146 protein-coding genes, 2 pseudogenes and 2 riboswitches are annotated in these 176301 nt (G+C 61.7%); of the genes and pseudogenes, 63 read left to right on the top strand and 85 right to left on the bottom strand.

Features of this window, described 5'->3' with window-relative positions; translation table 11 throughout:
- Nucleotides 1-1858 (bottom strand): RHS repeat domain-containing protein (locus H0Z09_RS16305; protein WP_186691447.1); only part of this gene is annotated, 1858 nt, incomplete at its 3' end.
- A gap of 253 nt (nucleotides 1859-2111) precedes the next feature.
- Between H0Z09_RS16305 and H0Z09_RS16300 the strand changes: the two genes are divergently transcribed.
- The 3 genes from H0Z09_RS16300 to H0Z09_RS16290 all read left to right on the top strand — a co-directional run bounded on the left by H0Z09_RS16300 (nucleotide 2112) and on the right by H0Z09_RS16290 (nucleotide 5600).
- Nucleotides 2112-4607: a TonB-dependent siderophore receptor gene (locus tag H0Z09_RS16300; RefSeq protein ID WP_186691446.1), complete on the top strand. Its 2496-nt coding sequence runs from the start codon at nucleotides 2112-2114 to the stop codon at nucleotides 4605-4607.
- Nucleotides 4608-4699: 92 nt separating this feature from the next.
- Complete coding sequence (locus H0Z09_RS16295; protein ID WP_026139966.1) at nucleotides 4700-5029, top strand: hypothetical protein; 330 nt, start codon at nucleotides 4700-4702, stop codon at nucleotides 5027-5029.
- Nucleotides 5030-5153: 124 nt separating this feature from the next.
- Nucleotides 5154-5600 carry a GNAT family N-acetyltransferase gene (locus H0Z09_RS16290; RefSeq protein ID WP_186691445.1) on the top strand — a complete coding sequence of 149 codons (447 nt, stop codon included), beginning with the start codon at nucleotides 5154-5156 and terminating at the stop codon, nucleotides 5598-5600.
- A gap of 414 nt (nucleotides 5601-6014) precedes the next feature.
- On the opposite strand, the gene H0Z09_RS16285 is transcribed toward H0Z09_RS16290, so the two are convergent.
- On the bottom strand, nucleotides 6015-6377 hold the full coding sequence (locus tag H0Z09_RS16285) for an NUDIX domain-containing protein (RefSeq protein WP_186691444.1): 363 nt from the start codon (nucleotides 6375-6377) through the stop codon (nucleotides 6015-6017).
- A 128-nt stretch (nucleotides 6378-6505) separates the two neighbouring features.
- Between H0Z09_RS16285 and H0Z09_RS16280 the strand changes: the two genes are divergently transcribed.
- Both H0Z09_RS16280 and H0Z09_RS16275 read left to right on the top strand, forming a co-directional pair.
- Nucleotides 6506-7486 carry a Gfo/Idh/MocA family oxidoreductase gene (locus H0Z09_RS16280; protein WP_186691443.1) on the top strand — a complete coding sequence of 327 codons (981 nt, stop codon included), beginning with the start codon at nucleotides 6506-6508 and terminating at the stop codon, nucleotides 7484-7486.
- 39 nt (nucleotides 7487-7525) lie between these two features.
- Complete coding sequence (locus H0Z09_RS16275) at nucleotides 7526-8155, top strand: ribonuclease T2 (protein ID WP_186691442.1); 630 nt, start codon at nucleotides 7526-7528, stop codon at nucleotides 8153-8155.
- Here the strand turns inward: H0Z09_RS16275 and H0Z09_RS16270 are convergent.
- Entirely contained in the window at nucleotides 8152-8589 is a 438-nt protein-coding gene (locus H0Z09_RS16270; protein ID WP_186691441.1) for an Rrf2 family transcriptional regulator, read from the bottom strand. The two genes, H0Z09_RS16275 and H0Z09_RS16270, sit on opposite strands and share 4 nt — an antisense overlap.
- A 143-nt stretch (nucleotides 8590-8732) precedes the next feature.
- Between H0Z09_RS16270 and H0Z09_RS16265 the strand changes: the two genes are divergently transcribed.
- The gene (locus H0Z09_RS16265; RefSeq protein WP_186691440.1) at nucleotides 8733-9617 is read left to right on the top strand and encodes an NAD(P)/FAD-dependent oxidoreductase; all 885 of its coding nucleotides are present in this window, start codon (nucleotides 8733-8735) and stop codon (nucleotides 9615-9617) included.
- 133 nt (nucleotides 9618-9750) lie between these two features.
- Entirely contained in the window at nucleotides 9751-10338 is a 588-nt protein-coding gene (locus H0Z09_RS16260) for a LysE family translocator (RefSeq protein ID WP_186691439.1), read from the top strand.
- Here the strand turns inward: H0Z09_RS16260 and H0Z09_RS16255 are convergent.
- The 9 genes from H0Z09_RS16255 to gloB form a co-directional block, all read right to left on the bottom strand.
- Nucleotides 10280-11164, bottom strand: coding sequence for an AraC family transcriptional regulator (locus tag H0Z09_RS16255; RefSeq protein WP_186691438.1), 885 nt, complete (start codon nucleotides 11162-11164; stop codon nucleotides 10280-10282). The two genes, H0Z09_RS16260 and H0Z09_RS16255, sit on opposite strands and share 59 nt — an antisense overlap.
- Before the next feature lie 63 nt (nucleotides 11165-11227).
- Nucleotides 11228-14677 carry a hypothetical protein gene (locus H0Z09_RS16250; RefSeq protein ID WP_186691437.1) on the bottom strand — a complete coding sequence of 1150 codons (3450 nt, stop codon included), beginning with the start codon at nucleotides 14675-14677 and terminating at the stop codon, nucleotides 11228-11230.
- A 126-nt stretch (nucleotides 14678-14803) separates the two neighbouring features.
- A complete protein-coding gene (locus H0Z09_RS16245; protein WP_186691436.1) occupies nucleotides 14804-16405 on the bottom strand; it encodes an ABC transporter ATP-binding protein in 1602 nt (533 codons plus the stop codon).
- A 1-nt stretch (nucleotide 16406) separates the two neighbouring features.
- Nucleotides 16407-17426 carry an ABC transporter permease gene (locus tag H0Z09_RS16240; protein ID WP_186691435.1) on the bottom strand — a complete coding sequence of 340 codons (1020 nt, stop codon included), beginning with the start codon at nucleotides 17424-17426 and terminating at the stop codon, nucleotides 16407-16409.
- Between the two features lies 1 nt (nucleotide 17427).
- Nucleotides 17428-18504: a microcin C ABC transporter permease YejB gene (locus H0Z09_RS16235; RefSeq protein WP_076952468.1), complete on the bottom strand. Its 1077-nt coding sequence runs from the start codon at nucleotides 18502-18504 to the stop codon at nucleotides 17428-17430.
- Nucleotides 18505-20343: an extracellular solute-binding protein gene (locus H0Z09_RS16230; protein WP_186691434.1), complete on the bottom strand. Its 1839-nt coding sequence runs from the start codon at nucleotides 20341-20343 to the stop codon at nucleotides 18505-18507.
- Nucleotides 20340-22169 carry an extracellular solute-binding protein gene (locus tag H0Z09_RS16225; protein ID WP_186691433.1) on the bottom strand — a complete coding sequence of 610 codons (1830 nt, stop codon included), beginning with the start codon at nucleotides 22167-22169 and terminating at the stop codon, nucleotides 20340-20342. Before H0Z09_RS16225 ends, H0Z09_RS16230 begins: the two co-directional genes overlap by 4 nt.
- Nucleotides 22170-22377: 208 nt before the next feature.
- Nucleotides 22378-23793, bottom strand: a complete 1416-nt coding sequence (locus tag H0Z09_RS16220) for a lytic transglycosylase domain-containing protein (RefSeq protein ID WP_076952465.1) — start codon at nucleotides 23791-23793, stop codon at nucleotides 22378-22380.
- Between the two features lie 98 nt (nucleotides 23794-23891).
- Entirely contained in the window at nucleotides 23892-24659 is a 768-nt protein-coding gene (gene gloB, locus H0Z09_RS16215; RefSeq protein ID WP_186691432.1) for a hydroxyacylglutathione hydrolase, read from the bottom strand.
- Nucleotides 24660-24724: 65 nt separating this feature from the next.
- Between gloB and H0Z09_RS16210 the strand changes: the two genes are divergently transcribed.
- From H0Z09_RS16210 to H0Z09_RS16190, 5 genes are all read left to right on the top strand, one after another.
- Nucleotides 24725-25483, top strand: a complete 759-nt coding sequence (locus H0Z09_RS16210; RefSeq protein WP_186691431.1) for a methyltransferase domain-containing protein — start codon at nucleotides 24725-24727, stop codon at nucleotides 25481-25483.
- Between the two features lie 30 nt (nucleotides 25484-25513).
- On the top strand, nucleotides 25514-25966 hold the full coding sequence (rnhA, locus tag H0Z09_RS16205; protein WP_003173571.1) for a ribonuclease HI: 453 nt from the start codon (nucleotides 25514-25516) through the stop codon (nucleotides 25964-25966).
- A 65-nt stretch (nucleotides 25967-26031) separates the two neighbouring features.
- Nucleotides 26032-26772: a DNA polymerase III subunit epsilon gene (dnaQ, locus tag H0Z09_RS16200; protein ID WP_186691452.1), complete on the top strand. Its 741-nt coding sequence runs from the start codon at nucleotides 26032-26034 to the stop codon at nucleotides 26770-26772.
- Nucleotides 26773-27092: 320 nt separating this feature from the next.
- A complete protein-coding gene (locus tag H0Z09_RS16195) occupies nucleotides 27093-29348 on the top strand; it encodes an Orn/Lys/Arg decarboxylase N-terminal domain-containing protein (RefSeq protein ID WP_076952461.1) in 2256 nt (751 codons plus the stop codon).
- 8 nt (nucleotides 29349-29356) lie between these two features.
- Nucleotides 29357-29938, top strand: coding sequence for a GNAT family N-acetyltransferase (locus H0Z09_RS16190; protein ID WP_076952585.1), 582 nt, complete (start codon nucleotides 29357-29359; stop codon nucleotides 29936-29938).
- Here H0Z09_RS16190 and H0Z09_RS16185 read toward each other — a convergent pair.
- Nucleotides 29935-30828 (bottom strand): LysR substrate-binding domain-containing protein, encoded by an 894-nt coding sequence (locus tag H0Z09_RS16185; RefSeq protein ID WP_186691430.1) that lies wholly within the window; start codon nucleotides 30826-30828, stop codon nucleotides 29935-29937. The genes H0Z09_RS16190 and H0Z09_RS16185 overlap by 4 nt on opposite strands.
- Nucleotides 30829-30937: 109 nt before the next feature.
- Between H0Z09_RS16185 and H0Z09_RS16180 the strand changes: the two genes are divergently transcribed.
- Nucleotides 30938-31282 (top strand): hypothetical protein, encoded by a 345-nt coding sequence (locus H0Z09_RS16180; RefSeq protein ID WP_186691429.1) that lies wholly within the window; start codon nucleotides 30938-30940, stop codon nucleotides 31280-31282.
- Between the two features lie 63 nt (nucleotides 31283-31345).
- On the opposite strand, the gene H0Z09_RS16175 is transcribed toward H0Z09_RS16180, so the two are convergent.
- Nucleotides 31346-31582 (bottom strand): hypothetical protein, encoded by a 237-nt coding sequence (locus H0Z09_RS16175; protein WP_076952458.1) that lies wholly within the window; start codon nucleotides 31580-31582, stop codon nucleotides 31346-31348.
- Between the two features lie 228 nt (nucleotides 31583-31810).
- On the opposite strand from H0Z09_RS16175, the gene H0Z09_RS16170 reads away from it, so the two are divergent.
- Complete coding sequence (locus H0Z09_RS16170; RefSeq protein ID WP_186691428.1) at nucleotides 31811-32368, top strand: NAD(P)H-dependent oxidoreductase; 558 nt, start codon at nucleotides 31811-31813, stop codon at nucleotides 32366-32368.
- Nucleotides 32369-32587: 219 nt separating this feature from the next.
- Here the strand turns inward: H0Z09_RS16170 and poxB are convergent, their stop codons facing one another.
- Together poxB and H0Z09_RS16160 are read right to left on the bottom strand one after the other, a co-directional pair.
- Entirely contained in the window at nucleotides 32588-34312 is a 1725-nt protein-coding gene (gene poxB / locus H0Z09_RS16165) for a ubiquinone-dependent pyruvate dehydrogenase (RefSeq protein ID WP_186691427.1), read from the bottom strand.
- Nucleotides 34313-34391: 79 nt separating this feature from the next.
- Nucleotides 34392-35624 carry an NADH:flavin oxidoreductase/NADH oxidase family protein gene (locus tag H0Z09_RS16160; protein ID WP_186691426.1) on the bottom strand — a complete coding sequence of 411 codons (1233 nt, stop codon included), beginning with the start codon at nucleotides 35622-35624 and terminating at the stop codon, nucleotides 34392-34394.
- A 71-nt stretch (nucleotides 35625-35695) separates the two neighbouring features.
- Here H0Z09_RS16160 and H0Z09_RS16155 point away from each other — a divergent pair, with 71 nt between their 5' ends.
- Complete coding sequence (locus tag H0Z09_RS16155; protein ID WP_186691425.1) at nucleotides 35696-36100, top strand: MerR family transcriptional regulator; 405 nt, start codon at nucleotides 35696-35698, stop codon at nucleotides 36098-36100.
- A gap of 40 nt (nucleotides 36101-36140) precedes the next feature.
- Here the strand turns inward: H0Z09_RS16155 and H0Z09_RS16150 are convergent, their stop codons facing one another.
- From H0Z09_RS16150 to H0Z09_RS16140, 3 genes are all read right to left on the bottom strand, one after another.
- Entirely contained in the window at nucleotides 36141-36635 is a 495-nt protein-coding gene (locus tag H0Z09_RS16150; protein ID WP_186691424.1) for a DUF934 domain-containing protein, read from the bottom strand.
- Nucleotides 36619-38277: a nitrite/sulfite reductase gene (locus H0Z09_RS16145; RefSeq protein WP_186691423.1), complete on the bottom strand. Its 1659-nt coding sequence runs from the start codon at nucleotides 38275-38277 to the stop codon at nucleotides 36619-36621. Before H0Z09_RS16145 ends, H0Z09_RS16150 begins: the two co-directional genes overlap by 17 nt.
- A gap of 408 nt (nucleotides 38278-38685) precedes the next feature.
- Nucleotides 38686-38895: a DUF2970 domain-containing protein gene (locus tag H0Z09_RS16140; protein WP_076952452.1), complete on the bottom strand. Its 210-nt coding sequence runs from the start codon at nucleotides 38893-38895 to the stop codon at nucleotides 38686-38688.
- Nucleotides 38896-39066: 171 nt separating this feature from the next.
- Here H0Z09_RS16140 and H0Z09_RS16135 point away from each other — a divergent pair, with 171 nt between their 5' ends.
- Nucleotides 39067-39783, top strand: a complete 717-nt coding sequence (locus H0Z09_RS16135; RefSeq protein ID WP_186691422.1) for a DUF6543 domain-containing protein — start codon at nucleotides 39067-39069, stop codon at nucleotides 39781-39783.
- 155 nt (nucleotides 39784-39938) lie between these two features.
- Here the strand turns inward: H0Z09_RS16135 and metH are convergent, their stop codons facing one another.
- Nucleotides 39939-43649 (bottom strand): methionine synthase, encoded by a 3711-nt coding sequence (gene metH, locus H0Z09_RS16130; RefSeq protein ID WP_186691421.1) that lies wholly within the window; start codon nucleotides 43647-43649, stop codon nucleotides 39939-39941.
- Nucleotides 43650-43889: 240 nt separating this feature from the next.
- Here metH and nfuA point away from each other — a divergent pair, with 240 nt between their 5' ends.
- Entirely contained in the window at nucleotides 43890-44474 is a 585-nt protein-coding gene (gene nfuA / locus H0Z09_RS16125) for a Fe-S biogenesis protein NfuA (protein ID WP_076952449.1), read from the top strand.
- Nucleotides 44475-44680: 206 nt separating this feature from the next.
- Here the strand turns inward: nfuA and cobM are convergent, their stop codons facing one another.
- The 4 genes from cobM to H0Z09_RS16105 form a co-directional block, all read right to left on the bottom strand.
- Nucleotides 44681-45427, bottom strand: a complete 747-nt coding sequence (gene cobM, locus H0Z09_RS16120) for a precorrin-4 C(11)-methyltransferase (RefSeq protein ID WP_186691420.1) — start codon at nucleotides 45425-45427, stop codon at nucleotides 44681-44683.
- Between the two features lie 68 nt (nucleotides 45428-45495).
- Nucleotides 45496-45888 carry a cobalamin biosynthesis protein gene (locus tag H0Z09_RS16115; RefSeq protein ID WP_186691419.1) on the bottom strand — a complete coding sequence of 131 codons (393 nt, stop codon included), beginning with the start codon at nucleotides 45886-45888 and terminating at the stop codon, nucleotides 45496-45498.
- Nucleotides 45885-46589 (bottom strand): CbtA family protein, encoded by a 705-nt coding sequence (locus tag H0Z09_RS16110; protein ID WP_186691418.1) that lies wholly within the window; start codon nucleotides 46587-46589, stop codon nucleotides 45885-45887. The genes H0Z09_RS16115 and H0Z09_RS16110 overlap by 4 nt, the downstream gene beginning before the upstream one ends.
- 11 nt (nucleotides 46590-46600) lie before the next feature.
- Nucleotides 46601-46789 carry a CbtB-domain containing protein gene (locus H0Z09_RS16105; RefSeq protein WP_186691417.1) on the bottom strand — a complete coding sequence of 63 codons (189 nt, stop codon included), beginning with the start codon at nucleotides 46787-46789 and terminating at the stop codon, nucleotides 46601-46603.
- Between the two features lie 95 nt (nucleotides 46790-46884).
- A riboswitch (cobalamin riboswitch) is annotated at nucleotides 46885-47099 on the bottom strand.
- 42 nt (nucleotides 47100-47141) lie between these two features.
- A riboswitch (cobalamin riboswitch) is annotated at nucleotides 47142-47343 on the top strand.
- 91 nt (nucleotides 47344-47434) lie between these two features.
- On the opposite strand from H0Z09_RS16105, the gene cobW reads away from it, so the two are divergent.
- The 4 genes from cobW to H0Z09_RS16085 all read left to right on the top strand — a co-directional run bounded on the left by cobW (nucleotide 47435) and on the right by H0Z09_RS16085 (nucleotide 54021).
- Nucleotides 47435-48496, top strand: coding sequence for a cobalamin biosynthesis protein CobW (gene cobW, locus H0Z09_RS16100; RefSeq protein ID WP_186691416.1), 1062 nt, complete (start codon nucleotides 47435-47437; stop codon nucleotides 48494-48496).
- A gap of 3 nt (nucleotides 48497-48499) precedes the next feature.
- Nucleotides 48500-52261 (top strand): cobaltochelatase subunit CobN, encoded by a 3762-nt coding sequence (gene cobN, locus H0Z09_RS16095; RefSeq protein ID WP_186691415.1) that lies wholly within the window; start codon nucleotides 48500-48502, stop codon nucleotides 52259-52261.
- A gap of 105 nt (nucleotides 52262-52366) precedes the next feature.
- Entirely contained in the window at nucleotides 52367-53365 is a 999-nt protein-coding gene (locus H0Z09_RS16090; RefSeq protein ID WP_186691414.1) for an AAA family ATPase, read from the top strand.
- A gap of 53 nt (nucleotides 53366-53418) precedes the next feature.
- Nucleotides 53419-54021 carry a VWA domain-containing protein gene (locus H0Z09_RS16085; RefSeq protein ID WP_186691450.1) on the top strand — a complete coding sequence of 201 codons (603 nt, stop codon included), beginning with the start codon at nucleotides 53419-53421 and terminating at the stop codon, nucleotides 54019-54021.
- 124 nt (nucleotides 54022-54145) lie between these two features.
- Here H0Z09_RS16085 and H0Z09_RS16080 read toward each other — a convergent pair whose 3' ends face one another.
- Entirely contained in the window at nucleotides 54146-55093 is a 948-nt protein-coding gene (locus H0Z09_RS16080) for a DUF1853 family protein (RefSeq protein WP_186691413.1), read from the bottom strand.
- 144 nt (nucleotides 55094-55237) lie between these two features.
- Between H0Z09_RS16080 and H0Z09_RS16075 the strand changes: the two genes are divergently transcribed.
- The 8 genes from H0Z09_RS16075 to H0Z09_RS16040 all read left to right on the top strand — a co-directional run bounded on the left by H0Z09_RS16075 (nucleotide 55238) and on the right by H0Z09_RS16040 (nucleotide 63705).
- Nucleotides 55238-56128, top strand: a complete 891-nt coding sequence (locus H0Z09_RS16075) for an NAD(+) kinase (RefSeq protein ID WP_003217892.1) — start codon at nucleotides 55238-55240, stop codon at nucleotides 56126-56128.
- A complete protein-coding gene (locus tag H0Z09_RS16070) occupies nucleotides 56125-57099 on the top strand; it encodes a metallophosphoesterase (protein ID WP_186691449.1) in 975 nt (324 codons plus the stop codon). Before H0Z09_RS16075 ends, H0Z09_RS16070 begins: the two co-directional genes overlap by 4 nt.
- Nucleotides 57096-57965, top strand: coding sequence for a rhomboid family intramembrane serine protease (locus tag H0Z09_RS16065; protein ID WP_186691412.1), 870 nt, complete (start codon nucleotides 57096-57098; stop codon nucleotides 57963-57965). Before H0Z09_RS16070 ends, H0Z09_RS16065 begins: the two co-directional genes overlap by 4 nt.
- Nucleotides 57966-57979: 14 nt before the next feature.
- Nucleotides 57980-58240, top strand: coding sequence for a DUF1315 family protein (locus tag H0Z09_RS16060; protein WP_012723870.1), 261 nt, complete (start codon nucleotides 57980-57982; stop codon nucleotides 58238-58240).
- The gene (locus H0Z09_RS16055; RefSeq protein WP_076952436.1) at nucleotides 58237-59067 is read left to right on the top strand and encodes a DUF2797 domain-containing protein; all 831 of its coding nucleotides are present in this window, start codon (nucleotides 58237-58239) and stop codon (nucleotides 59065-59067) included. The genes H0Z09_RS16060 and H0Z09_RS16055 overlap by 4 nt, the downstream gene beginning before the upstream one ends.
- A gap of 13 nt (nucleotides 59068-59080) precedes the next feature.
- Nucleotides 59081-61738, top strand: coding sequence for an aminopeptidase N (pepN, locus tag H0Z09_RS16050; RefSeq protein ID WP_186691411.1), 2658 nt, complete (start codon nucleotides 59081-59083; stop codon nucleotides 61736-61738).
- A gap of 197 nt (nucleotides 61739-61935) precedes the next feature.
- Nucleotides 61936-63039, top strand: a complete 1104-nt coding sequence (gene zapE, locus H0Z09_RS16045) for a cell division protein ZapE (protein ID WP_186691410.1) — start codon at nucleotides 61936-61938, stop codon at nucleotides 63037-63039.
- 174 nt (nucleotides 63040-63213) lie between these two features.
- The gene (locus H0Z09_RS16040) at nucleotides 63214-63705 is read left to right on the top strand and encodes a GNAT family N-acetyltransferase (RefSeq protein ID WP_186691409.1); all 492 of its coding nucleotides are present in this window, start codon (nucleotides 63214-63216) and stop codon (nucleotides 63703-63705) included.
- 93 nt (nucleotides 63706-63798) lie between these two features.
- Here H0Z09_RS16040 and H0Z09_RS16035 read toward each other — a convergent pair whose 3' ends face one another.
- The 4 genes from H0Z09_RS16035 to H0Z09_RS16020 form a co-directional block, all read right to left on the bottom strand.
- Nucleotides 63799-64002: a hypothetical protein gene (locus tag H0Z09_RS16035; protein WP_076952432.1), complete on the bottom strand. Its 204-nt coding sequence runs from the start codon at nucleotides 64000-64002 to the stop codon at nucleotides 63799-63801.
- 150 nt (nucleotides 64003-64152) lie between these two features.
- Nucleotides 64153-66378 (bottom strand): TonB-dependent siderophore receptor, encoded by a 2226-nt coding sequence (locus tag H0Z09_RS16030; RefSeq protein WP_186691408.1) that lies wholly within the window; start codon nucleotides 66376-66378, stop codon nucleotides 64153-64155.
- Nucleotides 66379-66492: 114 nt separating this feature from the next.
- The gene (locus H0Z09_RS16025; protein ID WP_186691407.1) at nucleotides 66493-68250 is read right to left on the bottom strand and encodes a phosphoethanolamine transferase CptA; all 1758 of its coding nucleotides are present in this window, start codon (nucleotides 68248-68250) and stop codon (nucleotides 66493-66495) included.
- A 161-nt stretch (nucleotides 68251-68411) separates the two neighbouring features.
- Nucleotides 68412-68576, bottom strand: coding sequence for a DUF6026 family protein (locus H0Z09_RS16020; RefSeq protein ID WP_225927084.1), 165 nt, complete (start codon nucleotides 68574-68576; stop codon nucleotides 68412-68414).
- Between the two features lie 288 nt (nucleotides 68577-68864).
- Between H0Z09_RS16020 and gnd the strand changes: the two genes are divergently transcribed.
- The 3 genes from gnd to H0Z09_RS16005 are packed head-to-tail and all read left to right on the top strand — an operon-like array spanning nucleotide 68865 to nucleotide 72189.
- On the top strand, nucleotides 68865-69848 hold the full coding sequence (gnd, locus tag H0Z09_RS16015) for a phosphogluconate dehydrogenase (NAD(+)-dependent, decarboxylating) (protein ID WP_186691406.1): 984 nt from the start codon (nucleotides 68865-68867) through the stop codon (nucleotides 69846-69848).
- Nucleotides 69845-71368: a glucose-6-phosphate dehydrogenase gene (gene zwf, locus H0Z09_RS16010; RefSeq protein WP_186691405.1), complete on the top strand. Its 1524-nt coding sequence runs from the start codon at nucleotides 69845-69847 to the stop codon at nucleotides 71366-71368. Before gnd ends, zwf begins: the two co-directional genes overlap by 4 nt.
- Nucleotides 71365-72189, top strand: a complete 825-nt coding sequence (locus H0Z09_RS16005; RefSeq protein ID WP_076952427.1) for a Cof-type HAD-IIB family hydrolase — start codon at nucleotides 71365-71367, stop codon at nucleotides 72187-72189. The genes zwf and H0Z09_RS16005 overlap by 4 nt, the downstream gene beginning before the upstream one ends.
- Nucleotides 72190-72253: 64 nt before the next feature.
- On the opposite strand, the gene H0Z09_RS16000 is transcribed toward H0Z09_RS16005, so the two are convergent.
- On the bottom strand, nucleotides 72254-72514 hold the full coding sequence (locus tag H0Z09_RS16000) for a hypothetical protein (protein ID WP_169375741.1): 261 nt from the start codon (nucleotides 72512-72514) through the stop codon (nucleotides 72254-72256).
- Nucleotides 72515-72856: 342 nt separating this feature from the next.
- Between H0Z09_RS16000 and H0Z09_RS15995 the strand changes: the two genes are divergently transcribed.
- On the top strand, nucleotides 72857-74185 hold the full coding sequence (locus H0Z09_RS15995; protein WP_186691404.1) for a sigma-54 dependent transcriptional regulator: 1329 nt from the start codon (nucleotides 72857-72859) through the stop codon (nucleotides 74183-74185).
- A gap of 214 nt (nucleotides 74186-74399) precedes the next feature.
- Here H0Z09_RS15995 and H0Z09_RS15990 read toward each other — a convergent pair whose 3' ends face one another.
- From H0Z09_RS15990 to H0Z09_RS15960, 7 genes are all read right to left on the bottom strand, one after another.
- The gene (locus tag H0Z09_RS15990) at nucleotides 74400-75704 is read right to left on the bottom strand and encodes a hypothetical protein (protein WP_186691403.1); all 1305 of its coding nucleotides are present in this window, start codon (nucleotides 75702-75704) and stop codon (nucleotides 74400-74402) included.
- Nucleotides 75705-75754: 50 nt separating this feature from the next.
- Nucleotides 75755-76498 (bottom strand): hypothetical protein, encoded by a 744-nt coding sequence (locus H0Z09_RS15985; protein ID WP_186691402.1) that lies wholly within the window; start codon nucleotides 76496-76498, stop codon nucleotides 75755-75757.
- A 38-nt stretch (nucleotides 76499-76536) separates the two neighbouring features.
- Nucleotides 76537-77217 (bottom strand): C39 family peptidase, encoded by a 681-nt coding sequence (locus tag H0Z09_RS15980; protein WP_186691401.1) that lies wholly within the window; start codon nucleotides 77215-77217, stop codon nucleotides 76537-76539.
- Between the two features lie 60 nt (nucleotides 77218-77277).
- The gene (locus H0Z09_RS15975) at nucleotides 77278-78024 is read right to left on the bottom strand and encodes a hypothetical protein (RefSeq protein WP_076952421.1); all 747 of its coding nucleotides are present in this window, start codon (nucleotides 78022-78024) and stop codon (nucleotides 77278-77280) included.
- 67 nt (nucleotides 78025-78091) lie between these two features.
- The gene (locus tag H0Z09_RS15970) at nucleotides 78092-78643 is read right to left on the bottom strand and encodes an adhesin (RefSeq protein WP_076952420.1); all 552 of its coding nucleotides are present in this window, start codon (nucleotides 78641-78643) and stop codon (nucleotides 78092-78094) included.
- Nucleotides 78643-79089 (bottom strand): hypothetical protein, encoded by a 447-nt coding sequence (locus H0Z09_RS15965; RefSeq protein ID WP_076952419.1) that lies wholly within the window; start codon nucleotides 79087-79089, stop codon nucleotides 78643-78645. The genes H0Z09_RS15970 and H0Z09_RS15965 overlap by 1 nt, the downstream gene beginning before the upstream one ends.
- 329 nt (nucleotides 79090-79418) lie before the next feature.
- Nucleotides 79419-80417: a FecR family protein gene (locus H0Z09_RS15960; RefSeq protein WP_186691400.1), complete on the bottom strand. Its 999-nt coding sequence runs from the start codon at nucleotides 80415-80417 to the stop codon at nucleotides 79419-79421.
- Nucleotides 80418-80558: 141 nt separating this feature from the next.
- Between H0Z09_RS15960 and H0Z09_RS15955 the strand changes: the two genes are divergently transcribed.
- Complete coding sequence (locus H0Z09_RS15955; RefSeq protein ID WP_186691399.1) at nucleotides 80559-80828, top strand: PepSY domain-containing protein; 270 nt, start codon at nucleotides 80559-80561, stop codon at nucleotides 80826-80828.
- A 20-nt stretch (nucleotides 80829-80848) separates the two neighbouring features.
- On the opposite strand, the gene H0Z09_RS15950 is transcribed toward H0Z09_RS15955, so the two are convergent.
- Nucleotides 80849-85969: a DUF6543 domain-containing protein gene (locus tag H0Z09_RS15950; protein ID WP_186691398.1), complete on the bottom strand. Its 5121-nt coding sequence runs from the start codon at nucleotides 85967-85969 to the stop codon at nucleotides 80849-80851.
- Nucleotides 85970-86162: 193 nt separating this feature from the next.
- On the opposite strand from H0Z09_RS15950, the gene H0Z09_RS15945 reads away from it, so the two are divergent.
- Both H0Z09_RS15945 and H0Z09_RS15940 read left to right on the top strand, forming a co-directional pair.
- The gene (locus tag H0Z09_RS15945) at nucleotides 86163-91316 is read left to right on the top strand and encodes a DUF6543 domain-containing protein (protein ID WP_186691397.1); all 5154 of its coding nucleotides are present in this window, start codon (nucleotides 86163-86165) and stop codon (nucleotides 91314-91316) included.
- Between the two features lie 122 nt (nucleotides 91317-91438).
- Nucleotides 91439-92476, top strand: coding sequence for an Ldh family oxidoreductase (locus H0Z09_RS15940; RefSeq protein ID WP_186691396.1), 1038 nt, complete (start codon nucleotides 91439-91441; stop codon nucleotides 92474-92476).
- A 34-nt stretch (nucleotides 92477-92510) separates the two neighbouring features.
- Here H0Z09_RS15940 and H0Z09_RS15935 read toward each other — a convergent pair whose 3' ends face one another.
- Nucleotides 92511-92831 (bottom strand): DUF883 family protein, encoded by a 321-nt coding sequence (locus H0Z09_RS15935; protein ID WP_186691395.1) that lies wholly within the window; start codon nucleotides 92829-92831, stop codon nucleotides 92511-92513.
- 165 nt (nucleotides 92832-92996) lie between these two features.
- On the opposite strand from H0Z09_RS15935, the gene H0Z09_RS15930 reads away from it, so the two are divergent.
- On the top strand, nucleotides 92997-93251 hold the full coding sequence (locus H0Z09_RS15930) for a hypothetical protein (RefSeq protein ID WP_003190904.1): 255 nt from the start codon (nucleotides 92997-92999) through the stop codon (nucleotides 93249-93251).
- Here the strand turns inward: H0Z09_RS15930 and H0Z09_RS15925 are convergent.
- Nucleotides 93244-94137 carry a LysR family transcriptional regulator gene (locus tag H0Z09_RS15925; protein ID WP_186691394.1) on the bottom strand — a complete coding sequence of 298 codons (894 nt, stop codon included), beginning with the start codon at nucleotides 94135-94137 and terminating at the stop codon, nucleotides 93244-93246. The genes H0Z09_RS15930 and H0Z09_RS15925 overlap by 8 nt on opposite strands.
- Before the next feature lie 81 nt (nucleotides 94138-94218).
- Here H0Z09_RS15925 and H0Z09_RS15920 point away from each other — a divergent pair, with 81 nt between their 5' ends.
- Nucleotides 94219-95145: a carbon-nitrogen hydrolase family protein gene (locus H0Z09_RS15920; protein ID WP_186691393.1), complete on the top strand. Its 927-nt coding sequence runs from the start codon at nucleotides 94219-94221 to the stop codon at nucleotides 95143-95145.
- A 217-nt stretch (nucleotides 95146-95362) separates the two neighbouring features.
- On the opposite strand, the pseudogene H0Z09_RS15915 reads toward H0Z09_RS15920, so the two are convergent.
- The 3 genes and pseudogenes from H0Z09_RS15915 to H0Z09_RS15905 all read right to left on the bottom strand — a co-directional run.
- Nucleotides 95363-95533 (bottom strand): annotated as a pseudogene (locus tag H0Z09_RS15915) (GNAT family N-acetyltransferase); the annotation flags it as partial.
- A gap of 23 nt (nucleotides 95534-95556) precedes the next feature.
- Nucleotides 95557-96018: an LEA type 2 family protein gene (locus tag H0Z09_RS15910; protein ID WP_186691392.1), complete on the bottom strand. Its 462-nt coding sequence runs from the start codon at nucleotides 96016-96018 to the stop codon at nucleotides 95557-95559.
- Nucleotides 96019-96030: 12 nt separating this feature from the next.
- On the bottom strand, nucleotides 96031-97461 hold the full coding sequence (locus tag H0Z09_RS15905; RefSeq protein ID WP_186691391.1) for a nucleobase:cation symporter-2 family protein: 1431 nt from the start codon (nucleotides 97459-97461) through the stop codon (nucleotides 96031-96033).
- Between the two features lie 234 nt (nucleotides 97462-97695).
- Between H0Z09_RS15905 and H0Z09_RS15900 the strand changes: the two genes are divergently transcribed.
- Nucleotides 97696-99321 (top strand): methyl-accepting chemotaxis protein, encoded by a 1626-nt coding sequence (locus H0Z09_RS15900; protein WP_186691390.1) that lies wholly within the window; start codon nucleotides 97696-97698, stop codon nucleotides 99319-99321.
- A gap of 210 nt (nucleotides 99322-99531) precedes the next feature.
- Here H0Z09_RS15900 and H0Z09_RS15895 read toward each other — a convergent pair whose 3' ends face one another.
- The 10 genes from H0Z09_RS15895 to H0Z09_RS15850 all read right to left on the bottom strand — a co-directional run bounded on the left by H0Z09_RS15895 (nucleotide 99532) and on the right by H0Z09_RS15850 (nucleotide 111356).
- Entirely contained in the window at nucleotides 99532-100509 is a 978-nt protein-coding gene (locus tag H0Z09_RS15895) for a D-glycerate dehydrogenase (protein ID WP_186691389.1), read from the bottom strand.
- Nucleotides 100506-101798, bottom strand: coding sequence for an MFS transporter (locus H0Z09_RS15890; protein ID WP_186691388.1), 1293 nt, complete (start codon nucleotides 101796-101798; stop codon nucleotides 100506-100508). Before H0Z09_RS15890 ends, H0Z09_RS15895 begins: the two co-directional genes overlap by 4 nt.
- 44 nt (nucleotides 101799-101842) lie before the next feature.
- Nucleotides 101843-102784, bottom strand: coding sequence for a sugar kinase (locus H0Z09_RS15885; RefSeq protein ID WP_186691387.1), 942 nt, complete (start codon nucleotides 102782-102784; stop codon nucleotides 101843-101845).
- Entirely contained in the window at nucleotides 102777-103559 is a 783-nt protein-coding gene (locus tag H0Z09_RS15880; RefSeq protein WP_186691386.1) for a TIM barrel protein, read from the bottom strand. Before H0Z09_RS15880 ends, H0Z09_RS15885 begins: the two co-directional genes overlap by 8 nt.
- 79 nt (nucleotides 103560-103638) lie before the next feature.
- Nucleotides 103639-104703, bottom strand: a complete 1065-nt coding sequence (locus H0Z09_RS15875) for a substrate-binding domain-containing protein (RefSeq protein WP_186691448.1) — start codon at nucleotides 104701-104703, stop codon at nucleotides 103639-103641.
- 108 nt (nucleotides 104704-104811) lie between these two features.
- A complete protein-coding gene (locus tag H0Z09_RS15870) occupies nucleotides 104812-105399 on the bottom strand; it encodes a LysE family translocator (RefSeq protein ID WP_186691385.1) in 588 nt (195 codons plus the stop codon).
- A gap of 49 nt (nucleotides 105400-105448) precedes the next feature.
- The gene (locus H0Z09_RS15865; RefSeq protein ID WP_076952402.1) at nucleotides 105449-106288 is read right to left on the bottom strand and encodes an AraC family transcriptional regulator; all 840 of its coding nucleotides are present in this window, start codon (nucleotides 106286-106288) and stop codon (nucleotides 105449-105451) included.
- A 73-nt stretch (nucleotides 106289-106361) separates the two neighbouring features.
- Entirely contained in the window at nucleotides 106362-107003 is a 642-nt protein-coding gene (locus H0Z09_RS15860) for a DUF1345 domain-containing protein (RefSeq protein WP_186691384.1), read from the bottom strand.
- A gap of 111 nt (nucleotides 107004-107114) precedes the next feature.
- Nucleotides 107115-110207 (bottom strand): efflux RND transporter permease subunit, encoded by a 3093-nt coding sequence (locus H0Z09_RS15855; RefSeq protein ID WP_186691383.1) that lies wholly within the window; start codon nucleotides 110205-110207, stop codon nucleotides 107115-107117.
- A gap of 6 nt (nucleotides 110208-110213) precedes the next feature.
- Nucleotides 110214-111356, bottom strand: a complete 1143-nt coding sequence (locus H0Z09_RS15850) for an efflux RND transporter periplasmic adaptor subunit (protein WP_186691382.1) — start codon at nucleotides 111354-111356, stop codon at nucleotides 110214-110216.
- Nucleotides 111357-111642: 286 nt separating this feature from the next.
- Between H0Z09_RS15850 and H0Z09_RS15845 the strand changes: the two genes are divergently transcribed.
- The 4 genes from H0Z09_RS15845 (at nucleotide 111643) to H0Z09_RS15830 (ending at nucleotide 115355) form a co-directional block, all read left to right on the top strand.
- A complete protein-coding gene (locus tag H0Z09_RS15845; protein ID WP_186691381.1) occupies nucleotides 111643-112344 on the top strand; it encodes a response regulator transcription factor in 702 nt (233 codons plus the stop codon).
- 3 nt (nucleotides 112345-112347) lie between these two features.
- Nucleotides 112348-113649: an ATP-binding protein gene (locus tag H0Z09_RS15840; RefSeq protein ID WP_186691380.1), complete on the top strand. Its 1302-nt coding sequence runs from the start codon at nucleotides 112348-112350 to the stop codon at nucleotides 113647-113649.
- Between the two features lie 58 nt (nucleotides 113650-113707).
- Nucleotides 113708-114478: a class I SAM-dependent methyltransferase gene (locus H0Z09_RS15835; protein ID WP_186691379.1), complete on the top strand. Its 771-nt coding sequence runs from the start codon at nucleotides 113708-113710 to the stop codon at nucleotides 114476-114478.
- Nucleotides 114479-114569: 91 nt separating this feature from the next.
- Nucleotides 114570-115355: a sulfite exporter TauE/SafE family protein gene (locus H0Z09_RS15830; RefSeq protein ID WP_186691378.1), complete on the top strand. Its 786-nt coding sequence runs from the start codon at nucleotides 114570-114572 to the stop codon at nucleotides 115353-115355.
- 34 nt (nucleotides 115356-115389) lie between these two features.
- On the opposite strand, the gene H0Z09_RS15825 is transcribed toward H0Z09_RS15830, so the two are convergent.
- Entirely contained in the window at nucleotides 115390-116628 is a 1239-nt protein-coding gene (locus tag H0Z09_RS15825; RefSeq protein ID WP_186691377.1) for an acyl-CoA dehydrogenase family protein, read from the bottom strand.
- Between the two features lie 254 nt (nucleotides 116629-116882).
- Between H0Z09_RS15825 and sfnG the strand changes: the two genes are divergently transcribed.
- Nucleotides 116883-117968 (top strand): dimethylsulfone monooxygenase SfnG, encoded by a 1086-nt coding sequence (sfnG, locus tag H0Z09_RS15820; protein WP_186691376.1) that lies wholly within the window; start codon nucleotides 116883-116885, stop codon nucleotides 117966-117968.
- 116 nt (nucleotides 117969-118084) lie between these two features.
- Here the strand turns inward: sfnG and map are convergent, their stop codons facing one another.
- Nucleotides 118085-118840, bottom strand: coding sequence for a type I methionyl aminopeptidase (gene map, locus H0Z09_RS15815; protein WP_186691375.1), 756 nt, complete (start codon nucleotides 118838-118840; stop codon nucleotides 118085-118087).
- Complete coding sequence (locus H0Z09_RS15810) at nucleotides 118840-119040, bottom strand: ParD-like family protein (protein ID WP_017135045.1); 201 nt, start codon at nucleotides 119038-119040, stop codon at nucleotides 118840-118842. Before H0Z09_RS15810 ends, map begins: the two co-directional genes overlap by 1 nt.
- Nucleotides 119041-119314: 274 nt before the next feature.
- On the opposite strand from H0Z09_RS15810, the gene ilvA reads away from it, so the two are divergent.
- Together ilvA and H0Z09_RS15800 are read left to right on the top strand one after the other, a co-directional pair.
- Nucleotides 119315-120337: a threonine ammonia-lyase, biosynthetic gene (gene ilvA, locus H0Z09_RS15805; protein WP_186691374.1), complete on the top strand. Its 1023-nt coding sequence runs from the start codon at nucleotides 119315-119317 to the stop codon at nucleotides 120335-120337.
- Between the two features lie 234 nt (nucleotides 120338-120571).
- Entirely contained in the window at nucleotides 120572-120841 is a 270-nt protein-coding gene (locus H0Z09_RS15800) for a DUF1652 domain-containing protein (RefSeq protein ID WP_076952390.1), read from the top strand.
- On the opposite strand, the pseudogene H0Z09_RS15795 reads toward H0Z09_RS15800, so the two are convergent.
- The 11 genes and pseudogenes from H0Z09_RS15795 to H0Z09_RS15745 form a co-directional block, all read right to left on the bottom strand.
- A pseudogene (locus H0Z09_RS15795) lies at nucleotides 120838-121092 on the bottom strand (hypothetical protein); the annotation flags it as partial. The gene H0Z09_RS15800 and the pseudogene H0Z09_RS15795 overlap by 4 nt on opposite strands.
- A gap of 7 nt (nucleotides 121093-121099) precedes the next feature.
- Nucleotides 121100-121357, bottom strand: a complete 258-nt coding sequence (locus H0Z09_RS15790; RefSeq protein ID WP_186691373.1) for a DUF2790 domain-containing protein — start codon at nucleotides 121355-121357, stop codon at nucleotides 121100-121102.
- 162 nt (nucleotides 121358-121519) lie between these two features.
- Nucleotides 121520-122455: a carbohydrate kinase gene (locus H0Z09_RS15785; protein WP_186691372.1), complete on the bottom strand. Its 936-nt coding sequence runs from the start codon at nucleotides 122453-122455 to the stop codon at nucleotides 121520-121522.
- A gap of 12 nt (nucleotides 122456-122467) precedes the next feature.
- Entirely contained in the window at nucleotides 122468-123949 is a 1482-nt protein-coding gene (xylB, locus tag H0Z09_RS15780) for a xylulokinase (RefSeq protein ID WP_186691371.1), read from the bottom strand.
- Between the two features lie 139 nt (nucleotides 123950-124088).
- Nucleotides 124089-125570, bottom strand: coding sequence for a mannitol dehydrogenase family protein (locus H0Z09_RS15775; protein ID WP_186691370.1), 1482 nt, complete (start codon nucleotides 125568-125570; stop codon nucleotides 124089-124091).
- A gap of 18 nt (nucleotides 125571-125588) precedes the next feature.
- Nucleotides 125589-126692, bottom strand: coding sequence for a sn-glycerol-3-phosphate ABC transporter ATP-binding protein UgpC (gene ugpC, locus H0Z09_RS15770; protein WP_186691369.1), 1104 nt, complete (start codon nucleotides 126690-126692; stop codon nucleotides 125589-125591).
- A 37-nt stretch (nucleotides 126693-126729) separates the two neighbouring features.
- Nucleotides 126730-127560 (bottom strand): carbohydrate ABC transporter permease, encoded by an 831-nt coding sequence (locus tag H0Z09_RS15765; protein ID WP_010210759.1) that lies wholly within the window; start codon nucleotides 127558-127560, stop codon nucleotides 126730-126732.
- A gap of 10 nt (nucleotides 127561-127570) precedes the next feature.
- Nucleotides 127571-128461, bottom strand: a complete 891-nt coding sequence (locus tag H0Z09_RS15760) for a sugar ABC transporter permease (protein WP_065952553.1) — start codon at nucleotides 128459-128461, stop codon at nucleotides 127571-127573.
- A gap of 171 nt (nucleotides 128462-128632) precedes the next feature.
- Entirely contained in the window at nucleotides 128633-129955 is a 1323-nt protein-coding gene (locus tag H0Z09_RS15755; RefSeq protein ID WP_186691368.1) for a sugar ABC transporter substrate-binding protein, read from the bottom strand.
- Between the two features lie 198 nt (nucleotides 129956-130153).
- On the bottom strand, nucleotides 130154-131059 hold the full coding sequence (locus H0Z09_RS15750; protein WP_186691367.1) for an AraC family transcriptional regulator: 906 nt from the start codon (nucleotides 131057-131059) through the stop codon (nucleotides 130154-130156).
- Nucleotides 131060-131131: 72 nt separating this feature from the next.
- A complete protein-coding gene (locus H0Z09_RS15745; RefSeq protein ID WP_186691366.1) occupies nucleotides 131132-132421 on the bottom strand; it encodes a glycosyltransferase in 1290 nt (429 codons plus the stop codon).
- Between the two features lie 159 nt (nucleotides 132422-132580).
- On the opposite strand from H0Z09_RS15745, the gene tpx reads away from it, so the two are divergent.
- The 5 genes from tpx (at nucleotide 132581) to H0Z09_RS15720 (ending at nucleotide 142279) form a co-directional block, all read left to right on the top strand.
- Nucleotides 132581-133081, top strand: a complete 501-nt coding sequence (tpx, locus tag H0Z09_RS15740; protein WP_186691365.1) for a thiol peroxidase — start codon at nucleotides 132581-132583, stop codon at nucleotides 133079-133081.
- Nucleotides 133082-133312: 231 nt separating this feature from the next.
- Nucleotides 133313-134611, top strand: a complete 1299-nt coding sequence (locus H0Z09_RS15735; RefSeq protein WP_186691364.1) for an MdtA/MuxA family multidrug efflux RND transporter periplasmic adaptor subunit — start codon at nucleotides 133313-133315, stop codon at nucleotides 134609-134611.
- A complete protein-coding gene (locus H0Z09_RS15730; protein ID WP_186691363.1) occupies nucleotides 134608-137709 on the top strand; it encodes an MdtB/MuxB family multidrug efflux RND transporter permease subunit in 3102 nt (1033 codons plus the stop codon). Before H0Z09_RS15735 ends, H0Z09_RS15730 begins: the two co-directional genes overlap by 4 nt.
- Entirely contained in the window at nucleotides 137706-140813 is a 3108-nt protein-coding gene (locus H0Z09_RS15725; RefSeq protein ID WP_186691362.1) for an efflux RND transporter permease subunit, read from the top strand. Before H0Z09_RS15730 ends, H0Z09_RS15725 begins: the two co-directional genes overlap by 4 nt.
- Nucleotides 140810-142279: an efflux transporter outer membrane subunit gene (locus H0Z09_RS15720; protein WP_186691361.1), complete on the top strand. Its 1470-nt coding sequence runs from the start codon at nucleotides 140810-140812 to the stop codon at nucleotides 142277-142279. Before H0Z09_RS15725 ends, H0Z09_RS15720 begins: the two co-directional genes overlap by 4 nt.
- 205 nt (nucleotides 142280-142484) lie before the next feature.
- On the opposite strand, the gene mapR is transcribed toward H0Z09_RS15720, so the two are convergent.
- Together mapR and H0Z09_RS15710 are read right to left on the bottom strand one after the other, a co-directional pair.
- Nucleotides 142485-143894, bottom strand: coding sequence for a GntR family transcriptional regulator MpaR (mapR, locus tag H0Z09_RS15715; RefSeq protein ID WP_186691360.1), 1410 nt, complete (start codon nucleotides 143892-143894; stop codon nucleotides 142485-142487).
- A 223-nt stretch (nucleotides 143895-144117) separates the two neighbouring features.
- Nucleotides 144118-144357 (bottom strand): DUF3203 family protein, encoded by a 240-nt coding sequence (locus H0Z09_RS15710; protein WP_186691359.1) that lies wholly within the window; start codon nucleotides 144355-144357, stop codon nucleotides 144118-144120.
- Between the two features lie 120 nt (nucleotides 144358-144477).
- Here H0Z09_RS15710 and H0Z09_RS15705 point away from each other — a divergent pair, with 120 nt between their 5' ends.
- Nucleotides 144478-144969 (top strand): MgtC/SapB family protein, encoded by a 492-nt coding sequence (locus H0Z09_RS15705; RefSeq protein ID WP_186691358.1) that lies wholly within the window; start codon nucleotides 144478-144480, stop codon nucleotides 144967-144969.
- On the opposite strand, the gene H0Z09_RS15700 is transcribed toward H0Z09_RS15705, so the two are convergent.
- Complete coding sequence (locus H0Z09_RS15700) at nucleotides 144947-145123, bottom strand: hypothetical protein (protein ID WP_186691357.1); 177 nt, start codon at nucleotides 145121-145123, stop codon at nucleotides 144947-144949. The two genes, H0Z09_RS15705 and H0Z09_RS15700, sit on opposite strands and share 23 nt — an antisense overlap.
- Before the next feature lie 206 nt (nucleotides 145124-145329).
- On the opposite strand from H0Z09_RS15700, the gene H0Z09_RS15695 reads away from it, so the two are divergent.
- From H0Z09_RS15695 to H0Z09_RS15680, 4 genes are all read left to right on the top strand, one after another.
- On the top strand, nucleotides 145330-147318 hold the full coding sequence (locus H0Z09_RS15695; protein WP_186691356.1) for an alpha-1,4-glucan--maltose-1-phosphate maltosyltransferase: 1989 nt from the start codon (nucleotides 145330-145332) through the stop codon (nucleotides 147316-147318).
- A gap of 156 nt (nucleotides 147319-147474) precedes the next feature.
- Nucleotides 147475-150822 carry a maltose alpha-D-glucosyltransferase gene (gene treS / locus H0Z09_RS15690; protein ID WP_186691355.1) on the top strand — a complete coding sequence of 1116 codons (3348 nt, stop codon included), beginning with the start codon at nucleotides 147475-147477 and terminating at the stop codon, nucleotides 150820-150822.
- Complete coding sequence (glgB, locus tag H0Z09_RS15685) at nucleotides 150819-153056, top strand: 1,4-alpha-glucan branching protein GlgB (RefSeq protein ID WP_186691354.1); 2238 nt, start codon at nucleotides 150819-150821, stop codon at nucleotides 153054-153056. Before treS ends, glgB begins: the two co-directional genes overlap by 4 nt.
- Before the next feature lie 156 nt (nucleotides 153057-153212).
- Nucleotides 153213-154283 (top strand): GGDEF domain-containing protein, encoded by a 1071-nt coding sequence (locus H0Z09_RS15680; RefSeq protein WP_231998962.1) that lies wholly within the window; start codon nucleotides 153213-153215, stop codon nucleotides 154281-154283.
- A gap of 145 nt (nucleotides 154284-154428) precedes the next feature.
- Here H0Z09_RS15680 and H0Z09_RS15675 read toward each other — a convergent pair whose 3' ends face one another.
- The 3 genes from H0Z09_RS15675 to H0Z09_RS15665 form a co-directional block, all read right to left on the bottom strand.
- A complete protein-coding gene (locus H0Z09_RS15675) occupies nucleotides 154429-156609 on the bottom strand; it encodes an ATP-binding protein (RefSeq protein ID WP_186691353.1) in 2181 nt (726 codons plus the stop codon).
- 153 nt (nucleotides 156610-156762) lie between these two features.
- A complete protein-coding gene (locus H0Z09_RS15670) occupies nucleotides 156763-157614 on the bottom strand; it encodes a CAP domain-containing protein (protein ID WP_186691352.1) in 852 nt (283 codons plus the stop codon).
- Nucleotides 157615-157695: 81 nt separating this feature from the next.
- Nucleotides 157696-158910 (bottom strand): MFS transporter, encoded by a 1215-nt coding sequence (locus H0Z09_RS15665; RefSeq protein WP_186691351.1) that lies wholly within the window; start codon nucleotides 158908-158910, stop codon nucleotides 157696-157698.
- Between the two features lie 112 nt (nucleotides 158911-159022).
- Here H0Z09_RS15665 and H0Z09_RS15660 point away from each other — a divergent pair, with 112 nt between their 5' ends.
- Together H0Z09_RS15660 and H0Z09_RS15655 are read left to right on the top strand one after the other, a co-directional pair.
- Nucleotides 159023-159931 carry a LysR family transcriptional regulator gene (locus tag H0Z09_RS15660; protein WP_186691350.1) on the top strand — a complete coding sequence of 303 codons (909 nt, stop codon included), beginning with the start codon at nucleotides 159023-159025 and terminating at the stop codon, nucleotides 159929-159931.
- A 20-nt stretch (nucleotides 159932-159951) separates the two neighbouring features.
- On the top strand, nucleotides 159952-160617 hold the full coding sequence (locus tag H0Z09_RS15655) for a GNAT family N-acetyltransferase (protein ID WP_186691349.1): 666 nt from the start codon (nucleotides 159952-159954) through the stop codon (nucleotides 160615-160617).
- A 185-nt stretch (nucleotides 160618-160802) separates the two neighbouring features.
- On the opposite strand, the gene H0Z09_RS15650 is transcribed toward H0Z09_RS15655, so the two are convergent.
- Nucleotides 160803-161402: a TetR/AcrR family transcriptional regulator gene (locus H0Z09_RS15650; protein ID WP_186691348.1), complete on the bottom strand. Its 600-nt coding sequence runs from the start codon at nucleotides 161400-161402 to the stop codon at nucleotides 160803-160805.
- Nucleotides 161403-161483: 81 nt separating this feature from the next.
- Here H0Z09_RS15650 and H0Z09_RS15645 point away from each other — a divergent pair, with 81 nt between their 5' ends.
- Entirely contained in the window at nucleotides 161484-162083 is a 600-nt protein-coding gene (locus H0Z09_RS15645) for an NAD(P)H-dependent oxidoreductase (RefSeq protein WP_186691347.1), read from the top strand.
- A 2-nt stretch (nucleotides 162084-162085) separates the two neighbouring features.
- On the opposite strand, the gene H0Z09_RS15640 is transcribed toward H0Z09_RS15645, so the two are convergent.
- From H0Z09_RS15640 to H0Z09_RS15630, 3 genes are all read right to left on the bottom strand, one after another.
- Nucleotides 162086-162475 (bottom strand): hypothetical protein, encoded by a 390-nt coding sequence (locus tag H0Z09_RS15640; RefSeq protein ID WP_186691346.1) that lies wholly within the window; start codon nucleotides 162473-162475, stop codon nucleotides 162086-162088.
- 24 nt (nucleotides 162476-162499) lie between these two features.
- Nucleotides 162500-163756 carry a 3-phosphoshikimate 1-carboxyvinyltransferase gene (gene aroA, locus H0Z09_RS15635; RefSeq protein WP_186691345.1) on the bottom strand — a complete coding sequence of 419 codons (1257 nt, stop codon included), beginning with the start codon at nucleotides 163754-163756 and terminating at the stop codon, nucleotides 162500-162502.
- Nucleotides 163757-163834: 78 nt separating this feature from the next.
- A complete protein-coding gene (locus tag H0Z09_RS15630) occupies nucleotides 163835-164389 on the bottom strand; it encodes a UPF0149 family protein (RefSeq protein ID WP_186691344.1) in 555 nt (184 codons plus the stop codon).
- Between the two features lie 185 nt (nucleotides 164390-164574).
- Here H0Z09_RS15630 and H0Z09_RS15625 point away from each other — a divergent pair, with 185 nt between their 5' ends.
- Both H0Z09_RS15625 and nudC read left to right on the top strand, forming a co-directional pair.
- Nucleotides 164575-165387 carry a crotonase/enoyl-CoA hydratase family protein gene (locus H0Z09_RS15625; protein ID WP_186691343.1) on the top strand — a complete coding sequence of 271 codons (813 nt, stop codon included), beginning with the start codon at nucleotides 164575-164577 and terminating at the stop codon, nucleotides 165385-165387.
- A gap of 5 nt (nucleotides 165388-165392) precedes the next feature.
- Nucleotides 165393-166226 carry an NAD(+) diphosphatase gene (gene nudC, locus H0Z09_RS15620; RefSeq protein WP_186691342.1) on the top strand — a complete coding sequence of 278 codons (834 nt, stop codon included), beginning with the start codon at nucleotides 165393-165395 and terminating at the stop codon, nucleotides 166224-166226.
- On the opposite strand, the gene H0Z09_RS15615 is transcribed toward nudC, so the two are convergent.
- The 6 genes from H0Z09_RS15615 to H0Z09_RS15590 form a co-directional block, all read right to left on the bottom strand.
- On the bottom strand, nucleotides 166194-166973 hold the full coding sequence (locus H0Z09_RS15615; RefSeq protein WP_169377137.1) for a TSUP family transporter: 780 nt from the start codon (nucleotides 166971-166973) through the stop codon (nucleotides 166194-166196). The two genes, nudC and H0Z09_RS15615, sit on opposite strands and share 33 nt — an antisense overlap.
- A gap of 127 nt (nucleotides 166974-167100) precedes the next feature.
- On the bottom strand, nucleotides 167101-167817 hold the full coding sequence (gene pcsA, locus H0Z09_RS15610; protein WP_186691341.1) for a phosphatidylcholine synthase: 717 nt from the start codon (nucleotides 167815-167817) through the stop codon (nucleotides 167101-167103).
- Between the two features lie 149 nt (nucleotides 167818-167966).
- Nucleotides 167967-168881, bottom strand: coding sequence for a class I SAM-dependent methyltransferase (locus tag H0Z09_RS15605; RefSeq protein ID WP_186691340.1), 915 nt, complete (start codon nucleotides 168879-168881; stop codon nucleotides 167967-167969).
- A 50-nt stretch (nucleotides 168882-168931) separates the two neighbouring features.
- Nucleotides 168932-169420: a DUF1289 domain-containing protein gene (locus tag H0Z09_RS15600; RefSeq protein ID WP_076952353.1), complete on the bottom strand. Its 489-nt coding sequence runs from the start codon at nucleotides 169418-169420 to the stop codon at nucleotides 168932-168934.
- A gap of 150 nt (nucleotides 169421-169570) precedes the next feature.
- Nucleotides 169571-170821 carry a ribonucleotide-diphosphate reductase subunit beta gene (locus tag H0Z09_RS15595; protein WP_076952352.1) on the bottom strand — a complete coding sequence of 417 codons (1251 nt, stop codon included), beginning with the start codon at nucleotides 170819-170821 and terminating at the stop codon, nucleotides 169571-169573.
- 228 nt (nucleotides 170822-171049) lie between these two features.
- Entirely contained in the window at nucleotides 171050-172465 is a 1416-nt protein-coding gene (locus H0Z09_RS15590) for a PLP-dependent aminotransferase family protein (RefSeq protein WP_186691339.1), read from the bottom strand.
- A gap of 123 nt (nucleotides 172466-172588) precedes the next feature.
- Here H0Z09_RS15590 and H0Z09_RS15585 point away from each other — a divergent pair, with 123 nt between their 5' ends.
- Both H0Z09_RS15585 and H0Z09_RS15580 read left to right on the top strand, forming a co-directional pair.
- On the top strand, nucleotides 172589-173218 hold the full coding sequence (locus H0Z09_RS15585; RefSeq protein ID WP_186691338.1) for a LysE family translocator: 630 nt from the start codon (nucleotides 172589-172591) through the stop codon (nucleotides 173216-173218).
- A 42-nt stretch (nucleotides 173219-173260) separates the two neighbouring features.
- Complete coding sequence (locus H0Z09_RS15580; RefSeq protein WP_186691337.1) at nucleotides 173261-174490, top strand: M20/M25/M40 family metallo-hydrolase; 1230 nt, start codon at nucleotides 173261-173263, stop codon at nucleotides 174488-174490.
- 250 nt (nucleotides 174491-174740) lie between these two features.
- Here the strand turns inward: H0Z09_RS15580 and H0Z09_RS15575 are convergent, their stop codons facing one another.
- Together H0Z09_RS15575 and H0Z09_RS15570 are read right to left on the bottom strand one after the other, a co-directional pair.
- The gene (locus H0Z09_RS15575; protein ID WP_186691336.1) at nucleotides 174741-175115 is read right to left on the bottom strand and encodes a hypothetical protein; all 375 of its coding nucleotides are present in this window, start codon (nucleotides 175113-175115) and stop codon (nucleotides 174741-174743) included.
- Nucleotides 175112-176301: RHS repeat-associated core domain-containing protein (locus H0Z09_RS15570; protein ID WP_186691335.1), on the bottom strand; the 1190-nt coding region annotated here is incomplete at its 5' end. The genes H0Z09_RS15575 and H0Z09_RS15570, both read right to left, overlap by 4 nt.

Genomic DNA, 176301 nt, shown 5'->3' with positions numbered 1-176301 from the left:
CACCGGCCAACCCACGCTCAAGAATGACGTGCTGCTCGTCGTACCGATAAACCTCACTTTCGCCTACCGCATTGGTCGCCGAAACCAGCCGGCCAAGGTCGTCATAGGCGTAGGAAACAACGTTTTGCTCCGTCACCCAGACAAACGGACCGTCGTCCTCGGCGCGCTGAATCTGGTAATCCACCGCCACAATGCGGCCCGACGCATAGCGCAAAAACAGCGAACGCCCGACGCCGTTATCAACCCGCTCAATGCGCCCCAAAAAATCCCGGGAAATGCGCAGCCGGTTGTCATACGCATCGCTGATCGCCGTCAGCACACCGTCGCGAAAGTGGTAGAACCGCGATGCCTGGGCCAGCACCAACTCATCGGGCAACGATCCCAAATAGATCGCCGCTTCGGCCAGGCTATTGGTAATCGCCGGCCGAGCAGCAGACGGCAAGGGCAGGGCAGTCGACCGGTTCTCATGATCGACCCACACCACCGAATCACCGGAAACTCTCAGCCGATGCGCTAAAGAATGACTCCAGCCAAACCCCAATCCACTATCGATTTCCACCGCACTGGTGCGATACAACCGAGCCCACTCAAACGGCAAAACCCCGTCCAGCACACCATCGGTCAGCGTCAGCAATTCCTCCCCGGTGACCATCGACACCGGGCAGCCGTTGGTGGAGGTTTTGTCCGAGGCCGCCGCCGCATCCCCCGCCGGGTTCTTCGCCACCGCAGGCGCATCGTCGACATGCTCTGTCTGCTTCAGCACCGCGTTCTGCCGCGCCTTCCAGCGCATCTGCAGCGTGCCTTGCTTCAGCCCGCCAACCACCCCGCGAACCGCCACCGCCTTGTAGCGATCCACTGCCTGCATGAACTGCGTCAGAATCCCTAAAAGACCCTTAACAAAGCTCACCGCAGCCTCAAGAATCCGCGCGCCATACTTGACCAGCCGCAAGCTCAAATACGCCACACCCGCCGCCGGCAACGCGATGGTCAGCATCGCGCCAATCACCAGGTCAATCAGCAACGACACCAAAAGACCGGCGGCCACCTCGGCGATCTCACTGGGCGGCAACGCGTCCAACCAGATCATCGCCGTGCGCACCATCAGGAACAGCGCCGCTTCATCACTGGCCAGCAACATCGCTTGTTCCATGACCCTGGGCGCATCAATCGCTATCCGCGCCAACTGGGCCGCCTGATCACCCAGCTGCTCGACGAATTTCAACGGGTCTTCAAGAATCGCCTGCACCAGCTTGATGCTTTCCCACACGTCGCGAATCGCGGCCCAACTGCCCGCCAGCACGCCGCTGCCAATCGCGCTGGCGGTAGAGCGCTCCCAATGCGGCTTGAAGCCAGACCACTGCGACCGAAGCCAGCGCTCCAGGTCCCCCATCAGCCCCACGTAAGAGGCAAACAACGCGTCCACCTGCTCGCTAGAAACACTGCCCTGCACCCGCACCTGATAGCGCCCGCCCGCCGCACAGTGGTGCGAACCCTCGCCGTGCTCATCGAGCATGATCACGGTGGAACTGCCGTCATCCAGGCCAATCACCTCAACCGGGATGCCGCCAATCGGCACGTCATACACCGATTCAAACAGGCTCTGGATCTTCAGCTCACCGCCCACCGGACACTGAGCCACGGTGGAAAAATTCGAATCGGAAAAGCTAACCGCCCGCTGCGAATCCCCCGCCCGCAAAACCCGGTCCACCCCGAGCAACGACGGCATATCCAACCCATGACTCACCGAATCCAGCGCACGGGAATACCAGGCGTTCATCTGCTGGCGATAAACCTCCAGGCTTCGATGAAAGCCATCCAGCTCAACTTCGATAAGGGCAATGTGGGCAACGTGGGTCATCCGTGACGTCTCGACGAGGGGCAAGGCGTCGGAGTCTGCCGCAGCGAAAAGCTACTGGATGAACGGTTGATAAATTCAGAAAAGGCCGACTACGTACGGGAAAAAAACACGAAAAACCAACCTGAAAAGCTACACACAAAAGCGACGCAGCTGATTGCAGCAACCACTCTCAAATAAAAATCGCTCTCATCCTTGCCCGATTTTCAGACATGGCCGTCATGGTTAATAGAACCCTTATTACGCAGGATTTCCCATGTCGCGCCTTGCTCGTCCCTTGCATCCACTGGCTTTGTCTGTGGCGATGGCTTTTGCCGCTGTGCCGTTGCTGACTGTCCAGAACTCCTTCGCTGAAGAGAGCACCGTGCGCGGTTTCTCGATTCCCGCCGGTGACCTGAGCCAGGCGCTCAATAGCCTGGCCGAGCAGGCGGGCCTGGTGCTGGCCTTCGATGCGAGCCTGACGCGGGGCAAGCGCAGCAACGGTTTGAGTGGGCAATACGACACCGAGGCCGCACTCAATCAATTGCTCGGAGCCAGCGGCCTGCAGGCCTTGAAGATCTCCGCCGACCGCTATCGCCTCGAGGCCATACCGGATAACGGCGGGGCGATGGAACTGCAGGCCACCACCATCAGCGCCGCGTACCAGGCCGAGAGCCCGACCGGCCCGGTGTCCGGTTATGTGGCCACGCGCAGCTTGTCGGGCACCAAGACCGACACCGCGCTGATCGAGACCCCGCAGTCGATCTCGATCGTCACCAAAGACCAGATGCGTGCACAGAACGCCGAGAGCCTCAACCAGATCCTGCGCTACAGCGCCGCCGTGGTCCCGGAGACCCGTGGCGCCACCGCGTCGCGGCTTGATCAACTGACGATCCGGGGGTTCTCCCCGGCCACCTACCTTGACGGCCTGCGCATGCCATCCAGCCGTGACGCCTTGCCGCAAAAGGATGCGTTTGACCTGGAGCGCGTCGAAGTCCTGCGCGGCCCGGCCTCTGTGCTGTACGGCCAAGGCACGCCGAGCGGGGTGATCAATATGGTCAGCAAGCGCCCGCTGGATACGCCGTTTCATGAGGTGGGTGTGGAATACGGCACCTTCAACAAGAAGCGTACGACCTTCGACTTGAGTGGTCCGCTGGATGATCAAGGCGTGTATTCCTACCGTGTGGCCGGGCTTTTCGACGATGCAGATGGCCAGGTGGAACACACCGAGACGCGCCGCCAGTCGCTGTCCAGCGCCTTCACCTGGCGCCCGGACGACGCCACCTCGCTGACCTTGCTCGGGCATTTCCAGAAGGACCCCAAGGGCGCGTCCTACGGTTCGGTGCCGGCCTGGGGATCGGTGTTGCATAGCCCGACCGGACGCAAGATCGATGTGGATTTTTATGATGGCGAGAAGAATTTCGAGAAGAGTGACCGCGAGTATTACTCGATCGGCTGGGCGTTTGAGCACCAGTTTGATGACGTGTGGACCGTACGCCAGAATGCCCGCTACCTGCGCACCGAAGGTCGTTATCGCAGCCTCTACAGCAACATCCTGTTATCGGATTACCGCACCATTCAGCGTTCAACCATTGCCAGCGATGTGGACATGGATGCCTACACGCTCGACAACCAGTTACAGGCCAAATTTGATACCGGGCCGTTGCAGCACACGTTGCTGATGGGGCTGGACTATCAGAACACCAGCACCGACACGCTCTCCGGCTCAGGTGTCTACAAAGCCGGACCAACCCTGGACATCTTTGATCCGGTCTACGGCGCAGCGGTCCCGGTGCCGGCGTATACCACCGATGGCACGTCGCGTAGCGAACAGACCGGTGTCTACCTGCAGGAACAGATGAAGTGGGACAAGTGGGTGCTGTTACTGGGTGGTCGCTATGACTGGGCCAGCACCGATAACAGCACTCAAACCATCAGCAGCGGTGCCAAGAGCAAGTCGTCGCTGGATAGCAAGGCCTTCACCGGCCGAGTCGGCCTGGTTTACCTCTTCGATAACGGCCTGGCGCCGTATGCCAGCTACGCGGAGTCGTTCAACCCGCAATCTGGCACGGGGTATGGCGGCTCGGTGTTCAAACCGACCGAAGGCAAACAGTATGAGGTCGGCATCAAGTACCAGCCGCCGGGCAGCAACAGTTTTATCACCGCAGCGATCTTCGACCTGCGCCAGACCAATGTGCTGACGACCGACCCGGACCCCACTCACCTGTGCGGCAGCGGGCGTTGCCAGAGCCAGGACGGCGAGGTGCAATCCCGGGGCTTTGAACTGGAAGGCAAGGCCAGCCTCAACGATAACCTGGACATCACCGCGGCCTACGCTTACCTGGATAACCGCATCAGCAAGTCCAACAACACCGTGCGCTATTCGCCCATCGGTGATATCGGCGTAGGTCCGAACCTTGCCGCCGAAGGCACCACCACCTACGCGATACCGCGCCACACTGCCTCGGCATGGGCTGACTACACGTTCCACGACGGCCACCTCAAGGGCTTTGGTGCCGGGGCTGGCGCGCGTTATGTCGGATCTTCCTGGGGGGATACCGCGAACACGCTCAAGGTGCCGGGCTACACCCTGTTTGACGCAGCGGTGCATTACGACATCCCGAACATTGCCAACCTCAAGGACAACCTGCGCCTGGCCCTAAACGCCACGAACCTGGCGAATAAAGAGTACGTCGCCTCCTGCTATTCCTACTCCTGGTGCTGGTACGGCTCACAGCGCACCGTACAGGCCAGCGCCACCTACCAATGGTGACAGCCAATCGATAAGGCATTTTAATGGCCCCTTTGTAACCAAATCCTCGCCAGAATCGCTTTTATTTTCAGGTGGTTAGGGTAGGGATACAGATGCGCAACGTTGGAATCATGCTGATCGCCTGCTCCCTGGCCGGCGGCGCGGCTGCCGTGCAGGCACGGGAGCTGCGCGAGGGTGACAAGTACATGTGCAGTTGGGGCGCCGGTACGGCCGCCAGGGCCCAGGAACTCAAGCTGTCGGGGGTGTCGCTGTACGCCGCGCGGCAGAAGATCCAGACCATTAAGTTCAACAAATCCTGGATGCGCATGATGGCCATGGGCATTACCGAACAGACCTACGACAGCCGCTCCCGGCTCAAGCCTGAGGCGATTCGTCAGAGTTTTTATCAGGATTGCGTGCGCTATAAAGTTGCGCGTAAATGACCCGACGAGCAGGGGCCAACGCAAATGTACGTTAAGCGTTATTTGACCCAGCAGGCGCTTACAAATCCTCCACATTCACCGTGTGTGTAGCTGCCTACAATTGCGTCTTCAAACGGAGGCCATTATGCAAACGCTGATACGCGCGGCGACGCAGGACGATATCGACACGCTGTTCCATATCCGCACCTCGGTGGTGCAAAACCATTTGAGCGTCGAGCAGATGGCGGAGCTGGGTATCACGCCGCAAGTGCTCGCGGACAGTATTCGTGATGCACCTTGCGCATGGGTCGCCGAAGCGGACGGTCGGCCCGTCGCCTTTGCCATGGTCAACCTGGCCGAGGGTGAGGTATTTGCGATGTTCGTATTGCCGACTCACGAGAACCTGGGACTAGGCCGCAAACTGATGGCAGTGGCCGAAGCCGCGCTGTTTGAGCACCACGACAGGCTGTTCCTGATCACCGACGGTCGCGACGAAATACGCGCCAACGGGTTTTACCAACGGCTGGGCTGGACCTTGGTCGGCAAGGCCGAGGGTCACGATGTGCGTTACGAGAAGAGCAGGGCGCAGTAGGTCATAAAGTGTGGTCTCTGCTTGATCTAATAGCCGTGGTTATAAGCGGGAGTATTGGCGGTAGTTGCACCAAAAAGTGGCACTCATCTAACTCTCGACCTTAAAAAACATGTGGTTATTGAATGACTTACAGCGCTTCTAATCCGACGAAAGGATTAAAATAATCTTGTTCCACCTTTTCTCTATCGCTATTATGGCCGGGCGTTCACCTCCCACGGTTTATGCATTTTTAAATCCCAAGTTTCCATCAGCTACTTGGGATTTTTTTTGCCTGCAGTTTGAGCTTGCCGTCTCACGTCACCGTTGGCGAACTCCGGGCGCATCCGCCCGTTGCGCTTGTCTCGCCCGTCAGATTCCAGGTCGAACAGCAGAAACCGAACAGCTCGGAAATAACCCAGCGGGCAAAACGCAGAACTACAACCGCCGCACAAATGACTTAACGATGTGCCGTGTAGCATCCGTGGTATCCAAGTCATCAATCGCCCCATACGGATGCCACTGGCAATCGGTAATTTCATTGCAAGGTTTTGCTTCGTCGATGTTCACAACCGACGCCTCGAACACATGATGAACCGTGTCACGAGCCTTCAACTCCTGCAGATAAAGCAAGCCGTCCACACTCAATCCGGTTTCCTCTTCGAGCTCGCGCTCGGCGGCGCCGACCGGGCGTTCGTTGCGTTCGACCTTGCCTCCGGGCAAGGCCCATTTCGACCGGGCCTTGCGCACGAAGAGGATATTGCCTTCGTGCTCGCAGATGACCGTTGCGCGTATTTTCATCGTCTGTGCCCCCGCAGAGGAATGAGTGTCATAAAAGTGTAATGCAATTGTCATGCTAACTGCTTATGGCGCTGACGGGTGGGGATGTGGATACTGCCCGCTTGATCAAAAACGGACGAGGAGAGCAGATGAGCACCGTACGCTGGGGCATGATCGGCTGTGGCAGTGTCACTGAAGTGAAGAGTGGACCGGCTTTCTACAAAGCGCCAGGTTCTGCGTTGGTGGCGGTGATGGGGCGTCGTGAAGTCGCGGTGCGTGATTATGCGGCACGCCACGGCATTGCGCGTTTCTACACCGACGCTCAAGCCCTGATCAACGACCCCGAAGTGGACGCTGTGTACATCGCCACGCCGCCTGACAGTCACCTTGAATACAGCCTGATGGTGGCCGCCGCCGGCAAGCATTGCTGCGTCGAGAAACCCATGTCGCTGAATGCCGAGCAGAGCGCGCTGATGCAGCGCACCTTCGAGCGCGCGGGGCTGCATTTGTTTGTCTCCTACTACCGTCGTTCACTGCCGCGCTTCCAGCAGGTGCGCGACTGGTTGCGGGAAGGGCGCATCGGCGAGCTGCGCCACCTCACCTGGACGCTGTGCAAGCCACCGAGCGCCGATGACGCCAGTGCCGCCAACTGGCGTACGGACCCAGCCATTGCCGGTGGCGGTTACTTCGCCGACCTGGCCAGCCATGGGTTCGACCTGTTCCAATACCTGGCCGGGGATATCATCGAAGTCTCAGGCTTTACCGCGCGCCAGGCCGGGCACTATGCGGCCGAGGATGCCGTGACGGCGTGCTGGACCTTCAGTTCGGGCGCACTGGGCATGGGCTGCTGGAACTTTGTCGCGGACCGGCGTGAAGACGTGGTCGAACTGATCGGCAGCCGCGGGCGCATCCAGTTTTCGGTCTTTGAGGACCAGCCCCTGCGCCTTGAAGGGGAGGTCGACGAAGTACTGGAAGTACCGTGCCACGCGCATATCCAATGGCACCACGTGTTGGCGATGAACGCGCATATCCGTGGTGAAGCCGAGCATCCATCACTGGCGATCGAAGCGTTAAAGACTGATCGGATCCTGGACAAGGTACTGCAACGTAACCCCAACCATCCCGGGTAACCGCGATGGGATTTTTTCGTTTTTCCAAGGAACATACGGATGAAATACTGGATGGCGTTGTGGCTGGTGCTGGCCACCAGCGCGATGGGGGCTGCGCGTAGTCAAGGCACGCCTGGCGAGTTTGATTTTTACGTATTGTCGTTGTCATGGTCACCGACCTTCTGCCTGACTCAACCGGACAATGAGCAGTGTTCGGGCAAGGGCTACGGTTTTGTCTTGCACGGCCTGTGGCCGCAATACGCGCGGGGAGGGTGGCCGGCTTCGTGCTCGCCGCAGTCGCGGTTGAGCCGCGAAGACATCGAAAAAGGCGCGGCACTGTTCCCGACCCGTTCGCTGCTCAGGCACGAATGGGCCAAGCATGGCACCTGCACTGGCCTGGAACCGTCGGCCTATCTGCAAAAAACCGATGAGGCGCTGGGTGTGGTGAACATTCCGCAGCAACTGCAGCCGTTCAATACGCCGCCCTCGTTACCTGCGCGTGAGATAGAGGCATTGTTCCGCGAGAGCAACCCGCGCATGGGCAACCATGGGTTGGCGGTGATCTGCAAAGGCAAGGTGCTGTCGGAAGTGCGTGTGTGCCTGACCAAGGACCTGGCGTTCGCCGGCTGCCCGCGCAGCGTGAAAACCCAGTGCCGCGACGGCGATATTCGCATTCCTGCACAGCGCTAGGGCAGCATCGCCACGCGATAGCGCTCGTCAAAATCCTCGGCCAACTGCGCCAGCGTGACCTCGCCCAAGCGCTTCAGCAGCAGCGCCTGGGCTTGCTCGAACGCATCCGTGAGCGCGGCGTTCACCGCCTGTTCCACCAGGCACTGCGGATGGTCGGTGGACAGCCCGATGGCAAATATCGAAGGCGTGCCCAGGGCGTTGTGAATCTCCAGCAAGGTGATTTCACTCAAAGGTTTGCCCAGGCACCAGCCGCCTTGGTGGCCTTTTTCCGAGCGTACGTAACCTTTTTCCTTGAGCAGCCCGAGCGTGCGTCGCACCACCACCGGGTTGGTGCCGAGCATCTGCGCGATGGTTTCGGACGTCGCGCGTTCCTCGTGGCGACCCATATGGATCAACACATGGAGCATGCGCGAAAGGCGCGTGTCGTTTCTCATCAACAAACCTCTGATCGATTCGCTTGAAAGTATCCTTCGTAACCCGAAAAGTTGCGAGACTCTTGACGGAGTATTTTTATGTAACTTATGGTGTGTCATGAAAGCGCCCGGACAACCGGGGGCACACAGCAGGGGTCATTTTCATGATGTACGACGTGATTATCGTGGGCGGCAGCTACGCCGGCCTGTCGGCGGGCCTGCAATTGGCACGGGCGCGGCGCCAGGTGCTGGTGATCGATGCGGGGCAGCGGCGCAACCGTTTCGCCGCGACCTCCCACGGGTTTCTTGGCCAGGACGGCCAGGCGCCGGAGATCATCGCCGCAGAAGGGCGCAGCCAACTGATGGAATATCCAACGGTCACTTGGCTGCAAGACAGCGTCGTGCAAACGGCTGAACAGGCGCTGGGTTTCAGCGTTCGCAGCGAACATAACGGGACGTTGCACGGCAAGCGCCTGATCCTCGCCACGGGTGTGGTCGACGACTTGCCGGCCATCGACGGCCTCAAGGAACGTTGGGGCAAGCGGGTGTTCCATTGCCCGTACTGCCACGGCTACGAATTGGACAGCGGCCGCATCGGCGTCCTGGCGACGTCATCCCTGGCCATGCACCACGCATTGATGCTGCCGGACTGGGGCACCACCACGTTGTTCACCAACGGCGTGTTCACACCCGATACCGAGCAACAGGCGCAGTTGGACCGACGTGGCGTCAGTGTGCAAAGCGGTGCCGTACGGCGCATCAGCGGTGAGCGCGCGGACCTGGAATTGGATGACGGCCGGGTGTTCAACCTCGACGGTATCTTCACGATGCCCCGCACCCGCATCAGCCCATTGGCCGAGCAACTGGGCTGCGCGCTGGCCGACGGGCCCACCGGCGCTTATTTGCACACCAATGACATGCGCCAGACCTCCGTGCCCGGCGTGTTTGCCTGTGGCGATACCTCTCTCGCCGCCGGTTCCGTCGCGCTGGCCGTGGCCGAGGGCGTGCGCGCCGGGGTGGGTGCGCACGTTTCGTTGATCAACGGTTAACAGATCTCCCACAAAGAGATTCGTCAGCTTCTTAAGATGTGTAGATACCTGAGGGGCATTTTCTTCAATACCCCGGACGACAGGCCCGGTACCGTGGGGCCATCGCTACTCGTTCGGATAAAAAGGAACTGCAATGAGCCTGATCATTTCCATGGCAGCCTTCGCGCTGGCCACCTCCATCACACCGGGTCCGGTCAATGTGGTGGCGCTGAGTGTGGGGGCGCGCTTCGGCTTTGTCGCCAGCCAGAAACACGTGTTCGGCGCCGCCGTGGGCTTTACGTTGCTGCTGGTGCTGATTGGCCTGGGCTTGCATGAAGTGCTGGTGCGCTGGCCGATCCTGACCCAATTGATCCAATGGGGCGGCGTGGCCTTCCTGCTGTACATGGCCTGGAAGCTGGCAGCGGACGATGGCCGGCTGGACGCCGAGGGTACGGCCACCGCGCCGTCGATGCTTTACGGCGCGATCATGCAGTGGCTCAACCCCAAGGCGTGGCTGGCCTGCGTGGCGGGCATGGGGTTGTTTGTGGCAGACGGCGACGCCGCGCAAGTGTGGCTGTTTGCGGCGCTCTACCTGGTGATCTGCTACCTGTCGGTGGCCTGCTGGGCCTATGCCGGCACGTTCCTGCGCCGTTACCTGAGCAACCCGCGCGGCGTGCGGCTGTTCAACCGTTCGATGGCCGCGTTGCTGGTGGCCAGTGTGGGTTATTTGCTGATGGCGTGAGCCGGTCGCGGTATTGCCCCGGCGTGGCGGCAAAATGCTGTTTGAACGTGCGCTGGAAGTGCGCCTGGTCGGCAAAGCCTGCAGCCAGGGCCACATCGGCGATCAGTTCGCCCTGGCGCAATTGCGCGCGGGCAAACTGGATACGCTGGTTGACCAGAAACGCGTGCGGCGTGAGCCCGTAATACTGCTTGAACGCGCGGATCAGGTACGACGGCGACAGCTCGGCGGCCAGGCAGATATCCTCCAGTTTCAGCGCCTGGGTGCAGTGCTCGCGGATGTACTGTGCGGCGCGCTCCAGCTTGTGATTGACCTCGCGCATCGGGGTGTCGGAGGGGTTGAGGCGCTGTTGCACCTCGGTGAAGTAACTCACCAACGCACTCTGTTTTTGCAGGTGTTCGGCCTGTTCATCCACCAGTATCCGATACAACGCCAGCAGCCCGTCGTACAGCACCTTGTCCTGGGTGTAGGGCGTACTGAATGGCCGGTAACCCTGGTCAGTGCTGAAACCCAGCTGGTGCTGCAAATCCGTCAGCCAAGGGGTGTCGAGGTACAGCATCTGATAGGACCATGCCTCGTTGGCGATGGGATTGCAGGCGTGCACGTCGCCGGGGTTCATCAGCACCACCGTGCCGGCGCTGACCTGGAAGGTGTCCGCGCCGTAGTGGTAATAGCTTCTGCCGGTGGTGATCGCACCGATGGAAAAATGCTCGTGAGCGTGACGGGTATAAGTGACCTTGCGCCCGTCGACAATGGTGCGCGCTTCGATGTACGGCAGCCCGGCGTCGCGCCAGAAGCGGGGCGCCGTGGGGCTTGCGGGCAAGGTCATGGCGCGGCGCTCCAAGCGGAAGGGGTGCCCAGCGTTATACAAAACCGCCTCGGGTTCAAGGCCTCACAGGGCAGCCATGGCCATACGGCGCAAATACTCGGCCCAGGGATCTTCGCCGTTGCCGAGTTGTTCCAGGGTCGGCGGCACGGTGGAGTGTTCGCGCAGCGCTGCCGCCCGTTGAAAGAAATGTTGCTCGACAATGATCGCCGCCAACGCCTTGGAGCGCGGCGAGTCGAAGCTGCGCGGTATCCGCTGGCCCTGGGCATCGGCCTGCGGCAGCGTGTCGACGTCTGGCAATACGGGCGCCAGTTGGCTGATCCTGAGGCCCGGCCAGCGTTGTTCACTGTCACTTTTTGCTGGCTCAACCCCGTCGGCGTAAGCCGGCCAATGAAAACCCAGGTTAGACACATCCTGCCCGGTTGCCGCGGCGGCCTGCATCAGGGCGGCATAGTCGAGGTCATGGCGCGGGCGCAGCAACAGGTATTTGGGGAAGCACTCGTACACATGACGATCGCCGTAATAACTGACGCACAGGATCAGGCCGAATGGCCCGACCGGCTCGGCGTCTTTGCGCAGGGCAAAAAAACGGATGCGCCCAAACTCAATCGCTTCGCGTCGTGGCAACGATAGCTGCGGCAGGCTGTTCTGCAGGTATTCCTTATAGGCCGATTGCAACCGTTGCAGGTTCTGCGCACAGCGTTGCGCGAAAACCTGGCTGAAGGGCGTGAGCTGATGAAACCGCTGCGCCATGTCGCTGTATTTGATGGTCGGGCTGGAGGAGTGCCAATGCGGCGAATCCGCTTCCAGGCGGTTGGCTATGTAGAGGTCGACGAACGAGAATTTTTTGCCGGTGTGCACATTTTCAAAGCGCTTGTCCTCGGCGGAGGCCGAGTCTTGGGGCAGCCACATCAGCACCAGGTCCGTCAGTTGGCGATTGTCCGGCCAGACCTTTTGCAAGGCCTGCAACGCAATCTCACGTTGGGTCAGGATCGGGCTGGCGAACGCTTCCAGGGCGCGGCTCAGGCGCGCCCGCAGCTCGTTGAGCGCGGCAATCGCCAGGTTGGACTCGGCACTGCTGTAGCGCTCCTGGCGCGTAATGACGCCGTTGACCGCGGCCCACATGTGGATGGGGGGCAGCGCGTGGACACCGTCCAGAAACTTTGCCCAGCCCCTGCGCGGCGGCAGATACGCCTGATACATGATCTCGGCATGGCTCAGTTGGCGCGCCGCACCCGGTATGCGCCGTTCCAGGTAGGTGGCATATTGCTCGAACAGGATCCAGGCCTGGGTGCTCAGGAACGGCATCGAATCAGGAATCGCGCGTACCAGCAGGTGCGGCGCCTGACCGCACAGCATCAAATGGGCGGCGAGGGCGGCGGCACCGGGGGCGAGGCGCAAGCTGCTTTCCAGTTGGCTGCGTACATAGGCAACCGGTTCGCCCCAGAAGTCAGTGGCCGACCAGTCCAAGTGGTGAATACGATTGGGGTGTGCGCCCGCCGTCGGGTCCAGGCTCAGGATCAAGGCCGCCCACAGTAGCGCGCTGCGACTGGCGGCGGGGTTGGTGTCGCTGCCATGCCACTGCACGCTGCGCTGCAATTGGCCGGCGAGTTGCTGGGCGCGTGGCGTAGCGATCAGGCGGATCATCAGCAAATCCGCTTCGGCGCGGATGTCCTCAGGGGATTTGTCTCCCAGCACGGGGGCCGCCAGGTAGCTGAATAAGTCCTGTTCGGGGTCGGAAACAAACCCCTGGCTCACCACCAGCACCCGCAGCCGGTCGGCCTCCGACAGGATCCAGCCGCTGGGTTGCGTCGGGTGAGCCGACTTGAGCGCACGCCAGTAGTCGCTTTCGTAAAGGCGTTGCGGCGCGGTGATGGACCAGCGTTGCGCGGCCAGCCGCACTTCCTCCAGTGTGGTCGGCACCGCCACCTTGTACAGGTGCAGCGCCTGGCTCAGGCTCACGGCCTTGTTGGTGCGCAACTGCCCGCCCATGCGCGCGGCCAGCATGGTCAATGGGCGCACTTGCGACGCGAGTTTGGGATCGGCCATTACTGCGCCCGTGATCATCTTCCATTGGCCATCCAGCCCATGGGCGCCGATACCGCTGACTACGCTCAACAGCACATGACTGGCGGGGTCGATCTGTTCCTGTTGGCGGATTTTCACAAACTCGGCCTGATCGACCAGTGCCTGCAACTTCAGGCGACCCGGTTCGAGGACCACTGGCAGGCGCTCCGGGTCTACTTCAATAACCACGTCCAGGCCTTCGGGACCGGTCAGCCGACCGTGGCGCAGCACCGCGTAGAGCGCTTTGCGAATGACATGACGGTCGTTGCGCAAACCGATGTATTGATTCTGGATATACCGCTCATCCAGGCTGCGGGCAGCGGCATAAAGTGTCGGCGCCTGTGTGATCGGCCACTGGCGCAGCCGCGTGATCAGCGCCGCAACTTCGGTGTTGCTCACGGCGCGCTCGATGCCGTAGGCCTGCAACAGACCCGCCAGGCTCACGCTGTGGTCCAGATAGAGATCGGTGCCCGCTTTTTCGGCCAGGCGCAGCAACCTGCGCCAGAGCACATCAGGGACCTGGGGCAGCCATTCGCGCACTTGAGTCACGTCTTCCACAGCGGCGGGCAGGCTGCAGATCAGCTGTTTGCGGTGGTCGAAAAAGTAATCGCCGTCGACCTCGACAACGGTGTCTTCGACGATGCTTTTGAGCAACTGCGCAGCGTCCACCAGGGTGCGCGCCAGCAACGAGCCCGACGTTAACTGCATGCGCGTCTTGTACAGCGTGAAGCTGTCAAGGTCTGGCAGGGCCTGCAGGGCATCGGCCAATTGCCGGTAGTCGCGTTGCTGGTTGAGCAGCTCGTCGTGGATCAACGAGCGGCTCAGCCCCCTGTCGTCAATGCCAGGGAAGGCCCCCAGCGCGCGCAACTCCTCGGCGATCATCTCCACCTGCAAACGGTTGGCGGGCATCGGGTAGCCGTGAAACGCCAGCACCCGGTCCAGGGGCAGGCTGCGTTCGGGATTGCTCACCCGGTCGCCCAGGTAGGGAAGGCCCAGCTCGGCGGGGTCGAGTAACTGCGCGATAAAAATGATCGGGTTGGCGACGGCCCACCATCCCGAAGCGTCCGCCAGGGTAAAGCGCTGGAGCGTGGTTTGCCCATGGGAACTGGCCTGCAGCACACCATTGCAGACCGACATTGTGTTGAAGTCCAGGCCCCGTCGATCCGCCCATTCGACGAAATCCCGTTGGTTGAACGCTTTGCTGAAGACATCGCCCCACTGCCCCAGCAAGGACAGTTCGGATACTTTAACGGGCGTGTGTGCCGCCGGTGCTGGCGCGCCTGGGGTGGTTTTCAGCACCGGCAGCAAGTGGGCGATCAGTTCCTTGTCGCCTTGCACACGAAGGTCGTCGCGCTCGCGCAGCTCAGCGGAAGAGAAGCTGGCTTGAGGCGTCGGCAACGTGGCGCCGGAGAGGTCTTCAGTGGAAAGCAGCGCGTAGGGTTCGTCCATGGGGTACAGCGTCCTGTAGAAACGTAGACCCCGATGGTCGCGCAGCCCGCGGCCCTGACGACAGCAGCCCCGTCATTGAATGCCGTGGCTTGCTTCAGCCACGGTCGTAAGGCGTCAGGCGTTCCGTCAGGCCGGTGCCAAAAAGGCGGCTTCCAGTAACTGCCGCGTATACGCATGCTGCGGATCGGCAAATATCGCCCGCGCATCACCTTGCTCCACCACTTGCCCCTGCTTGACCACCATCAACTGATGGCTCAGCGCCTTTACCACCGCCAGATCATGGCTGATAAACAGGTAGGTCAGGTTGTACTTGGCCTGCAAGCTGCGCAGCAGTTCCACCACCTGGCGTTGCACCGTGCGGTCCAGTGCCGAGGTGGGCTCGTCGAGCAGGATCAGGCGCGGCTTGAGCACCAGCGCGCGGGCGATGGCGATGCGCTGGCGCTGGCCGCCAGAGAACTCGTGGGGGTAGCGATTGCGCGATTGCGGGTCGAGGCCCACCTCGTTGAGCGCGGCGATGATCGCCGCCTCCTGCTCGGCCGGCGTACCCATTTTATGAATGCGCAAGCCTTCGCCGACAATCTCGCTGACGCACATGCGCGGGCTGAGACTGCCGAACGGGTCCTGGAACACCACCTGCATTTCCCGGCGCAGCGGGCGTACCTGCTGCTGGGTCAGCGTGTCCAGTTGCTGGCCTTCGAAGCGAATACCGCCCTTGCTGGCGATCAAGCGCAGGATCGCCAGGCCCAGGGTGGATTTGCCCGAACCGCTTTCGCCGACGATGCCCAGGGTTTGCCCCTGGGGCAGGCTGAAATTGATGCCGTCCACCGCCTTGACGTAATCGACGGTGTTGCGCAAAAAGCCCTTCTTGATCGGGAACCACACCTTCAGGTCATCGACCTCCAGCAGCGCTGGCCCGACTGCATTGGCGGCCGGCCCGCCGCTCGGTTCCGCCGCCAACAGTTCCTGGGTATACGGGTGCCGGGGCGATTGGAACAGCGTCTCGCAGTCGGCCTGCTCAACGATGCAACCCTTTTGCATCACGCACACGCGGTGGGCGATACGCCGCACCAGGTTCAAATCATGGCTGATCAGCAGCAGCGCCATGCCCAGCCGCGCCTGCAACTCCTTGAGCAATTCCAGGATCTTCAACTGCACCGTCACGTCGAGCGCGGTGGTGGGTTCATCGGCGATGAGCAATTCCGGCTCATTGGCCAGCGCCATGGCAATCATCACCCGCTGGCGTTGGCCGCCGGACAATTCGTGGGGCAGCGCCTTGAGACGCTTGTGCGGCTCGGGGATGCCTACCAATTCCAGCAACTCCAGGGTGCGCCGGGTGGCAACCTTGCCGGTGAGCCCCTTGTGCAGCCCCAGCACTTCGTTGATCTGCTTCTCGATGTTGTGCAGCGGGTTCAGCGAGGTCATCGGCTCCTGGAAGATCATCGCGATGCGGTTGCCGCGAATGTGGCGGATGGTTTTTTCCTTGAGGGTCAGCAAGTCCTGCCCGGCATAGTTGATGCTGCCGGAAGGATGCCGCGCCAGCGGGTAGGGCAGCAGGCGCAGGATCGAGTGGGCGGTCACCGATTTCCCCGAGCCGCTTTCACCCACCAGCGCAATGGTTTCGCCGCGCTTGATATCGAAGCTGACGTTGTTGACCACGCGATGGTGATGCTCGCCGGTGACGAACTCGACGCTGAGGTCGCGGATTTCGATCAGATTGTCCTGATTCATCTCATTTCCTCGGGTCGAAGGCATCGCGAGCGGACTCGCCGATAAACACCAGCAAACTCAGCATGATCGCCAGCACGGCAAACGCACTCATGCCCAGCCACGGCGCTTGCAGGTTGGATTTGCCCTGGGCCACCAGCTCACCCAGGGACGGCGAGCCGGCCGGCAAGCCAAAGCCGAGGAAGTCCAGGGCGGTCAGGGTACCGATGGCGCCGGTCAGGATGAACGGCATGAAGGTCATGGTCGATACCATGGCGTTGGGCAGGATATGCCGGAACATGATCGCGCCGTTCTGCATGCCCAAGGCTCTGGCGGCGCGCACGTATTCCAGGTTGCGCCCGCGCAGGAATTCGGCGCGTACCACGTCCACCAGGCTCATCCAGGAGAACAGCAGCATGATCCCCAGCAGCCACCAGAAGTTGGGCTGCACGAAGCTGGCAAGGATGATCAGCAGGTACAGCACCGGCAACCCGGACCAGATCTCCAGGAAGCGCTGCCCGGCCAGGTCGACCCAGCCGCCGTAGAAACCCTGCAAGGCCCCGGCGATCACGCCGATGATCGAGCTGAGTACGGTGAGGGTCAGGGCAAACAGCACCGACACGCGAAAACCATAGATCACCCGCGCCAGCACATCGCGGCCTTGGTCATCGGTGCCCAACAGGTTGACGCTGGAGGGCGGCGCAGGCGCTGGCACCTTGAGGTCGTAGTTGATGCTCTGGTAGCTGAACGGGATTGGCGCCCACAGGGTCCAGGCGTTTTTGGCCTTGAGCAGTTCCTGGATATACGGGCTCTTGTAGTTGGCCTCCAGCGGGAATTCGCCGCCAAAGGTGGTCTCCGGGTAGCGCTTGAGCGCCGGGAAATACCAGCCATCGTCGTAGTGCACCACCAGCGGCTTGTCATTGGCGATCAACTCGGCGCCCAGGCTCAGCCCGAACAGGATCAAGAACAGCCACAGCGACCACCAGCCACGCTTGTTGGCCTTAAAACGCTCGAACCGACGGCGATTGAGGGGGGACAGGTTCATCTCAATGCTCCCGGCTGCCGAAGTCGATACGCGGATCGACCAGGGTGTAGGTGAGGTCGCCGATCAGTTTCACGATCAGCCCCAGCAGGGTGAAGATAAACAGCGTGCCGAACACCACCGGGTAGTCGCGGTTGATCGCGGCCTCAAAGCTCATCAGGCCCAGGCCATCGAGGGAGAAGATCACTTCCACCAGCAACGAGCCGGTGAAAAAAATCCCGATGAATGCCGACGGGAAGCCCGCGATCACCAACAGCATGGCGTTGCGGAACACATGGCCGTACAGCACGCGATGGTTGGTCAGGCCCTTGGCTTTGGCGGTGACCACGTACTGCTTGTTGATCTCGTCGAGGAAGCTGTTCTTGGTCAGCAGGGTCATGGTGGCGAAGTTGCCGATCACCAATGCCGTGATGGGCAGCGCCAGGTGCCAGAAATAATCGAGAATCTTGCCGCCCCAGCTCAGTTCGTCGAAGTTGTTCGACGTCAGCCCGCGCAAGGGGAACCAGTCAAAGTAACTGCCGCCGGCAAACACCACGATCAACAAAATCGCGAACAGGAACGCCGGGATCGCATAGCCGACGATGATTGCCGAACTGGTCCATACGTCGAAATGACTGCCGTGCCGCGTGGCCTTGGCGATGCCCAGGGGGATCGACACCAGGTACATGATCAGCGTGCTCCACAACCCGAGGGAGATGGACACCGGCATCTTTTCCTTGATCAGGTCGATGACCTTGGCATCGCGGAAAAAGCTGTCGCCAAAATCCAGCTGGGCGTAGTTCTTGACCATGATCCACAAGCGTTCCGGCGCCGATTTGTCGAAGCCGTACATCGTTTCGATTTCCTTGATCAGCGCCGGGTCCAGGCCCTGGGCGCCACGGTAGCTGCTGGAACCGGCCACCGAGACCTCGGCACCGCCGCCGGCGATACGGCTGGTGGCACCCTCGAAGCCTTCGAGCTTGGCGATCATCTGCTCCACCGGGCCACCGGGGGCGGCCTGGATGATCACGAAGTTGATCAGCAGGATCCCGAACAGCGTGGGGATGATCAGCAACAGGCGGCGAACGATATAGGCCAGCATTCAATCGCCTCCCTTCGCCGGCTCGGCGCTTTCGGTGGTGTCCAGGGAAACCGCCGGCTTGACGTTGGGTTTGACCCACCAGGTGGCGGTACCGACGTCGTAGCGTGGCGGCACTTTCGGATGGCCGAGGTGATCCCAGTACGCCACGCGAAAGGTCTTGATGTGCCAGTTGGGAATCACGTAGTAGCCGAACTGCAGCACGCGATCCAGGGCCTTGGCATGGGCCACCAGGCTTTTGCGTGAGTCGGCGTCGATCAACTGTTCCACCAGTTGGTCGACGGCCGGGTCCTTGAGGCCCATGTAGTTGCGGCTGCCGGGTTTGTCGGCGCTGGAGGATTTCCAGAATTCGCGCTGCTCATTACCCGGCGAGGTGGACTGCGGGAAACTGCCCACCAGCATGTCGAAGTCCCGCGAGCGAATACGGTTAATGAACTGCGAGACGTCCACCCGGCGGATCACCAGGTCAATGCCCAGGTCGGCCAGGTTGCGCTTGAACGGCAGCAGGATACGCTCGAACTCGGTCTGCGCCAGCAGGAACTCGATGACCACGGGTTTGCCGTCGGTGTCGACCATCTTGTCGTCCTTGATACGCCAGCCGGCTTCCTGCAGCAGTTGGTAGGCCTCGCGCTGCTGAGTGCGGATCATGCCGCTGCCGTCGGTTTTGGAAGGCTCGAAAGCCTGGGTGAAGACTTCAGATGGGATTTTGTCGCGCAGCGGCTCGAGGATCTTCAGTTCATCCTGGCCGGGCAGGCCGGTGGCGGCCATCTCGGAGTTTTCGAAGTAACTGCGGGTGCGCGTATAGGCGCCGTTGAACAACTGTTTGTTGCTCCACTCGAAATCCAGCAACAGGCTGATGGCCTTGCGCACGCGCACGTCCTGGAACATCGGCTTGCGCATATTGAACACAAAACCCTGCATCCCGGTCGGGTTGCCATTGGGGATTTCTTCCTTGATCAAGCGGCCTTCGGCCACGGCCGGGATGTTGTAGGCGTTGGCCCAGTTCTTGGCGCTGAACTCCAGCCAGTAATCGAACTGTCCGGCCTTCAAGGCTTCGAGGGACACGGTGCTGTCGCGGTAATAGTCGGTGATGCGGTTATCGAAGTTATAGAAGCCTTTGGTGACCGGCAGGTCCTTGGCCCAGTAATCCTTGACTCGCTCGTAGCGGATCATGCGCCCAGGCTTGACCTCGGCCACCTTGTACGGCCCGCTGCCCAGCGGTACTTCGAGGTTGCCTTTGGCGAAATCACGGGTGGCCCACCAGTGCTTGGGCAAGACCGGCAATTGGCCGAGGATCAATGGCAGCTCGCGGTTGTTGGTGCGCTTGAACTTGAACATCACCTTCAGCGGGTCTTCGGCGATCACTTCGTCGACGTCGGCATAGTACGTGCGGTAGATCGGCGAACCTTCCTTGATCAGTTCCTGGAAGGTAAACACCACGTCTTCGGCGCGGATGGGATGGCCGTCATGGAAACGCGCTTCGGGGCGCAGATAGAAGCGCACCCAACTGTTGTCCGGGGCTTTTTCGATCTTGCCGGCGACCAGTCCGTACTCGGTGATCGGCTCGTCCAGGCTTTGCATGGCCAGGGTGTCGTAGATCAGGCCGATGTTGTCGGCTGGCACGCCCTTGCTGATCCACGGGTTGAGGCTGTCGAAGCCGCCCATGGCCGACTCGCGGAAGGTACCGCCCTTGGGCGCGTCCGGGTTGACGTAGTCAAAGTGCTTGAAGTCGGCGGGGTACTTGGGCGGTTCGTTGTACAGCGTCAGCGCATGTTGCGGAGCGGCCTGGGCCGCTGTGCACAGCAACAGGCTGCCAAGCAGTGCGTTGCGCAGATGCATCATTGGGCTTTCTCCGAGGCTTTTAGCCACCATGCGCTCAGGCCCAGGCTGTAGGGCGGCGTGGTGACAAAGGCGAACCGGTTACGGTACGCCAGGCGATGATAATTGAGGTACCAGTTGGGAATGCTGTAGTGCTGCCACAGCAGCACCCGGTCCAAGGCGCGGCCGGCGGCCAGCTGTTCTTCGCGGGTCTGCGCCGCCAGCAGTTGTTCGAGCAAGTGATCGACAATCGGGTTGGCGATGCCTGCATAGTTCTTGCTGCCCTTGATCGCGGCCTGGCTGGAGTGGAAGTACTGCCACTGCTCCAGGCCCGGGCTGAGGGTCTGGTTGAGGGTAATCAGGATCATGTCGAAGTCGAATTGATCCAGGCGCTGTTTGTACTGGGCGCGGTCGACGGTGCGCAGGCGCGCGTCGATACCGATGCTGATCAGGTTCTCGACGTAGGGCTGCAGAATGCGCTCCAGGTTCGGGTTGACCAACAGGATCTCGAAGCGCAGCGGTTGCCCATCCTTGTTCAGCAGACGTTGCCCGGACAGCGTCCAGCCGGCATCGCCAAGCAGGGCGAGGGCGCGGCGCATGGTCTCGCGGGGGATGCCGCGGCCATCGGTGCGGGGCAGGCTGAAGGCTTGGGTAAACAGCTCGGCCGGCAATTGTTCGCGGTAGGGGGAAAGCATCAGCCATTCATGGCCCACCGGCAGGCCGGTCGCTGAAAATTCGCTGTTGGGGTAGTAGCTCAGGGTGCGTTTATAGGCATTGCTGAACAGGGTGCCATTGGTCCACTCGAAGTCGAACATCAGCCCCATGGCTTCGCGCACCTTGGTCTGGCTGAAGGCCGGCCGTCGGGTGTTCATGAACAGGCCCTGGCTTTGGGTCGGGATCTGGTGGGCAATCTGCGCCTTGATCACCTCGCCCCGGTTAACCGCCGGGAAGTTGTAGCCATTGGCCCAGTTCTTGGCCTGGTGCTCGATGTAGATATCGAACTCGCCGGCCTTGAAGGCTTCGAAGGCCACGTCGCTGTCGCGATAAAACTCCACTTCGACCTTGTTGTAGTTGTAGAAACCCTGATTGACCGGCAGGTCCTTGCCCCAGTAGTCCTTGACCCGTTCGAACACCAGTTGCCGGCCAGGGGTGACCTTGCTGATGCGGTACGGCCCGCTGCCCAGCGGCGGTTCGAAGGTGGTGGCCTTGAAATCGCGGTTTTTCCAGTAATGCTGGGGCAATACCGGCAGCTCGCCCAGGCGCAGGATCAGCAACGGGTTGCCGGCGCGCTTGAACACAAAGCGGATGCGGTGACGGTTGAGGATATCGACCCGCGCCACTTCCTGCAGGTTGGTGCGGTACTGCGGGTGACCTTCGGTCAGCAGGGTGCGGTAGGAAAACGCCACGTCATAGGCGGTAATCGGCTTGCCATCGTGGAAGCGCGCCTGCGGGCGCAGGTTGAACACCACCCAACTGCGGTCTTCGCTGTACTCCACCGACTGGGCGATCAGCCCATAGCTGGAGGTGGGTTCGTCGCCGGACGGTGCGTACTGGCCAGTACCGACCATCAACGGCTCGTTCAGCTCATTGACGCCGTATTGCAGGAAATTGGGGGTCGAGACCGGGCTTGAGCCCTTGAAGGTATAGGGGTTGAGCGTATCGAAGGTGCCAAAGGCCATCACCCGCAATGTTCCGCCTTTCGGCGCTGCGGGGTTTACCCAATCGAAGTGGGTGAATTTGGCCGGGTACTTGAGCCTGCCGAACTGCGTATAACCGTGGCTCTCGGTAATCGTCGCGTTCGCAGCAAAGCTCAAGGCCAGACTTATTAGTAGAAGGAGGGGACGCTTCAAGTCAGAGATCCGATCCAGGCGGCTTGGGCTTTATGATCGGTACAGTAACAGCTTGTTCCGGTTGGAAAAAGCCAGTCGGATGATGGAGGTCCCCTGTGGGAGCGGGCTTGCTCACGAAAGCGGAGTGTCAGCCAATATATGTGTGACTGATACACCGCATTCGCGAGCAAGCCCGCTCCCACATAGGCTCCTCAGGTGTTCCCGAGACCTAGCGCGGTCCGGATACCACCAGCATCTGCCCCGGCTTCAATGCCTGCCCGGTGCGCGGGTTCCAACGCTTGAGATGTTGCATCTCGACGTTGAAGCGCTTGGCGACGATGTACAACGAGTCGCCTTTCTTGACCTTGTATTGCACGGGCTTCTTGCTGTCAGCCTTCGCCACCAGCTTGCGGGTGTCCTGCATCACCAGGGTCTGGCCGACCTTGAGCGCCTGACCGTTGAGTTTGTTCCAGCGTTGCAGGTCATGCACGTCGACCTTGTTGGCCTTGGCGATCAGCGTGAGGTTGTCGCCGTTGCGAACCTTGTAGTTGCGGGTGCGACCGGCAACCCGCGCGGTCTCGACTTCGTCGAACACCTGCTTTTTGGGGCGCATCGCCAGCAATTCTTCCGGTTTCATCGTCGAAAGGGTGCTGGTCAGCAGTTGCGCCTTGGAGCTTGGCACCAGCAAATGCTGGGGGCCGTCCAGGGTAGTGCGTTGTTTCAGGGCCGGGTTGAGCTGGAACAGTTCGTCTTCGTCGATCTCGGCCAGCGCGGCGACCCGTGACAGGTCCATGCTTTGCTTGACTTCAACCACTTCGAAATAGGGCGTGTTGGCAATCGGGTTCAGGTTGACGCCGTAGGCTTCCGGCGCCAGCACCACCTGTGACAGCGCCAGGAACTTGGGCACGTAGTCCTTGGTTTCCTGGGGCAGTGGCAGGTTCCAGTAATCGGTGGGCAGGCCGAGCTTCTCGTTGCGCTCGATGGCCCGGCTCACGGTGCCTTCGCCGGCGTTGTAGGCGGCGAGGGCCAGCAACCAGTCACCGTTGAACATGTCGTGCAGGCGCGTCAGGTAGTCCAGGGCGGCGGTGGTGGAAGCGGTAATGTCGCGGCGGCCGTCGTAGGCGCGGGTCTGGCGCAGGTTGAAGTAGCGCCCGGTGGAGGGAATGAACTGCCACAGGCCGACCGCATCGCTGCGCGAGTAGGCCATCGGGTTGTAGGCGCTTTCAATTACTGGCAGCAGCGCCAGCTCCAGGGGCATGTTGCGCTCTTCAAGGCGTTCGACGATGTAATGAATATAGAGGCTGCCGCGTTCACCGGCGTTCTCAAGGAAGGAGGGGTTGCTGGCGAACCACAGGCGCTGTTGCTCGATACGTGGGTTTACGCCCACCCCATCCTGCAATTGAAAGCCCCGTCGCATACGCTCCCAGACATCCTGGGGGGCTTCGGGGGTGGGCTTTTCGGAAAGCCAGATGACGGGTTTCTGTTTGATCTTGGCGCTGAGGTTTGGCTTGGGTTGCACGGTGGATTGTGCGGTGAAATTGTTTGATTGGCAGCCCGCCAGCGTGGCGGACACAGCCACCGCCACAGCTTGAGCCAGGCGGGTCAATGCGTCTGAATGGTTGGATTTACGAATAGATGACGACATTGGCTGGAAGTAAGTTCCGGGCAAAAATGTCGGGCGATTCTAGAAACCCGTTCGGTTCCGGTCAACCATTCAGAAATTACGTATCAAAATGCGTCCTGTTAGAACGTATCTTTCCATGCCCGCAAGCTAGCAAACACCTCGGCCGCAGAGCGGTTGTCGCGTCCGTTCCGTTCGTCCGCTTTTTGTTTAACGGATGTTTCAGAGGTACGTAGAAAAGGATTGGTGCGCTTTTCCAAGGCCAGGTTGGAAGGCAGCGAGATCTCGCCACGGGCGCGCAGTTGGCGGACGGTTTCCACCCGTTCGGCGATATCCGCGTTGCCCGGTTCCACCGCTTGGGCAAACTTGAGGTTGTTTTGTGTGTATTCGTGCGTGCAGTACACCAACGTATCGTCGGGCAGGGCGGCCAGGCGCTCGAGAGAGGTGTGCATTTGTTGCGGCGTGCCTTCGAACAGGCGTCCGCAACCGGCGGCGAACAGGGTGTCGCCGCAAAACAGCACGCCCTGGTGATAAAACGCGATATGGCCCAAGGTGTGCCCGGGCACTGCATAAACGTCGAAGTCCCAGCCGAGCACTGTGAGGCGGTCGTTGTCGTTCAGCGCCACATCCCGCGCGGGGATCTTCTCGGCTGCCGGGCCATGGACCTTGGCGCCCGTCACGCCCTTGAGCTGTTCGACACCGCCGACATGGTCATGGTGATGATGGGTGACAAGAATGTCGCTCAAGGTCCACTCCGGGTTCTGCTTGAGCCAGGCCAGCACGGGCGCGGCATCGCCGGGGTCGACCACCGCGCAGCGTTGGGTGCCGGGGTCTTGTAACAACCAGATGTAGTTATCGGTGAAGGCGGGCAGGGCACTGATCTGTATCATTCTTCGATTCGCCAAGCTGAACACATTGGTGCATCTTAGAACGTCTAGGCGAGTTGGAGAATGCAATGACTGATAAAGCGTTCGCCCAGGCCGATCCCGAGTGGCTGGCCCTGATCGGCGCAGCCCGTGAATGGCTGTCCGGTCCCATCGGGCAATTTCTGCTGGAAGAAGAACGGCACATGCTCGAAGACGAGTTGGGCCGGTTCTTCGGGGGCTACCTGGTGCATTACGGCCCTTCGGCCCAGACGCCGCCGTCCGCGCCCCAGGTGCAGCGCAATGTGCGTCTGGGGGCGCCGTTGCCAGGGGTGGAGATCGTCTGCGAGGAACAGGCCTGGCCGTTGAGCGAGCATGCCGCCGACGTGGTGGTGTTGCAGCATGGCCTGGATTTTTGCCTGTCGCCCCACGGCTTGCTGCGCGAGGCGGCGAGCAGCGTGCGCCCAGGCGGCCATCTGCTGATTGTCGGGATCAACCCCTGGAGCAGCTGGGGCCTGCGCCATGTGTTCGCCAATGATGCCCTGCGCCAGGCGCGTTGCATCTCGCCGCAACGGGTGGGCGATTGGCTGAACCTGCTGGGCTTCGCGCTGGAGAAACGCCGCTTCGGGTGCTATCGTCCGCCGCTTGCGTCGACCAAGTGGCAAGGCCGGCTGGCCGGCTGGGAGCGCCGCGCGGGTGCCTGGCAGTTGTCGGGAGGCGGCTTCTACCTGCTGGTGGCGCGTAAAATCGTGGTCGGGCTACGGCCGCTGCAGCAAGTGCGCCGTGAGCCGATAGGCAAGCTGGTGCCGATGCCGATGGCCAAGGTCAACCGCAGGCAAAGCGACGCGTAAACCTCTTTTTGAATTGATTTCGAGTAACCGATGACCGATAGCGTAGAACTCTTCACCGACGGCGCCTGCAAGGGCAACCCAGGCCCAGGCGGGTGGGGTGCGTTGCTGGTGTGCAAGGGCGTGGAGAAAGAGTTGTGGGGCGGTGAAGCCAACACCACCAACAACCGCATGGAGCTGATGGGCGCCATTCGCGGCCTGGAAGAACTCAAGCGCCGTTGCAACGTGCTGCTGGTGACCGACTCGCAATACGTGATGAAGGGCATCAACGAGTGGATGGTCAACTGGAAGAAGCGTGGCTGGAAGACCGCGGCCAAGGAACCGGTGAAGAATGCCGACCTGTGGCAACTGCTCGACGAACAATGCAACCGCCATGACATCACCTGGAAATGGGTGCGCGGCCACATCGGCCACCCTGGCAACGAGCGCGCCGACCAACTGGCCAACCGGGGCGTGGACGAAGTGCGTGGCTACAAGCAGAGCTGATGCCGAATCACGTGGTAATATCGCGCCCTTTGAAATACACCGTTGAGAGCTGAACCCTGATGGCCATCCGATCTGTTGTACTCGATACCGAAACCACCGGCATGCCGGTGACCGACGGCCACCGGATCATTGAAATCGGCTGTGTCGAACTGATGGGCCGGCGCCTCACCGGCCGTCACTTCCACGTCTACCTGCAACCGGACCGTGACAGTGACGAAGGCGCGATCGGCGTCCACGGTATCACCGATGAATTCCTCAAAGGCAAGCCGCGCTTTGCCGAAGTCGCCGATGAATTCTTCGAATTCATCAACGGCGCCCAGTTGATCATCCATAACGCAGCGTTCGACATCGGCTTCATCAATAACGAATTTGCCCTGATGGGGCAGGCCGATCGTGCCGATATTTCCAAGCACTGCACGATCCTCGACACCTTGATGATGGCGCGCGAGCGTCACCCCGGCCAGCGCAACAGCCTTGACGCCCTGTGCAAGCGTTACGGCGTCGACAATTCCGGCCGCGAACTCCACGGCGCCTTGCTCGACTCCGAGATTCTCGCCGACGTCTACCTGACCATGACCGGCGGGCAAACCAGCCTGTCCCTGGCCGGTAACGCCTCCGATGGCGCCGGCTCGGCGGAAGGCTCGGGCAACCGTCCCTCGGAAATCCGCCGCCTGCCGTCGGACCGCAGGCCTACCCCGGTTATTCGGGCGAGCGAGCAGGACCTGGTTGAGCATGCGGCGCGGTTGGAAGCGATCGCCAAATCGGCGGGCGCGCCGGCGTTGTGGACCCAACTGACCCAGCAATAATCGCCAGCCGAACGCGGTCAAACTGTGGGAGCGGGCTTGCTCGCGAATGCGGTCTGTAGTGAGCGGGCTTGTCGAATCGTCGCACCGCCCGCGCTGGGTGGCGAAGCCGCCCCAAACCAGGCGACTCGGTTCTACCTGGAGGGCGGCGGTGTCTTTATTGGGGCCGCTTCGCAGCCCAGCGCGGGGCAAGCCCGCTCACTACACATCGCGAGCAAGCCCGCTCCCACATTTGATCTTTGTCGTCTTCAAAATCTTCATTCGCCACATTCACGTCCAGCTTCTACCCTTGAGTGCATAGCCCTCAGAACGCCCAAGCACTCATGTACAAAGACCTGAAGTTCCCCGTACTCATCGTGCACCGCGACATCAAGGCCGACACCGTTGCCGGTGACCGGGTTCGAGGCATTGCCAGGGAGTTGGAACAAGAGGGCTTCAGTATCATCCAGGCGGTGGACTACGCCGAAGGCCGGCTGGTGGCGGCTACCCACCATGGCCTGGCGTGCATGCTGATCGCCGCCGAAGGCGCCGGCGAGAACACCCACCTGCTGCAAAACATGGTCGAGCTGATCCGCCTGGCGCGGTTGCGGGCGCCGAACCTGCCGATCTTTGCCCTGGGCGAGCAAGTCACCCTGGAAAACGCGCCGGCCGATGCCATGAGCGAACTCAACCAACTGCGCGGTATTCTGTACCTGTTCGAAGACACCGTGCCGTTTCTTGCGCGGCAGGTCGCCCGCGCGACGCGCACCTACCTCGATGGCTTGTTGCCGCCTTTCTTCAAGGCGCTGGTACAACATACCGCTGACTCCAATTACTCATGGCACACCCCCGGCCATGGCGGTGGCGTGGCTTATCGCAAAAGCCCGGTAGGGCAGGCGTTTCACCAGTTCTTTGGGGAAAACACCCTGCGCTCTGACCTGTCGGTGTCGGTGCCCGAACTGGGTTCGTTGCTGGACCACACCGGGCCGTTGGCCGAGGCCGAGGCCCGCGCCGCGCGCAACTTCGGCGCCGACCATACCTTCTTCGTGATCAACGGCACCTCCACCGCCAACAAGATCGTCTGGCACTCCATGGTCGGCCGCGATGACCTGGTGCTGGTCGACCGTAACTGCCACAAGTCGGTGTTGCACTCGATCATCATGACCGGCGCGATTCCTTTGTACCTGTGTCCGGAGCGCAATGAACTGGGGATAATCGGCCCGATTCCCCTGAGCGAATTCAGCCCCGAGTCGATCCGCGCCAAGATCGACGCCAGCCCGCTGACCCGTGGCCGACCGCCGAAGGTCAAGCTGGCGGTTGTCACCAACTCCACCTATGACGGCCTGTGCTACAACGCCCAGATGATCAAGCAGCAATTGGGCAACAGCGTCGAGGTGCTGCATTTTGACGAAGCCTGGTACGCCTATGCGGCGTTTCATGAGTTCTTCGCCGGACGCTATGGCATGGGCACGTCGCGCACCCCGGACAGCCCTCTGGTGTTCACCACGCACTCGACCCATAAGCTGCTGGCGGCGTTCAGCCAGGCCTCGATGATCCATGTGCAGGACGGCGGCGCGCGCCAATTGGACCGTGACCGTTTCAACGAAGCCTTCATGATGCATATTTCCACCTCGCCGCAATACAGCATCATTGCGTCGCTGGACGTTGCCTCGGCGATGATGGAAGGCCCGGCGGGGCGTTCGCTGCTGCAGGAAATGTTCGACGAGGCCTTGAGTTTCCGCCGCGCCCTGGCCAACCTGCGCGAGCACATTGGCGCCGAGGACTGGTGGTTCTCCATCTGGCAACCGCCGTCGGTGTCGGGCGTCGACCGGGTGATTACCGCGGATTGGCTGCTGCATCCGGAGGACGATTGGCATGGCTTTGGCGATGTGGCCGAAGACTACGTGCTGCTGGACCCGATTAAAGTGACCCTGGTGATGCCTGGTCTCAACGCCGGCGGCGCCCTGAGCGACTGTGGCATCCCCGCGGCCGTGGTCAGCAAATTCCTCTGGGAGCGGGGCCTGGTAGTGGAAAAGACCGGGCTGTATTCCTTCCTGGTGCTGTTTTCCATGGGTATCACCAAAGGCAAATGGAGTACCTTGCTTACCGAGTTGCTGGAATTCAAGCGCAGCTACGACGCCAATGTCAGTCTGGCCAGTTGCCTGCCATCGGTGTTTGCACAAGGCCCGCTGCGGTATCAGGGTCTGGGCTTGCGCGAGCTGTGCGATCAATTGCACAGTTGTTACCGCAGCAATGCCACCGCCAGGCACCTCAAGCGCATGTACACCGTGCTACCGGAAATCGCCATGAAACCGGCCGACGCCTACGACCAATTGGTGAGAGGCGAAGTGGAGGCGGTTTCCATTGATGCCTTGCCAGGGCGCGTCGCAGCCGTGATGCTGGTGCCTTATCCGCCCGGCATTCCATTGATCATGCCGGGCGAGCGTTTTACCGAGTCGACGCGTTCGATCATCGATTACCTGGCCTTCGCCCGGACGTTCGATAGCAGTTTTCCCGGTTTTGTCGCCGATGTTCATGGGTTGCAACACGAAGACGACGGCAGTGGTCGTTGTTACACCGTCGATTGCATCAAGGGTTAAGAATGTTTATGCAAGCTGTAATGAACCCGAAGTATCCGGGGCTCAGTGTCCGGGTCGCCGACGAGGGCTTCGATGCCTACGTGTGGGGCAATGACTTCAGCTTTGAGGTCAGCGCCTATGGTGAGCCGCAGATGGGCAAGCGGGTCGATCAATGGCCCGTGGAGCGCATCCTGCCGTACCGCAAGTGCTATGGAATCGATCCCGAGGAGTTCGCCAGTTTTCGCGACGCGCCCGACAGCGCGATCTTCATGGCCTACCTGGACGACCGCCCGGTGGGGCATATCGTGGTCAGTACCAATTGGAACGGCTTTGCCCATGTCGATGAGCTGGCCGTGGTCCTGCCGGCGCGGCGCCATGGGGTGGCCAAGGCATTGCTGGATGTGGCGCAGTTCTGGAGCCGCAAGAAAAACCTGCCGGGCATGATGCTGGAAACCCAGAACAACAACCTTGGCGCCTGCCGTTTGTACGAGCGCTGCGGTTATGTGATGGGCGGGATCGACCACCTGCGCTATCGCGGCATTGACCCGCAAACCCGCGAAGTGGCGATATTCTGGTACCGGTTGTTCAAAAGCGAAGCCGACAAGGCTTAGCCCGCCAGCAGGCCTTCGGCCTTCTGCGTCACGATCTCCAGCAGCGCATTCAGCGCGGGGGAGGCTGCGGCTTCCTTGAGGGTCAGCGCATACAGGCTGACCATGATCGGCGGCGACACCGGACACGCATCCAGCCCCGCCTCCCGCGCGCCGCATGCGGTGAAGGGGTCGACCACCGCCAAGCCTTCTCCGGCTTCCACCATGCTGCGCATCATCTGGTAGGTCTGTACGCGCGTCTGCACCACCGGCAACGGGCGCAAGGCTTGCAGCTTGGCATCCAGCAAGCGACTGAGCGGGTCCTGGCCCTCAAGCCCGATCATCGATTGTCCCGCCAGGTCCTGCACCGCGATGTACTTCTGCTTGGGTTTGAGCCAGCCATGGGGTGCGAGCAATTGCAGCTTGCCCTGGGCCAGCACGACGCTGTGGATCTGCGGGTGTTGCGGATCATGCAGGCTCAGCCCCACGTCGGCTTCGTGCAGCAGCAGGCTCCTGACGATCTCTCGGGTGGGCTGGCTCGACAGGTTGCACGGGGTGTCCTGGAAGCGCCGGCGTAGCATCGCGATGCTTTGCGGCAGCAGTTGGTTAGCCAGGGGCGGCGTGCACAGGGCGCGCAGGGTCGGGGCGTGATGGTGTTTCAAGCGGCTGGCCAGGCGTTGCACGGGCTCCAGCGCCTCATACACATGGGCGATGTGTGCCTGCAACTCCAGGGTTTCGCGGGTTGCCTGCAAACGTCCACGGATGCTGGCAAAGAGCATAAAGCCCAGTTGCTGCTCGGCTTCCTTGAGCGCCGCCTCCACATCGCCCACGGGCAGTTGCAACCACTCGGCGGCCAGGCCTGGGTGTCCGGTCTGCAAAATGGCCTGAATCACTTCGATATGACGTAAACGCATCGCCGGAGTCTATGTGCAGCGCGCTGTGTATTCAATAGAATGGCTGCGCTGATCATCAACGACCAAAGCCGGCTACCGGCGTTAACAACAAAAACAGGTCTGGTCTCACATGCCTCTACCCTCGACATTCCTCGGGGTAACGGTCAAGCAGCTGGTGGTCCTGGTGATCATCGGGTGCGCGGCCGCTTATCTCTTCAACCTTCAAAGCGAAACCACGCCGGAAAACCTTGCGCTTGAGGCGTTCATCCGTTCACAGGAACAGGTGGCCGAACAGGTGGGCGCGGTGCTGGACGTGGCACTGGTGAGGCAAGTGGTCGCACATCCCGGCTACAACTCGGCGGGCTATCAGCGTTCGATGTTCGCGGTGGAGGGGGAGCGGGGGCGTTTACTGGTGACCTTGAAACAGGTCGAGGGCGAGCAGGAAATTGAAGTTACGCAGATTCAGCGGCCGTGACCGCCCCGGCCCAGTCGACGCCATCATCAATGGCCAGGACCGGGCAGGTGCACAGGGCGAGCCTTATGAAGCGAGTGTGGTTTGCGACTCGCGCACAAGAATGGTGCCCGACTGAATCAGCTTGAATTCGTCGCCTTCCAGTTTCTCTACACGATCGCCAATGGCCAGCTTGTAGGTGGTGGTAGGTGCCGAGCCTGCCAGGGCGCCCTGCGCCGGGTCTGATTCCTGGAACTCATGCACCGAATACACACGTCCTTCTGCGTCTCTGGCATGAAACTGTCCGACTAGTACTGCTGCCATCTGTTTAGAACCTCTGGAGATAAACACTCGATTTGCGGTTCTGTAGACCGTTATGGAGCGGGGTAGTTTACTTACGGAATAAAAATACTATTCGTCGGCTAATTTCAGACGCTTCCTACGCGTTATGCCGCGAGGTAAACGTCCGGCGGATTATCAAAACCTTCTGGTGCGCACGCCGCGAAGACTTTATAACTACAAGCTCCTTTAGTCAGACGTCGGGAAACCCCAATGAGCAAGGTCTACACCGTAGCCGTCGTGGTTGGCAGCTTGAGAAAAGACTCGATCAACCGCAAAGTCGCGCTGGCACTGGCCGAACTGGCCCCTGCCAACCTGAAGTTGAACATTGTGGAAATTGGCGATTTGCCGCTCTACAACGAAGACATTGACGGCGACTCACCGCCCGCAGCCTACAGTACTTTCCGCCAACAGGTGAGTTCATCCGACGCGGTGCTGTTCGTGACCCCGGAATACAACCGCTCCGTGCCCGCCCCGTTGAAGAATGCGATTGACGTAGGTTCCCGGCCTTACGGCCAGAGTGCTTGGAGCGGCAAGCCCGGGGCGATCATCAGCGTGTCGCCGGGTGCGATTGGCGGGTTTGGCGCCAACCATCATCTGCGCCAGTCCCTGGTGTTCCTGGATGTGTGGTGCATGCAGCAGCCGGAAGCCTACCTGGGCGGGGCGGGCAGTGTGTTTGATGAGGCGGGGAAGGTGTCGGAAAAGACCAAGCCGTTCCTGCAGGCGTTCATTGATGCCTATGCCAAGTGGGTCGAAAAACAACACGCTTGAGAACACCGAAAATCCACTGTGGGAGCGGCGGTGCGACGATTCGACTTGCTCGCGAATGCGCAGTGTAGTGAGCGGGCTTGCCCCGCGCTGGGCTGCGAAGCGGCCCCAATAAAGACACCGCCGCCCTCCAGGTAGAACCGAGTCGCCTGGTTGGGGGCGGCTTCGCCACCCAGCGCGGGGCAAGCCCGCTCCCACATTTGGACGATGCCAAACTTTCGATCAGCGCAGCCAGTTGGTCCGCGCCAGTTCGATCACTTCATCCCCACGCCCACTCATCACCGCCTTGAGCATATACAGGCTGAACCCTTTGGCCTGCTCCAGCTTGATCGTCGGCGGCATGACCAACTCCTGGGTGGCCGTGACCACATCCACCAGCGCCGGGCCGTCATGGGCCAGGGCGCGGCGCAAGGCCGGCTCAAGATCTTCGGATTGCTCCACGCGGATGCCGAGGATGCCCATGGCGTTGGACATGGCCGCGAAGTCCGGGTTTTTCAGTTCTGTGCCGGCGTCGAGGTAACCTGCCGCTTTCATTTCCATGGCAACAAAACCCAGCGACGCGTTATCGAACACGATGACTTTCACCGGCAGCTTCAGTTGCGCCAACGAGATGAAGTCGCCCATCAACATCGCGAAACCACCGTCTCCCGACATCGAAATCACCTGGCGACCGGGGAAGGCGGCCTGCGCGCCAATGGCCTGGGGCATGGCGTTGGCCATCGAGCCGTGGTTGAACGAACCGATCAGGCGGCGCTTGCCGTTCATTTTCAGATAGCGCGCAGCCCATACGGTCGGCGAGCCGACGTCGGCGGTGAAGATCGCATCGTCGTCTGCCAGTTCGCTGAGCAAGCGCGCCACATATTGGGGATGGATCGGCCGGTCGGCCTTGGACGGTTGCGCAAGGTCATCCAGCCCCTGGCGCGCTTTTTCGTAGTGTTTCAAGGAAGTCTCGAGAAAGCTGCGCTCGGTCCTGCGCGTCAAGCGCGGCAGCAGCGCGCCGATGGTTTCGCTGACATCGGCGGCAATCCCCAGGTCCAAGGTGGCGCGACGGCCGAGCGCCTGCGGATCGCGATCAACCTGGATGATGGTCGCATCGGTGGGATAGAACTGGCGGTACGGAAAATCGGTGCCCAGCATGATCAACGTGTCGCAATCGAGCATGGCATGGTAACCGGAGCTGAAACCGATCAGGCCGGTCATGCCCACGTCGAACGGGTTATCCCACTCCACGTGTTCCTTGCCACGCAGGGCATGCACCACCGGCGCGCCCAGCGCGTCTGCCAGCGCCACCACCTGGTCATGGGCACCGGCACAGCCGCTGCCGCACAGCAGGGTAGTCTTCTGGCTGCTTTGAAGGATCTCGGTGAGGCGTTGCAGGTCCTGTTCGGCAGGCAGTGTGCGCGGGGCGTGCAGGGCAGGCCATGGCTTGAGCTTGTCTTCCACTTCCAGCAGCGACACATCCCCCGGAATCACCACCACCGCGACGCCACGATTGAGAATCGCCGAGCGCATGGCGCGGTGCAGCACCTGGGGCATTTGCTCGGGGTTGGTGACCAGTTCGATAAAGTGGCTGCACTCTTTGAACAGCTCCTGGGGATGGGTTTCCTGGAAATAATTCAGGCCGATCTCCGAGGACGGAATCTGCGCGGCAATCGCCAGCACCGGCACATGGTTGCGATGGCAGTCGAACAGGCCATTGATCAAGTGCAGGTTACCCGGCCCGCAGCTGCCGGCGCAGACGGTCAGCTCACCAGTGGCAGCCGCTTCGGCCCCGGCGGCGAACGCCGCCACTTCTTCGTGGCGCACATGCATCCACTCGATGCTGTCCATGGTACGCAGGGCGTCGGTGAGGCCATTGAGGCTGTCGCCGGTCAGGCCCCAGATGCGCTTGATGCCCGCCTGTTCAAGGGTGGTCGCCAACTGCTGGGCCAGGTTGATTTTCGCCATGAAGAACTCCAATCGTCAGTGAGGTTAAAAACGGTGAGATCAATAGGGGACAGTTCGATCATGGCGAATACTCCCGTGATTAATTGGACGTTTGTGTCATGGACGCACGGTATTGTCGGGTGCGCCGGGCGATAAACCACTGGTCGCGCACCAGTGCCATGCAGGGAGCGACGCCGGGCTTGGGCAACTGACCGCGACTGAGCCGGCGCATCTGGTCGCGCACTACCGCGAGGGTGGCAAGTGACGCCAGGGGCTTGCGCTTCCAGTCGATCGGCTTGAGTTGCGGGTTGGGGTCGCGACCTTCGCGCCAGTGGCGCAGCAACTGCGGTTCCAGCGTCAGGGCGGTGGCAATGCCCGCCATGGCGATGCCGCTGTCGAGCACTTGCTGCACGATGGGCAGGCGGCGAATACCACCAGTGACCATCAGCGGCATCTTGGCGATGCTCGCCATTTGCGCGGCGAATTCGAGGAAGTACGCCTCGCGGGCCAGGGTGCGGCCGTCCCGTGCTTCGCCTTGCATGGCCGGGGCTTCGTAGCTGCCGCCGGACAATTCCAGCAAGTCGATGGGCAGCGGGTTGAGCATCTCGACCACTCTGCGCGCATCGGCTTCGTCGAAACCGCCACGCTGGAAATCCGCCGAATTGAGTTTGACCGCCACGCAGAACGACGGGCTGACCACGGCGCGCACGGCGTGGATCACTTCCAACAACAGGCGTGCGCGGTTCTCCAGGGGGCCGCCCCAGCGGTCGGTGCGCTGGTTGCTCAACGGCGATAGAAACTGGCTGAGCAGATAGCCGTGGGCGCCATGGATCTGCACGCCGGTGAACCCGGCCTTCTCGGCCAGGCGCGCGCTGGTGGCGAAGCGTTGGATCACGTCCTGGATCTGGTCTTCGCTCATCGCCTTGGGCTTGGCGAACATCCTGGAAAACCCGCCCAGGTCCAGCGCAACCGCGGAGGGCGCCAATGCTTGCTGGCCGAGGTTGGCCATGGTCTGGCGCCCCGGATGGCTGAGCTGCACCCAGAAGTGCACGCCCTTGGCGCGGGCCACGTCCGCCCATTCGCGAAAGCTGTCCAGGTGTTGCTCATCTTCCAGGGCCACGCCGCCGGGGCCGGTCATGGCGCGGCGGTCGATCATCACGTTGCCGGTCAACAACAGGCCGGGCTCGCCGTCCGCCCAGGCCTTGTACAGCTGCTTCAATTGGCGCGAGGGGGCCTGGTTGGCATCCGCCATATTCTCCTCCATCGCGGCCTTGGCGATACGGTTGGCGATGACTTGGCCATTGGGCAGTTGCAAGGCTTCAAAAGGTGACATGGGTTGACTCCTGAGCGGGGGAGGCCCCAGGCTAAGCTTAAAGTTAACTTTAATGTCAAGCGGGCGTTGTGATGAACATTGGTGAGTTGGCAAAACAGAGTGGGCTGGCGGCGTCGCGTATCCGCTTCTATGAAGCCGAAGGGCTGATCAGCCAAGTGGGGCGCCAGGCCAATGGCTATCGGCGCTATGCCCCGGAGGCGTTGCACACCCTGCAATTGATCCAGAGCGCGCAGCAAGCCGGCTTCACCTTGCAGGAACTCAAGGCGTTGATGCCCGCGCCGGGTGAGCATAAACGCGAGGCGCTGATCGAAGCGCTCGAGCGCAAGGTGGCGCAGATCGAACAGATGCAGGCGCAGTTGGCCCACAGCAAGGCGCAGTTGCTGGGGGTGATCGAGGTGGTGGGGGCGCAGCCGGAAGGGGGGACGTGTTCAATGGGGCAGCAGAAGGTGCTGGCGTCGATCAAGTTCAACCCATGAAAAAGCCCTGGCATGCCAGGGCTTCTCTATAGCCTTAGGCTCAGCGCCGGCGAAACAGCGGCAGCGGTTCGTCCGTCGCGGCCTGGTACGTCACCGAGAAGTCCTTGAGGCTTTCCAGCGCTTCGTACGGGTCTTTGTCGGCGCGCAGGGCGAAGGCATCGAACCCGCAGCGGCGCAGGTAGAAGAGCTGGTCGCGCAGTACATCGCCAATCGCCCGCAATTCGCCTTTATAACCGTAACGGTCACGCAGCAGCCGCGCGTTGGAGTAGTTGCGGCCGTCGGTGAAGGCCGGGAAGTTCAGGGCGATGACCTGGAAATGTTCCACGTCGTCACCGATCTCCTCGGCTTCTTCATCGGCGTCCAGCCACACACCCAGGCCGCCGTCGCGGGCTTTGAGCGCGTGGCCGTGTTCACGCCACAGCACCAACGGCACGATCAGGTCGTCGCAATTGGAGATGCCGTCGAAGCTCGCGTCCTTGGGCAGCAGGTGCCAGGTTTCGTCGACGACTTCGTTGTTCTTAATGATTCGCTGCATAGACGCGCTCCTTGAACAGGTCAATGCCGATGCGCTGGTAGGTGTCGATGAAACGTTCATCTTCGGTGCGCTGTTCGATGTACACATCGATCAGTTTGCCGATCACCTCGGGCATGGCTTCCTGGGCGAAGGATGGGCCGAGGATCTTGCCCAGGCTCGCATCGCGGCTGGCGCTGCCACCCAGGGACACTTGGTAGAATTCTTCGCCTTTCTTGTCCACGCCCAGGATACCGATGTGGCCGACGTGGTGGTGGCCACAGGCGTTCATGCAGCCGGAGATGTTCAGGTCCAGCTCACCGATGTCGAACAGGTAGTCCAGGTCGTCGAAACGACGCTGGATCGATTCGGCGATCGGGATCGACTTGGCGTTGGCCAGGGAGCAGAAGTCGCCGCCCGGGCAGCAGATGATGTCGGTCAGCAGGCCGATGTTCGGCGTGGCGAAACCGCCTTCGCGCAGCTCGCCCCACAGGGTGAACAGTTGGCTCTGCTCGACGTCCGCGAGGATGATGTTCTGCTCGTGGGAGGTGCGCAATTGGCCGAAGCTGTAGCGGTCGGCCAGGTCGGCGACGGCGTCGAGCTGCTTGTCGGTGATATCGCCCGGTGCGACACCGGTAGGCTTGAGCGACAGGGTCACCGCCACATAGCCCGGCTTCTTGTGCGCCAGCGTATTGCGGCCACGCCAGCGGGCGAAACCCGGGTGTTCTTTATCCAGCGCTGCCAGCTCGGCGTCCTGATTGCTCAGGGCCTTGTATTCAGGGTCGACGAAATGCTTGGCCACGCGGTGCACTTCGGCTTCGGTCAGGGTGGTCTGGCCGCCGCGCAGGTGCTCCATTTCAGCGTCGACTTTCTGTGCGAACACTTCAGGCGTCAGCGCTTTTACCAGGATCTTGATCCGGGCCTTGTACTTGTTGTCACGACGCCCGTAGCGGTTGTAGACCCGCAGGATGGCGTCTAGGTAGCTCAACAGGTCCTGCCACGGCAGGAACTCGTTAATGAACGCGCCGACCACCGGGGTACGGCCGAGGCCGCCACCGACCAGTACGCGAAAGCCCAACTCGCCGGCGGCGTTATGCACCGGCTCCAGGCCGATATCGTGCACTTCGATGGCGGCGCGGTCCGAGGTCGAGCCATTGATGGCGATCTTGAACTTGCGGGGCAGGTAAGCGAACTCGGGGTGGAACGTCGTCCATTGGCGGACGATTTCGCACCAGGGGCGTGGGTCGATCAGCTCATCGGCGGCAACCCCGGCGAACTGGTCGGTGGTCACGTTGCGCAGGCAGTTACCGCTGGTCTGGATGGCGTGCATCTGCACGGTGGCCAGTTCAGCCAGGATGTCCGGCACGTCTTCCAGCGCCGGCCAGTTGAACTGTACGTTCTGGCGGGTACTGATGTGGGCATAGCCCTTGTCGAAGTCGCGGGCAATCTTGGCCATCATTCGCGTCTGGCGCGACGTCAGTTGGCCATAGGGCACGGCCACCCGCAGCATTGGCGCAAAGCGCTGAACGTAAAGGCCATTTTGCAGGCGCAGAGGGCGGAACTCTTCTTCGCTCAGTTCACCTGCCAGATAGCGTCGGGTCTGATCACGGAACTGCTTGACGCGGTCCTCGATGATGCGCTGATCGTATTCGTCGTATACGTACATATAGGTCCTGTTCTCGGCAAATCTGCGCGCACGGCCGCGCACTCCCAACGGAGCCGGCGCACGATAACAGTTTGTGTTTATGCGCAAAAGTGATGTTTGAGTATATGCAAATAACCAAATCGACTATTGAGACTGATTCTCGCGATACCCACAGTTGTCATAAGGGCAAGTATGAACTTTACTGTGATCGAGTCTTGATGCAGTCACCTATAAAACCGATAAGAGGCGATGCGATGAGCAATCCGACAAAAGCCCGTAAACCCGACAGTACCGTGGACGCGTGGGCCATTCTGTTCCTGATCATCCTGGTGGTGGGCACTGCGGTGTTCTGGGTCAGCCACCAGTAATATGACCAGTGACAAACCCATGTGGGAGCAGGCAAGCCAGCTCCCACATGTTTGATCCGGTTTACACTCCGGCCAGGTGCAAGACCAGCTTGACGATGCCGAACAGCGTCAGCGCAAACACTGCGGTAAATAGAATGCCCAGAATCACAAAGTGGCTGGGCTTGCCATGGGTGAAGTCGCGTGCGCGGTTTTTACCGCTTTGCACGCCGAATGCCGCGGCGACCACGCTGTGCAGCATTTGCCAGAAGGTCGGAGGTTTGTGCTCGTCCATAGGTTCCTCACCACAAGGTGTGTGAGGAACAGCATAGACAATCCGACGGACTTGAGCGCAGCGCGCCGCCTCTTTGCCTGGTCTGCTTCCCTGCCATAAGAGTGCACCGCTTTAGGGCGCCGTTGGCGTGGTTTTCTGAGAGTTCTTCATGACGAATCAGGAACTCGCAACATGCCCGTCCCTTCATTTCATGCTTCTTTCATCAAGGCCAACTTGCCTGGATGGATCAAGCACCTGGCTGCATCCGATATCCAGGCATTGCACCGCGCCCGCGATCCGGTGCAGCAATTGCGGCAAGCCTTCCCCGAGAAATACGCCGCCGCCAGCCCGTCACTGCGCCAGGCGTTGATCGACAGCGGCGTACAACGCCAGGCTTCAACGCAGGCATTGGCCACGGCGCTGAAAGATTTCAAAGGCATCACCGAGTTCAGCGAACCGCTGCTGCTCGAAGCCTTGAGTAAGCAGTTCGCCCTGGCCCCCGACGTCAACAAGACGCTGCTCTACCGTCTGCGTGCGCATAAACGTTTGGAGCAGCAATCGTTGCTACAAGCGGCGCTGCATAATTTCGAGGCCGATGAGCCGTTTGAGGATGTGGTGTTGCAGGAAACCAGCGGGCTGGCGCCAGCGGGCTCGCTGGAGCAGATTCTTTACGACAAGCGCGATACCTATCCATTTGCCAAAGTTCGCTATCACCTGCGCGACAGGTTGGCGATCAAGCCTGCGGCGTTCGCCAGCCTGTGTCGCCAACTGGATTTGGGCAAGCAGTATCAGGCACATCTGAGCGCTGTGTTTGAAACACCTGCTACCGCTGCGCAGGTACGCCAGCAGATGATCCAGGCCAACAAGGATACGTTGCGGGTTCAAAGCCGGGCTGCAACAAGCCCTTGAGCGCGAAGCCGCGACGCTGGAGAACCAATACCCCGAGATCAACCCGGAGTATCTGCAGAAAATGAACACCCTGCAAAAGGCCAACGAGGATGAACGGCAGGCGTTGATGAGGCAGCTGACGGCGGCCGAAATCGCCGCGCTGGGCCGATAGCCGATCAGTTGTCGTAACCCAGGTTAGGCGCCAACCAACGCTCGGTCACGGCCAGGTCCTGAACTTTTCGCGCGGCGTAGCTTTGAACCTGGTCCTTATCAACCTTGCCCACGGCAAAGTACTGCGCCTGCGGGTGGGCGAAGTACCAGCCGCTGACTGCCGCCGCCGGGAACATCGCATAGTGCTCGGTGAGGAACACGCCGCTGCGCCCGGCGTGCATTTCGCGGGCTTGGGGGTCGAGCAGCTGGAACAACTGGGCTTTTTCGGTGTGGTCCGGGCACGCTGGGTAACCGGGGGCAGGGCGGATGCCGCTGTACTGCTCCTTGATCAGCGCTTCGTTATCCAGTTGTTCATCCTTGGCATAACCCCAATAGTCCTTGCGCACCTGCTGGTGCAGCCACTCGGCGCAGGCTTCGGCCAGGCGGTCGGCCAAGGCCTTGACCATGATCGAGTTGTAATCGTCGCCCGCATCCTGATAAGCCTTGGCCACTTCCTCGGCGCCGATGCCGGCGGTGGTGATGAAGCCACCGATGTAGTCCGTCACGCCGCTGTCCTTGGGCGCCACGAAGTCGGCCAGGGAGAAGTTCGGCTTGCCGTCGGTCTTGATGATCTGCTGGCGCAGATGATGCAGCTTTGCGATCGGCTGGCCGTCGTCGCCGTAGACTTCCAGGTCATCGTCCTGCACCTGGTTGGTCGGCCAGAAGCCGAACACCGCGCGGGCGCTGATGAGTTTTTCGTCAATCAGCTTCCTGAGCATTTCCTGGGCATCGGCGTACAACGCGGTGGCGGCTTCACCCACCACTTCATCGGTAAGGATGCGCGGGAATTTGCCGGCCAGGTCCCACGAGATAAAGAACGGCGTCCAGTCGATGTACTCGGCCAGGACGTTGAGGTCGATATTGTCCAGCACCTTGGCGCCGGTGAAGGTCGGCACCACCGGGATGTAGCTGCTCCAGTCGAACTGCGGCTTCTTGGCGATCGCCGCCGGGTAGCTCAGGCGTTCGGTACGGGCGCTGCGGTTGGAAGTACGCTCGCGCACATCGATGTATTCCAGGCGGGTCTTCTCGACAAACGCCGGTTTCAATTCCTTGGACAGCAACTGCGTGGCCACGCCCACCGCGCGGGAAGCGTCGGTCACGTAGATGACGGCGTCGTTGCTGTACTTGGGCTCGATCTTCACCGCCGTGTGCGCCTTGGAGGTGGTGGCGCCGCCGATCATCAACGGCAGGTGGAAGTCCTGGCGCTGCATCTCGCGGGCCACGTGCACCATCTCATCCAAGGACGGCGTAATCAGGCCGGACAACCCGATGATGTCGCACTTCTGTTCCCTGGCCACCTGCAGGATCTTCTCCGCCGGCACCATCACGCCGAGGTCGACGATGTCATAACCATTGCAACCGAGCACCACGCCGACAATGTTCTTGCCGATGTCATGCACGTCGCCCTTGACCGTGGCCATCAGGATCTTGCCCTTGGCTTCGGGCTTGTCGCCTTTTTCCAGCTCGATGAACGGGATCAAGTGGGCCACGGCCTGCTTCATCACGCGGGCGGACTTCACCACCTGGGGCAGGAACATCTTGCCCGCGCCGAACAGGTCACCAACGATGTTCATGCCGGACATCAGCGGGCCTTCGATCACTTCGATCGGGCGCGCGAACGACTGCCGGGACTCCTCGGTGTCTTCGACAATGTGCGTGGTAATGCCCTTGACCAGCGCGTGTTCCAGGCGCTTGTTCACCGGCCAGCCGCGCCATTCTTCGGTCTCGGCTTCCTTGACGCTGCCGTCGCCCTTGTACTTGTCCGCGATGGCGAGCAGGGCGTCAGTGCCTTCCGGGGTGCGGTTGAGCACCACGTCTTCCACCGCATCGCGCAGCTCGGCCGGGATCTGGTCGTAGATCTCCAACTGGCCGGCGTTGACGATGCCCATGGTCAGGCCGTTGCGGATCGCATACAGCAGGAACACCGAGTGGATCGCCTCGCGCACCGGGTTGTTGCCACGGAACGAGAACGACACGTTGGACACGCCACCGGAGGTCAGCGCATACGGCAGTTCGTCACGGATATAGGCGCAGGCGTTGATAAAGTCGACGGCGTAGTTGTTGTGCTCTTCGATGCCGGTGGCGACCGCGAAGATGTTCGGGTCGAAGATGATGTCTTCCGGCGGGAAGCCGACTTCATTGACCAGGATGTCGTAGGAGCGTTTGCAGATTTCCTTCTTGCGCGCCTCGGTGTCGGCCTGGCCGACTTCGTCGAACGCCATCACCACCACGGCCGCGCCGTAGCGCTTGCACAGCTTGGCGTGTTGAATGAACTGCTCCACGCCTTCCTTCATGCTGATGGAGTTGACGATGCCCTTGCCCTGGATGCACTTGAGGCCCGCTTCGATCACTTCCCACTTGGAGGAGTCGATCATGATCGGCACGCGGGAGATGTCCGGCTCGCCGGCAATCAGGTTGAGGAAGGTCACCATGGCCTTCTTCGAGTCCAGCATGCCCTCGTCCATGTTGATATCGATGATCTGGGCGCCGGCTTCCACCTGCTGCAGGGCGACTTCGAGGGCTTCGGTGTAGTTGTCTTCACGGATCAGGCGGGCGAAGCGTGCGGAACCGGTGATGTTGGTGCGCTCGCCGACATTGACGAACAACGAGCTGCGATCGATGGTGAACGGCTCCAGGCCCGACAAGCGGCAGGCCTTGGGGATGTCCGGGATCGGGCGCGGCGCATAACCGGCCACGGCCTTGGCGATGGCCTTGATATGGCCCGGCGTGGTGCCGCAGCAGCCGCCGACGATATTGAGGAAGCCGCTCTGGGCGAATTCTTCGATAACCTTGGCGGTTTCCGACGGCAATTCATCGTACTCGCCGAATTCGTTGGGCAGGCCGGCGTTGGGGTGCGCCGACACATGGGTGTTGGCCTTGTTCGACAGCTCCTCCAGGTACGGGCGCAGTTCGCTGGCGCCCAGGGCGCAGTTCAGGCCCACGGAAATCGGCTTGGCGTGGGCCACGGAGTTCCAGAACGCTTCGGTGGTCTGGCCGGACAGGGTACGACCGGACGCATCGGTGATGGTGCCGGAGATCATGATTGGCAGTTCGATAGCCAGCGCTTCGAACACGCCCTGCACGGCGAAGATCGCGGCTTTGGCGTTGAGGGTGTCGAAAATGGTTTCGATCAGGATCAGGTCGGCGCCGCCCTCGATCAGGCCCTGGGTGGCCTCGGTGTAGTTTTCCACCAGCTCATCGAAGGTCACGTTGCGGTAGCCGGGGTTGTTCACGTCCGGCGACAGCGAGCAGGTGCGGCTGGTCGGGCCGAGCACGCCAGCGACGAAGCGCGGCTTGGCCGGGTTTTCGGCCGTCTTGGCGTCGGCTATTTTGCGCGCCAGACGTGCGCCTTCCACGTTGAGTTCGTAGGCCAGGTCTTCCATGCCGTAATCGGCCATGGAGATGCGGGTGGCGTTGAAGGTGTTGGTCTCGAGGATGTCGGCGCCGGCATCCAGGTAAGCCTTCTCGATCCCGCCGATCACGTCCGGACGGGTGATTACCAGCAGATCGTTGTTGCCCTTGACGTCGCTCGGCCAGTCGGCGAAGCGTTTGCCACGGTAGTCCTGCTCCTCGAGCTTGTAGCTCTGGATCATCGTGCCCATGCCGCCGTCGAGGATCAGGATACGTTCCTTGAGGGCTTGGTGAAGGGCTTGCAGACGAACGCTACGATCGGACATGGGACTACTCTGGTCAGGCATTACGGAGGGCACGAATCATAACAAACCTGTGCCGATTTTGAGCAGGGCAGGTTTTTCATGAATTTCGTTCATGTTATTCGACGCATGCATCGGCCTGATACTGTCCTCTCAAACGAGAACGTCTGTCAGGCGTGCAGGGCTTTTCCGACAAAAATACTAGGACTTTGTACCTGCGTAATATTTTGGCGTAAACTGCGGGCAAGCCTGTGAGGAGTTTCCATGACCGCCATTACCATTACCGACGCCGCCCATGATTACCTGGCTGACCTGCTGTCCAAGCAGAACACCCCGGGTATCGGCATTCGCGTCTTTATCACCCAACCCGGCACCCAGTACGCCGAGACTTGCATTGCCTACTGCAAGCCCGGCGAAGAGAAGCCTGAAGACACCGCCCTGGGGCTGAAAAGCTTCACCGCGTATATCGACGCCTTCAGCGAAGCCTTCCTGGATGACGCCGTGGTTGACTACGCCACCGATCGCATGGGCGGCCAGTTGACCATCAAGGCGCCGAACGCCAAGGTGCCGAGCGTCAACGCCGACAGCCCGGTGAACGACCGCATCAACTACTACCTGCAAACCGAGATCAACCCTGGCTTGGCCAGCCATGGCGGCCAGGTCAGCCTGATCGACGTGGTGGAGGACGGCATCGCCGTGCTCAAGTTCGGCGGCGGCTGCCAGGGCTGCGGCCAGGCGGACGTGACCCTGCGCGAAGGCATCGAGCGCACGCTGCTTGAGCGTATCCCAGAGCTCAAGGGCGTGCGTGACGTGACCGACCACACGCAGAAAGAAAATGCCTACTACTGAGTAAGGTGTTCACTGCGGACAAAAAAACGGCGCCCCGTGAGCGCCGTTTTTTATACTTAAAATTCAATGTTTTGCGATATCTATCAGGCAAATTACATCAACTGTGGGAGCGGGCTTGCTCGCGAAAGCGTTGGGTCAGTCACCAATGATTTGACTGACACGTCGCATTCGCGAGCAAGCCCGCTCCCACAGTTTTGATCGCATATTCAGGGGCGATAGAGGTGCGCATGGCCAGCTCGATACAGCGACGACTCGCTGAAGCTATCGTTGGCGAGCACCCGCCCCACAATGATCAGCGCCGTGCGCCGAAAGCCTTTGGCCGCGACCTTTTCGCCGATATCACTCAACGTCCCCAGCGCCCAATCCTGATCCGGCCAGGTCGCCCGGTGCACCACGGCAATCGGGCAATCGGCGCCATAGTGCGGCAGCAGTTCGGCGACGATCTTCTCCAGATGGTTGACTCCCAGGTGAATTGCCATGGTGGTGCCATGCCGCGCCAGGCTGTCGAAATCTTCACCGGCCGGCATGCGGGTCTTGTCGGCATAGCGGGTCAGGATCACGCTCTGGGCGATGTCCGGCAGGGTCAACTCGGTTTCCAGTAACGCCGCGCACGCCGCTACCGCCGTGACGCCGGGAATGATCTGGAACGGGATGCCCAGCTCGCGCAGATGGCGGATCTGCTCGCCGATCGCCCCATACAGGCTCGGATCGCCGGAGTGCACGCGCGCCACGTCATGGCCTTGCGCGTGTGCAGTCTTGATCAGGTCGATGATCTGCTCGAGGTGCAATTCGGCACTGTTGACCACCTGTTCCGCCTGATGGTCTTCCAGCACCGCCGCCGGCACCAGCGAGCCGGCGTAGATGATCACCGGGCAACTGCGGATCAGTCGCTGGCCTTTGACGGTGATCAATTCCGGGTCGCCGGGGCCTGCACCAATGAAGTAGACGGTCATGGAAAATCCTGTTCAAAAACGCATGAGCATGAAGATTGCTCATGATTGCAGAGGGCGATTATCGGGTTTCAACCGGTCCACGCCAATGCAAAGGTGGCCTGGGCGGCTTTTTTGCGGGTGATCCGCAGATAGGCAGGGGCGTTGGAGAGGTCTTCGGCCAGGGCCAGGGCGGCGCTTTCGGCGACGCCGTAACAGCCGGTATGGGCAAAGGCGACGTCGGATTTGTGGCTCAGGCGGTCTTTATAAAACGCCAATTGTTCTGCGCTGAAGCAGCGTAAAGGCAGTTTCAATAAGCGCGCCAATGCGATTAATCCTGGCTCGTCTTGCCTTCGGTCGATACTGGCCAGCGCGGTTACCTGTTGACGCTCAATACCGCCCTCGGCGAGGGCGCCGTCAAACAGGGCCAGCAGGGCGTGAACGTCGCAACCCCTCTGGCAACCCAGGCCGACCACCAGGGTCATGCCGAGTATTGACCGTCGCGGTTGCGCCGGAACAACCAGGCGCTGATCAGGCCCAGGGCCAGCCAGAATGCGACGTTGGTCAGCTGCGAAGCTATCTTGAACTGCGTTTCCAGCGCCTCTGGCGCCAGCATCGAATGCACCAGCGGCTGCGGAGCGCCGATCACATGGGGAACGACCAGGATCGCCGTGCCCAGCACCTTGAGCAGCCAGTTGCGGCCAAACACGACCAGGGCGATTCCAACAGCGGTAGACGCGGCGGTGCCGATCCACCAGATCTGCCGCTGCGCCAGATCAGCAGCGGCGGTGCCCGGCAACTCGGGCGGCAGACCCATTGTCGGCGCCAGCACGAAGGTGGCATAGCCGGCCAGGCCCCACAGCACGCCATGGGCGGTACGGGTTGGAGCACGCAAGGTGTAGAGGCCTGCGAGCATCAAGGCAAAGCCGACGGCGACGACCAGATTGCCGCCCGTGGTAGACAGCACACGCTGCCAGCCATCTTCCGGTTCCCAGGCGCCTGCGTCGTGGGTGTGCGCCGCAACGCCGGCAGCATGCTCGTGGGCAACTTCAGTGACAGCCGGGGCCTGTTCAAAGGTTTCCGCCTGCAGAATCAACGGGGCTACCCAGAAACTTTGCAGCAGGGTCAGCAGCAGGGCGGCCAGCAAGCCAGTGAAGCCTGCGGTTTGTGCAATACGCTTGATCATGTCGGCAGGCCTCAGTGGCACGGGAACGCGGCGCTGTGGCGGGTATCGTGGGCAGCATTGTGCACCGCCTCGATGTGCGAAAAACCGGCGAAATATACCAGGCAGGCGCCGAGAATCGACGCACCGATGGCGGCGGTCAGGCGTTGGCTCAGGGTCGTGGTGCTGCTGGCGGAGTGCGAGGTGCTGCTGATGATCGACATGGCGCGTCCCTTTCAGGTGTCATGAGCGAACGAGCGCATGAAAACCCCGCGAGCCAGGCACGCAGGGTTCTGAACAGCGCCCGCCCACCGCGGGTTTGTTATCTGATTTTTCGGGCCGGTCTCCGGGCTTGCGAGGGGCTTATTGCCTGAAAACGTCGCCTTCCCATGCCTGGGGCACAGTGGATATGACGCTTCGCTCGCTTACCGTTGCGGGGGCAGCACCGGACTGGTCAGGCCTTTGATTAAAGAACCATGACGCACCGGTTTCCCGTTTCACCCTGTGAAGGGCACCCGAAACAAGGTGGGTAGAAGAGCATGGGCGGGCGATGGTAGTCAAATTCGGCGAGCCCCTGTAGCCTTGCACCCTCGAGGTTCTTCGGCCCAGGCCGAAGCTAAGAAGGGAACGCGGTTCAAGCCGCGGCTGCCCCCGCAACTGTGAAGGGTTTATCCGACTGCCACGCCACTGCCTCAACGGGCGGGAAGGCGCAGCCGGTGCCGGTCGCAAGACCCGCAAGCCCCAAGCCAGGAGACCTGCCTCGCAACCGATTTTCAATTCAACCGGGCGGGGTGATCCGGTGACGAAATCCGCTGCTGCGCGCCGTCGCAGGGCCTATCGTCCCGTATGCCCGCCCCAAAGGGCATCCGATGAAAACACTGGCCAAACTTCCCGTCACCATCGTTACCGGCTTCCTCGGTTCGGGCAAAACCACGTTGCTGCGCCATATGCTCGACAACGCCCAGGGCCGGCGCATTGCAGTGATCGTCAACGAATTTGGCGAGCTGGGCATCGACGGTGAAATCCTCAAGCAGTGCTCCATCGGTTGCACCGAGGAAGAAGCCAACGGCCGTGTCTATGAGCTGGCCAACGGCTGCCTGTGCTGCACCGTGCAGGAAGAGTTCTTCCCGGTGATGCGCGAATTGGTGGCGCGTCGTGGTGACCTCGACCACATTCTCATCGAAACCTCGGGCCTGGCCCTGCCAAAACCCTTGGTGCAAGCCTTCCAGTGGCCGGAAATCCGCAGCGCCTGCACCGTTGACGCGGTGATCACCGTGGTCGACAGCCCGGCCGTGGCCGCCGGTACGTTCGCCGCGTTCCCGGACCAGGTCGATGCCCAGCGCAAACTCGACCCGAACCTGGACCACGAATCGCCGCTGCACGAGCTGTTCGCCGACCAACTGGCCAGCGCCGACCTGGTGATCCTCAACAAGGCCGACCTGATCAGCGCCGAAGACCTGGCCCGCGTGCGCCTGGAAGTCGCCGAAGAACTGCCGCCGGCGGTGAAAGTCATCGAGGCCAGCAGCGGTCGCGTGCCGCTGGATGTGCTGATCGGGCTGGGCGCAGGTTCCGAGGAGCATATCGACGGACGCCACAGCCATCACGATCAACACCATGACGGTGAAGATGATCACGATCACGACGCTTTTGACTCTATTTCCATCGACCTGCCGCAAGCCGACGAAGCCTTGCTGCTCGACGCCTTGAGCCAATTGGTGGTGCAGCACGGCATCCTGCGCGTCAAGGGTTTCGCAGCGATCCCCAACAAACCGATGCGCCTGCTGATCCAGGGCGTGGGCACGCGGTTCGACAAACACTTCGACCGCGCCTGGGGCACCGATGAAGCACGCGTCACGCGGCTGGTGCTGATCGGCCAGGACCTGGACGCCGCCGGCCTCGAAGCGCAACTGCGCGCCGCCCTCAGCGCCTGACCCATGCACCTGCTCAGGACCCAGCCCGGTGGTTTCGTCTCGGACGACAACATCGCCGACCTTGGCCAGACCCCCGCTGAACTGGTGATCCTGTGCAGCGGCGACTCCAGCCTGGCGCTGCTTGCCGAAGCGGCGCAGCAACTGCCGGGCGATTACCCGACCTTTCGCCTGGCCAACCCGATGCAGGTGCAGAATCACGCGTCGGTCGACCTGTACGTCGATGAAGTGCTGCGCCATGCCAAGGTCATCCTGATTTCGCTGCACGGTGGCATCGGCTATTGGCGCTACGGCATTGAGCGCCTGGTGGAATTGGCCGAGCGCGGCGTACAGCTGATCCTGGTGCCGGGAGATGATCGTCCGGACCCGGAGCTCAGCAGCCTCAGCACCGTAGGGCCGCAGGAACGCGACCGCCTCTGGCACTTCCTGCGTCAGGGCGGGCTGGCCAATGCCTTGGATTTCTATCGATGCCTGGCCGCCGGTTATCTGGGCCGCGACTACGCCTGGGCCGAGCCGCAAACCCTGCCGCGCACCGCGATTTATCATCCGCGCCACGCCAATGCCCGCCTGAGCGACTGGCAGGCGGACTGGAACGCCGACTGGCCGGTGGCGGCGGTGCTGTTCTATCGCTCACATTTGCAGGCGGCCAACACCGGATTTATCGAGGTGTTCTGCCAGCGCTTGCAGGCAGCGGGGCTGAACCCGTTGCCGATGGCGGTGGCCAGCCTTAAAGAGCCCGGCTGCCTGGCGACGGTCGAAGACTGGTTGGATGAAGTCGGCGCTGCGGTGATCCTGAACACCACCGGGTTTGCCCAATCCAGCCCGGAGGCGCCGCACTTGCGCCCGTTTCGCCGCAATATTCCGGTGATCCAGGCGATCTGCGCCCAGGACAACCAGCCCGGTTGGGAGGCCAGCGAGCAAGGCCTCGGGCCGCGCGACCTGGCGATGCACATCGCCTTGCCGGAACTGGACGGGCGCATTATCAGCCGGCCGATCAGCTTCAAGGACCTGGCCTGGCGCAGCGAGCGCAGCCAGTCGGACGTGGTGTGCTACCGCGCCGCGCCCGAGCGCATGGATTTCGTCGCCGAGCTGGCGCGCCGCTGGGTCGAACTGGCGCGGGTGGCGAACGCAGACAAACGCGTCGCGCTGATCCTCGCCAACTACCCGACCCGCGACGGCCGTATCGGCAATGGTGTCGGCCTGGATACGCCGGCGGCGGCGCTGAATATCCTGCGCGCCCTGCAAGCCGAAGGCTATCCGCTGCCGCACGTGTTGCCCGACAGCGGCACTGAGCTGATCCACGCGCTGCTCGGCGGCGTGACCAACGACCTCGACAGTCTCGACCTGCGCCCTTGCCATCAAAGCCTGGACCTGGACGCCTACGAAACGATGTTCAAGCGCCTGCCCGAGGCCAACCGCCAGGCGGTGCTGGAACGCTGGGGCGCGCCGCATAACGACCCGATGTTCCGCGACGGCCGCCTGATGATCGCCGGTCTGCGCCTGGGCCTGACCTTTGTCGGCATCCAGCCGGCGCGGGGTTATCAGGTGGATGCCAGCGCCGTTTACCACGACCCGGACCTGGTGCCGCCCCACGGTTACCTGGCGTTCTACTTCTGGCTGCGCCATACCTATGGCGCCCACGCCGTCATCCACGTGGGCAAGCACGGCAACCTGGAATGGCTGCCGGGCAAGGGCGTCGGTCTCTCGGAAAACTGCTGGCCCGATGCACTGTTGGGGCCGTTGCCGAATATCTACCCGTTCATCGTCAACGATCCGGGGGAGGGCGCCCAAGCCAAGCGGCGCACCCAGGCGGTCATCATCGACCACCTGATGCCACCCCTGACCCGCGCCGAAACCTATGGCCCGTTGCGTAACCTCGAACTGTTGGCCGACGAGTATTACGAAGCACAGCTGCTCGACCCACGCCGCGCGCTGGAGCTGCAGAAAGATATCCTCAAACTGGTGCGCGAAACCCGTATCGACCAGGAGCTGGAGCTGGAGAGCGATGCCGACGCGGCCGTGTGGCTGCCGCGCCTGGACACTTACCTGTGCGATCTGAAGGAGTCGCAGATCCGTGACGGCCTGCACATCTTTGGCGAGTCGCCTCAAGGCCGTCTGCGAATCGACACCTTGCTTGCCCTGCTGCGCATCCCGCGTGGCGATGGCCGTGGCGCGCAATCGAGTTTGCTGCGCGCATTGGCCAAGGCGTTCGAGCTGGGCTTTGATCCGCTCGATTGCGCCCTGGCCGAACCCTGGACCGAACGCCGCCCGCAGGTATTGCAGCAGATAGACGCGCAGCTGTGGCGCACCGCCGGCGATACCCGCGAGCGCCTGGAGCTGTACGCGGCCCGCTTGATCGAGCAGGCGCTGCAAGGGCCGCTGGAACAGTTGGACGCGCCCGGGTGGGAGGACGTGAAGGCGGTGATCGCAAGCCTGCTTAGCGTGGTTGCGCCACGCCTGGACGCCTGCGGCCCGGCGGAGATGCGTGGCTTGCTGGATGCCCTGAGCGGCCGCTTTGTGCCCGCCGGACCCAGTGGCGCACCGAGTCGCGGGCGCCTCGACGTGCTGCCGACCGGGCGTAACTTTTTCAGCGTCGACGTGCGCAACCTGCCCACCACCACCGCCTGGCGCATTGGCTTCCAATCGGCCAACCTGATACTGGAACGGCACCTGCAGGACCACGGCGACCACTTGCGCCAGCTCGGCCTGTCGGTCTGGGGTACCGCCACCATGCGTACCGGCGGCGATGATATCGCCCAGGCCATGGCGTTGATGGGCGTGCGCCCGGTATGGGCGACGGGCAGCCAGAGGGTGGATGACTTTGAAATCCTGCCGATCAGCCTGCTCGACCGCCCGCGTGTGGATGTGACGCTGCGTGTGTCCGGCTTTTTCCGCGATGCCTTCGCCAACCTGATTCGCCTGTTCGACGCGGCGGTACAGGCGGTGGCCGCGCTGGATGAGCCGGATGACATGAACCCGCTGGCCGCTAAAGTGCGCAGTGAGCGTGAAGCGCTGCTCAAGTCCGGCCTGGACCAGGCGGCGGCGGCCAGGCAGGCCGGCTGGCGCATCTTCGGCGCCAAGCCCGGCGCCTATGGTGCGGGCGTGCAGGGCGCGATTGACGGTCGCCTGTGGCAAAGCCGCGACGACTTGGCCGAGGTCTACCTGAATTGGGGGGGCTACGCCTATGGCGGCTCCGACGAAGGCACCGCCGCCCGCGAACAATTCGCCCAGCGCCTGAGCCAGGTGCAGGCGGTGTTGCAGAACCAGGACAACCGCGAGCACGACCTGCTGGATTCCAACGATTACTACCAATTCCAGGGCGGCATGCTCGCCGCCGTCGAAACCCTGAGTGGCGACAAGGCCGCCAGTTACCATGGCGACCATAGCCAGCCGGACCTGCCGAAGATCCGCACCCTGAAGGAAGAGCTGAACCGGGTGATCCGTTCCCGCGCCGCCAACCCCAAGTGGATCGAGGGTGTGAAGCGCCACGGCTATAAAGGTGCGTTCGAGATGGCCGCGACCGTGGACAACCTGTTCGCCTTCGACGCCACCACGGCACTGATTGACGATCACCAATACGCCTTGCTCGCCGATGCCTACCTGCTCGACCCCGACACCCGGGACTTTGTGCAACAGCACAACCCCGATGCCCTGCGCGACATGACCGAGCGCATGCTCGAAGCCCAGCAGCGCGGCATGTGGCAAGAGCCGGGGGCCTACCGCGAGGCGCTGGAAAACCTGTTGCTGGATATAGAAGAAGACAGCTGAGATGCCGCGCCTGACTTGTTGTGGCGAGCGGGCTTGCCCCGCGTTGGGCTGCGTAGCAGCCCCATTGAGGGCATCCCTGAGCGATGAAATTGACCGAGGATTCGCATGACTGATACTCCCCATTTCCCGCTGTCCGCCGTGGTCGGCGCCGACGATTTGAAACTGGCGCTGTGCCTGACCGCCATCGATCCGAAGATCGGCGGTGTTTTGATCGAAGGCCCGCGTGGCATGGCCAAGTCGACCCTGGCGCGTGGCTTGGCCGACCTGTTGGCCAGCGGCCAGTTCGTCACGCTGCCGTTGGGCGCCACCGAAGAGCGCCTTGTCGGCACCTTGGATCTGGACGTCGCGCTCGGCGAAGGCCGCGCGCAGTTTTCCCCTGGCGTGCTGGCCAAGGCTGACGGCGGCGTTCTCTACGTCGACGAGGTCAACTTGCTGCCCGATCACCTGGTGGACCTGCTGCTGGATGTGGCCGCCAGCGGCACCAACCTGATCGAGCGCGACGGCATTTCCCATCGCCATTCGGCGCGCTTCGTGTTGATCGGCACGATGAACCCGGAGGAGGGCGAGTTGCGCCCGCAACTGCTCGACCGCTTTGGTTTCAATGTGGCGCTGAGCGGGCAGACCTTGCCGGCCGAACGCGGGCAGATCATCCGTCGTCGCCTGGATTTCGACAGCGACCCGGCTGGGTTTTGTGCGCAATGGGCCCATAAGCAGGCGGCACTGCGCGAACGCTGCACCCAGGCGCGGGCGCAGCTGGACCGTATCGAACTGGATGACCAGGCGCTGGCGCAAATCACCGAGCGGTGTTTCGCCGCCGGTGTCGATGGGCTGCGCGCGGACCTGGTCTGGCTGCGCGGCGCCAGGGCCCATGCCGCTTGGCGCGGCGCCAGCGCTATCGCCGAGCAAGACATCGAAGCGGTTGCCGAATTTGCCCTGCGCCATCGTCGACAAGAGCAAGCGCCCCCGGCCAGCCCGCCGAGCGAAGGGCAGTCGCCTGGAGCCTCCGACACCTCGCCGGCCCAGGGCCAGTGGGGCGACATGCCCGCAGCGGCGTTGCCCACGGGCGCTCGTCGCGACGTGCCGAGCTGGCCAAAAAAGCCCTAGGCATTCGCCCCCGGCCTGACACGGGGGCGGATGCCCGGCCCAAGTCGGGCCGACTGGACAGCGGCAGGCAGGGCAAGGCGCGCAGTGCCAGGCAGGGCTCGATCGATTGGCCGGGCACCTTGCTCGGCGGTCGGCCGCAATCCCGCGAGGATTTGCGGTTTCACCTGCGCAGCCGTTCGGCCCATGAATTGTGGCTGGTGATTGTCGATGCGTCGGCGTCCACCCGCCGGCATCGTGCACTCACTGACGCCAAGGGCCTGCTGGCGCAACTGTTTGATGACGCTTATCGCCAGCGGGCGCGCATGGCGTTATTGACGGCGAGCGGGCAGTCGCCCAAATGGCAAGTGCAGGGGCTTAAGGCGGCCAAGACGCTGGCGGGCTGGCTGGAGCAACTGGGCGCGGGCGGCGGCACGCCGTTGCTGGCGGCACTGGCTGAGGCCGGGCAATGGCTGGCGGCGCGGCGCAAGCGCTATCCGGCGGAGCAGCAGCGATTGCTGGTGATTACCGATGGACGGCTGAAGGATGTGGCTGGATTACCCGTGCTGGAGTGCCCGGGGCTGCTGGTGGATATCGAGCGTGGGCCGATCAGGCTGGGAAGGGCCCAGGAGCTGGCGGTTGGGTTGCAGTTGGATTATCGGCATATTGACGAGCTGTAGCGCTCGGGCCATCGCATTCGCGAGCAAGCCCGCTCCCACATTCGACCGCATTCCAAAGGATGTACCCGGTTAACTGTGGGAGCGGGCTTGCTCGCGAAGAGGCCCTCGACAACACCCCTAAACCTCAGCCCGCCCCCGGCACATTCGGCCAAAGATCCGCCACCAGAAACAACCGCTCGGCCTCTTCCCATTCCTCACCGACCTGAACCAGCCGCACCAGCAACTGCGCCGGGGCCATCGGGTCCAGGTCGGCCAGCCAACCCTGCATCTGCTCCTCGCTCCACACTTCATCCGCCGGGTAATGCGCCGGTGCCAGCCAGGCATGCCGGGGCAAGGGCTGCCAGCGGCCGGGCGGGCGCGTGCTGACAAATCGCAACCAATCACGTTGATGCAACCAACGGCCCCGCAAATGCTGTGGATGAGCACCGCCAGGCGCCAGGGCTTCGCCGGGCCAGGGGTACAGCAAATACCCGCCCAGCCACAAATGCGCATCGAACTGCTGGATGTCCAACGCGGCCAACGCCTCACGGCTCTCCGGCCGTGCTGAGATCGGCAATTGATGCTGGGCCAGGTGCGCGAGCTTGCGGTCCAGCCGGTCATGGCAACCCGGCCCGAGCCACTGCGCCGGGTCCTGGCCGTTGCCGTCCTGGGGGCCCAGGTAGAGTTTGATCGCCAGTTCCAGGTGATGCACGCCATCGCGGTCGCGCAGCACCATGTCCAACTCGCCGAGGGTGTGCCCGGCGCGGCGGATTGGCAGGTTGGCGGCCAACAGCTCAACGCCGGGCGCGTGCTGCACGGCGAACTGCCACAGGCGTTCGTAATACAGGCCCAGGCGACGGGTGCGTGCCAGGCTCAGCCACTGCTGCAAGGCGCTGCTGTCCTGGTCGAGCTGGCGAAGCCACTGTTCAAGCATCTGCGGCGCCCGCACCCAATCGCTGCCGGCCAGCGGGTGGCGTTGCGGCCAGGGCGTCTGCGCCAGCATCGGTGGGGCGAGCATCACCCACGCCAGGTCGCGCACTTCGGGGTGGCGCAGTTGGCGGGGCAGGTTGTGCAGATCCGGGAACACAGTCATGGTCCGAGCATAGCCTTTTAACTTCAGTGAGGGTGGCTGAGAACCGTTGTCATCAAGGGTTCATGGCGACAAAGGATTTTGCCTGACGCGGCCTTTCGCCCATAATCGTTCTTTTTTGCCACACCCCAATCCCGCGGGAGCCCCATGGAGCAATTTCGCAATATCGGCATCATCGGTCGCCTGGGCAGTACCCAGGTATTGGACACCGTCCGCCGGCTGAAAAAATTCCTGCTGGAACGCCACCTGCACGTGATCCTCGAAGACACCATCGCTGAAATCCTGCCGGGCCATGGCCTGCAGACCTCGTCGCGCAAGATGCTCGGCGAAGTCTGTGACATGGTCATCGTGGTCGGTGGCGATGGCAGCCTGCTTGGCGCCGCCCGCGCCCTGGCGCGGCACAACGTGCCGGTGCTGGGGATCAACCGGGGCAGCCTGGGGTTCCTCACCGACATCCGCCCCGATGAGCTGGAAGTCGAAGTGGCCAAGGTGCTCGACGGCCATTATCTGGTGGAAAACCGCTTCCTGCTGCAGGCCGAAGTGCGCCGTCACGGTGAAGCCATCGGCCAGGGCGATGCCCTCAACGACGTGGTGCTGCACCCCGGCAAATCCACGCGCATGATCGAATTCGAACTCTATATAGACGGCCAGTTCGTGTGCAGCCAGAAGGCCGACGGCCTGATCGTCGCCACGCCGACCGGCTCCACTGCTTACGCGCTGTCGGCGGGCGGCCCGATCATGCATCCCAAGCTGGATGCCATTGTGATCGTGCCGATGTATCCCCATATGTTGTCCAGCAGGCCCATTGTGGTCGATGGCAATAGTGAGCTGAAGATAGTGGTGTCCAAAGACATGCAGATTTACCCGCAAGTCTCCTGCGACGGGCAGAACCATTTCACCTGTGCGCCCGGTGACACCATCACCGTGAGCAAAAAGGCGCAGAAACTGCGGCTGATCCATCCGCTGGATCACAACTACTACGAAGTGTGCCGCACCAAGCTAGGCTGGGGCAGCCGTTTGGGGGGTGGAGGCGACTGATGCTCGATCCCGCGCGTAGCTACGACCTGATTGGTGACGTGCACGGTTGCGCCCATACCCTCGAGCACCTGCTCGACCTGCTGGGCTACCACAAGCAGGGCGGTACCTGGCGTCATCCGTCACGCATGGCGGTGTTCCTCGGCGATATCATCGACCGTGGCCCGCGTATCCGTGAGGCGCTGCACATCGTCCACGACATGACCGAGGCCGGCCAGGCGCTGTGTATCATGGGCAACCATGAGTTCAATGCGCTGGGCTGGACCACCCAGGCGCCGCCCGGCAGTGGCCGGCAGTTCGTGCGCGAGCACACCCCACGGCATGCGCGCCTGATCCAGGAAACCCTGACTCAGTTCGAGCAACACCCCGCCGACTGGCGCGACTTCCTCGACTGGTTCTACGAAATGCCGCTGTTCGTCGACGCCGGACGCTTCCGTGTGGTGCATGCCTGCTGGGACCAAGGCGTGATCGAGCCGCTGCGCGCGACCTTCCCGGACGGCTGCATCGACCAGCACTTCCTGCAGGCCGCCGCCGTACCGGGCAGTTTCGCCTGCAACGCGTTCGACCGCCTGCTGCGCGGCACCGACATGCGCCTGCCCGACGGCCTCACGCTGACCGGTGGCGACGGGCTGACGCGCTCGTTCTTTCGCACCAAGTTCTGGGAAGACGATCCGAAAACCTACGGCGACATCGTGTTCCAGCCCGACGCGCTGCCGGAGCCGGTAGCGCGTACGCCGCTGTCCTCCGCGCAAAAGAATTCGCTGCTGCGCTACGGCGTCGACGAGCCCCTGTTGTTCGTCGGGCATTACTGGCGCAGCGGCACACCGGCCCCGATCCGCCCGAACCTGGCCTGCCTGGACTACAGCGCGGTGCTGTACGGCAAACTGGTAGCGTATCGCCTGGACCAGGAAACCCGCCTGGACCCGCATAAATTCGTATGGGTCGACGTAGAGCGGCCCGAGGTGATCGCATGAGTACCGTGCCTGTATTGCGCTTGCCCCTGAGCGTCGACCTGGGTGGTTTCGTCAAGTTGCTGCAACGCATGCAAGTGCCCCATCGTGTCAGCGAAGAAGCGGGAGAGCAGGTGCTATGGGTGCCCGAAACTATCAGTGACGACGTGCGCGTGTTGTACCAGCGCTTTCCTGCCGGTGATCCGGACCGGCAACTGGATATTCCCGAGCAGGCACCGGTTGCGCGTCTGAGCTTCCTCCAGCAAGTGCGCCAAAGCCCGGTAACGGCCCTGGTGCTGCTGGCGAGCATGATTGTAGGGGCGGTGACCTTGCTCGGCGAAAACCTGCAAGCCATGAGCTGGCTGACCTTCCTGCCGTTTCGCATTCTCGGTGAGTACATCCAGTTCACGCCTCTGGCCGATAGCCTGGCGTCGGGGCAGTGGTGGCGCCTGGTCACGCCCATGCTGATCCACTTCGGTATCTTGCACCTGGCCATGAACGGCATGTGGTATTGGGAGCTGGGGCGGCGCATCGAGGCACGCCAGGGCAGTATCAACTTGCTGGGCTTGACCCTGTTGTTCAGCCTGGTCTCCAACTACGCGCAATACGCCTACGGCGGCCCGGGCCTGTTCGGCGGTTTGTCCGGCGTGTTGTATGGCCTGCTCGGGCATTGCTGGATCTTCTACTTATTGTCGCCCAACCCGGCGTATCGCTTGCCCCGCGGTGTGCTGGCGATGATGCTGATCTGGTTGGTGCTGTGCATGTCGGGGCTGGTTTCGGTGATCGGTTTCGGCGAGATCGCCAACGCGGCTCATGTGGGCGGCCTGGTTATCGGTTGCCTGACCGGTTTGCTGGGCGGTCTTTATAATCGTCGCAAGTCTTCTATTTGATAAGGAAGAGCTTCATGTCCTCTTTTGCTGAAATGATCGAAAACATCACGCCGGACATCTACGAGAGCCTCAAGCTCGCCGTGGAAATCGGCAAGTGGTCCGATGGCCGCAAGCTCACCGCCGAGCAGCGCGAGCTGTCGTTGCAGGCGATGATCGCCTGGGAACTGCAGAACCTGCCGGAAGAGCAGCGTACCGGCTACATGGGCCCGCAGGAATGCCAGTCGAAATCGACCACCGTGCCGAACATTCTGTTCAAGTCGGATGCGATCCATTGATTGAAATCGGTCGTGGTGCAGTCAGCAAGATGTCGGCGCAACTCGGTGAGCCGACCGTTCAATACGCGTTTCGCCTGGGCGACACCGAGGTACCGGTCAACCCGTTGATCGGCACTCACGTGCGCCTGGAGTACCTCGGCGCCATTCATTGCAGCCATTGCGGCCGCAAGACCAAGACCAGCTTCAGCCAGGGTTATTGCTACCCGTGCATGACCAAGCTGGCCCAGTGCGACCTGTGCATCATGAGCCCCGAGCGTTGCCATTACGACGCCGGCACCTGCCGCGATCCAGGCTGGGGCGAGACCTTTTGCATGACCGACCACGTGGTGTACCTGGCGAATTCGTCGGGAATCAAGGTCGGCATTACCCGCGCCACCCAGTTGCCGACGCGCTGGCTCGACCAGGGCGCAAGCCAGGCGCTGCCGATCATGCGTGTGGCGACCCGCCAGCAATCGGGTTTCGTCGAAGACGTATTGCGCAGCCAGGTCGCCGACAAGACCAACTGGCGCGCGTTGCTCAAGGGCGATGCGCAGCCTGTGGACCTCAAGCAGGTGCGTGACGCGCTGTTCGCCTCGTGCGCCGAGGGCCTGCTGAATCTGCAGGAACGCTTCGGCCTACAGGCCATCCAAACCATTGCCGACATCGAGCCGATCGAAATCCGCTACCCGGTCGAGCAGTATCCGGCCAAGATCGTCAGCTTCAACCTGGACAAGAACCCGATTGCCGAAGGCACGCTGCTGGGGGTCAAGGGCCAATACCTGATCTTCGACACCGGCGTTATCAATATTCGTAAGTACACGGCCTACCAGCTCGCCGTGCATCAGTAGAAGGATGCCACCCATGCGCACCGAACAACCGAAGATGATTTACCTGAAGGACTATCAGGCGCCGGACTACCTGATCGACGAGACGCACCTGACCTTCGAGTTGTTCGAGGACCACAGCCTGGTCCACGCGCAACTGGTGATGCGCCGCAACCCCGAGCGTGGCGCGGGTTTGCCGCCGCTGGTGCTGGACGGCCAGCAGCTGGAGCTGTTGAGCGTAAACCTCGCCGACCAGGCATTGACTGCGGCTGATTATCAACTGACCGACAGCCACCTGACGCTGCAGCCCAACAGTGCGACCTTTACCTTGGATACCACGGTAAAAATCCACCCGGAAACCAACACTGCCCTGGAAGGCTTGTACAAGTCCGGCAGCATGTTCTGCACCCAGTGCGAGGCCGAAGGCTTTCGCAAGATCACGTACTACCTCGACCGTCCGGACGTGATGAGCACCTTTACCACCACGGTAATCGCCGAGCAGCATCGCTACCCGATCCTGTTGTCCAACGGCAACCCGATCGCCAGCGGCCCCGGTGAAGACGGCCGCCACTGGGCAACGTGGGAAGACCCGTTCAAGAAACCCGCGTACCTGTTCGCCCTGGTGGCCGGTGACCTGTGGTGCGTCGAAGATACCTTCACCACCATGACCGAGCGCACCGTGGCGCTGCGCATCTATGTCGAGCCGGAAAACATCGACAAATGCCAGCACGCCATGACCAGCCTGAAAAAATCCATGCGCTGGGACGAAGAAACCTACGGGCGCGAGTACGACCTCGACATCTTCATGATCGTCGCGGTGAACGACTTCAACATGGGCGCGATGGAAAACAAGGGCCTGAATATCTTCAACTCCAGCGCCGTGCTGGCCCGCGCCGAAACCGCCACCGACGCTGCGCACCAGCGGGTCGAGGCGATCGTTGCCCACGAATATTTCCACAACTGGTCGGGCAACCGCGTGACCTGCCGCGACTGGTTCCAGTTGTCGCTCAAGGAAGGTTTCACGGTGTTCCGTGATTCGGGTTTTTCCGCCGACATGAACTCGGCCACGGTCAAGCGCATCCAGGATGTGGCGTACCTGCGTACCCACCAGTTCGCCGAAGATGCCGGCCCGATGGCCCACGCGGTGCGCCCGGACAGCTTTATCGAAATCTCCAACTTCTACACCCTGACCGTGTACGAAAAAGGCTCGGAAGTGGTCGGCATGATCCACACCTTGCTCGGTGCCGAAGGCTTTCGCAAAGGCAGCGACCTGTACTTCGAACGCCATGACGGCCAGGCCGTGACCTGCGACGATTTCATCAAGGCCATGGAAGACGCGAACGGCGCCGACCTGACTCAGTTCAAACGCTGGTACAGCCAGGCCGGTACGCCGCGCCTGGCGGTCAGCGAGTCATTTGACGCCGCGGCGAAAACCTACAGCCTGACCTTCCGCCAGAGCTGCCCGGAAACCCCGGACAAGGTGGAAAAACTGCCGTTCGTGATTCCGGTGGAGCTGGGCCTGCTGGACGCGAAGGGCGCGGGTATCGCCTTGCGCCTGGCCGGTGAAGCGGCGGCTGGCGCCACGTCGCGCGTGATCTCGGTAACCGAGGCCGAGCAGACCTTTACCTTCGTGGATATCGCTGAACAACCCTTGCCTTCGCTGCTGCGCGGTTTCTCGGCGCCGGTGAAACTGAGCTTTCCGTACAGCCGTGACCAGTTGATGTTCCTGATGCAGCATGACAGCGACGGCTTCAACCGCTGGGATGCCGGCCAGCAGTTGTCGGTGCAGGTGTTGCAGGAGCTGATCGGCCAGTATCAACAGGGCCAGGCCTTGCATATGGATCAGCGCTTGATCGCCGCATTGCGCAGTGTATTGAGCGACGAGACGCTGGACCAGGCGATGGTCGCGGAAATGTTGTCGTTGCCGGGCGAGGCTTATCTCACGGAAATCAGCGAAGTGGCGGATGTCGATGCCATCCACGCCGCCCGCGAGTATGCGCGCAAGCAACTGGCCGACAACCTGCATGAAGAGCTGTGGCTGCGTTACCAGGCCAATCGCGAGCTGTCCAAGCAAACGCCCTACGTCGCGGCGGCCGAGCACTTTGCCCGTCGCGCGTTGCAGAATATCGCGCTGTCGTACCTGATGCTCAGCGGCAAGCCTGAAGTACTGGCGGCGACGCTGGACCAGTTCGACACCAGCGACAACATGACCGAGCGCCTGACCGCGCTGGCGGTGCTGGTGAACTCGCCGTTCGAAGCCGAGAAGGCCCAGGCGCTGGCCGTGTTTGCCGACAACTTCAAGGACAACCCGCTGGTTATGGACCAATGGTTCAGCGTGCAGGCCGGCAGCACCTTGCCGGGTGGGCTGGCGCGGGTCAAGGCGTTGATGGAGCATCCGGCGTTCACGCTCAAGAATCCGAACAAGGTGCGCGCCTTGATTGGCGCATTTGCCGGGCAGAACCTGATCAACTTCCACGCAGCCGACGGTTCGGGTTATCGCTTCCTGGCGGATCTGGTGATCCAGCTCAATGGCTTCAACCCGCAGATTGCTTCGCGCCAGTTGGTGCCACTGACCCGCTGGCGCAAATACGACAGCGCGCGCCAGGCGCTGATGAAGGCGGAGCTGGAGCGCATCCTTGCGTCTGGCGAGCTGTCGAGCGATGTGTTCGAGGTGGTCAGCAAGAGCCTTGCCTGAGCCGATTCGCTGAAAGGCGTTGGCGGGTATCTACACAACTTTGTAGTGAGCGGGCTTGCCCCGCGCGGGGCAAGCCCGCTCACTACAAGTTTTGTAGATACCCATACCTCAAGGAGGCAGCGATAGCGGTAGGTCAGACGCTGGCCATTTGAGGCCTTTTTACGCCCGCAGCTTCCTCCATACGTCATACTGGCGCCATGAGTATCGACTCGCCCCTCGCCGCCTACCAACACGCCATCGCTCAACAGGGTTTCGTTGCCGACGATGCCCAACGCAGGGCGGTGGACGCCTTGCAAACATGCCACGCGGCCCTGCATCAAGGCCGCGCGCCGATTCGTGGCGTCTACCTGTGGGGCCCGGTTGGTCGTGGCAAGACCTGGTTGATGGATCAGTTCTATCAGAGCCTACGCGTACCGGCGCGGCGTCAGCATTTTCATCATTTCATGGGCTGGGTGCATCAGCGTCTGTTCCAGCTGACCGGCACCCAGGACCCGTTGCAGGCTCTGGCCAAGGAACTGGGCCAGGCAGTGCGCGTGTTGTGCTTCGACGAGCTGTTCGTCAATGATATTGGTGACGCGATCATTCTTGGTCGCTTGTTCCAAGTGATGTTCGAGGAGGGCGTGGTGATGGTCTGCACGTCCAACCAGCCGCCCGACCAGTTGTATGCCGATGGCTTCAACCGCGAGCGGTTTTTGCCAGGCATTGCGGCGATAACGCGGCACATGCAGGTGGTGGCAGTGGATGGCGCTGAAGATCATCGCCTGCAACCTGGCGCAAGCCTGCAGCGCTATTGGGTGAATCAGCCCGATGCGCTGGCCAGCGTGTTCAAGCCATTGGCCGAAGGGCAGGCCGTCAGCAGCGCACCGGTTATCGTCGGTCATCGTTCTATCCTCGCGGTGCAGTCCGCTGACACCGTGCTGTGGTGCCGCTACGCCGATCTATGCGAACAGCCCCTGGCGGCGATGGACTTCATGCTGCTGTGCGATCGTTTCAGGGCCATCCTGCTGGGTGAAGTCCCCAACCTCAGCGCGCAACAGCGCCCGGGCCGAATAGCCCGCGGCACCGAAGATGGCGCACGGCGCGTGGAGGCCGGTGACCGTGAATTGCCGCAACTGTCGGTGCACGACGATAGCGTGCGTCGGTTCATCGCACTGGTGGACGAATGCTACGACCGCAGGGTGCCTTTGTTTATCGAGGCCCAGGTGCCCCTCGAACAGCTTTATACCGAGGGTTACCTGGCGTTTCCTTTTCGCCGCACTTTGAGCCGTTTGCAGGAAATGCAGTTGCAGCGGTTTGGCTAAGGCCTGTACGAAAAAACACCCACGACGCAGTGTCCATGGCTTTTTAGCGACATAGGCTTCGCGATTTCAGGCGCATATTTGTAGTTAATCTCCTTCATCTGATAGCTGCCGGGCGCTTACAATCATGATCCTCAAAGGGAGCCGATTCCCTTGTTGCCGTTATCGAGGAAGGAAATGGACACCCCTGACATCCTGGTGCTGCAAGCCAGCTACACCAACGCCGTGCATGCCGAAGCCATCGCTCGGGTGCTCAACCACTACGCCGAGGACCCGATGGGCGGCGGGCACAGCCTGGACCCCGACCTGCTGCAACAACTGCCGGCCGAATTGGCCAAGCGTGCGCATGCGTTCAGCGTATTGGCGTTTGTGAATGGAGAGCCGGCCGGGTTGGTGAACTGTTTTGAAGGCTTCTCGACGTTCGCCTGCCGCCCATTGGTCAATGTGCATGACGTGGCGGTAGTGGATGCGTTTCGTGGCTTGGGTTTGAGTCAGAAGATGCTGCAGAAGGTCGAGGAAATCGCCCGTCAACGCGGCTGCTGCAAAATCACTCTGGAAGTGCTCGAGGGCAACGAAGTGGCGAAGTCGGCGTACCGCAAGTTCGGGTTTGATGGCGCTCAGTTTGATCCAGCGTATGGAAAGATGCTGTTCTGGAATAAGCCGCTCTAAGTCAGTATTTAACGCTCAAAAAAAAGGCGCCACTACAGGGCGCCAAGTTAGCCTTTGCCAAAGGAGCGGAATGACAAAGGGTATAACGGTAAATCAACTTTTTGGTTGCTGGGTATCATCGGCTTTCAAATGTTTTACATCGCTGGAAGCCGTTTGCTCGGCTTTTTCTTGAGCCTGTTTCTGCATGAAATTGAAGTTGGCGTAGAACTGCCTCGAACGCTCGGAGCCCCCTTCAGCAAAGGCTGCGGCGGAAGTCAGGGTCATCAGGCCAGCCAGTATCAGAGTCGAAATTTTCATCGTCGGTATTCCCATAAAGTGTGAGTGGGTCTGTTCGGTTGGATCAGACTCGTGGGGCCGATTATGTGCAGGCTCGATTAAGCGAAGCTTAACTGAGCAACCTCCAACCTTAACGATTTCGTTAAGGTTGAAGTTCATGTGCAAGCGTATTTAAAGCTTCCAGTCCAATGCGAGCGTTACAGTGCGCGGGTCGCCCCAATAAACACCGTTATAGAAGCCGACACGTTCGTAATATTTTTTATCAAATAGGTTGTTGACGTTGATTGACGCCGAAACGTGCTCATCGAACTGATAGCGGGACATCAGGTTGACCACGGTGTAGGCCTGCTGGGTGATTTTCGCCCGCTCGGTGACCAACCTGTTGTTAACACGCTCCCCCGTCGGCCTGTTACCGAACTCATGGATATCGCTCTGCCAATTGACAGCGCCACCCACGGTCAGGTTGCGCCAAGCGCCCGGCAACCGGTAGGCGCTGGACACCTTCAGCAGGTTCAGCGGCTGCCCGGTGTTGTTACGCTTACCCGAGCCGTTCAGCGAGTGGGTGTAGGTGTAGCCTGCGCTCAGGTTCCAGTCCGGCAGCACTTCGCCGGCCACCTCCAGTTCGAAGCCATTGACCTTGTTACCTTTACCGCCGGACTTGTAGTACTCCTCGCCTGTGGTCGGGTTGGGCGGTACCGAGTCATCCCGTTCGACAACGTTGTCCTGCTTGCTCCAGAAATAGGCGGCCGCCACGTTCAAGCGTTCGTTCAGCAGGCTGCCCTTGAGGCCCACTTCATAATTGCTGCCCACCACGGGCTCCAGGTACTTTTTGTTGACGTCCTTGACACTCTGCGGCTTGAAGATGTCGGTGTAGCTGGCATACAGGGTGTATTGCGGGGTGATGTCATAGAGCAGGCCGGCATAGGGCGTCCACATGTCATTGTGGGTCTGGCGGGCCTTGTTGGCCCTGAGCAATTGGTCGTTGTCATCGTAGCTGGGCGTCGCACTTTGCAGTTCCCAACTGCCATAACGGCTGCCCAGTACCGCGTGCAGGCGGTCGGTAAGGCTCAGGCGCGTGGCCAGGTAGCCGGCTTTCTGTTGCTTGCTGCTGTGCTCGCCCTTGAGATCGGTGACGGTGTCGGGAAACTTGCCGATCCCGCCCATGTATTTCCAGTCTTCAATGTTGTAGTAACTGTCAGGAATGCTGTTGCGCATCACCGGAGAAACGTCGCGTTGCGTGGCCTCGCCATAACCCATCATCAGTGCATGTTCGCGGCCAAGCAGGGCGTAGTTGCCGGACAGGTTGAGGTCGACCGCCTCCATTCTGGAAGTGCCGCGCATATGGCTTGCCCAGGCGGTCATGCCGCTGCGGTCGTCATTGGGAAAACCCGCGCCGCCGTAGTACACCTTGCCATCCGTGTCGCTCTGGCGGTGGGTATAGGCGGCCTTCAAGTGCCAATCGCCGCTTAACCGGTGGTCGAGGGTGGCGAAGGTGGTCTTGTCCGTCAGCGGCCAGGAACTCCAGTGCGCCGCCATATTGGTGGAACGCGACAGCCCGGCTTTCCCACCCTGGCTGTTCCAGTAAGGCACGGTGCCCCAGGAAGTGCCTTGTACTTGCTTGTTCTGGTAATCAAAGCCTACAGCCAACACGGTATCGTCAGACAGATCGCCTTCAAGGATGCCGTAGCCGACCGCTCGCTGCAGTCCGTAGTTGTCACGCCAGGACTGGCTGTCGCGGTACGCCAGCACCGTACGCCCGCGCAGCTTGCCGTCGAATGCCAGTGGGCCGCCCACGTCCACATAGCTGTAGTAATTGTCATAGCTGCCGGCCTTTACCCCGATTTGCGCCTGCCATTGGGCGGTAGGGCGCTTGCGCACCATATTGACCGTGGCGGAAGGATCGCCGGCACCGGTGGTCAGGCCCGTGGCGCCGCGGACCACCTCGATGCGGTCGTAGATGATGGTGTCGGCGTCGGACTTCATGAAGCCGAACGTATTGAGCATCCCGTCAACCTGAAAGTTGGCGATGCTGTAGCCCCGTGACGAATAGGCCACGCGGTCGGAGTCATTGTGCTGGACGTTGACCCCAGTGGTCTGGCGCAGCACCTCCGTGAGCGTATTGAGATTGAAATCATCCATCTGCTGGCGAGTGGTCACCGAGATCGATTGTGGGGTTTGCTTGATGGACAGGTTGAGGCGGGTGGCGGTACTCATCGAACCGGTGGTGTAGGCCCCGGTATGCTCGGTGGTGGCGCCCAGGTCATCGGCGCTGATGCGCGTGGCGCCCAGCTCGAGGGGTGTGCGCTCGGGGTCGGTTTCGGCCAGCAGTTCTGGGCTTGATACCAGGCTGAAGAGGCCGAGGGTGAAGGTCATGGAGCGGGTAAAAGGGGCGAACATTGCGTAAGACTCCTTGTCATCTTGGCGGCCTGTCCGGTCGGAACAGGCCTTGGTTCAAAGACGAAAGGAGCGGGGGAATTTTAGCCTTAAACGAGAATGATTGTTATCTTTGTGTTACGGCGCCGGTTTTTCCTGGAGCACCACGTCTGTCGCGCTGACCTTTTTCGGCTTGATCAGGCTGAAATCGATCAAGGCTTTTTGTTGGCGCAGGTACGGGTTGCCGATCAACTGCGGGCGCGGCGTGAAGCTGTCGCTCACCAGGCTTTTGGTGCGGTCCAGCTCATTGAAGCTCAGCCCGGCCAAGTCAGCCCAGGTGTGAATCAACTGCGAGCTGCTATAAGGCCGCTGCAGGTCGCCGGCAAAGCTCCAATCGTGGCTTTCACGCCATTTCGGCGAGGCATAGGCCATGAACGGGATGGTGTACATCGGTGCGGTCGGCTTGCTTTCGTTGCGCCCCAGGGTGTCATGGCCGGTTGAGTCGAAGACGTCTTCGCCATGGTCCGACAAGTACAGCAGGAAGCCGTTCGGGTCAGTCTTGGCGTAGTCCTTGATCAGGCTCGACACCACAAAGTCGTTGTACAGCACGGCATTGTCGTAGCTGTTGTAGGTGGGCAGTTGATCATCGCTCACGCCCGCCGGTACGCCCTGGCGATCGGTGAATTTGTCGAAGGTCGGCGGATAGCGATACTGGTAGCTCATGTGGGTGCCCAGCAAATGCACCACGATGAACTTGCGCTCGGCCGGGTCGGCCAGAGCCTTGGAAAACGGCCCCAGCACGTCGCCGTCGTATTGACGGGCGTTCTGGTTGCGGTTGTTGTTCAGGTAGACCTGCTCGTCGGCCTGTTCGGAAAACGTGGTGAGCATGGTGTTGCGCTTGGTCATCGTCTGCTGGTTGGTGATCCAGTAGGTCTTATAGCCGGCCTGTTTCATCACGCTGACGATTGAGGGCGTCTTGAGGTACAGGTCGGGGTTTTCTTCGTCGGCGAAGGTCAGCACCTGTTGCAGCGCTTCGATGGTGTAGGGGCGCGGGGTGATGACATTGTCGAACACCGCCAGTTGATCGCGCAGCTTGTCCAGCTCCGGCGTGGTGTTGCGCGGGTAACCGTAGAGGCTCATGCGCTGGCGGTTGGTGGACTCGCCGATCACCAGCACCAGGGTCGACGGCTGGCCGGCCATGCTGTCCTTGAGGTTGGTCAGGGGCGGGATCTGGCTGGCGCTGTCGAGCATGCCTTGCATGTTGTCCAGCTGTTCGGTGTAGCGACGGTAGGCAACGATCATCTGCCACGGCACGGCGGGCTCGATGCGCGATTCAAAGCGGTCGATGGCATCAGCCAGGGTGTCGCTGCGGGCGATCTGCTTGACCAGCGGATAGCCGATGACGCCTACCAGGATCGCCGTCGCCGCCAGCATGGCCTGGCCACGCGGCAGATACACCGGGCGCACGCGGGTCCACAGGAAAATAGCCACAGCGGTGTGGGCTATGAACGCCAGCACGATCCACCAGGCGAAATACTGGGTGGCGTATTCGCCGGCTTCAGAGATGTTCGACTCGAACATGATGAAGATGACGCTTTGCGAGAATTCCTGCTGGTAGATGAAGAAATAACCCAGGCTGGCCATGGAACAGGCCCACAAGACCACACCGATCACGGCGGCGAGCAAGCGCGTACGGCGCGGAAACACCAGCAGCGGCGCCAGCCAGATCGCACTCATGAAGAACGCTTGGCGAAAACCGCTGAAGCCGGAAGTGCCACTGAGCTGGATCAGCAGTTGGGTAATACCCGAGAAGTACCAGAAAAAAAGGAATAGCCAGCCGAGACCGGCCCAGTCAAAGCTTTTCGCAGACTTCGTGCTGCGTTCGAACATCGCCATCCAGCGCTCCAACCCGGTAATTTTTCAGTCAGCGCGCAGGGCTGCGCGCGACAGAGGCCACCCTTGCATGGGGTGGCCCTTGGGGGCGGGAGTATCGGGAGGTGCATGTGAAAACTTTGTGAGATTTTTGTAGGGTTTATCTTACAAAGCGATGACGCGGTTCAGCAGAGCGCGGGTTGCACACCGGTGGAGTGGTCCAGTTGGGCCTGGATGATATGAGCACGCAGGCGCAGGACTTCCTGCTGCAGCTGTTCGCGCTCGTCTTTCAACTGGCGCAGCTCATCGCGTCGGATAGACACATAGAGCGTCTGGGGAGGACGGGACATCTGGTGTGCAGTGCTCATTGCTTACCTCGCAAATAGCCGGTGTGTCGCGGGTGTGCCAGAACGCTTGAGTCGAGGTTCTCGGCATCAGTCAGGGCAATTCTGAATTCTTTTTGCGAGCAATGGAACTTTTTTATTTTTGATGGTCGTGTGACTTTTTGATCGATGATGCTGAAATGATGGCATCTTTTTATCATGAAACTAGATGGATCCGCTCTGGACTAACCCTCATTAGCCTCATTGCGCTATAAACTATGTCACACATTTTTTAGAAGTTAGGAGCATCAGCACATGCAACTGGGGATTATCGGACTAGGCCGCATGGGCGGGAATATTGCACGGCGCCTGATGCTCAATGGGCATACCACCGTTGTTTACGACCGTAACGAAGCTTTCGTCAAAGGCCTGAGCAAAGAAGGCGCCACCGGCGTTGCCGACCTCAAGGCCCTGGTGGCCGGGCTGCAAAAACCGCGCACCGTCTGGGTCATGCTGCCCGCAGGCGCGCCGACCGAAGACACCATCAATGAATTGAGCACGCTGCTGGAAGACGGTGATGCAATCATCGACGGCGGCAACACCAACTATAAGGATGACGTTCGCCGGGCCAAGGCCTTGGCTGAAAAAGGCCTGCATTATGTCGACGTCGGTACGTCCGGCGGCGTCTGGGGCCTGGAGCGTGGCTACTGCATGATGATCGGCGGCGACGCCCAGACCGTCCAGCGCCTTGACCCTATCTTTGCCAGCCTGGCGCCGGGCCTGGGTAACATCCCGCGCACCAAGGACCGTTCCGCCAGCGCCGACCCGCGCGCCGAACAGGGTTACATCCACGCCGGCCCTGCCGGTTCCGGGCATTTCGTCAAGATGATCCACAACGGCATCGAGTACGGAATGATGCAGGCATTTGCCGAAGGTTTTGACATCCTCAAGACCAAGAACTCGGAAAACCTGCCCGAAGACCAGCGTTTCGACCTGAACGTTGCCGACATCGCCGAAGTCTGGCGCCGTGGCAGCGTGGTTTCGTCCTGGCTGCTGGACCTCACCGCCGACGCTTTGGCCACCGACCCTAAACTCGACGGTTACTCCGGCTCCGTGGCCGACAGTGGCGAAGGCCGCTGGACCATCGAAGCCGCCATGGAGCAAGCCGTGCCGGTGCCGGTATTGTCCACCTCGCTATTTGCACGCTTCCGCTCGCGCCAGCAGAGCACCTACGGTGACAAGATGCTCTCCGCCATGCGCTTCGGCTTTGGTGGCCACGTGGAGACTTCCAAGAAATGACCGCCAACGGCAAGAAACTCAAGGCCGAACCCGCACCACCCACTACCTTGTTCCTGTTTGGCGCCCACGGCGACCTGGTCAAGCGCCTGCTGATGCCGGCGTTGTACAACCTGAGCCGCGACGGGCTGCTGGGCGATGGCTTGCGCATTGTCGGCGTTGATCACAACGCCATCAGTGATGCCGACTTCGCCAAGAAACTCGAAGATTTCATTCGTACCGAAGCCGCGAGCAAGGTCAAGGGCAATGCCGATAACGCGCTCGATCCGGCGTTGTGGGCGCAGTTGGCCAAGGGCATCAGCTACGTTGAGGGCGACTTCCTCGACGACAGCACCTACGCCGATATCGGCAGGAAAATCGCCGACAGCGGCACCGGCAACGCGGTGTTCTACCTGGCCACCGCACCGCGCTTCTTCAGCGACGTGGTGCAGCGCCTGGGCAGTGCCGGTTTGCTGACCGAGACCGACTACAGTTTCCGTCGCGTGGTCATCGAAAAGCCCTTCGGCTCCGACCTGGCCACCGCCGAGGCGCTGAACGCCTGCCTGCTTAAAGTCATGAGCGAAAAGCAGATCTATCGCATCGACCATTACCTGGGCAAGGAGACCGTGCAGAACATCCTGATCAGCCGGTTCTCCAACGTGTTGTTCGAAGCGTTCTGGAACAATCATTACATTGACCACGTGCAAATCACCGCCGCCGAAACCGTCGGCGTGGAGACTCGGGGCAATTTCTTCGAGAAGACCGGCACCCTGCGCGACATGGTGCCCAACCATCTGTTCCAGTTGCTGGCCATGGTCGCCATGGAGCCGCCCGCAGCCTTTGGCGCCGACGCCGTGCGCGGCGAAAAAGCCAAGGTGATCGGTGCCGTACGCCCCTGGTCCCTGGAAGATGCACGGGCCAACTCGGTGCGCGGGCAATACACCGCCGGTGAAATCGCCGGCAAACCATTGCCCGGTTATCGCGAAGAAGCCAACGTCGCGCCTGACAGCAGCACCGAGACCTTCGTCGCCCTCAAGGTGATGATCGACAACTGGCGCTGGGTCGGTGTGCCGTTCTACCTGCGCACCGGCAAGCGCATGAGTGTGCGCGACACCGAAATCGTGATCTGCTTCAAACCGGCGCCCTACGCGCAGTTTCGCGACACCGAGGTGGATGAGCTCAAGCCCACCTACCTGAAAATCCAGATCCAGCCCAATGAAGGCATGTGGTTCGACCTGCTGGCGAAAAAGCCCGGGCCGACCCTGGACATGGCTAATATCCAGTTGGGCTTCGCCTACAAGGACTTCTTCGAAATGCAGCCGTCGACCGGGTATGAAACCCTGATCTACGACTGCATGACCGGCGATCAGACCCTGTTCCAGCGTGCCGACAACATCGAAAACGGCTGGCGCACGGTGCAGCCGTTCCTCGATGCATGGAAGGAAGACGACGGGATCCAGGCCTACAAGGCGGGTGAAGATGGCCCGGCCGCGTCCGATGCATTGCTGGCCCGTGACGGCCGTACCTGGCACAGACTCGGATGAGTGACGCAGCGATTCATCCCATCCGTTTTATCCTCAGTGATGTGGACGGCACCTTGCTGCATCCTGATCACAGCCTCAGCCAGCGCACCGCCGATGCGGTGCGTGCATTGCGTGAGGCCGGGGTGTTTTTCAGCCTGGCCAGCGGGCGACCGCCCAAGGCCATGTTGCACCTGGTGGAAACTTTCGGCATCGATGTGCCGGTGGCGGGCTTTAACGGCGGTACGTTGATCAACCCGGATGGCAGCATCCTGGTTGCCCATCACCTGCCGGCGGAAGCGGCGCTAGTGACCCTGGCGCTGTTCTCGGCGCAGCCGGAAGTGGAAGTGTGGGTGTTTGCCGATGGCGACTGGCTGCGCCGCGACCCGCCAGGGCCGATGGAGCCGCGCGAAGCCCACGGCCTGGGCTACGGGCCGGTGGTGGTGGAGAGTTTCGAGCCGTACCTGGACCGGGTCGACAAGATAGTCGCCGCCAGCAATAACACGCAGTTGCTGGTGGAACTGGAAGCGCAGTTGCACCCCAAGGTGCAGGGGCTGGCCCAGGTTTCACGTTCGCAACCGGTGTACCTGGATGTGACCGCGATGCTGGCCAACAAGGGCGAGGCGTTGAAGACCCTGGCGGCGCATTTGGGGGTTCCCATCGAGCAGACCGCGGCGATCGGCGATGGCGGCAATGACCCGGCGATGTTTCATGTGGCCGGGTTGTCGATTGCCATGGGGCAGGCCGAAGAAACCGTCAAGCGCCAGGCCAACGTGGTCACCGGTAGTAATATCGAGGACGGCGCGGCGGAAGCCATCGAGCGGTTTATTCTGGCGGCTCAATAAGCGTCGTGTGTTCTAACACTGAACTTGCGCTCATTTAAACCATGAGCGCAAGTTAGGCTGCCGATTACTTCGGCATTGCCCAGGACTGCAACTGGTAGCCATCTTTATCGAGCTCGGCGCGAGCTTGCAACAGCAAGTTTTCCAACTGCGCCGGATCGGTGTAGGCACTCGACGACAATTGTTTGCTGCCGATACGCGTATTGGTGCGATCGATGACGCTCAGGCTCAGGGCGCCGTTGCCATCGTGCCAGGCCACGCACTGAAAGGGCTGGAAAGCACGGTCTGCGATCAAAAGAGCTTCGTTGATGCGGAGCGGGGCGTTCATGTGGGTTCTCTCTCATTGCCCATTCAAGTGAGTGCCGGCGGTTGGGCTGACCGTGCGGCGGGTTACTTGTACTGATGCACGATGGCGGGGTGCGGGTCACATGCTAGAGCAACTATTTTCAACTTTTACTGATTGACGTCATGTAAGCGACTGTTTTGAAAGCTGAATGAAAGTTCGGTTGCGCGCTACCTTATTTGCTCAACGCGCGCGGAAGTGGCTTTTTGCCCCTACTTATAGCGAATCGGTACAAGGCGCGCGTCAAGATCTTGCTAGGGTTAGCAGCAGACGTCACAAACTATTGTTTATAAATACATTTAACAATTTTGACGCCAAGGAACAGTCATGGGTGGACCCCCCGTTCAACGCCGTTTGCTAGTGGTCGATCCGTGTGAGGACTGCCACGCGCTGCTGCCCGGTTTGCGCACGGCGGGGTGGGAAGTCGACAGCTGCACATTGGCAGCGGTCGGTGACCGGTCCTGTGATGTCGGCCTGTTGCGCCTGCAGCCTTATCACCTGGAGCGCCCGGAGGCGGTCAAGGAACTGATCGGGCGCAGCGGCACCACCGAATGGATCGCCGTGCTCAGCCAGGACGTGCTGCGCCTGCAAAACGTCGGCGATTTTGTGTGCGAATGGTTTTTCGACTTCCATACCTTGCCCTTTGACGTTGCCCGCGTGCAGGTCACGTTGGGCCGTGCCTTCGGCATGGCGCGCCTGCGGGGCAAGGGCCATACCCTGGTGGATGAGCCTGAGCATGAACTGCTGGGCGACAGCCGCCCGATTCGCGAGCTGCGCAAACTGCTGTCCAAATTGGCGCCCACCGAATCCCCGGTGTTGATCCGTGGCGACAGCGGGACCGGCAAGGAGCTGGTGGCCAAGACGCTGCACCGCCAATCCCAACGCCAGGGCAAACCGTTTGTGGCGATCAACTGCGGTGCAATCCCGGAGCATTTGATCCAATCCGAATTGTTCGGCCATGAAAAGGGTGCGTTTACCGGCGCCCACCAGCGCAAGATCGGACGCATCGAAGCGGCCAACGGCGGCACCTTGTTTCTCGATGAAATCGGCGACCTGCCGATGGAGCTGCAAGCCAACCTGTTGCGCTTTTTACAGGAAAAACACATTGAGCGAGTGGGTGGCAGCCAGCCAATTGCGGTGGATGTGCGGGTATTGGCCGCCACTCACGTCGATCTGGAAGCCGCAGTGGAGAAGGGCACCTTTCGCGAAGACTTGTACTACCGCCTCAATGTATTGCAAGTAGTCACCGCCCCCTTGCGTGAACGCCATGGCGACGTCGCGATGTTGGCCAACCACTTTTCGCGCTTCTACAGCCAGGAAACCGGCCGCCGCCCGCGCAGCTTCAGTGACGATGCCCTGGTCGCGATGGGCCAGCATCCCTGGCCGGGGAACGTGCGCGAGCTGGCCAACCGCGTGCGCCGTGGCCTGGTACTCGCCGAAGGGCGGCAGATCGAGGCGGCCGACCTGGGATTGCACGGCCAACCAGTACTGTCGGTGCCGATGGCGACACTGGAAGACTACAAGCACCGCGCCGAACGCCAGGCGCTGTGCGATGTGCTCAACCGGCACAGCGACAACCTGAGCGTCGCGGCCCGCGTGCTGGGGATTTCCCGGCCCACGTTCTATCGGTTGCTGCACAAACACCAGATCCGCTAGGGCGGGTAAACCGAAAAGTCCCACAACGACCCTTATCGTTGTGGGGCTTTTCCTTCTCGCGTGTGGATGATCAATTGTAGTGAGCGGGCTTGCCCCGCGCTGGGTGGCGAAGCCGCCCCAATCGAAACACTGCGGTGTCTCAGGGGAATTGAGGCGACTGGTTTTGGGACGGCTTCGCCACCCAGCGCGGGGCAAGCCCGCTCACTACAGATCGTTAGAAGTAATACGGAAACTTCAAACTGAACGTAAAGTCCGGCGCATCGTCCGTCATGCCGATCGCCAGGTTCGGCACGATCGTCAGGTTATCCGACGCCGCAATCGTCATCCCCACGTTGAAATAACCCGCGTTGGCATCGCTGGACACCACCGACTGCCAGTCGCCGCCGTTCGGCTTGAGCTTGCTCTTGCGCTGTATCAGGTCGGACACCGAGAACGACATGCTCATCTTCTCGTTCAGGGCGAAGGCCACCCCCATTCCTAGCTGGAAACTGTCGCCGAGGCTGACCTTGCCGCCGACCTTCTGATTCTGTTCGCTGCTGATATCGTCGAACGACTCTTCGAAGTTGTGGGTATAGGACAGCGAGCCGAACAGCACGGCGGGGTCGAAGGTCTTGACCAGCGAGATACCCGGCGTGATCGACCAGACACCATTACCCGTCGGCAGGTTTTCCGGCACGTACAGGTTGTCGTTGGCGGTTGAGCGTACCAACTTGATGCCAAAGGGTTCCTTGCCCGTTGGCGCCTTGACGCGCAACGACACCACCGCGTCCGGTAGAGTCGGGGTTTCATCCAGGAACTTGTAGGCCACGCCGAAGTTGACGTCGCCGAGGGTCGGGTCGCGGGTCACCGATTCTTCCGAGGTGGCGTTGCCATTGTTGCCCGCGCCGCCGGACTGGTAAGTCGACTCGCGATACACCACCGGCACGTTCACGTCGAACTGCCAACGGTTGTCCAGGTTGTAGCGCCCGGTCATGTCGACGGTCCAGTTATCCGACTTGATCCGGTCCAGGTTGATATTGCCCAGAAAGATCGAGTCCAGCGCGAGGAAACCGTTAAGCGTCAGTTGGCGCGCATCATAGCGAGCGTAAGTGACGCCGGTTTCAAAGCTGAACTTGCCATTGCCGAAAAAGCCGCTGGCCTCGTTGTACAAGTTACTCACACTTTGCGCCGGCGCCGAGTCGTCCTTGAGCGACTGTCCATACGAACTGCCGCCGCCGCCCGCACCGCCGGAGGCCGCCGCCGCGCCGGTACCGGCGACGGTGGTGCCGCTGGCCTTCTGAAAATCCGCCGGGGATTTGGCCAGGCGCTTGGGGGGCGCCGCCTGCGGCTGATCCTCGACCTGGCGCACGCGTTGTTCCAATACCGCCAAGGCTTTTTGCTGCACTTCGTACCGCTGTTTGAGTTCCAGGAGTTCCTGTTTGAGCGTTTCGATATCTGCGTCTGGCGCGGCATACAACACGGATGCGGGCAAGAGCGTACTTAAACAGATCACCGCGCGTAGCGATAACGATCGATGCATGAAATAAGCCGTCCTTTTTCTAATGCGTAAGTGTCGAGGGTCAGCGTAGTTCAATAACCGAGCGTACGTAGGCCCTTGAGTTGGTCCAGGTTGCAGTTCAACGCAGCGTTGCCAAGTCCGTTATTCATCACCACATTGAGCTGCGTCATATTGGTCACGAAGTTTCTATCGCCGGTCAGCACCGTGCCTTGCAACACCTGGCCACCGCCAATCTGCTGGACGCTGTTGCCTTGGTTATGATTGCCCTGGATCGCCATCTGCAAGCCGCCATTGCCGGCCGACACACTCACGCGGCCTGCCGCGCTGTCGCCGGTGACGGTGCCGCCGGCCACCAGCACCTGGCCTGATTGCACGATATTGGAAGGGGCGAAGCCGTTCTCAGTGACGTTGATGCCGACATTGTTGTAGGCGGTGTTGCCGTCGCCGGCGGTGCGCACGCTTTGCGTCACGCCCGTGCCGGTACCCAGGCCGGCACCGCCGACCACGTTGCCGGTGCCAGTGTTCTGCTGGGGGCCCGTGCCGGCCGAGCCGGTGGTCTGCACATAAAACTGCGGGGTGATGGTTGACGCGTCGACCTGCATGCTGGCCTTGCCGGTGATGCTGTCGCCCACGGCATTGGTCCAAGTGCTGCTCATGACAATGCCGAAGCTGATGATCCGCCCCGGCATCACGTAGCGGCCGCGCAGTTCGGCCATCTCCGAATCCTTGAGTTCAATGGGCTTGAACCCCGACGAAGCATAAGCGGGCATCGAGGCTGCCAGACACATGACCGTCAGCCAACGGGAAGTGTTCATCTGCTGCTCCTGGAGCGTCCTGCCCCTTATTGCGCTTCTTAGAAGAAGTCGCTCTGGATGAAACCGAAATCCATCAGCTCGGCATCGCCTACGGGCCGGAACGTGTTCAACTGATTCTTGGCTGTCAACGGCGTGGGCGGATCGAGCAAGGCGTTGGCCTTGTCGTAACCTTCACCCAGCACGGCGAAGACAATGCCATTCCAGCCCTTGACGAAGTCGTCGTGTGAGTAGCGCTTGTGGCCCAGCACCGGGTCGCCGATATAGACCCAGTCCTTGTCCGCGCGCTGCAACACCACGAAGTGCTTGTAGCCACGTATTTCCAGCAGCACCACCACGGGGATCTTCACGGTCACCAGGGTGTCCGCTGCGATCTTGTAGCCCCGGGCACGCATGCCGATGCTTTCGAGGTAGCGCTTCATGTCCAGCATGGAAAAGCCCTGGGTGCGAACCAGGTCCTGGTCGGCATTGACCAGCATGCCTTTGATGACGTGGTCTTCGTCTACGTCGAGCCAATAGCCCTGGCGCAGGATGGTGGCAAGTGCCGCGGCACCGCAGCTGAAATCGGTTTTCTGCTCCACCAGGTTGGCGAACCGGCGCTCACGGATGCTCTCGACCTTCTTGTAGATCACTGCACCGCCAGGCATGGCGGAGATCGCCATAGTGCCTGCCCAGGTCGGGCCGGTGAGCAGCAGCAGGAGGGTGAGGGCCGCGAGACGCATGATCGTGTGACCTGATGGACACGGGAAAAATAAGGGCCTTGTTGCCAAGGCCCCGTTGGATCAGAAGCGCACGCCGCTGGCGCAGACGCTGCAACCCTGGCCGATCGACAGGCTGTTGCTGCCTTGGTTGCCCGAGCCCGATTGCAGGTTCACACCCAAGTTGCCGGAGTTGCGGTTAGCCGAGTTGTCGAGGCTGGAGTTGTTCGACACATACTGGGCTTTGCCGCCATGGCCATAGCCGTAGCTGGTAGCGGCAGCGTTGAGGTAGCTGTTGCCGAGTGAGTTTTGCTCGGTGTTGGCGGCCGCTGCGATGTTTTTGCCGTCGGCAGTAGTAATTGCCAGGTTGTTTTTGCCCTGGTTGCCTTGCCCAGCCTGGCCGTTGTAGCCCACGTTGCCGGAGTTCCCGTTAACCGAGTTATCCAGGGACGCGTTGTTTTGCGTGCCTTTGTTGACGAAGTTGTTCAGCGCGCTGTTCTGGTTCACGTCGACAACGGCGAACACGGTCGCAAAGTCGCCTTTGGCGCTGGAGATAGCGCCAGAGTTATCGGCCTGGTTGCCGCTGCCGGCTTGAACGTTGACGCCGGTGTTACCGCTGTTGCCGGTCACCGAGCCATCGGCGGAGGCGTTGTTTTCGGTCTTGGTGTCGTCGAACTTGTTGCCTACGCTGTTTTGTACATCGGTAACCACCGAGGCAACCACGCCGGTTGGCTGTGGCGCAGGGTGCCAGCCACCCCCTGCCTGGGCAGCAGCAGCCATGAGTGCGGCGAGCGCGAAAACCAGTGGTTTCAGGGCCATTTGAGGTTTCATGGTGTTTCTCCTTGCTTCTAATTGGTTGGTTAAGTGTTGGTACGGTCGAACGTGCGCTACCAAGCGGTTACTTGATAGTGATGCTCAGGGTGTTAGCCACGCGGTTTGCCACCCCGGCACTCTGGGTCACCTGTGTCACTCCTCGGCTGCCAGTGAAGGCCTGGTCGCTTGTCACGACCTGGCGGCTGCCAGTGGTGGGGGTGAGCCCTGAGTCGGTTGCCAGCGTCGTCGTGTTCTGTTGCAACAGGACGCTGTCGTCGATGCTTTGCGGGCCAGGGTTGATGCTGATCCGCACGGCATTGATGGATTGGTTATGAGCCCCGGCCGACTGGTTGACGCCCAGCATGCCGCTGCCGTTGGTAAAAGAGGCGCCCTCGATCGCCGCCTTGGCGTTCAGGGACGGGTCGACCTTGCCGTTCATGTTCTGGACAGAGCGGGTGGTGGCCTGGCCACCGAGCGCGACGGCGCGGTTGTTGATCATCTGTAGCTGATCGCCCGCCGCCTGGTTGATCATCAGGTTGCCGTTGTAGCCCTTGCCGCTGTCGTTGATCACGGCGGTGTTGTCGGCCATGACCGAAGCGCTGCCCAGCAGGGCCAGAATGAGCAGGGAGCGGTTCATTATTGGCCCCCCAGCAGGTTGCCGATGTTGTTCAAGGGCGCCATGCCCCGCTGGATCGAGTCGCTGATCTGCCCACCCATCGAGGCGCCCGCGCCATGGCCTGCGGCTGCGCCGGAACCGAGTGTCGTCACGCTGCCTTGGGCGTTATTCAAACCGGGGAGGTTGCCGTTGGGCATGATGGCGCGGGTGATGCTCGAGCCGCTGCTGATGCCACCGATGTCCAGGTCACTGAGTTCGCCGGTGGAACCCAGGATCTCGCGGCTTGGGTTGGCATTGGCGGTGCTGGGATAGGGGTCTTTGCCGTAAGGCCGCCCGTACATGTGCCCCTGTACGTCGCGCCCGGTGACGATGACGCCGTCGCCCGCAAAGCTCGGAACGCTGATACCGGTACTGAGTACACAGCTGACCAGCAGTACGTTCATCGAACCTTGAGTGAGTGTATTCACGGCGACAGTCCTTATGCTCCGCGCTGACCCTAAACAGCGCTGTCAGGAAGAGAGCAGAAGACGTGCCGGTTTTTGCTTAGTCTTTATATTCAATGGCTTGCGAGTGTTCGTGGGCAAAATGATGGCAGTGGTGTTTCGCCCATGAAACACCGGGATGACCGCGCGCAACGACCCAGCCACTGCGCAAACGCTTCACCCGCTGTATCAGCGCTGTAACACCGCCCGGGGAAAAACACCGAACCCGCGCCGCTCGGGCGATCCAGGGCATCGAGGTGTTAAAGAAATGGACAGTTGGGGCGTGACGAAGCCTGTGCAGGCAGGCAAAAAGCTCAGCCCTTGGGCGCTTTACGCGGGATTGAGTTGAGTACGGGGTTGCCGTCCTGGTTCTGGGTCAGGTAGACCGGCAAAACCTTGGGCAGGGAAGGGATGAGGTTGTTGACCTCATTGATGTTGTAGATGCCACCGATGCGAATCGCCCCGGTGCCGGCGTCGGCCAGCATCACCGGTTTGCTCAGGTAGCGGTTGATCAAGGGCAACGCGTCGGCCAGGGCCAGGTTGTCGAGGATCAGCTTGCCCTGGCGCCAGGCCAGCGCGCTGTCGTTGGGGTTGATCGCGCGCACGCTAGGCGTGGCATCGCCCCGCTGATAGCTGGCTTGCATGCCGGGCGTCAGGGGCACGCTGCCGTGGGCCTGGTCGCTGGCAATCTGCACCGAACCTTCGAGCAGCATCACCCGCACCTGATCTTCGTACTTCCAGACGTTGAACTGGGTGCCCGTGACACGCACCTGGCCATTGCTGGCATGCACGATAAACGGATGGGCGCGGTCATGCTTGACGTTGAAAAACGCTTCGCCCTTTTTCAGCGTGACCCGCCGCTGATCCTTGTAATGGCTGTAGACCAATTCGGTGCCGAGGTTGAGTTCAACCTGGCTGCCATCGCCCAAGGTGACCTGGCGCAGGCCGTCGGCGGCCTCGAAGCGCTCGTAGGAACTGGGCAACCAACCGGCTTCCCAGCCGGTAAAGGCCGCGAGGGGCAGGGCGGCCAGGCAAACCGCCGCCGCCACCGCGTAGGTGCGCACGCGACTGCGGGGCTTGAACGGCGCCACCCGTGCCGGTGCGGTTTCGGTGCGCGGGAGGTGGTCGGCGACGTCCCAGATTTCCAGCATGGCCGCGTATTCGAAGGCGTGCAGCGGGTCGGCGTCGTGCCATTGCGCAAAAGCCTGACGTTCCTGCGCCGTGCAATCACCTGCGTGCAGGCGCATGCACCAATGCGCGGCGGCATCGGTGATCGCGTCATATTCGGCTTCTGAAAGGGACTTTTCGCTCATTAACTCATCCTGATTTCCCACATTCTAACCTCCAGGGTAGACGGCGAGAACAGCCATCATGGCGATTGCACATCAATTGGAACTTATTCTCGTTTGAGCGCACCTAAAAAGCTCAGGACATTCTCATAATGGAGTCAGAACATGCTGAAGAAAACCCTAGTCGCTTTGTGTGCAACCAGCGCCTTGCTCAGTGCCGGCGCAGCAATGGCCGACAAGCCGGGCGCGGGCTGGATCACCATCGAGAAGGCCATTGAAGTGGCCAAGACCAAGGCCGGTTACATCGAGGTCTATTCGGCCGAAGCGGATGACAATGGCTACTGGGAAGTCAAGGGCCGTAAATCCGATGGCACTGTGTATGAAGCGCGCGTCGATGGCGCGTCGGGCAATATCCTGCGTGACCAGAAAGACTGATGCACCCTTCGGGGGCCTGTTCAGGCCCCCGGATCCAATACCCTGCCCAATTGCGCAATCATATAGGCCACCGAGTCGGCATTGCTCAGGATGACGTCCATGCGCTTGTCCGGGTTGCCCATGAATACTTGCCTGGCGTCATCCAGCGTGGTGGTGCCGGTGGTCCTGAGGACATGTTCCTGCACGTGCATAGAGCTTGATACGCCCAGATCCTCCCAGTGTTGAGATTCCCAATTCCAGGTCTTGAACAATTGGCTGGCGGGCGTCAAGACTGACAGCGCTGTTTCGCGGGCCTCGGACAAGGTGTCGTATATCGCCTGGCCGTCCGGGGCCTCTAAGTTGATCAGGTCGTGGAACGGACGCATGCTGTCCAGGTAGGCAATATCCTCGGTGTGACTGACCAAGTGGGACAGTTCGTGGAGCAGCACGGTGGCGCGGGCATGAGCGGTAATGTCGAAAGGCGCGTTGAGGCGGTTGTGGTAAACGTCCAGGATCGGGTCGAAAAAACGATTGAGCAGGTAGATCTTATCCGCGCGTTGCTCCGACAAAGTGAAGGCATACGTCTCCAGCGGGTCCCAACGCGCGGTGCCGACCACGAAACGGCGTGAGTCAGGGCGCATCAGTGCGGGATTGACCAGCTCACCAAGCACTTCGTCGATGCGAGCCTCGATTTTCTGCAGTTGCGCCGGGCTGAAACTCACCACCGTAAACATGTTGGTCAGAAAGGTACCGACACGGGAGCCGGCGGGCTGCTGGCCGGCAAACGCGCGCATATTGCGTTTGCAGTTGACCGCATAGTATGTGGCCACATTGAGCGCTTCGGTAATGCAGCGAGCCCTCCAGGGCGAAAGCGCGGCGATGTCGCGCATGCCCGTCGCTTCAATATTGATTTCGTCACGCTCGATGGCGCGCGAGCGCTGACGTGACGAGCCCGCGCCGAAGCGCGGGTGATAGTCGCTCAGATCCAGCACCCACTCACTCCCCGCACCCAGTTGCACATAAGGGCCCACGGCATCTTCTTGCGCGATACGCCAGCGCTCCCCAGCCTGCTTGACCGGGTAGACCTTGCCTGCCACGGGCGCGTAGTAGCGATCGGTTCCCGGCGCCGAGTAAAGATGAGTGAGCGGGTTTTCCTGCAAATCATCCAGGGCGACCGTCGGTGATTCAAATCGTTGCAGCTGCGTGCGCAGGGGGTGCGTTGCAGCCGGCGTGCCCAACGCGGGCGCGGGGTTTTGCGGGCTGTCTGCGGCGGGCGCACTGGCGGGCGCGGCGAAGCCTTCCAGGGCTTTGTCCAAAGACGCCATGCTGGCCACACCCAGCGCAAAGGTTTTCAGCCCTTCGGTCCAGCGGTGTTGTTGCAGGTGCTCGGCGGATGTCTGGAACAGCTTGAAACTGCGCCAGAGGTCCAAGGGGTACTGCAGCTTGCCGGCGAAAAAACGAAAACTGGTCGAGATCCCTTGGCTCAGCAGGTCGGTGAGGCCTTCCCACTGATGTTTGCCTTGCTTATCGAACTGGCAGGTGAGCATATCCATCAACTGCTCGGCGTTGTCTTCATACAATCGAGTCAGTACGTTACCTCTGACCGGGGAACTACCCAGTGCCATCTGGGCGTCGTCGTCAGGCTTGATGGATTTGAAAAGAGTTTGGTAAGTGGCCTGGTGTGCGGCATCGATATGCCGGATCACCCAGTCTTGCAACGGGCCTTCGCGGGTGATTTCCTTTAACAGGTCGGGCTCGTGGGTATATTCCTGAAACACATGTGGCAATCGGTAAGGCGTGTACAGCACCCATGGGCCGAACAGTGGCGGCTTTGGACCTATCAGGTAAGCGCCCAGAACCCGAACAGGCGTAGCACCGTCGTTGGTAGCCAGTTCGAGAGGGCGGATAATCGCGGTCACGCCACGGACTTTTTCCCGCGCTACCGCGTCCGGCATATCGAATATCTGCCACACCAGGCTCCAGGCCCGCGGGCTGAGGCGTTGCGCCAGCTTCTCCTCATGGGCCCGGAGCAACAGTTGCCAGGGCAGTTGGCGGCAGTACAGCAGCTTACGCTTGAGCGCGTCTTCGGTGGCTGACGTCAAGTGGCCAGCGAGCAAGGTTCGGTAGGCGTCGGCGGTGTCCAATTGAAAGACCATTTGCACCACGGCCGTACCATCCAGCGCGGGCGGCAGTGGGGTCGCCGCGCGCGTCTCGGGTTCAATGGCCTGGGTGGGCAAATCGGGCAAGTGGCTCAAGGCGAAGTCAGTGAGGCTCAAGGTGTGCCCGTTCAGCGGCAACCGAGTGGGGATGAGGATATCGTCCGGGCTCAATTCCAGCTCAGGGAAGCGTTTTTTGAGCAGTTCCCGTAGCCGACCGGCGACGTGGTCGCGCAAGGACGGCACGCCGTGCAGGTAGTCCTGTTCATCCGGAGCGCTGTTCAGGTATTGCTGCAACAGTTCAGCCTGTCTTATCTGCTCGGTGTGCGTTGCTGTGCCCAGCCACGTGGGCAACTCTTGACGTTGAACAACCCCCTGCGCGATGGCCATGGCCCGGTCCAGATTGGAAGGCGCCACGTGCGCCATTTCGTTATCCAGGCAGTCCTGCAACTGCTGGATGTTCAGAGGGGCGGCGCGCCAATAGTCAATGCCACCGAGCATACGGACCACGTTGCTTTTTTGACGGTTGTTCAATAAATGCTCGTCAATGCGTTGCAGCGGCCCCAACTGAAACACCTGATGCGGCGCTCGATAGGGCCGCGCCAGGTTACGGATCAACGCCATGCGCTCTTCGGGCATGGCCAGGCGCTGCCCCAGCGCATCGCACAGGGCACGCAGCGATTGAAAGGCTTCATGGCCACGCTGGGGCGTCCATAACACGGCTTGCCCTGAACGCAGCAGGTCAACGCCGCCGCGCTCGGTCAATACGAAGCAGTTGGCCAGGCCGTGGGCGGTTTCATCCGTGCCGATCTTGAGCGTCAAGCCATAGGCGTCCGGGAAAAAGCCTCGCAGGCCCTGGCGCTTGAGGCGCAGCATGCCCTCGCTGCACAGTACGGTGTCCAGGATCGAGCCGGTGCGCGCGCTGAGGGTGCCATTGAGCCGGCGCATGTCCATTTCGCTGCGCAGTCCCTTCAGCAGCGCAGCGCTGAGTGGTTCCTGGTTTTCCCGCAGAAACGTGATCGGCACGTCGCGGATATCGTGGTTGGCGAGCGCGGACATGGCTTGCTCCACCATGCGATTGAAGGTGGCGCTCGACAGGTTGTTCAAGCGCAAGGCGGCCCCGGCCTGACGTGCATTGTAGAAGCCGACGCGCTGTGTATCGCCTACAGGCCCGCCGATCTCGGCCAGGCGTGCGATGAAATGATCAGTCAGGCTGATCGAGCTCAGCGGTAAACGGTCTTCCACTTGTTGGGCCGCCGTGGCGTAGGTGTTGATAGAGACCCTGTTGGCGTCGGCATCCACTTGATGCAATTGAAACTGGCGGTTCAGCGCCTCGGCAGCCAGGCGACGCAGTGTCGGATGCTTGGCCCGCAGCACCGTAAAAGCCGCTTTGGCGGACTGCAGCGCCTTGAATTCGCGCTTGGCGCGCTCTGCCTCCACGGTCGTGGGGCGCCCGTCGTCGCTTTGCACCGGCCGCGTACTCCAGCGCCCCCCTGTGTCCAGCCCAAGCAGTCGGTTGTCGAGCAGGGCGCGCACGTCCAGGGTGCAGTCGAGCAGTGCCTCCAGATCGACACGGCCTTCGCTGCGCCGGAAAATGCTCAGGGCCTGTTCCATATTGCGCGTTTGCTTGGCCACGATGTCCTCAAGCAGCACTTCAAACACACTGCCGCTGACCGGCAAGACGCTGATCTGCGCGGTTTCCATGCCGAGGAAGCGGCTGCGCTCATTGATGGACAGGTAGTTGCGCAGTTCGTCCTGGTGCCCGGCCGGCTTGAGCATCGCCAGCACGGTGGTGTCGAGATCGTCGATATTCTTGAGTGCCTGGAGCCCTAGGCTTTGGGTGTACAGATAAGTGTGGGTATCGCTGATCAATAGCGTCGAGGCCAGATCCATCGGGGCCAGGAACGGCGCACTGATGCGTAATCTATTGATCGTCAATGACGGGCGCAACGTGCAACGTGCGTGCGGCTCCGACACAAAAATCGCGCGCATGTAATAGCTTTCCTCGGCGCCTATAAGGCCGGCCTGGCGTTTGAACAGCAGGTCGGCGCGAAACTGTTCACCCACCACCTTGGCACAGAACTCAAGGCGAGATTCGCCGCCACCGTTGTCTTCGGTCCACCAGGTCCGCAGCAGGCTGCCCAGCAGGTTGGCCAGCACGCCAGCGGTTCGCTCCACCAGGCGCTCCCAGTGTTTTACATCCTCTTTACGCTGCGCAGCGTCGAAACCTCGGGTGTCATGGCGCGGATTGATAAACGTGCGTCTTTGGCCGGTGGGCCAGGCCTGCTTGAGATAGAACTGCAGCAACACGTCGCGCAGCGACATCGACGCCCGCCAGCCCGTTGTTTCACCCAGGGGCCCGGAGCGGCTTTCGACTCGCGTGTCGTTGTGGTCCAGGCCGGCGAAAACACCGCTGGCCATCGACGCCAGCGCCGTATCGAGCAGCGCGGGGAGCGTGGGGGTTGTGAGCAGCCGCTCCAACATGGCCTGTGCATTGAGTGACTGGTTGGCCCGTACGGCCCGTTCCTGCTCCACCATGACAGCGCCGTCAATGAAGGCGGTTGTCAACGTGAAGGCCTTTTGAGGCGAGAAGTCTTGTCGCTGTTCGATAGATAAAAATTGAACAATATCAATATGATGAATCGTATTCTTAAGGCGGCTTGAGACGTCCAGCAACAGGGCTGTACGGTCGTCGAACACCTCGATACCCCCATAAGGCGTGTACAGCAGGGCTTTGTTCGCGTCCGGGCTGGGGCTCATCATAAATGCCCCGGCCAACGCCACCGCGGGCTTGTCGGCCACGTTGATCCAGAGGGTTTCCACCTCCATGGGGTTCTTGCGTAGCTGCGGGGATCGCCGCGCTTGATCAGTGGAGTAATACAGCGTGTATATCCAGTTCAGGTCATTGAGTGTCAGTCCCAGCGCACGTTCGCGCTCAGTGGGGGCATTCCTGCTGGTCGTGCGCAGGAACTCGTCGAAAAAGTAAGGGGGCGCAATGCTTGCCATGGTTCGCTCTCCGTCACGGCCGGGGCGGCCGAACTCATGAGGCCAAGCTTAAGAAGGCCCGGTGCCTGCCTCGCGGTAGATAACTGCTGCAAGGCGGCGTCCGCATCGGCCCGGTGCCGCAGTTATCTACCGCCGCATCGCGCCGCGCACGCTTAGCCTGTCGCTTCCCCTTGGCTGTGACGGAGACGGCACCATGGCACGGCTGACGCCGCCTTATTTTTTCGATGAGTTCCTGCGCCCTGTCAGGCGAAAGCAACCGACTGAGCGCGAGCGCGAACTGGGCCTGAGCCTGCGCGATCTCGACTGGCTGCACACGCTGTATTACGCCAGCGACAAGGCCCGCCAGGACCCCGAACTGCGTAGCGCGCCCATGGTGGTGGAAAAACTGACGATTCACATCAACGGCAAAGCCCCGATGCCTTTGGCCGGTGTATTCATGATGAGCCCCGCCCCAGATGAAGCCAAGGCCGTGCTTTACACGCCTTATGGCGGCCTGGAAGTGTTCGACAGCCGCGCAAGCGCTCTGATCGATATCAGAAAACGCATGATGAATACGTCAGAACTCATTGATTTAAGTGAATTTATACCGATTATTCAGCGTCGAGAGCTGGAGGCGCTCACCGACCTGACCTTGACCCCGCACCTCATCCAGGGTGCGGTTATGCAAGATCAGGAAGCCTCGCTCATCGCGTGCAGGCAACACAACCTGCAAGCGATGCTCGATCAATTGCGCAAAACGCCCACGCTGCCGTGGATGCTCGATAGGGCGCTGGCCATCATGGGGCGCGCTCACTTTCCGGGCCTCGACCACCGTGACAGCCGCGTCAACAGTTTCGTCCCCACCCACGATGGACGCGAGCCGCAGTGGGTCAGCTCAGTGCCCTTGACCCAGGCGTTGCTGCAGTTTTACCTCATGCAAGGCTGGCCCACCGGGCAAATCCGCCGGTTCGACAACCCACGGCAGGTTACCTCGGGCATGAGCGACGCCCAGCGCATCGAGGACACAGAGCGCTGGCAAAGCCTGGTGGAAAGCAGCGCGCAAGTCCTTTCCAAGCTTTTGAGCAGCTTGTTGCACACCTACTGGAACGAAGACTTCGACAGCGGGCAGTCGCGCCAGGGCTTTTTTGCCCAGGTGTTGAGCGACACCTTGCGCATCGACCTGCTGCTCAAGCGCCAGAGCGGCATTGTGTCCGCCGAGGAGAGCCAACGCCTGTTAGGCGTTTTCCTGCCTGACCAAGCCTCCCGCCGCGCCCACTACGCACCGCTGCGCATTGAAACCGTGCACATCGAGGCACCTTACCGGCGTTCCATGGAACTGGCCGGGACCTTGATGTTCAGCAGCGTGCAGGCCTACCTGTATACCCACACGCGCGGGCTGCAGGTGCTCAAGGACCTGGACGATCTCAACGACACGTTATTGAGCATGCTCAAGGCGCCCGGCCATGAAGATGAGCTGCTCAATTTTTTGTCGCTGGATGAGCGCAGTGTGTTTGTTGAAGAAAATGATTTAAAAATCAAAAGCATGCCAATCAAACATAATGTTTTTGGTGAAATGATAGAAACAGTTGTGGCGAAGCAGCTCAGCAATCTGGAATTTGCCCTGGACGTGTTTCGGCGCAGTGACGCAAAGGTCGACCTGGCCGCGTTGCTCGACTGCGTCCTGGACGTGCGCCAGATGCTCGATCAACGCCTGCTGGCGTTGGACGCCGGTGGGCGCTGGAGCCTGAACCCGGTCACCCGCGGCTATGGCCTTCCGTCGACGGTGCAGGCTGAACGCGCCAAGTTGCAATTGCCGACCTTGCTGGCCGCGGCCACGGCCGTGCGGGCCTTGCACGACAAACATCCCACCCTGCGCCAGTTGGCAATGCACGCGTTGAATGTCGAGCTGGAAAAAAGCCAACTGTCGCAGCAGGCCAATGAGGTTTATATCAACACCTATGCCAGCGCGGCACAGCAATCGGAGGAGCGCGCGCCCGAACGCTCACTGAGTATGGTGGAGCACTTTATCGAGTGCCTGGCCGGGGTCGGCAGGCCGGTCCCGGACTCGCCCCGCACGGGTTTCTACAGCGAACGGCGCGCCGGTGCCGCGCTGCGCTGGAACAACCTGGGCAGCCGGCTGTTCAATGCAGTCATCGACCGCGCAAGGGTGCCTTTTTTCAATCATGACGTGCGGACCTTGCCACGCCTGTTTCTGCAGCAACATCAGGCACAACTGAGCGAGGCCTTGATGCTGGGGTTGCGCGGCGAAGCCGACCTGCGCCTGTTGAATAAAAGCCTGCCGCGCAGTGCCCATGAAGTCCTGGATACGGTATTGCGCCACGATAGCCTGACTCGCCTCAAGCGCCACGGGCTCAACGGCTTCCTGCCGGATGCGTTCAGCTTGACCGTGACCTCGGACGGTGGCGACACGCTCTATCCCTTGGCCAACTGCTTTGTACTGACTGAGCGGGGCGGTATCGACCCCGCACTCTCGGGCCTGGCCGTGGTGTGGACGCCGCGCCTGGGGTATGAAGCCTTCGCCTCGATCCAGGCGGTCTGCCGGCGCCTGGAACAGCGCCTCGCGCAGCCGGATGAACGCTGGTCGCTCCTGGAAAACCTGGCGATCACCCGCCGCCTTGCGCATCAGAACTACCGGCTCGGTCCATTGCAGCGCATCGATGAACATCTGCTTAACAATCGCCGGGAAAGCTGGCATGACTTTGCGCTCGATCATATTGATTACTTGCTGCGCATCCCCCTGGCCCCGCGACCTATGCAGGACTGCCTGGACAACGCCATGCAGCAACCACTGCCCACCAACCTGAATCAAGCGGTGGCCATCGCCCTGGGGATGGTCCATCAACAGGACTTGCCGGTGTGGCTGGGCATGGCCTCGCCCGAGGAGCAGCGCCTGCAGGCGCAGTTGCTTGAGCAATACCGTGTCAGCACCTTGGACGCACGCGACTACCTGCACAGCCTGCCGACATTGCGCGAACACGTTGCACTTGCGCTCAAGACCCTGCTGGACAAGCGTTTTCCTACCCTGGCAATCGATCCGCATAACATACTCATCCCCGGCCGACCGGCCCTCAACGGCCACAACCTGAGCCTGATCGATTTCGCGCTGGGGCATTTGCCTGATCTGCAGGGCGACAACATTCGCCCGCATTCGCGAACCGCGACCGCATTACCTGCGGCATTGGACGGCGCGGCAGTCGTGCAACTGGTGCGTCAGCTGGATCTGGCCGCCGGTTACGGCGCGCTGCTCAAAACGCATCTGGACGGGAATAACGAAGACAGTCTCCAGCGTCGAGCCTTGTTTTGCAGGCAACTGCCCTGGCAACTCTTGCGCCATGCCCATCAAGAGAAGCTTGAAGAACGCATCAGCGCCAAGGCGTGGAGCCTCGTCATGCAGGTATTCGACATGCCGGATGCGGTGGCGCGCGCCGCCCTCGGTGGGGCTACGGCGATGATTCGGCCCTTGGAGCTGATCGCCACCCCTGGCGCGGTGCCGGCCAAGCCGCTGGGCGTGTACCTGATCGGCCCGCAGGCCGCGGCTAACGGCCCGTTGGTGTTATACGCGCCTTACAGTCCGTTGCCAGTGCTGCGTGAATATGCGCGCGAAGAGGATCTGCTCGATGAAATAAACCGTCCTGGCCCGCTGCAGGACTGGCTCATCCGCCAGTTGGACGGCGCTCACCAAGCCACTTACCGTCATCTGCTGGACCCGCGTGAGCCCTCCAAAGGCACGGACATTCGGCTCACGTCCACGCCTGTCGCAGGCAACGTCCTGTCATTGCTATTTGAAGACAACACGCGCTGCCTGATCAAAATGCTGGCCTGCCAGTTCGACCCCGGCGGCAAGACCGAGTGGGAAGCGGTCACCCGCCTGCTGCGCAAAGGCATTCCCATCGCCCTGCAATTCATTGCCGGCAAACTCACCTATCCGTGGGTGGTGTGGCGCAGTTTCCAACTGTTCAAGGCATCGGCCGAAGACTTGCAGCAACAGCATTGGGGCCCGGCGCTGAAACATTTCATCCTGGGCGTGGCAAAACTCGCCGCATTGCGCGAGCCCCTTGATGCCGCGCCGGCAACCGCTACCCCGTCTGAAACCGCGTCAACCGGGCTGGATGAGCCGGTGCCGGTCGCGACCACGCTGGCGACGCTGGATGTGACCGCTGCGCTGCGCACCCGCCTGCAACATTTTGAAGAACGCAGCGTTGCCCTGGCTGACCTGGCGCAAAGCGTCCAGACCCATGTGTACCGAGCGCCCGGCACGTCGAATGGTTATGTGCCTGTCGCGGGCAAGGTCTACCCGGTGCGTAGGGCCGGTGAGCGTTGGTGCATTGCCAAGGATGATGAAGTCGGGCCTTTTGTGCAGCGCGACAGCAGCGGTAAATGGGTGCTTGACCTGAGCCGGCACAACCCGCGATTCGGTAAAACCCTGTCGCGTTATGCGGGGCTCAGGTACACCCGCAGCGCCGAGCATGACGCGATTCATATCGAGGCGGTGGGGCTTGGACAAATCACGGCACTGTCGGGCTGGAAAGCTCAGTGCATCAATGAAGCACTCAACGTGGCGACCTATTACGCCGTCAATTGCAAGCGCAATATCCAGTTCTTCGCCAAAGACCGTCTCTTGGGAAGCCGTCTGGGGCTGTTCTTCACCGAACTGTTCGGCGTCGTGAGCCTAAGTCCCGCACAGTTGGCGCGGGTCGAGCAGCGGGTGGATGAAGTGCTCAACGAGCTGGTCAACCCTAGCCTGTGCAGCCCCGATTCCGCGCGGTTTGTCAGTGGCACCAGCCGCTGGAGCCCCATCGACACCTATGCCTTTGTCCTGCCGGACGACATCGACAAGAAAATCTACCTGCTGGATCGTTTTTTCGATCCCCGCCTGGACGTCTACCAGAACCGTTTGAACGCGCCCTTCAGCATCAGCGCCCACGCCCGGGCCACCGTGCTGATCCACGAACTGACGCACCTGATGGGCAATACCGAGGACATCGCCTACCTGGACAGCATGCGCCCGTTCAATGACCTGATTAATCTCACCACCGAGCGTGGCCGGGAGTTGCACACCGATCTGGTCGATCTGCGCTCCCTGGCATTGTCGACCCTGACCCCTGCCAACTTGCTGTTCAAGGCCTGGGATACCCTCTCGGCGCGTTGGGAAAACCTGGGCCGCGACCCCACCACGGCGCATGCCAGGGATAAAATCCTGAAAATGACCGGCGCTAAGACCTTGCACGACGCCCGGCAGATCTTCATGAGTAATGCAGACAAGCGTATCGACACGATTCTGGCCAATGCCGACTCGGTCACGTATTTGATTGCCGAAGTGGGCAGGCAATTGGATCCAGGGGCCTGATCGCACGGTAAGTCTTGCGCGGCTCGACAGCCTCGTATTGACAGCAGGCGCGGCGTGCGTTGTTAATCCTGGCCTGGGTTTCCAGTCTTGTTGCCCCTCCAATCATAAAATCGGAGCTTCAGATGTCTGCGCAGTCCTTGGTCGTTGAAGGTTCCACCGCCCGCATTACTTTCACGGCGCTGGTGGCGTTGCTCCAGCGCATCTTCGAGCGCCATGGCACGTCCGCGCACGTGGCGGCGATCCTGGCGCGCAACTGCGCCAGCGCCGAGCGAGATGGCGCCCATAGCCACGGGGTGTTTCGCATGCCCGGTTACCTGTCGACCCTGGCCAGTGGCTGGGTCGACGGCAAGGCGTTGCCCGAGGTCACGGATGTGGCCTCAGGCTACGTGCGGGTGGATGCGCGCAATGGCTTTGCCCAGCCGGCGCTGGAAGCGGCGCGCGGGTTGCTGGTGGAAAAAGCCCGCAGCGCCGGGATTGCCTTGCTGGCGATTCATAACTCCCACCATTTCGCGGCCTTGTGGCCCGATGTCGAGCCGTTCGCCGAAGAAGGCCTGGTGGCGCTGAGCGTGGTCAACAGCATGACCTGCGTGGTGCCCCACGGCGCTGATCGGCCCTTGTTCGGCACCAACCCCATCGCGTTCGCCGCGCCGCGTGCCGATGGCGCGCCGATTGTGTTTGACCTGGCCACCAGCGCCATTGCCCATGGCGATGTGCAGATCGCCGCGCGCAAGGGCGAGCGCTTGCCGCCGGGCATGGGCGTGGATGGGCTGGGCCAGCCGACCCAGGACCCCAAGGCCATCCTTGAAGGCGGTGCGCTGTTGCCGTTTGGCGGGCACAAGGGCTCGGCGCTGTCGATGATGGTGGAGTTGCTGGCGGCGGCGCTGACCGGGGGCAACTTCTCGTTCGAATTCGACTGGTCGGAGCACCCCGGCGCGCGCACGCCCTGGACCGGGCAGTTATTGATTGTGATCGACCCGAGCAAGACCGGCGGCCAGGTGTTCGCCGAGCGCAGTCAGGAGCTGGTGCGGCAGATGCATGCAGCGGGGTTGCGGCGCTTGCCGGGTGACCGGCGTCATCGCACGCGAGCGAAGGCCGAAAAAGAGGGGATTGTGCTGGAAGCTGAAGAGTTGCAGCGCTTGCAAGCGATGGCAAACGCCTGAAAAAAGGCTGCGCACTGGGCGCAGCCGATCTTGCTCAGTTGCGACGGCCCAACAGCAGGCCCACCACCAGGCCAAAGCCCGCGGAAATCGCCACGGTCTGCCACGGGTGGCCACCGATATAGGTTTCGGTAGCGTCCACCACCGGCTTGCTGCGTTCGCGCACGTTGGACACCGAGTCCAGCGCTTGCTTGAGTTTGATGGCGACCTGTTCGCGCAGGGTTTCGCCTTCTTCTCCCACCAGCGCGGCGCTGCTTTTGAGCAGTTTGTCCGATTCTTCGATCAACGCCGTCAGTTCACTGAACGCTTGATCCTTGATTTGCTCTTCGACGGCTTGGGCAGCGGTTTTGCGGGCCATTGGGTGACTCCTTGCAAGTGAATGTGACAGTGAACAATGGAGTGCGGCGTGGCGGCAAAAGTTGCAGTTTATTTGCGCGCCGGTCGCCGTGGGCAGAAATCGGAATCAGGAAATTTCGACCTACGGTGTAAGATGTCGCCTATTTTATGCAGCAGGTAATCCAACATGAGCTTCAATCTCGCCAACAAGACCCTCGCCGAACGCGCCGAGCTGGAAGATGAAAAGTCGCGTCTCTACGACCTGTGGCAAACCAACCTGGGCAAGGCCAAGGGTGAGGCCGCGCGGTTGTTCGGCGAACGCGCCAAGCGCAAGGGCAAGTGGGCCGAATGGGTACGCGCGGAACTTGACGGCATGTCGCCGCCGGAGTTCTCCAACATGGTGCGCAGTGAGGTCAACAAGCTGATGGCGGCGGCTAAGTAAAGCTCGCCACCACTGCTTCGCGAACTTTCAGCAACAGCGGATCAAGCTGCGCCTGGGTGCGCCAGCCCAGCTCCACCGGATAGCGCGGCAGGGCCAGCGGGCACGGCACTACATGCAGGCCGGTCATTTGCGCGATGGCCCGCGCGGCATGCCCCGGAATGGTCGCCACGGCCTGGCTGCCCTTGAGCAAAAACGGCAGCGCGGCAAAGTGGCTGGTGGAGGCGCACACCTGGCGGGTCAAGCCCTGCGCCGCCAACCCCTCGTCGGTGATGCCGATAAACCCGCCGGACGACACCAGCACATGCTCGCGAGCGACGAATTCCTCCAGGCTGATGCCGGGCTGGCTTGAATCCACCAGGCAGCAATAATCCCCCTCCGCCAGCACTTGGCGACTCAAGCGGCTGTGGGCGAAACCGCCTGCGGTAATCGCCAGGTCGAGCGTGCGGTCGAGCAGGGCGCCCGCCACGATCTGACTGTGGGTCTGACGGAAAATCACGCGCAGTTTCGGCGCCCGTCGGGCGATCTCTTCCATCAGCCGACGGCCATAGGCAATCTCGAAATCATCAGACAAACCCAGCACCACGGAGCGGCCCTGGTACTGCGGGTTGTGCGGATTGGCCATTGCCAGGCTCTGTCGACACCGATCCAGCGCTTCGCTGATCAACGGTTTCAGCTGGTTGGCCCGCAAGGTGGGCGCCAGGCCGCGCCCGGTGCGCACGAACAATTGATCGTCATACACCTCGCGCAAGCGCCGCAGCCCGGCGCTGATGGCCGATTGGGTGACACCCAGGCGCAACGCCGCGCGGCTGGCGCTGGACTCGTCATGCAGCGCTTCGAAGGTTTTAAGCAAGTTGAGATCGACCTGGGCGATATTTATCTGGCTCATATCATTCAGTGCTGAGGTGGGCTTTATTCATGATCGAGGCTGGCGGGAGAATGGGCAACCCCTGACTTCGGAGTGAATGTGATGCCTGTTTCTACTGTAGCGGCCCTGCAAATCGGCTCCTTGCCTGGCGGCAAGGCTGACACCCTGGCGCAGATCCTGGCCTACGAGCACGAAATCCTGCGCAGCGGTGCGCAATTGGTGGTGATGCCTGAAGCGCTGCTGGGCGGTTATCCCAAAGGCGAAGGCTTCGGCACGCAACTGGGCTATCGCCTGCCGGAAGGGCGCGAAGCCTTTGCGCGTTATTTTGCCAACGCCATCGACGTGCCAGGCGCCGAGACCGAAGCGCTGGCGGGCCTGTCGGCGCGCACCGGTGCAAGCCTGGTACTGGGCGTCATCGAGCGCAGTGGCAGCACTTTATACTGCACCGTGCTGTATTTTGAACCGGCGGGTGGCCTGGTGGCCAAGCACCGCAAATTGATGCCGACCGGCACCGAGCGGCTGATCTGGGGCAAGGGCGATGGTTCGACGCTGCCGGTGATCGATGCAGCCGTGGGACGCATCGGCGCAGCTGTGTGCTGGGAAAACATGATGCCGCTGCTGCGCACGGCGATGTACGCCAAGGGCGTAGAAGTGTGGTGCGCGCCGACGGTGGACGAGCGCGAAATGTGGCAAGTGAGCATGCGCCACGTGGCCCATGAAGGGCGCTGCTTTGTGGTCAGCGCGTGCCAGGTGCAGGCGTCGCCCCAAGCGTTGGGGGTGGAGGTCGCCCATTGGCCGTCGGACCGTCCGTTGATTGCCGGCGGCAGCGTGATTGTCGGGCCGATGGGCGACATCCTGGCCGGGCCTTTGCTGGGTGAGGCGGGGTTGCTGACTGCACGGATCGACACCGCTGACCTGGTGCGCGCGCGGTATGACTATGACGTAGTGGGGCATTACGCCCGGCCGGATGTGTTCGAATTGGTGGTGGATGAGCGCGCAAAACCGGGCGTGCGTTTTGTCACTGATTAAACGCAGTCAAAAATGTGGGAGCTGGCTTGCCTGCGATAGCGGTCTGTAGTGAGCGGGCTTGTCCCGCGCTGGGCTGCGAAGCAGCCCCAGTAAGCAGAATGCGGTGTATCAGACATTCCGCAGAGGCTGGTTTTAGGGCCGCTTCGCAGCCCAGCGCGGGGCAAGCCCGCTCACTACAGAGCACACTCGCAGGCAAGCCGGCTCCCACATTAGATAATCATCGGCCGCAAGATTTGGCTGCCAGCCATTCAGCGCGGGTCATTTCCCATAGGTCGCGCGGGAAGGTGCCCTCGACAAACTCGCCTTCTTCCGTCCTGATCAACCGCATGCCCGTACGCTCGGAAATCCGCCGTGACCTCAGGTTGGGCGCGGCCTTGGGCACCCGCATGGACAACACAGCTTGCATGGTGTTTACCAGGCAGCGGTATTCGGAAGGTCCAGTGTGCCACGATCCACAAAGCGCATCGTGCCGAACAGGCCGCCGGCCAATTTGCCGCGCAGCACATAGGGCAGGTTGTTCAGGCTCTGGGTCTGGCTCAGGCCCAGGGTCTGGCGCAGAAAGGAAAACGCCGAAACACTCACCGGTACCATTAGCACCGTTTCGGAAAAACGTGGGATGGAACCGCTTTGATCGCTCACCCCCGACGCCAACGGCCGGCCGTTGACCTCCAGGTCCAGGGCCACGCCGTTGTAGTCGATGGCCGTTTCATTGGGGTTCTGCACCCGCAGTTTCACGGCGAAGCGCACTTCCAGCTCCTGGCTTTGCAGCGGCTCGATGCCCACCACAGTGATGTTAACCGGGTCACGGTTGGGGAACAGCGCGCAGGCGCTCAAGGTCAGCAGTAACAGCGATACAACCATGAGCTTGCGCATGTAACAGTGCTCCTATTTCTTCGCGACGTCCGGGTCCTGCATCACTTTGAGGGTCGAGGACTCCGGATCGAATTCATCCTCGTCCAGCTCTATGAACTCCTCAGGCAGGAAAATGTTCAGCACGATTGCACAGAAAGCGCCCACGGTGATCGGCGACTCGAAGATGTTGTGCAGCGCCTTGGGCAGCTCGCGCAGCACTTCCGGCACGGCGGCAACGCCCAGGCCCATGCCCAGCGAGATCGCCACGATCAGCACATTGCGCCGATGCAGGCCGGCTTCGGCGAGAATCTTGATACCCGCCACGGCCACGGTGCCGAACATGATCAGGGTCGCGCCGCCCAGGACCGGCTTGGGCATCAGTTGCAGCACCGCGCCGACCATCGGGAACAACCCCAGCAGCACCAGCAGGCCGGCGATAAAGTACGCCACGTAGCGGCTGGCCACGCCGGTCAGTTGGATCACACCGTTGTTCTGGGCGAAGGTCACCATCGGCAGGCTGTTGAAGGTGGCCGCCATCGCCGAGTTAAGGCCATCGGCCAGCAGGCCGGACTTGATGCGCTTGATGTACAGCGGGCCCTTGACCGGCTGCTGGGAAATCATCGAGTTGGCCGTCAGGTCACCGGCCGCTTCGAGAGGGGAAATCAGGAAAATCACCGCCACGGGAATAAACGCCACCCAATCGAACGAGAACCCGTACTTGAACGGTACCGGTACGCTGATCAACGGCACCTGGGGCAATGCCGCCAGGTCCACGCGGCCCATCAGCCAGGCCACGACGAAGCCCAGGGTCAGGCCGATCACGATCGAGCCCAGGCGCAGGAACGGGTTGTTGAAGCGGTTGAGCACCACAATGGTCAGCAGCACCAGCGCCGCCAGGCCCATATTGCTCGCCGCGCCGAGATCGCTGGCGCCGAAACCGCCGGCCATGTCGGTCACCGCGACCTTGATCAACGACAACCCCATCAAGGTGATGATGGTACCGGTGACCACCGGGGTGATCAGCTTGCGCAGCTTGCCGATGAACTGGCTGAGCACCACTTCGATGAAGGCTGCGAAAAAGCAGATGCCAAAAATCGTCGAAAGGATCTCATCGGTGCCGCCGCCCCGAGCCTTGACCATGAAGCCGGCGCTGAGAATCACGCTGATAAACGAAAAACTGGTGCCCTGCAGGCACAACAGACCCGAGCCGATCGGGCCGAACGTGCGCGCCTGCACAAAGGTGCCGAGCCCCGACACGAACAGCGCCATACTCACCAGGTAAGGTACTTCGCTTTCCAGGCCGAGCACGCCGCCGACGATCAAGGTGGGGGTGATGATGCCGACAAAGCTGGCCAGCACATGTTGCAACGCGGCAAAGATCGCCGCGGTGAAGTGCGGGCGGTCTTCCAGGCCGTAGATCAGGTCGGATTTATAGCGCGGGCGGGGGGCTTGAGCATCAGACAAAATGAGGGCTCGGGTCAGAAAAGGGAGGCGCAGGATGCCAGAAACGGCCAGCCCTCAGAAGTGTAATAAATTTTTTATAAAGCGCCCTGCGCCAAACCCCGACATCAGCCGATACCTCGTATAGGCCTACCTATCCATGCCAACAGGGGTGGCCACGGTCTGTGCAGCGCGTTGGCGCTGGCGGATCGTTTCGCGGCAGGACGCTAGCAAACATTACTTCTGAGAGCCTCCCTTATGTCCCTCCGTCATCTGAACATTGCCCCTCGCGCATTCCTCGGGTTTGCCTTCATCGCCGTCCTGGTGGTCATCCTGGGGGTGTTTGCGGTCAACCGCATGACCCTGATGCGTCAGGCTTCGTCGGACATGAGCACCAACCAGCTGCCCAGCGTGACGTCCCTGGGGCACATGACGGAAAATGTGCTGCGCATGCGCATCCTGTCCTTTCGCGTGCTGGTCAACCGTGAGCCGGCGGCCCTGCAGGAAGCCGAAACTCGTATCGGCGTGCTGGTCGACAAGGTCAGGACCGCCCAGAGCCACTATGCCGCGTTGCCGGCAGGTGCCGAAGAGGCGGTGCTGTACAAGACGTTCGCGACGACCCTGGACAACTACGTCAAGGCCCAGGCCGACATGATTGCCCTGTCCAAGCAAGACAAGGTCGATGAAATGCGTGCCCTGATCAACAGCCGCATCAAGGAAGGCACCGACCAGATGGGCGAGCAGTTGAACAAACTGATCGCCCTCAACGCCGCCGGCGCCAAGGCCGCCGATGCCCAGGCCGAACACAGTTACGAGGCCGCCATTACCGGCGTTATCGTCGTGTCGGTCGCCGCTGCGCTGCTGACCGTGTTGCTGGCCTGGCTGCTGACCCGCAGCATCGTCACGCCGTTGCGCAAGGCCGTGCAAGCGGCAGAAAGCATCGCCGGCGGCAACCTGACCGCCACCATCGATGACGACGGCAAGGATGAGCCGGCACGCCTGATCAGCGCCTTGTCGGCCATGCAGACCAACCTGCGCCAGACCATCCAGCACATTGCGGGCTCGGCCACGCAGTTGGCGTCCGCCGCCGAAGAACTGAGCGCGGTCACCGAGGAAGCCTCCAAGGGCTTGCAGCAACAGAACAACGAAATCGACCAGGCGGCCACGGCGGTCAACGAGATGACGGCGGCCGTGGAGGAAGTGGCGCGCAATGCGGTGTCCACGTCCGAGGCGTCCGGGCAGTCCAACCAGGCCGCGCGCGAAGGCCGCGACCGCGTGATGGATACCGTCGGCGCGATCCAGACCATGACCCAGGACGTGCAGAACACCGCCGTGATGATCGAAGGCCTGGCCACTCAGGGGCGTGACATCGGCAAGGTCCTTGACGTGATCCGCGCGATCGCCGAGCAGACCAACCTGCTGGCGCTCAACGCCGCCATCGAAGCGGCCCGCGCCGGTGAAGCCGGGCGCGGCTTTGCGGTGGTGGCGGACGAAGTGCGGGCATTGGCCCACCGCACAGCCCAGTCGACCCAGGAAATCGAAAAAATGGTCGCCGGTATCCAGAACGGCACCGGTGAAGCCGTGCAATCGATGCAACAGAGCAACCAGCGCACCCAGAACACCCTGGAGATGGCCCGCGCCGCCGGCGTGGCACTGGAGCAGATCACCCAGTCCATCAGCTTGATCAACGAACGCAACCTGGTGATCGCCAGCGCGTCGGAAGAGCAGGCCCAGGTGTCCCGTGAAGTGGACCGCAACCTGGTGAACATCCGCGACCTGGCCACGCAGTCGGCGGCGGGTGCCAACCAGACCAGCGCGGCCAGCCATGAGCTGTCACGCCTGGCGGTGGATTTGAATGGGATGGTGGCTCGGTTCGTTATCTGACGAGCGCTGCAATTCAACTGTGGGAGCTGGCTTGCCTGCGATAGCAATTTGTAGTGAGCGGGCTTGTCCCGCGCTGGGTGGCGAAGCCGCCCCAAACCAGGCGACCCCGTTTCATCCTGAACGTGAGCGGCGTCTTCATTGGGGCGGCTTCGCCACCCAGCGCGGGGCAAGCCCGCTCACTACACAGTTGGTTTTGTGGCGGGCCAGGGGCTATTGCTGCCAGGCCGCTGGGTTCACCAGATTCTTCGGTTTCTCTCCCGCCAACGCCGCCAGCAGATTCTCCACCGCACACGTCGCCATCGCCTCGCGCGTTTCATGGGTCGCCGAGCCGATATGCGGCGTGGCCACCACGTTATTCAGGCGCAGCAGGGGGGAGCCATGATCGAGCGGTTCCTTCTCGAACACATCCAGCCCGGCCGCGCGGATAGTGCATTGCTGCAACGCGTCGACCAGCGCCGCCTCATCCACCACTTTGCCCCGCGAAATATTGATAAAGATCGTCTCCGGGCCCATCAGCGCAAACTGTTCGGCGCCGATCAACTTTTCGGTCTCGGCGGTGAGCGGCAGCGTCAGGCAGACAAAATCGGCCTGTTGCAGCAGGTCATTCAAGCTGCGGTACTGCGCGCCGAAGCGAGCTTCCACCGCCGGTTTGGGCGAATGGCTGTGGTAGATCACCGGCATGCCAAACCCAAAATGCCCGCGCTGGGCCAGGGCTTCGCCGATGCGGCCCATGCCAATGATACCGAGGGTCTTGCCGTGGACATCACTGCCAAAGTGCGCCGGGCCGATGTTTTTGTTCCACTGGCCGGCGCGCACCATGTCGGCGAGCTCCACCACACGCCGGGCGGTCGCCAGGATCAGCGCAAAGCCGGTGTCGGCGGTGGTTTCGGTGAGGACGTCGGGGGTATTGCTGAGCAGGATACCGCGCCCGGTCAGGTAGTCGATGTCGTAGTTGTCGACGCCCACCGACACGCTGGCCACCGCCTCCAGTTTCGGTGCCAGGTCCAGCAGCGTGGCATCCAGGCGCAGGCTGGCACCGAGCAGGCCATGGGCGCCGGGCAGGGCGTGGCGCAGCTTGGTCAGGCCTGGCTCGTCCAGGGCTTCAATCAGTGTGACCTCGGCCTGTTCATGCAGGCGGGCCATCAGCGGCGCGGAGAGTTTCTTGTACAGCACGACAGATTTTTTCATGAGGTCTTTACCTTCAACTCCGGGGTTGGCACCCGCACGCGATCACTGGCGCCGGGCTTGAGGAAAATCGTCAGCACCACCGCGAACATCAACGCACCGCTCATCAGCAGGTACGACGCGCCGGGCGAACCGGTACTGCTATTGAGGTAACCCACCAGGTACGAACCGCCGAACGAACCGAGGGCGCCCATGCTGTTGATCAGCGCCATGGCGCCGCCGGCGACGTTGGCCGGCAGGATCTCCGGCACGATGGCGAAAAACGGCCCGTAAGGCGCATACATGCAAGCCCCGGCGATCACCAGCAAGGTGTAGGACCACCAGAAGTGCTCGGCACCGAGTACGTAGGACGCGTAGAACGCAATCGAGGCGATCAGCAGCGGCGGCCACACAAAGCGTTTACGCTTTTGCAACTTGTCCGACCCCCAGCTCACCGCCAGCATGCCGATCACCGCTGCCAGGTAAGGCAGCGCCGACAGCCAGCCGGCCTCGACCATGTCCATCTGCAAGCCCGCCTTGAGGATCGACGGCAGCCACAGCACAAAGCCGTACACGCCGATGCTCCAGCAGAAGAACTGCAGCGCCAGGATGATCACCTTGGGCGAGCGAAAGGCTTCGGCGTAGTTCTTCACCGCCTTGATACCGACTTGCTCGGCGGCCAGGGCGCTTTCCAGGTCCTGTTTCTCGGCCTCGCTCAGCCACTTGGCGTCCTTAGGGCGCTCATCGGCCAGCTTCCACCAGATGAAGGCCCAGAACACCGCCGGCAGGCCTTCGATGATAAACATCCAGCGCCAGCTGAAATGCTGCACCAGGTAGCCCGACACCACCGACATCCACAGCATGGTCACCGGGTTGCCGAGGATCAGGAAGGTGTTGGCGCGCGAGCGTTCGGCACGGGTGAACCAATGACACAAGTACACCAGCATGGCCGGCATCACCGCCGCTTCGACCACGCCGAGCATGAAGCGGATCACGATCAGCATGTAGGCGTTGGAGACCACACCGGTCAGGGTGGCCAGGCCGCCCCAGAGGATCAGGCTGACAAAGATCAGCTTCTTGACGCTGCGCTTTTGCGCGTAGATCGCCCCCGGCACCTGGAAGAAAAAGTAACCGAGGAAAAACAGCGCCCCCAGCAACGACGACATGCCGGGGGTGATCATCAAGTCTTCGGCCATCCCGGAGGCGGCGGCGAAGCCATAGTTGGCGCGGTCCAGGTACGCCAGGCTGTAGGTGATAAAAACGATGGGCATGATGTACCACCAACGACGGGTGGCGAGTTTCACGGTTTCCATGGGGTTGCTCCTGAGCTTGTTGTAGTTGTGGCAACAGGTGTGGGTCAAGCGACGGATCGGGTGGGCAGCTCTGAACGGCTGGGCAAGCCTTCCATATCGCCACGGCTCTGCACGGCGCGGCTGCCGATCCAGTTCCCGCGCTGTACCGCCTCGGGAAAACTGAGGTTTTCCAGCAGCGCGCTGATCATGCCCACGGCAAAACCATCGCCGGCGCCGACCGTGTCCACCACCGTTTCGACCCGCACGGCGGCCACGAAACCCTGGTCCATCTGGGTGCGGTAGTAGGCACCGTCGGGGCCGAGCTTGATCGCCACGGCTTCGGCGCCCTGGTCGAGGTAGAACGCGGCAATGTCGGCCGGGTCATCGAACCCGGTGAGCAGACGGCCTTCGCTCAAGCCCGGCAGGACCCAATCGGCCCTGGCGGCGAGGGCGTTGATCTCGCGGATCATCGTCTGCTGGTTGGCCCACAGCGATGGGCGCAGGTTGGGGTCGAACGACACGCTGCGCCCGGCCTTGCGCATCTGCGTCATCAGCTCCACGGACAGCTCGCGGGTGGCTTCGGACAAGGCAGGTGGAATACCGGTGGCATGCAGGTGCCGGGCGTGCAGCAGGGCAGGGCTGATCGCGGCGATCGACAAATGGCTGGCCGCCGAACCCTTGCGGAAGTACTCCACCTGGGGGTCAGCGCCCGCGTCTTCGCGGGATTTGAGTTGAAAGCCGGTCGGGTGCAGCGGATCGACCGCTACATGCCGGCAATCCAGGCCTTCCTGGGTCAAGGTATCGACCACGAAACGCCCGAGGGAATCATCGCCGACCCGGCTCAGCCAGGCCACATTGAAACCCAGGCGCGACAGGCCAATGGCGACGTTGCTGTCGGCGCCCGCGATGCGTTTGTGAAACTGGGCGACCTGGGCCAGGTCGCCGGTCTGCTCGGCGACGAACATCGCCATGGTTTCACCAAACGACAGGATATCGATCTCAGACATGCGCATTCTCCGCACGGGGTTGGCCCAGCAGGGCGAGGGCGGTGACCTGCTGCGCGGTGACGTCGACCAAGTCATCGCCTTGCAGCGGAAATTCCACGGCCCGGGTAATACCTGGAGTCATCAGCTTGAGCAGTTGTTCCCACAGATGCAGATCGGTGGGGCCGGGCGGCTGCGCGACCAGCTTGCCGTCGGCGCGACGGGCGACGGCCTTGCAGTGCAGATAATCCACATGCCGGCCCAGCAGGCGCGCGGCGGTGAGGGCGGATTGGTCTTGCCACTGCCAGTTGCCGATATCAAAGGTCATCTTTACCGGCAGGCCCAGGCGTTCGACTTCGCTGAAGAAGCGTTGCATCGGCTCGATGCGGCCGCCGTGCAAGGTCTGGTCGTTCTCCACCAGCAGCTTGACCGGGTGGCGATCGAGCAGGGCGTGCAGGCTTTCCAGATCGTTAGTGTCGGTGAAATAGCCGAGGGAGACTTTCAGCCAGCGAGAGCCAAAGGACTGGGCGCGGTCCAGGGTGGCGGCGAGTTCGGCATTGGGTTGGGCGCGACCGGCGACCCAAAGTTCCAGGGGCGATGAGAACACGGATTCCAGGCCATTTTCGGCGGCGGCCTGGGCCAGTTCGGAGGGCTGTTCGACGGTCAGCAATTCCTCACGCCATTCGATGCGTTGGGCACCGGCGCTGGCGAGCAATTCGACGAAACTCAACTGGCCCTGCTGGCGAACCAGGTCGGCGCCGTAGCTGGAAAGACTGATGGAGACGTGGTGTTTATGCATTGTTATTTATCTCTGAAACCGGTTTCATTTTTATACGCAAAACAAATGTGGGAGCTGGCTTGCCTGCGATAGCGGTGTGTCAGGCACCTTGATTGGCCTGACACACCGCCATCGCAGGCAAGCCAGCTCCCACAAGGGATTGGGTTGAGCCGCGGATAATGAGTTGTGGCAGGAAATCCAGGGTACGCGTCGGCTCGGTATCACCGCGCAAGCGCTTGAGCAGGCAATCAAACGCCGTCGCACCAATCGCCTCGGTGGGCTGGGCGAGGGCGGTGATGCCGCTGCCCACGAGCGGGTACCACTCCAGATCATCCAGGGCGATCAGGCCGACATCGTCGAACAGGTTGCAGCCCAGGTTTTTCAGCGCGCGGGCGCAGGCCAACGCGGCGATGCCATTGGCGCAGAACAGTGCCTTAGGGCCAGGTTTCGCAAGAAAGCTTTGCAGATTGTTTTCCAGCGCGGCATCCATCTCAAGCACCGCACCGGTCAACGCCGGACGCCTGGCGATTTCGGCCTTGAAACTCTCCAGGCGCTCCAACCGCGAACTGGTGCCATCGGTGGCTTCGCTCACCAGCAGCACATCGCGGTAACCCTGTTGCTCCAGGTGTTCCACCGCCATGCGCACCGCTGCCGGGTTGTCCAGGCCGACCAGGTCGCTGTGCAACGGCTCGACCTTGCGGTCCACCAGCACCAGGGGCATTTCCCGTTGCAGTTCCAGCAGTTGGTCCAGGTGATGGCCGAGGGTGTTCACGATCAACCCTTCGATGTTGTACGAGCGCAGCGCCGCCAGGTGTTGGCGCTCCTGCTCGTCATCGCGGTCGGTGTTGCATACCACCAGGCTGTAGCCATGCTGGCGGCAAGCGGTTTCGACGCCGTGCATCACAGCAATGGAATAGGGGTTGCGAATATCGGCCACCAGCATGCCGATCAGCCGCGTGCGGCCGCGTTTGAGGCCACGGGCCATCTGGTTGGGGCGATAGCCGAGTTGTTCGATGGCTTGCTCGATGCGCAGGGCAATGGCATCGGAGAGCAGGGCGCGGTCATCGCCGATAAAGCGCGACACACTGGCTTTGGACACACCGGCGCGCTCGGCGACGTCGAGCATGGTCACGCGGCTGCGCTGGGCGGCGGAAAAGTTGTTCACGGTCATCGACCTTCTATTTTTATTGGAATCACTGAAACCGGTTTCAGGAAACCATCAAACGAGGAAAGTCGTCAAGTTGTTGTAGGACAAAGTCAGACAACCGGTGCGTCAAACCACCACACTCAGCCAAGTCGCGACCAACAGCAACAGGGCCATGCCCCGGTTGAAGTGCTGCATGGCCTTGGGTGAACGAAATACACGGGCCGACCCGATGCCCAACAGCGCCCATGTACCCAGGCAGGGCAGGGATATCAGGAAAAACACCAGGGACAAGACCATGACCTGGCTCTGGCGCTCCTCACCATTGCCGGCAAATACGCTCACTACCGCGAGGGCCATCATCCAGGTTTTCGGGTTGATCAATTGCAGGCTGGCGGCGCCGATGAGGCCCAGGGGCTTTTCGGTTGCATCCACCTCGATAGCTTGGGCGGGCGCGCTGAAAATCTGCCAGGCCAGATAGCTCAGCCAGGCGATGCCTATCCATTGCATGGCCATCTGTACCTTGGGCAAATGGACCAGGGACCGGCCGAATCCGCTCCCTACCAGCAACACAAGGCCCGCAGCCCCGGCGCAGGCGCCGAAAATGATCGGCAGGGCGGCTTTCAACCCATAGCGCGCACTGTTGCTCAGCACCAGGATGTTGGTGGGGCCGGGTGTGATAGACGCAACAAAGGCAAACAATATAAATGGCAACATGACAGGGACTCCAAAAAAACGATGGAGTCGATCTTCACAAGCCTGCATGTCACCTGTCTGGAAGATTTGAGCAGCGTTTGCGGTACGCGGCGGGGGTGAGGCCGTAGGCGCGCAGAAACCAGCGGCCCAGGTGGCTCTGGTCGGCAAAACCCAGCGCAATCGCCACTTGCGCCGGTTGCTCGCCCTTGGCCAGCAAATGCCGGGCGCGGGCCAGGCGCAGTTGCACCAGGTAGGCGTGGGGCGGCAAGCCGAACGCGCTCTTGAAGGCACGACTGAGGCGGAAGCGGTCGACCCCGCAGGCCAGGGCCAGTTCGTCCATGCCGACATCGGCGTGCAGGTGGGCATGCAGGTATTCCCGGGCCTTGTGTGCCACCCGCGGCAATCGCGGGTCTTCGTGGTAGCGGGTGCGCCAGTAAAGGTGACCGGTGAGGCGCTCCAGCAATTGGTCCATGGCGCGTTGTCGCACAATGCGCAGCTCGCCGCTGTGCAAGGTCTGGAACGCCTGGCTTGTGGCCAGGGCCAGGCGCGGATCGCGGGTCAAGGTGCTGGCAACACTCAACTGGCTACCCTGCGGCGCCTCTTCGAACACCGCGCTCACTTCGCGCGCCAACCAGTGTGGGTCCAGGTAGAGCATGTGATAGGTGAAGCCGTCGGCGGTGGGCGCATCGCCGTCGTGCAACTCGCCGGGTTCCAAAAGGAACACCTGGCCGGGCACGCTGTTGTGACGGGTGCGGCGGCAGTTGAACTGCTGCACGCCTTGTTCGGTGACGCCGATCAGGTAACTGTCGTGCCAGTGCGGGTCGTAGGCGTGGCCTTCGAAATGCGCGCGCAGGGTCTCGATGCCGGTGTCGGCGTCCTGGGACAGGTCGATCCAGTTGTGCGCGGCCATAAAACACCGAGGCGGAATAGGTGAGGCTATTAGCGCCCAGCCAGCGATGGGCGTCTAGAAGGTTTGTGCAGCGTCAGCCGAACAGCCCGGCGGCGATATTGATCGAGAACCCGAGGATCGCCGTGTTGAACAGAAAGCCGATCAGCGACTGCGCCAGTACCACTTTGCGCATGCCCCGGGTCGCGACGCCCACATCGGACGTCTGCACCGCCACACCGATGGTAAAGGAGAAGTACAGGAAGTCCCAGTAATTGGGGGTCAGCAACCCTTCGGCAAAGCGCAGCGCCGGCGCCTTGCCGTCCCAGGTGTAATACAGGCGCGCGTAATGCACGCTGAAAATCACCCCGATCAGTAACCACGAACCGATCACCGTCAGCCCGGTAAACGCGTAGTGCAGCAAACGGTCGGAGGCGGCCAGGTCCTTGCTGCCCACCAGTTCGAAGGTGATGGTCGCCAGGCTGGCGATGGCGGCGATGCATACCGTGAACAGCACCAGCCCGGCGTTTTCATCCTCGATCTCGGCGATGCGCTTCACATCGTCGGCCTTGGCGCGGCGGGTCAGCCACAACATCAGTACGAGGTAGGTCCAGACCCCGGCGTTCCAGCCAAAGAGGATTTTGCTGGCCAGCGTATCGGCCGGCGCCAGGATGCCTACGGCAAGGCCAAGCAAGGCGGCGGCGGAGAGGCGAGGGTGGGTGCGGGCGAGGAAGGGCATGGAGGCTCACGGCTGGCAGGTGTAGACAGACTGTACCTGATCGTCAGCACAACAAATAACCCCTGTGGGAGCAGGCAAGCCAGCTCCCACAGGGGAATGGGTTAAGCTGGGCTAGCGCGGGTTTTTCTTCACCAGCTTCATCACCACCACAAAGAACACCGGCACAAACACCACCGCCAATGTCGCAGTGATCATCCCGCCAATAACCCCCGTGCCAATCGCCTGCTGGCTGGCGGAGCTGGCGCCGGTGGCAATTGCCAGCGGCACCACGCCGAGGATGAACGCCAGCGAGGTCATGATGATCGGCCGCAAGCGCAACCGCGCGGCTTTCAACGTGGCGGTGATCAGGTCTTCACCCTGGTCATACAGGTCCTTGGCGAACTCGATGATCAGGATCGCGTTTTTTGCCGACAAACCAATGATGGTGATCAAGCCGACCTTGAAGAACACATCGTTGGGCATGCCGCGCAAGCTCACCGCCAGCACCGCGCCGAGCACACCGAGCGGCACCACCAGCAATACCGACGTCGGGATCGACCAGCTTTCATACAGCGCCGCCAGGCACAGGAACACGATCAGCAGCGACAGGCCCAGCAGGATCGGCGCCTGGGAACCCGACAAACGTTCCTGTAATGACAACCCGGTCCACTCCTGGCCCAGGCCCGCCGGCAGTTGGCTGACCAGACGCTGGATTTCGTCCATCGCTTCACCGGTGCTGTGGCCCGGCGCCGCTTCGCCGGAAATCGCAATGGCCGGGTAGCCGTTGTAGCGCGTCAACTGCGTCGGGCCCTGGGTCCATCGGGCTTCGACGAACGACGAGAGCGGCACCATCTTGCCTTCCTTGTTGCGCACGTTGATCTTCATCAAGTCCGCCACTTGGCTGCGCTGGTCGCCTTCGGCCTGTACCACCACCCGCTGCATGCGGCCCTGGTTGGGAAAGTCGTTGATATAGGCCGATCCGATGGCGGAGGACAATACATTGCCCACATCCGCAAAGGATACGCCCAGTGCGTTGGCCTGCTTGCGGTCGACTTCCAGTTGCACTTGCGGTGCTTCGGCCAGGGCGCTTTCGCGCACATTGGCCAGGATCGGGCTTTTGCCGGCGGCGGCCAGCAACTCGGTACGCGCGGCCATCAACGCGGCATGCCCCACGCCGCCGCGGTCCTGCAGGCGGAACTCGAAACCACTGGATGTGCCCAGGCCATCCACCGGCGGCGGCAGGACCGCATAGGCAATCGCGTCCTTGAGCTCGCTGAAGGCCATGTTGGCGCGCTCGGCAATCGAGGCGGCGGAGTCGTCGCTGCCGCGCTCGGACCAATCCTTGAGCGTGGTAAACGCCAGCGCCGCGTTTTGCCCTGCGCCGGAGAAACTGAAGCCCATGATCATGGTGGTATCGCCCACGCCCGGCTCGCCAGCGTTGTGCGCCTCGATCTGCTCGGCCACCTGCACGGTGCGGTTCTTGCTCGCGCCCGGTGGCAACTGGATGTCGGTGATGGTGTAGCCCTGGTCTTCCACCGGCAGGAACGAGGAGGGCAGGCGGGTGAACATCCACCCCAGGCCCACCAGCAGCACCAGGTAGATCAGCAGGTAACGGCCGCTGCGCTTGAGGGCGTAGGCCACCCAGCCTTCATAACGCTCGGTGAGGCTGTCAAAGCGTTTGTTGAACCAGCCGAAGAAACCGCCCTTGGCGTGGTGTTCATCCTGGGCGATCGGTTTGAGCAACGTGGCGCACAGGGCCGGGGTCAAGGTCAGGGCGAGGAACGCCGAGAACAGGATTGAGGTGGCCATCGACAGCGAGAACTGCTGGTAGATCACCCCCACCGAACCTTTCATGAAAGCCATCGGCAGGAACACCGCCACCAGCACCAGGGTGATGCCGATAATGGCGCCGGTGATCTGGCCCATGGCCTTTTTCGTCGCCTCCTTTGGCGACAGGCCTTCGGTGACCATGATGCGCTCGACGTTTTCCACCACCACAATCGCATCGTCAACCAGGATGCCGATCGCCAGCACCATGCCGAACATGGTCAACACGTTGATCGAGAACCCCAGCAGCAACATGGTGGCGAAGGTGCCCATCAGCGCAATCGGCACCACCAGCGTCGGGATCAGCGTGTAGCGTACGTTCTGCAGGAACAGGAACATCACCGCGAACACCAGCGCCATGGCTTCGAGCAGGGTGTAGACCACCTTGGTGATCGAGACTTTGACGAACGGCGAGGTGTCGTAGGGGATCTTGTATTCCACGTTGGCCGGGAAGTAGCGCGACAGTTCATCCATCTTGGCGCGCACCAAAGTTGCGGTGCTCAACGCATTGGCACCCGGCGACAGTTGCACGCTGACCGCCGTCGAGGGCTTGCCGTTCAGGCGCGTGGAGAACTGGTATTCCTGGCTGCCGACTTCCACCCGTGCCACATCGCCGATGCGCACGGTGGAGCCGTCCGGGTTGGCCTTGAGCACAATGTCGGCAAATTCCGCAGGGGTCGACAACTGGCCCTTGACCAGGATCGCGGCGGTGATTTCCTGGGTCTCGGTGCCCGGCAAATCACCGATGCTGCCGGGCGCAACCTGGGCGTTCTGCGCGGCGATTGCGGCATTCACGTCGGCCGGCGTCAGGCTGAAGCCAATCAGCTTCTGGGGGTCGATCCAGATGCGCATCGCGCGTTCGGCGCCATACAGCTGCGCCTTGCCCACGCCGTCCAGGCGTTTGAGCTCGTTCATCACGTTGCGCGCCAGGTAATCGCTGAGCGCTGTGTCATCGAGCTTGCCGTCGTTGGAGGTCAGGGTGACCAGCAACAGGAAGCCCGCGGAGACTTTCTGCACCTGCAAGCCTTGCTGGGTGACCGCCTGGGGCAGGCGAGGCTCTACCGCCTTGAGGCGGTTCTGCACATCGACCTGGGCCATTTCCGGGTTAGTGCCCGGCTGGAAGGTGGCGGTGATGGTGGCCGAGCCCAGGCTGCTCTGGGATTCGAAATACAGCAGGTGATCGGTGCCGTTGAGTTCCTGCTCGATCAGGCTGACCACGCTCTGGTCCAGGGTCTGTGCCGAGGCGCCAGGGTACACCGCATAGATTTCGACTTTCGGCGGCGCGACATCAGGGTATTGCGCCACCGGCAACTGCGGGATGGCTAGCGCGCCGGCCAGCAGGATAAACAGGGCCACCACCCAGGCGAAGACCGGGCGGTCAATAAAGAACTGCGGCATGACGGGCTATTCCTTTACGAGTGGGCTGGCGTCCACTTCAACTTTTTCACCGGGGCGCGCGTGTTGCAGGCCTTCGACAATGATGCGGTCACCGGGCTTGAGGCCGTGGCTGACGATCCAGCGATCGTTGATCACGGCGCCCAGTTCCACCGGCTGCTGGCTCACGGTCTGCTCGGCGTCCAGCAGCAGCACCATCGGGATACCGGCGCTGTCACGGGTGATGGCGCGTTGCGGCACGCTGATGCCTTGCTTGTCGACCGCCTGTTCCAGGCGCACCCGCACAAAACTGCCGGGCAGCAGGTCGAGGTCCGGGTTGGGGAACTCGCTGCGCAGGATCACTTGCCCGGTGCCGGGGTCGACGCTGATCTCGGCGAACAGCAACTTGCCCGGCAACGGGTAGAGGCTGCCGTCGTCTTCGATCAGCGTGGCCTTGGCCTGGTCGTGGCCGACCTGTTTCAAGCTGCCGGCGCGGAAGGCGCGGCGCAGGTCATTCAGCTCGCGGGTCGACTGGGTCAGGTCGGCGTGGATCGGGTCCAACTGCTGGATGATCGCCAATGGCGTGGCTTCGTTCTGGCCGACCAGCGCGCCCTCGGTGACCAGCGCGCGGCCGATGCGCCCGGAAATCGGCGCGGTCACGGTGGCATAGCCCAGGTTCAGCCGGGCCCGCTCGACGGCGGCCTTGTTGGCGGCGACTTCGGCGTTGGTCTGGCGCACGGCGGCGCGGGCGTTGTCGTAGTCCTGGCCGCTGATGGCGTTGCCTTCCACCAACTGGCTGTAACGCTGCTCTTGCAGGCGTGCCTGGAAGGCATTGGCCTCGGCCTTGCTGAGGTTGGCCTGGGCACTGTCGAGGTCGGCCTTGAACGGGGCCGGGTCGATACGAAACAGCACATCGCCCTGTTTCACGTCACGGCCCTCCTTGAACACCCGTTGCATCACCACGCCCGCCACCCGTGCGCGCACCTCGGCAATCCGTGGCGCGGCAATGCGCCCGCTCAGTTCACTGGTGATGGCCAGGGGTTTGGCTTCAAGGGTTTCGATGCGCACTTTGGCCAGCGGCGGCTGTGGCGCCGGCGCTGCGGAGTCGCCACATGCGCCCAGGGCAAGGGTGAGGGCCAGCAGGCAAAACGGCGCAAACGGATTCTTCGACATGCTCTTATCCCAATATTGACTGGCGCATCCTAAGGGCACCTGCGCCGTGGTGCTGTGAAGCTGTGTAGGGCGTGTGTGAAGAAATGTAAGGTGCGGCGCGCGGGACGCCGGGGGCGTATATCCTTGCACAATCCTGCAGGCAACAACGATCAAATGTGGGAGCGGGCTTGCTCGCGAAAGCGGTGGATCAGCCAACATATTCAGTGACTGACACACCGCTTTCGCGAGCAAGCCCGCTCCCACAAGGGTCTTCGCAAGCCGACAAACCGCATTATTTGGAAACGCCATGCCCAACATCCTCCTGGTCGAAGACGACGCCGCACTTTCCGAGCTGATTGCCAGCTACCTGGAACGCAATGGCTACCACGTCAGCGTGCTCAGCCGTGGCGACCAGGTCCGCGAACGCGCGCGTTTCAACCCGCCGGACCTGGTGATCCTCGACCTGATGCTGCCCGGTCTCGACGGCTTGCAGGTGTGCCGCTTGTTGCGCGCCGACTCGGCGGGCCTGCCGATCCTGATGCTCACCGCCCGCGATGACAGCCATGACCAGGTGTTGGGCCTGGAAATGGGCGCCGACGACTACGTGACCAAACCCTGCGAGCCGCGCGTGTTGCTCGCTCGTGTGCGCACCTTATTGCGCCGCAGCAGCTTGTCCGAACCCCAGGTCGCCAATGACCGCATCATCATGGGCAACCTGTGCATTGACCTGTCGGAGCGCACCGTGACCTGGCGCGAACAGGCGGTGGAACTGTCCAGCGGCGAATACAACCTGCTGGTGGTACTGGCGCGGCACGCCGGCGAAGTGCTCAGCCGCGACCAGATCCTGCAGCGCTTGCGCGGCATCGAGTTCAACGGCACCGACCGTTCGGTGGACGTGGCCATTTCCAAACTGCGCCGCAAGTTCGACGACAACGCCGGTGAAGCGCGCAAGATCAAGACCGTGTGGGGCAAGGGCTACCTGTTCAGCCGTTCCGAGTGGGAATGCTGACCCATGTTCCGCGTCCTGCTGCGTCTCTACCTGATCACCATCGTCACCTACAGTGCGGCGATCTACCTGGTGCCGACCCTGGTGATCCAGCTGTTCGAACACCGTTACATGAACTACAACATCGAGCAGACTCGCGGCCAGCAAAAGCTGATCGTCAAGCAATACCAGCGCGCGCCGGTGGAACGCTGGTCGCAGGTGACCGAGCAACTGGGCCGCGACTTCGCGCCACTGAAAGTCCAGTTGCTGCTGCGCCAGGACGCCCGCTACACGCCGGCCGAAGAACAACTGCTGGAACAGGGCAAGTCGGTGGTGCGCCTGGGCGAATGGGGCTGGATGGAACAGATCAGCTCGCCGATCAACGATCAATTCGTGGTCAAGCTGACGATCCCGCCCGATCCGCTGGACATGAACGTGCTGTATTGGGCGATCAACGTGCTGATCATTGCTGCGCTGCTGGCTTGCCTGCTGGTATGGCTGCGCCCGCACTGGCGTGATCTGGAACGCCTGAAAAGCACCGCCGGGCAACTGGGCCAGGGCAATATGGCTGAGCGCACGGGTATTGCGGCCAGTTCCAGCATCGGCAGCCTGGCCTCGGTGTTCGATACCATGGCCGACGATATCGAGCACCTGCTCAACCAGCAGCGCGACTTGCTTAACGCCGTGTCCCATGAACTGCGTACGCCGCTCACGCGCCTGGACTTCGGCCTGGCCCTGGCGCTGTCCGAAGATTTGCCCCAGGCCAGCCGCGAACGCCTGCAAAGCCTGGTGGCGCATATACGCGAGCTCGACGAACTGGTGCTGGAACTGCTGTCCTACAGCCGCCTGCAAAACCCGGCGCAACTGCCGGAGCGGGTGAGCGTCGTGCTCGACGAATTTATCGACAGTGTGCTCGGCAGCGTCGACGACGAACTGGAAAACCCCGAGATCGTCATCGATGTGGCGCTTGACTGCGCCGTGGAGCGCTTCAACCTCGACCCGCGTCTCACCGCCCGTGCCTTGCAGAACCTGCTGCGCAATGCCACGCGCTACTGCGACAAACGCATTCAGGTCGGCGTGAAGGTCTGCCCCAAGGGCTGCGATATCTGGGTCGACGACGACGGTATCGGCATTCCGGCGGATCAGCGCGAACGCATCTTCGAACCGTTCTACCGCCTCGACCGCAGCCGTGACCGCGCGACCGGCGGTTTCGGCCTGGGCCTGGCCATCAGCCGGCGCGCCCTGCAGGCCCAGGGCGGCACCTTGACGGCATTGGCGTCGCCGCTGGGCGGCGCGCGGTTTCGGATGTGGTTGCCCAACGTCGATTAGAAAACCCGAAGGGGAAGGCGCACACTGTGCCCCCGCTTTATCCGAGGAGAGATTGGCAATGACTGGTGTTCACGCGTCTGCTCAACAAGGTTTCTCCACCCAGGCGGTCACTTATGCCCAGGGCCGACCCAATTACCCCAGGCAACTCACCGGCTGGCTCACCGAAACCCTGCGGATTGACGCACAGTCGACGGTGATCGACCTGGGCGCCGGCACCGGCAAATTCACGCGCTTGCTCAGCACCTTGGCGCCGACGCTGATTGCCGTCGAACCGGTGGCGGCGATGGTCGCGCAGTTGACCAGGCTGCTACCGGGCGTGCGCCTGGTGAACGGCACGGCCGAATCCATCCCGCTGGCGTCCGCCAGCGCCGATGCGGTGGTTTGTGCCCAGGCGTTCCACTGGTTCTCCACCCAGGCCGCACTGGCGGAAATTCATCGCGTGCTCAAGCCCGGCGGGCGGCTGGGACTGGTGTGGAATGTGCGAGACGAAACGGTGGGCTGGGTGGCGGCAATCACAGAAATCATTACCCCGTACGAAGGCGATACCCCGCGCTTTCATACCGGGCGTTGGCGCGAAGCCTTCACGGGCGTGCATTTTTCCGATCCTGAACTCACCCGTTTTCCGTACAGCCATGTCGGCAGTCCTCAGGAGGTGATCATGGATCGCTTTTTGTCGGTGAGCTTTATCGCGGCGCTTCCAGCAGCAGAAAAGGCTACCGTTACCGCGCAATTGCGCGCTTTGATCCAGACCCATCCCGACTTGCGCGGACGGGACACCGTCGCCTTTCCCTATCAGACCCAAGCCTATGTCTGCCAGCGACTGAGCTAAATGGCATAAAGTCAGATCATATTGATATAAGTCGTTATAAGAAAAATCGCTATCCTGCGGCCAGAAATTTATAAGGCCGCAGGTAGTTGTAATGGATGTGGGTAATATTGGTTTCGTGGTTGCCGGCCTGATCGTAGGTTTTATCGTGGGCATGACGGGCGTGGGTGGGGGCTCCTTGATGACCCCGATCCTGCTGTGGTTCGGCATCAACCCGGCCACGGCCGTGGGCACCGACCTGTTGTACGCCGCCATCACCAAATCCGGTGGGGTGCTGGTGCACAGCAAGAACAGGAACATCGACTGGGGCATCACCGGCTGGCTGACCCTGGGCAGCGTGCCGGCGGTGCTGCTGACCCTGTGGTTCCTGGCCAGCCTGCACACCGACCCCAGCGCGATGAACGCGGTGATCAAGCAGGCCCTTGGCGTGGTGTTGCTGTTGACGGCGCTGGCGATCCTGTTCAAGAAAAGCCTGTTGGCCTTCGCCCAGCGCCATGCCGGCGATGGCTACCACATGAACCCGCGCAACCTGAATGCCCTGACCGTCGTCACCGGCGCAGTGCTGGGCACCATGGTCGCCCTGACCTCCATTGGCGCCGGCGCACTCGGCACGGTCGCGCTGTTTATCCTTTACCCGTTCCTGGCCACGCGCCGTCTGGTCGGCACCGAAATCGCCCATGCCGTGCCCCTGACCCTGGTGGCGGGCCTGGGCCACGCCGGCATGGGCAATATGGACTGGCATCTGCTGGGCTTTCTGTTGATGGGGTCTTTGCCGGGCATCTACATAGGCAGCCACATGACCGGCAAAGTCCCGGACGGCGTGCTGCGCCCGTGTTTGGCGGTCATGCTCATGGGCATCGGCTATAAACTTGCTTTTTGAGCAAGCCAGCTCCCACAGGTGAACATACTTAGCTTCAGACCCTCGCCGGCCCATTCCCGATCTGCCACACAAACGGCGGCTCGGCCCCATTGATCACCCAGTCCCCGACAATGCGCGCCTTGTAGATCACCGGATTGTGCGACGACACCGTCCGCGCATTGCGCCAATGCCGGTCGAGGGCCTTGCCCTGGCGCACATCCGAAGCCCCGAGCGCATTGAACAATTGGCTGGTGGCGCGCTGGATCAGTTCCGACACCACCACCTGAGCGGTGGCCGATTCAATCTCGGCCGCCACATTGGCTTCTCGCTCCACCGCGTCATCCCCGCCAAAGCGCGCCACATACGCCCGTTGCGCCGGCAGCGTCGCTTTGAGCGCGCTGGCCTCGGCGGCATAGACCAGGGCGGCCACTTCGCCCGCCACCTGTTGAACCTGCGCGTCCTGGCTGACGTGGGACGCGTTGCCATGGCTGTAGATGCGCTTGCGGCTGCGCACTTGATGCGCCACGTCGCGCAGTGCGGCGCGGCCGATACCGGCCAAAGTGGCGAGCAGCACCAGTTGGTAGAACGCGGTCTGGTATTTGAAGCGGCTGGCGAAGTCGATGACATTTTCGGCCTCCACCCGCGCATCGGTAAAGCGCGAGGTGCCGCTGCCGGTGGTGCGCTGGCCAAAGCCGTCCCAGTCGTCGCTGTGGACCACGCCAGGTTGGCGCGCACGGGTGGCCGCGATCACGTCTGCGCCGGTGTCGCTGCGCTGGGCGTACACGTCGATCCAGTCGGCGAAAATACTGCCGGTGCTGTAGTACTTTTCACCATTGAGCGCCCAATTGTCGCCGTCGGGGCTGACCTGAGTAACCACATCGCCAATCGCCACGCTGCCGATCTCGGTCCAGGCGCAGCCGACGATATCGCCGTCCACGAACCGTTTGAACCACAGGTCGCGGCCGGCGCCGGGCGGCGCGTTCAAGCGGTCTTCGGCAAAGGCAAAATGCCCGCGCAGGGCCTGGGGTACGTTCGAGTCGGCTTCGGCCAGTTCGATCAGCAGTTCGAACAACTGCGGCAGGGAAGCGCCGCCTCCGCCGTATTCCACCGGCACCCGCACCGCGCCAAAGCCGGCCTCCTTGAGCCATTGGATAGGCTCGTGGGGCAGGGTGCGGGTGTGCTCGCGCGCCACGGCGCCGTCGGCGATGCGCTGGAAGATCGGCCGGAAGCGCGCGGCCAGTTTGGGGTAGTCGACGCCGATGGACAGCGGGTTGATGACGTGATGTTCGGTCATGGGCAAGGTTCCTGGGCAGTGATCATGCAGAGGGTGATTGCACAGTCCGTGCCGGGTCCTGGTGCCCGTATTTGCTGGGCAACGCAATGCGCTACTGTTGCGCTGGCAACAGCTGATCGACAAACCCGCACGATCCGCAACAGTCACGCCGGCACTTGGTTTTCAGCGCGGCGCCCCTGGCCTGGGCATTTGCCCGGCCTGGCACGCTTGCTGCTCAAGGCCTGGGTACATCCCTTTGTGCGAGGTACCGTTCGATGAGTCAGCAAGCTGTGAAATTTGCCTATTGGGTGCCCAATGTCAGCGGTGGGTTGGTGGTCAGCAAGATCGAGCAACGCACCGACTGGGGCATCGACTACAACCGCAAGCTGGCGCAACTGGCGGAGGCCGCCGGCTTCGAGTACGGCCTGACCCAGATCCGCTTTACCGCCGGCTACGGCGCCGAGAACCAGCATGAGTCCGTGGCGTTCAGCCACGCCCTGCTGGCCGCGACCACCCGGCTCAAGGTGATCGCCGCGATCCTGCCCGGCCCGTGGCAACCGGCGCTGGCGGCCAAGCAACTGGCGACCATCGACCAGCTCACCAACGGCCGTATCGCGGTGAATATCGTCAGCGGTTGGTTCAAGGGCGAGTTCCAGGCCATTGGCGAACACTGGCTGGAGCATGATGAGCGCTATCGGCGTTCCGAAGAGTTCATTCGCGCCCTCAAAGGCATCTGGACCCAGGACGACTTTACCTTCAAGGGCGACTTCTACCGCTTCAACAACTACACCCTCAAGCCCAAGCCTGTCGGCCAGCCGGAAGTATTCCAGGGCGGCAGTTCGCGGGCCGCGCGGGACATGGCCGCGCGGGTCTCGGACTGGTACTTCACCAACGGCAACACGCCGCAAGGCATCAAAGCGCAGGTGGACGACATTCGCGCCAAGGCAGCGGCGAACAATCATTCGGTCAAGGTCGGCGTCAATGCTTTCATCATCGCCCGCGACACGGAGGCAGAAGCCCGCGCCGTGCTGGCGGAGATCATCGACAAGGCCGACCCGGAAGCGGTGAATGCATTTGGTGACGCGGCCAAACAGGCCGGCAAGGCTTCGCCTGAAGGCGAGGGCAACTGGGCCAAGTCGAGTTTCGAAGACCTGGTGCAGTACAACGATGGTTTCAAGACCAACCTGATTGGTACGCCCCAGCAGATCGCCGAACGCATCGTCGCGCTCAAGGCGGTGGGGGTGGACCTGGTGCTGGCGGGTTTCCTGCACTTCCAGGAGGAAGTCGAGTACTTCGGCAAGCGGGTGTTGCCGTTGGTGCGGGAGTTGGAGGCCAAGGCCCAGGTCAAACAGGTCGCCTGACGCAGATCAAAATGTGGGAGCGGGCTTGCTCGCGAAGGCGGTGGGTCAGTCTATGAATTTTTGACTGAAAGACCGCATTCGCGAGCAAGCCCGCTCCCACATTGAACCTGCGCTGCTCAGGAGACGGTTTGCAACGTCAGCACTTCAAAGCCCTCCGCGGTCACCGCCACGGTGTGCTCCCACTGCGCCGACAGGCTGTTGTCCTTGGTCACCACGGTCCAGCCATCCTTCAGGCTGCGCACCTTGGAGCTGCCCTGGTTGAGCATTGGCTCGATGGTGAACACCATGCCTTCGCGCAGTTCCAGCCCGGTGCCGGGGCGGCCGACGTGCAGCACTTGCGGTTCTTCATGCATTTGCCGGCCAATGCCATGGCCGCAGTACTCGCGCACCACGCTGTAGCCGTTGGCTTGCGCATGGCTTTGGATCGCATGGCCGATATCGCCCAGGCGGGCGCCGGGCTTGACCTGGCGGATGCCGGCCCACATCGCTTCGAAGGTCATCTCGACCAGGCGCCGGGCTTTGGGGGCGACGGTGCCGATCATGTACATTTTGCTGGAATCGGCAATGAAGCCGCCTTTTTCCAGGGTGATGTCGATATTCACGATGTCGCCGTCCCTGAGCATCTCCTTGGCGCTGGGCATGCCATGGCACACCACCTCGTTGATCGAAGTGTTGATGGAGAAAGGGTAGTCATACTGGCCCAGGCTCGCCGGACGGGCCTTGAGGTCGTCGCGGATGTAGGCTTCGACGGCGGCGTCCAGCTCCAGGGTGGAGCGGCCGGCGCCGACAAAACCGTCGAGCATGTCGAAGACCTTGGCCAGCAGGCGCCCGGATTCGCGCATCACGGCAAGTTGTGCGGCGGTCTTGATCATCAACCGCGCCCCCGGATCAGGTCGGGCTTGTCCAGCAACAGCTTGTTGATCAGCTCGTTGTAGGGCAGGTGAGGATTGAGTTCGGCGAGCAGGCCGATCTTGATCCAGAACTCGGCCTGGGCGTTGATGGAGCGGTCCATCGCGGCGCTGGCCAGGCGCAGTTGTTCGTGCAGTTGGTCGGTGATCTTGACGATGCCCATACTGTTCACTGTGCGGTTTGAATATACAAAGCGTATATGTTTCGTATGTTCGTCGTAAAGCCCCAGCCGCTAAATGGCATTCGATCATTGACTCGGCCGGCCGCCGCCGGTTAGTTTCGCGGCATGACCTCTCAAACCTTGCGCAGCCAGCAGAGCATTATTACCGCCATTCCTCACTTGGCGGGATAGCACACGGCTGCACCCAAACCCGCCCTGGAGGCGGGTTTTGTTTTTTCCGTCTTCCGGGTTTTCGCCAAAAAGCCAGGAGACACCCATGAGCACCTGTACCGCGCCCCACCTCGCCGACCCTGGGCTGCTTGAACGGTATGTGAAACAAATCCTCGCCGCCCCGGTGTACGACCTGGCGGTGCGCACGCCCTTGCAGGCTGCCCCCGCCTTGTCGGCGTTACTGGGCAACCAGGTGCTGCTCAAGCGCGAAGACCTGCAGCCGACGTTCTCCTTCAAAATCCGTGGCGCCTACAACAAGCTGGTGCAGTTGAGCGACGCGCAAAAGGCGCGGGGAGTGGTCACCGCGTCGGCGGGCAATCATGCCCAGGGTGTGGCGCTGGCGGCGCGGGAGCTGGGGATCCGCGCGCGAATCGTCATGCCCGGCACCACGCCGGAATTGAAGGTATTGGGCGTACGTTCCCGTGGTGCTGAAGCGGTGCTGCACGGAGAGAGTTTTCCGTTCGCCCTGGCCCACGCGCTGCAATTGGCCGAGTCGTCGGGGTGCACCTTCGTCTCGCCCTTCGACGACCCGCAGGTGATCGCCGGCCAAGGCACCGTCGCCATGGAAATCCTGCGCCAGCAGCAGGGCCCGCTGGACGCGATCTTCGTGCCGGTGGGCGGAGGTGGCCTGATCGCCGGCGTGGCCGCGTACGTCAAATACCTGCGGCCCGAGGTGCGCATCATCGGCGTCGAACCGCAAGGTTCCAGTTGCCTGCTGGCGGCGCTGCGGGCCGGTGAACGGGTGGTGCTGCCCAGCGTCGACGGGTTTGCCGACGGCACGGCGGTGGCGCAAGTCGGCGCCTACGGGTTTGAGATCTGCCGGGACTGGGTGGATGAGGTGATCACCGTCAGCAATGACGAACTGTGCAGCGCCATCAAGCTAATTTATGACGATACACGCTCCATCACCGAGCCTTCCGGCGCATTGGCGGTGGCGGGTATCTGCAAGTACGTGGCCAGTCACAGTCTGCTCGGGCAGACCCTGGTGGCGATCAATTCCGGGGCGAATATCAACTTTGATAGTTTGCGATATGTTGCAGAACGCGTGGCTGCGCAATGTGTCGTTTAATTCGAAGTCCAGGGTTAAACGTTTAATCGCAGCTGTTCGACGATGATTAAACCTACGCTGTTTAACTTATATAACCCAGCGCGCGGCTTATGAGGAAAAGTTACTACAAGGTCCGGTTTTGCCGAGTAGGCTTGGGTGTTGTAAGCGTCTGCCAGGGTTGGCAAGGCGCGGCGGGCGAGCACTCGCCATAATCACAACAATCTGTTGGCAGTCTCAATAAAGGAGAGGTTGACCATGCTTTCGGAACTGGAACTACGCAGTATTATTGAAGGAAGTTTCCTGCCCAAACGGTGCGAATGCACCAAAGCCGAAGATGCTTCGCTGACGATCAAGGTCTACGACGACCGCGACCGTGACCGTGTGGATTTGGAAGTCAAAGGCATCAACGCGGACAAACTCGACAGCAGTCGAGCCATTTGCAACCTGATTACCGGGTTGCGTGAAGACCTCAAGCAGGCCCATGTACCCACCCTGAAAAGAGCGGGAGGGCGAGGCTTCTACTAGATAGACGCCTGGGTTTGAGTGACCGAAGACCTGTGGGCCTGGATGAACGCCAGGCCCAATACGGTTTCCGTTGCCATCGCCAGCAGAATGCCGGGCCCGGCATTGCCGTTTATCCATTCACCGAACCCCAATACCGCCAATATCAGGCATCCGACGATGAAACCCCCAGTCATGGCGCGTCGGGTAGCGGACGGCGGCGCATGGCGTGCGCGATAGAACATCACGCCAATGGCCAGCAACAGCGCGGCGTTGGACGGTTCAGTTCTGGAACAGGCAAGCCTCGGATAACTTTTTATAGCTGACCTGTTGCACCTCACCGGCCTTGTCCACGAATTTGATCTGGGCCTCGATGACTTTGCAGTCTCGGGTCTGGGGTTCGGTCATGGAAATCACCTTCTGGATGTCCATGGGCATGCCGTAGTGGTACGGCACGGGCTTTGTTTCAGCCTGCGCCGTTACCGCTGCAGTAGTGAACGCCAGAGTGCAGCCGAGCAGGAGTACGCGGTGCGGATTCATGAGGATTCTCCGTCAGTGGTCCGGTTCATCGACGTGATGAACCGGTGGCCGCACCTTCAGCCGATGGCTAAAGAAATGCGGTCGAGCCCACTGTCACCTCCTCACCTTAACTATTGATTAAATAGAGGTTTCTGGGAAATTTCCTACATGCTTGCAAGACCATCAGAGCTGCTGGCGGTACGGCAGGTCAGGCCCGGTCTTGGTGCAGGTCAAGGCAGCCGCGCGAATCGCAAAGCCGAGCATGGCGTCGATCTGCTCGCGGGTGAGCTGTTGCAGGCCCTTTACCGAATCCAATTGTTGTTCGGTCAGCCAGGCAATCAGCGCGGCCTGGAAGGTGTCCCCGGCGCCGACTGTGTCGGCCATCACCACCTCGACTGCCGGTGCGGACCAGTTGCCATGTTGGCGGCTGAATACGCTGGCGCCATCGCCGCCACGGGTCAGGAACACCAGTTGGCAGCGGTGTTGCAGCCAACCCTGCAGCACGCTTTCCGGCGACTGGTCGGGGTAGAGCAGGTGCAGGTCTTCATCGCTGACCTTGATCAGGTCGGCATGCTTGACCAGCTCGGCGACGCGGTCACGCCACAGCTGGATATCCGGCTGCGGGTTGAGCCGCACGTTGGGGTCGAGGCTGATCAGGCGCTTGCCGCTTTCGCGCTTGACCAGGCTCAGCAGGGTGTCGCCAATCGGCTGCACCACCAGGGAAAACGAGCCGACATGCAGGCCACGAATGTCATCGCCCAGCGCGGGCAGATGGGCAGTCTCCAAAAGTCGATCGGCACAGCCTTCGCCGCGAAAGTTGTACTGCGGCGAACCATCAGCGCCCACCGCGACCATCGACAAGGTGGTCGGTGCGGCGAATTCCACCAGGAACCGCTCGCTGACGCCTTCATCCTTGAGCACCTGCAACAATCGGCGGCCCAGGAAATCGGTGGACACGCCACCCAGCAGCGCGGCCTCGATGCCCAGGCGGCGCAACCCTACGGCGACATTGAACGGCGAACCGCCGGCAATCGCCTTGTAATTCACCCTGGAAGCCTGCCCGCTGGCGTCTTCCTCGCTGAAAAAATCGAACAGCGCTTCACCACACACCAGATACATAGTCGTTCGCTCTTAAAGGGTTGCCACTAACTGTTGATAGCGCTCGTAAGCCTGCTGATAAGCGCTGACGCTGGTCGCCACCGGCAGGGTACGGCTGGCCGGGTCGACGCTCACGCATTTGTCGCACAGGCTGGCCAGGCTTTCGCCGGACTGGCACCACGCCGCCTGGATCGCCGCGCCCAGGGCGGCGGCTTCGCTTTGTTCGGTGCAGATCACTTCGGTGTTCATGATATCGGCGACCATCTGCCGCCACACCGGGCTTTTCGAGCCGCCGCCGATCAAGCGGATGCTGTGGCTTTGCAGGCCGGTCTGGCGCAGCAGGTCCAGGCCATAACGCAGGCCGAAGGTGGTGCCCTCGACCACCGCGCGGCACAGGTTGGCGCGGGTCAGGTTGGTCATGGTCAGGCCGTGCAGGCTGCCGGTGGCGTGGGGCAGGGCGGGCACCCGTTCGCCGTTGAGGAACGGCAGCATGCTCACGCCGTCGGCCCCGATGGGCGCCTGCTCGACCAACGCGTTGAAGCCGGCTAGGTCGAGCTCGAACAGCTCGCGGATCACCCCGGTGGCGTTGGTCAGGTTCATGGTGCAGATCAACGGCAACCAACCGCCGCTCGACGAGCAGAAGGTCGCGACCGACGCCTGTGGGCTCACACTGGGCTGGTCGGCGAAGGCATACACGGTGCCCGACGAGCCCAGGCTCATGGTGATCACGCCTGGGGCGATGTTACCGGTGCCGATGGCGCCCATCATGTTGTCGCCACCGCCACTGGAGACGATGGCCTTGGGGTTGATGCCCAGGCGCTCGGCGATGGCCGGCAGGACGGTGCCGACGGCCTGATCGGCCTCGATCAATGGCGGCAAGGCCTGTTCCAGGCGACCGCTCGGATCGATGTGCCGCAGCAGTGCCACATCCCATTGGCGGCTGCGCACGTTGAAATAGCCGGTGCCCGACGCATCGCCGTATTCCGCGACCGCACGGCCGGTAAGCCAGTAGTTGAGGTAGTCGTGGGGCAGCAGGATATGCGCGATGCGCGCGAAAATCTCAGGGTGCTGCTCGCGGGTCCAGAGCAGCTTTGACACGGTATAGCCCGGTGCAATCGCCACGCCGAGGCGTTCCAGGGAGCCGGTCTCGCCGCCCAGGTGGTGAAGCAGGCGGTCGTTTTCCGGCGTCGTCTCGGTGTCGCACCACAGTTTGGCCGGGCGCAATACCTGGCCCTGGTCATCGAGCAGCACCAAACCATGTTGCTGGCCGGAAACGCCGATGCCGAGGATGTCCTGGCCATCCACGCCGGCCTGTTGCAGGGCGCGGTGGGAAGCTTGGGTAAACGCGTCAAGCCATTCCTGGGTGTGCTGCTCGCGACGGCCATTGGCGCCGCTGATCAGGGTGTGCGCCGCGGCGCCCAGGCCCAGCACCTTGCCGCTGGAGGCGTCGAGGACGATGGCCTTGGTGCCTTGGGTGCCGCAGTCGATGCCGAGGAACAGGTTTTGCTGGGTCATTATACGGTGCTCAGCAGTATTGTTATTGGAGTGTGAACCCTATCAAACTGTGGGAGCGGGCTTGCTCGCGAATGCGGTGGGCCAGTCAATATATCCTTCTCTGACACACCGCTTTCGCGAGCAAGCCCGCTCCCACATTTTAATTCGGTTTCGTCAGCAGGTGTTGCAGGGTTTCGGTAACGCCCTTATCGCGCAAACTCACAAAACACCGCTCGAACGCTGCCACAAACCCAGGCGAGTTGGGAATAGCCGTACCAAAAATCTCTTCCACCCCCAACAGGCGTTTGCTGATCAGCGCGTCATCGCTCACCAGCTCCTGGCAAAACTCAGCACGCGGGTCGGGAATCTTGTAGCTCACGCCGTTCTCGTCCACGCCCTTCAAATACAGAGCCCAGGCTGCGACAACCAGTGCGGCGCGTTCAGTCTCGCGGCCATCTGCAATCAACCGGTTGATCGTCGGCACGGTGAACTTGGGAAACTTCGACGAGCCATCCGAACATACCCTTTCCAACTGATCGGCAATCGCCTGGTTGGAAAAGCGATCCACCAGGGTCTGTTTGTAGTCCGTCAGGTCGATGCCCGGCACCGGCGCCAGGTTTGGCGTGACGTCCAGGTCCATATAGGCGCGCATGTAGGCGACAAAGACCGGGTCGTTCATGGTCTCGTGCACGAACCGATAGCCCTTTAAAAAGCCCAGGTAGGTCAGCGCCAGATGGCTGCCGTTGAGCAGGCCGATCTTCATTTCTTCATAGGGCGTGACGTCATCGGTGAACTGCACGCCGACCTTTTCCCAGGCCGGGCGACCGTTGACGAATTTGTCTTCCAGCACCCATTGCACGAAGGGTTCGCACACCACCGGCCAGGCGTCGTCGATGCCGTGCTCATCATGCAATTGCAGGCGGTGGGCGGTGCTGGTCATGGGGGTGATGCGGTCGACCATGGCGTTGGGGAAGCTTACGTTGGCCTTGATCCAGTCATGCAACTCAGCGTTGTGCAGGGCGGCGAAGGCCAGCAGCGCCTTGCGCGTCACGGCGCCGTTGTGTGGCAGGTTATCGCAGGACATTACGGTAAATGCCGGGGTGCCGGCGGCGCGGCGTTTGGTGAGCGCAGCGCAGATAAAGCCGAACACGGTCTTTGGCGCTGTGGGGTGCGCCAGGTCATGCTGGATCTGCGGCAGATGAGCCATGAACTCACCGTTGCTGTCGTCGATGCAGTAGCCGCCTTCGGTGATGGTCAGCGAGACGATGCGAATCTCGGGGCTGGCCAATTTGTCGATCAGCGCCTGGGCGCCGTCTTCGGCCAGCAGCATGTCGCTGATCGCGCCGATCACACGGACTTCGGTGTCGTCGGTATCGCCCAATTCGTACAGGGTGAACAGATAATCCTGGCCGGCCAGGTCGTCGCGGGCCTTGCGGTCCTCGGCGCGCAGGCCGACGCCGCAGATGCTCCAGTCCAGGCCCTCGCCCAGGTTCATCAATGCGTCGGTGTAATACGCCTGGTGCGCGCGGTGGAAACCGCCGACGCCGATGTGCGCAATGCCCTGGGATGTGCTGGCAATCGCGTAGGTGGGCAGTTTCACCTGGGATGCCAACTGGGTGAGGTTCTGTTTATTCAGCTTCATAGCGTAATACTCGCGAAATCAGGCGGCGGCGCGCAGTGGGCGAACCACGGCTACACCGTCGGTGTCGAACAGGTGGCAGTGCGCCGGGTCCAGGTGCAGGTGCAGCGTCTCGCCGTATTGGCTGGCCATGTCGCCGCGAATCCGCATGGTCAGCGGCTCGCCGTTGGCAGTGATGACGTGGCAGAACGTGTCGCTGCCCAGGCGCTCGCCGACGTCGGCGGTAACGGTCAGCGTGGTCTGGCCCGGCGTGGCGATTTCCAGGTGCTCAGGACGAATACCCAGGGTCACTGCGCTGCCCACGCTCAGGGTCGGCCCGCTGAGCGGCAGGCTGATCAGAGTCCCGGCGTCGAGCTGCACGTCACAGCCCTGGCCTTCGATCCGCGTGACCTTGCCCTTGAGGAAACCCATCTTCGGCGTACCGAGAAAGCCCGCCACGAACAGGTTGGCCGGTTGGTGGTACAGCTCCAGGGGCGAGCCGACTTGCTCGATACGACCGCTGTTGAGTACCACCACCTTGTCGGCCAGGGTCATGGCTTCCACCTGGTCGTGGGTTACATAGATCATGGTCGCCTGCAGCTCTTTATGCAGGCGTGCCAGTTCCAGGCGCATCTGCACACGCAATGCGGCGTCGAGGTTGGACAGCGGTTCGTCGAACAGGAAGATTTTCGGGTTACGCACGATGGCGCGGCCGATCGCCACGCGTTGGCGCTGGCCACCGGAAAGCTGCTTGGGCTTGCGCTCCAGCAACGGGCCCAGCTCAAGGATGCGCGCCGCTTCGTTGACTTTGCTCTCGACGACTTTCTTGTCGACGCCGGCCAGGTCCAGGGCAAACGACATGTTCTTGCGCACGCTCATGTGCGGGTACAGCGCGTAGGTCTGGAACACCATCGCCAGGTCGCGCTTGGCCGGCGTCACTTCGGTGATGTCGCGGCCGTCCAGTTCGATGGTGCCTTCGCTGACCTCTTCAAGGCCGGCGATCAGGCGCAGCAGGGTGGATTTACCGCAGCCCGACGGGCCGACGAACACCACGAATTCCTTGTCGTTCACTTCCAGGTCAATGCCCTTGATGATGGAAAAGCCTTCGAAGCCTTTTTGCAGATTCTTGATTTTCAGGTTGGCCATGATGGGCCTCCGCTTACACAATTTTTATAAGAAGCCGTTATTTCACGGCGCCGAAGGACAAACCGCGCACCAGCTGTTTCTGGCTGATCCAGCCAAAAATCAGGATCGGCGCGCAGGCCAGGGTCGACACGGCGGACAATTTGGCCCAGAACAAGCCTTCGGGGCTGGAGTAGGAGGCGATCAGCGCCGTCAGCGGCGCGGCGCTGGACGAGGTCAGGTTCAGCGACCAGAACGCCTCGTTCCAGCACAGGATCAGCGACAACAGCACGGTGGAAGCCAGGCCGCCCTTGGCGATCGGCAGCAACACGCGGACCATTTCCTGCCACAGGGTCGCGCCATCCAGGCGCGCGGCTTCGAGGATGTCCTTGGGAATGTCCTTGAAGTAGGTGTAAACCATCCAGACCACGATCGGCAGGTTGATCAGGGTGTAGATGATGATCAGCGCAATGCGCGTATCCAGCAGGCCGAAGCTCTTGGCCAGCAGGTAGATCGGCATCAGCACGCCCACCGGCGGCAGCATCTTGGTCGACAGCATCCACAGCAACGTGCCCTTGGTGCGCTGGGTTTCGTAGAACGCCATGGAGTAGGCGGCCGGCACCGAAATCAGCAGGCAAAGCGCCGTGGCGCTGAAGGAAATCAGTACCGAGTTCCACGCATAGCTGAAGTAGTTGCTGCGCTCGTTGATGTGCAGGTAGTTCTCCAGCGTCGGCGTGAAGATGAACTGCGGCGGCGTGGCGAACGCGTCGATTTCGGTCTTGAAGCTGGTCAGCACCATCCAGAAGATCGGAAAGAAGATCAGGATCGCGATGGCCCAGGCCAACGTGCCGAGCAACAGGCTTTGCAGGCGGCGGGATTGTTGAAGCGTCATGGCGCGGCCCTCAAGGCTTGTCAGTCAGGTTTTTGCCGATCATCCGCACCAGGATGATCGCCGCGATATTGGCGATGACCACGGCAATCAAGCCGCCGGCCGAGGCCATGCCCACGTCGAACTGCACCAGCGCCTGGTTGTAGATCAGGTAGGCGAGGTTGGTCGAGGCGTAGCCGGGGCCGCCATTGGTGGTGGTGAAGATTTCGGCGAACACCGAGAGCAGGAAAATCGTCTCAATCATCACCACCACGGCAATCGGGCGGGCCAGGTGGGGCAGGGTCAGGTGCCAGAAGATCGCGATGGCGCCGGCACCGTCCAGGCGCGCGGCTTCCTTTTGTTCCTGGTCGAGGGACTGCATCGCGGTCATCAGCAGCAGGATCGCGAAGGGCAGCCATTGCCACGACACGATGATGATGATCGACAGCAGCGGGTAGTGCGCCAGCCAGTCCACCGGTTCGGCGCCGAAGAATTTCCACACGGCGGCGAGAATTCCCGACACCGGGTGGAAAATCAGGTTCTTCCAGATCAGCGCACCGACGGTGGGCATGATGAAGAACGGTGAAATCAATAAAACCCGCACCAGACCGCGGCCAAAGAACTCGCTGGCCTCCAGCAACGCACTGATCAGCACGCCGAAGACCACGCTGATCAACAGCACGCTGCCCACCAGCAATAGGGTGTTGGTGGCACCGGGCAGGAAACCCGAGTCGGTGACGAAGTAGGTGAAGTTCTCCAGCCCCACGAACTGGTTTTCACCAGGGTAGAGCAGGTTGTAGCGGATCAGCGAAAAGTACAGGGTCATGCCCAGCGGCACGATCATCCACAGCAGCAGCAAGGCCACCGAGGGGCTGACGAGGAACCAGCCGGGGTTGGCCAGGCGGTTTTTGGGTGTTGTATTCATGGTATTCAAGGCCAGTGCAGAGCAAGCGTCGGAGTGCGGTCAATGTGGGAGCTGGCTTGCCTGCGATAGCGGTGTGTCAGCAAACAGATTCATCAACTGACAGACGGCTATCGCGGGCAAGCCCGGCTCCCACATAAACCGATTCCCATATTAAAAAGGGCGGATGCGACCTTACTTGGGATAACCCGCCCGCTTCATTTCCCGCTCGGTAGTGGTCTGCGCAGCCGTCAATGCCGCATCCACCGTTTGCTGTCCGGTCAGCGCACCCGAGAAGAACTTGCCGACCTGGGTCCCGATCGCCTGGAATTCAGGAATGGTCACCAACTGGATACCGATATACGGCACCGGCTTGAGCGTCGGTTGGGTCGGGTCCGCCACTTTCAGCGATTCCAGGGTCACCTTGGCGAACGGCGCGGCCTTCATGTACTCGTCGCTGTAGGTCGACTTGCGCGTGCCTGGCGGTACGTTGGCGACGCCGTCCGTCTTGGCCACCAATGCGCCGTATTCCTTGGAAGTCGCCCAACTGGTGAACACCTTGGCGGCGTCCTTGGCCTTGGAACTGGTCGGGATCGCCAGGCTCCAGGAGTACAGCCACGAGGTGCCCTTGTCGGTCTTCTCGTGCGGGGCGAAGGTAAAGCCGACGTGTTCAGCCACCTTGCTCTGGGTCTTGTCGGTGACAAACGAACCGGCCACGCTGGCATCCACCCAGATCGCGCACTTGCCACTGTTGAACAGCGCCAGGTTTTCGTTGAAACCATTGCTGGACGCCCCCGGCGGGCCGGATTTCTTCATGTTGTCCACGTAGAAGTTCAGCGCGTCCTTCCATTCAGGGCCGTTGAATTCCGGCTGCCACTTCTCATCGAACCAGCGCGCGCCATAGCCGTTGGCCAGGGTGGTGATCAGCGCCATGTTCTCGCCCCAACCCGCTTTACCGCGCAGGCACAGGCCGTATTGCTCCTTGCTCTTGTCGGTGAGTTTGGCCGCGAATTCGCCGATCTGGCTCCAGGTCGGATGCTCGGGCATGCTCAGCCCGGCATTCTTGAACAGGTCGGTGCGGTAATAAGTGATCGAGCTTTCGGCATAGAACGGTAGGGCATACAGCGAGCCTTTGACGGACAGGCCGTCACGTACTGAAGGGAATACATCGTCGAGGTCGTAGGACGCCGGCAGATCCTTCATCGGCTCCAGCCAACCCTTGGCGCCCCACAGTGCAGCTTCGTACATGCCGATGGTCAGCACGTCGAACTGTCCGCCCTGGGTGGCGATGTCGGTGGTCAGGCGTTGGCGCAGCACGTTTTCTTCCAGTACCACCCAGTTCAGCTTGATCTCCGGATGCTCGGCCTCGAAGGTTTTCGAGAGCTTTTGCATGCGGATCATGTCGCTGTTATTGACGGTGGCAATGGTCAGGGTTTGCGCGCCGAGGCTTACGGCGCTGAGGGTCATGCAGGTCATCATGCAGGTAGAGACAAGCAGAGCTTTTGCTGTGAACTTCATCGCGCACTCCATTTCCGCGCCCAGAGGCTACGAAAGGACAGTTATTGTTGTTGTGTCTTCCTACAGGGAGTCAGGAAGAGTGTGCGTTGATTACAGCCTCCAAACGCCACGGTGACAAATCCTTGGGCGCACTGGGACTGATACTTTTTTGCACTCTTGGCGCGTGTTCGCTCCAGACTCTGCGTGGTACGAACACCATTACGCCAGGTTCTGCTCGGTCAGCCGCTGCACCGCCAGCCGTCGATAGTGGGAAGGGGTCATGCCTTTAAGCTGCTGAAAGCGTCGGTTGAAGTTGGAAATATTGTTGAACCCTGACTCAAAGCACACATCCGTCACAGCCTTGTCGCCATCGGCCAGCAACTCGCAGGATTTGCTGATCCGCAGCCGATTGACGAACTCGATAAAGGTGCGCCCCGTGGCCTGCTTGAACACCCGCGAAAAGTACGTGGGCTTCATGCCCAGGTAGTCAGCCACTTCTTCCAGCGGCAGCTCGCGTGCGTAATGCGCAAAAATGTAGTCCACCGCGCGGTTGGTGCGGTCGATGCTGTGTTCGTCCGCCACCTGTGGCGTGTTCACCCCGGACAACAGCTGATAGTCCTCACAGGCGCTCAGCACTTCCAGCAAGATAAAGAAGTGCCCGAGGCGCGCCATGCCCCGGGTATCCTCGATGCGTTGCATCAAGGTCATCGCTTGGGCAATCGTGTGTTTGCAGCGAAACTCGATACCGTACTGCGCCCGGTCCAGCATCGGCGCCAGGGTCTTGAGTTCGGTGAAGATGTGGCTGCCGCTCTCCAGCAGGTCATCAGTGAAGTTCACCAGCATGTCGCGCTTGGGCACCACCTCGTCTTCCTCCACCTGGCTGATCCAGTTGTGGGGCAGGTTGGGGCCGGTGAGGAACAAGCTTTCCGGGTAGAAGTTGCCGATGTAGTCACCGATAAACACCTTGCCCGAGCTGGCGACGATCAGGTGCAACTCGTATTCCTTGTGAAAGTGCCAGCGCACCAGCGGGCAGGGGAAACCGTGCTGGCGATAGATGATGGACAGACCGTTGTGATCGTCCATCAGCTCGTAGGAAGGGTCGGTGATGCGCGTTGCTCGGGTCATGCTGCCGTCGCTTTATTGTGGTTGCTGCGTGGGATAATGCCCCGTCGCGCGCGCCCTCGCCAGCGCTGGTGTCTATAGGCTGCGGTTTTTCGCCTCGATCCACTGGGACATGTACTGCGTACTTTTATGGGCGTGGTGGCGCAGCATGCTGCCGGTGAAGTTGTCGCGGCGGTGGGCATCAAGATTGCTGCGGCACTGTTCCAGGCAGGCTACCAGCGCGGGGCCATGGATATTCCGGTCATAGCGGCGGGTCAACAGTTGACGCCCGTTTTCCTGGGCCTCGGTCCAGCGCTCGCGGTCCTGATAAAGCGCCACGGCGGCGGCGGCCAGGGCCGGTGCGCTGTGTTCGATCATGCCTGGCCACGGTTGCCCATCGCCCATGGCTTCGGCGCCGATCGGCGTGGTGATATTCGGCGTGCCACAGAGCATCGCATCCGCCAGCTTGCCCTTGATGCCAGCGCCGAAACGCAGGGGCGCCAGGCAGATACGCGCGGCGGTCATCACCTGCAACGCATCTTCGGCCCAGTTCATCACATGAAAACCTTGGGTCGGGTTATGCAACGCGGTGGCCTTGGGCGGGGTGTAGGCGCCGTAGACGTGCAATTGGGCGCCCGGCAGTTGCTGGCGAATCAACGGCCACAGGCAGTTTTTCATCCAGAGCACCGCATCCCAGTTGGGTGCGTGGCGGAAGTTGCCGATGCTGAGGAAGTGCGCGCGGTGTTCAAACGGCGCGAACGCCTCGGCCGGCGGTTCGAGCATCAGCGGGCACCAGTGGAGCAGGGCGGCGGGCACCTTGAATTGCTCGGTGAGCAAGCGAATTTCCACGTCGGAGATCATCAGGCTGATATCGCAACGGTAAATCGCCGCGATTTCGCGCTTGGCCAGGTCGGTGTCGGCCATCAGCTTGAATTCTGCGGGCAGCGCCGGGGAAAACAGCGCAGTGAAATCGTCGCTGTCGGGGTGCGCCTTCAGGTGATCCTTGAGACGTTGATGACGGGCGTCGCGCAAGCTTTGCAGATCGGATGTTTCCAGCACGCGCAGGGCGTTGGGGCAGTGTTTTTCTACGCGCCAGCCGAACTGTTCCTCCATCATGAAGCGGTCGAACAGCACGATGTCCGGGGCCAGTTCGCGGATAAAATCATCGAAACTGCTGTTATTGAGCTCGATGGCGCATTCGGTAATGCCCAGCGCAGGCAGATCGGCCTTGTGCTCGCCGATGGTCGCCGGGCTGCTGAAGGTGATGTCCCAACCTTGCGTAAGAAAACTCTCAAGAATCTGCATCATGTGCCCGCCTGCGGCTGATGAGCGCGGCTCCGGCCAGACATAACCAATGACCAGGACTTTGGTGGCGGGCTGATTCATTCAGAACGAGTTCCTTGGGGGGGAAGGGGACAAAAGGCGCGCAATTAAACCATAACCGGTCATGACAATTTATCGCTGGCGGTAGGTAGCCACCGCGCTTTGTGGTTAACTTCGACCTCTCGAATTCGTTTAACCAAAACCAGCATAAGGATTCTGTTCATGGCTCAAGTCACCCTCAAAGGCAACCCGGTCCAGGTTGAAGGCCAATTGCCGCAAGTCGGCGCCCAGGCTGCTGACTTCACCCTGACCGCCGGCGATCTGTCGAACGCGACCCTCGCCACTTTCGCCGGCAAGCGCAAAGTGCTGAATATCTTCCCAAGCGTCGACACGCCGACCTGCGCCACTTCGGTACGCAAGTTCAATGCGCAGGCCAACGATGTGGAAAACACCGTGGTGCTATGCATCTCCTCCGACCTGCCGTTCGCCCAGGCACGTTTCTGCGGCTCCGAAGGGCTGGACAACGTGAAGAACCTGTCGGACTTCCGCAACGCCGACTTCGCGGTCGATTACGGCGTTTCCATCGCTGATGGCCCGCTGCAAGGCCTGACGGCGCGTGCGGTCGTGGTGCTGGACGAAAATGACAAGGTGCTGCACAGCGAACTGGTCAGTGAAATCGGCCAGGAACCAAACTACGAAGCCGCCCTGTCTGTTCTGAAGTAACTGTTTCGGTACGTTACTGCGGTTGTGCGGTAACACGCTTGATGCATGATTGCGGCCTGGCCTAGTCCAGGCCGTTTTCATTTGTGCTTCAGGCGCTTAGCGAAATAGGCGATGGACTAAGCTCATCCGTTAAAAGTTGTAAGCCCAAGGTAAATAGCCGGTAAAGGCGCTTTTCTTAATGCGCCCCAGTGCTTATCTTTCAGCCTCCCAAAGTAGAAGCGCTCGCGCCCAATGGTTGATCACTCCATGCAATCCTCCCCCCGCCACTCCCGCCGCTGGTTGTTCGGCCTGCTCGTGCTGCTGGTCATCGCCGGCCTGTGCTGGAAATTCTGGCCCAGCGGTGCCGCCCACAAAGACGCGCCGGCCGGCCATGCGAGCAAGACCGGCATGGCGCGCCCCGGTTTTGGCGGCGCCACCGGCCCGGTGCCCGTGCGCGTGGCGCCTGTGGTGCTGGGCGAGTTCCCGGTGTACTACAAGGCGTTGGGCACGGTGACTGCACTGAACACCATCAATGTGCGCAGCCGGGTGGGCGGCGAGTTGGTGAAAATCGCCTTTGAAGAAGGGCAGATGGTCAAGGCTGGCGACCTGCTGGCCGAGATCGACCCGCGCAGCTATCAGAATGCCTTGCTCCAGGCCCAGGGCACGCTGATGCAGAACCAGGCCCAGTTGAAAAACGCCCAGGTCGACGTGCAGCGTTATCGCGACCTGTACGCCCAGGACAGCATCGCCAAGCAGACCCTGGACACCGCCGAAGCGCTGGTCATGCAATACCAGGGCACGGTCAAGACCAATCAGGGCGCGGTGGACGATGCCAAGCTCAACCTGGAATTCACCAGGATACGCGCGCCGATCAGTGGCCGCGTCGGCCTGCGCCAGGTCGATGTCGGCAACCTGGTGGCGGCCAACGACACCACGTTCCTCGCTGTGATCACCCAGACCCAACCGATCAGCGTGGTTTTCACCCTGCCGGAAAACACCCTGGAAACCGTACTGGCCCGCTACCACGCCGGCAACAAGCTGCCCGTGGAAGCCTGGGACCGTGGCGACGTCAAGCAAACGGCAGCCGGCGTGCTGCAAAGCCTGGACAACCAGATCGACGTGACCACCGGCACCCTCAAATTCAAGGCGCGCTTCGATAACAAGGACCAGGCACTGTTCCCCAATCAGTTCGTCAACGTGCACCTGCTCGCCGATACGCTGCACAACGTGGTGCTGGCGCCTTCGGCGGCGATCCAGTTCGGCAACGCCGGTACCTTTGTCTACGTGCTTGATGGTGACAAGAAGGTCAAGGTGCAGCCGCTGGTGGTCGGTGACACCGACGGCGAGAACACCGTGATCAAACAGGGCCTCAAGGCGGGCGACCGCGTGGTGCTGGAAGGCACCGACCGGTTGAAAGACGGCAGCGAGATCGAAGTGGTCAATGACAGCAGCGAAGTACCGACCACGCCGACCGAGCACCTGCAAGGCAAGCCCGCCGCGAAAGGGGAGACCGGCACCACCGTCGGCAAGGCGCAAAAGGTCGGTTCATGAACCTGTCGCGTCTGTTCATCCTCCGTCCGGTCGCCACCACGCTAAGCATGCTGGCCATTGTCTTGGCCGGCATCATTTCGTACCGCCTGTTGCCGGTATCGGCCTTGCCCCAGGTGGATTACCCGACGATCCGGGTGATGACCCTGTACCCCGGCGCCAGCCCGGACGTGATGACCAGCGCAGTCACCGCGCCGCTCGAGCGCCAGTTCGGGCAAATGCCCGGCCTTACACAAATGGCGTCCACCAGTTCCGGCGGTGCGTCGGTACTGACCCTGCGCTTCAACCTCGACATCAATATGGACGTTGCCGAGCAACAGGTGCAGGCCGCGATCAACGCCGCCACCAACCTGCTGCCCAAGGATTTGCCGGCGCCGCCGGTGTACAACAAGGTCAACCCGGCGGACACCCCGGTGCTGACCCTGGCCATCACCTCCAAGACCATGCTGCTGCCCAAGCTCAATGACCTGGTCGACACGCGCATGGCGCAGAAAATCGCGCAGATCAGCGGCGTCGGCATGGTCAGCATCGCCGGTGGCCAGCGCCAGGCCGTGCGCATCAAGGTCAACCCCGAGGCCCTGGCGGCCAACGGGCTGAACCTGTCGGATGTGCGCACCCTGATCGCCGCGTCCAACGTCAACCAGCCCAAAGGCAACTTCGACGGCCCCACGCGGGTGTCGATGCTCGACGCCAACGATCAGTTGGTCTCGCCCGCGCAATACGCCGAGCTGATCCTGGCCTACAACAACGGCGCGCCGCTGCGCCTCAAGGACGTGGCCCAGATCGTCGACGGCGCCGAAAACGAGCGCCTCGCCGCCTGGGCCAATGAAAACCAGGCCGTGCTGCTGAACATCCAGCGCCAGCCTGGGGCCAACGTGATCGAGGTGGTCGACCGCATCAAGGCGCTGCTGCCGAGCATCACCGATAACCTGCCGGCCGGCCTCGACGTGACCGTGCTCACCGACCGCACCCAGACCATCCGCGCCTCGGTCACCGACGTGCAGCACGAATTGCTGATCGCCATTGCCCTGGTGGTGATGGTGACGTTTCTGTTCCTGCGCCGTTTCAGCGCCACGATCATTCCGTCCATCGCCGTGCCGCTGTCCCTGGTGGGCACCTTTGGCGTGATGTACCTGGCAGGGTTCTCCATCAACAACCTGACGCTGATGGCCTTGACCATCGCCACCGGGTTTGTGGTGGACGATGCCATCGTGATGCTGGAAAACATCTCGCGCTATATCGAAGAAGGCGAAACGCCCCTGGCCGCCGCGCTCAAGGGCGCCAAGCAGATCGGTTTCACCCTGATTTCCCTGACCCTGTCGCTGATTGCCGTGTTGATCCCGCTGCTATTCATGGCCGACGTGGTGGGGCGGCTGTTCCGTGAGTTCGCGATCACCCTGGCGGTGGCGATCCTGATTTCCCTGGTGGTGTCACTGACGCTGACGCCGATGATGTGCGCGCGGCTGCTCAAGCGTGAACCCAAGGAGGAGGACCAAAGCCGCTTCTACAAGGCCAGCGGCGCCTGGATCGACTGGCTGATCGCGCGCTACGGCAGCCTGTTGCAGTGGGTGCTCAGGCACCAACCGCTCACGTTGCTGGTGGCCATCGCCACCCTGGGCCTGACTGTGGTGCTGTACCTGGTGGTGCCCAAGGGATTTTTCCCTGTGCAGGACACCGGCGTGATCCAGGGGATTTCCGAAGCGCCGCAGTCGATTTCATTCGCTGCCATGAGCCAGCGCCAGCAGGCACTGGCCAAGATCATCCTGGCGGACCCGGCGGTGCAAAGCCTGTCTTCGTATATTGGCGTGGACGGCGATAACGCCACCCTCAACAGCGGCCGCTTGCTGATCAACCTCAAGCCCCACGGCCAGCGCGACTTGAGCGCCGCCCAGGTGATCACCCGCCTGCAGCCGGAAATCGACAAGTTGGTGGGCATCCGCCTGTTCATGCAGCCGGTGCAGGACCTCACCATTGAAGACCGCGTGAGCCGTACCCAGTACCAGTTCAGCATGTCTTCGCCGGACGCCGAGCTGCTGGCGCTGTGGAGCGAAAAACTGGTCCACGCGTTGAGCCAGTTGCCCGAGCTCACCGACGTTGCCAGCGACCTGCAGGACAAGGGCCTGCAGGTGTACCTGGTGATCGACCGCGATGCGGCTTCACGCCTGGGGGTCAGCGTGTCGACCATTACGGACGCACTCTACGACGCCTTCGGCCAGCGGCAGATTTCCACCATCTACACCCAGGCCAGCCAGTACCGCGTGGTGCTGCAGGCCCAGTCCGGCGAAACCCTCGGCCCGGATGCATTGAATCAGATCCACGTGAAGACCACCGACGGCGGCCAGGTGCGCCTGTCCAGCCTGGCCAAGGTGGAACAGCGCCAGGCCCAGTTGGCGATCGCACATATCGGCCAGTTCCCGGCGGTGATGATGTCGTTCAACCTGGCGCCAGGCGTTGCCCTGGGCAAAGGCGTAGAACTGATCAACCAGACCCAGAAGGACATCGGCATGCCGGTGGGCGTGCAAACCCAGTTCCAGGGTGCGGCCCAGGCGTTCGAAGCTTCGCTGTCGAGCACCTTGCTGCTGATCCTGGCGGCTGTGGTCACCATGTACATCGTGCTCGGCGTGCTCTACGAGAGCTATATCCACCCGATCACCATTCTCTCGACCTTGCCGTCGGCGGCGGTGGGGGCGTTGCTGGCGTTGCTGCTCAGCGGCAATGACTTGGGCATGATCGCGATCATCGGCATTATCCTGTTGATCGGGATCGTCAAGAAGAACGCGATCATGATGATCGACTTCGCCCTCGACGCCGAACGCAACCAGGGCCTCGACCCGCAGACCGCGATCTACCAGGCGGCGCTGCTGCGCTTCCGGCCGATCCTGATGACCACCCTGGCGGCGCTGTTCGGCGCGGTGCCGCTGATGTTGGCCACCGGCTCCGGTGCGGAGTTGCGCCAACCGTTGGGCCTGGTGATGGTCGGCGGTTTGCTGGTGAGCCAGGTACTGACGCTGTTCACCACCCCGGTGATCTACCTGTACTTCGACCGCCTCGGCCGACGCTGGCGCAAAGAGCCGCAAAGCCTGGAGCCGGTTGAGCCATGAACCTGTCCGGACCTTTCATTCGGCGCCCGGTAGCGACCATGCTGCTGAGCCTGGCGATCATGCTGCTGGGCGGTGTCAGCTTCAACCTGCTGCCAGTGTCGCCATTGCCGCAGATCGATTTCCCGGTGATCGTGGTGTCGGCCAGCCTGCCCGGCGCCAGCCCCGAGGTAATGGCGTCCACCGTGGCGACGCCGCTGGAGCGCTCGTTCGGCGCGATTGCCGGCATCACCACCATGAGCAGTTCGTCGAGCCAGGGCTCTACCCGGGTGATCCTGGCGTTTGACTCCGATCGTGATATCAACGGCGCGGCGCGGGAAGTGCAGGCGGCCATCAATGCCTCGCGCAACCTGCTGCCCAGCGGCATGCGCAGCATGCCGACCTACAAGAAGATCAACCCGTCCCAGGCGCCGATCATGGTGCTGTCGTTGACCTCGGACGTGCTACAGAAGGGCCAGCTGTACGACCTGGCGTCGACCATCCTCTCGCAAAGCCTGTCCCAGGTGCCGGGCGTCGGCGAAGTGCAGATCGGCGGCAGTTCGTTGCCAGCGGTACGTATCGAGCTGGAGCCCAAGGCCCTCGACCAGTACGGTGTGGCCCTCGACGACGTGCGCAACACTATCGCCAACGCCAACCAGCGCCGGCCCAAGGGCTCCCTGGAAGACAGCCAGCGCAACTGGCAGATCCAGGCCAATGACCAGTTGGAGAAGGCCAAGGACTACGAGCCATTGTTGATCCGTTACCAGAACGGCGCCGCCTTGCGTCTGAAGGATGTGGCGAAAATCAGCGACGGTGTGGAAGACCGCTACAACAGTGGCTTTTTCAACAACGAACCGGCGGTGCTGTTGGTGATCAACCGTCAGTCCGGCGCCAACATCATCGAGACCGTGCGGCAGATCAAGGCACAGTTGCCGGCGTTGCAGGCGGTGCTGCCGTCCAGCGTCAAGCTGAGCCTGGCCATGGACCGCTCGCCGGTGATCACCGCCACGTTGCACGAAGCCGAAATGACCTTGCTGATCGCCGTCGGGCTGGTGATCCTGGTGGTGTACCTGTTCCTGGGCAATTTCCGCGCTTCACTGATCCCGACCCTGGCCGTGCCGGTGTCGCTGGTGGGCACCTTTGCGGTGATGTACCTGTATGGGTTCTCGCTGAACAATTTTTCGCTGATGGCGTTGATCCTGGCCACCGGTCTGGTGGTGGACGATGCCATCGTGGTGCTGGAGAACATCTCGCGGCATATCGACGAAGGCGTGCCGCCGATGAAAGCGGCGTACCTGGGCGCCCAGGAAGTCGGTTTTACCTTGCTGTCGATGAACGTGTCGCTGGTGGCGGTGTTCCTGTCGATCCTGTTCATGGGCGGGATCGTCACCAACCTGTTCCGCGAGTTTTCCATCACCCTGTCGGCGGCGATCATTGTGTCGCTGATTGTCTCGCTGACCCTGACGCCGATGCTCTGCGCCCGTTGGCTCAAGCCCCACGTCAAAGACCGGATGACCGGTTTGCAGCGCTGGAGCCAGAAGGTCAACGACCGTATGGTCGCCGGCTACGCCACCAGCCTGGACTGGGTGCTGAGCCATCGTCGCCTGACCCTGCTCAGCCTGTTCCTGACCATCGGGGTCAACGTGGCGTTGTATGTGGTGGTGCCGAAAACCTTCATGCCGCAGCAGGACACCGGCCAGTTGATCGGTTTCGTGCGCGGTGACGACGGGCTGTCGTTCGGCGTGATGCAGCCGAAGATGGAGACCTTCCGCAAGGCGGTGCTCAAGGACCCGGCGGTGCTCAGCGTGGCCGGCTTTATTGGCGGCAACAACGGCACCAACAATGCGGTGATGCTGGTGCGCCTCAAACCGATCAGCGAGCGCAGGATTTCCGCCCAGGCGGTGATCGAGCGGCTGCGCAAGGAGGTACCGCCGGTGCCGGGCGGGCGTCTGTTCCTGATGGCTGACCAGGATCTGCAATTCGGCGGCAGCCGCGACCAGACCAGTGCGCAGTATTCCTACATCCTGCAAAGCGGCGACCTGGCGGCCCTGCGCCTGTGGTATCCGAAGGTCGTGGCCGCCATGCGCGAGCTGCCGGAGCTCACCGCCATCGACGCCCGCGAAGGGCGCGGCGCGGCGCAGGTCACGCTGATTGTCGATCGCGACCAGGCCAAGCGCCTGGGAATCGACATGGACATGGTGACGGCGGTGCTCAACAACGCCTACAGCCAGCGGCAGATTTCCACTATCTATGACAGCCTCAACCAGTATCAGGTGGTGATGGAGGTCAACCCCAGGTACGCCCAGGACCCGATCACCCTCAACCAGATGCAGGTGATCACCTCCACGGGCGCGCGCGTGCCGCTGTCGACCATTGCTCATTACGAGAACAGCCTGGCGGACGACCGCGTCAGCCACGAAGGCCAGTTCGCCTCGGAAAACATTGCCTTCGACATGGCACCCGGCGTGACGGTGGAGCAGGGCACGGCGGCCATCGAGCGGGCGATCGCCAAGGTCGGGCTGCCGGAAGACGTGATCGCCAAGATGGCCGGCACTGCCGACGCGTTCGCGGCGACGCAGAAAGGCCAGCCCTTCATGATCCTCGGCGCGCTGGTGGCGGTGTACCTGGTGCTGGGCATCTTGTATGAAAGCTATATTCACCCGTTGACGATTCTCTCGACCCTGCCGTCGGCAGGAGTGGGCGCGATGCTCGCGATTTACCTCACGGGTGGCGAGTTCAGCCTGATCTCCCTGTTGGGCCTGTTCCTGCTGATCGGCGTGGTCAAGAAAAACGCGATCTTGATGATCGACCTGGCTCTGCAGCTTGAGCGCAATGACCGCCTGGGCCCGCTGGAGTCGATTCGCAGTGCCTGCCTGCTGCGTTTGCGGCCGATCCTGATGACCACCCTGGCGGCCATTCTCGGCGCCTTGCCCTTGCTGCTGGGCACCGGCGATGGCGCGGAAATGCGTCGTCCCCTGGGCCTCACCATCATTGGCGGCCTGGTGTTCAGCCAGGTCCTGACTCTTTACACCACTCCGGTGGTTTACCTTTATCTCGACCGCGCGCGCCATCGCTTCAATGCCTGGCGCGGCGTGCGTACCGATGCTGCCCTGGACACTGCGCTATGACCGATTCAACCTTTGCCCGATTGGCCATGTTCCGTGGTTGCCGCCTGGCGAGCCTGGTGCTCTGCGGTGTGCTGCTCAGCGCCTGCGTCATCGGCCCCGACTACACGCGCCCGGAAGTCGTGGAACCTGCGCAATTCAAGGAGGCCCAGGGCTGGCGCCAGGCCACGCCCAGCGATTCACTGGCCCGTGGCGCCTGGTGGGAGCTGTATGGCGACCGCCAGCTCAACGACCTGGTACAGCGCCTGAACACCTCCAACCAGACCGTGGCCCAGGCTGAAGCGCGTTTTCGCCAGGCCCGGGCGCTGGTGCGCAGTTCCCGTGGCGCGTTTTACCCCACCGTCGACCTGAGCGCCGGCAAGACCCGCGCCAGCCAAGGCACCGGTAGCAGCAGCGCGAGCCTCAGCAGTTCCAGCAGCGGTATCCGCGACACCCTCAACGCACAGTTGGGCGTGAGCTGGGAGGCGGACATCTGGGGCAAATTGCGCCGTGGCCTGGAGGCCAATGAAGCGAGTGCCGAAGCCAGCTCGGCGGACCTGGCGGCGATGCGCCTGAGCCAACAGTCGGAGCTGGTGCAAAGCTACCTGCAGTTGCGCGTCATGGACGAACAGACCCGCTTGCTGCAAGCCACGCTGGAGACCTATCAACGCTCCCTGCAAATGACCCAGAACCAATACCGCGCCGGGATCTCCGGCAAGGACGCGGTGGCCCAGGCGCAAACCCAGCTCAAGACCACCCAGGCCAGCCTGATCGATCTGATCTGGCAACGCGCCCAGCTGGAAAATGCGATTGCGGTGTTGATCGGCGAAGCGCCGGCCAACTTCAACCTGGCGGTGAGCAAGGACATCCCGGCGCTGCCGCAGATTCCGCTGAGCCTGCCGTCGCAACTGCTTGAACGTCGTCCGGATATCGCCTCGGCCGAACGCTCGGTGATCGCCGCCAACGCCAATATCGGCGTGGCCAAGGCGGCTTATTACCCGGACCTGAGCCTGAGCCTGGCCGGGGGCTATTCCAGCAGCACCTATTCGGACTGGATCAGCCTGCCGAACCGCTTCTGGTCGGTGGGACCGAAGCTGGCCATGACCCTGTTCGACGGCGGCCAGCGTTCGGCCGAAGTCGACCGCACCGTGGCCAGCTATGACGAGACCGTCGCCAAATACCGCCAGACCGTACTGGATGGTTTCCGCGAAGTGGAAAACTACATGGTGCAGCTCAAGGTGCTGGAGGACGAGGCGGTGGTCAGCAATGAAGCGCTCGAGGCGGCCCGTGAGTCCTTGCGCCTGACCCAGAACCAGTACAAGGCCGGGCTGATCGGCTACCTGGACGTGGTCACCGTGCAAGCCACGGCCTTGAGTAACGAGCGCACCGTGTTGACTCTGTTGCAGTCGCGCCTGGTGGCCAGTGTGCAACTGATCGCCGCACTGGGCGGTGGATGGGATGGGCAGACGCCGATCAGCGGCAAAGACTAAGGGGGAACTCGGATCCAATGTGTGGGCTTGCCCGCGATGGCTACGCATGCGCAATTTGTAGTGAGCGGGCTTGCCCCGCGCTGGGGGGCGAAGCCCCCCCAAACCAGACGAGTTGGATTTATCTGGAACTCGGCGGTGCCTTTATTGGGGCGGCTTCGCCACCCAGCGCGGGGCAAGCCCGCTCACTACAATTGTATGGCGCCTGTCAAAACGACCTCACAATCCGCCCCAACGTCTCCATCGCCTTTTCCGACGCCTCGGTCCACGGGCTGCCGTAGTTCAGGCGGATACAATTGCGAAAGCGCTGGGTGGCCGAGAAAATCGGCCCCGGCGCAATGCTGATGCCTTGTGCCAGCGCCATCTGGAACAGCTTCAACGAATCCGTCTGCTCCGGCAGTTCCAGCCACAGGAAGTACCCGCCGGCCGGCTGGCTGACCCGTGTCTGCGCCGGGAAGTAGCGGGCGATGGCGGCGAGCATGGCGCTTTGCTGTTCCTCCAGCGCGTAGCGCAGTTTGCGAAGGTGTCGGTCGTAGCCGCCGTGTTGCAGGTAGTCGGCAATGGCCGCCTGTGCCGGCATCGAGGGGCACAGCGAGGTCATCAGCTTCAAGCGCTCGACTTTCTGCGCAAAGCGCCCGGCCGCCACCCAGCCCACGCGGTAACCGGGGGCCAGGCTCTTGGCGAAGGAGCCGCAGTGCATCACCAGGCCTTCGGTATCGAAGGCCTTGGCGGGTTTCGGCGCGTGTTGGCCGTAATACAGCTCGGCATACACATCGTCTTCGATCAGCGGCACCTGGTGGCCACGCAACAGTTCCACCAATGCTTGTTTCTTGGCTTCCGGCAGAGTTGCACCCATGGGGTTCTGGAAGCTGGTCATGGTCCAGCAGGCCCTGATCGGGTAGCGCTCCAGGGTTTGCGCGAGCGCGCCCAGGTCGATGCCGTCGCGCGGGTGCACGGGAATTTCCACGGCCTTGAGTTTCAAGCGTTCCAGCACTTGCAGGCAGGCATAGAACGCCGGGGCTTCGATGGCGACCAGGTCACCCGGTTCGGTGACGGCCTGCAGGCAGAGGTTCAAGGCTTCCAGGGCGCCGTTGGTGATTAGCAGTTCTTCCATCGGCAACATCAGGCCGCCGACCATGTAGCGCAGGGCGATTTGACGGCGCAGTTGCGGGTTGCCCGGTGACATGTCGGTGACCACCAGGCGCGGGTCCATCTCGCGGCTGGCGCTGGCCAGCGAGCGAGCCAGGCGCGGCAGCGGGAACAGCATGGGGCTGGGGAACGCCGAGCCGAAGGGCACTGTGTTGGGGTCTTTGATCGAGTCGAGCACCGAGAACACCAGCTCGCTCACATCCACTTCGGTGGACTCATGCACGTGCTCGCTCACGACCGGCTCGGAGAACGGACTGGGTGCGTGGGTGTTGACGAAATAGCCGGAGCGCGGCCGCGCGCGGATCAGGCCACGCCGCTCCAGCAGATAGTAAGCCTGGAACACCGTGGACGGACTGACGCCGTAGGTCTGGCTGGCATAGCGCACCGACGGCACCCGCTGGCCGGGGCCGAGCACGCCGCAGCGGATCAGTTCAGCGATGTCTTCGGCGAATTTTTCGTAGCGTTTCATGGGTGGGCTGATTGCTTTCTTGAATACCACACAGGTCAAGGGTGGGAGCTGGCTTGCCTGCGATTCAGGCGACGCGGTCTTTAAAGTTGCACCGAGTCGACGCCATCGCAGCGGTGCGGCGATCCGACAAGCCAGCTCCCACAGATGTCGTGCAGTGTGCATGACAGACTCAGGCAGGGCGATAAAAAAGCGGATCAGGGCGAGGGCGCCTGATAGGCACCTGTCAGATCAACGAATCAGGCACATCGGCCTTTACATGTTGACGGCCGTCGTGCGCCCCAGCGACGGTCAAGGCGTCCGCCTCGGCTTCGGTGATGTAGATCCGCTCGGCCGCCAGTTCCACGTAAGACATGGATTTGTCGGTGTCGGTGACAATATTGACCCGGGTCGCCGGCACGCTGTGTTCCTGGCCATCGTCATTGAGCATGAAGTAGCACAATTGATTTTCGATACGTAAAGGCATGCCGATCTCCTGTTTCATGGACCCTCAAAGGTTAGGAAACAACGATGTGCAGGGGTTCCAGGCAACTGACTGGCGGTCGCGATTGTCCATTCATTACCCATTGATGACAGAGGACCGTTCATGAACGCCTGGTTTCACGAAGCGTGGATAACCCTGCAGGCCGAATTTGCCGATATCGGCGACGCCAAGCAGCTTACTCAGATCACCGTGCGCCTGTTGATGGCCGCGATCCTGGGCGGCATTCTCGGTTTTGAACGCGAGAGCAAGGGCAAGGCTGCCGGGGTGCGCACCCATATGTTGGTGGCGCTGGGCGCGGCACTGTTCGTGCTGGTGCCGCAGATGTCCGGTAACCAGGCGGATGCCATGAGCCGGGTGATGCAGGGCGTCATTGCCGGGATCGGTTTTTTGGGCGCGGGCACCATCATCAAGAACAAGGATGAGGACGCAGGCCATGTCAAGGGCCTGACCACCGCGGCGGGCTTGTGGATGACCGCTGCGATTGGGGTCTCGGCCGGGTTGGGCCGGGAATCGACAGCGGTATTGAGTACATTGCTGGCGTTGGCGGTGTTCAGCGTGATGCCGAAAATCGTCAAGCGTTTCGAGAAGGACTGACGATTACCGGTGGCATCGTCGTCGGTGGTTCTTCGACCGGCGGCGGTTCGTTTCCAGGCGGTTCTTTTTCCGGAACCGGCGCCGGCTCGGTGGGCGGCAGGGTTGGTTCGTCGATATTCGGGTCCGGGGTTTCAGCCGGGATCGGGATATTCATCAGTGTGGCCTCCTTTGTGCTTTGCTCTGTGGGTGGACATCCGCCTGGGCCAATTGATTCCCGCCCAATGGCCACACATCCACCTGAACTTTTAGCCGCGGCGCAAGCTCGGACCTATAGGCGGCCCAGCTCTGGGAGAGTGCGGCCGTACCAGAATTCGGATCAAGCAAAAAGTGCGTCCATAGGGCGTAAGGGGAAGATGCTCGATGACTGCGGATACACAGGTTCCAGAAAACTCCATATTGCCGCTGTCCCAGGCCTTGTTGCTGCCGCGGATTGCGATCGAGAGCACCTCACCCGTGATCGACGGCGGCGAATTCGCGGTCAAGGCCGTGGTTGGCCAGCGCGTTACGGTCACCAGCAAAGTGTTCGCCGACGGGCATGACAAGCTCGCCGTGTTGATTCGCTGGCGTGCGCGCCAGGATGAAAGCTGGCACAGCGTGGTCATGAGCGATGTGGGCAACAATGGCTGGGAGGGTTCGTTTACCGTCACCCAGCAAGGCCCCCATGAATATTGCATCGAGGCCTGGATCGATACCTTCGCCAGCTTCTGCTACGAACTGCGCAAGAAGCATGAAGCCGGGGTGCCGGTCAGCCTGGAACTGCAGGAAGGCCGCAGCCTGGTGCTGCAAGCGGCCGAGCGCAGCGACAATGAACTGCGCGACCGCTTGATGTTGCTGCACCACGAACTGTCCGGCCTGCTGGAAACCGAGCAGGTTGCGCAGTTCCTGCACGAAGACAGTGCGCACCTGATGACCCAGGCCGACCACCGTGCCTATCTGAGCGTGAGCCCCGCCTATCCGATCGATGTGGAGCGCGAGGCTGCGCTGTTTGCCAGTTGGTATGAGTTGTTCCCACGCTCGATCACTGATGATCCTGCGCGCCACGGTACCTTCAACGACGTGCATGCGCGGCTGCCGATGATCCATGACATGGGTTTTGACGTGCTGTACTTTCCGCCGATCCATCCGATCGGGCGCAGCCACCGCAAGGGCAAGAACAACTCATTGACCGCCGGCCCCAATGATCCGGGCAGCCCGTATGCGATTGGCAGCGAGGAGGGCGGCCATGAAGCCATCCACCCGCAACTGGGCAGCCGCGATGACTTCCGCCGCCTGGTCCAGGCCGCCGCCGAGCATGGTCTGGAAATAGCCCTGGATTTTGCCATCCAGTGTTCCCAGGACCACCCATGGCTCAAGGAACATCCGGGCTGGTTCAACTGGCGCCCGGACGGCACGATCAAATACGCCGAGAACCCGCCGAAAAAGTACCAGGACATCGTCAACGTCGATTTCTACGCGGCGGACGCGATTCCCGGCCTGTGGACCGAGCTGCGCGATATCGTGGTGGGCTGGGTCGAGGAGGGCGTGAAGACCTTTCGCGTGGATAACCCCCATACCAAGCCGCTGCCTTTCTGGCAATGGCTGATCAGCGATGTGCGCGCCAAGTATCCCGAGGTGATCTTCCTCGCCGAAGCGTTCACCACGCCGGCGATGATGGCGCGCCTGGGCAAGGTCGGCTATTCCCAGAGCTACACCTATTTCACCTGGCGCAACACCAAGGCCGAGTTGAGCGAATACCTGACGCAGTTGAACGAGTCGCCGTGGCGTGAATGCTACCGGCCGAATTTCTTCGTCAATACGCCGGACATCAACCCGGCGTTCCTGCACGAGTCCGGGCGCCCCGGCTTCCTGATCCGTGCCGCGCTGGCCACCATGGGCTCGGGCCTGTGGGGCATGTATTCGGGTTTCGAGCTGTGCGAAGCCGCGCCGGTGCCGGGCAAAGAGGAATACCTCGACTCGGAGAAATACGAGATCCGCCCACGGGACTTCACCGCGCCCGGCAACATCATTGCCGAGATCGCCCAGCTCAACCGCATTCGTCGGCAAAACCCGGCGTTGCAGACCCATCTGGGCTTGAAGCTCTACAACGCCTGGAACGACAACATCCTGTACTTCGGCAAGCGCAGCGAGGATGGCGGCAACTTTATCCTGGTGGCGGTGAACCTTGATCCGTTCAATGCCCAGGAAGCGCAGTTCGAGCTGCCGCTGTGGGAAATGGGCCTGCCGGATGATGCGCAGACCCAGGGCGAGGATTTGATGAACGGCCATCGTTGGACCTGGTATGGCAAGACCCAGTGGACCCGCCTGGAGCCGCAGATGCCGTTTGGGATCTGGCGTATTACCGTTTCCTGAGTCTTGAGGTGAGGCACAAATGTGGAAGCGGGCTTGCTCGCGAAGGCGGTGGATCAGCAGCAAATATATCCACTGATCCACCGCCTTCGCGAGCAAGCCCGCTCCCACATTGACCGAGTTCAGTCTGCAAGATTGTGAGTATTTCAGGAGTTTCAAATGGCGAAGAAACCCAAGGCTGCCACCTTTATCAAAGACCCGCTCTGGTACAAGGACGCGGTGATCTACCAGGTTCACGTCAAATCCTATTTCGACTCCAACAACGACGGCATCGGCGACTTTCCCGGCCTGATCGCCAAGCTGGACTACATCGCCGACCTGGGCGTGAACACCATCTGGCTGCTGCCGTTCTACCCTTCGCCGCGCCGCGACGATGGCTATGACATCGCCGAATACCGTGGCGTGCACAGCGACTACGGGACCATGGCCGACGCCAAGCGTTTTATCGCCGAGGCGCATAGGCGCGGGTTGCGGGTGATCACCGAACTGGTCATCAACCATACCTCCGACCAGCATCCCTGGTTCCAGCGTGCGCGCAAGGCCAAGCCCGGCTCGGCGGCGCGGGACTTCTACGTGTGGTCGGATGACGACCAGAAGTACGACGGCACCCGCATCATCTTTTTGGACACCGAAAAGTCCAACTGGACCTGGGACCCGGTTGCCGGCCAGTACTTCTGGCACCGGTTCTACTCGCACCAGCCCGACCTCAACTTCGACAATCCGCAGGTGATGAAAGCGGTGCTGAGCGTGATGCGCTACTGGTTGGACATGGGCATCGACGGCCTGCGCCTGGATGCCATCCCGTACCTGATCGAGCGCGACGGCACCAACAACGAAAACCTCGCCGAAACCCACGACGTTCTCAAGCAAATCCGCGCCGAGATCGACGCCAACTATCCGGACCGCATGTTGCTGGCCGAAGCCAACCAGTGGCCGGAAGACACCCAGATGTACTTCGGTGACCGCAAGGGCGACGACGGCGACGAGTGCCACATGGCGTTCCACTTCCCGCTGATGCCGCGCATGTACATGGCGCTGGCCCAGGAAGACCGCTTCCCGATCACCGACATCCTGCGCCAGACCCCGGAGATTCCCGCCAATTGCCAATGGGCGATCTTCCTGCGCAACCACGATGAACTGACGCTGGAAATGGTCACCGACAAAGAACGTGACTACCTGTGGAACTACTACGCCGCCGACCGCCGCGCGCGCATCAACCTGGGCATTCGTCGGCGCCTGGCGCCGTTGATGGAGCGTGACCGTCGCCGTGTCGAGCTGCTCAACAGCCTGCTGTTGTCGATGCCCGGCACGCCGACCCTGTATTACGGCGATGAAATCGGTATGGGCGATAACATTTACCTTGGCGACCGCGATGGCGTGCGCACGCCGATGCAATGGTCCATCGACCGCAACGGCGGCTTCTCCCGCGCCGACCCGGCCAGCCTGGTGCTGCCGCCGATCATGGACCCGTTGTACGGCTACCAGTCGGTCAACGTCGAGACCCAGACCCAGGACCCGCACTCGCTGCTCAACTGGACGCGCCGCATGTTGGCGGTGCGCAAGCAGTCCAAAGCGTTTGGCCGCGGCAGCCTGAAAATGCTCTCGCCGAGCAACCGGCGCATCCTGGCGTATACCCGCGAGTACACCGCGCCGGATGGCCGCACTGAAATCATCCTGTGCGTGGCCAACGTATCACGCAGTGCCCAGGCGGCCGAACTGGACCTGTCGGCGTTCGCCGGCATGGTGCCGGTGGAGATGCTGGGGGGCAACGCCTTCCCCCCGATCGGTCAGTTGAATTTCCTGCTGACCCTGGCGCCCTATGGCTTTTATTGGTTTGTATTGGCGGCGGAGAATCAAATGCCCAGCTGGCACGTGGAACCTGTTCAAGGCATGCCCGACTTCACCACTCTGGTGCTGAAAAAGCGCCTGGAAGAGTTGCTGGACGAGCCGTGCCGCACCACCCTACAGTCGACCTCATTGCCCACCTGGCTGCCCAACCGGCGCTGGTTTGCCGGTAAGGACACGGCGATCGACAGCGTGCATATCGCCTATGGCGTGCGCTTTGGCGATGCCCAGCATCCGGTATTGCTCAGCGAGCTGGAGGTGACCGCGGGTGGCCAGGTCAGCCGTTATCAGTTGCCGTTCGGCTTCCTCGCCGAAGACCAGTTCACCAGCGCCTTGCCGCAGCAACTGGCCATGGCCCGGGTGCGCCGAGCGCGGGAAGTGGGGTTGGTCACCGATGCGTTCAGCCTTGAGTCGTTTATCCGTTCGGTGATCCAGGGTTTGCTGGCGGGTACCGTGCTCAGCACCAGCGATGGGGATATCCGCTTTGAAGCGACGTCGCACTTGACCGATCTGCAATTGAAGGATGACTTCGCGGTGCGCTACCTGTCCGCCGAACAGTCCAACAGCTCGGTGGTGGTGGGTGAGAGCCTGGTGCTCAAGTTGATCCGTAAAGTCAGCGCCGGTGTGCACCCGGAGCTGGAAATGAGCGCCTACCTGACCGCCGCCGATTACCCGAACATCTCGCCGTTGATGGGGGCTGTGGTTCGCCGCGACGCCGAAGGCCAGGACAACCTGCTGATGATCGCCCAGGGTTACCTGAGCAATCAGGGCGACGCCTGGACCTGGACCCAGAACAACCTGGAGCGCGCCATCCGCGACGAATTGGCCGAAGCGCTTTCCGAGCAGGAACAGCACTATAACGCCTTGGGCGAACTGAAGGATTTCGCCGGGTTGCTCGGCCAGCGCCTGGGCGAAATGCACCTGGTGCTCGGCGCGCAGACCACCAACGCGGACTTCAAACCTGAGGTCACCACCGCCAAAGACACTCAGGCATGGGCCAAGGATGTCGGCGCGCAACTCGACCGCGCGCTGCAATTGCTCAAACTTAACCAAGCGCAATTGAACGCAGCCGATCAAGCGTTGGTCAGTGAATTACTGGCGCAGAAAAAGGCGATTGCCGCGCATGTCCAGACGTTGGCGAAAGCCACTGCGGGCGGACTGCGTATCCGCGTCCACGGTGATTTGCACCTGGGCCAGGTACTGGTGGTAAAGGGCGATGCTTATCTAATCGACTTTGAAGGCGAGCCGGCGCGACCACTGCATGAGCGACGGGGCAAGCACAGCCCGTACAAAGATGTGAGCGGCGTGTTGCGTTCGTTTGATTACGCGGCGGCGATGGCCCTGAACCTGCAAGGCGTGGACCACTCGCCCGAAGCGGACCAGGCACGCAGGCGCGTCACCGATCGCTACCTGAAAGAAGCACGCCTGGCTTTTACCCAGGCTTATCAGGCCGCTACGTCTACACTGGCGCATGACTGGCAGGATGCCAACGGCCAGGACGCGGCGCTGACCTTGTTCAGCCTGGAGAAGGCCGCGTATGAAGTGGCTTACGAAGCGGAAAACCGCCCGACCTGGTTGCCGGTGCCCCTGCAAGGGTTGCACGGACTGTTGAGCGGGCTTGCACCTAAATCGAAAACTGCACGCGGTGGGGAAACGTCATGAGCTTTACACATAAAGAACCGCTGCAACCGAAGTTGACAGCATTGCCGGCGTCCAAGGACGTCGAAGCACTGGTACGCGCCGAACACCACGACCCATTCTCGATCCTCGGGCCGCACGATGATGAACACGGCGGCCAATTCATCCGCGCGTTTCTGCCGGAGGCTTTGAGCGTCCAGGTGCTGGCGCGTGACGGCAGCGAGCAGCTCGGCGCCCTGGACGCGAGCCAGGTGCCAGGTTTGTTCGTCGGGCACTTCAATACCCGTCAGCCGTACCTGCTGAAGATCCAGTGGGCCGGCGGCGAGCAGATCACCGAAGACCCTTACAGCTTCACTCAATTGTTGCTGGGTGAGATGGACCTGTACCTGTTTGCCGAAGGCAATCACCGCGACCTCAGCAGTTGCCTGGGCGCCCAAGTGACCAATGTCGACGGCGTGCAGGGCGTGCGGTTCGCTGTGTGGGCACCGAATGCGCGGCGGGTGTCGGTGGTGGGCGACTTCAATATCTGGGACGGGCGCCGGCATCCGATGCGCCTGCGTCATCCTTCCGGCGTCTGGGAGATCTTTATCCCACGCCTGCAACCGGGCGCGGCCTACAAGTACGAAATTCTCGGTGCCCACGGGATCCTGCCGCTCAAGGCCGACCCGATGGCGCTCGCTACCCAGATGCCGCCGGACACTGCGTCCAAGGTCGCCGCACCGTTGCAGGTGGACTGGCAAGACCATGAATGGATGCAGTCCCGCGTCGACAAGCAAAAGACCACGGCGCCGCTGTCGATCTACGAGCTGCATGTGGGTTCGTGGCAATGCGAGCTGGACGAGGCGGGCGAAGTGGCCCGGCAATACAATTGGCGCGAACTGGCTGAACGTCTGGTTCCCTATGTGCAGCAACTGGGTTTCACCCACGTCGAGCTGATGCCGATCATGGAACACCCGTTCGGCGGTTCCTGGGGTTACCAGGCGCTGTCGCAATTCGCGCCCACGGCGCGGTTCGGGTCGCCGGAAGATTTCGCGTACTTCATCAATGCCCTGCACCAAGCCGACATCGGTGTGATCCTCGATTGGGTACCGGCGCATTTCCCCACCGATACCCACGGCCTGGCGCAATTCGACGGCACCGCGCTGTATGAATATGCCAACCCGCTTGAAGGCTTCCATCAGGACTGGGACACGCTGATCTACAACCTGGGCCGCACCGAAGTGCATGGCTACATGCTGGCTTCGGCCCTGCACTGGCTCAAGCACTTCCACATCGACGGGCTTCGCGTGGACGCCGTGGCGTCGATGCTTTATCGCGATTATTCACGCAAGGCCGGTGAATGGGTGCCCAACCGTCACGGCGGCCGCGAGAACCTGGAAGCCATCGAATTCCTGCGCCATTTGAATGACGTAGTCGCCCTGGAAGCGCCTGGCGCGCTGGTGATCGCCGAGGAATCCACTGCCTGGCCGGGAGTGAGCCAGCCGACGCAACAGGGCGGCCTGGGCTTCAATTACAAATGGAACATGGGCTGGATGCACGATTCCCTGCACTACATCCAGCAGGACCCGGTGTACCGCGCCCACCATCACAACGAGCTGAGCTTCGGCCTGGTGTATGCCTGGTCCGAGCGTTTCATCCTGCCGATCTCCCACGATGAAGTGGTGCACGGCAAACATTCACTGATCGACAAGATGCCCGGCGACCGCTGGCAGAAGTTTGCCAACCTGCGCGCCTACCTGGCCTTCATGTGGATGCACCCTGGCAAGAAGCTGCTGTTCATGGGCTGCGAATTCGGCCAATGGCGCGAGTGGAACCACGACCAGCAACTGGACTGGTATCTGCTGCAGTACCAGGAGCACCAGGGCGTGCAGAAGCTGGTGGGCGACTTGAACCGCCTGTACCGCGAGGAGCCTGCGCTGCATGAGCAGGATGACGCGCCGCAGGGCTTCCAGTGGCTGATCGGTGACGACGCAGTCAACAGCGTGTATGCCTGGCTGCGCTGGAGCAAGGATGGCAAGCCGGTGCTGGTGGTGGCCAACTTCACTCCGGTGCCGCGTGAGGCCTATACCGTCGGCGTGCCTTTCGCCGGACGCTGGAAGGAAGTCATCAACACTGATGCCGAGATGTACGCCGGTTCCAATTACGGAAATGGCGGCGAAGTCATCACCCTGGATGAGCCGCGCCACGGCCAACCGGTGTCGCTGTCGTTGAATGTGCCGCCGCTTGGGGTGCTGATCCTGCGACCGGAATCGCTCTAAAGGCTCTACCGCGCTGGATTCTATTGTCCGCGCTACTGGCAGGGTGCCACAATGGCGCCTTTGTCATGGCAGTCGGATCAGGCGGATCTCATGAATGGCCTTGGGCGTGGGCAGGATCAGGATTGCTTTATAGAGGAGCAGGTGCGAACTGACCGTTTGCATCAGCTCTTCCGGCAGTCTTTCGCCGCCATTTTCGGCAGCTACATCGCGGCGGTGATGCTGTGCTGGCTGTGCTGGGACCGGTTTGACAGCCAGGTCATCCTGATCTGGCTGGTGGTGCTGGCAGGTTCATCCCTGTTGCGCGTGAAGATGTTCGTGGAGTGGTTTCGTTGCCCCGAGGCCGAGCGTACGCCAAGGCGCTGGGAGCGCCGTTACTGGATCACATTGGTGCTCTCCGCCGGCATCTGGGGCCTCGGCGCCCTGGCGGTGATGCCCACCGATGACCGCTTGTCCCAGACGCTGGTCATGCTGTTTACCGTGGGCATGTCGGTCGGCGCGGTTTCCTGTTACTCGGCTTATCGCTATATGTCGCTGGTCTCCATGGGCCTGGTGCTGTTGCCGTGCACCCTGTGGTTGTTGGTCCAGCCCTCTTCGACGCAGGTGGGCGTGGCCATTGCGGTGCTGGTGTTTTCGACCTTTGTGATCAGTGCCACGCACAAGTTGTCCGATGCTCTGGAGAAGGCGTTCCGCCTGACCCGGCAAATGGAGCGTGCGCACACTATTTCCACGCGCGCCGCACAGACCGATGAACTCACCGGCCTGATGAATCGTCGCGCGTTTTTCGATCATGCCCAGGTGCTGTACGAGCGCTGCCGCCATCACCAGCAACCGTTGTGCGCACTGATGCTGGACATGGATCACTTCAAGGCAATCAACGACACCTACGGCCACCAGGCCGGGGACCAAGTGCTGCGCCAGATCGGCGGGGTGATCACGGCCTCGTTCCGCCAGGCCGACGTCTACGGCCGGCTGGGCGGCGAAGAGTTTGCAGTGTTGCTGCCCAACACCTCGCTGGAAACCGCGCGGGCGATTGCCGAACAACTGGTCAAGGCGATTGCCGGCCTCGCCTGTGAACCCGTGCATGGGTTGAGCGCCAGCCTCGGCGTGGCGCACACCGATGCTCAGGACCAAGACCTGCACAGCCTGATGAACACCGCCGACAAGGCGCTGTACCGCGCCAAGGCCCTGGGCCGTAATCAGGTGGCGGTGGCGGCCGAGCAGGGCTGAGCCCAAGGCGCCCTAAGCTTTAATGTGTGTCGAGAGCGGAGGCTGCGAAGGTGGCGGCACTGCCGGCATTTTCATCGCCTGACACTGCGCTTTCGCTGCCTCGCTAAAGCTCGAGAGCTCCCACAGGGATCGGCTGTGTGGGTTGCTAGAGCATTGCCTTGGCCAGCGCTCGTGCCACCTGATCGGCGGAGTAGGGCTTGGGCAGAAACTCGAACCCTTCGTAGCCGCTGTCGGCCAGCTCTTCGCTGTAACCGGAGGTGAGTACCACCGGCAAATCCGGGCGACGTTCACGCAGCAGCCTGGCCATCGCAACGCCGGTCATGCCTGGCATCACCACATCCGAGAAAACCCCGTCGAACGCCAGGGCATCTTCGCCGGCCAGGGCGAGTGCCTGTTCGGCATTTGTGGCCCATGTGGTCTGGTAACCCAGGTCCTGCAGGATCTGATTGGCGAAGCGGCCCACTTCCAGGTTGTCCTCCACGATCAGGACGTGGTGCTGCGTCGTGTCCTGGAGCTGATGCTCATCTTCCTGAGGGCGAGGGTGCTGCTCTGCCTGCGGCGCCACTTCGGGCAGGTACAGAGTAAAGATCGCGCCCTGGCCGAGCTGGCTGGCCACATCAACGTTGCCGCCGGACTGCTTGGCAAACCCGAATACCTGGGACAACCCAAGCCCAGTGCCTTTGCCGACCGCCTTGGTGGTGAAGAACGGCTCGAAAATATGCTCGAAGGCGTCAGGTGTGATGCCGTTGCCGGTGTCGGCCAACGAGATGCTCACAAACGGTTGGTGGGACGCTTCATCGCCTCGGATTCGCGGCATTCCTTCAACCCTGGTGACGCGCAAGGTCAGGGTGCCTTGGCCGTCCATCGCATCCCGGGCATTCAGGGCGATGTTGATCAGCGCGGTCTCGAACTGGCTGGCATCGACGCGCACATGGCAAGGTTGCTCGGGCAACTGCACCTGCACATGAATGCGTGCGCCGGTGACGCTTTCGAGCATCTCGCCGATGTTATGGACCCGTTGGCCCGCATCGAAGACTTCCGGGTTCAGCGGCTGGCGCCGTGCGAAGGCGAGCAGTTGACTGGTGAGTTTGCTGGCGCGCTCGACGGTATCGGAGACGGCGCCCATATACCGTTGGCGCCGCTGCTCGGAAAGCCCAGGCTGGCGCAGGAAGTCCACCGAGGAGCGAATGATGGTCAACAGGTTGTTGAAGTCATGGGCCACGCCGCCGGTCAGTTGGCCAATGGCTTCGAGCTTCTGGGACTGGCGCAACGCCGCTTCGGCCTCGGTGAGCGCGGTGGTGCGCTCCTGCACCCGTTGCTCCAGGGTCGCGTTCAGCTCGGTAAAGGCTGCGAGGCCTTCGCGCACGGCAGCGTCGGCCCGTACTCGCTCGATATGGGCCCAGGAGCGTTCAGTGACTTCGCCCACCAGCGACAGGTCATAAGGCGACCACGCCCGGGCGGCTTTGTGGTGCACCGACATCAGGGCCGTCAGGCGGCCATCCTTGATCAGCGGGAAGCACACCGTCGCCAGCGCCCCCAATGCCTGGTAGCTGGCGGCTTGCTCGGGCGGGAATTCGACGCGATTGTCCTGCACGACCAGCGGCTCGCCCGCGCGCAACTGCTGTACCGCTCGGGCGCCGAACGACGCCAGGCTGTAACGCCCCACAATGCTCGGCGAACCTGGCGCCGCCCAGTTGCCGCGAACGGTAAAGCCATCTTCGTCGGCATCCATGTCGGCATAGGCGCAATTGGACACCTGCAGTTGCTCGGCCAGCAGGCGCGTGGTGGTGGACATGATGCTGGCGGCGTCGGTGGCATTGGCCACGGCGCTGCCAATGGCATCCAGCACGGCCAGGCGGCGGTTGAGGAACACGGTGGCGGTGGTTTCAGTGACGGTATCGAGCATGCCCACGACCTTGCCCTGAGGGTCGCGGATGGGGCTGTAGCAAAAGGTGAAATAGGCCTGTTCGGGCCCCGCGCCGCGCTCGATCAGCAGCGGGAAATTCTCGATATAGGTGGCATGGCCTTCGAACGCGGCGTTGGCGATGGGGGCGATCTCGGCCCAGGCTTCGCTCCAGATTGCGCTGAACGGACGCCCCAACGCGTAGGGTTTGTCGCCCAGGATCGGACTGAACGCGTCATTGTAGAGCGTGATCAGCTGCGGCCCCCAGACGATGGCCTGGGGGAAACTTGAGGCAAAGCACAGCGCGACGGTGGTCTTGAGCACATCCGGCCACTGCTCCAGCGGCCCCAGGGGCGTACTCGCCCAGTCATGCTGGCGAACCCGCTCAGCCATGTCGCTGCTACTTTGCAGCCAATTCATCATTGCAAAACACCTTGTTAACCACGGTCTTGTCGGTTGCCTGACGGGTTCAGGCTGCCAAGCTACAGACCGGGTTGGCGGCCATCGGTTCCGGGACAATTATCCACGAGATGGCTATTTGATGTCTCCCTCGGATGAGTGAATTGGCTAACGTCCTTACTGGGCGCCGAAAACCGCCGTCCAGTAGATCCCCGCATCGCTCTTTGGGTCCATGGCGTACGCCGCGCCCAGTTCGCGAAATTGCGGGTTCATCAGGTTGGCGCAATGGCCGGGGCTGGCAAGCCAGCCGTCGACGACCTTGCGCGGTGTGTCCAGGCCCGCAGCGATGTTTTCGCCAATATTCTTCGCGATATATCCGGCCAGTTCGGCGCGATCGCCGGGGGTGCGCCCGTCGTGGTCGAGGTGGTCGAAGAAGTTGCCGTTGGCCATGTTGCGCGTATGGCTGTTGGCGGCGCCGGCCAGGTCGTCATTCCAGGACAGGGGCGTGGTCGCGGTAAACCCCTGGGTGCCGCACTGGCGCGGTTGCGCGCGGGCGGTGTTGATCAGGTTGAGCAGTTGCTTGCCTTCGGTCTGCCAGTCGCCCAGGCCGCTGGTGAGCAGCGGGCGGGCGAGCACGATGCGCCAGTCCTGGCCGCTGTTGCTCACGCCGATATCGACGAATTGCGGATCCAGCACCACGCGGCAAAAGCTTTCGCGCACCGCCTTCATGGCCGACTGGGCATCCTTGGGCCCGGACAGGCTGATCGCCTGCACGTTGACCATCGGGTAAGCGGCCCGCGCCAGTGCCTGCTGCAAATCGCCCACGTTGTTGGCCGGCAGCACCAACCGCGTATCGCTGGCCAGGGGCGGCAGTTCCTGAGAGCCCTGGTCGCCGCAGCGTTGCACCTGGCTGCGGTATTGGTTGATCTGTTGTATCAACTGACTTTCTTCATTCGCCATCGCGCTGGCGCAGAACACCAGGCTGGCGGCCAGCGTCGTAAGACCCATCATCAATGACAGAACGCGCATGGACGTTACCCTTGAGCTTGAAAGTGCCCATGATGCGCGATGTAACCCGGTCTGGCGCAACGCCTTTTTTGTTTTTTTGCCTCAACGGATGTTCTGCGGGGCATTGAAGCCCCTGATGCGGCCAGATGCCATTGCACTGGCCAGCAGAATCAAACCCAACGCCACGCTGAAGGTCAGGTGCATGCCGTGGGCTACGGATTGCGCGGTTGCATGGGTCACATCCGGGGTCGCCCAGGCAAACACCGCCCCCAGGGCCGAGGTGCCGAAGATCAACCCAAGGTTGCGCGACAGATTCAACAGGCCTGCGACCGTGCCGCGACGCCCACCTTCCACGTCGCTCATCACCGCCGTGTTGTTGGCCGCCTGGAACAGGCTGTAGCCGCAGGTCAAAATGACCAACCCGCCCAGGTACATCAACAGGTCCGAAGCGATTGACAGCAGCAGGGCGCCACAGGCCAGCACGCCCAACCCGGCAAGTGTCACGCGGCGGCTGCCGAGACGGTCGGTCAGGCGGCCGGCCGGTATGCCGCTGACCGCCGCGACACACGGGCCGACGGCCATGGCCAGGCCCATCCACGCCGGCTTGAGCCCCAGGCCATGGGACAGATAGAACGGCCCCACGACAAAGGTGGCCATGATCACGGCGGCCACCAAGGCACTCATGGCCAAGCCGGCTCGCAACGAAGCGTCCTTCAACGACGACCATGCATTCGGACCCATGGATGAAGGCGCGTGCGGACGGTCAGCCGGTAAACAGCGCCAGGCGAGCACCAGCGCCAATACACCCAGCGGCACGCCCACCAGGAAGATCGCACGCCAGCCCCAAGTGCCCAGCAACATACCGCCAACGCCGGGCCCCATGGCGGTACCGACGGCCGACATCGTACCCAGCAAGCCCATCACTCGTCCGGTGCGTTCACGGGGTACCGTGTCGCCGACCATGCCCATGGCCATGGCCATCATGACTGCCGCGCCCAGCCCCTGCAGGCTGCGCGCGGCGATCAGCCATTGAAGTGATGGTGCCATGCCGCACATTCCGCATGCCACGGCGAACAGGCACAACCCGGCGAGCAACAAGCGTCGCCGGCCCAATCGGTCGCCCAGGCGTCCGGCGCTCACAATCACCGCCGTGATCGCCAGCAGGTAAGCCAGCACCACCCACTGTACGGCGTGAAACGATGCATCAAATGCCCTCGCCAGGCTGGGCAGGCCGACGTTGGCGATGCTGGTGCCGAGGGAGGCCAGCAACATGGACAGGGACAGGCTGGAGAGGCTGCCGCGTGAGGCGTTCTGCATGGGGAATCCTGGAGTGAAGGCAACTGTCACAAATCTACGGTGTGCCCTACCATGGCGGAAGACGCATGGCTTGCAGCTCACACATGCGCGTGACGCCTGATAAGGAATGCCAATGCCTGATTTCAATCTGCTGGTCACCCTGGATGTCTTGCTTGCCGAAGGCAGCGTCGCTGCTGCGGCCAGGCGTTTGCGCCTTAGCCCGTCGGCCATGAGCCGCGCGCTGGCGCGGTTGCGCGAAACCACGGGCGATCCGTTACTGGTACGCGCGGGTCGCGGCCTGGTGCCTACGCCAAGGGCGGTGGAACTGCGCGAACAGGTCAGCCGTCTGGTGCAGGACGTCAACGCGGTGTTGCGCCCCGTGCACGTCCTGGATATGGCACGGGTGGAGCGCACCTTTACCTTGCGCACCATCGAGGAGTTTGTCGAAAACTTCGGCCCGGCGTTGTTGGCACGCATCGCTCAGGACGCACCCTGCGTGCGCCTGCGGTTCATCAACAAGACCGACAAGGACAGCACATTGCTGCGAGAAGGCAGCGTCGACCTGGAAACCGGCGTGGTCGACCCCACCGCCAGCCCGGAAGTGCTGACCCAGGCGCTGTTCCGCGACCGTCTGGTGGGGGTGGTACGCAGCGGGCATCCCCTCAGCCAGGGCAAGATCAGCGCCGAGCGCTACGCCCGGGGCCAGCATGTCTATGTGTCCCGGCGCGGCCAGTACCGTGGCCAGGTCGACGACGCGCTTGAAGCCCTGGGCCTCACGCGGCAGATCAGCACAGTCGTCGCCGGGTTCGCCACCGCCATTGCCCTGGCCCGCGACACTGACCTGATCGCCAGCGTGCCAGAACGCTACACCGCCCACCGACGACACGGCCTGCACAGCTTCGCCTTGCCCCTGGAACTGCCGGACTTCAGCGTGGCGATGCTCTGGCACCCACGGCTGGATGCCGACCTGGCCCATCGCTGGTTGCGCGGATGTTTGCGTGAGGTGTGCGCGGTGCAACAGGTACAATCGCCACTGCCTTGATGCCAAGCCCAGGAATTTGCATGTTCAGCCTTACCCGCTACACCACACCGTGCCCCGAGCCAGTCAATGGCCAGATCCTGCAGATGGTGGTGGATAATCTCACTGACATCAGCAGCGTGGCACTGCCGCCGAGTAACCTGCTGTACAACATTTACCAGTACGCCATCGGTTTTGAGGTGCATCTGTATCTGGAAGCGCTTGATGGTTCCAAGGGGATTGCCGTTGAACTGGTCGTGGCGATGGAAGACGAAAAGCTGCTCGGCTTTTGCCTGTATCTACCCGTGAAGGACGACCCTCAAGCCTGCGGCATCGCGTTCATGGCGGTACAGGCCGGTTTCCGGCGCCAGGGCGTGGCACGGCGGATGATGCAGGACGTGCTGGCTCGCTATCCCCATGCCGAACTGGCCTGCGCGGTGGAAAAGGTTCCGGCGTTCGAAGCCATGGGCTTTAAGCTACGCGGCGCGCGCGGCACCCAGGTACTGATGAATACCCGCGACTACGGCACCGATGGGCTGATGGGCGTGCTGGATGTGGCGGCGATCTACAGCTCGTTGGAAGTGCGGCAGATTCATACGTACCTGCTGCAAAAACATGGCAAGCGCGCGATGGCGGATGCCGAGAAACAGCGCGATCGGCATCTCGATCAGTTGGCGCGCAAGGTGCGGCTGTTTATTGCCGGGCGTTAGCCTCTGCCTGGCCCCAGCAGGGTCTGTAGTGAGCGGATTTTGTGGCGAGCGGGCTTGCCCCGCGTTGGGCTGCGAAGCGGCCCCTTTTACAACCGCCGCGTTACGTCTGGTAATTCGAGGCGTCGGGTTTTAGGGCTGCTGCGCAGCCCAACGCGGGGCAAGCCCGCTCGCCACAGGAAGCCTTTTCATACGGATAACCGTGCGCGGTTGACCATTGCCAGGATGGTCTCCAGCAACTCCTGCTGCGCCTCTTCACGGCTGATCTCGCCGCTGGCCGCTGCCTGGGACAGCTCTTGAGCCGCGCCCAGCATCGCTCGCAGTCCCGCCTGGGACACGCGGCCAAAGGGCGCTAACGCATCGCGGCACTTGTCGAGAAAGATCGCCTCGTACTCGCGCTTGAGGCTTTCCAGTTCCGGTGAGCTGCTCAGCGCCGCAATCACCCCCGGAATTTCCCGGCCCTGCAACAACACGCACTCCACATAAGACGCGGCGATGACCCAGGCCCGATCCTCAAGGTTCGCGCCGCTCGCTTCGATGCGTTCGCTGAACACGCGGTCCTGGCGCGCATCGAAATCCCGATACAGCGCGGCCAGCAACCCGGCACGGGTGACGAAATGGTCATAGACCACCGGCTTGGTCACCCCCGCCAACTCCGCCAGGCGGCCGAGGGTCAGGGCTTCGGTGCCCTCATCGCGCACCAGTTGCCAGGCGACGTCCAACAATTGGCGCAGGCGATCTTCACGGGACAGGCGACTACGGGGAGCGGGGGCCGAAGGACTTGACATGCTTATATACCAAAAGTAACTTAAGAATAACTTACTAAACGTAACTTAAGCCCAAGCCTAACGCCAAACGGAGTCAATGTCATGCACGCACTGATCGTTGTTGCCCATCACGACCCGCAATCGCTCACTCACAGCGTAGCCGCGCAGGTGGCCGCCGGGCTTGCCGCAGCGGGACACACCTACGAAATCGCCGACATTGCCGCCGAAGGGTTCGACCCGCGCTACACTGCCGCCGACCACCGGGTACACCGCACCCACGCAACGCCACCGGCCGACGTGCTCGCCGAACAGGCACGCATCGACCGCGCCGACGCCCTGGTGCTGGCGTTCCCGATCTACTGGTGGTCGCTGCCGGGCCTGCTCAAGGGCTGGATCGACCGCGTATTCGTCAACGGCTGGGCTATCGAGTACGGGCCCGATACGCCGGTGGTGAAAAAGCTCGGGCACTTGCCGGTGCACCTGCTGGCATTGGGCGCGGCTGATGACGATGCGTTTGACCGGCATGGTTATGCCAAGGCGATGCGCACGCAAATTGACTACGGTATCTTCGATTACTGTGGCGCGAAGGTGGTGACCTCCGCGTTGCTGCTGGACTCGGAGAGCGGCGGGGCGCACGCGCATCTGCAAAAAGCCAGGGCTATTGGCCAGGGTCTGTTCCAGGCTGAAACGCTCGCCGGTTGATTTCAACCTTCGCGAAACAGGTCGTGGGCATCCAGCAAGCGGTAGGCAATTTCCGGGCGTTTCTCCAGGCCCCGACGGATCGCGGCCGGGATGGATTGGCGAGTCTTGCGGCACATGCCCGGCAACTCGTCGATCACGATCTGGATCCCGCGCATGCTCTTGACCTCGGTGTGGCCCGGCGCGATATGCACGCGGATACCCAGCAGTTCGTACATGCGTTGCTGCATGTGTTCCAGGTCTTGCAGGCTTTTGAGGTCTTCGAGGCGCTCGAGCAGTTTCTTCTCTTCGTGGCGCGTCAGGTTGAGGATGCGCAGGTCCGCGCCTGGGGCTTGCAGCAGCTGTTCGCGATCGCAGACGCAGGCGCCGGGTGGGCAGGGTTGGCGAATTGTCATGTGCATCCCCCCGGCACCGGTGCCTCAATAAGCCAACTGAACCCCAAGGCTGCCCAGGGCCTTCCAGTACCCAGGATAGGTCTTGGCCACGCAGTCCGGGTCCTGAATACGGATACCCGATACCTTCAGCCCGGCCAGGGCAAAGCACATGGCGATGCGGTGATCGGCATGGGTGTCGATCAGCGCGTTGCACGACGTGCCAGCCAGGGCAGGGTCGCTGGCGACCAGCAAGTCGTCGCCTTCGATGGTCGCCAGGCCTGGGCGGATCTCATTCAAACCGTCATGCAGCGCCTGCACGCGGTCGCATTCCTTGACCCGCAGGTTGGCCAGCTCAGTGAAACGCACCGGGGTGTTGTTGAAGGCGGCGAGCACCGCCAGCGTCGGGATCGCGTCCTGCATTTGCGAGCCAACCACCGTGGCCTGCATGTTGGGGAATTGTGCGATCACGGCCTGGGCCTTGGCGTCGGGCTGGGTGAAGTCCTGCGCGGCCACGCCGATGTCGATGTGGCCAGCGGTAAGCACTTCGGCGGCCCACAAGTAAGTGGCGGCGGAGGCGTCGGGTTCGATCAGGTAATCATGGGCGGTGTAGCCGGTCGCCGCCACGCGCCAGGTGGTGTCGTCGACCGCTTCAACCTGGGCGCCGAAGGCACGCATGCAGTCCAGGGTCAGGTCCACATAGCCACGGGCGCCGATGTCCTTGCCGGTCAGCGCCACTTCAATCGGCGCTTCGCCGCAAGCGGCGAGCATCAGCAGGGCGGAAACGTATTGGCTGGACAAGCCGCCGTCGATCTCGAAGCGCTTGGCCTTGACCTTGCCCACCCCGTGCACGGTGACCGGCGGGCAACCGCTGGGGCTGTCGACCTGAATGCCGTTCTGGCCGAGGGTTGCGAGCAGCGGGCCGATCGGGCGTTTTTGCATGTAGCCGTCGCCGTCCAGCACCACGGTACCTTCCACGGTTGCGACAGCTGCGGTCAGAAAGCGCATCGCGGTGCCGGCATTGCCGAGAAACAATGGCTGCGCCGGCAGTTGCAGCTTGCCCTGGCCTGTCACCACAAAGGTGGTGTCGTCCGGCTCGTCGATGGTCACGCCCATCTGGCGCAGGGCCACCGACATGTGCCGGGTGTCATCACTCTTGAGCGCACCGCTCAGGCGGCTGGTGCCCTTGGCCAGGGCCGCCAGCAACAAGGCGCGGTTGGTGATGGATTTGGAGCCGGGGGGCGCGACCTTGCCGTTGAGAGGGAAGTTGGGCGGTGTGACGGTCACGGTTTTCTGCGAACTCAAGGTACAGGGCTCCTGATTCAAGGCAAGGGCTGCGGGCGGACCCGAATAATCGGCCAAAGCGGCGGTGCTTGTCGAGGCTTAGCGCAGGCTCAGCCAGTAATCATGCAGGGCCCGCGCGGCCGGTTCGATTTCGCTGACGCGCTGCTGGTGCGCCGGCACATCCAGGTCGGCCGGCAGTTCGAAGTTGTCCTGCTCGGCGCACCACGAAATTTTCTCAAGCGCCGCGGCCTGGGCGGCCGGCAGTTCTGGCCAGTTGCCAATGGCGGCGCCACGGATGTAGCCAAAGCACCACTCTTCGGCGAGGGTCACGCGTTGGCCCTGGTGCTCGGTTTCATCGAAGCGTGCCTTGAAGCCCTTGGCATCGGTGGCCAGTTGCTCGGCCAGGGTGTTGATATGGCGCACGCACAGTTCGAGAAAGCCTTGTGCTTCGTCCATGTTGTCCCACTGCGGGTTCTGACCGCCCCAGATGGCCGGGAACCACTCGGCAACATCGACCTGCACCGGGCTGGACACCAACGCGGTGAAGTAGCCGTCGAGTTCGGCCAGGTTCAGCACCGACTGGTCGTCGCCGTACTTGAGCAGGACGTTTTCGATGAATTCGAATTCGGCGGCGGTGAGCGGGTGGGTGTGCATGAGGATATCCTTTAAACGTCGAACGCCGCTGATGGGGCGGCTCAAAGCGCGAAGGATGGCGCGTGCGCGGGGTTTTATCCAGCGGATTTTCCGCCACCTTAGCCAGTCCCGCTTTTGGCCGATGCGCCCTTGCGCTCCCTTGTTATAGTTCGGCCCTCATCACTCGCCAGTCAGGGATCACTGCCATGTCCGAATACCAAGCTTTCGTCGTCGAACTCAGCGGCAACGTTGCCCATGTGCAGATCAACCGCCCGGAAAAGATCAATGCGATGAACGCGGCGTTCTGGACCGAGATCATCGACATCTTCCAGTGGGTCGAAGACACCGACGCCGTGCGCGCGGTGGTGCTCAGCGGCGCGGGCAAGCATTTCTCCTCAGGGATAGACCTGATGATGCTGGCCTCGGTGGCCAGCGAATTGGGCAAGGACGTGGGCCGCAACGCGCGCCTGCTGCGGCGTAAGATTCTTGACCTGCAAGCCTCGTTCAACGCGGTCGACAACTGCCGCAAGCCGGTGCTGGCGGCGATCCACGGCTACTGCATCGGCGGCGCCATCGACCTGATCAGCGCCTGCGACATGCGTTATGCGGCCGAAGATGCGCAGTTCTCGATCAAGGAAATCGATATTGGCATGGCCGCCGATGTCGGCACCCTGCAGCGTCTGCCGCGCATCGTCGGTGATGGCATGCTGCGCGAGCTGGCCTACACCGGTCGCCAGTTCGGCGCCGAAGAAGCGCGCAGCATCGGCCTGGTCAATCGCGTCTATCCCGATCACGCCAGCCTGTTGGCCGCCGTGATGGACATCGCCCGGGAAATCGCCGCCAAATCGCCGATTGCGGTCACCGGCACCAAGGCCATGATCAGTTATATGCGTGACCATACAATCAACGACGGCCTGGAATACGTTGCCACCTGGAACTCGGCTATGTTGCAATCCAACGACCTGCGTGTGGCCATCGCGGCCCATATGAGCAAGCAGAAACCCGAATTCGTGGATTGACCGACATGACCCCAGGCTGGATTACCACAACGCTGCTGGACAACGACACCCCCGGCGGCTGGGCCGTTGCGCGCAGCCGCGACGGCTTTTTGCATGACCCCAACGGCCCGCTGTTCCCGCGCGAATGGCTCAAACGCCAGGACCTGCCGGTGTTCGCCGAACACGGCATCGGCCATCTCGACGGCGAACCGGTGTACCTGCTGGAACTCGACTCGGCGGCGCACGTGCCGGGTTGTAGTTGGCAGGGTTTGCGCGGCTTCATGCTGCAAGGCGATCACACCCTGTACAAGGTGCTGGGTTACGCCGCGCAGATCGGCACCTGGGCGCGGGAGCATCGGTTCTGCGGGAGTTGCGGCCAGGCCATGGTGCAAGTGCCACGCGAGCGCGCGATGTATTGCCAGGCCTGCGACCTGCGCAGCTACCCACGGATCTCCCCGAGCATGATCGTGCTGGTGACCCGTGGCGACGAAATCCTGCTGGCGCGTTCGCCACGCTTTGTTACGGGTGTGTACAGCACGCTGGCGGGGTTTGCCGAGCCGGGCGAATCGGCCGAGGAGTGCCTGATCCGCGAGGTGCGCGAAGAGGTCCAGGTGGAGGTGAAGAATATCCAGTACATGGGCAGCCAGTGCTGGCCGTTTCCCCATTCGATGATGCTGGGCTTTCACGCCGAATACGCCGGGGGCGATATCGTGCCCCAGGCCGACGAGATCGAAGACGCGCAGTGGTTCCATATCCACGATTTACCGCCGCTGCCGGCGTCACGTTCGATTGCGCGTTATCTCATCGACCTCTACCTGGCCCGTCGCTTAGGCCACGCTGAACCAGTGCTGCCAGGCTAGGCGTACAGTCAGTCCGAGGACCACGGTGATAAACACCGGGCGAATGAATTTGGCGCCGCCGCTGATGGCGCTGCGTGCGCCAAAGAATGCGCCGCACATTACCGAAATGCCCATCGCCAGGCCGACGATCCAATCCACCGAGCCATTGAAGATAAACACCGATAGCGCGGCGGCGTTGCTGACGAAGTTCATGCTGCGCGCCACGCCGCTGGCTTTGACCAGGTCGATCGGGTGCAGCAGCATGGTGCTGACCGTCCAGAATGCCCCGGTGCCGGGGCCCGCCACGCCATCGTAGAAACCCAGCCCGAACCCCTGGGTGGCTTGCCACTTTTTCTTGATCGGCGCTTCGGCGTCCAGCGGCGCCTTGGGTGTGCCGCCGAACAGCAAATACACACCACAGGCGAACACGATCACCGGCAGCATCTTGTTCAGGGTTTCAGCGGGCAGGTAATGCGCAACCACGGCGCCGGCCAGCGCCCCCACCAGCGTACCGACAATGGCGTGCACCCACTGTCGCGGGTGGAACAGCTTGCGTCGGTAGAAGGTAAAGCTGGCGGTCGCCGAGCCGAAGGTGGAGCTGAGTTTGTTGGTGCCCAGCACCAGGTGCGGCGGCATGCCGGCGGTGAGCAGGGCGGGGGTGGTGAGCAGGCCGCCGCCGCCGGCGATGGCGTCGATAAAACCGGCGATAAAGGCAACCACCGCCAGGATGGCGAGGGTGGTGAGGTCTACGCTGAGTTCGAAGGGCATGGGCAGGGCTTATTATTAGCTGGGCACAGCGAAGAGGCTGCACCAAAGGCCTGCATCTTACCTGCCGGATGTATGCAAAACCAAATGTGGGAGCTGGCTCCCACATTTTTCACCGTGCCCGCTTGATTCAGCGGTGGGTTTCGAGCCACTCCAGCGCCGTACGCCAGATGCAAATCCCCAGAAAATACGCCGACATCACCGACCACAGCCCAAACGTCCAGGGGTTGGTATTCGGGTAATCCACCACCATCAAAAAGCTGCACAGCAACCAGATCGTGGTCACCGCAATATTGATCGGCATGAAGCGCTTCACCCGGAACGGGTGCAGGAACTTCATCGGCGTCACGGTCAGCAATGCCAGGCCGATCACCGTGAGCAACGTGACCCAGGCGTCCGGCTGGATGATATAGACGCACAAGGCCACCACGTTCCATGCGGCAGGGAAGCCGACGAAGTAGTTGTCCTTGCTTTTCATGTTCACGTTGCAGAAGCAGAACAGCGACGACACCAGGATCACCGACACCGTCAACAGGTGGGTGAACTCCGGCAGGTCGATATAGCGGTAGATAAACAGCGCCGGAATAAACACGTAGGTCAGGTAGTCGATCACCAGGTCCAGCACCGAGCCGTCGAAGCTGGGTAGTACCGTGCTTACATTGACCCGTCGCGCCAGCGAACCGTCGACGCCATCCACCACCAGCGCCAGGCCGAGCCACAGCAGGCAGGCCTTGGGCGAGTTTTCGAGCAGTGCCAGGGTGGCCAGGAACGCCAATACCACGCCGGTGGCGGTGAAGCCGTGGGCGCCCCAGGCTTTGAGTCTGGCTACATGCAGGGTCGATATCACGGGTGGTTCTCCAAAAGGTCAAACGGGGCAGCCGACGACGTGACGCCGTCGAGTCTGGCCGGGGAATGCAGGTATCGACCGGAAAGAAGGTAAGAAGGTTCACCAACCCGGCGCATCACTTAGGGTAGCAAGCGTAAGACGTTTCGGCATCAACCTTGGCGGAACACCAGCGCCTTTAAGCCACTTTGGGCATCAATATCAGGAAATTCCGGCGGGTTTTCCAGCCGTTCGACAAAACGCAACGCGGGTGCCTCCTGGGTCACGCCGTTGATCAGGAAGTCTTCGCCAAACGCAGGGTCATTCATGCAAGCAAGCACCGTACCCCGTGGCGTCAGCAGATCCGGCAGGCGGCGCAATACGCGCTGGTAGTCCTTGGTCAGCAGGAAACTGCCTTTCTGGAACGACGGCGGGTCGATGATGACCAGGTCATAGGGGCCACCTTGGCTGACTTTGGCCCAGGACTTGAACAGGTCGTGGCCCAGGAAGCTGACCTTGCCCAGGTCATGACCATTCAGGCGATGGTTGTCGCGGCCGCGGCTCAGGGCACCGCGGGCCATATCCAGGTTCACCACGTGGTCGGCACCGCCTTCGATGGCCGCCACGGAAAATCCGCAAGTGTAGGCAAACAGGTTGAGCACGCGCTGGCCCTTGGCCTGTTCGCGCACCCAGTTGCGGCCGTAGCGCATGTCGAGGAACAGACCGCTGTTCTGCTTTTTACCCAGGTCTATCAGGTAACGCAGGCCGCCTTCGGTGATGGTCAGCTCGTTGACAGGCTCGCCCGCCAGCCATTCGAGGGTGCTTTGCGGCAGGTAGCGGTGCTGCAGGGCCACGGTGTAACTACCGAAGTGGGTGTGCAGCAGTTGCTTCAAGGCTTGCAACGGCGCAGCGTCCGGCTCCTTGAACAACGATACCAACAGCACGCCTTGCAGCCAGTCCACCGTCAATTGCTCAAGGCCCGGCCAGCAGCGGCCACGGCCGTGGAACAGGCGACGGGTTTCGCTGGGCGGGGTTTGCAGGGCGGTGAGCAAATGGGTGTGCAGGGTGGCGAGTGCGTCAGGGTTCATCGTTGAGCGTCGGTCATTGAACGGCCGACATTTTAACCACAATCACGGCGTTAAAAGGCAGCAATCAGCGGCGCGCCAAACACCTCACGCATAAACCCCGGCGCGATATACCGCTCGTAATGCGCTTCGGAGAGCAGGAAGAACTCGCGGTCAATCGCATCGCGCAGATCGGCCAGGCTGCGCTCGCGAAACTCCGGCAACAAGGCCAGCCCATACGCGTCCAGCTTGGAAATGACCCGCGCGCCTCGCGCAATCAGCTGATACGCCCAGCAATACGGCGACTGGTGCGGCATAAAGCGAATCTTGCGATTTTCCAGTTGCTGGCGCAGCAGGTGCGGATCGAACACCTCCAGCTTGCTGGCCATCACCTGCACGAGCAATTGCTCCAGGCGCAGCCACACCGCCTGTTTCTCGTCGGCGTTGTAGCCGTTCCACTGGATCACTTCATGGTGATAACGCTTGCAGCCCCGGCAGACCAGGTCACCGTAGACGGTGGAACACAGGCCGACGCAGGGGGTTTTGATGGTTTGATTGGGCATAAGTGGCAATTTGCAAATTCTATAGAACACCGCCAATCCAATGTGGGAGCGGGCTTGCTCGCGAATGCGGTGTGTCAGTTGATACATTTGGCGACTGACACACCGCATTCGCGAGCAAGCCCGCTCCCACAAGGGGAATTGCGTCGTTGGTCAGTCCCAGCTCAGGGCGCCGCCGGTCTGGTACTCGATTACACGGGTTTCGAAGAAGTTCTTCTCTTTCTTCAAGTCCATGATCTCGCTCATCCACGGGAACGGATTCGTCGTCCCCGGATACTCTTCCTTCAACCCAATCTGCGACAAACGACGGTTAGCAATAAACTTGAGGTAATCCTCCATCATCGCCGCATTCATCCCCAGCACCCCACGCGGCATGGTATCGCGTGCATATTCGATCTCCAGCTGCGTCCCCTGCAAAATCATCTGGGTCGCTTCTTCCTTCATCTCGGCATCCCACAAATGCGGGTTTTCGATTTTGATCTGGTTGATCACATCGATCCCGAAGTTCAGGTGCATCGACTCATCGCGCAGGATGTACTGGAACTGCTCGGCCACGCCGGTCATTTTGTTGCGGCGGCCCATGGACAGGATCTGGGTGAAGCCGCAATAGAAGAAAATGCCTTCCAGCACGCAGTAGTAGGCGACCAGGTTGCGCAGCAGCTCTTTATCGGTGTCGACGGTGCCGGTTTCGAACTTCGGATCGGAGATCGAGCGGGTGTACTTCAGGCCCCAGGCTGCCTTTTTGGCGACCGATGGAATCTCGTGGTACATGTTGAAGATCTCGCCTTCATCCATGGCCAACGATTCGATGCAGTACTGGTAGGCGTGGGTGTGGATCGCTTCTTCGAAGGCCTGGCGCAGGATGTACTGGCGGCACTCGGGGTTGGTGATCAGGCGGTACACGGCCAGCACCAGGTTGTTGGCGACCAGGGAGTCGGCGGTGGAGAAGAAGCCGAGGTTGCGCATGACGATGCGGCGTTCGTCGTCGGTCAGGCCTTCGGGGTCTTTCCACAGGGCGATGTCGGCGGTCATGTTGACCTCTTGCGGCATCCAGTGGTTGGCGCAGCCGTCGAGGTATTTCTGCCAGGCCCAGTCGTACTTGAAGGGCACGAGCTGGTTGAGGTCGGCGCGGCAGTTGATCATGCGCTTTTCGTCGACGGCGACGCGGGCGGAGGCGCCTTCGAGTTCGGCGAGGCCTTCGGCGACGTCGAGTTTGTCGAGGGCGGCCTTGGCGCGGACGATGGCGGCGGAGTCGTTGGCGGTCACGTGACGCGCTTCCAGGGCAGCGGCGGCGCCGGCACCGTCGAGGCGGTCCATGTTGGCTTCGCTGGCGTGGCCGGCGTTGGCGCCCTTGATCACCGCTGCACCGGTGTCTTCGTTGTCGACTTCATCCCAACTCAGCATTGAATTCTCCTTCCGCGTACTCGAAAAATAAGGGGTGTTTGCAGGCTTCAAGGCATTGAAATACTGCGCATAGTGTGGTCGGTAAATACCGATACTGCACACTATGTAGTGGTCTGTTTTGTTTGTGGGCACACTATATGGTGTGTAACAGGGATGGTCAACGCACAAGCGCAAACATCAAAGGCGCAGGCAGGCCAGCGTGCGCAACCCGACTTGTCGACGGTTGCTCTACCTGCTATCCAGGCTTTCATCCCGCAACAACGCCTCAAACACTTGCCGCACCTGGGGCTCATCACTGTGGGCCACATTGAAACGCATCGAATCGCGGTGCGCCGGGTCATAGCCAAACAGCGCGCCCGGCGCCAGCACCATGCCCTGTTTCAAGGCGGCCTGGGCCAGCACTTCGCCGTTGATCCCTGGTGGCAGGCGCGCCCAGATAAACATCCCGCCTTCATAGCCCATCGGCAGTTCGCAGCCGCAACGCTTGAGCCATTGCTCGACCCGTCCACCGGTCTCCATCAAGCGCTGCACCATGCGTTTGCGGTGCTTGGCGTAGCTGCCTTCGCTGAGCATGCGGTACACCAGTTGCTCGAACAGCTCCGAGGTCACGCCGCCGCTCATCAGCTTCATATTGGTGAGGTTGGCCGCCAGTTGCGGCGCGGCCACCACGAAGCTGACGCGGGCGTTGGCGCTGAGGATCTTGGAGAAGCCCGACAGATAGGTGACCTGGTCCAGGCCGGCGAGGGCGGCCAGGCGCGGCGGCGGGTTGGGATGCAGGTCGCCGTAGAGGTCATCCTCGACGATATGGCAGTGGTAGCGCTGGGTCAGTTGCAGCAGGCGAAACGCCTGGCCAGGGCTGAAGGAATGACCGGTTGGGTTGTGCAGCACGCTGGTGGTCAGGTACAGGCTGGGGCGATGTTCTGCCAGAAGCTGCTCGAGGGCATCGAAGTCAAAGCCGTCGGGCCGGCGCTGGACCGTGACCACCTTGACCCCGTGCAGCGCCAGGTTGGCGTGGAAGTTGAAATAGCACGGCGTATCCAGCAACACGCAGTCGCCGGGGCGCGCCAGCAGGCGCATCAACATGTCCAGACCTTGCACGGTATTGGGGGTGGTGATGATCTGATCCACCGACACCGACAAGCCCTCGGCGTGTAGTTTCTGTTGCAAGGCCTGGCGCAACGGTAATAGCCCGGCCGGCGTGCCCAGCCCGGCGATGCGCAACGATGGCGCGCGCACCACGCTGCGCAGGGTCTGGCGGATGGCGTCGCTGTCCAGCCACGCCTCGGGCAAGTGCCCGCCACCGGGGCGCAGGTCGCCAAAGGCTGAGGCAAGGGGGCGGCGCAATACACTGAGCAGGTCCTGAGGCAGCAAGTCGGCCCAGTTCGCTGTCGTCGGGCGCAGGCGGTCCATCGACACAAAATAACCACGGCCTTGGCTGGAGGTCAGCAGATTGCGCCCGCGCAGGCGGTCGAGGGCTTCATTGAGGGTGAACTTGCTCACGCCCAAGGTCTCGGTCAGCTCGCGCACCGAGGGTAACTTGCTGCCGGGCGCCCATTCGCCGTTTTCGATGGCCTGGCTGAACGCCTCGACGATCTGCTGCACCTTGGAGGTGCCCTCTGCAAAGGCAATGGCCGATACGAACATGTGGCTTCCTTATCTTTTCCGGTGATTTTACCGGTGAAGTTCGGCCGGATTAGGCCTGACTTCACCTGCCATGTGCAATGGCTCCTGCCTAGACTGCGGGCTTTCTTCCCCAGATTCCAGGCCATGACCAGCGCGTTAACCCTCTCTTCCTTTCTGTATTTCCTGCTGTTTTGCGCGACAATGACCTTCAGCCCCGGGCCCATGACTTTGCTGCTGTTGAGCCTGGGCCTGCGTAACGGACTGCGCAGCTCGATCCCGGCGCAGCTCGGCGCCAGTGTGTCTTACCTGATCTCAATCCTGATTTTTGCGGTGGGCTTCTCGGAGCTGATCAAGGGGCACCCCGTCATCACCCAGGCCATCCAGGGCATCGGCGTGGCGTACATCCTTCACCTTGCCTACAAACAATGGACCAGCAGCGGCGCGGTACTCGACCGGATCGGCGCCGTGGAAGGCGCGCGCAGCCTGTTCGGCAAGGGCTTGCTGACCGGGTTTTCCAACCCCAAGACCATCATCCTGTTCAGCGCGGTGTTCCCCCAGTTCGCAGGGGCCGGCGGGCACAGTTCGGCCCTGGATATCGCGATTTTCGGGCTGACGTTTCTGGTGCTGCAATTTGCCAGCGGCTGCCTGTATGGCTACTTCGGCCAACGCATCCAGCATGTGCTGGAAAACCCCAAGCGCCGTGTGCTGTTGCAGCGGATTACGGCGGTGTTGCTGTTGGGCGTGGCATTGATGCTGGCGCGGACTGTGGGGTAGGGTGTGACGGCGCCTTCCAACACAAAAACAAGGATCGGTTTCATGCACTTCAACTTCCCCCGCACCCTCCTGGCCGCCACCCTGGCGTTGTCCTTCGCCGCGCCGGCCTACAGCGCCGAGCCCCACAAACCGATCCAGGCGCAAGCCGAGCAGTACAAGGCAGAGGCCTTGAAGCTGCTGGAGCGCCTGGTCAACATCGACTCGGGGTCGGGCTATGAATCGGGCCTGACCCAAGTGCGCGACATCGCCGTTGATGAGCTCAAACAGCTGGGCTTCAGCATTGAGCTGGTGCCGGATAAAGCGGCCAATAACAGCCATGTGGTTGCCACCCTCAAGGGCACCGGCAAGGCCAGGATCCTGCTGATGGCGCACATGGACACCGTCTTCAAGGAAGGCTCGGCCGCCGAGCGTCCGTTCCACATCAAGGACGGCCGCGCTTATGGGCCCGGCGTGATGGACGACAAGGGCGGCATCGTCGCCGGCATCTACGCGCTCAAAGTCCTCAAGGGCCAGGGTTTCAAGGACTACGCGCAAATCACCTTCCTGCTCGACGCCAGCGAAGAAACCGGCTCCGAGGCCGCCTCCGAACTCATCCGCAACACCGCCAAGGGCCACGACGTCACCCTCAACCTCGAACCCGGCCGCCCGGCTGATGGCCTGGTGGTATGGCGCAAAGGCAGCGCCACCGCGGTGGTCGAAGTCAAAGGCAAAGCCGCCCACGCCGGCGTCGCCCCGGAACTGGGCCGCAACGCCGCCATGGAGGCTGCGCACCAGATCCTGCAACTGGGCAAATTGGACGATGAAGAGAAGAAAACCACCATCAACTTCACCGTGCTCAAGGCGGGCGACCGCACCAACGTCATCCCCGACCAGGCCACCGCCAAGGCGGACGTGCGCGCAGCGCTGCCGGAAGAATTCGATCGCATCGAGAAGGATTTGGTGCGGGTGTCGGCGAACAAACTGATCCCGGAGACTGAAGTGAAAACCACGTTGCAGCGCGGGTTGCCACCGATGCCGCAGACGGCGGAGTCGGATAAATTGGTCGCGATTGCCCAAGGGATTTATGAAGAGTTGGGCAAGAAGCTGACAATTGAAGGCAGCGGCGGGGCCGCGGATGCGAGTTTGTCGGCTGGGGTCGGCACGCCGACGCTGGATGGGTTTGGGATTGTGGGGGGCAATATTCATACGGCGGATGAGTATGCCGAGGTGGAGAGTGTGGTACCGCGGGTTTATCTGCTTAGCCGGATGATCATGGAGCTGAGCAAGCGCTGATCTGGCTGAGCTTACCTTCTCTGTGGCGAGCAGGCTTGCCCTGCGTCGGGCTGCGCAGCAGCCCCAAAACAGACGATGCCAATTTACCTGAAAGTCCGCATCGCCTGGAATGGGGCCGCTTCGCGGCCCAGCGCGAGCAAGCTCGCTCACTACAGGGGGTCGTGTTGGCTTGAAGAGCGGTGTTGGTTTTACCAAGTTGATGGGTCTTCGAGGCTGGCTTTTTGGAGGTCGTTTTTCCACGAATCAATATTTATCTCACTATTTTTTGATTTTTGGTTATGGCTTGACTGTTATAGTTTTTAAGACATTTTAGTAATGTCTTCATGAAGTTTCTCTTGTCGATTATGTCATCTTCAAAGTATGTATCAAATAAATAAAAAACAGAATCGAAGGTTTCGTCTGTTGATAGATAGTGTTCGATGGTCTCTATAAACCACCGCTGTTCATCTTCTCTGTATGATACGAATTCTGGTTTGGTTAAGATGTCGAAGAGTTCTTCAAGCTCATCTTCACTGTTGACGTTTTTTGAAACTATAGTTTCTTCTCGCTCTAAATCTTTAGTGTTTTCTGTGCTATAAGTGAATAAAAGACCTTGCAAGATGGAGAGGGTTGGCTTTTTTTTCATCTGTCAAACTCTGCGTAAGCTGTGATTGGTTGTCCGTCTCTGTTTAAGTGTACGACGGCTTTGGTTTGTTTTCCATATTCTAGTCCATCTCTTTTATATCCTTCGCCGATAATCTTTCCCATGTCCATTGGTCTTGAGGTTTCCGCTCGACTATCAAGCTTAAATATTAAAATTGCCCGTTGAATTGCATTGAATTGATCTCTATGGCTAAGAAAGTGTGTGGCAGCACTGGGTGGCCTCGGTGTGCCCGTTCTTCTTCCTCTGTCGAAGGTCTCGATTTCGCCAGTGGTTGGGTTTCTAGCCGTTGTTACACGCTCAAGTTGGGACTCTAATGATGTTTGCGCTCCATGTTTTTCCAAAAAGTGCGCTCCTGGAATTGACGTCTCAAGCTCCGATAAGCGCCGATGCATATTTGACTCAGCCAGTTCATCAATTCTTGTCTGTCGTTCCGCACGTGTTAAATGCGGTAAAGCTGGTTCTGCGTGATCGACACTTTTTGCAGGATTTTGAGTGGAGAAATTTGGCTTGCAACCATCCGTACCAGGACAGGAACTCAATCCAAGTGGATCAATCCATCCTGTAGGGTTGTGTGCGTATTTGTAAGCGTTGATCCCACCGCCCAGCTTCACCGGGTCGGGCGTTAGGTAACGACCAATATCCGGACTGTAGTAGCGATGGCGGTTGTAGTGCAGGCCGCTTTCCGGATCGAAGTATTGGCCCTGGAAACGTAGCGGGTTGTCGATTTTATTGATGTCGAGACGAGTGATTTCGCCATAGGCGCGGTACTGCGCGGACCAGACGATTTCGCCGTCCGGTGCGGTGAGTTCCTGTGGTGTGCCCAGGTGGTCGAGTTGGTAGTGGTAGGGCTTGGTTTCTTTTGGGCCAAAACCTTCCAATAGGGCCAGCGGACGGAAGCTGTCCGGTTCGTAGAGATAGCTTCGGTGCCGGTCCGCGTGGTGTTCGGCGATGAGTTTGCCGCCTTGCCAGAAAAACTCCGTGGTTTTGCCGTCGACGGTTTTGCTGATGCGACGACCAAATGGGTCGTAGCGGTAGCTGGCGGTTTGGCCGTTGGGTCGGGTGACGCTGATTAGCCGATGCTGGCAGTCGTAGCGGTATTCGGTGACGAGTTGTTGGCCTTTGCCGCGTCGTTCGCGGATGAGGTTGCCGAAGGCGTCGTAGTCGTAGT

Origin of the sequence: Pseudomonas sp. SWRI18 (assembly GCF_014268345.1) — a bacterium.
Taxonomy (GTDB): Bacteria; Pseudomonadota; Gammaproteobacteria; order Pseudomonadales; family Pseudomonadaceae; genus Aquipseudomonas; species Aquipseudomonas cedrina.
This window is presented reverse-complemented; position numbering and strand designations above follow the sequence as displayed.

Coding starts and splice junctions, on each gene's coding strand:
- H0Z09_RS16300 (WP_186691446.1), top strand. CDS start 2,112: ATGTCGCGCCTTGCTCGTCCCTTGCATCCACTGGCTTTGTCTGTGGCG.
- H0Z09_RS16295 (WP_026139966.1), top strand. CDS start 4,700: ATGCGCAACGTTGGAATCATGCTGATCGCCTGCTCCCTGGCCGGCGGC.
- H0Z09_RS16290 (WP_186691445.1), top strand. CDS start 5,154: ATGCAAACGCTGATACGCGCGGCGACGCAGGACGATATCGACACGCTG.
- H0Z09_RS16285 (WP_186691444.1), bottom strand. CDS start 6,377: ATGAAAATACGCGCAACGGTCATCTGCGAGCACGAAGGCAATATCCTC.
- H0Z09_RS16280 (WP_186691443.1), top strand. CDS start 6,506: ATGAGCACCGTACGCTGGGGCATGATCGGCTGTGGCAGTGTCACTGAA.
- H0Z09_RS16275 (WP_186691442.1), top strand. CDS start 7,526: ATGAAATACTGGATGGCGTTGTGGCTGGTGCTGGCCACCAGCGCGATG.
- H0Z09_RS16270 (WP_186691441.1), bottom strand. CDS start 8,589: ATGAGAAACGACACGCGCCTTTCGCGCATGCTCCATGTGTTGATCCAT.
- H0Z09_RS16265 (WP_186691440.1), top strand. CDS start 8,733: ATGATGTACGACGTGATTATCGTGGGCGGCAGCTACGCCGGCCTGTCG.
- H0Z09_RS16260 (WP_186691439.1), top strand. CDS start 9,751: ATGAGCCTGATCATTTCCATGGCAGCCTTCGCGCTGGCCACCTCCATC.
- H0Z09_RS16255 (WP_186691438.1), bottom strand. CDS start 11,164: ATGACCTTGCCCGCAAGCCCCACGGCGCCCCGCTTCTGGCGCGACGCC.
- H0Z09_RS16250 (WP_186691437.1), bottom strand. CDS start 14,677: ATGGACGAACCCTACGCGCTGCTTTCCACTGAAGACCTCTCCGGCGCC.
- H0Z09_RS16245 (WP_186691436.1), bottom strand. CDS start 16,405: ATGAATCAGGACAATCTGATCGAAATCCGCGACCTCAGCGTCGAGTTC.
- H0Z09_RS16240 (WP_186691435.1), bottom strand. CDS start 17,426: ATGAACCTGTCCCCCCTCAATCGCCGTCGGTTCGAGCGTTTTAAGGCC.
- H0Z09_RS16235 (WP_076952468.1), bottom strand. CDS start 18,504: ATGCTGGCCTATATCGTTCGCCGCCTGTTGCTGATCATCCCCACGCTG.
- H0Z09_RS16230 (WP_186691434.1), bottom strand. CDS start 20,343: ATGATGCATCTGCGCAACGCACTGCTTGGCAGCCTGTTGCTGTGCACA.
- H0Z09_RS16220 (WP_076952465.1), bottom strand. CDS start 23,793: ATGTCGTCATCTATTCGTAAATCCAACCATTCAGACGCATTGACCCGC.
- gloB (WP_186691432.1), bottom strand. CDS start 24,659: ATGATACAGATCAGTGCCCTGCCCGCCTTCACCGATAACTACATCTGG.
- H0Z09_RS16210 (WP_186691431.1), top strand. CDS start 24,725: ATGACTGATAAAGCGTTCGCCCAGGCCGATCCCGAGTGGCTGGCCCTG.
- rnhA (WP_003173571.1), top strand. CDS start 25,514: ATGACCGATAGCGTAGAACTCTTCACCGACGGCGCCTGCAAGGGCAAC.
- H0Z09_RS16195 (WP_076952461.1), top strand. CDS start 27,093: ATGTACAAAGACCTGAAGTTCCCCGTACTCATCGTGCACCGCGACATC.
- H0Z09_RS16190 (WP_076952585.1), top strand. CDS start 29,357: ATGCAAGCTGTAATGAACCCGAAGTATCCGGGGCTCAGTGTCCGGGTC.
- H0Z09_RS16185 (WP_186691430.1), bottom strand. CDS start 30,828: ATGCGTTTACGTCATATCGAAGTGATTCAGGCCATTTTGCAGACCGGA.
- H0Z09_RS16180 (WP_186691429.1), top strand. CDS start 30,938: ATGCCTCTACCCTCGACATTCCTCGGGGTAACGGTCAAGCAGCTGGTG.
- H0Z09_RS16175 (WP_076952458.1), bottom strand. CDS start 31,582: ATGGCAGCAGTACTAGTCGGACAGTTTCATGCCAGAGACGCAGAAGGA.
- H0Z09_RS16170 (WP_186691428.1), top strand. CDS start 31,811: ATGAGCAAGGTCTACACCGTAGCCGTCGTGGTTGGCAGCTTGAGAAAA.
- poxB (WP_186691427.1), bottom strand. CDS start 34,312: ATGGCGAAAATCAACCTGGCCCAGCAGTTGGCGACCACCCTTGAACAG.
- H0Z09_RS16160 (WP_186691426.1), bottom strand. CDS start 35,624: ATGTCACCTTTTGAAGCCTTGCAACTGCCCAATGGCCAAGTCATCGCC.
- H0Z09_RS16155 (WP_186691425.1), top strand. CDS start 35,696: ATGAACATTGGTGAGTTGGCAAAACAGAGTGGGCTGGCGGCGTCGCGT.
- H0Z09_RS16150 (WP_186691424.1), bottom strand. CDS start 36,635: ATGCAGCGAATCATTAAGAACAACGAAGTCGTCGACGAAACCTGGCAC.
- H0Z09_RS16145 (WP_186691423.1), bottom strand. CDS start 38,277: ATGTACGTATACGACGAATACGATCAGCGCATCATCGAGGACCGCGTC.
- H0Z09_RS16140 (WP_076952452.1), bottom strand. CDS start 38,895: ATGGACGAGCACAAACCTCCGACCTTCTGGCAAATGCTGCACAGCGTG.
- H0Z09_RS16135 (WP_186691422.1), top strand. CDS start 39,067: ATGCCCGTCCCTTCATTTCATGCTTCTTTCATCAAGGCCAACTTGCCT.
- metH (WP_186691421.1), bottom strand. CDS start 43,649: ATGTCCGATCGTAGCGTTCGTCTGCAAGCCCTTCACCAAGCCCTCAAG.
- nfuA (WP_076952449.1), top strand. CDS start 43,890: ATGACCGCCATTACCATTACCGACGCCGCCCATGATTACCTGGCTGAC.
- cobM (WP_186691420.1), bottom strand. CDS start 45,427: ATGACCGTCTACTTCATTGGTGCAGGCCCCGGCGACCCGGAATTGATC.
- H0Z09_RS16115 (WP_186691419.1), bottom strand. CDS start 45,888: ATGACCCTGGTGGTCGGCCTGGGTTGCCAGAGGGGTTGCGACGTTCAC.
- H0Z09_RS16110 (WP_186691418.1), bottom strand. CDS start 46,589: ATGATCAAGCGTATTGCACAAACCGCAGGCTTCACTGGCTTGCTGGCC.
- H0Z09_RS16105 (WP_186691417.1), bottom strand. CDS start 46,789: ATGTCGATCATCAGCAGCACCTCGCACTCCGCCAGCAGCACCACGACC.
- cobW (WP_186691416.1), top strand. CDS start 47,435: ATGAAAACACTGGCCAAACTTCCCGTCACCATCGTTACCGGCTTCCTC.
- cobN (WP_186691415.1), top strand. CDS start 48,500: ATGCACCTGCTCAGGACCCAGCCCGGTGGTTTCGTCTCGGACGACAAC.
- H0Z09_RS16090 (WP_186691414.1), top strand. CDS start 52,367: ATGACTGATACTCCCCATTTCCCGCTGTCCGCCGTGGTCGGCGCCGAC.
- H0Z09_RS16080 (WP_186691413.1), bottom strand. CDS start 55,093: ATGACTGTGTTCCCGGATCTGCACAACCTGCCCCGCCAACTGCGCCAC.
- H0Z09_RS16075 (WP_003217892.1), top strand. CDS start 55,238: ATGGAGCAATTTCGCAATATCGGCATCATCGGTCGCCTGGGCAGTACC.
- H0Z09_RS16065 (WP_186691412.1), top strand. CDS start 57,096: ATGAGTACCGTGCCTGTATTGCGCTTGCCCCTGAGCGTCGACCTGGGT.
- H0Z09_RS16060 (WP_012723870.1), top strand. CDS start 57,980: ATGTCCTCTTTTGCTGAAATGATCGAAAACATCACGCCGGACATCTAC.
- pepN (WP_186691411.1), top strand. CDS start 59,081: ATGCGCACCGAACAACCGAAGATGATTTACCTGAAGGACTATCAGGCG.
- zapE (WP_186691410.1), top strand. CDS start 61,936: ATGAGTATCGACTCGCCCCTCGCCGCCTACCAACACGCCATCGCTCAA.
- H0Z09_RS16040 (WP_186691409.1), top strand. CDS start 63,214: ATGGACACCCCTGACATCCTGGTGCTGCAAGCCAGCTACACCAACGCC.
- H0Z09_RS16035 (WP_076952432.1), bottom strand. CDS start 64,002: ATGAAAATTTCGACTCTGATACTGGCTGGCCTGATGACCCTGACTTCC.
- H0Z09_RS16030 (WP_186691408.1), bottom strand. CDS start 66,378: ATGTTCGCCCCTTTTACCCGCTCCATGACCTTCACCCTCGGCCTCTTC.
- H0Z09_RS16025 (WP_186691407.1), bottom strand. CDS start 68,250: ATGGCGATGTTCGAACGCAGCACGAAGTCTGCGAAAAGCTTTGACTGG.
- H0Z09_RS16020 (WP_225927084.1), bottom strand. CDS start 68,576: ATGTCCCGTCCTCCCCAGACGCTCTATGTGTCTATCCGACGCGATGAG.
- gnd (WP_186691406.1), top strand. CDS start 68,865: ATGCAACTGGGGATTATCGGACTAGGCCGCATGGGCGGGAATATTGCA.
- zwf (WP_186691405.1), top strand. CDS start 69,845: ATGACCGCCAACGGCAAGAAACTCAAGGCCGAACCCGCACCACCCACT.
- H0Z09_RS16005 (WP_076952427.1), top strand. CDS start 71,365: ATGAGTGACGCAGCGATTCATCCCATCCGTTTTATCCTCAGTGATGTG.
- H0Z09_RS16000 (WP_169375741.1), bottom strand. CDS start 72,514: ATGAACGCCCCGCTCCGCATCAACGAAGCTCTTTTGATCGCAGACCGT.
- H0Z09_RS15995 (WP_186691404.1), top strand. CDS start 72,857: ATGGGTGGACCCCCCGTTCAACGCCGTTTGCTAGTGGTCGATCCGTGT.
- H0Z09_RS15990 (WP_186691403.1), bottom strand. CDS start 75,704: ATGCATCGATCGTTATCGCTACGCGCGGTGATCTGTTTAAGTACGCTC.
- H0Z09_RS15985 (WP_186691402.1), bottom strand. CDS start 76,498: ATGAACACTTCCCGTTGGCTGACGGTCATGTGTCTGGCAGCCTCGATG.
- H0Z09_RS15980 (WP_186691401.1), bottom strand. CDS start 77,217: ATGCGTCTCGCGGCCCTCACCCTCCTGCTGCTGCTCACCGGCCCGACC.
- H0Z09_RS15975 (WP_076952421.1), bottom strand. CDS start 78,024: ATGAAACCTCAAATGGCCCTGAAACCACTGGTTTTCGCGCTCGCCGCA.
- H0Z09_RS15970 (WP_076952420.1), bottom strand. CDS start 78,643: ATGAACCGCTCCCTGCTCATTCTGGCCCTGCTGGGCAGCGCTTCGGTC.
- H0Z09_RS15960 (WP_186691400.1), bottom strand. CDS start 80,417: ATGAGCGAAAAGTCCCTTTCAGAAGCCGAATATGACGCGATCACCGAT.
- H0Z09_RS15955 (WP_186691399.1), top strand. CDS start 80,559: ATGCTGAAGAAAACCCTAGTCGCTTTGTGTGCAACCAGCGCCTTGCTC.
- H0Z09_RS15950 (WP_186691398.1), bottom strand. CDS start 85,969: ATGGCAAGCATTGCGCCCCCTTACTTTTTCGACGAGTTCCTGCGCACG.
- H0Z09_RS15945 (WP_186691397.1), top strand. CDS start 86,163: ATGGCACGGCTGACGCCGCCTTATTTTTTCGATGAGTTCCTGCGCCCT.
- H0Z09_RS15940 (WP_186691396.1), top strand. CDS start 91,439: ATGTCTGCGCAGTCCTTGGTCGTTGAAGGTTCCACCGCCCGCATTACT.
- H0Z09_RS15935 (WP_186691395.1), bottom strand. CDS start 92,831: ATGGCCCGCAAAACCGCTGCCCAAGCCGTCGAAGAGCAAATCAAGGAT.
- H0Z09_RS15930 (WP_003190904.1), top strand. CDS start 92,997: ATGAGCTTCAATCTCGCCAACAAGACCCTCGCCGAACGCGCCGAGCTG.
- H0Z09_RS15925 (WP_186691394.1), bottom strand. CDS start 94,137: ATGAGCCAGATAAATATCGCCCAGGTCGATCTCAACTTGCTTAAAACC.
- H0Z09_RS15920 (WP_186691393.1), top strand. CDS start 94,219: ATGCCTGTTTCTACTGTAGCGGCCCTGCAAATCGGCTCCTTGCCTGGC.
- H0Z09_RS15910 (WP_186691392.1), bottom strand. CDS start 96,018: ATGCGCAAGCTCATGGTTGTATCGCTGTTACTGCTGACCTTGAGCGCC.
- H0Z09_RS15900 (WP_186691390.1), top strand. CDS start 97,696: ATGTCCCTCCGTCATCTGAACATTGCCCCTCGCGCATTCCTCGGGTTT.
- H0Z09_RS15895 (WP_186691389.1), bottom strand. CDS start 100,509: ATGAAAAAATCTGTCGTGCTGTACAAGAAACTCTCCGCGCCGCTGATG.
- H0Z09_RS15890 (WP_186691388.1), bottom strand. CDS start 101,798: ATGGAAACCGTGAAACTCGCCACCCGTCGTTGGTGGTACATCATGCCC.
- H0Z09_RS15885 (WP_186691387.1), bottom strand. CDS start 102,784: ATGTCTGAGATCGATATCCTGTCGTTTGGTGAAACCATGGCGATGTTC.
- H0Z09_RS15880 (WP_186691386.1), bottom strand. CDS start 103,559: ATGCATAAACACCACGTCTCCATCAGTCTTTCCAGCTACGGCGCCGAC.
- H0Z09_RS15870 (WP_186691385.1), bottom strand. CDS start 105,399: ATGTTGCCATTTATATTGTTTGCCTTTGTTGCGTCTATCACACCCGGC.
- H0Z09_RS15865 (WP_076952402.1), bottom strand. CDS start 106,288: ATGGCCGCGCACAACTGGATCGACCTGTCCCAGGACGCCGACACCGGC.
- H0Z09_RS15860 (WP_186691384.1), bottom strand. CDS start 107,003: ATGCCCTTCCTCGCCCGCACCCACCCTCGCCTCTCCGCCGCCGCCTTG.
- H0Z09_RS15855 (WP_186691383.1), bottom strand. CDS start 110,207: ATGCCGCAGTTCTTTATTGACCGCCCGGTCTTCGCCTGGGTGGTGGCC.
- H0Z09_RS15850 (WP_186691382.1), bottom strand. CDS start 111,356: ATGTCGAAGAATCCGTTTGCGCCGTTTTGCCTGCTGGCCCTCACCCTT.
- H0Z09_RS15845 (WP_186691381.1), top strand. CDS start 111,643: ATGCCCAACATCCTCCTGGTCGAAGACGACGCCGCACTTTCCGAGCTG.
- H0Z09_RS15840 (WP_186691380.1), top strand. CDS start 112,348: ATGTTCCGCGTCCTGCTGCGTCTCTACCTGATCACCATCGTCACCTAC.
- H0Z09_RS15835 (WP_186691379.1), top strand. CDS start 113,708: ATGACTGGTGTTCACGCGTCTGCTCAACAAGGTTTCTCCACCCAGGCG.
- H0Z09_RS15830 (WP_186691378.1), top strand. CDS start 114,570: ATGGATGTGGGTAATATTGGTTTCGTGGTTGCCGGCCTGATCGTAGGT.
- H0Z09_RS15825 (WP_186691377.1), bottom strand. CDS start 116,628: ATGACCGAACATCACGTCATCAACCCGCTGTCCATCGGCGTCGACTAC.
- sfnG (WP_186691376.1), top strand. CDS start 116,883: ATGAGTCAGCAAGCTGTGAAATTTGCCTATTGGGTGCCCAATGTCAGC.
- map (WP_186691375.1), bottom strand. CDS start 118,840: ATGATCAAGACCGCCGCACAACTTGCCGTGATGCGCGAATCCGGGCGC.
- H0Z09_RS15810 (WP_017135045.1), bottom strand. CDS start 119,040: ATGGGCATCGTCAAGATCACCGACCAACTGCACGAACAACTGCGCCTG.
- ilvA (WP_186691374.1), top strand. CDS start 119,315: ATGAGCACCTGTACCGCGCCCCACCTCGCCGACCCTGGGCTGCTTGAA.
- H0Z09_RS15800 (WP_076952390.1), top strand. CDS start 120,572: ATGCTTTCGGAACTGGAACTACGCAGTATTATTGAAGGAAGTTTCCTG.
- H0Z09_RS15790 (WP_186691373.1), bottom strand. CDS start 121,357: ATGAATCCGCACCGCGTACTCCTGCTCGGCTGCACTCTGGCGTTCACT.
- H0Z09_RS15785 (WP_186691372.1), bottom strand. CDS start 122,455: ATGTATCTGGTGTGTGGTGAAGCGCTGTTCGATTTTTTCAGCGAGGAA.
- xylB (WP_186691371.1), bottom strand. CDS start 123,949: ATGACCCAGCAAAACCTGTTCCTCGGCATCGACTGCGGCACCCAAGGC.
- H0Z09_RS15775 (WP_186691370.1), bottom strand. CDS start 125,570: ATGAAGCTGAATAAACAGAACCTCACCCAGTTGGCATCCCAGGTGAAA.
- ugpC (WP_186691369.1), bottom strand. CDS start 126,692: ATGGCCAACCTGAAAATCAAGAATCTGCAAAAAGGCTTCGAAGGCTTT.
- H0Z09_RS15765 (WP_010210759.1), bottom strand. CDS start 127,560: ATGACGCTTCAACAATCCCGCCGCCTGCAAAGCCTGTTGCTCGGCACG.
- H0Z09_RS15760 (WP_065952553.1), bottom strand. CDS start 128,461: ATGAATACAACACCCAAAAACCGCCTGGCCAACCCCGGCTGGTTCCTC.
- H0Z09_RS15755 (WP_186691368.1), bottom strand. CDS start 129,955: ATGAAGTTCACAGCAAAAGCTCTGCTTGTCTCTACCTGCATGATGACC.
- H0Z09_RS15750 (WP_186691367.1), bottom strand. CDS start 131,059: ATGACCCGAGCAACGCGCATCACCGACCCTTCCTACGAGCTGATGGAC.
- H0Z09_RS15745 (WP_186691366.1), bottom strand. CDS start 132,421: ATGAATCAGCCCGCCACCAAAGTCCTGGTCATTGGTTATGTCTGGCCG.
- tpx (WP_186691365.1), top strand. CDS start 132,581: ATGGCTCAAGTCACCCTCAAAGGCAACCCGGTCCAGGTTGAAGGCCAA.
- H0Z09_RS15735 (WP_186691364.1), top strand. CDS start 133,313: ATGGTTGATCACTCCATGCAATCCTCCCCCCGCCACTCCCGCCGCTGG.
- H0Z09_RS15730 (WP_186691363.1), top strand. CDS start 134,608: ATGAACCTGTCGCGTCTGTTCATCCTCCGTCCGGTCGCCACCACGCTA.
- H0Z09_RS15725 (WP_186691362.1), top strand. CDS start 137,706: ATGAACCTGTCCGGACCTTTCATTCGGCGCCCGGTAGCGACCATGCTG.
- H0Z09_RS15720 (WP_186691361.1), top strand. CDS start 140,810: ATGACCGATTCAACCTTTGCCCGATTGGCCATGTTCCGTGGTTGCCGC.
- mapR (WP_186691360.1), bottom strand. CDS start 143,894: ATGAAACGCTACGAAAAATTCGCCGAAGACATCGCTGAACTGATCCGC.
- H0Z09_RS15710 (WP_186691359.1), bottom strand. CDS start 144,357: ATGCCTTTACGTATCGAAAATCAATTGTGCTACTTCATGCTCAATGAC.
- H0Z09_RS15705 (WP_186691358.1), top strand. CDS start 144,478: ATGAACGCCTGGTTTCACGAAGCGTGGATAACCCTGCAGGCCGAATTT.
- H0Z09_RS15700 (WP_186691357.1), bottom strand. CDS start 145,123: ATGAATATCCCGATCCCGGCTGAAACCCCGGACCCGAATATCGACGAA.
- H0Z09_RS15695 (WP_186691356.1), top strand. CDS start 145,330: ATGACTGCGGATACACAGGTTCCAGAAAACTCCATATTGCCGCTGTCC.
- treS (WP_186691355.1), top strand. CDS start 147,475: ATGGCGAAGAAACCCAAGGCTGCCACCTTTATCAAAGACCCGCTCTGG.
- glgB (WP_186691354.1), top strand. CDS start 150,819: ATGAGCTTTACACATAAAGAACCGCTGCAACCGAAGTTGACAGCATTG.
- H0Z09_RS15675 (WP_186691353.1), bottom strand. CDS start 156,609: ATGATGAATTGGCTGCAAAGTAGCAGCGACATGGCTGAGCGGGTTCGC.
- H0Z09_RS15670 (WP_186691352.1), bottom strand. CDS start 157,614: ATGCGCGTTCTGTCATTGATGATGGGTCTTACGACGCTGGCCGCCAGC.
- H0Z09_RS15665 (WP_186691351.1), bottom strand. CDS start 158,910: ATGCAGAACGCCTCACGCGGCAGCCTCTCCAGCCTGTCCCTGTCCATG.
- H0Z09_RS15660 (WP_186691350.1), top strand. CDS start 159,023: ATGCCTGATTTCAATCTGCTGGTCACCCTGGATGTCTTGCTTGCCGAA.
- H0Z09_RS15655 (WP_186691349.1), top strand. CDS start 159,952: ATGTTCAGCCTTACCCGCTACACCACACCGTGCCCCGAGCCAGTCAAT.
- H0Z09_RS15650 (WP_186691348.1), bottom strand. CDS start 161,402: ATGTCAAGTCCTTCGGCCCCCGCTCCCCGTAGTCGCCTGTCCCGTGAA.
- H0Z09_RS15645 (WP_186691347.1), top strand. CDS start 161,484: ATGCACGCACTGATCGTTGTTGCCCATCACGACCCGCAATCGCTCACT.
- H0Z09_RS15640 (WP_186691346.1), bottom strand. CDS start 162,475: ATGACAATTCGCCAACCCTGCCCACCCGGCGCCTGCGTCTGCGATCGC.
- H0Z09_RS15630 (WP_186691344.1), bottom strand. CDS start 164,389: ATGCACACCCACCCGCTCACCGCCGCCGAATTCGAATTCATCGAAAAC.
- H0Z09_RS15625 (WP_186691343.1), top strand. CDS start 164,575: ATGTCCGAATACCAAGCTTTCGTCGTCGAACTCAGCGGCAACGTTGCC.
- nudC (WP_186691342.1), top strand. CDS start 165,393: ATGACCCCAGGCTGGATTACCACAACGCTGCTGGACAACGACACCCCC.
- H0Z09_RS15615 (WP_169377137.1), bottom strand. CDS start 166,973: ATGCCCTTCGAACTCAGCGTAGACCTCACCACCCTCGCCATCCTGGCG.
- H0Z09_RS15605 (WP_186691340.1), bottom strand. CDS start 168,881: ATGAACCCTGACGCACTCGCCACCCTGCACACCCATTTGCTCACCGCC.
- H0Z09_RS15600 (WP_076952353.1), bottom strand. CDS start 169,420: ATGCCCAATCAAACCATCAAAACCCCCTGCGTCGGCCTGTGTTCCACC.
- H0Z09_RS15595 (WP_076952352.1), bottom strand. CDS start 170,821: ATGCTGAGTTGGGATGAAGTCGACAACGAAGACACCGGTGCAGCGGTG.
- H0Z09_RS15590 (WP_186691339.1), bottom strand. CDS start 172,465: ATGTTCGTATCGGCCATTGCCTTTGCAGAGGGCACCTCCAAGGTGCAG.
- H0Z09_RS15585 (WP_186691338.1), top strand. CDS start 172,589: ATGACCAGCGCGTTAACCCTCTCTTCCTTTCTGTATTTCCTGCTGTTT.
- H0Z09_RS15580 (WP_186691337.1), top strand. CDS start 173,261: ATGCACTTCAACTTCCCCCGCACCCTCCTGGCCGCCACCCTGGCGTTG.
- H0Z09_RS15575 (WP_186691336.1), bottom strand. CDS start 175,115: ATGAAAAAAAAGCCAACCCTCTCCATCTTGCAAGGTCTTTTATTCACT.